The organism is Myroides sp. DW712 (genome assembly GCF_046557355.1).
Classification (GTDB): domain Bacteria; phylum Bacteroidota; class Bacteroidia; order Flavobacteriales; family Flavobacteriaceae; genus Flavobacterium.
Genome location: NZ_JBKFDO010000006.1, coordinates 1 through 206,251, shown reverse-complemented (window position 1 = coordinate 206,251; position 206,251 = coordinate 1). Strand labels below are relative to the sequence as shown.

The following is a 206,251-nucleotide window of genomic DNA, read 5'->3' as shown; positions in this document are numbered from 1 at the left end:
TTTCCACAGCAGGTGAAATCGAAAGTATGGCATTGTCATGCACTTGAAAAGAAACAAGAGCTATCCCTTGAATCGGGCGATGATCTTCCAACACTTCTACTTGGTAGGTATTGGCATTGACAGAAGGGAATACGGCCTGTAAACAACAGCCTTTCTGTTGAAAAGGATGTGCTCCTGTAGCGGTGAAAATCATCGCCGTTTGATGCGATTGACAGCCTTTTGTACCCCGTACAACAAAGCGCAAGCGCTTTAGTTGGGTGGGAGGCACTTTAACCGTGCTGTGCAAGGTAATTACCACCGAATCACCTACCACCCAAATCAACTTAGGCGGTTGATTGATCGTTAAACTGGTAAAAGATAGCGTGTCAACCACTTCAATGGCGTAGTAAAACCCGCTGTAGTACGTCTTGGTGACCTGATCCTTAGGCGTTCGAGCCGCGGAAATTAAGTAAAGCCCCATTTGGGAGGGTTCCCAACTAAAGGCTCTATGCGTGGTGGGATGTGCCTGATACGATGTGGTTTCAGGCGTCGTTTCCAAGTGGATGGTTTGACCAGTTTGGGCTTTTTCTTTCGTTGTTTCATCTGCACATAACTCGGTGACACTCCAGCTGATGTAGTGCTGGTCTTCTCCAATAGGTGTCGTGGCTCTAAACAGGAATTCATCCCCTAAAAGCAGGCGTAAAGCACGTGGATTTTCTTCGCTCATCTCTCCCCAATACAGCAAATCCAAATTGACGAGCTGGAGCGTATTGACATTGGAAACATAAGTAAGAGCTTGAGAAGCTGCTGCTTCATTCACCTCTTCTGTTGATTCAACCCAAACAGTTGTAGCTTCTGCCTGCTGAATTGGTTCTTCTGCTTTATCCATATCCTCTTCCACCGTGACAACCTGACCGTGGTCGTGAATCGAAATGGTACCGCCTAGTACACATTGAAGTGTACCACTTTCGGTGAGGATATCGCGAGTGCCAATAGAGGGAAAATGAGCGTTGTCTTCCACCTTCCAAAAACCAAGCGGCTGGTACACACAGCTTTTGTCGTAGCCTTTTTTGTACTTACAGGTTTTGAAAGGCGCTATCCCTTCGACAAATTGAGTGTCTTCTATAGTTGCGATCAACTTATCGACCGCATTAGCGTAGTACTTGGTATGTGTAGTAATCTGCAATGCAGCAAACAATGTTGGATTTCCCGTACAGTTACAGGTCGCACCAGAACAGACGATAAACTCGGAACTAGGTAGGGAGGATTGCTTTTTCATGCGCTGTAATGGAATTGCTTTTTTATAGTAACTTGACTCTCTTATTGCTAATTGTTTCTATCTCCTTATTGGATAGAAATTTAAAATTGTCGGTAGTAGCTTCCATCTGTCCAATTTCACAGGTCAGTTGATAGTGTTGGGTTTGATACGTGGCAGTATAAACGATGGATGTCGCGCTATCTCTAGCGGTTACAGTATAGTGTTTCCCAGCCTTGATATCTACGTTTTCTTGCGCCTCTAGAAAGAAATGTTGTTGCGCAAAGGCGTGAATGTTTTGACTCGCTTGTAAATGAATATTCTTAGCGCTAAAAATCAAATTTTCTGGCGCTGTCAGTAAGATGTCTTTGGCTTTCGTATCAAGGGTAAAATGATTGCCTGCAGCATCAAATAATTCAATGGATTCCTCTTCTGTAAATTGAAGCGTATGACCGCTGCGGGTGCGTATACTTTTGATTTGGTTTTCTTGGCCACCGCCAGTTCCCTTTGATCCATTGAATAAGCTACCCAAGACAAAAGGTCGATCGGGGTGATTGCCTATAAAGCTCACCATGACCTGATCTCCTTCTTCGGGAATAAAGACCATCCCTCGATTGGTAGGGACTTGTTGGCTACTACCTGCGTGATGGCTCAGTAGTTGAATAAATGGTGTACACTGATTCTTGTGTTGCCAATCCAATTGCACTTGAACGCGTCCTTTACCTTGGGGATCCTTATTGCTGATGACAATGCCTAGTTGCTGTTCAGCCACTACTGGTTTGGCTTTGGCTTGTGGAAGGTACTCCGTTTGTGCATCAACCGCCTGAAATTGACCTTGGTACTGCCCCAAGGCATCTACTTGATGGTGAATCTCCGTGATGAGTAAGGTGGTAAAATAACGCCCTGTCTTTTTATCTGGTTGGAGCATCTGTATTTCTACCCTACAACCAGGGTATAAAAAGGGAATCGTCGTACTTCCTGTAGTGACAAAGACGTGAATTCCTTCTCGACCAATAAGCCCTTTTTGGGCGTATTCTACCTCTTGATGTGTCTGGGCATTTACGGGGGCTTGCTGTAGGGAAGGAGCAGTAAATGTTTGTTCGGATTGCCTATAGGATGATTGAGCTAAGCTACCCTTGAGGTTTAATCGCGTATCACCACTAGCATAGAGTTTCTCATCATTTGCACTGTTGTAATCATACAAAAGGCGCTGAACATGACGGGCTTGTAGGTGAATTTCTAGCTGACTTACATCTCGTCCATAACGCAATACAATAGGGCTCTCCCCAGAGGGAATCTTGCCAAAGTGAAGTATTTCTCCATCGTAAAAAAAATGCTCTCCTTGTGCATCTGCTAAACGCATGAGGAAATTATAGGAGGTTTCATTGTATTGACAGCTGTAAGCTAATCGCCTAGGACGAGTCAGTTGAATGCTAGATTTGTACCGCGCTTGTTGATGGTAGCTTTGATCAAGTAGTTGTTGAACAATGAGCTGTAAAGGCTCCGGACTTTGGCCGCCAAAGCTCTGTAGATTGGGTGCTTGGTCTAGGAGTATAGTTGGGCTATACCCTTTGAGAATGAGATACCCCTGACTCCCGTGTGCTTGTTCAAAAGAAACAGTTGTGATTACTCCTGTAAAATGACGTTCAGGTTTATCTTCTTTGTTTTTATAGCGTATAGCAACCAAAAGGCGTTTGCCTACTAGTTTTTGAGATTCTTCCATTTCGTAGGTTTCCTTTCCCCTCAAACAATCATGGCTAAAAGAAGCGGTAAACTCGTGATGCGTTTGGGAACTCTGTTTGAGTTCAAAATCGCGATAGTGTAGTAGTGGTTGTCCTTCAACAACAAAGCTAAGGTCAACCAAATGGTTGATTCCTGATATATACTGTTGCGTTATAGCAAGTGCATTGTTTGGAACAGACGAATCAAAATAAGACTCTTCGACAGGAAGATTAGAGGTGTCACGTTGTGAAAAATTAGACATACTTTCTTTTTTTGTTGGTTTGGAAATAGGGATGAGACCGCATAATCATGTGATTATTTTGACTTGAATCTCAGTTGCAATTTAATGGATTGTAATTACATTTTAATTAAATATTTTTGTATTATTTCAAATAATATGTATTAAAATATATGATTTTGTAATTATTATTTATAAAAACAAACATAAAGTAGGACTAATGTTCTCTTTTTATTATTGAATAATTTGAATTTCAAAGCATCTTAATCTATCATATAGGTATGGCGTTGCCCGTATTTTTTGTATTTTTGTCCGCATGAAGCGCCTTCTCCTTTTTTTTGTTGTTTCTTTTTGTTTGGCCTGTTCCCAAAAAACGGAGCAGTTACCTTATTTAGGTCATCCTACAATAGAAACAGCACCAAATGGAGCGTCAAAAGAAAAACAGTATCAGATTCCTTCTTTTTCCTTGATTAATCAGGATAGTTTAGTCGTGTCAAACGAAACGTTAGCAGGAAAAATTTACATTGCCGATTTTATTTTTCTACAATGTCCAACGATTTGTCCGAAGATGAATGTAGAAATGAAAAGAGTCTATGATCAATATCAAACAGAAGAAAGTGTTGTGTTTGTTTCACATACGATTGATCCAAAAAATGATTCGATTCCTGTGTTAAAAGCCTATAGTGAATCACTAGGTGTAAAGACACCTAAATGGCAGTTTTTACATGGGGAGGAAACAACAATACATCAATTGGCACAAGGATACTTTATGCAAGCCTATCAGGAGAATAAAGCACCTGGAGGGTATGCACATAGTGGTGGTTTTTTGTTGATTGATGGTAAACAGCACATTCGCGGTGTCTACGACGGAACGAGTACCACAGATGTTAATCGATTAATTCAGGATATAAACCTCTTATTGAAGGAACAGATATAGAAATGAAAAAACAGCTTTTACTGCTCTTATTGCTTTCTTTTATCTACCAAAATACCTCGAGTTTTTGGATCCTAACCTCATTTTATATCAATCAAACCTACATTGCCGAGAATATTTGCATCAATCGTTTTGATGCGATTCCCATGTGTTATGGAAGTTGTTACCTCCAAAGTGAGCTATCTGAAGATTCAGATAAAAAGATGGATTTTCCCTTGTTGAAAACCAAAGAAATACAACCTTTATTTAGTCAATCTTGGGCTTATGAATACGAGATTGTGCCTCGTATTCCCTTAGAAAATATACCGTATCCAAGTTATGTCAATCCCTTGGAAATTATTCCTTTTGTATCTGCTGTTTTTCAACCTCCCGAACGGGCGTAAGGCCTTGAAATACATTGTCTTTGATAGCTAATACTCGAGTGTGTTTGACTATGGTGAAGACAGGGGGAATGAAGTTTAACTAAAAAAACAGCAAGATGCAAGCGATAAAAGTACCCGTTTGCACAATTGGCTTATTTAATACTGCGCATGATCTTTGGATGGATGATCTCGACGGATTAGTACAAAAGTATCCCGTATTATCCACCCCTCATACCAATGCTTTTTACTTGATTTTATGTATCGAGAAAGGAGATGGGGAGCTCGTTGTAGACCAAAATAAGATGCGCCTTGCGTCAAAGCAAGTATGGATTGTTAAGCCCAATTGTATCAACACCATTCATTTAGAAGAAGGAACAACTGGAACAATAATCGGTTTTACCACAGAATTCTTCTCGTTGCGTTATAATACGAACGTTTTACACCAATTTTCCTATTTAAATGAGGGAAATCAAACCGTTTTTTACTTGCCTCAGGATAAAGTAAAAAGCCTAAAATTCTTAGTAGGACAGATGTTGGATGAATTCCGAATGAAGCAAAAAGCATCTCAAAAGGTATTGCGTTCCTATTTGAATATTTTGCTCATTGAATTCGACCGACTACATATTCCCCTACAAGTGGTCAATATACACAATGCGGTTCATGAAAAAATACAGAAGTACCAAGCCCTGATAGAACAGCATTTTAAGACTCATAAGATGCCCTCAGACTATGCAGATATGTTGCATATCAGCACCAATTACCTCAATAAAATTTGCCGAAATAGACTCGGTCAAACCTCGGGGAATTTAATTAAGCAACATATTATATTGGAGGCAAAACGCTTGTTGAGCTATACGACAGATTCAATTAGTGAAATTGCCAATGAATTGGGATTTGAACATGCGTCTTATTTTGTGACTATTTTTAAAAAGGCAACGAGTCAGACCCCAGAACAATATCGAAAAAGTCAATGGATTTCTTAAGGCACGAAGATAGAGTAGTAAAAAAGAGAACATGAAAAAAGCTTTCATTTTGTTAAATGTATCAAGGATTCATTTCGAAATGAGTACCTTTAGTTTTTATAAAGTAAAAAAATATGATGATTAAGCGTTTGCTATTGCTTTTTTGTTTTTTCGGGAGTTTACTAGGTGTACAAGCACAAGATCGTGTCGATCAAGTAATGGAAATCTTTGTAGAGGATTACAATACTAGTAACTACGATAAATTTTACCATCGTTTTTCAGAATCGTTACAAAGCCGGGTGCCTTTTAATACCGTAGAGGCCTTTTTTGATGAGATGAAGCAAAATTTGGGATCGATTGTAAAAATGGAATATTATGGTGTAAACGACGATCAGACGCCCTTGTTTAAGACACAATTTGAAAAAGATACCGCTATCGTCAATTTTGCCTTTGACGAAGAAGCCAATATTGTGGGATTTCGAATCCTAGATTATGTCAATCAGGATGATTTACGCCAAGGCTTAGCAGAAAAAACACTGGAAGATATTATTTTAGATAATGCCTCTTTTTTACCAGAGCAAGGAGAACTCGCCTTGGCTATCATCAAAGATAATCAGGTACATTACTATGGTTTGAAAAAGAAATCCAGTGTGCTTCGAGATGTAGATAACAAAAGGGGGTTATTTGCTTTGGGAACGTTTACCTCCATTTTTACCAATACGATGTTAGCACAGGCGGATGTAGAAGGAAAAGTAAAGCTTTGGGAGGAGATTAATACCTTTTATCCCCAACCCTTTAAAGATACGCTCTCCTTTTCGTTTTCATCCTTGGCTAATGGTAGCGCGATGTTGCCTTTCTTTCCTAAAATTACTTTAGTTCGGGACGATTTAGTTTCAAAGAAGAATAACAAAAGAAACAAAGGCTTACCCTTTGGAAATGCCTCTATAGCAAATTATTTAGCGAATGATATTGAACTAGATACCTTAAAGGTCAGAGGGCGTTTTTCTATTTTTGGCAGTAGTGTGTTAGGTGATGCTTTGTCTCGTGTCTATCAAAAACCTTATGCGGAATTGTTTCAAACGAAAATCATTAATCGCTATCAACTGTCCTCTACCTATTTAATAAAGCCCAAGCGTGTCAAAGTAGTGGGTTCCTTTGGTAAAGTTGATTTAGGCTTAAATAACAAAGCCAATTATATGGATATCTTTCTACCTTCTACCCAAGGGTATTCAACCGTAGAGGATTTGACAACCTATATTCAGTCGTATTTTGATCCGCAATATCCCGAATTGACCTTGATGCAAAAACCGACCTATATGATTACGCCTGATGATTGGATTAGTCTGGGCTGGCGATTGAATTTCTTTGGTCCACAAGAGTCCTTGTATTTTCATAGGGGAATTGATGTTGCTTACTCTAATTTCATCAGTTTTAGCCCAGAGCGAAAAGAAGGGATAATCGTACTGGCGAATAGTTCTTCAGATGATATGATGCAACTGGTGGAAAACTTGAGCTTTCAGCTCTGGTCCAAACTAGTCTTAGAAGATAAAGAATAAATAAAAGAGGATAACAACGAAACGTTATCCTCTTTTGTTTTTTTTGCGAAGAAGGTGAAGGAGCGCATGCTTCTCGATTTTATTTTGTTAGTCAACTCCATTGTCAATATAGACAATACAGCTGGGATGAAAATCTTTGCTGTTTATGCTTATTTTCTTGTGTCTGTTTATTGCCTTAAAATAAGTTAGTTCAGCAACCATAAAAGTAAAAGTAGCTGTTGAAGGCAGGGATGTTTCCCAAATTTGTTCAGCTACCTTTTCGTTTTTGGTGAAGCGAATGGAAAATGTCTCTGTGGGGGTATTAATACCTAAAGGAAAGGCGAGAGGTATCAAGGTGAATTCTAGCTGAGCTTCTGAAGGATGCGCGGGAAAAATAAAGGAATCAGAAGCTTGAAAAGCGTCGAGTTGCAACACTGTTTTATTGTTCCCTACGGTTTTTGCCAGAAGGGGTAAGGTGCAGAAGGTGGCAAACGGACTGTTTGCATTTAAATCAAAGCCAACGAGTCCTTGTAAGGATGTGTTGAGAAATGTGCGTTGATCTATAGGAATCTGCGTGTTTTTGTTGAATAATTTTAGCATTGTAGCCGTCAAGCGACGAGAAAAGTTAGGATCGTGATTTTTGTATAGAACTTCACCAATCGCCAATCGAATCGTTTTGCAGTGTCTCGAAACATACCCAAAGGCAGTTGCTGCTTTTTTGGTATTTGCCGTTTGTTTTGGTTTGACCCCTCTGCTTTGGACAATGTTAACCCCATGCAGCACACGTGTACTTACAGCACCGATGATGCCTCTCATATTTCCTTTTGAATCTACTTTCGCCATTGTTTTCATTTTTATTTTAGTAATAGGATGCTTTCTTGTATAAGTCAGTAGAGTGAAACGTTTGTGTATCCATAGTGTGTCTATAAAAAAATGGAGTTTTACTGGACTTACTATGGACGCACTATGGAGTCACTATGGAGTCATCCCCTAGCAAACAAGAAGAAATGAGGATACATTCCGTTTTCCTTAAATTTTGATCAGTAAATTACAATTTATATTCCTTGTTTTTTAAGGCGATACTTGGAATAGTTGAAAAATATACGAAATATTGTTTATTTTTAGCTAATGAGAATTCACCCCAATAAAATGGGATATGAATTGAATTTTATTTGTATAAAAAACAATTATTTTACATAAAATTAAGGGGATTGGAGAATGGTACGTGGTTCATAGTAAGCAGTAATAGGACGAGAATGGACGAGGTTTACTAAAAATCCACCACTCCTTTTTTTATTTTTTGCTTGGTTTGAGAGAGCATTAGACAGCGTCATATATGACTAATAAGAAGCAGAATGAAACGAGTTAAAATTATTTTATTTGTGGGAGGTATAGCCGTATTGCTATTCATCGGTTATGCATGGATGTACAGCGCCTTAACGCATAATGCATTCCGAAAACGCGTTAAGATTCTCGAAAAGGAGAAAGTTTTTATACAAAAAATAGAAGAAGAATGTGATTGTAAACTACTATATGGATATGAAGAGTTAGTGGAAGATCCCGACTTTTTTAGTTTAGATAATAAATTCTATATGGAGTTGCGCAGCTATAATGAAGATGATAATTGGTGTAGGCGCGATTCTACTTTCATTAAACAGAAAGCTATTATGTTGATTAAGGATTTTATTTCTGTATCCGAATATACACACTTATTCAAGGATATAACATTGGTATTCAATGTATATAAAAACATTGGGACGGATGAAATACTCATTCAAAATGTATGTGAAAAACGCCTGGAGTATAATATAGAGCGAAATGAAATAAAATATGTGGAATAAAAAAATACAACTGTCTTGTTTTTTCTTTTTATTAGGGAGGAAAACGTCTAAGCATAAACAAAGCTTGATGAGCTTGAAGAAGATTTAGATCGGCTTGATGTCAGAAAATAAATAATAGCACAAAAAATATGAGTATTATAAAACCTTATCTTCTATTTCTAGCCCTTCTATTTTTAACGTTTATTGTAGCCCTTAAATTAAAAAAGAATAAAGCAGAAGGAGCAAAGTACTCGGCAAGACCTGTGTATATTACGATGGGAATAGTAGCATTTTATTATGTGAGTAAGTTTTTCTTGGGTTGGAGGCTTACTAATTGGTATGCAGAAGCTTTCTTGTTTCTAGGTGTACTTGTTGTTTTAGATTACTATATTCTTGTCAAAGAACGCTATGCGCGTAAACTCACACTATTTTATTTTATTGCCAGAACGTTTAGTTTTTTAGGACCTGTCCTATTCATTTTTGCCACTTATTCTTTTGCATTACTAACCTTTGGTTGGGGGTTTGGAATGATGATTTTTGCATTTCCAATAGATACTAGTCAAGGAGAACAATGGCTATGTAAAAACTTATATATTTATGAAAATGATCGGGTAAGTATAGGAGGGGGATTGGTGTTTAAGAAAAAAATCTTGTTTTTGGAAAAAGATGTCGTCCGGATTAAGGGAGGCTATTGGTCAAATTATGGAATTAATCAACCATCCAATGTGCCTTCAACAGGCTATGTTAGAAGAGAGAGTCAAGATACAATCTATATTTTGCCCCATCAAGCAAGTCGAGCGTATCGATCAGACCATTATTTCTGCATAACCGTCTTAGCGGATAATAAGGTTAAAATTGAACAGATAGGACCAGGAATGTATGGTTCACCAAACAGGACAAGAGTCATAGAAACGCATGAAATTCAATTGTAATCCCTCCTTTTTAGGTGTTTAGATGTTATATAATCAAGGGATTAGGTGTATGGGTAGACTTCTATCGACAAAACCCGATTGCGCGGATTTGTAATCCGTGCGTTAGATTACACTTAATGTATTATTTCAGTTCGGCTCGTAATTATGTAGTTTAGAGTATGAGATTGAAGTTGAGGTATTGTTTATGGGGTAGATGAAGACACGGATTGTAAATCCGCGCCATCGGAAAATGGTGAACTCTAATTTGATACTTTAGCTGATAAAGAGCCGGAATTATAAAATTAAAAAGACTTAAAAAAATCAAGCGGATGTCTTTTTTAAAAACATCCGCTTGATTCTATGTGTTACTTATGCTTTAGAAGAAGCAGGTTTGCTAACCTTTCTCGGTCTTTTTCTACCGTACGATTTATTTACTATTTTACCTCTTCTTGTTTTTAAATCTCCTTTTCCCATAATAAAAAATTAAAGTTTAACATTGAATTCCCAAGATACAAATTTTCTTGTAAAGAAGCAGCCTCATAGGGATAAAACTTTACTAATCAGGTTTTTTGTCCATGCAAAAGGGAAGAGAAAGAAAGGAAGGAAAGAAGTTTTTATCCTAGTGAGAGAAGAATTGAAAATACCCACAATTTTTGGTGCAAAATGTTGTGTAAATTAGTTTGTAGAGTTGCTATTTAAGCTTTATTTTAGTGCCCTTTAAAACCAATTATGAAACATATAGATTATAACCGAAAAGACCTTTCTGATCAGACCTTAGTTGATCTGTATAAAAGGCTATTAAAACCAAGAATGATAGAAGAAAAGATGCTTATTTTGATCCGTCAAGGAAAAGTGTCGAAATGGTTTTCTGGAATTGGGCAAGAGGCAATATCTGTGGGTATTGTAGCTGCTTTAGAGAACGATGAGTATGTGTTGCCAATGCACCGTAATCTAAGTGTTTTTACCTCTAGAGATATTCCGTTGTACCGTTTGTTTTCACAATGGCAAGGAAAAGGAGAAGGTTTTACAAAAGGAAGAGATCGTTCGTTCCACTTTGGAACACAAGAATTCAATATTGTAGGGATGATTTCGCATTTAGGTCCACAATTAGGTGTGGCCGATGGAATTGCCTTAGCGCATAAATTGCGTAACGAAAAGAAAATTACCGCTGTATTTACAGGAGAAGGCGCTACTTCTGAAGGGGATTTCCACGAAGCATTAAACGTAGCTTCGGTATGGGATTTACCCGTGCTTTTTGTGATTGAGAATAACGGATACGGATTATCTACTCCGACCAATGAGCAATACCGTTGTGAGCACCTAGCTGATCGCGGGATTGGATATGGGATGGAAAGCCATATCATCGATGGAAATGACATTTTAGAAGTATATACGAGAATCAACGAATTAGCGCAGTCGATGCGTGAAAATCCGCGTCCAATCTTGGTGGAGTTCTTAACCTTTAGAAGAAGAGGACACGAAGAGGCGAGTGGGACCAAATACGTTCCACAAGAGTTAATGGATGAATGGGAGAAAAAAGATCCTGTTGAAAATTACCGCGCCTACCTGAAAGAAATCGGTGTGTTGACAGAAGCCATGGATGAAGAAATCAGAGCGGCATTTAAAAAAGAAATTGATACAGATTGGAAGCGCACCCAAGAAGAGGAGCCTATTCAAGCTAGCTTAGAAACAGAGTTGAACGATATGTATGCGCCTTTTACGTATGAACACGTAGAACCAAGTGGTGAAATGAAAAACATTCGCTTAATTGATGCTATTTCGGAAGGATTGAAACAATCGTTCGAGAAACACCCTGAGTTAATCATCATGGGGCAAGATATTGCGGAGTATGGCGGTGCCTTTAAGGTAACGGATGGTTTCGTTGAGCAATTTGGCAAAGGACGTATTCGCAATACACCTATTTGTGAGAGCTCTATCGTTTCGGCTGCTATGGGGTATTCAATTAATGGAGGAAAAGCGATTATGGAAATGCAATTTGCTGATTTCGTATCAACAGGTTTCAATCCAATCGTTAACTATTTAGCAAAAGTACATTACCGTTGGAATGAAAAAGCGGATGTAGTCGTGCGTATGCCATGTGGTGGGGGAACACAAGCTGGTCCATTCCACTCACAAACGAACGAAGCTTGGTTTACTAAAACACCCGGATTAAAAGTGGTTTATCCTGCTTTTCCAATCGATGCGAAAGGATTGATGAACACAGCAATTAACGATCCAAACCCTGTTATTTTCTTTGAGCACAAACAATTGTATCGTAGTATCTATCAAGATGTGCCAAGTAATTACTACACCATTCCATTTGGGCAGGCGGCTCTTGTAAAAGAAGGAGCTGATGTGACGATTATTTCGTTTGGAGCAGGAGTACATTGGGCGTTGGAAACATTGGAAAAACACCCGGAAATCCAAGCGGATTTAATCGATTTACGTACGTTACAACCCTTGGATGAAGAAACTATCTTCAAATCCGTAAAGAAAACAAATAAAGTTATAATTTTGCAAGAGGACTCCTTATTTGGAGGAATTGCAAGTGACCTATCAGCAATGATCATGGAAAACTGTTTTGAGTACTTGGATGCGCCAGTAAAACGCGTAGCGAGTATTGAAACAGCTATCCCATTTGTGAAAGCTTTAGAAGATCAATATTTACCAAAAGGTAGATTTGAGGCCGCGCTACTAGATCTATTAGCGTACTAAATAGAAGAACTACACAACCGATATATATGAGTAACACAATCACACAAACTAATTTTAGATTTCCAAATCAAAAAAGTGTGTACCACGGCAAAGTAAGAGAAGTTTATACCATTTCGGACCAAGTTTTAATCATGGTTGCAACGGATCGCTTGTCTGCTTTTGACGTGATTATGCCCAAGGGGATTCCTTACAAAGGACAAATATTGAATCAAATTGCAACGCGATTCATGCAGTTGACAGAAGACATCGTGCCGAATTGGCTGATTGCGAGTCCTGATCCCAATGTTGCAGTAGGGCATATTTGCGAACCTTTTAAAGTGGAAATGGTTATCCGTGGATATTTAGCGGGACATGCCGCTAGAGAATACAAAGAAGGAAAACGAGTATTATGTGGTGTTACCTTGCCCGATGGATTGAAAGAGAACGATCGTTTGCCAGAACCTATTATTACTCCTTCAACCAAGGAAGAATTAGGCCTGCACGATGAAGATATTTCCAGAGAAGATATTTTGGCTCGTGGTATTGTTTCAGAAGAGGATTATTTGATTCTAGAAGCCTATACACGAGCGTTATATCAAAGAGGAAGCGAAATTGCCGCGAAAAGAGGACTGATTTTGGTGGATACCAAGTATGAATTCGGCAAAACGAAAGAAGGGAAGATTGTGTTGATTGACGAAATTCACACGCCAGATTCTTCTCGTTATTTCTATGCAGAAGGATACGAAGAGCGTCAGGCTAAAGAAGAGCCTCAAAAGCAATTGTCTAAAGAATTTGTGCGCCAATGGTTAATTAGCCAGGGCTTTCAAGGAAAAGAAGGACAGCAAGTTCCAGAAATGTCGGACGAGTATATCCAAACGATTTCGGAGCGCTATATCGAATTGTATGAACACATTTTAGGAGAGCCCTTTGTGAAAGCGGATGTTTCGGCTATCAATCAGCGTATTGAAAGCAACGTCTTGGCTTTTTTGTCTAATATGTAAAAAAGGATTATCATGAAATTACTCGACCATTTACAGTGGCGTTATGCCACAAAACGCTATAATAGTACAGTAAAGTTAGCAGATGAGCAAGTGATGCAGATCGTAGAGGCTGCTCGATTAGCACCAACTTCATCTGGATTACAGCCGTTTGAAATGATTTTGGTTAAAAATCAAGACGTCAAAGAACAGTTGTTTCCGATTGCTATGAATCAAATGCAAATCAAAGAGTGTTCACATGTATTGATTTTTGCGGCTTGGGATAGCTATACAGATCAACGATTGGATGCGGTTTTTGACAATATGGAAGCGATTCGAGCGTTGCCAAAAGGAGAAATGAATGATTTTAAAAATAGCATCAAAGCTAATTTTGCAGGTCAAACTCCAGAACAACAATTCCAACATGCCGCGAGACAGGCCTATATCGCTTTTGGTATGGCGATTGCAGCAGCAGCAGAATTGAAAATAGATGCTTCCCCCATGGAAGGGTTTCACAACGATCAGTTGGACGCTTTCTTAGGCTTGGATAAAAAAGGATTAAAGAGCGTAACGATCTTAGCGTTGGGAGAAAGAGATCACGAAAATGATTGGTTAATGCCCATGAAAAAAGTGAGATTTCCATTAGCCTCTATGCTGACGGTAATTGAATAAGATAAAAAAAGCCCTTGTTTGTGTGAACAAGGGCTTTTTTATTGAATGGATGTTGAGGATTTACTAATCAAAAGCTTTTTTTTAAGATATGATTTTTAAATTCTCATTTTTTTTGCTCTTTTTGTTAGTAAAGTTTAAAAAAATAGTGTGCTAATTCACAATAATCCTTGGGATTATATTAGCTTTTTTGGTTGGATTATTTTATATTCGTATCCTGTAAAATATTAGATTACGCGATGAGTCAAAATAAAAAAAACACAGCACTTTCTTTTGAAGATTTTAAGAAAGAGGTTATTCAAGATTATACAATTGCAAAGATCAGTAGAGAATGTAGTTTACTAGGTCGTCGTGAAGTTTTAACAGGAAAAGCGAAGTTTGGGATATTTGGAGATGGAAAAGAAGTACCACAATTAGCCATGGCTAAAGCTTTTCAGAATGGAGATTTCAGATCGGGCTATTACCGTGATCAGACTTTCATGATGGCAATTGGTCAGTTAAATATCCAACAGTTTTTTGCTGGTTTATTCGGTGATGCCAATATTGAAAATGACCCAATGTCTGGTGGACGTCAAATGGGAGGTCATTTTGCTACACACAGTTTGGATGAAAATGGAAACTGGAAGAAATTAACAGAGCAAAAGAATTCAAGTGGAGATATTTCTCCAACTGCTGGGCAAATGCCTCGTTTACTTGGGCTAGCACAAGCATCTAAATACTATAGAGCCATTCCTGAAGCAGATCAAAACCAACAATTTTCAATCAGTGGAAATGAGGTGGCTTGGGGAACTATCGGGAACGCTTCAACTTCAGAAGGTTTGTTCTTCGAAACCATCAATGCAGCAGGGGTACTACAAGTGCCAATGGTGATGAGTGTTTGGGATGATCAATACGGAATTTCGGTACACGCCAAATACCAAACAACCAAAGAAAATATTTCAGAAATTTTAAAAGGATTCCAACGCGATGAGCACGGAAATGGTTATGAAATTTTACGTGTAAAAGGATGGGATTACCCTGCTTTGGTTGAAACATACACAAAAGCGGCGCAAATCGCTAGAGAAGAGCACGTGCCGGTATTGATTCACGTACAAGAATTAACACAACCACAAGGGCATTCTACATCAGGATCACATGAACGCTACAAAAGCAAAGAGCGCTTAGCTTGGGAAGCAGAGCAAGATTGTATTTTGCAAATGAGAAATTGGATGATTGAAGCCAATATTGCAACAGCAGAAGAGCTGGATGTTTTAGATAAAGACTTGAAAAAGCAAGTATTAGACGGCAAGAAAGAAGCGTGGAGAAACTACCTAGACCCAATTATTGCAGAGAAAAATGAGTTGGTTGCTGTTTTACAACAAGTAGCTGCTCAAAGTCCAAATAAAGTGTTTATTGAAAAGTATAGCGCTGATTTACAGGAGATAAAAGAACCTATTCGCCGTGATGTATTAGTGACAGCACGTAAAGTATTGCGTTTGATTATTCAAGAAAGTAGCAAGGCTATTTTGATTCAATTCATCGAGAAATACTATGCAACCGTACAGCCAAAGTACAGCTCTCATTTATTCTCTAGTTCGGATCAAAAAGCACAAAATATTCAAGAAGTAGCGCCTACATATGATGAAAATGCAGAAGAAGTAGACGCGCGTATTATCTTGAGAGACAACTTCGATTATATCTTAGAAAACCACAAAAACGTAACTGTTTTTGGAGAGGATTCAGGAAATATCGGAGACGTAAACCAAGGGTTAGAAGGATTACAAGAAAAACACGGCGAAGCACGTGTGACAGATACAGGAATTCGCGAAGCGACAATCTTAGGTCAAGGAATTGGTATGGCAATGCGTGGGTTACGCCCTATTGCTGAAATCCAATACTTGGACTATTTATTGTATGCGATTCAAATCATGAGTGATGATTTAGCTACGCTACAATACCGAACAGTAGGTCGTCAAAAAGCACCGCTTATTGTGCGTACACGTGGGCACCGTTTGGAGGGAATTTGGCACTCTGGATCACCAATGGGAATGATCATCAATGCCATCCGTGGCATGCACGTTTTAGTGCCTAGAGATATGACGAAAGCGGCTGGTTTTTACAATACCTTATTGGAAAGTGACGAACCTGCCTTGTTGATTGAGTGTTTGAACGGATACCGTCTGAAAGAAAAGATGCCAAACAATATAGGACAGTTTAAAACGCCAATTGGAGTAGTGGAAACCATCAAAGAAGGTAGTGATTTGACTATTGTATCGTATGGTTCTACGTTGCGTATCATTGAGCAAGCAGCAAAAGAATTGTTGGAAGTAGGTATTGATGTGGAAATTATTGATGCACAATCCTTATTGCCATTTGATATCCAACACGATGTAGTGAAGAGTTTAGCGAAGACAAATCGACTATTAGTAGTGGATGAAGATGTACCAGGTGGAGCATCAGCTTATCTATTGCAGCAAATTTTAGAAGTGCAAAAAGGGTACCGTCATTTAGATAGCGAGCCTCAAACGTTAACTTCAAAAGAGCACAGACCAGCATACAGTACGGATGGGGACTATTTTAGTAAGCCTTCAGCTGAGGATGTATTTGAAAAAGTATATGACCTAATGCATGAAGTAAATCCAGCAAAGTTTCCTAAACTGTATTAAAAATAACGTAAAAACCTCTCATTTTGAGAGGTTTTTATCTATTTGATAATTTTAATTTATAAATTGTGTGTTTCTAAACTATTTTTTTACTTTGTATATTGTAAAATTCTTGTAGTTTTAAAGAAAATAGGAGTATTAAATAATCTATAATTGCGTAAATTCTCTTTAATTTATTATGAAAGCATACAAAATATGAGTAATTTTGCATTTGTTTTTTTAAACATAGTTATATTATGGTAAATGATTTATTTGACAGAATACAAAAGAATAAAGGACCTTTAGGGAAATGGGCTTCCCAAGCAGAAGGATATTATGTTTTCCCTAAACTTGAAGGACCTTTGTCTAACCGTATGATGTTTCATGGAAAAGAAGTAATCAATTGGAGTATCAATGATTATTTAGGGTTGTCAAATCATCCAGAAGTACGAAAAGTAGACGCAGAGGCAGCTGCTGAATACGGTGCGGCTTACCCAATGGGAGCACGTATGATGTCAGGGCACACGTCGGTACACGAACAACTTCAAGATGAGTTAGCTGCTTTTGTACAAAAAGAAGCGGCTTATTTACTAAACTTCGGTTACCAAGGAATGGTGTCTATCATTGATGCTTTAGTAACCAAGAATGACGTAATTGTTTATGATGTGGACTCACATGCGTGTATTATTGATGGTGTGCGTTTACATATGGGGAAACGCTTTACCTATAAACACAACGACATCGAGAGTTTTGAGAAAAACTTAGAGCGTGCAACTAAAATGGCTGAAACAACAGGTGGAGGAATTTTAGTGATCACAGAAGGGGTGTTTGGTATGCGTGGGCAACAAGGAAAATTGAAAGAAATCGTTGCGTTAAAAGAAAAATATAACTTTAGATTACTAGTAGATGATGCGCATGGTTTCGGTACTTTAGGTGCGACAGGAGCAGGAGCAGGAGAAGAGCAAGGTTGTCAAGATGGTATTGATGTGTACTTCTCTACCTTTGCAAAATCAATGGCTAGTATCGGAGCATTCGTTGCGGCAGATAAAGATATTATTGATTATTTAAAATACAACTTACGTTCTCAAATGTTCGCGAAATCATTGCCAATGATTTTCACAAAAGGAGCATTGAAGCGTTTGGATTTATTGCGTACACAACCCGAACTGAAAGCGAAGTTATGGGAGAATGTGAACGCTTTGCAAAATGGATTAAAAGACAGAGGATTTAATATTGGTGATACTAACACTTGTGTTACTCCTGTCTACTTGGAAGGAAGTATTCCAGAAGCAATGGTGATGGTAAATGATTTACGTGAAAATTACAATATTTTCTTATCCATTGTGGTATATCCAGTAATTCCTAAAGGAATTATCTTATTGAGAATGATTCCTACAGCAACACATACCATGGAAGATATTAAGGAAACACTTTCAGCTTACGAAGCGATCCGCGAAAAGCTTGAAAATGGAACGTATAAGCGTATTGCTGCTGAAACTACGGTAGATGTATCCAATGCCTAATAAATAAAAAAAACTCGAAACTTAGGTTTCGAGTTTTTTTTGCTTTTTTGACAAAACTAAATACTTCTCACCAACCTCACCAACCTCACCAACCCTCACCAACCTCACCCAACCTCACCAAACCCTCACCAAAACCTCACCAACCTCACCAAACCCTCACCAACCTCACCAAAACCTCACTCAACCTCACCAACCTCACCAACTCTCACCAACTCTCACCAAACCCTCACCAACCCCTCACCAAAACCTCACCAACCCTCACCAAAACCTCACCAAAACCTCACCAAAACCTCACCAAAACCTCACCAAAACCTCACCAACCCTCACCAACCTCACCAACCCCTCACCAAAACCTCACCAAACCCTCACCAACCTCACCAACTCTCACCAAACCCTCACCAACCTCACCCAACCCACTAAATTTTTACTTTTATTAATATATTTAAATAGATTTAAACGGTGTTCAAATAAAATATATGATATAAAATCGTTTAAAAATTAATTTTAACTATATTTGTTAACATAATTGTATGGGTTTTAATTAAAAATAAAGAAAAATAAAATTAGATATACGTTTTGGGTGGTTCCAAGCGTTAGATTGAGAAAGAAAGTGATGAGAAGGATAGCATATATCGTACTAGCAAGTTTAAGTTTGACTTTGGTGCAGTGCAAACAAGAGCGAAAAGAAGGAAGTCAAGGAAATATTGTAAAGCAAGAGGAAATCAAGCTGTATAAAGTTAGTACAATACCGTATGAAACAAATGAAGGATATTCATTAAAGAAACAAGAACCTAAGCAAGGGGTGCGTCATGTAAAAATCACAAATGAAGCACAATTTGCCACGCTGTTTAATCCGAGTCAAGAACGAGTAGAGTCAAAAGGGATAGATTTTTCCAAGTCGTTTGTTTTGGCTTTGGTCGGGATTCCCAGTACCTTAGAAACTGCGTTTTCCATTGTTAGTTTGAAAGAAAAAGAAGATTTTATTGAACTAACCTATTGCTTACAAGAAGAAGAGAAGGAATTGGCGCAAGCGGTTTATCCCTATGCTATTCTGGTGGTAGATAAGAAATACAACAAAGACATTCGCTTTTTGATTGAATAATTTTTACGATAAAAAAACACAATAAATAATAAATAAAAGGATAAAAAAAGACTGAGTTCAAATGAACGCAGTCTTTTTTTGTTCGTATTGTTTTAAATTTTCATCTTTTTAACTGATTGATTGATATATGATTATGTGAGTTAAAAGAAAAATAAAAGTAGGTCTGGTGTTGTTTTTGATGGGGTATAATTGTTTGGTACTATTTATTCAACTGGGCAAAAGTTTTTTTTCATTTAAATCAAAAAATTATGAGTAAATTTTTATTTTTTTTAAGCTTGTCTTTTGTTTTTCTTTCATGTGAATCAGAAGATAGAAAGTTAGATTTTGATATCAATCAAAATTATGAAACTTTAGGTAAAGGTTTTTGGAATACTGCATTTGTTGATGCCGCAGGCGCTTTAGGAGGTGCGGGTTCTGTTGCTAGTGTTGCTGGATGGCTTGGATGGACGCCTGCAGCTCCAGTAGCTGCAGGAGCGGTTTTATTAGGTGCAGCTATTGGTGGAGCTGGGGCTTCAATTGCCTATGCAGGTAGTTATGAGGTTCCTTTAGAAAATGATTATTTATTTAGTCAATCTATGATTGTAAATGATAATTATGTCGATAAAATAGGTGCTATTCACAATCAAATTGTGATAGACTATAAGGAGAAGTATGCTTACTATAATGAAGAAGCTTACTTTGATTTTTTTGAATTAAATAAGGAGCAGTATGGTTTTACTGCGCCTCTCTCAATTTCTGTTAAAGTTAAAAGAGATATTGAAAAGTTTAAATCAGCAACTCATTCAGAGGTTATTGAATATACACTTGAAATGTTGCCAAAAGAAATTAATCAAAAAATGTATATTGAGTTTTTTAAAAACATAGTGTCTTTTTCTGTTAAGGAAGATGCTGTTTGTTATATTAAGCAATTTGAGAGTAGGGAACTTATTAAAAAAGAATATAGTGATGAAACAAAATTGCTTTTAGGGATTTATTTTTCTACAATGAGGTATTCTTTATTTTTGTGGAATGAATAAAATTAGTGTTTTTGTAGTTGGAGGGATGCTTATATTGATTTTAGTTTATGCATTTTTAACGAGTCAATATAATCCGCTATTTTTATTGTTAGTAGGGCCAGGTTTAGTTGCAATTAGCAAAAGAACAAAGAAGAAATAAGTACAAACACAACGGGTCTTTCGCTAGAGAAAGACCCGTTTATTGTAAGAATACGATAGGTTAATTTGTTTTCTTAGTCCAAGTAAAAGCCCAAAAGGCTAGTGGAATGGTTCCTACCATGACCAAAGCCGTTGAAAATAACGCATCTTTGGAAAATAAGGATACAATAGCACTGGCAATGAAACACATTCCCAATTGAATGGTATTTTGCAAAGCAGCCGCTTTTCCAGAGTTTTCAGGATAGAGCTTTAAGGCTTCTGCTACGACAATTGGGTAACAAGCTCCATTTGCTAAGGCCATAAAACAGAACGGAATCAACAAGCTTGTCAGTGTTGGTATGGTAAAGATCGCTAAGGCGGCAGTTGCTATAATCGCTAATCCAAACAAGGAAATAAAGTATGCTACTAATTTAGTACCATTAACCTTTGGAGCTAGGGTGCGGTATCCGAACCCACCAATTAAGAACGCAATGGTTTGGGGCACAAAACTAAAACCAATTTCTGCTTCACTATAGCCCATTTCCTTTAGAAAGAAAGGCGACCCTGTTAACCAGGCAAAGAAAGCGGCTGAACAAAAAGCGTAAATCATCACATTCCCTACATAAGCCTTGGATTGTAATATTATCCAGTAGGATAGGGGTTTTGCTTGTGGTATCGCTTCGGTTTCACTAGACTTCGCAGTTTTTCTGTCGTGTAATGTAAAAGTGTATACCATCAACAGGACAGCAATAACCGCTAACGTAATAAAAATAGAACGCCAACCGAAGTGTTCTAATAAGTAAACCCCTAACAGAGGCGCTAGAGCAGGAGATAAGGCTACTAGAGGCATAATAGTTGCAAACACGCGATTGGTTTGCTCTTTAGGATAGCGCTCAATCACTAAGGCTTGCCAACTCACTGCGGCCGCACAAACACCAATGGCTTGAACCAAACGCAAAATCAAGAAAGCCGTAACATTAGCCGTAAAAAAGATAGCAAGAGAAGATAGGGTAAAAATACTCAATCCCATTACTATGGTTTTAGGCTTACCAACTTTATCCGAAATTGGGCCCCATAAGAGTTGCGCAATGGCATAACCCGCAAGGAATAGACTCAACGTTGCACTGATATTGCTCTTGGTGGTGTCTAAATCTATACGCATTTGCTCAAACGCAGGCAAATACATATCAGTTGCTAAAAATCCAATGATACTTAAACCTGCAAGGTAAACTAAGAAGAAAAAATTATTTTTATTTTGCTTTGGCATATAATTAAAAATTTAAGAATCTGCGAAAGTACGGTTTTTTGTGGATTTGGTGAGGGTTTGGTGTGGTATATAAGATAATTATTCTTTGTATATGATTTAATCAAAAACCCAAAGTCCCTCTCTACTTAAAATACGAAAACGTTTCGCCGTTTTCAATTTGTAGCAACGTATGGTAAATCAATTGAATCGTATATTCAACATCTTGTCTGTGAATCATTTCTACTGTAGTGTGCATATAGCGCAAGGGAAGCGAAATAAGAGCTGATGCTACTCCGCCATTGCTGTAGGCAAAAGCATCAGTATCCGTTCCTGTTATACGCGATAAAGCATTGCGTTGAAAAGGAATTTGGTTTTGATCTGCGGTTTGTTCAATTAAAGCGCGTAAATTGTTCTGTACCGCTGGTGCATAGGCAATTACAGGCCCTTTTCCAATGGTATTGTCCCCTTCGATGTTCTTGTCTACCATAGGGGTATTCGAATCGTGACATACATCCGTTACAATAGCGACATTGGGTTTGATGGTTTGCGTAATCATTTCGGCTCCACGTAAGCCCACCTCTTCCTGAACGGCATTGACAATATAGAGACCAAAAGGCAGTTCTTTTTTATTTTCTTTTAAGAGACGCGCTACTTCCGCAATCATGAATCCACCAATGCGGTTATCTAGCGCTCTACATACCCAGCGTTTGTTGTTTAATACTGTAAAGGTATCTGGATAGGTAATCACACAACCAATGTGAATTCCCAAATTCAGTACCTCTTGTTTGCTGTCGCAACCCACATCAATAAAGTTGGTTTCGATTTTTGGCGCTTCTTCTTTTCCTGCTCTGTTTCGAATGTGAATGGCAGGCCAGCCAAAGACCCCCTCAACAATTCCTTTGGGAGTGTGGATGTTTACGCGTTTGGATGGGGCAATCATATGATCACTACCTCCATTGCGCACAACATGGATAAACCCATCCTCTGTAATGTGCTTCACATACCAGGAAATCTCATCGGCATGCCCTTCAATTACTACTTTATAGGGCGCTTCTGGATTAATTACCCCCACAGCATTGCCATACGTATCGGTGATAAAAGTATCAACGTAAGGTTCGAGATAATTCATCCAAAGTTTTTGTCCCCCATGTTCATGTCCGGTTGGAGAAGCATTGTTTAAATAGGTTTCTAAAAAATGCAGGGAGTCCTGATTTAATATTGTATTTTTATTCATGATTATTTTTTACACGAATGTACTGATTCGCTTGGAAATACTCAATCTAATTCTTTACATTTGGTTATATTTTTAACACATGAAAAAGCCATATCTCTACTTTATCGTTTTCCTTAGTATGGTCAGTGCTCAGGCGCAGGAGGTGGAATTAAAACCCGTGCCTAGTTTAGTGCCGATGATTGAAATAGAAGATGATACGTTAAAGTATAGTATTCCAGAGATTTACATTGGTTCGAATGCCAAGGAAGATCAGTATCGTCAGGAGATGAATATCTTGCGCAATCGCATTCGTAGAGTGTACCCCTATGCCCGTGCTACAGCGGAGAATCTAGTTATTCTCAATGAAAACCTAGAAAAACTAGAGACAAATAAACAGAAGCGACAGTATATCAAGCGTTCCCAAAAATATTTAGAGAGTCAGTTTAAAGATAAATTAAAGAAGCTATCTCGAAAGGATGGGAAAATCTTGTTGAAGCTCATTCATCGTGAGACAGGAGAGACTACCTTCAAGCTTATCAAAGAGTTTAGAAGTGGTTGGACTGCTTTTTGGTCGAATACAACCGCTAAGACGTTTAGTTTAGATCTGAAGTCAGAATACCATCCTGATAGTGATTTACAAGATTTTTATATTGAAACCCAACTGCAATTCTTATTTTACACCTACCAAGTAGAAAGAAGCAATGGAAAGCAGGAGATTAACTTCAATGCATTGAGAAAAATGTGGGAAATAAAGATTTCGGACGAGGAGTTTTTTCCACTGGAATTAAGGGAATAGTTTTGGCTTTCTAAAAATTAAGCTACCTTTGCAGTAATAGTGATTTTATGGAACAATTTATCGTATCAGCAAGAAAATATAGACCGCAAACTTTTCAAGAAGTTGTAGGACAACAGGCCATTACCAATACTTTAGTTAATGCTATTGAGAGTAATCATCTGGCACAGGCTTTGTTGTTTACAGGTCCTCGAGGAGTGGGGAAAACAACTTGTGCGCGTATTTTGGCACGTAAGATTAATCAGGTAGGGTATGATGACCCTACGGAAGACTTTACCTTCAATGTATTTGAATTGGATGCGGCATCGAATAACTCGGTAGATGATATTCGAAACCTTATTGATCAAGTGCGTATCCCGCCACAGACGGGAAAATACAAAGTGTATATTATAGACGAGGTGCATATGTTGTCAACGGCAGCATTTAATGCGTTTCTAAAAACATTAGAAGAACCCCCTCGTCACGCTATCTTTATTTTAGCCACTACAGAGAAACACAAGATTATACCAACGATTTTATCGCGTTGTCAGATTTTTGATTTTAAGCGAATTACGATTGCAGATGCAGCGGATCATTTGGCTTTAGTAGCCAATAGCCAAGGAATTGCATATGAGCCTGATGCGTTGCGTATTATTGCACAAAAAGCGGATGGTGCGATGCGAGATGCTTTATCTATTTTTGATCGCGTGGTGTCGTATTGTGGAAAAAATCTGACCAGACAAGCGGTGGCAGAGAATTTGAATGTGCTTGATTTTGAGTACTATATTCGCGTGACGGATTTGATTCTGACGAATAATATTCCAGCTTTATTAACTTCCTTGGATTCTATTTTAGCTAAAGGGTTTGATGCACAGCATTTTATTGCTGGATTAGCTTCTCACTTTAGAAACTTAATGGTTTGTAAAACACCAGAGACTGCTGCGCTTTTAGAAGTAGGAGAACACGGTAGACAGTTGTTTGATGAACAAGCTCAAAAAGCGAGTGTAGGTCTGTTATTGGAGGCTATTGATTTAGCGAATGAAGCAGATTTGAAGTATAAAGCGAGTCAGAATCAACGACTATTGGTGGAATTATGTTTAATGAAATTGGCGTCTTTATCTTATGAAGGCGAAAAAAAAAAGATAAATCTTTCATAATTCCAGCACAAGCTTTAACAGCAATAACACCAATGGAAGTTGTTGAAGTGTCAACAAGCTCTAAACCAACACCTGTAGCGCAATTTACGGTACAGCCGCAAGAGATTCCTGTGCATGCCCCTCAAGCTATAGCGCCTCCTCTAATCAAGGAGGAAGTGAAAGCAGTTGCGGAAGAACAAGAACCATATAAACAGGAAACTGTTCAGAACAGTAGCGAAACACCTCCAGTTTTTGAGCAAACACCACCTTCAAATACAACGAATGCTCCAGAAGCACCTCCACTATTTGAGGTAGAGCCTATGGCAGCCTCGGTTGAGAAAAAGGTGTCTGCGCTTTCTCTTTCCAGTATTCGCGCACGCAAAGAGATGGAATCTTCCCTAGAAAAGAAAGTAGTAAATCCAGACGATTTACCAAAAGAACCGTTTACTGCCGACCAATTTATGGCAGAATGGAATAAGTATGCAGAGAAATTGGCACGATCTGGGTTTATGTTGATGTCTTCCTTAATGGGAATGGTGCCACCTGTTATTCAAGGGACTTCCGTTTCTTTAGAAATGCCCAACGAAGGGTCTAAATTAAGTTTCGACGAGAATAAGTTTGATTTGGTCAATTACTTGCGTAAAAAGCTGAATAATTTTGATCTGGAAATCGAAATCACCGTTAATGAAGAAGTTAAAATTCAAAAAAGAGTACTAGATAAAGAAGATAAGTTAGTTCGTTTTATCGAACTAAATCCTGCGATGCAGTATATGAAACAAATCTTCGATCTAGAATTTAAATACTAGAAAAATATAATCGTTTATGATTAACATTGGACAAGACAATACGCTAAAAGTAGCGAGAAAGACGAGCATTGGTTTATATTTAACCGATGGAGAGACCGATATTCTATTGCCTAATAAATATGTACCTAAAAATATTGAAGTAGAAGATGAAATCGTGGTTTTTGTGTACTTAGACCAAGAAGAAAGACCTGTGGCTACTACGTTAGAACCTTATATCTATATCAATGAATTCGCTTTACTAAAGGTGAGTTTTACCAATAAATTTGGTGCGTTTTTGGATATGGGATTAGAAAAGGATTTATTTGTTCCCTTTGCTGAACAAGCCCGCCCAATGAAAGAGGGTAATTACTACTTGGTGTACATGCAGCTGGATGAAAAGACCAATCGCCTGGTAGGATCTAGTCGATTAAATCAATTCTTGAGCAATGATGAGATTACAGTTCAGGTAGGAGATGAAGTGGAATTAGTGGTGTCACATATCACGGATTTAGGGATTAACGTGATTGTCAACGAGCAACACAAAGGCTTGATGTACAAAAACGAAGTATTCGAAGATTTGCGTACCGGAGACCGCATTATTGGTTATATCAAGAATGTACGCCCAGACGGTAAGATTGACGTGTCTAGGACTCGTGTAGGAGTAGAAGCGATTACCGATGGGGCAGAACAAGTTTTAGCTGCTTTACTCGAGAATAATGGCTTTTTGGGCTTATCAGACAACAGTCACCCTGAAGATATCCGTACGGTACTCAATATGAGTAAAAAGATGTTTAAAAAAGCCATTGGCGGCTTATATAAAGAGAAAAAAATTACCATTACGGACAAGGGTATTCACCTTGTAAAATAAAAAAGCACCTTCGGGTGCTTTTTTTGTTCTTTGTTCTTTGGCTTTTGTTCTTTGCTATTAGGATATCTAGTTTTAGTAGAAAATTTCCTCTTCTTCCACGCATCACGCATCACATAAATAATTTAACATTAAAATCAAATCGCTCTAGTCTAACACAAAATAAAAATCAGTATATTGAAAATTCGAAAAAAGAGATTTTTACAGCAGGAGAAAGGGGATTAAAGCCCGCAAATGCTGAAAAATATCCAAGGTGAGTTCTTTAAAATACTGTTTATTTTGCTTAAGACAGGCTTTTTTTGTGGGATTTAAGTCACCAATGAAAAAAACATTTATTGGAAATCCGCAGTTTTAACCCTTCTAGATTGTCATTTCTTCTTAAGAAGGGGTTAAAATAATCTTCGTTTTTGTCTATTCTACAGTATTTAACTTTTATTTAGCTGATTTTATTTTATTGAAATTTAGATATAAAAAAATTTTCAATAAAAATATTCATATATTTATCAAAGATAAGTAGTTCGACTACTGCTGAGGCTAGAAAGGCTGTGGCTATTCAGTCCTTTAGAAGAAGCGTGGATTATAGTGAATTACTTCATACACTCAATTGTAGATTATTAACAACCATAAGAATGAACAAAACAAACAATTTTAAATCTCCCGGATTACTTTTTAGGGAGGCCATGCAGAAGGAAAGTCCCCTCCAAATTGTGGGTGCAATTAATGCGAATCACGCATTACTAGCACAACAAGCAGGATTTAATGCTATTTATTTATCAGGAGGTGGTGTTGCGGCAGGATCATTAGGTGTACCGGATTTGGGGATTACCACTTTAGAGGACGTTTTAATTGATGTACAACGCATTACCAATATTTGTGATTTACCGTTGATGGTTGACGTCGATACAGGCTTTGGTCCATCGGCATTTAACGTAGCGCGAACAGTTAAATCGTTAATTAAAGCAGGAGCGGCAGCGCTACACATAGAAGATCAAGTAGGTGCAAAACGCTGTGGTCACCGTCCAGGAAAAGAGGTGGTGAGCAAGCAGGAAATGGTAGATCGCATTAAATCTGCTGTAGATGCACGTACAGACGAGCATTTCGTTATTGGTGCTCGTACGGATGCCTTTGCTAATGAAGGCTTAGAAAGTACATTAGAACGTGCCATTGCTTATAAAGAAGCTGGTGCAGACTTCATCTTTGCTGAAGCAGTACCTGATTTAAGTTTTTACCAAAAATTTGTCGATGCAACTGGTATTCCAGTTTTAGCAAATATTACGGAGTTTGGCATGATTAAGATGTATACCGTTGAGGAGTTAAAAGCAGCGGGAGTAGGGCTTGTTCTTTATCCACTTTCTGCTTTTCGCGCAGCAAATAAAGCAGCCTTGAATGTATACAACCACATTCGTCAAGACGGTACACAAGCAAACGTGTTGGATACGATGCAAACACGTGAGGAGTTATACAGTAGTATCAACTACCACGATTATGAGCAAAAATTAAACAACCTATTTAAAAAACAATAAGCATGTCAAATAACGAAACAAGCTTTAAACCAAAGAAAAGTGTTGCACTTTCTGGCGTTGCAGCAGGTAATACGGCCTTGTGTAGCGTAGGAAAAAGCGGAAATGATTTATATTACAGAGGATACAATATCTTAGATTTAGCGGAAAATGCAACCTTTGAAGAAGTTGCTTATCTATTGATTTACGGACACTTACCGAATGAAGCTCAATTGAGAAACTACAAGGCTAAATTAAAGTCACTACGCGGATTGCCAAAATCGGTACGCAGTATTTTAAAAAATATCCCAGCAGCGGCACATCCAATGGATGTTATGCGTTCTATGGTATCGGCTATTGGAACCATTCAACCAGAAAAAGACGATCATAATGTAGCGGGAGCGAGAGATATCGCTGATAAATTGTTAGCGTCTTTTAGTTCAGGATTGTTGTACTGGTATCACTATACCCATAATGGAAAAGAAATTGAAGTAGAAACCGATGACGATACGATTGGGGGGCATTTCCTGCATTTATTACACGGGAAAAAACCAGCAGATTCATGGGTAAAAGCGATGCAAGTTTCTTTGATTTTATATGCAGAGCATGAATTTAATGCGTCTACTTTTACAAGTCGTGTAATTGCAGGAACGAATTCAGATTTCTATTCTTGTGTAACTGGAGCGATTGGTGCCTTACGTGGACCAAAACACGGAGGAGCGAACGAAGTAGCTTTTGAAATTCAAAGTCGTTACAATACACCAGACGAAGCGGAAGCAGACATTAGAAAGCGCGTGGAAAACAAAGAGGTTATCATTGGTTTTGGGCATCCAGTGTACACGATTTCAGATCCTCGAAATATCGTAATTAAAAAAGTAGCAGAAGAGCTATCGCAAGAAGCGGGAGATATGCTTTTATACGATATTGCAGAACGTTTAGAAACGGTGATGTGGGACGAGAAAAAGATGTTCCCAAACCTCGATTGGTTCTCAGCGGTATCCTACCACCAAATGGGAGTGCCGACCTTGATGTTTACGCCTCTTTTTGTAATCTCTCGTATTACAGGATGGAGTGCACACATTATTGAGCAACGTCAAGATGGAAAAATTATCCGTCCGAGTGCAAATTATGTAGGGCCTGAAAATCAAGAATTTGTATCGATTAAAAACAGAAAATAATTTAATAACTAAAAAATAAGAATTTAAAATGTCATTACACATTTCAAACGAACGACCACAACCAGATCAAGTATTAGTGGACATTGCGGATTACGTATTAAACTATGAGATTAAGAATGATTTAGCGTGGAAAACCGCACATTATTGTCTATTAGACACGATTGGATGTGGGTTAGAAGCTTTAACATACCCTGCATGTACTAAGTTATTAGGACCTGTAGTAAAAGGAACAATTGTTCCAAACGGAGCAAAAGTTCCAGGCACACAATTTCAGTTAGATCCAATTCAGGCAGCGTTCAATATTGGAACGATTGTGCGTTGGTTGGATTTTAACGACACTTGGTTAGCAGCAGAGTGGGGACACCCTTCAGATAACTTAGGTGGTATTTTAGCTACTGCAGATTGGTTGTCAAGAACAAATATTGCAGAAGGAAAAGCACCTTTAAAAATGAAACAAGTTTTAGAAGCAATGATCATGGCACACGAAGTGCAAGGGGTTATGGCTTTAGAGAACTCATTTAACCGCGTAGGATTAGATCACGTATTACTTGTAAAATTAGCTTCAACTGCAGTTGTAGGAAAGTTAATTGGTTTAACTAGAGACGAGTTAATCAATGCGATTTCATTAGCTTTCGTTGATGGACAAGCGTTGAGAACCTACCGCCATGCTCCGAACACTGGAAGTCGTAAGTCTTGGGCTGCTGGAGATGCAACATCACGTGCGGTGCGTTTAGCGTTGATGGCTAAAACAGGAGAAATGGGGTATCCATCGGTGTTAACAGCTAAAACATGGGGATTCTATGATGTGTCTTTTAAAGGAAACGCATTTAAATTCCAAAGAGATTACGGTTCTTACGTAATGGAGAATGTATTGTTCAAAATTTCCTTCCCAGCAGAGTTCCACTCGCAAACGGCAGTTGAAGCAGCAATGACGTTACATGCAAAATTAAAAGAATTAGGAAAATCAACAGATGATATCAAGAAGATTACGATTCGCACACACGAAGCAGCAATCCGTATCATCGATAAAAAAGGGCCATTAGACAACCCTGCAGACCGTGATCACTGTATTCAATACATGATTGCAGTTCCATTAATCCACGGAAGATTAACGGCAGCAGATTACGAAGATAATATTGCTTCTGATGCGAGAATCGACGTATTACGCGATAAAATGGAGTGTGTAGAAGATGTACAATTCACGAAAGACTACCACGATCCAGAAAAACGTTCAATTGCTAACGCATTGACTATTACGTTCAATGACGGAACAACAATTGACGAGGTTGTTGTAGAATATCCAATCGGACACAAACGTAGAAGAGAAGAAGGTATTCCTGAATTAATCAAGAAATACAAAATTAACTTAGCGCGTGTTTACCCAGAAAAACAACAACGCGTAGTAATGGAACACTCATTAGATTATGACACATTAGCAAATTTAGATGTAAATCAGTTTGTAGATTTACTTGTTATCTAATCTAAGCTTATAAAAACACAAGAGTTGATTGCAAAATCAACTCTTGTTCCTTAAGCAACCACCAATCTAATAAATTATGACAACTATGACACAAAAAATAAATCTATATATAAACGGAGCTTTCACAGCTAGTAAAGCAACGGCTTATTTGCCAGTTGAAAACCCTGCAACACAGGAAATTATAGCTGAAGTTCCCTTAACAGAATTAGCAGAAATTGATCAGGCGATCGCCTTAGCTGGAGAAGCGTTTAAAACGTGGAAAGAAGTAGCTACACCCGAGCGCGCTAGATTATTTTTAAAATATCAACATTTATTAAAAGAAAATCAAAAGGAAATTGCAGAGATACTAGCGACAGAAAACGGAAAAACGTTTGCTGATGCGATGGGCGATGTATGGAGAGGAATTGAAGTAGTAGAACACGCGTGTTCTATTCCGACCTTAATGATGGGAGAGACCGTTGAAAACGTAGCCCGTGCCGTAGATACATACAGCTATATCCAACCATTAGGAGTATGTGCGGGAATTACGCCGTTTAACTTCCCGGCGATGATTCCGTTGTGGATGTTCCCTATGGCTATTGCTTGTGGAAACACCTTCATTTTAAAGCCGTCAGAGCAAGCGCCGATGACAGCCATGAAATTAGCGGAATTATTCCAACAAGCAGGATTTCCTAAAGGAGTTTTAAATATTGTTCACGGATCAAAAGATCAAGTGAATCACATCTTAAATCACGAAGATATTCGCGCGATTTCATTTGTAGGATCTGTGCCTGTAGCAGAGCATGTATACCGTACAGGAACGCATAATTTAAAACGCGTACAAGCATTTGGTGGAGCGAAAAACCATATGGTTGTTATGCCAGATGCAAATAAACAACAAGTAATTAATAACTTAGTTGGAGCTTCTTGTGGAGCTGCAGGTCAGCGTTGTATGGCTATTAGTGTGGCTGTATTGGTAGGAGAAGCACAAAACTGGGTGAATGAGATTAAAGAGGCATTAAGTACAATCAAACCTGGTGTTTGGTCGGATGATGCAGCTGCTTACGGTCCACTAATTAACAAACAAGCAAAAGAAAAGGTATTGCGCTTAATTAAAAGTGGTTACGACCAAGGAGCTGAAGTATTACTTGATGGAAGTGACTGTGTGGTACCAGGGTATGAAAAAGGATATTTTGTTGGTCCAACGTTGTTCAATAAAGTAACTACGGATATGGACATTTACAAAGAGGAAATTTTTGGTCCAGCTTTGTTATTAGTAACTGCAGATACGCTAGATGAGGCGATTGAAATCATCAACAACAACCCGTACGGAAATGGAACGTCTATTTTTACTAATTCTGGTGCAGCCGCACGTAAATTTCAACACGAGATTCAAGTCGGACAAATTGGGGTAAATTTACCTATTCCAGTGCCATTACCTTTCTTCTCGTTTACAGGATGGCGTAAATCGTTCTTTGGAGATTTGCATTCTTACGGAAAGCAAGGGGTTCGTTTCTACACTGAAACCAAAACGATTACCGCGCGTTGGTTTGAAGAAGATGTACCAGGCGGAAAAGTGAATATGACAATTAATCTAAAATAGGGGGAAGAAGTAGTATGCAATTTAATTTAGATGAAAATCAAATCGCTTTTCAAGATGCAGCAAGGAGTTTTGCCGAAAAAGAATTAGCTCCGTATGCTTCCGATTGGGATGCGAATAAAATATTTCCTCGAGAGGCCATTCAAAAAGCAGGGGAACAAGGATTTTGTGGCGTTTATACGCGCGAAGATGTTGGTGGATTGGGCTTTTCAAGATTAGATGCTGCGATTATTTTTGAAGAATTAGCAGCGGCTTGTCCATCGACTACAGCCTATATTACAATTCACAATATGGTGACTTGGATGATTGACGAGTTTGGAAGTGAAACGATTCGTCAAACCATTTGTCCACCACTTGCAGCTGGAATGAAGTTTGGATCCTACTGTTTAACAGAGCCTGATTCAGGTTCTGATGCCGCAAGTTTAAAAACAACGGCTGTAAAACAAGGAGATACTTATGTTTTAAATGGAACGAAGGCATTCATTTCTGGTGCAGGAGAAAGTGATTTTCTAGTAGTTATGGCTCGTACAGGAGAAGCAGGACCAAAGGGCATTAGCGCTTTTGTTGTTCCTGCAGATACTCCGGGAATTAGCTTTGGAGAAAAAGAAAAAAAACTAGGTTGGAACACACAACCTACGCGTTTTGTCTTTTTTGATCAGGTTGTAATCCCAGCTGAAAATTTATTGGGAAAAGAAGGCGATGGATTTAAAATGGCGTTGAAAGGGCTTGACGGAGGACGTATTAATGTTGGTATTTGTTCAGTGGGAGCTGCTCAAGGAGCATTAAATTTAGCGCAACGCTATATGCATGAACGCATGCAGTTCGGCAAATCACTGGCTCAATTTCAAGCCTTGCAGTTTAAAATTGCCGATATGGTAACCGAACTAGTGGCTGCTCGCCAGATGGTGTACTTGGCTGCTTTTAAATTAGATACGAAAGATGCTAATGCAACTACCTACTGCGCTATGGCTAAACGGTTAGCTACGGATAATAGTTTCACTGTTTGTAATGATGCTTTGCAGCTATTAGGTGGCTATGGTTGTACACAAGACTTTCCTGTCGAGCGCTTAATGCGCGATGCACGTGTACATCAAATTGTAGAAGGAACCAATGAAATCATGAAGTTGGTTATCTCAAGAAGAATATTAGAAGAAGGAGCAACGACTGAAATACGTTAATGGATTGACATGAGTTTAATACTGACAGAAATAAAGAATAATGTTGGTTTTATCACCCTAAATTCGGAGAAGACTTTAAATTCTCTGAATTTAGAGATGATAGAGACCTTAACAACAACCATGGAAACATGGAAAACATCAAAAGAAGTAGCTTGTATTTTTATTCAGGGGGCAGGAGAAAAGGCCCTATGTGCTGGTGGAGATGTTCGTAGTTTATACGATAATATTATTGCACAACGTGCGGTAGATCCCACCCAAGTACCACAGGGAAATTTTGATTTTTTTGCGAAAGAATACGCATTGAATTATGCTATTCACACCTATCCGAAACCCATTATTGTTTGGGGGCATGGTATTGTGATGGGCGGTGGAATTGGCGTCATGGTTGGCGCTTCTCACCGCATTGTAACCGAGCGTAGCCGACTAGCTATGCCTGAAATTACAATTGGGTTGTTCCCAGACGTAGGGGCTACTTGGTTCTTGAATAAAATGCCATCGGCTTATGGCTTGTATTTGGGATTGACAGGTGCGCGTTTAGACGCTGCAGATTGTCGCTTCTTAGGTTTGGCTGATTACTATATAGAATCAACTGCTAAAGAACAAGTTATAGAGGCTCTCTTACAAGTGACTTGGACCTCAGATGTTCATGATCAACTCGGACAAATCCTTTCCGATATTGCAGCGGATTATACCGTTGGAGTTTCTCAGGCAGCTGAACATGAGGCTTTTGTTAAACAATTTGAAGGGGTACAAACCCTAACACATTTTCGCGCTATTCTAGCTGATTCTGTGAAAGACAGTTGGATTGAAGCTGGCGTGCAAAGCTTTGAAAAAGGATCGCCTAGTTCCGCTTATATCATTTTTAAACAGCTTCGAGATGGAAAAACATACAGCCTAGAGGAGGTATTTCAAACAGAACTCAACTTAGCTTGTCAGTGCTGTATTCATCCCGATTTTGCAGAAGGTGTACGAGCGTTACTAGTGGATAAAGATCAAACTCCTAAATGGCAACCTGCTACTTTAGAAGAAGTTACGTCTGATTGGGTAAATAGTTACTTTACGCCTCTATGGACGAGAGAGAATTGCGTTTTAAAGAATTTAGGTAAAAACGAATAGCGTATGGCAAAAATAGCTTTTATAGGCTTAGGAAATATGGGTGGCCCTATGGCTGCCAACCTAGTAAAAAAAGGACATGAAGTAACAGGATTTGATTTGAGTGAAGCTGCTTTAGATCAATTGGTTGCTCAAGGTGGAAAAGTAGCCAAATCGGCTTTGGAAGTAGCTAAAGGAGCGGAAGTAGTCGTTTCTATGTTACCTTCAGGAAAACATGTAGCAGATTTGTATACAGTAGAATTTATGGAGCAGTTACAGCCCCAGGCAGTACTAATTGACAGCAGTACCATTGATGCTGTTACGGCACGTGCTGTTGCTGCTTTAGCAGTAGCGCAAGGACATGCGATGATTGATGCTCCAGTTTCTGGAGGAACTGCAGGTGCGCAGGCAGGTACATTGACCTTTATTGTTGGAGGAGCTACTGCTGACTTTGAAAGAGCGAAACCAATTTTAGAAGGTATGGGACAAAATATCTTTTATGCAGGCGAATCTGGAGCTGGGCAAGTAGCAAAAATTTGCAATAATATGTTGTTAGCGATTCACATGATTGGTACATCAGAAGCAATTAACTTGGGAGTACGCCACGGTTTAGATCCAAAAGTACTCAGTGAGATTATGCAAAAGAGCTCTGGTAGAAACTGGTCCTTGGAAGTGTATAATCCGTATCCAGGAGTTGCAGAAAATACACCTGCTTCTAAAGGGTATGCGGGTGGTTTTGCAGTAGATCTAATGAAAAAGGATTTGGGCTTAGCTGCTGAAGCGAGTTTAGACACTAAGAGTTCGACTCCTTTAGGTAGTGCTGCATTAAACTTGTACACCATGTGGAGTGAAGCAGGAAATGGCAAGTTTGATTTTTCAAGTATTATTAAATTTTTAAACCAGCAATAGTTATGAATTTTGAAACTTTACAATACCAACAAGAAGGATATGTTGGGACATTGACAATCAATCGTCCTGATGCATTAAATGCGTTGAACAAGACGGTATTAGCGGAATTAAAATCATTTGCTGAACAAGCAAAAAACAAAGGCGATATTCGCGCTTTGATTATTACCGGTTCTGGTGAAAAGGCTTTTGTTGCAGGAGCAGATATTAAGTCCATGCAAGCGATGACTCCAGCAGAGGCAACGGAATTTGCGTATACTGCTCAAGCAGCATTTAATGCCATTGAGGCTTTGCCTTTTGCAGTAATTGCCGCAGTCAACGGTTTTGCGTTGGGAGGCGGATGTGAATTAGCCTTGTCTTGTGATATTATTTTAGCAAGTGAAAAAGCGAAATTTGGATTACCTGAAGCAACCTTAGGTTTACTGCCTTGCTTTGGAGGAACACAGCGTTTGCCACGAGCTATTGGCCTATATAAAGCCAAAGAGATGGTGTTTACAGGTAATTTCTATTCAGCAGTAGCTTGTGAAGCGATGGGATTCGTGAATCGTGTCGTTGCACCTGAAGAATTGTTGAACCAAGCACAGGCAATGGCTCAAAAAATTGCATCTAGAGGTCCAATTGCTATTGCTAAAGCAAAAGATTCGATGCATACAGGCTATGATTTATCCTTAACCGACGGGTTAAAACAAGAAGGAGCCCTTTTTGGTACGTTGTTTACTACGGCCGATCAAAAAGAGGGAATAGGAGCTTTTATAGAAAAAAGAACTCCTGATTTTAAAGGAAAGTAATTGCTTTTAGTAAGAATATAAAAGGGCATACTAGTTTTTTAGTATGCCCTTTTTTGTGTTAGATAGCGTTTAACTATAAAAGTTTCGCTCGCAATTCTTCTGCACTTTTCGGTGATAGATAACCTAGTGGAATATCAAAAACCGTTTTGGCTCCTGTTTGTCCTTCTTTGGCCATTTTTGCAATAGCACGAGTAAAGGCAACTAAAACAGAGGCTGTAAACTCGGGATTGCTCTCTAGTTTTAAACCAAATTCAAGGTGTTGTTGATTGCCATTGCCTGTTTCGCCAGAACGTAGTACAAATCCACCATGTGGCATAGCACTGTGGTTTAGCTTTAATTCTTCTTCTGAAATAAAGTGAACGGTCGTATCATAAGGTTCAAAATAGTTCGGCATGGTTTTAATTGCCTGTTCGATTTGTCGAAGATCAGCACCTTCTTCAGCTACAACATAACAAACGCGTTGGTGTTTATCGGCTGCGGTAAAGGTCGGGTTTTGTCCTGTGCGAACCTGTTCTAACGCTTGCTCAATAGGCAGTGTGTATTGTACCCCATTTTTTACTCCTGATAAACGGCGAATAGCATCCGAGTGTCCTTGACTTAATCCTTTACCCCAAAAGGTATAGGTTTCTCCTTGTGGAAGAATCGTTTCCCCTAGTAAGCGCAACATAGAAAAAAGCCCAGGATCCCATCCAGTTGAGAGTAAACTTAGCGTTTGATTGGTTTGTGCACATTGATTGACTTTCGCGAAGTAAGTAGGAATTTCACCATGATTATCAAAACTATCAACGGTATTAAAATGCGTGGCGAGTTGGATCACTTGTTCAGGTAAATCCGTAGAAGATCCCCCACACAAAACCATTACATCAATCATGCCTTTATAATCAAGCACTTGGTTTAAGGAAACTACCTTTGATGTTGTTGGAATTGATGCTGGAGAACGTCTAGTAAAGATAGCCACGAGTTCTAAGTCTTTATTTTGTGCGATAGCGCGTTCAACGCCCTTTCCTAAATTACCATACCCTACAATTCCTATGCGAATTAGAGGAGCTGAATATGCCATAGTTCTAGTTGTTTTTGGAAACAATTGCTTGTTTTCGTTTAAGAGAGCCAAAAGTACTCAAAAGTTTAACGAGATGAACAGTCATGTCCTTTGAATTATACTTTTTTTAGAGCAAAACATTTGACTTTAAAGATAACTCTTATTTTTTAGCGGGAAATTGCTGGGGAGGGAGAGGAAATTTAGTGTCGGGAAAAGATGGAAAGTTTAGTATAATTCCTTGTGTTTTATAACTGGTAATATAGGATTTATCAAAAGTAAGTCCCGGTTTCTCAATAAAAATTTCTTTGGTTTCATGAGGCTGAATTACATTTTTTTTAGATGTTAAAGTTTGATTATCACTTGTCACAGCCTTAACATAAACCTCTATTGGGTAGTTTACTTTAGAACTAACGGTAAAAATAAAGCGAGTTGACCCTGCTTCCGTATCGGTTTTCATAGCTGTTCCCACATACTGAATAGTTGCGCTTTTTTCATTAATTTCTGAGTCGTCTTTACTACAGCTACTGGTTAAACCAAGGAGAGCAAATAAAATAATTGCCATTGCTTTTTTCATATTAATATTTGTTTTAGGTGTCTAAAGTAGCGTAAAAAAAACTTTTATATTACTGTTAATTGTATTTTTAACTATAAAATTAAGTTTTTATTTATTTTTTTAAGAAATAAAAAAGGAGTTTATATCTAAGAGAACTGACTAACTCTCTTATTGTATAACTACACAGGTAAAAAGAGGAATAAAGAGTCCATTTTCATTGGTAGAGTTTTTTTAAAAAGAGCTTAATTTTTACCCCTAAACATCACTAAGCTAAAATACATAAAAGTCTTAATTTTAAAGGGATTAACCCCTTATTTATTAGTTTGAAAAAGGAAGTTTTTGTATCTTGCTATCACGATAAAAAAACAAAAAAATATGGTTTTTAAACTTTTTTTTCTCTTTACTAAAATAGGCCTTTTTACGATTGGTGGCGGGTATGCGGTAATTCCTTTAATAGAAAAAGAAATCATTCAACGATCCTGGTTAAGCTATGATGAATTTTATGAACTTTTAGCTATAACAGAATCATTGCCTGGAGTTTTTGCGACTAATATAGCAGCGCTAGTTGGTTTTAAGATTGGTGGAATAAAAGGCGGAATCTTAGCTGCACTGGGCACCATCTTAGCGCCATTTATTATTATTTTACTATTGGCTGTATTTTTTAATCGATTTCAAGATAATATCTATGTTATTAAAGCATTTAAAGGGTTAAGGCCTGTTGTCGTAGCGTTAATTGCTGCTCCCTGTTATACAGCAATCAAAATCAATAAAATGTCTTTTAAATCACTACTATTGCCTTTAGGTGCATTGGGCTTGATGTGGTGGGCTAATGTTTCTCCAGTTTGGATTATTCTAGGTGCTGCTATCGGTGGAATTGTTTACTATAGCTGGCGAAATAAATCTGGTACTATAGTATGATTTTCTATCAATTATTATGGGTTTTTATTAAGATTGGGACTTTTGGCTTTGGCGGTGGATACGCCATGCTGTCCTTAATTCAAGAAGAAGTCGTGGAAAAGCACCATTGGATTTCTAAAAGTGAATTTACAGATCTTGTAGCGGTGTCTCAGATGACGCCTGGCCCAATTGGAATTAATACGGCGACTTATGTAGGGTATGCCGCGTTAATTAATGAAGGCTATCCCGTTTATATTGCGGTTCTTGGCTCAGCAATCACAACGATAGCGCTTTGTATTCCCTCATTTATAATGATTAGCTTCATCTCCTATTTCTATTTTAAGTTTCGATCAAATAAGTTTTTCTCCTATGCGATTGCGGGAATTAAACCTATGGGGATTTCATTGATTGCTTTAGCCGCGTTATCCTTGACCACAGAAGAGAGTTTTCCTGATTATTATAGCCCCATTTTATTCCTAGTCGCTTTAGTTTGTTCAATTCGATTTAAAGTCCATCCTATTCTTATTTTGATTGGAGCTGCTATACTAGGATTGATTATCTATTAAAGGTCAATTATAAAATGAGGTTATTAGCTGCAGGGTAGTTGTAAAAAGCATCATCTAGTTTTGATGAGTTTTCTGTATTTGTTTATGGTATAATTTTTATGTATATTTAATATATAGCCATAAAATATTTGGTTTTTATATCAAATTAAATATAATTAACAATTTATTATGACGCAAGAAACAACAATACAAACAACGACTATTTTCCAGCCCGTTCAATTGGGACCTATTACATTGAGAAATCCTGTGATTAAAGCAGCAACGAGTGAGGGGCGTAGTCCAGAGGGAAAAGTAACTCAAGCATTGATAGATTTTCATCGAGGGTTTATTGAGGGGGGGATTGCAATGACTACATTAGCTTATTGTTCGATTTCGAAAGCTGGTTTTGCGGCACCTGGTGAAATTTTGATGGTTAAAGAAAACACGAGTGGATTAAAGCGTTTTACTGCAGCCATGCATGAGGCAGGAGGAAAGGCTTCTGCTCAACTTGGGCATGCGGGACCTGTAGCAACGAAAAAGATTACGGGTGTACAACCGATAGCGCCTTCTCGTTTTTTCAATTTGACGAGCATGCAGACTTGTAGAGCCATTACAATTCCAGAGATGAAAGAAATCATCAATCAATTTGCTGATGCCGCAGAAGTAGCTATAGAAGCGGGATTTGATGCGATTGAACTCCATTTTGGGCATCTTTATCTTGTTTCTTCCTTTTTTAGCCCATGGATTAATAAACGAACGGACGAATATGGAGGGTCTATAGAAAATAGGACGCGATTTGCCAAAGAAATTTTACTAGCAGTAAAAGAACGTGTGCAAGACCAATTGGCTATTATTGTTAAACTATCAATGGATGATGGTATCAAAGGGTCTATTTGGTTAGATGATTCAACAGAAACAGCGCGAATTTTAGATGAAACAGGGGCTGTAGATGCCTTTGAACTTACTATGGGATCTTCCGTTTCCAATCAAATGTATTTGTTTCGAGGAGAAACAGATATTGATGGAATGGCCAATACGCAAAAAGGAATTATGAAATTGGGTGTAAAGTGGTTCGGAAGGCAAATTTTAGGAGAATATCCTTATGAAGATTTATATATGCTTTCCTCAGCCCGTCAGTTTCAAACAGTGGTTAAAAAGGCAAAACTAATTTTATTAGGTGGAATTAATAGTTTTGACGATATGGCCACAGCAGTAAGGGAAGGATTTCCACTATTTGCTATGGGAAGAGCTTTATTGCGCGAACCTGATATTATCAATAAAATAAAAGTTAATCCAAGCAAGCTGGGATTGTGTATTCATTGTAACAAATGTATGTTTTCTGTTTTTACTACGACCAATTGTGTTTTTACAAAGGATTATGCAATTAGTTCACAAGCAGCTTTGGTTTAATTTTTGAGCTTTTTTGATTCAGACGGATTCTCTTTTGGAGCGTTTAATCTCCTCTAATAGGAGTATGAGTTTCCTTAGGATTTTCTATATTCACTCATGGAGAACCCTGTTTCTCGTCTGAAAAACCGTCCCATATATGAAGGATCATCAAAGTGAACGACCTCTGCAATTTCTCCAATGCTTTTGTTGGTCGTTTGAAGAAGATTTTTAATTTCTAGAATTACTTGCCTGTTAATTAGGTCTTTCGGCTGATCATTCAGGTATTTTTTTGAAATTTGAGCGAGGTAAAAAGGAGTTATATGAAGTTGATTGGCATAAAAGGCGACTTCACGATGGGTTTTGGCATATTGACCAATGAGGTCCCAAAATTTCCAACACATTTCTTCTTGTCTACTAAATTTACGTTGTTTAAACGCACCTTGTTTCTCCATGTATTCCGTCATGCGCAAAAATAAGTTTTGAAAATGATTGACTACAATTTTTTGTTGTTGACTGCTACTTTGAATGAGAATATACAGGAGTTGTTTGTTCCAATAGGTTAGTTGTTGCTGATCGTCTTTGTTTAGGAAATGTAAAGGATTATCGTGAAGAAAACCAAACAATTGATTGGATAGCTGGTAGGCGATTTCGCTAGCTAAAGGTCGATCAATCGCATAACATTGGGCGTTAAAATTACTAGATGTACGTTGGATTAAGGTTACAATATCACTAGATAATACAAGTAAAGCACCTTTTTTGAGTGTATAATCTTTAAAATTCAATGTTACATCTGCTTCCCCTTCTAATCCAATTATAACAACAAGGTAGGAGAGTGTTAAGGGATATCCTAGTTGATTCTCCCAGTTGATTGGGCCAAAGCGTAGACCAATAGGGGTGGGATGTAATATCGTGCGATTCATGGTTGGTTTTTATTTTGACGTAAATATAGCTATTATTCATTTGGTTTAACTAGAATTGTTGTTAAAAGTACCTAAAGTACTTAAATTAACGTATGGTTTAGGTTGTGCGTATGGACTACTTTTGCCTTAGAAATTAATAGAAATAAGAAAAAATGAAATTTACAACAGACCGTTTAATTCTCAGACCTTGGGTAGTAACAGATGCAGAAGATTTATTTCGTTATGCTAAAGATGAAAACATTGGACCTATAGCCGGTTGGCCTGCGCATACCAGTGTTGAAGAAAGTAGAAGTGTTATTGAAAATGTATTTTCAAAACCAGAAGTCTATGCTGTAGCCTTAAAAGAAAACAATCGCGCTATTGGATGCATTGGGATTCTTATTGGAGCAGATAGTAATTTTCCAATTAGCGATACAGAAGGTGAAGTAGCCTATTGGATTGGCGTTCCCTTTTGGGGACAGGGATTAATTCCAGAGGCCTTACAAACAATTGTGAAACACAGTTTTGAAACCCTAGAGCTAGAGACCCTTTGGTGTGGTTATTTTGAAGGTAACGAGAAATCGCAAAAAGTACAAGCGAAATGTGGCTTTCAACATTCACATATTGTTGACAATCAATTTAACCAATTTATGAATGACCATCGCGTAGAATATATCAGTCGCTTGAATAGAAGCGATTGGCAAGCAAAACAATAGCGGATAGCGATGCTTTTACTTTTATAAGAGCAATCAATACTTTTAAAAAGTACCTTCGGGTACTTTTTTTTAGTATAAAACTCTTTTACTAAAAAAATTTCTCGCGTCTTAGATCCAATACATAGCTATATTTTTTAACTAGAGGCTAGTGAATTCTTCATTGAATAAAGTAATTTTGTTCCATAAAAACAGATAATATGATACGACCAATTCGTTTAGAGGAGTACCCTCGTTTAGTTGAACTATGGGAAAGTGCAGTTTTAGCTACCCATGATTTTTTGAAAGAAGAAGATTTTCTTTATTACAAAGCGAATTTACCCACATACTTTGGTTTTGTTCGCTTATGGGGACTGGAGTTAGAAGGGAAGTTAGTTGGATTTATGGGCATAGCCGATCAAGCACTAGAAATGTTGTTTATTGATGCTAGCATCCGAGGTAAAGGCATCGGAAAACAACTTATTGCATTTGGTATCCAAGAACAAGGTGTGACAACAGTAGAAGTTAATGAACAAAATGATCAAGCTGTCGGATTTTATCAACATATGGGCTTCAAAATAAAGAGCCGATCAGCTCTTGATGGGCAAGGGAAGGAGTACCCTATTCTAAAAATGGAATTATAGTTGACAGTTTACGGTTTACCTTTACGGTTGACAATGTTTACATGATGTGAATTTTACAAAAAGCAACCAACAAAAAAGCAAAAAAAACTTACAACCCTTCAATTCCTTCAATCCAATACCCACGAGTATACACTTTACTTGTGGTTTTGTCTTTTATTACTTTTCTGAAAATTTGAATTGATTTTGCGTTACCTGTTAGTAAAAAAACTGCATCTTTCCATTGATTTGATTTGATTGGTTCCAATTGTCCAATCATTCTTTCATTTCTGAAGGTATTCTTTTTCGGATAAACCCATGTTTGTTCGAAACCAAGTTTTTCTGGTAGGTCTTGATTTTCTTTATCTAACTCAAATAGAAAGAGGAAATCAACCTGTTGTTGTTTCCATTTATTTAATAGCGATAACCCGAGTCCTAAAGAAGTTTCATCCCCAAAAAAAACATATTTTGAAGTAGCCAGATTTAAATGATTGCTATTCGAACGCAAGCTGTTCATGTTCATTTGATCTCCAATTTTCAATTGATCCATAAAGCGTTGCCCATTCCCCTTGTGGTGATGTAAATAGACAAGAAGTTCTAAACAACCTTTTTCTTTATCTAGTGTGGCAATAGTATATTTTCTAGTTTGTACATAGTTAAGTGTAAAACTAATGTAAGCCCCACTATTTAAATGGAGTTTCTCAAATTGCCCCTTTATTTGAATACGCTTGATAGAGGGGGATAACATTTCAATATCGACCACTTCTGCCTCAGGTACTTTTATTGGGGCTATACCTAAAAAGTCCAGTATTCTTCTAACACTATTTGATATCATGTTTTTTCTACAAATTTAAGTGAAAATGAAATGGGAGTGAAGGAATTAAAAGCAGTTGTTACTGGACAAAACGCAGTTTTTTTGAACTGGAATTAAGGACAAAATAAAACTTTTGTATTATGATTTTATTAACAAAAATAAGATTTGTGTGTTTAGTTGTGTTTTTATATTTAATGTTTAGGTTAGTTATTTGCATAAAAATTAATACTATTTCATTTTAATTATTATATTAGTGCTTATTTGTAAATAAATAGAAAAAGACCTTTACTTGATTTAGTGAAAATAGTCTAAATTTTTATTTTAAAAATTAACATTTTAAAGAATAATGGTGACCAGCCATATGATGATAAAAGGAAATAAACGAAATAACCAAATCAACGATTATGAATAAAAAACTACTTTTAAAGTTCTTTTTGATCTTCATGCTCTTATCCGGACAACTAAGCAAAGGACAGAATTATACGCCTTTGGTTATTACTTCTGGATTTAATGAAGATGTAATAGCAGAGGATAGCCCTGCGTCAACTCATTCAACGGCTGCAGTAGATGCAACATCGACTGGTGCGAATAATGCTTTTATGAGTAGGTCTTATCCAGGCGCTACGGTAGGTTTACCGAATGATGGATTGATCACTACAATAGCAACTTCAACTCCAGGATTAACCTTTCAACTGGCGGCTTATGACCAAAATAATTCGTTGAAAATCAATGCCAATAATGGCACAGGAACACTAGCCATACAAACGACTCAGCAATTGAGTAAATTATTTATTTTGGTTACTTCTGGAAGTGCTACTTCTACTTTTACGGGAACAATTACTTTTACGGATGCAACCACGCAATCATTTGGCACGCAATCCGTACCCGATTGGTATGATACAGGTACACCTCCTGTGGCTATTAGAGGGATTGGACGCGTATCGCGTACAGGGACACAGCTTCCAGATAACAATACGGGGAATCCTAAATTATTTCAGGTTGCTATAGCTATTGATCCAGCCAATCAAACCAAAGTTGTACAAAAAATTGATGTTGTAAAAACGAGTTCAACGAATGGGTTTTTAAACATTTTTGGTGTTTCAGGTGAAATCAGACCAGATTGTATTGAACCAGGTAACTTGGGGGTTCAAAATATGACCTCAACGAGTGCTGATTTGGTTTGGGTGAGCCCAGGAACGCTATTTGATATCAAATGGGGAGCTAGAGGATTTAACGTGAGTACAGCGGGAACTTTAGTGACTGGTTTTGAGAATGGAGAGACGTTATCTGGGTTGACAATCAATACGGATTATGATTTTTATGTGCGTCGTGATTGTGGTGCAGTAGATGGGGTAAGTGCCTGGGCAGGACCTTTTCAATTTAGAACAGGTTACTGTGTGCCTACAGGTGCGGCCAATAATCCCGATGAGATTCGAAATTTTAAACTAAGTAATTTAAATAATAATTCAGATCCTAGTGAAGGCGTTAGTGGATATAAAGATTATTCACAAACCGTTCCACCAGCGCGATTAGAGGCCGGTGTTTCTTATATTGCGTCTTTAACTAGTGGGTCAGGAAGTGGAACTCACGGTGCCGCAATTTGGATTGATTATAATAATAATTTTGTTTTTGATGCAGATGAAAAGGTTGCCGTAATAGGTAATACAATTGGCATAAATGCCACAACTAGTTTTCCAGCTTTCGAAGTACCTGCAACTATCCCTCCAGGGATTTACAGGTTAAGAGTGCAATATCAACACAATAAAAATGGAACAGAATTAAACCCATGTGCAGCCTTTTCTACCTATGCAGAAACAGAGGATTATGCGATAGAGATTCTGCCACCTGCAGACTGTTTACAACCTAGTACTTTGGGTATTGAAAATCTAACTGCTGCTACGGTTGATTTAACATGGACTAGTACAGGAACTTTATTTGATATTATATGGGGAACTGAAGGATTTGACGTTACTTCAGAAGGTACCTTAGTGACTGGCTTTGCTAATGGCGGAACATTAAGTGGACTTTCGATAGACTCTCATTACGATTATTATGTTCGCCAAGATTGTGGTGATACAGGATTAAGTAATTGGGCAGGTCCTTTTAGCTTTGATTCATTAAGTTACTGTGTACCTACGGTATCAGTTAGTAACTCGGATGAGATTAGAAACTTTACCTTAAGTAATTTAAATCATAGTTCTCCAGCTTCAGAAGGAGTAAATGGTTATATAAATTATGCCTATATAGTTGAACCTGCTCAATTGGAAGCGGGTACTTCTTATGTAGCTTCTTTGAAGAGTGGAGCTGGATCAGGAACTCACGGTGCCGCAATTTGGATTGATTACAATCAAAACTTAGTTTTTGATGCGGATGAAAAAGTAACTTTTATTGGAAATACGATTGCAGCAAATTCTACCGTTAGTTTTCCTGCTTTTATTGTTCCAGAGACAATACCTCCTGGTATTTATCGACTACGTGTACAATATCAACATAACAACTCTGGTGAAATTTTAACACCTTGTGCAGGGATAAGTACCTATTCAGAAACAGAGGATTACGCGATAGAAATTCTACCGCCACCTGCTTGTGCATTACCTAGTATGTTAGGAGTCAATAATACCACTTTTGAAAGTGCAGATTTGATTTGGACCAGTACAGGTACCCTATTTGATATAAAATGGGGGATTTCAGGGTTTGATGTGGCAACAGCAGGAACTTTAGTTCCTGGTTTTGCCAATGGGGGAACTTTATCTGGATTAACGGCAGATACAAACTACGAGTATTATGTTCGTCGTGATTGTGGAGCTGATGGTGTAACAGATTGGATAGGACCTTATGCATTTAGAACAGGGTACTGTATCCCGACGGGATCTTCAAATAATGCAGATGAAATTAGAAACTTTTCGTTGAGTAATTTAAACAATAATTCAGCTACCTCCGAAGGGGTAAATGGATATACAGACTATTCTACAACGGTTGCACCAGCGCAACTGGAGGCTGGCTCTTCTTTTATTGCCTCTTTAACTAGTGGATCAGGAAGTGGAAACCATGGTGCAGCAATTTGGATTGATTACAATGAAAATTTAGTTTTTGACGCAGATGAAAAAGTAGCTGTTATTGGGAATACTATTGCAACTAATACTACCGTTGATTTTCCTGCATTTACCGTGCCAGTAACGGTTCAACCTGGTATTTATCGATTGAGGGTACAGTATCATTCTGGTAAAGCAGGTGCGGATTTAAATCCTTGTTCAACGACAAGTAGTTATTCAGAAACTGAGGATTATGCGGTTCAAATTTTACCACCAGGTACTTGTGCTAGACCTACTGAACTAGGGGTAACTAATACAACAGCTACAAGTGCAGATTTAACGTGGACCAGTTCTGGAACTTTGTTTGATATTAAATGGGGACTTCGAGGATTTGACCTAGACACAGCAGGAACTTTAGTGACCGATTTTACTAATGGAGGAACGCTTAGTGGATTGAATCTTGATATGGATTATGATTATTATGTACGCCAAGATTGTGGTACAACGAATGGTGTAAGTTCATGGGTAGGGCCTTATCGATTCAATACCTTACGCTATTGTATTCCTACTGGTGCAACAAACAATGGCGATGAGATTCGCACCTTTAAATTGAGTAATTTAAATCATAGTTCTCCTGATTCAGAAGGAGTGAATGGATATAATAATTATGCTCATACAGTTGCACCTGCTCAATTGCAAGGAGGTGTGTCTTATGTTGCGTCTTTAACTAGTGGGTCAGGAAGTGGAAATCACGGAGCAGCTATTTGGATTGATTATAATCAAAATTTAGTTTTTGATGCAGATGAAAAAGTAGCGGTAATTGGCAATACTATTGCAGCAAATGCCACTGTTAATTTCCCGGCTTTTGAAGTACCAGCAACTATACCCCCTGGTATCTATCGATTAAGAGTGCAGTATCAGCACAATAAAAATGGAACGGAATTAAACCCATGTGCAGCCTTTTCTACCTATGCAGAAACGGAAGATTATGCAATTGAAATTTTACCTCCACCTACGTGTTATTTTCCAGCCAATTTACAAGTGGTCCAAGTTGGAAAATCAACAGCTAGAGTAACGTGGGAACTTCCTTTACATGGAAATACAACAGGAGTTCAATATAAGGTAGAACTCCGTACTTCGGGTCAACCTGGAGAAGCAATAGGGTTAGTGGATACCTTTACGACTACAGATTTATTTTTCGCGCTGACTAATCTTGATTCAGAAACCGATTATATCGTTTATGTGCAAACGATTTGTTCTTCGACTGATCAGAGTGAGTGGAGTGAGCGAAAAACATTTAAAACACTTTGTAATTACCCAGAATATGAATTCATTACAGATGAATCTGATTTAGTTCTTTGTGAACCTGGTACAGTTACTCTAGAAGTAGCAACACAAGGCAACGTAAACTGGTATAATTCAAGAACAGCAACTACACCTGTACATACTGGAAATTCATATACAACTACAGTCTCAGCTACCACTTCTCTTTGGTATGAAGTAGTTTCAGATGACACAAATGATTTTCCAACAGGGCCAATTAATGCAGCGGCTGTAAGTAACTCCCAAGACAACTGGACACTATCATGGGATGTTGACTTTACCGTTTTGCAACAAGCAACTTTAAAAACAATCGATGTATATCCATACCAAGATGGTCGTGAAGGTCGTATGACAATCAGACAAACAGGATCAACAGGTTCTGCTACAGTAGGAACAATCAATTATACGACAGTGGGTACTGGTGGAACAACCGTGCAAACGATACCAATCAATATTGATTTACCACCTGGAACCTATACGATTGAACCAGGTTTACCTAGTGGAGGACTTAGAAGAAACACAGGAGGTGCTTCTTATCCTTATACTTCTCCAGTAGCCTCTATTACTGGAAATGAATATTCATCTAGCTATTATATGGGGTATTATAACTGGATATTTTCGTCTAGATGTAAATCTGCACGTGAAGAAGTAGTGGTGTCGGTTGCTCCTCACACGGTTACGGAAGCAACCGTGGATATTGACGCGGCAGATGGTATTTCCTTAGCTATAGTCTCTTCTGCATCATCATTTACCTTAGAATATGGAGAAACTGGTTTTGAACGAGGAACAGGTACAACTGTTTCTACGGTTACAAGTCCATACTTATTCCAAGATTTAGCAGCAGCTACCACGTATGATGTGTACATTCAACCCTTACCTTGTGGAACGCTGTATGGACCAGTAACTTTTACAACATTAGAACCAACAGAAACACAACAAATTACAGCTGTGGATCTCGTTAAAGATTATGGAGATGCGGCCTTTACTCACGGAGAATCGGATAGTGGATTATCATTATCTTATCGAATTGAGGATGAGCGTATTGTTGTTTTTGAAGATGGACAATTCCGTATTAAAGGAGCAGGAACGACTCAAATTACAGCGAGTCAAGAGGGGAATATGATTTATTTACCTGCAGAAGATGTAACTTTTACTTTAACGGTAAACAAAGCGATGTTAACCATTACTGCGGATCCAGATCAAGAAAAAGAATATGGAGATCCAGATCCAGAATTTACATTTGAAGTCGAAGGCTTACAGTATGATGACGAACCGAGTGTAGTAGAGGTTGGATTCAGTAGAGATCCAGGTGAAGAATTAGGTAATTATACTTTTGTACAAGCGAATCTTTATGCAGGACCTAATTACGATATTACTTTCGTAGGGGCTTCTTTTGAAATTACTCGAGCGCGATTATACGTAACGGCTAATGCTTTAACTAAGGTATATGGAGATGCAGATCCCGAATTAACCTATACTGTTACGGGATTAAAGTTTACGGATACCGCTGTTGTATCAGGTCAGTTGAACCGTGTTACAGGAGAAAATGTTGGGGTATATACCATCAACCAAGGAGGATTGTATTTAACTAATTCGAATTATATTTTGGTTTATGAAGAAGGACAGTTGACGATTACTCCAGCTACTTTATTCATTCAACCTACGGTTGGGATGCAGAAGATTTATGGCGCGGCAGACCCTGAATTTACATTTACAGCTTCTGGTTTCAAATTTGACGATACTGCGGCTCTTCTACAAGGAACGCTTAGTCGAGAAAGTGGTGAAAATGTTGGAAGGTATGCTTATGAATCGGGTAGTTTAAATACTCCATTGAGCAACTATATTTTCCAGATTAACAATGATAGTAAATTTGAAATTAAACCTGCATTTATCACAGTTCGTGCAAATGAAAATCAGCGTAAAATGTTTGGTCAAGCTGATCCGTTGTTGACGTATACTGTAGAAGGTTTACAACGTGGCGAGTTAGCCACTCAGGTGATGTCAGGACGTTTAATGCGTCAAGCAGGCGAGGCTATAGGACTTTATCCAATTGAACAAGGAAGCTTACTACCGAACACTAATTATAGTATAGATTCATTTGTTTCATCTGATTTTGAGATTGTTAGTGGTTCTATTACTGGGGTGTCTTTCGTATCGCGTACTTTTATTTATGATGGTACAGCTAAATCATTGGCTGTACAAGGAAATATACCTGCAGATGCAGTAGTGACCTATACAAATAATGATAAAATTAATGTAGGAGTTTATGAAGTTACAGCTGTAGTTAATTATGGCGTAAGTTATGAACCTTTGACGTTAACAGCTACGTTGACCATCGTTAAAGCGGATCAAGTGATTGATTTTGATGCTCCAGCTGAAGTACTGTTAGAAGACACGCCAACGCTACAATTGGTGGCAACAGCCAGTTCTTCTTTACCAGTAACATTTAGTATTGACTATGAAGAGGATCGCGAGATTGCAACCGTTAGTACATCAGGAGCTACAAGTTTTATTCGTCCTGGTTTTGTGACAATAACAGCTCGTCAAGCAGGAAATGAAAATTACAATGCAGCAGTGCCTGTTTCACGAACGATTGAAGTAGTGAGTAAGAATACTGACATCTTTGATTTAATTGTAGATGGAGTATCTTATGGTAAAATAGACAAGGAAGTCTATGTGATGATTGGCTGTGATTCACCACAAACATCCGTTACAATTCAGGTAGAGACCTTAGAAGGTACACTTGTTACTCCTTCTCGAAGTTTTGTAGTTGAAGTTCCAGAATATGGACAATATGAACAAATCATTCAAGTACAATCTCCTCAAGGAAATACGGAAACCTATAAGGTAATTATTGACAAGCGCATACCAACAGATAAAATAGTATATCAGAAGTACAACAATGTGTTATTGGTTAACAACAACAAACAAACCAATACAGGCTATGTATTCACGGCGTACCAATGGTTTAAAAATGGAGAACCTGTTGGTACACAACAAGCCTATTCTGCGGGTAATAAGTATGGAGATGTTTTAGAAGTTGGTGCGACCTATCACGTTGAGTTAACCTTGCACAATGGCAAGAAAATTACAAGTTGCCCAATTTATATTGAAGCACCAACTCAAAGTGAATTGAGTGTGTATCCAAATCCAGTGAAGAAAAATCAAGCGCTTTATGTTAACCTAGCTCAAGAACATCAAGAGACTATAGGGTATATCATTTACGATTTGAAAGGACAAATGATTCAGAGAGGAAAATTACAACAAGGAAATTCAAGTCTTATGATTCCTTCAACGGTAGCGACTGGCTCTTATTTCTTAGTATTAAAAACCGAAGACGGACAGCAAAGTGTTCAATTTATCATTAGAGAATAAGTAAAAATTAGAGTAGAAAATAGGGTTCAATCAAGAACCCTATTTTTTTTGGCTATAAGTCTATGCACAATAAGGGGCAAAAAACGAGTACTTGTATCATCCAATTGTATCAGAAAAAAAAGTTTATAATGAACAAAATAAGTAATTGGTCTAGTTTTATGGGTTAATATATGTTAATATTAGCCAATTAACTGATTATATTTTTAAAATATGGAAAGAAGAAGTAATTTGTGTGATTAGTAATAGTAAATAAAAAAAGTGATGAAAAAGTATGTAGTAGGCCTTGCGTTTTTAATGGTTACAGGAATATACGCTCAACAAGGACAAAGAAACCAGCAAAATTCTGTTGATATTTCGGAGCTTGTTGACCGAAGTGAGACCTATGGAATTAGTGTAGAGCAAAAAGAAAAATTAATTGCACGCAAGCGAACGATTGGTAGAGAATACGCTGCTATTAATCGAGATCGAAGTTTATCTGGTTATGAAAAGGGTCTGAAAAAAAGAAAACTTTCCGAACAGATTCGATCCGATATTCGCAGCATTTTGAATGATGATCAGTATCAAAAATGGGAGTACTATCAAGTTAAGCATGACTCTAATGATCTAAAAAAAGACGCCCTTGAAAAGAAAATTGATCGCTTAGAAAAAGAATATGAGCAGGACATTAAGCAAATGGAGCATCAGTATAAGAATGACAAGTACACGCTAAAGCGGGAAAAAAACAAGCGTAAATCGCGTTATAAAACAGAACGACAAAAATTAAAAGATCAACGCAACGAGTAGTTAAAAAAAGATACAAAACCTACAGCTACACCTTATATAAACTATATAATAGGAAATCATCCTTTTTTTTAAAACACGAAAGAAGAATAGGGGATTACTCCGCATAGAGTCCGTAAGGGTAGTAAACAATAGAAGAGGGTGCCCTTTTACGGCACCCTCTTCTATTGAATTTAGGAGTCATCAAATTTAAATTTAATGTCCTGCACCAGCGATAATTTTTCCAGCGCCTTTTTTAATCAGTAGTAAGATAAAGGGAATACAAATTAAGAATAGTATTCCCAAAAACATAAATACATCCATATAAGTTAGTACTGTAGCTTGTTTGGTTACCCCCATATCCAATAGGGTATAGGCTTTTTGCAAGGCTTCATCTGTTGTAAATCCCTTCGCAATAAAACTTTGTTGTAAAGTAGCTACGCGATTTTGCATCTCTAAAGAGGCGGTATCCAAATGGCTTACCAAAGCCAATCGATGGTTCACCGTCCATCGGGAAATAAAGGTGGTAATCAAGGCAATTCCGAAGGAGCCTCCCAATTGACGCATCATTCCAGTAAAGGCAGCACCTTCACCAATTTGTTTGTTTCTCAAATTAGAAAGAGAGAGCGTCGTAATGGGAACAAATAGCAAACCTAAGCCAACACCACGCACTACTAGAGGCCAGAAGAAATGCTCGCTTCCCGTATCTGGTGTTAAAATCATATGTGCCCAGAAGCTGTACGCAAAGAAGACCAAAAATCCAGTAGCTACCAGATATTTAGGTGGAACACCTCGTTGTAGCATACGAGCAATTAGTGGCATCATGAGCGCTGTCATCAAGGAGCTAGGTACGAGTAACATACCCGCATCTGTAGCAGTCCAACCAAGGATGGATTGCGTGTAAATCGGAATAATAAACGTAGAACCATACAATCCAAATCCGAGAATAAAAGATAATACGGTTCCGATGGCTAAATTAGAATCCTTAAGTACCCGTAGATTTACGATGGGCTTTTCACAGGTTAATTCACGCCATATAAAAAAGAAAAATCCAAATACAGTCGTAATAGACAAAGTTAAGATGGTTGAATTTTCAAACCAATCGTCTTGTTGACCGTGTTCCAATACATATTGGAGCGAGCCCACAGCAATGGCTAATAAAATTATACCCAAGAAATCAACTTCTTTTAACTTGCTTTTTTCAGCATATCGCGGACTCTTCACATATAATAAGGTCAATATAGTGGCTACTATTCCAATAGGCACATTGATATAAAAAATAAACGGCCACGAATAATTATCAATAATATAACCACCTAGGGGAGGACCTAAAGTAGGACCTACAATCACCCCCATACCGTATATCGCTTGTGCAACACCTCTTTTTTCTGCGGGATAACTTTCTGTAATAATGGTTTGAGAGGTTACGAGTAAAGCACCACCTCCTAAACCTTGAATAAAACGAAAAAGAATAATTTCCCATAAGGTAGTGGAATACCCACATAAAAAAGAAGCTACCGTAAAGATGATGATAGAGGCGGCAAAATAATTGCGTCTTCCAAATTGTTGAGAGAGCCAGCTCGTCATGGGCACTACGATTACATTGGCAATCGCATAGGCTGTAACAACCCAAGCGATATCCGTCAAGGAAACACCTATACTTCCTTTCATATCATTCATGGCAACATTGACAATCGTAGTATCCACAATTTCCAATAGTGCACATAGAATGGCTGTAATGGTAATGATAATTCGACGATATCCGTGCTCTACTAAGCTTTCTTCACTCATAGTCGTCTCGTTTATCGTCCACTTTTTATATTTACATCAATATCGACGTTCATTCCTGGTTTAACATGTGCTAACATTTCATCTTGTGGGTTGGTAAATGTAATTTTAACTGGAATACGCTGTACTGTTTTCACGAAGTTACCTGAAGCATTATCTGGTGGTAGCAGTGCAAATTTGGCACCAGTTGCTGGGGACATGGAATGAACGATTCCTTCAAACTTATGTTTGGGAAAAGCATCTACTTTTATACTAACAGACTGACCTTCACGCATATCTTGCATTTGTGTTTCTTTAAAATTCGCCACAACCCACATATTGTTCTTTTGTACCGTATTAAACAGCCCTTGTCCGGGTTGAATTAATTGTCCAGCTTGTAAATTAATCTTAGAAACTTGTCCATCCTCTTTGGCTGTGATTACTGTATAAGATAAGTAGAGCGTAGCGTGATCTAAATTGGCCTTCGCCTGATCCACTAAAGCTTTGGCTGCATCAATTTGAGCGGTAGAGGCCACGGCTTGTGATTTACTAATATTCACTTGTTGTGCAATAGCTTGGGCTTGTTTCTCAACAGCTTTGAATTGTTCTTGTAAAATCACCAGTTGTTTTTCTGCTGTTTCTTTAGCAGCTAACGCTTGTTCATATTGTTGCTTGGTAATGGATTGGCTTTGAAACAAACGGTTATAGCGGTCATAATCATTCGCAGCTCTCCAGAGCTGTGTTTTCGCCGCTTCGATATTCGCTTGAGCAGTGGCTACATTGGCCTGTGCTGTAGATACACCAGCCTGAGAAGAAAGAACTGTAGATTGACTTGTATGTTCTCCTGCTTGGGCAACTTCCAATTGACTCAATGCTGCTTGATAATTTGCTCTTGCTTGTTGTACTTGAATAGTATATTCGGAATCATCCAAGCAAATAAGCGTATCTCCTTTTTTAACCACTTGATTATCTTGGATATATATCTTTTTAATATAGCCTGGAATTTTTGATACAATTGGAGTTATTTTGGTTTCAATTTGAGCATCATCTGTTGTTTCATGGGCGAGTGCATGGATATATTTATAGCTACCATAACCACCACCAAATACAACAAGGACAGCTAAAGCCACAATAAATTTTTTGTTTAACGGCTTTTTATAGGGTGTTTGATTTGTTTCCATTTTAATTTTTTAGTTGTAAGTTGTCTATTAATTTACCTGTTTTATATGCGTATTGATAAAGAGTCAGGGTTTCATCTGCCTCTCCAAACATGGTATCGATTTGGGCTTGTAGCTGTTGTACATCCGCTTCTAATAGATGATCGGTGTCGGTGAGGCCATTGTCATATTTATCCTTAACAATGCGATAATTCTCATTGGCCTGTTCTAACGCTTTTACTAATACGGCATTCTTTTTTAAAGCCAGTTCATATGCATTAAATGCTTCTTCAATTTCAATTTTTGCGGCGTCCTCAACGAGTTGTACTTGGTAGTCGACTTCTGTTTTCTTTGCTTTTGCTTTATTGACTTCCGTTCTATTTTTAAATAGCTGTGTTAAATCGTATTTTAAACCAATACCCACACTTGTTGCATTGGTAATATCTACCACTTGATCCAGCTGTATAGCAGAATACCCCGCTGTTAAACCAATAGAAGGGAAGAAGTTTCCTCTTGCAATTTTGATGGCTGTTTGAGCAATCTCCTCCATTTTTGTTGCACTTTGCACATCTTTACGCGAAGAAAGATTTCCTGTTTTTGTTGGAAAAATAGCTACAGGTTTCACTTTTTCAGCAACAATAGTTTCTTCTTTATCTAAATCCAGTAAGACGCTTAAACGCGTGCAAATATTTTTCTGGGTATTCTTTGTCTCTTCTAGCGATAAAGCCACATTAGCTTCCTGAAGTTGAGTGCGCAAATAATCATTCCTTGCGATTATTCCCTCTGCCAAAAACTGTTCAAAATCGAGGGTACGTTGATGGGCTCGATTTAAATTTTCCGTCAACAATGCGATGGATTGTTGGGTTTTGTATAAAGAAAAATACAAGTTGATGGTTTGATAGACCACATGTTCTGTTGTAGCTCCTTCTGTTAGTTCAGCGAGCGCATAGTATTGTTTACTTTGCGTGACTGCATTTGTAATTTTAAAACCACTAAATAAAGGAAGATTGGCTTTTGCTTGAGCAATCATTAAATGCTCGGGTTGTACTTCAGGCATTTGATTGTCTTGCGTTGAAGTGGGGAGTGGTACTTTTAGGTTGATATCGGTACCATTAAAAAGACGGTTGTAGGTTCCAGATACTTCTAGTTCAGGATAACGCATATTTTGCGCGCTGTGAATCTGAAGTCTAGCGGCTTCTGTACTTGCTTTTACTTTTTTTATTTCTTTGCCGTTTTTTAAACTTAGTGCTATGGCCTGCTCCAAGGTGAGTGTTGTTGGCGTCTGGGCAAAAGCTTGACAAAAGAGTAATGAAGCAAGTAAGACGTAATTACTTTTGTTCATTGTAGCTTAATATTGATTGAAAGGATTGAATTAAATAAGGATAAATATGTTCTTTGAGGTATAAACTATACGCATGGTGATCTTCCAAACTCCAATAGTCTGATAACATGTGTTCGTGGTGAATTAAGTAACTAATAATGCCCATGGCAAACACAACGAAAACAATAGGGTCTGGTTTGGCAAGAAATATCCCACTGGCATATCCCTCTTCTATAAAGTGGTTAATGTTTTGAATAATTTCTCGTTTTAAAAGGGTAATTCCTTCTGAAATAGCAGGAGCATTCTCCTTTCGAGCCAATTGATTCATCAAAATGATGTGAAAATCAGCATTTTCTAGCTGTACAGCCATCATGTGTTCAACAAAAGCCAATAGCTTTTCCATGGGGTTTAATTCCGTATTCCCCGTTAGATCCACCAGCATTTCTCTTGTTCGCGTTAATCGAATTTCAAATAGTGCAGTAACCATGGCACTTTTGGAACCAAAGTAGTAGTTGACCATGGCTACATTAATCCCTGCTGCTTTTGAAATATCACGTATGCTTGTACCATCAATTCCCTTTTGGCAGAATAGCTCTTCCGCAACTAATAAAATCTCCTTTTGTTTCTCATTTAATGCCATGGTATCCGTTTTAGTCGGGTACAAAATTAAACAAACGTTTAATTTTATTTTGTGTTTTTTTCATTTTTTTTCGAATAAAATGAATTTACTTTAATTATAATGGGTAATTGATGTATTTAATGTATTTCTAAGTTTTTGATTTACTGAAAATTAGAAGTTTTAGGTATATTTTACATCTAGCTTATGATGTCTTTTTATTTATAAAAATAAAGGTGAAAATGAAATAAATTCAACGTCCAAAAAGAAGAATTCCCGTTAAAAACAGCAGAGGTCGTAGGATAAAAGTGTATATTTACTTCTATTAATTCGATACTATTATCTTGAGAAAAAGTGAATTATCAAGGAAGAAAGAGGCTTTTTATCCCGCTATAGGTTTAGTGGCTCTTTTGTGGCTTATCTATGTCTTACAATATGTCGGTGTTTTTCAAGCTTGTTATGGTGTAATGCCCTGGCGTTTAGCAGGAATTAAAGGAATTTTCTTAAGCCCTTTGTTTCACGGCAATCTAGATCATTTGATTAGCAATATAGCTCCTTTATTTGTTCTATTGGTGATGCTCTTTTTGTTTTATCGCAGACAAGCATATCGAGTTTTGCTTTCCGGATGGCTATTGACAGGAGCTCTTTTATGGCTGTTACCTGATTTTGGCTATTTGAAAAACCAAGTAATTAGTTGTCATATTGGTGCTAGTGGATTGATTTATATGTTGGCTACCTTCCTCTTTTTTAGCGGTATTTTTTCCCGTCAAGTTATACTTATTTTACTCTCTGTTTTTGTAGCTTTTCTCTATGGAGGGTTGATGTACGGTATTTTCCCTCATCTTGTTGCAGAAGGAGTCTCTTGGCAGGGGCATTTAGTCGGAGCCTTAGTTGGATTTTTTTATGCCTATCAATTAAACAGGAGAAAGAAAAAAAATAGCGTATAAAAAAAATGGAACAAAGCAATTGGTGTTTTGCTTTCTTCCATTTCTACCTTGTCTTTGTGCGAAGCCTTACTTAGCTTGTTACCTTTTTAAACCAATCTTTTGCTTTTTCATACTGTTCAATGAAAAAGGAATTTGATTCTTCCTTATTTTTTTCAACTACAGGTAAAACATGTTCATAGTATGTTCCCTGCAAGAATTTGCGGAGTAATCCTTCTCCCACAATCGGTTGATCGTCATTTAGTGCATGAGCGGCTTTGAGTAGGTGTCTAATGTCATATTGAGATGGAAAAATATCGGGTACCTGTTTGTTTAGGTTGAGTAATTGATAGACCGCGATTCTTCCCGTACGCACTGAACTTTCCATGGTAAAAACTACATCATTATGCGTTTCTACGAACTGGCCTACTAATCCCAAATTTAGACATCCTTCTGGTACAATATTGGGGCGATCACCTTGTGCACGAGGCATAAACATAGAAGTGATATAGGGCATATAAGCCGTACGGACAATCGTATTTTCAATGACTTTGTCTACTTGATCAATCAGACCTAAATGATAGCACAATTCTGTCAAAATCTCATTTCCTGTACAAGCAGGCATGGTTTTTTTTACATAGTTTCCTTCTTTATCCATAAATAAAGCATAGACCCAAAGGACGAGAATATCGTCGGGTTGAGAAGGAAAATGAGGTTGACGATTACAAGTAAAGCTCATCAGCCATTTTGAATCTGTTATGGTAATAATTCCCCCTGTAACCGTTTTTCCAGAATAGGGGTCATTGACCGCATATTCTTTTAATTTATTTATCAATGGAGAGGGTTTACACGTTAATGTAGCGGATTCCCAAGATGATTTTTCTATGGTAGAACAAAACTTTTCAGGATGTCCAAAAACGGGTGATTTAGCCGCTAAGTTCTTCCATAATGCCCAACCTGGACTCTTACCACTGGTTGCATTATCTATTTGGGGCATAGGAACCGTGGTATTCGTTCCATAAGAAGTATCTTCTGTCATCGATCCTGTTGTAACAACTACAAAATCGTGTTCATTCACTGGAATACGCGTTTGAAGACCTCCTTGTTTTACCAGTAAGCTCTTTACTTGTTTTCCTTTCGTTGTACTGTGTAATTCAAGGTCTTCCACCAGGGTATCGAGTTGAATTTGAACGCCTAAATCAACCAAGTGTTTTCGAAGTGGCACAACAAAAGTATCGTATTGATTATACCGTGGAAATACAAGAGCAGATAGGTCCTTTAAACCATCAATATCGTGCAAGAAGCGATGCATATACAACTTAAATTCTAAGAGGCTATGCCAATTCTCAAAGGCAAACATGGTGCGCCAAAAGGTCCAGAAATTACTTTCGAGAAAAGAAGAAGCAAAATACTGCTCAATGCTGATATCATCTAAGTCTTCTTTCTTTTTAAGCAAGAGTTTAATCAACGCCATCTGATCTTTTTTCGATAACCCAAATTTGCTGAAATCTTGTATTTCACCTAATTGATGAATAAAGCGAGATTTGGAGTAATTGGGATCATTGTCATTCAACAAGCGATACTCATCCAATACACTATACGGACTTGGTAGCTCTAATGCGGGAATATCTTGGAAGATATCCCATAAGTTCTCATAGGTCATATCCATTTCTCGACCACCGCGAACAATATAGCCTTCTTTGGCATTTCCTGCACCATCTAAAGATCCTCCTTCGACAGATAGTTGTTCGATGAATGTAATATTCTCCCCTGGAATACGTCCATCTCGAATGAAATAATAAGCTGCAGCCATTCCTGCAATACCACTTCCCACAATATAAACTTTACTTTGAGAAAAATCTTGCGTGGGTAATCCAATATTGCGTTGATAATTGCCGAGTTGATCGGCAAAAGGCATGGATCGCTGAGCCGTATTGATAGGAGTCTCTGTATTGCCATTAGGTGCTTGGTTTACATGTCCATACTTAGACGAAGTCTCTAGTATATGATCAAATTTACGGGTATCTACTTTCATTTTAAATAGAATTAGGGTTGCTTATTTTTACTTAAAATTAGGTAAATAATTTTAGTTAAAACAAAAAGAAGCAGAAAGATAATATAAAAATGTAAATAAGATAATAGTGGCTAAATTAGCTTTGAATTGTAGTACTACATGCCTTCGTTTTATCACAATAACTGTTGCATTTACAGGGAGTAAGTTCCCCTAAGTTAATTTTGAGTAGGATAGGAGAAACAGTGTACATTACTCTATCAGATATACTATATTTGCAATCCAATACGAGTAAAGCACATGTCAATTAAAAAAAATAAAGTTTACCGCCGCACGCGTTATTTACTATATAAAGAAACACTAGTCGATTTCAATGAACATCTTTGGGCTTTTATAGGTTCCTTTGTAGGATTAGGAACAATCTGTTACTTTCATTTTGAAGCCTTTTCGCGCTATGATTTGACTTTGTTAATTGGTTCTTTTGGTGCGAGTTGTGTGTTGATTTATGGAGCAATTGGAAGTCCGTTGGCCCAACCTAAAAATTTGTTTTTTGGACACTTGATTTCCGCTGTAATTGGTGTAACGGTATTTAAACTACTGGGTGACTACCTATGGATAGCGGCGCCTTTGGCTGTATCTTTATCTATTATTGGCATGCAAATGGCCAAAGCACTTCATCCACCAGGAGGTGCTACTGCACTTATTGCCGTCACTGGAGGCAATAGTATTACGAATTTAGGTTATATGTATGTGCTTTCTCCCGTATTAACAGGCGTTACTGTACTCTTTATTGCCGCACTTATTTTCAATAATATACCACACAAACGCCAATATCCAGTAAAATCATTTATTCGCCTTCATCGATGGAAGAGAAGGAAATAAGGCAAATTGGATTGAATATCCTCCTATAAACTAAAATAATATGGATTTCCATAGCGTATCTCTTCCTTCTTCTCTGCAAGTAGGAGGTAATTTACTATTGTAAAAAATTAATTATTATTTAGTTTAAAATAAAAACACACCTTAAAAATAGCCGAAAAAAGTATTTTATTTAACAATTCATCACAATATTAGAGAAAAGAAAAGCCAGCTAGTTTAGCATTGGATAAAAATACTAATTTTGCATTAAATTAATTTAATCTAAATAAAGATGATAAGTGTAGTAAAAAAAGGGGTTTATTTGCTTGGTGTGCTCGTAACCTTAGGTGCTTGTTCGAGTGATGACTCCACGGGAGAAACACAGCTTCAAACGTTTGAAATTGAAATCGAAGCAACAGATGCAACGGGTAGTATTGATGATTTTTCAGGATTTGCCTATGAAGTATACAATCAAAATACAGCTAAAGTTGTTCAAGGAAACTTGGATACCCACGGAAAAGCAAAAGTTGCGCTAGAAGTAGGAAACTACAATTTTAAGGTAGAGCAAGCAACTGTTGGATTTGGCTCAAAACTCAATGTAGCCATTAACAAGGGACAAGGGGTGAAAATTCCTGTAGAACTGATGAAACAAACCTTAGCAGGTTTGGTGATTAGTGAGTTATTTACCGCTGGAGAAGGAGCAGAGGATGAGTATGGTGAATATGTAGAACTAGCCGATCAATATGTAGTCATTGCGAATAATAGTAATCAAGTGAAATACTTGGATGGTATTTCTTATGCCATTACCAACCATTGGAACAAATTTCCATATAATGATATTATAGCAGCTGCTATGCAAGAAAATGCGGTTTATGCTGATGTAGTTTATACCTTTCCAGGTACAGGAAAAGAGTATCCCATTCAACCAGGGCAAGAGATTGTTTTAGCGCGTTCAGCGAAGGATTTTACTGAAGGAGGAACAAATAAAATGGCCGCTAATTTAAGTGGAGCTGATTTTGAAATTGTTATGCCTACTAACGATACGGATAATCCTAAGGTACCCAATATGATTGTCAATGGGACAACCCATACGGACTTATTAGGGTATGGTGTAGGGTATGCACCTGCCTTTTTATTTAAACAAGAAGGGAATTTAACCGATTTCTTGAACCAAAATTCACAAGTGGTTGAAAGTATGTTAGGTATCAAAACAATATTTAAAATTGCAACAGATTTAATTATTGATGGTGTTGAAACAGGACAAGTAGATCAAGTAAAATACAAATCATTGACGAATGCTGTGGATCGCGGATTTATTGCCGTTACAGATACAGGAACAAGAGAAGTATATGTACGCAAAACCACAACAGTTGAAGGAAACAAAAAGGTATATGTAGACAGCGATAATTCTACGGCTGATTTTCAAATCCGTGTGGGACAACGCAATTTCCCTGCGAAGTAATTCGTCAATCTCATGTTTAATCTATTGACAATATCCCTTGTTGTCAATAGATTTTTTATTCTATACTTATGATTATTAGATATTTGTGTTTTGTTTTGTTTCTTTTTCTTTCGCTGGGCATTCACGCACAAGAAAAAAGTAAAAACGGACGGTATACCTTGTTTGTTCAACTCAGTAATCCAGAGGCAGAGTCAATTCCCTATGCAACCGTTGAAATTGCGAGTTTAAATCTTATTGTTACGACTGATCAAGAGGGAAAAGTTCAAATTAAACTTCCTGAAGGCTCTTTTACGCTGGCTATTTCTGCTTTGGGTTATCAGCCTCAAGAACATCAGGTTGTTTTGCAACAAGACAGGACGTTGTCTTATGCAATGACAAGACAGAGTGTGGAATTAGAAGAATTTGTAATTATGGCTCAATACAATAAAAAAAAGCCAACAATAGCCACGATTACACAAACCGCCCTTACTTATATTCAACCAACTTCCCTTGTGGATGCTTTGGTCTTACTTCCTGGTAGCGTTTATCAACAACCTTCTTTGAATCAGTTTAGTGGGGTTAATTTCCGTCAGTCAGGACGAGATTCCAATAGTTCACTTGGTGTCTCTATTGTCTCCAACGGCGTAGCCATGAATAGTGATGGTACTCGAAATCAACTCTATGGTATAACGGCAAATTCAAATCCATCCTATGGGAAAGAAGGCAATCTTGTTTTCAATGCAGGAATGGATATGCGGATGATTTCTACAGATCACATTGAAAGTATTGAAATTACTCGAGGAATTTCTTCTGCAAAACAAGGGAATCTCTCGAGTGGTCAAATCAATCTAAATGCCAAACAAGGAATCAGTCCTTTGGAGCTTCGTGCTAAGGTAGACCCAACGGTTCAATTAGCCTATATTGGAAAAGGATTCGCTTTGCCTGAACGATTAGGAGTTTTGCATCTTGGTATGGACCTGCTCAGTGCTAAGCCCGATGTGAGAGAATCATTAACTAAGTTTACGCGATTCACGGCACAGGCGAATCACGTTGTTGACTTTGCTCTTTTTGACTATGATGTGAGTATGAATACGAAAGTCAACTATACACAAACCTTAGATAATTACAAAAGTGATCAATCTACGGAATACAATGATGAAGTATACAAAGTACAATATAACAAACTCGATTTTACCTGGAAGCTGTCCTCTTTTTTAGATAAAAGCTGGATCGATAAGTTGGAACTGTTGGCGCATGTTGATTATACGAAGGATCGCTTAGACCGTTCTTTGCAGGTGTATTCAGACGGTGGAGTGAATATGTCTAATGCGACGGAACCTGGTGTACACGAAGCTTACTTTTTGCCTTCTAAATACTATACGAGCTACCAATTAGACAATCAACCAGTCAATATATTCTTACAGTTAAACGGTGGGAAGTACTTCAATTTAGCGGAAGGGATAAATCAAAATATCCTATATGGAGTGGAGTATAACAGCGCTAAAAATTACGGAAAAGGAGCAGTGATTAACCCCGCATTACCTCCTTTTCCTTCTAATAATGCCTTTATCAGACCTCGTGCTAATAAGGCCATTCCCGCTTTAATACACACGGCCTATTATCTTGAAAGTAAATGGGATATGGCAGTTGATGCGTTGCGATCAACAACAGATTTTACTATGGGAGTACGAGGGGTACAATTGCATAATTTACCAGAATCATATGCATTAAATAACAAACTATTAGTGGAACCTCGCTTGCAGTTGAATTGGACCACCCACTATGATGAAGAAGCTATATGGACCACTAATTTGAGAATTGGGTATGGGCAACAAAATAAACTTCCTACGCTAGATTACCTCTATCCAGACCCGATTTACTCGGACTTAGAAGTTCTCAATTGGTATGATACAAAACCTGAAAATCGCTTGCTTTTGACGCATACGTTTATTCACGAGGTGGAGAACAACCAATTAAAAACAAGTAAAACAGATAAGTTTGAAGTGGGTGCTGATGTGTATTGGAAAGGATTTTCCTTTTCGCTTACTGCTTTTTCAGAACGTTCTGCCCGTGGATTTGCCTACCATTACGAATACATTCCCGTAGTCTATACGAAATTGACCACCCCTTTGCATCCGATTGAAGGTAAACCTACAGCTGAGGATTTTGAAACAAAAGAACAACATCGTTTTGTTTCTTTGCCCCGAGTACGTAACAGTAGTACGATTGAAAAAAAGGGAATAGAATATCGCTTGGTATTTCCTACCATTGAAGCCATACAAACTTCTCTTGAAGTTAACGGTGCTTACTATAAGACCGAATACAGCTCAAATGAACCCAAGATGTTTTATCCTAAAACCATTTCAAATAATGAAACCTATCCTTTTGTGGGAATTTATCCCGTGGCTCCATCAACAACCCTAAGCCGGTTTAATACCAACTTGTGGATCAATACACGCATTCCCAAATTAAAACTAGTATTTACCACGTTTGTACAAGCCTTGTGGTATACAACTTCCCAACGTGGAAGTAGTGAATCCTTTGTTCCTTCTGCTTATTTAGATGAAAACAACACCATTCACCCTGTTGATTTTAAATCAATAATTGCTGATCGACCAGACTTACTTCCCTTAGATTTGCGCAGTGAAAAAGCGAACTTCTCTGTTGATAAAACAAAACCCGATTTTACGATTAACCTCAAAGGAACCAAAGAGTTTAAAAACTGGGGGAGTATTTCCTTTTTTGTCAATAATATCATTAATATCAATTCAAAATACAAGAATAATTACAACGTAAATCAGAGAAAGTGGAGCTCTCCTTATTTTGGTATTGAAGTAACCCTTAAACGCTAAACCATGATGAAGTTAACACAAAAAATAGGTGTATTTTTGTTTCTATACAGCCTCAGTGTAGGACTGGTTGCCCAGGAGTTTTCATTAGTTCCGCTTTCAACCCTACAGGTGCTGGATTCGACAGCACAGCGAATGAATCTAGGGGAACAACCCAACTATGTATGGAATCCAGCCTATTTAAATAAAGAAAAAATACATACTTCTCAAACACAAATAACTACTTTTTATCAAGATTTCAAAGAAAAAAAGAGCTACAACATCCTCAAAGGAAAAGAGTTTAGTGCTTATGGTCTACAAGCTCATTGGTTTACACCTATTGATACTACCGCTAATTTTTTAGGGCAGGTTCGCTTTGCAAAAGGTAATCAAGAGGATGTTTATGCTAATACGATGCGGTTATCGGAAGCCTATGGTCCCTATTTACTCCTCCATAAAAAAACTTCTGATTTCAGCTTCCAACACTATGACGTACGTGGAACATACAGTAAGAAAATAGCAGCTATGACTTGGGGACTACATTTATACTATACTGGAGATTATGCATATAAACAAACGGATCCCCGAGCGAAAGCTATTGGAAGTTGGTTTGGTGTACAACTCGGCGGAATATATGCTGTATCTCCTCAACACGAAATTGGTATAAGCTCAACCTATGAAATTCATTCACAACATGTTGAATTGGATGTATGGAAGGGAAACATAAAGCAGCAATTCTTACTTCTTCGCGGTTTTGGCATGTACGATCACGATCACAAAGATCAGGTTTTTTCCAAAAAAAGAGTCTATAAGCAACAACAAGTAGATGTCAATTTAATGGCTTCGTTCTGGAAGAAAAGTCCTTTAACGTTGGAGGTTTTCCTTGATGGATTAGTACGAAAAATGAAAACAGAAGAGGAAACTACGATCAATTTATATCAACTGACTACAACAGTACTTCAACCACAAATAAGGCTACATTACACCTTTACTCCCGCTTGGCAAACCCAGATTAAACTTTCGCATATGCAACAGCGCTTAACTGGTCAGGAGAATCGCTATAGTTATCAACGCGTCAATGAGGACTATTCTGGAGTGTATGATTATGTAAAAATAGGCGCACTAAAGCCCTATACTTTAGAAGATGATGCCTGGAAAGTAGGGTGGAAGTGGAGTTATACCGTAAATCAACAGTGGAACTATCAATTCGGTATACAGTATACGCAGACAACCGTTGATGAACGCTATCAAGGGACTACTTTTCGTACCAGACTAGAAAAAAACAAACCAGGATTAGGTCTAAACTTAAATTATAACAAGCATAAACACCAAGTATGTCTTGGATTTCAGGTCGAAAGTGAAAAAAGCAGCAAAGCTGATGCACAAAAAGACAGCAGTTATGAGAGCCTGTACGATGAGGTGTATTATCCGATGTTTGTGTACCAAAGTATGGATAAAACCACTTGGTCTATGGCGTTGAATTACAGCTATCAACTCAAAGAAAATCAGCGTTTAGGAGTGAAAGTAGGGTTTTCCAAAATAGAAGGCAATAAAACAAAGCTTAAAGATGTGGAAGCGTTTGCAGTAGAGGCACGTCAATTTTCGATTCAAGGGTATTATCAGTTTTAGGATAGCAATACATGCAAAGGTAACCCCGCTCCAACAGCGGGAGTTATGAAAAAAAATAAGAACAGAAAGCTAAGGAAAAGCAGTAGTCGTTGCTTCACTTTTTGACTTTATTAGCGAGCCTCTAGGTTGATCGCATGGGGTTAAGACAAGAGCAGAATGCAACAGTTGAGCAGCTTGAGCTGAACCTTTTACTTTTGTAGCACTTCGTTCAAACATGGCGGTTTCAAAAGCAGTTAGTACACTTTTTCTCAGCCCCCTTTCTCTCCATTGTGTTGTGGCGGTACATCCCTTTGTAATCATACGTGCTAATAGCAACGCATCCAACAAAGCTTGGTTGGCTCCTTGTCCTTTAAATGGACTCATGGGATGAGCCGCATCACCAAGTAGCGTAATGGCGTTCTTTTCCTTCCAACTAGTAGCATCTACTATTTTTCGGTCATACACAGGATATCCTGAAATTTGAACTGCTAGGGTAGCTTGAACAAGTTGAGGAATCGGGTCATGCCATAGGGTTCTACGGCACGCTTCTTCTTTCAGTGCTTCTGGTCCTAAAGCCGCTAGAACACGAGCCTCATTCTCTTCAATAGGGAAGCTCAGTTGCCACATCACGGAATCTTTTTTGTATGGCATTATATAGATGCGTTCTTGTCCATTAGCGGTTTGAAATACCGTTTCTCCATCCAGTAAGAGGCTGTTAGTCAAGTTTTTTACAGTAGCTAAGGAGCAAATACCCAAAATAACCATACAACCCAAATAATGTAAAGGAGCTAGTTCCTCTCCAAGGCTTAATTTTCGAATGGAACTGCGAATACCATCAGCTCCTACCAAAAGATTGGTTTTAGCTGTCTTAAATGCGCCATTGACTTGGAATGTCAGTTCAATTTCCTGCTCATTTATTGGCTTATAATCAAGTAATTGATGTCCCCATTGGATGTCTTGATACGCGCCCAATTGATTGAATAAGGCGAAGCGCAAGGATTGACGAGCAATGTGAATATTGTTTCTTTTTTGGGTTGGTTGTTGCGCTGTAGTCTGCCATTTTCGAAATCCCCATTCCCCGAGTATTTTTCCATCGGTATCGTGGACGATGTGTTTCGTAGAAATAACTTCATCTTCTAATGTTAGAAGGCCAAAATCTTTCATGACTTTACTCGCTTGTTGTAAGGTGAGACCATAGCCCTGCGAGCGTGCATCAAAGTGTAAATCACGTTCATATAAAGTAAAAGGAATTCCACGGTGTAAACAGGCAACTGCTAATGCCATTCCGCCAATACCGCCACCAATAATAGCGACATGAGGATAGGTGATATCTACAGGTGGAGGACAAGAAGCAGGAACAATACCCGACCCAGCACATTTCGAGCAGGTAGAAAAATGGGAAATGGAAACCCTTAGTGGTTCGATGGAAGTATCTAAGGTTTGTTTGTTTATCCTCGCTTTTTTTCGAGGCCCTTTATTTTTCTTTCCAAGCCCGTGGCAGGCCATACATACGGTCCAATATACCTGTTCTTCTTCCTTTTCTTGCTTCATGCTATTGTAGTGGGTTTCTATCGCCCAAACGAAGAAAAACAAAACGTTAACCGATTGGGAGCCAGTCTAGGTGGCAAAGTTACGATAAACGAATAGCAAATAATAGAATTCAAAAAGTAAATACAGCAAAAATTGTAAAAAAAAATGTCGTTTTCCAGTTCTATGCTTAAAAACAAGATCAACTGCAATCAATTCTCTTGGATAATATGCGTAATAGCTTGATATATAACTGTTTATTTTTAAGCTATTTTCTGTACGTTATCGCTCGTTTTCTTTATATTGTGAGCGTACAACCTGTAGAGTGCCTCCATAGTAAGTCCAATAAAAACGTTGCTTTTACTGGACTTACTATGGAGGCACTATGGACTCACAATGGACACATTACCTATAAAACCTTTTTGTGAATATCTTTTTCTTATCGTTTATCGCTAATTTTTTTTAAGTGATCAGCTATTCCATCCGCCGTTTGTTTGGGATGAGAAATAAGTCCGCCATGCCCAGCGCCATGGATTGGATAGAGTGCCACTGCAGGAACGCGTTGCTTTATCTCTTTGGCAACTGCTGGGTAAACTAAGATTGAATCCGTTCCTGTTAGCAGGGTTATTTGTCCAGTAAATTGATTGAGGTTTTCTGGCTTAATGTTTAATCGTTCAGGATCATTGGCTTGATCAAGCCAGGTGCGATAACTAGCTGTCATCGTATGCCTCGCTCTTTCGTCGAATATCGTGTACCAACTCCCTTGACCAAATGCTACTTTTTCGATAAAAGTAAACGTACCCTGCTCAATATCCCCTTGTTCTAATAAGGTTTTACTTTTTTGCATATCCTCTTGTACGGCTGTTAGCATGTGTTTGTATTGCGCCTGTCCTTTCAACAGTCCAAAAATAGGAGGTTCATAAATAACAATACTTTCAACGCGGTCTGCGTGATTATTAGCCAATTCTATTGCGATATTAGCGCCATAGGAATGTCCAATAAAATGCGCTTTTTTAAATCCCAACGTATCAAGTAGCGCTATGGCATCTTGTACATCCATGGATATTGTCCCTTGTTTTTTATCAGGACCGGAAGCACTGTGTCCTCGTCTATCATATAAGAGGATGGGATTGGGGGTTGTTTTACTTAACTCTTCAGCTACGGCTAGCCAGGAATGATGATCATCCCATGAACCATGAATAAATACAATAGGCGTACCACTCCCTTTCTTATATCGGATAGCCAATTCTGTATCTGCAGTATGAACAAGATAGAGAGGGGTATTTGGGAGTGTGAAATTGGCAGTATCTGTTGTGGATGGAACTTGTGCATAGGACGTAAAAGAAGATAGTTGGAAGAATAAAAACAACAAGAGTGACAATCGTATAGGAAGAAGTAGATTCATTATTTGCTATTTAATAAGATTAAGTATAAATAACAAAGCTACATAAAAAAAGAAGAGTATTATACTCTTTCTTTCTCTATTAGCGTATCTTTTACTCGATATGTCAAAAAAAGCTTTCAATCGCTTATTGCGTGATTTTATGCTATAGTCCACGATTCTTTTCCTTTCAATAGTTTGAAAGTTTTATTTTTTGAGGAAACAGCTAATTGTTTTACTTTGTTTCGAAAGACTTGAAGTGTTCTTATACTTTGAGCATGCGAATTGCGTTACTTTAGTTCCTTCACTTTATGTGTAAAACCTCCTTCTGCATCTCCGTTGGCAAAAGTTAAAGTTTTTGTTCTACTCAATTTTACAATCTATTTTACGTTGTAAGCTTAGGAAGAACCGTACAAAGTTAACAGGTATACTCAATCCAATAGGTTAAAGGAACAGCAAATTTGTACGAAAAGTAAAGAGAGTTTCTCTTATTTTTTATTTATTTTTTTAAAATGAAACAGGAACAAGTGTGTTGTTTTGATAACGTTCAAAGTAAGAATTTTTCAAATATGATTAGCAATCTAGTGGGGGTAATTGCTTTGTTTTTGTTAACCCTTCAAAGCTTTGCTCAAGATCAGACTGCTGTAGTACACGTAAAAAATGACAGTATAAGTGTACCTAAAAAAGTAGTCAGCTATGCGGCTGATAAATTTACTGTTATACGTCCTTTAAATATTGAATTTACTAGTGTTTCTCCCTATAATTTTAGTCTTAAAAAAGGTCTTCCCTCAGTAAAAGAAGGCAAAGTAAATACATTTCGACAGGCTAAAGTAACAGCCACGATTCCTTTTATTAAAAAAAAGAACTATGTTTTTGCGGGAACATTAGGGTATAAATACACGGCGATAGATTCTGATCTATTTGAGTCCTTTACACGAAATCCCACAGCGAATCAAACTAACTTTCACAACCTTTTTACGTCTTTAAATTTTGTGTATTTTTCTTCCTTATTTGGCAAGCGAACGGTTTATTCTACGAGTTTGATTGTCGATGGTAGTGATAGCTATGTTGAAAGAGTAAAAGGACTGGCATCAGGGGTTATTATTTTAAAAGGCGATGCTAGAACAGTTATGAGTATTGGGGTAGCTGTTACTATTGATCCTACAACGCAAGTACCTGTTTTACCTGTTTTTACCTATGAGCGTAAATTTAACCATGGGTTTGTTTTTGATGCAACACTACCAAAAAGTATATACCTAAGAAAAAATATGTTTACTGCGAGTAGACTATCCCTAGGAAGTGAGTTGGATGTTACGTCTTTTTACTTGTATAATTTTGACGAGGTCAAGCAACGCTATGAATACAGGCAAGTGGATGTGAATTCTGGATTTATTTACGAACACGCTTTTGGCGAGTTTGTGCTAACCGCTAAAGCTGGATTAAAAGTCACGCCGTCTTCGCGTATTTTTGAAAAAGAAAAGTCCTTTAAGAAAGCTACGGTAGAATTCAAACCAGATCCTACTTTTTATTTCAATGTGGGTATTTCCTTTAATCCTTTTACACTACTAAAAAAGAATAAAGAAGCTTAACGTTTTTAAAATTACTCATAACAACAAAGAGAACCTAAGCTCTCTTTGTTGCTGTGAAGTGTAATACTTAAAAAAAGCAAGTGGAGTAGAGAAGGAGGGCTTTTATTGCGAGAAAAGTTTGTTTACCTGCTGCGTATGCTAACTTTAGTCTAAAAATATAATGTTTATTTCCCACTACACTTTTAAGATCTAAGTATCTCCTTTTTTACAAAAAAGAGCAAACCTCCTGTTTTATTTACTCTCCTAATCGCTAATTGCTAGTAAAGGAATAAAAAAGCAATGCGAATTGTACAATGCTACTAGTTAAAATAAAAATACTCAATTTTAGAATATTTTTCTTCCATATAAAATTTGATTGTACAAAATTCGAAAATATCGATTGTACAACTAAAGATGAGGATTTTTTGCGAACTTTAACTTTTTACATTCTTTTGAATTAAAAACAATAAAGCCGTTATTATTGTGTATAATTTATTATTTATTCTTAATAAAGTACTGTATAGTTAATAAATTAAATTTACTTTTATTAATAAATTAATTATAAGTAAATTTGTAAAGTTAAAATATAAGCCCAATTTATTCACAAACACGAAAAAAGGGAAGGAATATGATTTATTTCCTATAGAAGTGGTGGTTCGAATAAATGAGGCTTGGATTCTATGCAATGAAAAAGGTAACTTAGATTAATAGTGCAAAAGTATGATTAGAAAAATTAAGAGAATAGTATTTCTTGTTTTGTTGGCACAAAGTGCAGTTTCCTATGCCCAAGTAGGAATGGGAACAGAAAATCCAACAGCAGATGAATATGAAGTAAAAGGCAGTGTGCGATTTCGAAGTTTGGAACATAAGGGATCTGCTACACATTCTAGGGAATTAAGAAGTGATAATCTTGGTCGTTTGACTGTTGTAGAAAGTAAATCTGAAGAAGGACTTTATTTCAGCAATCTAGTCAAGCAGTTTATGACGGAAACCGTTACTGTACCTTTAGGTTATCCACAGGATTTAGGTGTATTACTCCGTGTTGATCTAAAGCCTTATAGTGAAACTACGGTTATTTTGTCGTATAATATTCCGGTTTTTATGAAGGTAACCACAGCCTCTCCTGTTCCGCATTTTGCTGTAGTCCAATTGAATAGAAAAAGAGAAGGTTTGGTTACGCCACTTTACGGCGGTTCTAGAAAGTTTTCTTTTCCAGTAAGTTATCCTGGAGATGCAAATGAACTAAAAGGGATGTTTCTTGATGGAAAATATGTAGATGTTATTCAAAACAACTCTCCAACGACACAAACGGTAGAATACTCTTTATTTGGGATTATTCAAGCGTCGAGTTTTACAGCGGCTTTTTTTGGAGATGATCCAAATAATACCCAAGTAGGAAATATGGGAGTAGGCGTTTTTTCGGCTATGATTTTCAATAAAACATACTAAAGAATATGATAAAAAATATAGTGTTATATAGTGTATTATTCTTTATGCCTGCTGTTTTTGCGCAAGTAGGTATTGGAATAGAAACACCAGAAGCTGACTTAGATGTTAATGTTAAGATGAGAGTTAGCAATCTACCTAATGTAGGTGGAGAATTGAGAGAATACAATAGAGTTTTATATGCAGATGCAGATGGAAATCTAGGGTATCGTACTAGAGGATCTGCATATATCTATCGCAATAGTTATTTCTCTAAAATGGATAAATATTCTAATGTTAGAAACGTATTAACAGATTTAAATTTATCAGTAATAGTTCCAGTTCTACCCATGAAAAAGTCTTTAATTGAATTGAGTTATAGCATGGGAGTGATGAATGGTGCAAGTGGAAATGCATCGATCTTAGTTGGTAAAACACCAGGTTATGGAGCGGAAGAAATGTTACACAATGCAACTAGAACCTTTTCTTTTGTTAATGGTTATTCTTCTAGGGCTACTGCCCATGGACGAGCAATATCCAATACCTATTATGACGAAGTAGAGAATAATACCCCTTATGTTCTATTTGTTACGTATAAGGTATATGGTATTGTGAGTACTAATGCGAATACTAAATTTGGAATGTTTACTCATGCGAGTTCGACTGGCTCAAATTTTAACTGGGGAAGGGGATCATTAAGTGTTAATGTGTTTGATTATGAATAATATAAAAATTATAAAAAAAAGTCTGGTACTAGTACTATTTCTTAGTCTGACTACAGCTTTTGGGCAAATAGGTATTAATGTCGAAACGCCATCGGCTAATTTAGATGTCAACGGAGATGTTCGATTGCGAAAATTAAATAATCCGACTGGTTTTAACCGCCAAGTATTAGCAAATCAAGACGGAGTACTAGGGTATAGTGATTTAGGAGAGGATAACTATGCTGTTAAAGATATCCTCTTTAAAGTGATGCCTGTAACCGTAAGTTCAACAGCAAGTGAAGCTTCTGTCTGGAAAGGACCAAGTCAAGGAGCAGTTGAATTAGGTTTGGATATCGTAGTTCCAATTGAGCCCTTTTCTTCTACAGCTATCGCTATTGAATACAATATACCTATTACTTCAACTATAGCTAGTGGGTATATTGGAGTGACATTAGTTAAATTTGAAAATGGAGTGATGACTGAATTAGAGGAAGGATCACGAAAATTCACCCTTTATAATACCCCTTTACATATGGGAAATATGAGGTATATTACGATGCCTGTTTCTGGAAAAGCAACCGACATTGTTTACAATAATACAAATCAAACGAAATATATTACCTATTCATCTAAAGGTTATATTGAAATTGGGGCTGGAACTACATATTTTGGAAATCCTTTGCAAAATAGCGACAACTTTGGTACAGGTATTTTAGTAATACAGGTCTATCAGAAAAAATTATAGAAATAGACAAGAAAGTAAAACCCAATCAAAACCAATTATAATAACAGAAGTCTGCTTGATTTTATTCAAGCAGACTTTTTTTTGCTTGTATACTTTGTATAAAACGTTAGTTTAATTCGGTTCAACAAGTGAATGTATTTTTTTTAAAATAGCCCCCGATAATTTACAGTTAAATGGATTTACAATGGAATCAGTAGGATATAGTTAAAATTAAAACTACCTAAGCGAAATCATCGTTTTGATTGTAAAACGTTAGTGCACAATAAAAGAAAAATTCCCAAAGGGAAACCGATGGAACAAGCAAACAGCCAAGTATTTCCCTGAAAAATAAAGGATGCTCCTGTAACTAGTGTAAGGCCTTGCAGGACTAGTACCAACTGTGTGGAGGCAAATGCGCTAAGCAAACAAATAGTAGCTAGTTTTACTACCCCATTTACTCTAATTTGGTTTAGTTGAATCAACAACCAAATGCCAAATCCCGTCATTATTCCGAGCATATTTAAATGTATAAATCCAATAATCCAACTGTGAATTGCCTGAGTTGAAGTAGCTATTGTTTCTATAACCGTACTCAATTGAACTAAGATTCGCAATACTAAACTACTACAGGCCAATAACAACCACAATTGACTAAATTGAAAAACCTGTTTTAGCTGTATTTTTTTCCAAAGGGAATAACCAAAGATACCAAAGGCAAAGCATTGAGCGATTACGCCCATTGTATTGATCGTAAAAAATTGGGGAGCATCTAAGTACCAAGCCAATACTAATCCAAAAGTTAGAGCTATAGAAAGGCTCCATAGCCAATAAAAAGAAGTAAAATAAGGAAGGGATTTTGTGCCTAAAAAATAGTGAAAAAACAAGGTAATGAAAGCCGTAAGAAACCATCCGTTTAGTTGAAAATGCAAGAAAAATTGAATACAGAGTTGAAAATAAACACTAGTTTTTCCCACTATTCCCCCGATAGGTCCTAAACACCAAGCACCAAGTGTGGACACAAACAGACAAATAATTGCCGTTTTTAAAAGTCGCCTAGTTTGCGGGTTTTCTATTGTATTGTACTTCCACAAATGATAGCCAAAAGCGTAAGAACACAATAGGTGGAGGGTAGAAAAAACAATGGAAGGTGCCGCATACCCTTGAAAAGGAAATGTTAGTGTCATTCCTATAACGGCCAGCTGGGTGAACCAAAATAAACGAGTATAAAATCGTTGCTCTTTAGTCGTTTGAATTGAAAAAAAGTGAACAAACAAAACAAATACAAGCATATACAGCCAGCCTAGCATGGCTAGATGCGAATGTGCATGCAGCACATTAGAATAGGTAAAATAGGCATTCACTTCAGGATATACAAAAGCAGCTCGTAGTAAGAGTCCAAAACAAGCGGCTATGAAAAAATTGACTAAACTTATAGCACTATACATTGGCTTCATAAAAATAGAAATCGAATAGTAAATAGGACTTTATTAAACTAAGTAGGTATAAATTGATTGTGAATTCATAGCTATTTGGCTCTGTAAATATAAGTATAAATTGAACTTTTAAAAACTGAAATAGGTCAGTTTACTTGTGTTGTTTTGTATAAAATAGTATTTAATTTAAGATAAAATAGTTTAAAACTCAAGATAAAACGAGGTTATTTGGTTTTAGAATTAGCATAAATGTTAAATAACGCTAATTTACATATAAATTATATTTATTTAGATTAAATACAAATAATAAAATATATTTGTGTCAGTTAATTTTCTGATTATCAACTATATTTAAGACTATGTTTAAGATCAATCTGCTTTTTTTGTTCTTTATTTCCTTTTTGAGTTTTGGTTTTGGTTTTGTAGCTCAAGCTCAACCTAGGGTTATCAAAATTGTAGATGAGCAAACGAGTGAGGTTATTTCGGCTGCTAAGGTCGTATTGCTAACTAAAGAGCAACAAGTGTTGTATTCAGATGACAAGGGCGAGGTCGTATTGAGTCAAAAAGGAGACCTCACTTTTTATATTGATGCCTTTCAATATGAAGTTAAAACGGCTGTTCTTACCTCGAATCAAGACTTTATATTAGTTAAACTTAGCACAGAGAATGAACTAATTGACGATATTATAATAACCACATCAAGTAGCCAACTTAAACGAACAAAAGATTCTTCCGTATTAGTTCAAGTTATTTCGGGAGAGAAAATGGCTGAGGCTGGTTTTACGGGTATTCAAGATGCTTTGATGAGTGAGATTCCCGGTATGAATTTTCAAAAAGTAGGTTTTGGAACAGATGTGAATGTAGCGGGATTAGATGCTAGAAATATTCTATTTCTCATTGATGGGGAGAAACTAACAGGGGAAATGGCTGGAAATCTCGATTATCAACGTTTCAATATTCATGCTGTAGATCACATTGAAATTATAAAAGGGGCTTCTTCTATTTTATATGGTTCGATGGCCTCGGGTGCTGTTATTAACTTAATTACCAAAAAGACAGATCAGAAGTTTGCCTTAACGGCAGGGGTGCGCTATGGAGAAATGAATCAGAGAAACTATAAAAATCCTAAAAAATCTGATTTCCTGTATATGTACGAGAAAAATGTAGATCGTCCTAATTTGCAAGGGTGGCTGTCTATGGGGAGTAATTTAGGCAAAGTAACCTTACAAACAGATGTTCAATATACGAGCACAGATGCATACTATTTATTCCAATCTGGATATGATAAAAAAATGTTTCGAAAAAATCCGGGTATTGGCCTGTTGCGCGATACGGTTGTAACCAGTTATGTTGAAAGACCTCCTTTAGGAATTGAAGGCGACGAATTTGTGAATATTTCCCAAAAGATATATTTTGATCCTTTAGAGAATCTTCATTTTCAAGTGTATGGGACTTATTTCTTTATGAATTCTTATGATCTTATTCAGGACCTTTTATTTAATCAAACAGAAGATCTCTCTGGAGGAGTAAAAGCCAAGTATAGCCTAAAGAATTGGGGTGAATTTACCGCTAGTATTCATACGGATACTTACAAAAGGTTTAAAAGACACGAACGTGTGGATGAGCGTAAAAAGCTATATGATTCAAAATTTCTTCAGCCAAAAGTAAGATTTATAACGAATTATTTTGAGCAACACCAATTCACAATAGGCGTAGAGCAAAATGTTGAAAAATTGATTAGTGATCGATTTGGAAGAGCAGGTACATTAACAGAAAGAGAATCGAAGGAAATCGAGTCTTTTGTTCAAGATGAATACTCAGGGATCAAAAATACGAAAGTAGCTGTAGGGCTCAGATCTTCTTATAATGAGTTGTTTGGTACGAATATAGCTCCAAAATTTTCGATTAAGTATGATGTAAAAGAGCAAGTTTCTTTTCGATTAAATTATGCTTCGGGCTATCGTATTCCAACAATAAAAGAAAAGTTTTTTGATTGGGATCACTTAGGCATGTTCCAAATCGTAGGTAATCCTGATTTGACCCCTGAAAAAAACAACTATGTTTCCTTTTCAACAGAGTTCCAAAGTAGCGGTTTATTTATTAATGTAAATGCCTATGCAAATTACTTCAAGGACAAGATAGAAGGGGTGTGGAGAGTATTTGAATTTCAATACAATTTTGAATATCAAAATTTAAATAAAAGCAATATTAAGGGATTTGATGTTTTAGGAAAAGGTAAAATCAATACTAATTTAGCTCTGAATTGGTCTTATTCTTATGTTCATGTAAGCAAAACAAATGGGGTACAACTCAATACGGCCTCGCCTCATAATGCTAATATTCAACTTGAATATAGTTTAACCCGTAAAAACTATGATTTAAAGATCACGTCAAATACCAATGTAATTGGAGCTAAGACATTTAATGTTCAAGATAAGCTAATGATTAATGGCACGGCAAAGGATGCTTATTTTGAGGTAGACTTACCTACGTATTCGATGACCAATTTGGTTGTCAATCAAACTTTTTACAGTCGCTATAAGTTGACCCTCGGGATGGATAATATTTTTAATTACAAACCTTCTTTACTCGGAGCTGGCGTATCTATGTTTAATATTCCTGCAACTCCTGGTAGAAGAGTGTTCCTACAAGTTGAATATAAATTATAAACAAATGAAAAACCAGTTGCCTTTAGTACAAAAAATTGCTTGCCTAATACTGCTAATTCATTTGCCTATGGCTTGTGTAGAATATGATGCGCTGTCCTACGATGGAAAAAATTTACCTCGAATTACAGCCTATAGCAATGATTGGTTGTACTATAATCTGAGAGAGGATAAGTTCTTAAATCCTTTTTCCTCTGGAGATTCACTCTTTCGATCCGCTGACCGTCCTATTGTTGAAGGGGAACAAAAGGATCGATTGGATTGGGATATTGCCTTTAATCGATTTAATATACGAACAAATAGCGGTTTAAGTGGTCATGGAAAAGGGGGAGCTTACGATATGGGATTAGTTTCCTATGAGAGTATAACTTCAATTGCGCAAATTCCCTCGCATGCCGTTTTTGTTACCGATACACTAGTCAATATTACCATGAGTCAAGAACAGTGGATTCTAGAAAGTAGTAAGACAGGAAACACAGACCCTTGGTTTGATCCCAATAGTGGGCCGAAACAAATGAAATCCACAGCTAATTTAGTGCTTGCGAATGCTTTGCGTTTTTCGGGTCCTCCACCTTCGTACCAACCCTCGTATCATGTGTACATCATTCGCAGTGCCGAAGGGACACGTTTTTTTAAACTATTGATTATCAGTTGGTATGACCCTGAACTTGAAATTGGGGAGAGCGGTGGATTAATTAGCTACAAATGTGATGAAATTTTTTAAACTAAAAACACGATAATTATGAATCAAAAAATGGTAAGCTTTACAGCTATTTTACTTTTAATGGTGCAGTTTATATCTTGTTCTTCTGACGATAATACTAAAAAAGAGCGCGAACCAGATAATGAAGCTGTTGAAACTGTAGAAATAAAAGACAATAATCTAATTGTAGCCCTTAAGTCATTAGGGTATACGTTTGAAGGTAATGCCATCAAAATCGATCAAAAAGTAAAAGATACGCAAGAACTAAACCTTTCTTCTCAACAAATCAGTGACCTAGAAGGAATTAAAGCCTTTAAAAATTTGAAGGAAATAAACCTAGCGGATAACAACCTAGATACTGAATTTGACTTTGCTGTTTTACCTCCTACACTGACTGGAATCCAATTGCAAGGGAATGAGTTATATGAGTTTTTCAATCTGAAACTATTGACTTTCAATAAATTGTACTTACCTGAGAGTGCAAAATTTAATATGGAAGAGGTTTTGGATTTTTATAAGACAAATAAAGAAGCTGTGGATAAGGGAACGGTAGATATGCAGATGCTTGTTCAGGGAGAATTAAAAAAATATACCACACAAAGAGCGATTCCTGATCCGATTTTGAGGGATTATATGAAGGAAACTTTTCCTTCTTTGTTTCCTGGTTCTGGTGATTTGTTAGATATCGCAACTCCTTTGCGAATCCCAGAAAATACAGCTGAGTTTCACTTGGGAGAGTATATTAGTTTGAAGAAGAATAAAGATCCTAATTATGATGAAACCAAGGATCCTGATTCGTATGACAATACCTATCTGTATCTAGAAGAGACCGATGATAAGTACAAAACGAGTAAGATTGAAAATTACGAGGGCATACAATATGTCTTACAACACAAAGATTACGGAGCTAGTTGGGTGGATCTAAACAATAACCATCAAGCGAAGAATACAAGTATTCGCTATTTAAAAATTCCAGATAATGGCGTTACTTGGTTATGGATGCGAAATTTTAATATAGCCAAAGGAATTAAGATTACTAGTACTTCTTTGAAGCGACTAAAATTAGAATTTATGTCTGGTTTTAAAACCCTTGATTTAAGTAGTAGTGCAGATTGGTTTGTAGGTGGAGCCTTAACAATGTCAGATATAGTAATCTCCAATTGTTTGGATTTAGAAGAAATTATTGTACCAAAGAGCAAATTATCCGATATGCAGTGGGGACAAATCAAACTTTTGTATTTACCCAAATTACAAAAAGCGGATTTTTCACATTTAAACTCACTTTGGGGAACTTCTTCTTTTAGAGGATTACCAGTGTGGAACGTACAATTTCCTAAAACATTAACAGCAGTTGAACATGAAATCAAACTCTCTTTTGATCAAAGCATGCTTACGACTCACAAAGAAAAAAGTATCGAATTAATGCATAAAGTAGAAGCTTCAACCCCCAGTGCAGCATTTTTTTATTGTGGGCCAAATGCAAAAGGAAAATGGGTGAATACCCAAAAGATGGACAAAGATGGAACTATTTTATAAGGACAATATAGTATGAAACAAACAATCTATTTTACCTTTCTTTTTTCCCTATTCGTATTGCTTGGTGGCTGTAGCACCTCGGAATCTGAAGTGGAGTTAGAAAAAGAGAAAGAAAATCTTTTTGAACAGAAATTTAAAAACAAAGAGGTTATTATGTATACCCGAGCTTTTCGTTCTAATGGAGAAAGAACAGTAGGAGAGAAGGGGATGCCAGTGAAGTTTAAGTTTGATTATAATAGTAACGAACCCAATAAACTTTATTTTGAAATGCCCGAATTTCAATTTGGCAATATGCCATTAGCTGCTACTATTAGTGGAAAACTGGATATCATAAATAGGTATGTGGATGCCTATCCTGAAAAAAAGAATTGGATTTATTTTGGTAGTCGCAGTACAAAAGCGACCGCTGGATCCTACATCTACAATGAACAAGGCGATCGAATTCAATACGATTCAAGCCCTAGTGCAGAAGTAAATGGGTATTATAATCCCGATACGAATGAAATTTTTATGGATATCAACTTTAAGTTGATGAGCGTAACTTCAATCTCTCCTGATCAACCGTATGATGCCCACCCAGTTGATCAGTATTTAGCACTTTTGGACAACTATTATGATATGCATCGACAGATTGATAAAGTGCGATATAAAATGTTTAATTTTTCGAATCAATCATTCAATGCGACCTTCACGGATGCAGAAAATAACAGTATAGATCTAGCTATTCCCTTGAGCTTTAGCTATGATCTGAACAACCCGAATCAGACTAGAGGTAAACTAAATCCCATCAGTTTTGAGTTAAATGGAAAAGAGTACACTGTTGATTTTGAAGGCGATATAGATTTTCTATTTAACCCTGATCCCCCCATTTATCAAACTTGGAAAACACCCATTCACACCAAGCTTTTACAATGTAAAACACCGAGAACCGCCAAGGTAATTGTCGATGGTCAAACAAGTGAAGGAGCGATATTAACTGGTTTGTGGCGTTCGTCAGATTGGCTTGGGGATAATTACCAGTATGCTAATCTTAGACTGACAGAAATAGATATTCATTTTAATCAAGGATTAAAACTTACCCTTACTGTTGGAAGTAAATAAAAGCGTAACTAAACAAAAAATATCATTCTTAACCTTTATAAAACAATAATAGTATGAAAAATTTTAAATTTATTACCACTTTATCTCTGTTCTTAGGCGTATTAATCTTTAGTTCTTGTAGCACAGAGGATAACCAAGATCAGCCGTTAAATCAAGAGGTAGAAAACAAAACATTTTTTCACGATTTGTTTAATCAACAAACGGCACCAAATAGCAGTCGTTATGCGACGTTTGCCGCTGGTGATTATGCGGGAATATACACGGGTACCTACGTGATAAACAGTATGCTAGCAGGATCACAGCCTGGTGATTATGCTGATGTGCAAAATAAGAGTATTACCTTTACGGTAGATGAAACCGCTCGAACAATTGGTTTGACTATTGAACCCTTTAAAGTAGGGAAAATGCCTGCAAATATTGAAATTGAGATGGAGGATATCCCGTATGTAGAAAGTGGAAATACAATTCATTTTCAAGGAACACAAGAAGACGGTTTTAGTGTTTTAGGGGTGTATTCAACTATCGATGTAGAGGGAACTATTACAAAAAATGGCACTAGTTACTTGATGCAGTTAAACTTTACTGCAAATAGCGCTTGGGGACCTATGGTCATTAATGCCGATGTAGATTTTACAGGAACCAAATAGAATAAATAATTTGCCTAGTTAAAGGATGTTTAGTTAATTAAGTGAGCGGATTTTCGCTTGAATAGTCGGAGGATGAGTCTTCCGACTATTTTTTTCACTTACTTATTTGACACTTTGTTCGGTATATTAAAGCATTCGGTTGGCCTCTAATACAATTTCATTGTGACTCTAATAGCGTACTGGATATTCTGTCGTATCCTCGACTGCTTTGGTGGTTGTGTTTATTATGCTTCAATTTTTATTGCTAATCTTTACTATAAAAATGTATTTTTATAGTAAAGAATGAGAGGTACTACCATTTTTTATTGAAACACTTTTTTAAAATTAAAAAACACGCTAAAATGAAACAAAAAATTATGATTTTATTGGGGTTATGCTGTGCCACTTGGATAATAAGCTGTGGTAATAAAGCCACAACACAGGACATAGTACCTATACATGATACTTTTAAGTTACAGTCAAATCAATTAAAAGAGGAAAGGATTATTAACGTATGGACCCCAAAAGAGTATAGTACTACCCCTGATTCCTTGCCTGTGATCTATATGGCTGACGGAGGGATAGGGGAAGATTTTCCTCATATAGCCAATACACTTGAAGAGCTAATAACTGAACAAAAAATTCCTGCTGTTATCTTAGTTGGAATTGAAAATACACAAAGAAGAAGAGACTTGACTGGATTTACAGCTGTTGCAAAAGATAAAGAAATTGCACCAGAAGTAGGTGGTTCTAATCATTTTAGAGCATTTATAAAAGAAGAATTATTTAAGGAAATCGATAAGAGATACAGAACCAAAGAAGAAAAGACGATACTAGGAGAGTCTGCCTCAGGTTTGTTTGTAATGGAGACCTTTTTTGTTGAACCAGAGATGTTTGCGAATTATATTGCCTTTGATCCTTCACTATGGTGGAATAATCAGTATTTGGTTAGAACCGCAAAAGCCAGTTTAGACAAGAATAGCTCCATAAAAAGAAAGCTTTGGTTTACTGGATCGAATGCTGCTGATATTGCACCCTATACAAATGAGTTAGCCATTATTTTAGCAGACAATGAAACTGAAACTTTAAAGTGGAAATATGCTGATGAGCCCAATGAAAAACATACAACTATATTTAGAGCGACTAAAAAGCAAGCGTTGATGTGGACACTTAAAAAATAAATTGGAGCCTTATTTTATTGGAATGGAGCTGGCATTACACAATATATTCCCCCGTAAAATCCATATTATTTACGGAGAAGTGTATTTGTAACAAATAAAGTTTTATTCGACTCATTAGGATTATAAATGATTAGAAAGAAATAGCAATTTTATGGTATACAGGAAATTAAGACAGAGTAAAATGGCAGAAGCCCTTATTATTGGCATTCGCTTTTTAGTTGGATTTGCTTTTATCCCTTCAGGCTTAACCAAGTTACTGAATCGCCGTTTTACTGCTATAAGTACGGATGATCCAGTAGGCTATTTTTTTGAAGGATTATATCAAGCCACTTTATATTGGAATTTTCTTGGGTTTTGCCAAGTCTTTACTGCTTTTTTACTGTTTACTCAAAGATTTGCTACTTTAGGAGCCGTACTTTATTGTGGAATTATTTGCAATATTTTCATAATCACAATAAGTATGAACTTTAAGCTTACATGGGTTATTACTATGCTTATGTTGCTCGCTGGGATTCTATTATTAGTCTGGGATTGGCATAAAATTAAAATACTTGTTGGCCTTTATCCGAGCAAATATGAAATAGAAAATTATAAATCACCTTCTTTACTTTGGCAAATTATCGGTTTGGTACTATTTATATTTTTCACAAGTATGATGCACTCATTTACAGCCTAGTTCATGTTATTTAATTCAGATAACTTCTTTTGTATATACACATCAGAAAATGATTCACTCGTTCTAAAAACATAACTTTCATCAGACAAAAGTTATACCTTAGTACTCCATTTTGAATACACGAACCATGTCCAAAAGAACCAACCACATTCCCTTAAATCCTATATTACACGCTTTTTTTGATGGAATTCACTTGGGCTCTGCTTCAACAGAAGAACTGCAAGCATTAAATGTAGAACTGGAAGCTAAGAACGAAGGTATTGCTCAACCTCATCGGGATGATCATCATTTTTTTATTGTATTAGAGCATGGAGAGGCTTGTATTGAAGTTGATTTTGTGCGCTATACCCTTCAACAAGGAACTATTATTTATATTCATCCTGGACAGGTTCACCACCTACTTTCCTTTCATGAGGCTAGGATTCGCTTTCTGGTTATCGATACAGAACATATACAAGAAAACTATCTGTCTGTTTTACAGGACCACATTCCATTTATTCCCCTGCAAATAGAATCACAAGACATAGTGCTTTTAGTAGAAACCTTACGATTGTGTACTCAATTTGCTGAACACAAAAACGAGAAATTCTATTTTTCCTTCTTAAAAAATGGATGTAATGCCTTTATTGGTTTGGTACTTTCGGCTTATTTTAAGGAAATCAAACAAGAAATTAAATCTTCTCGTTATGAGATTGTAACCAAAGCCTTTAAAGCCAAATTAGAAGAACAATTTGAAAAACATAAAAGTCCAACATACTATGCGGAGCAGCAAAATTTATCTGTTGCCTATTTAAACGAATGCATAAAAAACACAACTGGACATGCTGTTTCTTTTCATATTCAACAGCGTATTGTTCTACAAGCCAAACGCATGCTTCGCTATTCTAATCAAACCGTAAAGGAGATTGCCTTTGCTTTAGGTTATGAAGATTATCCGTATTTTACCCGCTTGTTTAAAAAGGTAGTAGGGGTAAGTGCAGTAGCTTTTCGAAATAAAAACAGCGAATAGTCCAATACTTACATTTGTTTAGTATTGGGTAAAAAAGGAATCTGTTGTTGCTTTGCTTTTATAAAATAAAGAGCGAATAAACAACGTAATATCATGATTTCAACCCTACCAAAATGGGTGAGTAGCATTTTTGGAAATGCACTACGTCCCAATATGAAGATTATAGAAATAACCTATGTAAGTACAGCAATTAAACAAATTCGATTTAAAGGAGATATTTCCAAATGGAATTTTCAAGCAGGCTATGCGAATGTTATTCGAATCAACGATACCGAATTTAGAAATTACACCGTAGCGGCTTACAATTTAGAAGAGAGCACATTTGATATGATTTTTAATCTTCACGGGCACGGTGTTGGAAGTGAACTTCTCGCTACGTTGAAAATCGGTGATGAACTATTCATTACATTGCCCCGAGGTAAAAAACTCTATGAATCTTTTGTCGAAGAACAACTGTTTTTTGGAGATGAAACCTCTTTGGGATTGGCTTGTTTCTTATTGCCTCTTTTCAAACAAAATAAGCATCGTTTTCATTTTTATTTTGAATTACACCCGTATAATTTTGAAGTTCCCCAGGCCTTGGGATTAGAAAACTATACCATCGTACCAAAAACCAAGGCATTTACAGCGCCTACCTGGATTGAAAGCTTATCATTTCTTCAAGATCCGAATTGGGTAAACGCCAATTTTATTCTCACGGGTAATGTCAATAGTATACAGCAAATAAGAAAAACCTTAAAAGCCAAGAAGGCAGGAAGAATTTGTTCGCAAGGATATTGGCTAGAAGGAAAAAAAGGATTATAAGCTATGTATTTAGTTAAATAGATGTAGGGATTAAAAAATAAAAACACACCAAGTATGATGTGTTTTATCAATATTAGTCAAAAAATAAGGACTTTTCTTAAAAGTTTAAGTGGCAAAATCCATCCGTAGTTAATTGCTGGCCAAAGTGATGGACAATTTCATTCAAAAAATAGGCCTGTTGTATTTGATTAAAAGCGGCAGTAGCATCTGAGAGGACAAAAGTGTTATATCCTTTTTCATGTGCATCCCTAAAGGTGCTTTCAATGCACACATGTGTTGCATAACCAACAAGGTAAAGGGTGTCAATTTTGTTGTTTCGTAAGTATACATCTAAGTTAGAACCCGTAAATCCGCTGGCGCCTGTACGCCCAGTTACAATAAATTCATGCGCTAACGGTTTGACTGTTTCAAAGAAAGCCGATCCAAATTCATTTTCCTGAAAGGTTCCTGCATTTGGAATCGCTTTTCGAAGTCCAGCTTCTGCTTTTCCCATTTCTGGATATCCTTTCTTAAATCGAAGTCCGACGTGAATCACCTCCATATTGTTTTCTCTTGCACAAGAAAGTACTTTTTCAATGTTTGTTATGGAGTTTTGCATCAGTTGAGTGTCTTGGATAAGCGCTTTATTGAGCTTCCCCTCGGGATGCATCCATTCGTTTTGTGTTTCAATTAAAATCAAAGCTGACTTAGACTGAGTTTGAGCGAAAATCGTGTTCATAAACAATAAATTTAAGAGTAATAAAAATGCTTTTTTCATTATAAATCAAGATGTAAAGGGTTAATACTATATTCTTTAGAGACTTTAGATACTGCCATCCAGGAATCGCCAAATTTGATGTAGGATAAATAGTCGGTGATCAGTAACTGTTCACTTCTATAAAATTCAGTTTTAACTACAGCTGTACGGTCCGTAAGGTCTAGTACCTCGATGGTGTAGCATAGATTTCGTATTCCTGACTGTACTTTCTCTGGGGAGTCTTTATAGGCTTGAACAATTTCAATCCATTGGTTTAAAGGGAGTTTGATGATTTCATTTCCTTTGGGAATAAGAATTGAAAAATCAGGATGAAATCCTTTTCTCATTTGCTCTATATCCAATTTATTTAAGGCTCCTTGAGCAAAGGTTTGTTCCACTAAGCGAATAAGTTCGTTTTTGGGATGGGGTAAAGGAGCGTTTTGTGCAGACATACTAGCTGTTTTAAAAGAGGTTCCTATAAGTACTAAAATAGAAAATGTTCGTATCATACATTTAATGTTTAAAATTTACTTTAATTGTAAATAAATTACAATTGCAAATGAAGGACTTATATTTTATATTTACAACATTAATTGTAAATAAATTACAAAATGAAAGAAAGCAAGGATAGTGCGGATTTATCTTTTGACTTCGATTTCTTAGATAAACTCGTGGTTGGAATAGGGGAAGTTGCTCAAATTACAGGGATTCCCACTCGTCAAATTAGGTATTGGGAAGAAAAGGGAATTATTACAAGTTTAACGGAAGAAGAAGGAAAAAACAGACGATATAATTACGAGAATATCAAGAAGATGTTGTTAATTAAGGAGTTAATGGAGGAAGGATATACGTTAGATGCTTCCGCTGATAAAGTGAAAAGACGCATGGAAATGATTGAAGAAACATTAAATAAGATTAAAAAACAGAAGTAACAGTACGAATAATAGAATTAGATTCTATTATTTAATTGAATCTATTTCTTCTTAATCAAATGAGCTAAATCTGGACCATTCTCCATGTTTTTTAGTTCTGATTCAATACGTGCTCCATAGCATGAATAAAATACTTATTACTCGCTTAAATACTAAGATTTAGCCCGCGTTTTACCTGTCTTCACAATTAAAACTTGTCCATTGTATTATAATTCTTATTTTTAAAAACCAATACGAATGAATATGAACCATTTAAAAGTGAAAGACTATCTAAAAAGCAAGGGCTTTGCAGATCGTTTTATTGAATTTAAGGAGAGTACAGCTACTGTAGGAGAAGCTGCAATTGCGATTGGTTGTGATAGTGACCAAATAGCAAAGAGTATAACACTTTATGCCCCAGAAGAGGGAACTGCTATTCTTGTCGTCGCTTCAGGAAATAGTAAAATAGATAATAAAACATTTAAAGACACTTTTGGTATCAAAGCCAAGATGCTTAAATATGAAGATGTAGAAGAACTAGTAGGGCATCAAGTAGGAGGAGTCTGCCCTTTTAAGGTAAAAGAATCAACTAGAATTTATTTTGATGCATCTATAAAAAAGCATCAGGAGCTTTATCCTGCTGGAGGTAGTGCTAATACCGTAGTTCGATTAAAACAAGAAGAACTAATTGGCTTATGTGATTTTGTTGACTGGGTATCTGTGACAAAATAGATTCAAATTATAGTTCGCTATAAAATTCCCAATACAACCACTTAGAGCCAATGAAGGTTTAGCAGTATTAGAATTTCTTATTTTGACACAAATCAAAATAAGATGTCATGCAAACGACCACTAAAATCAAAGGCGGAAGAAAACCAAAATCTAATTCTAAAAAAATACAGACATGTTTTCAGACTCACCGAATCTGAAAATGAGAGACTGCTTGCTTTGTTTGCATCATCAGGAATGACAAACAAAGCAAGCTTTCTTGTTTCTATGCTCTTGATAGATAAAGTGAAATAGATTTTAATTATAAAGCAACAAAATTACATTTTACTGCTGCTACAGGAATGAAAGAATTTGAAGGATATGGAATTAATCTTGTTTTTACGATTCTTACCCAGGAGATAAAGTTAAAAGAGGAGCAATTGTTTACGAGTAAGATAAATCATAAAGAGATCTTTTATGATAGTATAGATCAATATTTTATAAAAAAATCGGTTATACGCCCTTTAATTTTAAACCAATGTTTGTTAAGTTTGATTAAGTAATCTAAATCACATGAAAAAAATATCACAATTGGCTCTAGGTTTTTACGCAGGAGCAATAACAGTAGCCTTCCTTATGCTTTTATATTCTTTTAGCACCTTAAAGGAAAATTTTGAAGAAATTACGGTAAAGCGAATTAATATTGTAGACGACAACGGTGTAAATAGAATTGTACTATCTAATGAAGAGCGTATGGAACCACCCATTATCAAGGGCAAAAAATATAAGCGAGTTTTGAATCCTGCAGGTATTGTTTTTTATAATGAAAAAGGAGATGAATGCGGAGGAATCGCCTTGTCAAAAAATCCAGAAACCCATACCTATGCCTTGGCTTTGGATTATGACAATGCCGATGCCATTGGTATAATAACACAGCAGGCTAGTGATTCAAAAACGTATCGTTCAGGTATTGTTATAAATGACAAGGATTTATCAGGAAAAGTTGGTAGTAACATTAACAGAATTAATTTGTTCACGGAGAATGGTAATTCTAGTCTTGTTATCAATGGACCCGATGAAAAACCGCGTATTATTATTTCTGTCGATAGTCTTGGTCAGCCGTTGTTCAACATGTTAAATGAGAAAGGCGAGGTTATTCAAAGATAAGTAATAATTAAAGCTATCTTTTAAGCGGAAATAACCCCAAATATCATTTTTATTTTAACTTATTTAATTCAAATCTCATAACATAAAACTGTATTTACATTAGGATGTAAAAGTATCTCAAAAATAAAAGCGTACAAAAAGCGTACAAATCTGAGTATAAAAAAAGTCTAACTATTTAATTATCAATAGTTAGGCTTTTATTTTTGTGGGTTCGCCGAAATGATTAGACTCCACATTATCTCTAATTAAGCGAAAACAAGTTGTTCAATACATTGATTTACAGATTTTTATATTTTATATGATGATCTCTTAGTTTTAGATAATTTTCACTCAGCGTACAAAAAGCGTACAAGTTTTACTGTAAAATTTAGGCTTTTAACCCGATGTTAAATTGATATGGCTGTTAGATTTGCTTTAATTCAATATAACATTGATTTTTTTGGTAATATTTTAAACATCTGGCATCAAAAGGTCTCTTATTGCACTGTGTGCTTTTTGCTTTATTAGTATTGTTACCAATATTTACGTCATCCTTGATGGACCTAGTTATTTAATAATAACAAAATTATTATTAATCTTAAAATAGTTCATCATGGCAGGAATTTCTTTTCTATATCCAAGAGGAGCCTACAAGATCTTTTAGAATCAAATAACAGTCTAAAGTAGTCTTTAGAAATTATTTCTAATTGTGTATTTCTTGAATCCTTGGGTAGAGTTATATTATTAATATCACGTTTCATTTTGGAGCTGTGTTTTGTAATAAAAATTAGTCTCATTTACTCATGTTACTTTACTACTAATTAAAAAACATTGAAAATAAACAAAATGATTTCAATATTCTTTATTTTATACTCTTCCAAGCCTTCTTTTAGTTTATCCAGATAATAGGTTTTTGATTTAAATCTTGCTTTCATCCGATGAGAAGCATGATGGATATCTAAGCATGTAATGCCAAATAATTGTTGAAAGAGCACTGCAATTTTGCGCATTCCAAGTTTTCCATAATTAATTGAACCAGATATATAAAGAGTGTAGATGTCGAACCTACTAAAGTGGGTAGATTTTCCATACTTTAAATTAATTTAGGTTATTATGGATAGAGCCCTTATTCTTCAGTAACAATTCGCGATAAAACTATAAATCAAAAGAATTTAGAAGTTAAGGTAGCCGCTACCCAAAAGGCAGGAGTAACTACTAATTGTTTTAGTTTATCGCTGTATAGGTTAAGTTAAAGCGAAAGCTATCTTTAGTTAATGTTGGGGTGATATTGTCATGGTAATTAGTTAAATCATTGATAATGTTTAGTTAAAGGGTTTGGAGTGCAATGTATCTACTTTTGAATAAAAATAAATCAAACCAAATGAACAATTTTTATTTCAAACAGCTTTTAGTCTGTTTTGCTTTGCTTTTGACTGGACAAATAATGGCAAAAGAAACACCTTCAAAAAAGGTTGTATTTATTATTGTAGATGGAATAGCATACGATATGCTTGCAAAAACAGCTACTCCTTCTATGGATAAGATAGCAGAAAAAGGAAGTTTATTACCTGCCTATATAGGTGGAGGAAAAGGGACCTATTCTCAGACTCCTACAATATCCGCAGTAGGATATAATAGTTTATTGACAGGAACTTGGGTAAATAAACACAATGTGCCAGATAATAATATTGATGCTCCAAACTATAATTACCCTACGCTTTTCCAATTAACAAAACAACTTCAGCCTTCTTTAAAGACAGCTGTTTTTTCTACTTGGTTAGATAATCGCACAAAGTTAATAGGTGAAGGTTTAGAAGAAACAAATAGGGTGCAAGTAGATTATGCTTTTGATGGATTTGAAATAGACAAACAAAGATATCCCCATGACGATAATAGCGAGTATATTAAAGAGATTGACGGTGCTATTGCTCACCGTGCTTCTGAATATATTTTAAAGCACGGACCAGATATGTCCTGGGTGTATTTGCAATACACAGATGATATGGGACATCGCTATGGAGATGGAGAGCAATTGTATGATGCAATTACGTATGAAGATGCATTAATTGGAAAAATATATGAATCCGTCCTACAAAGAGAAAAAGAGTTTAACGAAGATTGGTTGTTTGTAGTTACTACAGATCACGGACGTACAGCAAGTGATGGAAAAGGACATGGTGGACAATCCGATAGAGAACGCAGCATTTGGATCTTATCTAATCAAAAAGATTGGAAAAATAAGACCAATAATTTCATGCCTTCAATTGTTGATATCGCCCCGTCAGTCATCGCTCATTTGGGGTTAAAAGCTCCGATAGAAGTAGAAAGAGAGTGGGATGGCAATTCTATGTTTGATGCAGTGAGAATTGCTAATCTAAAGGGGGAAATAGCACACAATACCTTAACCTTGACTTGGGAAGCCAGTCAATTGGATGAGAAAGAAACGGCAGAAATTTGGGGAGCCTCTTCCAATAATAAAAAGCAAGGGGGCGAAGATACTTTTGTTTTATTAGGGAAAGTAAACCTCAAGGATAAAAAGTGGACAAAAAAGTTAAAGAATCAATCAGGAGAATTCTATAAGGTGTATTTGAAATCTTCGGTAGGTCAGTTGAATACTTGGATCATGTAATTAGTAGAGAGATGAAAAATATTGTTTTATTACTTTGTCTTATACTACCAAGTATAATGATAGGGCAAGTACAGCGAACGGGTGTTGTAAAAGATCAAACAACAGGAGAAGCATTGATTGGAGTAACCGTTGCTATCAAAGGAACGTCAGAAGGTACAATGACAGATGTTGATGGAAACTTTTCTATTGTTACATTAGATCACAGTGAATTAGAGTTTAGTTATATTGGCTATCAAAATGTTGTAGTAAAAGTAGGTGTTCAAACTGTATTTACAATTGCTTTACATTCCGAAAGCCAAGGACTTGGAGAGGTTGTAATTACGGCCTTAGGAATCAAGAAAGAAAAGCAAGCACTTGGCTATGCTGTTCAAGATTTTGATGGGAAAAATTTAGAGAAGGTAAAAGAGAGTAATGCAATAAGTTCTTTAACAGGAAAGGTTGCAGGACTCAATATAAAGAATTCGGGAGATTTGTTTCAAAATCCTGATGTGAGTTTAAGGGGAGCAAAACCGTTGATTGTAATTGATGGTATTCCAGATCGAACAGCTGATATTTGGCGTGTTAATTCAGATGATATTGAAAATATAAGTGTTTTAAAAGGGGCCACTGCTTCTGCACTATATGGATCAGTAGGACGAAGTGGAGCCATAATGATTACCACAAAAAAAGGAAAAGAAGGCCGATTAACAGTATCGGTGAATAATTCTACCATGTTTCAAACGTCTTTTTTAAGAGTGCCAAATAGACAAACAACTTATGGAAATGGAAATCAAGGAAAATACGCCTATATAGATGGTACAGGAGGAGGTACAGAAGGAGGAGGCTGGATATGGGGACCAAAACTTGATCAAGTAGACCCCTCTACAGCAAGTGGTTATTTCGAAACGCCTCAATACAATAGCGAGATAGATCCTGCAACAGGACAGCTAATTCCTTTACCGTTTTTATCAAGAGGAAAAAATAACGTAGAAAACTTTTTCCGAACAGGATTAATTCAATCCAATAATGTAAGTATTGATTGGGGTAGTAATAAAGCAAGTTTCCGAATTTCACTGTCTAATCAATATCAAAAGGGGATTGTTCCCAATACGGATTTAAATAATACTTCCTTTGCTCTTGGAGGTAGCCTAACCCCAACAGATAAGTTTACTATTTCATCTAACCTCACTTATAACAGACAGTTTACAGATAATTTCCCAGAAGTTGGATATGGCCCGACGAATTATTTGTACAATCTGTTGTTGTGGACGGGAACAGATGTGGATATTCGAGATTTGAAGGACTACTGGAGGCCAGGACAAGAGGGAGTGCAGCAAAGACATTACAATATATCCTATTATAACAATCCTTATTTTCAAGCCTACGAATATTTGAGAGGATATAATAAAAATAACTTATTTGGTAATTTTAATCTCAATTATGAGTTTGCTCCTGGCATTAGTTTTAAATCTATAGGAGGAATTAATTACTATGGATTGGATAGAACATATAAAGAGCCTAAGAGTTATATTGGATATGGAGCTAAATCAAGAGGTAATTATACAATTGAAGGAGAGAATTATTTTGATATAACAACTGACTTTGGGTTTAGAGTAGATCGTGATATTTTAAGTAGATTACGCCTTACAGGAGAGATTGCTTATTCTCGATACAGAAGAAATTGGAATAAACTTACCAGTGCAACAGATGGTTTAAATATTGCAGGATATTACAATCTAGCTAATAATGCTGGTCCAACTATTATTTCATCTAATAGAGAAGAAAAAGAGGGAATCAATAGTTTTTATGGATTTGTGGATTTAGCATTTGATCAAACGTACTTTTTGTCTTTAACAGGGCGTAATGATAAAGTTTCTACTTTGCCCACTGCTGCTAATTCTTTCTTTTATCCCTCTGTAGCTTCCTCTATCGTTGTATCAAATATAGTGTCAATGCCTTCTTGGATTGATTTTGCGAAAATAAGAGGGTCTTGGGCTCGCGTGTCTGAAGGTCGCATAGGTAGTAATCCTTATAATCACATTCAGGGGTATGAACAAGGTACAACTTGGGACGGTATTCCTTCTACTTACTTTGGAAACTCTTTGCTGTCTAGTAATTTGAAACCAGAAACTTCAGATACTTGGGAAATAGGTACCTATATGAGATTCTTTAAAAATCGCTTTAGTTTTGATATCGCTTATTATCAAACCAAAGATTTCAACAACCTTATATATATGCCTTTGTCTTTGGGAACAGGGTATGAAAACAATCTAATAAATGGAGATGAGTTTAAGAGAAAAGGATTAGAAATTGTCTTGGAGGGTTCTCCAATTAAGAACGAGAATTTCGAATGGAATGCAGCAATAAATCTAAGTACGTATAGAAAATATCTAACTGAATTAGCAGAAGGACGTACACAAACAGATAAATACATTAAAAAAGGAGATCGTGTTGATGGAATGTATATTACCAAGTACCAATATGATAAAGAAGGAAATGTAATTTATGAAAATGGATATCCTGTAGCTGATCCATATAGTCGCTTTATTGGTCACTCAGATGCTGATTGGACCTTTGGATTAACCAATACATTGAAATATAAAAACGTTGTACTCAGCTTTACTTTTGATGGTCGAATAGGAGGTATGATGTTTTCGCAAACCAATCAGAAAATGTGGTGGGGTGGTGTAGATCCAGGTACAGTAAATCAGTTTAGAGACGATGCTAACAATGGCTTGAATACGTATATAGCAAAAGGAGTAAAGGTTGTATCTGGACAAGTAGAATATGATAGTAATGGAAATATTGTGAGTGATACCCGCGTATTTGAAGCAAATGATGTAGCTGTAAATTACAATGCATTTATGCAGACCACAAGTAATAATGCAGAAAAAAATTATCACTACTACAAACAAGATTTTATCAAATTAAGAGATCTCTCTTTAACCTATCAACTACAACCTAAGCTATTGGAAAAAACAGCATTTAGTAGCATGAGTTTCTCTCTTATTGGGACGAATTTGTGGATGGCATCGAAAATTAAAAATATAGATCCAGATTCAGGAAAAGATGCTTTACAGACCCCTACAATGAGAAGTATAGGATTTAATATTAACGCTAAGTTTTAACTAATGAAAAGATTATTTTTACCACTGATAGGAATTCTTAGTTTAGCCACAGTAGTTGTGAGTTGCGAAAAGATAGATAACCTACAAGAGGATCCAAACAGAGTGCAAAGTGTTACACCGGATCTGTTATTAACTACTATTATTATTGATGCTACCCAGAATATATCTACTGATAATGCATTGGCAAGTAGACAATTAACAAATACTGATGGGGTAAGCAATAGTCAGTATTACAATTGGCAACGCGCGGACTTTGATAATTATTACAAGCTGAAACAAATAAAAAAAATGCAAGAAGAAGCTGCAAAGTATGAACAAGAGGTTTATACTATTTTAGCCTTATTCTTTAATTCACATTTTATTTTTCAGACTACCTTGGTTTTTGGTGATGTTCCTTATACAGAAGCATTACAAGTTGAACAAGGGATTACAAAACCAAAGTATGATACACAAAAAGAGATTTTTGTGCAGATACTAAAAGATTTGGAACGTGCAAATGAGTTATTAGCTGAAAATAATGATCCAATTAAAGGGGATATCCTATACAAAGGCGATCGCTTAAAATGGAGAAAATTAGTGAATACCTATGCACTAAGAGTATTGATTAATTTATCTAATAAGACGGGCGATAGCGATCTTAAAGTAGTAGAGCATTTTCAGAAGATTGTAACTAACCCAACGAAGTATCCTATTTTTGAAAACAATCAAGACTCTGCCTTTTTATACTTTGTGGATAGTAAGACGAATCAGTATCCAACGTTTAATAGTAATTCAATGCAAACGGCTTATTATTTAGAAGAATCTTTTGTTAGTAAGCTACAGGAACTCAAAGATTCGCGTTTGTTCAGATTTGCTGCCTTAAAAAATAAAAGGCAAGATGATGAAAGAACTAATTTCGAGAATTATGGAGGTTTAAAAGGAAGTGGTGTATTGAGTGAGAATGTGAAAAAGGCAGTAGCAGGAGAGGCCTCAAGAATTAATGATAGATACTATAATGATCCAATTAATGAACCCAGTAGTTTAATCAGTTATTTTGAATTGAATTTTATCTTAGCTGAAGCTGCACAGCGTGGATGGTTGCCCAATGACCCAGCGACCTATTACAATAAGGGAATTGAGAGCTCATTTGCTTTTTTTAAAACCGATATGCCGACAGATTATTTAGTGAGTAAAGGAGTTGCTTTGGACGGGAAGAATGACTTGGAACTCATCTTAACTCAGAAACATATTGCTTCATTTATGAATACAGGCTGGAATACGTTCTATGATCATAGACGTACTGGTTTTCCAACGTTTAATGTAGATGGAGGAGGAGTATTAAATCAAGGTAAAATACCACATAGATGGATGTATCCAAACTCGGAAGTAATTAGCAATAATGACAACTTGTCTAAAGCAATTGAAAGACAGTTTACCCTTGGAGATGATATTAATGGGGTGATGTGGTTGATGAAATAAAAAATTAGAAATATAAACCTGTAGACCTTAGTTTACAGGTTTTTTTTTTATTATTCACTCTTACTGACAAAAATAGCACCTTGTTCTAAATCTTAAGATTAAGGTAAAAATAGCCTCAAAATCACTTTTATTGTATAAGTATTTTTTTAACTTATTTGATTCATATCTCATAACATGAAAACTTGTTAAAAACCATGGTTTTTATACAAAAAGTAAATAAAAAACAGTATTCGAATAAAGATGTAAAAGTATTTCAAAAATAAAAGCGTACAAAAAACGTACAAATTCGAGCATAAAAAAAGCCTAACTATTTAATTATCAACAGTTAGGCTTTTATTTCTGTGGAGTCGGAGATACAAAACTCGAACTCCTTTTTAGAAGATTTAAGGCGACTAAATCAATTGAAAGACGTTTCAATCCAATGCAATGTTGCTAAAAACCATGATGTGAAAAATCGAAATTCAAGTAAAGAACAAAAATTGAAAAGATGATTTTGTATATATATGCGCTCAACAATGGCTATTTAATAGCTACTTTATAATTAACATTTATGAAAATATGATGAATTACTGTACCTGATTTATGAATGGTATTAGCAATTTTTATTGCCGAGAGTTTTGAATTAAAATTATTCGTTACGTCCTCTATTTTATCGAATTCATAACCTATAGGATATTGAATTTTAGTAATATCATCATAATATTTACTCCAATTATCATCAAATGATTTTCCTTTAATTTCTCCAATATCATAAACCATAATTGTTATAGAATCTCTTTTATGATAGTAGTTCAATACTTTTAAAATATGTTCTCTAGCTGTCGTAACACCTCTATAAATAAAAGCTTCACATAGTTGTATTATCTGCTTGTTTTTATCCATAACAGGCAAATCTCTTTCTCCAGGCTGGTAGCTTTCTTTTCCATCTTTAGGAGCAGAAAAACCACCACGTGATTGCTCTCCAATATGCCATCCTAAATGATTCAATCTTGAGTCCAAAACTATTTCTAGGATATCATTGTACTTATCTTCACTCTTAATGTCTGAAATTGATTTTACTTTTTCAAGCATTTTATTGGATGCAATAACAATCTCCTTTACGATAAATTCATCTAGTTTTTCTTTATCGTTTATGTCATCAGGAATAATCTGTACTAACTTATTTGGGGTGCTTGAAAAGATTTTGTGATAAAAAGACTTTAACTCATCAATATTATCAATGCCACTGATCAAACTATCAATTTCTGCAAGAAATTCAAATGGTGTTTCAGAAGAAGATTGATGATATTTATAAGCTGTTTCTTTCAATATTAATGCTTCATCAAGTTTCTTTTGTCTAACAAGGTTCTCAATTTTAAGTTTAAGAATATTTGGATACATTCTTATTGGCAACTCTAAATTTTGAAAAACTTTTTCAAACTCATCAAACTTTTCCAATCTATTCAATAAGTCCAAGACAGATAAAGACTCTGTTTTATCTTTTAAGTCAAAACTTGAATCATCATACACTCCTCGATATTCTTTCCATTCTTCATAAGCCTCTCTATAGAAGTCAATCTTACTTTCCTTTTCAGCCCAATTTACTTTGGCGACCATTCTATTTAAAGCAAATGAATAGTAATCGGGATAATGTTTAACTAATTCATTAAAGATATTGTAGGCTTTCTCGGGCTCTGATTGAATATGTATTAACGCTGTATAGAAACGCTTATATACGGAATAAGGTAATTTTCTGGAATCATAAAAATTATCCTTTCCAGGAGCTTCTATAGTATTAATAGCTGATAGATCATTTTTAAAATAAGCTAGTAATAATTTAGTAGTAAATAATAGCTCTTTGTAATTAAGTTCTTTTCTGCGTTGCAAAACTTTTTCTTCCCAATATTTTACAGCTTCTTCCGCCTGCTCTATTAGCTCTGGGTAACGAGAAATTTTCAATAAAACATTTTCAATCTCGGGAATCCAGCTAAAATTTTCTAAGAACTCTCTAATATTAATGTTCTTTATTTTTTCTAACAACAGTTTCTTCGCTCCTTCCGATGTACTGCTTTCTAGCAGTTCAAGAATTTTGGTTAAGTCTCCATTATTTACTATTAAATTAACAACCTTCTCTTTATCCGAAAACCAGTTGATTGCTCTAAACAGTTGGGGCATTAACGCTTCCTTATCTGTATTGTGAAATTGACGCTCTTCACTGTAGCCAAATAAATCAATAGATTTATCTTCAGGATCATAATTTGAATATTGAGAAATATAATCAACAATTTGACCTTCTATTCTTCTCTTTATTTCTAGAATTTTGTCTTCTTCAAAACCATAAGGAGTTGGTGTTTCAATAATTTTTCTCAATACTTGTAATAATACACCAATATGTGTTCTTAACTTTTGTACACCAAAGCTATTTTCTTTATCATATTTGCCTTTACTTTTATCAATTTCGATTCGTGGAGAAAGAAATGAATTTAATTTTCCTTCTTTTGATATAAAATAAACAGGATATAGCCACTCTAAAAAACCAACGGTTTCTATTTTTTCACTCCACAAAGGAATTCCAACCTCATCTTTATCATCAAAGAAATTATATTTTGTTATTTCTTTCTTTTCTATGATCTCTAAGTAAGATTTATAAAACTCATTTATGAGTTTTTCTATTTCTATACCTGATTTTGTAAAATCATTCTTAAACTTCCAATATGTTGAAATTTTCAATAACCAAATGAGTCCATCCCATTGTAACATCGGGAACCGAATGGTTCCGTTATTGTATTTAGACTTTATTTTGAGATTTCTGAATAAGTCAGACAATTCTTCATAAATATATGGTAGAAGATAATCTTGATTATACGAAGATAATCTTGCTGAATTGATTTTATAATTCTCCAGCAATGCTAAATATTCGTATTCCCTGTTATTCAAATTATCAGCATTCTTAGGGTTATTCTGATAATTGTAAATTCTATATTTATCCTTATTTATAACCTGATATAGATTAAAGATTAATGTGGCTATTTCTTGTTTAGACGCATTCTCCTTAATTAACTGTTTCAAGGTAAATGAAATAGATTCTTTCCATATTTTGCTTTCAAAATAGTCCCTGTGTTCAGCATTATATTCTAGCTGATCTAATATTATAAAACACATAGAACAAATATCTTTCTCAAAAAGTAAATGTGGAATGACTTCAGGTCTATGGTATCTTATCACACGGGAAACTTTCCAAACTAAATAGGGTTTATTTATACCCGCTCTTAGTAAATCTTTTATTCTCTTGCAATGTTCTATTTTATAATCATCCTCATCTGATTTATTTTCAATCCTATGATATTTCTCATCTTGCACAACTACCAAATAAATTAAAAAACTAATTTCACTTCTTGTTGATTGATCATATAAATAAGTTCTGCTTGCTCTGTCTTCCCATGATTCTAAACTATTAAGAACTTGAAATAAATCATCATTGTTTAAAGAAAATTCATTGTCCCTTTTCAGACCTCTTTCGGAAAGAATAAAAATCTCATTTCGATGTTCTCCTTCTAGTTTTACTTTTTTGAACTCATCATCACATCCTTCTAAATCCTTCTCATCTATAATACAAGTGAACGAAGCATCTAATAATCGTTTAGAAGATGAAGAGGTTAAGTGTTGATATGGATTTGGCCAACTTTCCCAATAGTGAACTTTATAAGCCCAATTAACAAGTCTTTCACTATCATCTTGAAATGTCGAATCGTCAAGTAATAATTGCCAGAGATAAGCAGATATCTTATTCTCTAAACCTGACCAATATCTAGGTTCGGGATTGTAAAATTCAATGCGATAATCATCTTCATCTTCAATTAATAATTTTTGACTTATTAATTGCTTAATAGTAGGTGTTTTTGAGAAAGTGCTTATATGAGCGGAATGGATTTCTATAAAATCATTTATTTTGATTTTTATATCATCGTCATTGCTTAAGTTTTTTCTAAGTGCATTCAGAAATATAAAATCATCCCAATATTCCAAATACGGCTTGAAATATGATTCCATATCCGAAAATCCTATTTCATTATCTTTTTCACTAGACCATCTATTAAATAATACCCCTTTTATATTAATTGATAGGCTATTTGCTTTTTCATATTCTGCAATCTGATCCAATAAGAACTCCCTTGAAAACTTCTTTTTAGATTCAAAACGCTCGGGTTTATTATCTTCTTGAAGTTTACAAATAAATTTAAGCTCTTCTTTAAAATTTAGGATTTCGTCAAATGTATAGCAGAATGATCTTATGGCAGCTGAGATTTTAATTTGTCCTAAAATCTCCCGTAACCAATATCTTTCAAATAAGGAACTATCATCAATCTTTGTACCCTTATTTTTTTCAAATTCAACTTTGAATATATCGAAATCCGATTTAGTAAACGAAAAATCATAGGACGCTTTATGCAAAACTTTAGAGAGAAATACTGACGCGTTCCAAAGATTTTCCGCTTCAATTACTTCTTTTTCTCTATGTCTTTCATTTCTTATCTGTAAGCTACTTTTTATTAGGTTGGCAAGCTTATTAATTTCATCATTATACATATGGAGTGGCAAAAATTATGAAGTAAAATCATGTTCAAAGGCATTTCTCGACAAATACAACATAAAGTTCTGTAGCAAATCATCTGAATAGGGAGATTTATAATGTCTTTCCCTTTGAATATTGAAAGAAAAAATACGATTTTGTGAATCATAATTATTAATATGATTCAGACTAAAACTATCAAAATTTTCAATGGAATAAATACTTTCTTCTAGTGCTTTTAGATGGTTTTCTAAATCTTTTTTTTCGGTTTTAATTGGATTTAATTTTTCAATAATTTTTGTTTTATCCTCTTGACTAAGTTTGCCAAAATCATTTGTAGATTCTCTTATCGTAGTAGCAAGCTCTTCAATTTTTGGATTTATTAAGCTCTTTATGTGGATGAATGATTTGATTTTTTCTTCTAATACAGATAGTTTTTCAAAAATATGAGAATAGCGTTTTTTCCAAGGGAAATGGATAACATCATTATCTAGTTCTGGCATAGTCATATTAATAAAAGACTCTCCTGCTTCATTAAAAACAGTTAAATCAAGATAATCCAGTGAAAGAACTTTAAACTCTGGAAAGTAAGCACAAAGAATTTTTTCTGGAGTATTAGTTGGAGATAAAACTTCCTGTTTTGTATGATTCAATTGCTCTTTTGAAAATTCTCTAAGAGGAATTAAAAACGCATTATTATAATTTTTACTTCTTGAACCACATTCGGTATCTTTTGCTCTTATAGCAAGATTACACGGCTGTACTAATAGCACAAAAAGTTTTCCTTTTATATTAAAAATATCTCCATTAGATATTGGTAAGTGAAGTTTATTAACAAGGTCTCCTTTTAAGTATAATTCACTATTTCTTAAATCAATTAGCTGCTGATTGGGTATTTTTGAAATGTATCCTGTATCCGCATTGTCTATTAATCTAATTCTTTCTATAGAACTATTAAATTTCTTTCTGATATCTGAATCTGAAATCATATTAAAATTTTCTTCTTTAGACAATATACCATAAAGCCTGAAAAGTGTACTTACTTCCCAAATCCCTTCTTTTAAAGACGATTTTTGAATAATTTGATTGAAAGTTTTTGGCGTTATATCATCAATTCTTTGCCAAGCTTTTTCATTCGATTTTTTCAAAACATCTGCTGATTCTTGCTTTAAAATTTCAACGTGAGGTTGTAACAATAGATTTTTTATACCTTCAGAAAATCCTGCAATAAGAGGATCGAAATAGTACCGATATTTTGATACTGTATAAAATTTAGCTTTGTTAATCCCATATTGAGCTGCATATTCTAATCTAATTTCATCTTCCTGTTCTTCTCTGAACTTATGAGAAAAGATTCCACAAACTACTTTTTCACTAACATCTTCTTGTTCTAAAAGCAGATGTGCTAACTGAGCACCATTTCTGCCCTCAATTAACTTATTTCCACTTTGAAATTCAAAATCAAATAGACATATCGCTCTTTTTCCTTCTTCTAGACCTTTCAATAATGCATAATCATTCTGCTTCCATTGATCTGGTGTCATTGGAACAACTTTATTTCCAAAATAGCTTATTATCTCTAAAGCAGGTATAACATTAGCACTTTCATCATCATTTTCAAATCTGCAAACTTCATTCAACAAAACTCCTTTTTGTTCTGATTCATCCCATAGTTTATTTATTAATTCATCTGGGCCATCCCAATTGAATTCCGAAAAACTACCTCCATCGATATATTTTTGCTGATTCTTTAGACTTTTTACTCTGCCAACAAACTCTGCTTTCTGACCTTCAATATCAAATTTATCATCTACATAGATGATATGGGCTATATTTTCTGTATCTAATAAATTAACTGTCGTTTCTATTGCTTTACTTCGCAAATCTTCATTTGGTAAGACAGCAGAAGCTTCCCCTTGAATAGTAGTTGATGCATTATTCTCCATTAGCTCACAATGATGTTAGAAAGGTTAATAGCAAAAATATATTTTCTCTTATGTTCATTTCGGGTTGGTTCTAATACTATAGTACATCCCGATGAATCCAATAATTGTTGAATAATAAATAATCCCAAACCTCTTCCTTCACCTTTAGGCTTTGTCGTTACAAATGGCTCAAAGATTTGGTTTTCCACTGCTGGAGCTATTCCGTAACCATTGTCAGAGATATAAATCCATGGTGATTCTATTTTGATACTAATAGAAGGAATAAATTGGGGTTCATTTTTCCTTCGTTCAATAAGCCAATATTCAGAGTTATTTACAATATTGTCAATAATCTGAACTAATTTCCCTCTGTTTACTGTGATTGAAAAATTATCTTCTTGGAGAATATTAAACTTAATATTCTGCTTTTCGAATCTACTTTTGTAATATTCTTTTTCCTCATTAAAGAATTCTGACAAACTAAAAGTTGACTTTTTTTCTCTATTATATTTTAACGCTGGGTCAAGGTGTTTTAATTGGGTTTTTAAACCATTCACTGTCGTATTTATATACTCAATAAAAACATAGATATCCGAATCACTTAATTTTTTTCCCTGAAGTTTTGTAGCATAAAAAGATGCCTTTTCTGCTAATCTATCCGCTATTGAAGCAAACTCGTGACTTACAGATTCGGCAGTTAATCCTAAACTTGCTAATTCTGAAAAATTAGTTAACTGTTCTTCTAAAATCTGGATTTTAGGTTCAAGTATATCAATAACTTCATTTAATTTTTCCGTTTTCGCAATAACTGTTTCAAGTCTTTCTAGAGTGCTCTCAATTGCTTTTAACTCTCCAGTAAGTGAATCTATTCTTTGAGCAGTTTCCTTTTCTAAATCTGTTGTGAAAAGAGGATCATTTTTAACCTTTTGGCTTGTGTCAGCAAGAACTCTGATTGAATTATTTACTTGGGATTTAGCTTTTTTAAAATCCTCCTTTACATCTTCTGTTTTAGCTTGGGTATCTTTGAGTTCTTTAAATGCCTGATTAACTGTTTTTATACCACTATTTTCAACCTTATATACGTTAATAAAGTCATTGTAATTTCTCCTAATAGATCTCTGGTATAAGTTGATTTGATCTTTTACGAAATGGATTAGTGTAAAGAAGTTTCTTGAGTACGGATTTGATATTAAACCAGACCTGTCTGTCTTATCTTTTAGCTCATAATTAGTTCCTTCATCTATTGCAACATAACCAATTACGTTGTCAGGTCTTAAATCATAAAATGATGTTTTTGTTTGAGAGCTTGATAGTCCTAACCAGTCTTTATTGCTGTCGTCAATACCATATGGTAAAACAGCAAAACCATTCCTATAAATCTTAATACCTATTTGAGCTTGGGCAAAATCTCTGTAACTTTCGAATTTTCCAAAAATATCTTTTATAGTATCCTCATCTTTCAATTGCTCTTCTTTATACGAAAATTCATTAATAGTACCAGAAAATTCTCCAGGATTTGCCTTTTCTCCATCAAAAATTTCTAGTTTTATATCTATATCTAAATCAAATTTTCTTTCAAAATTTATAAAATACGGATTATCAGATTTTTTTAAATCACTTATTTTATTTTGTAAATACTCATATAACTTTTTCCCATTATCAACTTCAACAAAATTGTGATAAGCGCTTTTTGAGTCAATATCATTTCCTAAAAATTTAGCCAATCTTGTTTTTCCTGAAATAGTAAGGATGCCATTTTTAATGCCAAAATCAAAAGTTGAAATAGCTAAATCCGATAAACCATCATTAAACTTATCTAATTCTATAGATTGTCCATTAACTTTAAGATAAACTTCAAAAGGTCTGTTTTCTTTATATGGAGATATTACTTGTAGAATTTGTCCCTTAAACTTCTCTAAGTTTTTACCTTGCCAAACTTCAGAATTATTAAGGTCAGTTAATAAAAGTGTTGTCCCTTTCTTTTTTTTACTATTGAAAGATTCATATTTTACATTAACATCACTTAATGCTTCTTCTATTTCAAAATCTTTCCAATTGAAAGCTATATGGGTTCCTTGTTCATTTAACTTATTGGTAAAAATCTCACAGATATTAGCAAGCCTTTGTGTACTCAACCTTCCTAGACCTTTTTCTCCTAGAGGTGTTCTGCCTTCAGGCGTTTTTTCTTTAGGTCCATTTTGATTTCTTTTATTAGAATATGAGATCAATAACCAAGACTTCATAATGGTCTTTTCATCCATTCCAAATCCGTCATCTTCAACTGCTATAAATCCTTTCTGGTTTGGATAGAAAACGTTGTCTTTTACATACTCACCACTAGTATTAATTTCAATAGACACGTAAGTTGCATCCGCATCATAAGAGTTTTTAATTAACTCTAAAAGTGCTGTAACTTCATCTGGGACAAGTTGTTCACCTAATTGTTTAACTATATGAGGCGTTATATCGAAATGGTATTTTTGTTTAGCCATCAGTTCGTCTTTTTGAAAATTAGTATTTTCTCTTTACTCATCATATTTGAAAAATTGTTTCTCCCTGGCATCCTCTTACTTAAAATTTCTCGTTCCAAATCTGTAAATAAACTAACGCCCTTGTGTGTAAATAGTTCTTTTAGGATAAGGTCATTTTGTACTACTTGTTTATTTACATTTCGGTTACCAATTGTCCAAACCAAAAAGGAATCTTTTTTCATACGAGGAAGCATTTTATCAATACTATTATCCAAATCATTTATAAACCTTGTAACCTTCTCTGCTTTTTTCTTTTCGTTGTCTTTAAACTGAGTTACAAACTTTTTCAATGTTTTAGACTTCTCAAAAACTCTCTCTTCAATCTCATTTATACTCTCCTTGACCTGTCCTCCTAAACTTTTATTATCAATTGACTGGGCTGTCTTTAAGTAATCAATTGTAATGGAATCATCAATATCTTCAACTGGTATCCACTGTAATGGCAGATATGAAAACTGACCATAGGTTACAGTGGTCTGATTATCGCCGTAAGGCGGTGATGTAACCAGAAGATTGAAGGTTTTTTTTGTTTTAATTTCCGAATTTGTATCTCCCCAAACTACATCAATGTTTTTAACGTATTTCTCCTTTTTTATATAACCACTTTGTATGAGTACGGAAATATAATCACTAATATTTTTGATGTTCTTTTTAGAAACAGAAGTAAAGGTTTTTATCGCAGAAATTTGTCTTGAATTTATTTCTTCAATAGGTCGCATATGCATCTTAAAAGTGGATGTCCTATCATTACTTGTTAACCTTATTGTTTCAGCTAACACTACCCAAAAGAACTTTCTTGTTTTTAGATTTGGCTCTCTTCGGATAGCTCGATATACTTTTGATAATTCAATCTGAATATCTTTAGTAAACCATTTATCAATATTTATGAAAGATATTTCTATGACATCAGAATTATCATCGTTAATGGAACTAATAACTCTTTTTTCTGCATCAATAAGCTCTTCTTTTTGATAGAAACTAGTCTTTACCTGGCTTAATAAAATAGATAATGGATTTATATCTTGACCAAAAACATTCATTCCGTATTTCATCCCTGTTACAAGCGTATTTGAGGCTCCCATAAATGGATCCATCAATGATACATTTTTGTTTAAAGCATAAGAGAGTGCTTCAATGATTGGCTCCTGAACTGATGGAACCATCATAGCAGGATAATTCAGAATGCTCCTAGCAAAATCACTTCTAGAGTAATTCTCCCCATTCAACGTTTCAGAGCTTATAGCTTCAATATGCCTTTTTAGGTTTTCACTCACTTTGTTGGATTTATTAATTCTCTGACATCAACATCTAATTGACTTGCAATCTCTACTAATGTTTCCAGAGACGGTTGCATTTCATTGTTACACCATCTTGATACGGTTGTGGGGCTTTTTTTCATTTTTTCTGCTAATGATTTATTAGCTATGTTTTTTTCCGCCAATACCACTCGAATTCTATTAATATAGTTTTTTGTCATAAAAATAGGGTAATACGCAAAGATATGAACAATATACATCAATCCTAACCAACTTGAAAATATTTCATTCTGTTTATTTATTAATATAACGAAATCGACTTGGTTAAACTGTAAACTAAGCATATCGTCTATCTAAAATCTTCCCTGACTTCGTCCTGTCTCATGAAAAAAGCTCACAACTAATGCTAAAATTTGGGCAGGAGTAATGTCTTTTTTTAATAAACCTTTAGTATTATGAGACACCTATTACACAAAATCGTCTCCGACATACAGAAACAGGAGCATAAGTTCTCTGTGGAGGCTTCGAGCTTTATAGACGAAGCTTACAGAATGACGGTATACCTGAAAGAACTTCTCGGAGACGTGAAAGAAGATATAATAAACGAGGGATTTACTACAAAGGAAGACGAAATTCTTTTCTTTAAACAGATAAAACCAACTGTTCTGGGTAAACTCATCTATTACAACAAGGTATTTAGGATTGAGAGTGCATGCCCTGCAAGTAGTGGAAATATCTACGAAGGTTATTTTGCTATGCACCTGCGTGAGCTCAAACAGGAATACACCGAGCATGTCTGCAATTCCGATTTTTACCGCTACTACCGTTCCGGCAGAACTGACCGTGACGAGCAATATTTTACACTTGGCAACATCAACTGCTATGATGGATTAAACAGCTTCGTGTTTGAAATCGATACCAAATTTTCGACATACTTTGATTATAAAGTGGCGAAAATCATAGCCAACGAATTAGTGTACAATTACCTGGCGACCAAACTAAGCCCCGAACAAAATCCCGATGTATTGCTCCAACACGAAGAAACAAAAGACTTCTTTTGGACACAGACAAAAAACGCCCTTATCGAATTGATTTATGCACTATACGCCTGCGATGCCATTTCGCACGGGAAAATAGGCATCCGCAAAATCAGCATGGTATTTCAAATCCTGTTCCGCATTTCATTGAATGATATACATAACAGCTTCCACCGAATGAAAACCCGTGCAGGTTCACGGACACTGTTTTTAGACCAACTAAAACAAAGTTTAGAAGAATATATGGACAGGGAAGACAACCTGTAATTTTCATCTTTTCCTACCAATAATAGGATAGCATCAATCGGTGCTGTCCTTTTTTTGTGCGTTTGCCGATATGTGTCTATCGGCAAATTGGTCGTATGGCATACCGAGCCATTGACCAAAAGTGCCAAAAGCCCCTAAGGCTGAAAAACTTGGAATGACACAAGCTGGATATAGTAAAATTGAAAGCGGGACTTCTAAGCTGTCTTATAGTAAGATTGAGAGCATAGCTAAAGTTCTTGGAATAGAAATAGAAGAGCTATTAGCATTTGACAGCCAAAAGTATTTTAATAGCTTTAATAATGTAAAAGGAAGTAATAACGGAAGCGTTACAATACAAGTTGATAATGATGTTAAAAAACTGTATGAAGAGAAAATAGCGCTACTAGAAAAACTTTTACAAATTAGAGAAGATCAATTAGAAAGATATAAAAGTATTTATGGATATATTTAATAAAGCTTCTAGTAACTAATTAGATCTAAAGCTAATCTTTAAAAGTTTCTTCCGTACATTTTATACAAACACAAAAGCCTAACTACTTAATTGTTAGCAGTTAGGTTTTTATTTCGGTGGAGTCGCCGAGAATCGAACTCGGGTCCAAACAAGCAATCAGAGAGCTTTCTACACGTTTAGTTTCAACTTGAATTTTCGATCAGCAGCTTGGTTTGAAACAACCACTACTAACTTAGCCTCTAAGAATTCGGAAGATGTCCGAGACACTAACCTTCCTAGGTTTATTTTACGGTTCCCCTCAACAAAGCGCCACAAACCAAGGCTCTTAAGGAGAATCTAGCTCTTCCACCTGGTGGAAACTAAGGCAATCCTACTATAATTCAGATTATGCAGCTAAAGCGTAATTATTTTCGCCGTTTAAAAAGTTCGTTGTCTGATATTTACGAGCTAAACAACCACGCTCGACGTGCTTACTGACTAATTCCACTCGCTGTCAAAACCGATCGACCCCTTGTAGTATTCTTTTTGTAAGAGATTGCAAAATTACAATTTATAAATAAACAATACAACCTTTAACGCTGAAAAAACTGCGGTTTTTTGGAATAACAGAGAAATACAGCTATATTTGCCAGAACCACCCTCAAAAAACGAAACAACTAATTTAGTATACATATTATGAAGATTGGCATTATTAAGGAACGTAAAAGTCCTCCTGATAGACGTGTTGTGTTTACACCTGAAATTCTAGAAAAAGCATTACAAACTTTTGAAACCCTAGAAGCAGTCGTAGAACCTTCACCCATCAGAATCTTTCCTGACCAAGCGTATGCTGACAAAAACATTACACTAAGCAATGATTTATCAGATTGCGATGTTTTACTAGGCGTAAAGGAGGTTCCTGTAGAGGCTTTATTACCCAACAAAACCTACTTCTTTTTCTCCCATACCTTAAAGGAACAAGAATACAATAGAAACATTTTACAAACCTGTTTGGCAAAAAACATTCGCCTCATTGACCATGAAACACTAGTTGATGGCAATAACAAGCGATTAATTGGTTTTGGCCGTTATGCAGGTATCGTTGGAGCATACAATACACTGCGCGCTTTTGGTTTGAAGTACGAACTGTTTACTTTGAAAAAGGCAGAGCAAATGCTACATACCGAAGACTTAATCGCTCAGTTGAGAAAGCAGTATTTCCCACCAATTAAAATTGCCGTAACAGGAAATGGCAAAGTAAGTCACGGGATTATGGAAATTTTAAATGGGATGAAAGCCAAAAAAGTTTCCATTGAACACTTCTTGACTCAAAAATACGATGTGCCTGTTTACACCCAATTAGAGGTCATGGATTACTACAAACGCATCGATGGGACAGCAGCAAGTAAAGCTGATTTTTACGCTAATCCAGAGCAGTATGAAAGTAATTTTGAACGCTTTACGAAAGTGACAGATGTGTTGATTACTGGTCATTTCTTTAAACATGGTTCACCAAAGATTTTGACTAGAACTATGCTAAATGCTATTGATAATAAAATTCAAGTAGTAGGGGATGTGTCTTGTGACGTCGATCATGGACCTATTGACAGTACCTTGAGAGCTTCTACCATAGCTGATCCGTTCTATGGCTATCATCCAGGTAAGAATGAAGAGGTAGAGTTCGATCATCCCGCAGCGATTACGGTCATGGCAATTGATAATTTACCTTGTGAATTACCTAAAGATGCAAGTGAAGGATTTGGACAAGTCTTTTTAGAAACTATTTTACCTGCTTTCTTTAATGGAGATAAGGATCAAATCTTGGCGCGTGCAACCATGACACAAGATGGCCGCTTAACGGAGCGTTTTGCTTACCTTCAAGATTACGTAGACGGGAAATAAAACAAATTTTTGGCATATTTGAACCTTATATTTGTTAAGAGTATGCCAAAAACAAATATTGTTTGAAAAATTCCTAAAAAAATAGTTTTACTCCGTATATTTGTTGCGAAATTTACAATCTCAAAAAAGGTTAAATAAAAGATAATCTAGCAATTGCCAGTAAATGCTTTTAAATCCATAAGGGATCATACTTTTTATCTTTAAATTGATACTAAAAAGCGATGAAAACCCAAACAAAAGAGGAGGTATTTTCCAAACAACAAGTCTAGTATTTTAATTGTTCAAGATAAAACTATGGAAGGTGAATTAACAAGCAAGGAGCTGCGTATTCAAAAAAAGATTAAAGATTCAGAAACTCACGTTTTTAGAACGGTATTCCCAGGACAAACCAATCACCATGGTACTATGTTTGGAGGAGCTGTTTTAGCCATAATGGATGAAATCGCCTTTATGACCGCTACTCGCTTTTGCCGTAAACCAATTGTTACTGTATCCAGTGATAAAATCGATTTCAATCAACCGATTCCCGTAGGAACGTTGGTGGAATTAATCGGAACTGTAGTACGTGTAGGACGTACGAGTTTAGATGTTCGCGTAGATGTTTTTGTAGAAAGCATGTACAGAGAAGGTCGTGAAAAAGCAATCTCGGGTAACTTTACCCTAGTGGCAATTAACGAAAGTAAACGCCCAGTACCCGTTATGGATGAAATTGAAACGTTTTAACGTGATAAAATAAAGGAAAAGCTACTGATTCAGTAGCTTTTTTTTGTTTTCGTATCTTCCAGTATAGGCTCCACTCGTACTTGAAAAATAGGAGAACGGCAACCTCATTCGATTAGTATTTTTTTAAAAACTAAAAATAAACAACAAACAGCTACAAAAATTAGTTAATTAAACAGGGGATTCGTAATTTTAGTGGACAACCTATTTATCAAAAAAAGATGAAAATAAAAAATGTCACCGTTGCTGGAAGCGGGGTTTTAGGCTATCAGATCGCCTTTCAAACAGCCTTTCACGGATTTAATGTTACTGTTTACGATATCACAGAGGAGGCAATTGCCCAAGCAAAAGCAAAATTTGATCCATTAAGTGAGCGATTTAAAAAAGATTTAGCTGCAACAGATGAACAAATTGCTCAAACCAAAGCCAATTTGTCATATTCTAGTGATTTAAAAGAAGCTACTGCAACAGCAGATTTGATTATTGAAGCGGTTCCGGAAAGTTTAAAAATCAAAGTAAGCTTTTACCATCAATTAGCGGAAGTAGCACCTGCGCATGCGATTTTTGCGACGAATTCTTCTACTTTATTACCGAGTCAATTTGCCGAAGCCACCCAGCGACCAAAACAATTTGTCGCTTTGCATTTTGCCAATGAAATATGGATACACAATACAGCCGAGATCATGGGACATGCAGAGACAGATCCGCAAGTCTTTGATGAAGTCGTTGCTTTTGCAAAAGCCATTGGTATGATCACTTTGCCTTTACACAAAGAACAACCAGGCTATATTCTAAACTCTTTATTGGTTCCTTTACTAGATGCAGCTACTAATTTGCTGGTGAATGAAGTAGCCGATGCTCATACCATTGACAAAACCTGGATGGCGGCTACAGGTGCCCCTACAGGTCCTTTTGGTATTTTGGATATCGTTGGTATTACGACAGCTTATAACATCAATAAAATGGCTGCTGATGCTACCCAAGACCCACTTAAAATCAAAACGGTAGATTACCTAAAACGCGAGTTTATCGATAAAAATAAACTAGGTGTTGGAACAGGTGAAGGATTTTATACCTATCCAAATCCAGCCTATTTAGAGAAAGATTTTTTAAAGTAAATCTCATCAAAATAACTAAAAAAGGACTTAAATGCCACTGGTATTTAAGTCCTTTTTTAATTAAAGTAATACTTTAATTAATATTATGTAAAACACATAATATCATGATACTATAGTGTGTTAAATACTTGATTTAGTCATGCGGTCGTTTTGGAGTAAGTCCTGACGCAGAACGGTTTGACTAAAGCCAATGGAAGTTAAGAGTTCAACCATTTCCTTTCCTAAATATTGATTGATTTCATAAAACAATTGTCCTTGAGGAGCTAAATTTACATAAGCTAATTGAGCAATCTTTCGATAGAAGATAAGGGGATCACTATCTTCAACAAATAAAGCCGTATGAGGCTCATAATCCATAACATTCTTTTTGATTTCTATTTTTTCTAACTGGCGAATATAAGGGGGATTGGAAACAATCACATCATAGGTTTCCATTAGTTCTGTTGCAGTCAAAATATCTTGTTGTACAAAAGCAACATCTACGCCAAGTGCAATCGCATTTTCTTTAGCCATGGCCAAGGCTTCAGCCGAGATGTCTAATAAAGTAACCTGACTCTGAGGTAATTCTTTAGCTAAAGTTAAGCCAATACAACCACTACCTGTGCCAATATCCAAAATACGAACAGGTATATCTTGGGGTACAGAAGCAATAATCCATTCTACCAATTCTTCTGTTTCTGGTCGGGGAATTAAGGTATGTTCGTTGACTTGAAATGTATAGCCATAAAAATACGCCCTATTAAAAATATGCTGAATCGGTTTTTGATTAGATAGTGCTTCTAAAACTAGGGTCCATTCTTTTGGTTGCGTTGTTGTTAATTCAGGTTGCATGACCAAATCAATACGCGTTTTGCCTTCCAATTCTGCCAAACAGAATAGAAACAATTGTTGAGCTTCAACTTCGTCATAAATAGGAGTAAGCTGGGTAATGAACTGGTCTTGGAGTAATTTTATCAACATAGTTTAAAGGTTAAACGCAATGGGTTTAGCTAAAAAGAATTAAATTTGTTCAAAGATACAGTTTTATCAATGTTGGAAAAAGACGAATACTATATTTCTCGCTGCGTACAATTGGCCAAACAAGGAACCTTTGCAGCTATGCCGAATCCTTCAGTAGGCGCAGTTGTGGTGTATAAGAATCAGATTATAGGAGAGGGGTTTACTTCCGCCTACGGGGGAGCTCATGCAGAGGTCAATGCGATTGGGAATGTTAAAAATCAGGCACTACTCAAAGAAAGCACACTTTATGTGAGCTTAGAACCTTGTAGTCATTTTGGTAAAACGCCTCCTTGTTGTGATTTGGTCATTGCCAAACAGATTCCCCGCGTCGTAGTAGGAACGATTGATCCTTTCGCTAAGGTTTGTGGGATGGGTATTCAAAAAATGAAAGAAGCGGGTATTGAGGTTGTTGTTGGTGTTTTGGAACGAGCATGCCAAGAAAGCAATGTGCGTTTCTTTGCGTTTCATCAAAAAAAACGCCCCTATATTATCCTAAAATGGGCAGAAAGTCAAGAGGGGTATATTGCCCCTTTAGAACGAGCAGAGCAAGCCCCTGTTTGGTTATCTAATACCTATGCGAAGCAATTGGTGCATCAATGGAGAAGTGAAGAGATGGCTTTTTTAGTGGGTACAAACACAGTATTGGACGATAATCCGTCGCTCACCACAAGAACGTGGTATGGCAAGAATCCCGTTCGCATTTATTTGGATCGGACAGGACAAATTGATACTTCTTTTGCTATCAATCAACAACAGGAACCTTCCATTTGTATTACAGCTAATCGAGCACTAAAAACCAATGCTCATACACGCTATTATTATGCAGATTTTGACAAGGATTTAGTGCAGCAAATTTGCAACCTTCTGTATGAATTGCAAATTATGTCTGTGGTTATCGAAGGTGGTTCACAGACTATTCAGCATTTTATTCAGGCAAATTTGTGGGATGAAGCTCGCATTTTTACGAGTGATGTACAACTAGAGGAAGGGATTCCCGCTCCACAATTCGAACAAAAATACCCGAGCAAACGCTATGTATTAGGAAATAATGAATTACATATTTTACACGCCCAATAATGTCAGAAGAAAAAGATTTTTATAAAACCATTAGTCAACCAACCGAAGAAGTCTTATACAAAGAAAAAAACAGCAAGTTTTTTGGCTATGCCTTTCCCATAAAAAAAGAAGAGGAAGTCAAGGAGCACTTAGATCAAATCAAGAAAGTACATTACAATGCGCGCCATTGGTGTTATGCTTTTCAATTGGGAACTGATCCAGTGTACTATCGCGCCAATGATGATGGTGAACCGAGTAATACGGCTGGAGCGCCAATTTACGGTCAAATACAATCCTTTGATTTAACGGATATTTTAATTGTAGTTGTCCGTTATTTTGGAGGTGTAAAACTGGGAGTTGGTGGACTTATTACGGCGTATCGGGCAGCCGCTCAAATGGCCTTGGAAGAAGCGGATATCATTGAATGTACGATTGACAAAAAGTTCAAGGTTCGCTTTGAATACAAAGACATGAATAATGTGATGCGCGTTATCAAAGAACGCAATTTACAATTGGTACAACAAAAGTTAGAAATGACCTGTGAAATTGAACTATCCATTCGAAAAAGTGAGTACCAACAGGCTTTAGAGGCTTTTGAGCCTTACTATGAAGTTAAAGTAGTTGAGGCTTCTGCGGATAATTATAATTCGTGATGTGTGATGGGAAGAGCTAATTTAGCGAAATCACCAATAGGGTAATTGCCAATGCAGCAAGCAGTAAACCAATGATATTTTTACGGTTTAGCTTTTCCTTAAACAAGGTATAACCCAATAAGGTTCCTAAGAAAATAACCCCAAAATTCATTCCAGCAAACACAATAGTGGGGTTGGAGGAGAAGTGCTGATGGGCTTTCATATAGAAAATAATATTAACAAAGTTTAATCCTCCAATAAAAATACCGCAGGCTAGATTGCGTTTGTTTATTTTAAAAATATTCTTTCGTTTGCCTATAGTATAGGCAAACAAGCTCAAAATTAAGGCTGTAGCAAATACATAAAACAAACTTTGGGTGTAGGAAATTGCTGAATAAAGGGCTAATTTTTTAAAGCAAATATCAATCACACCAAATCCCAAAAAAGTACCTAGCAAATAAAAAGTACTTGTATTTGAAGCTGTATTTTGGGTTGTATTTCCCTTATTTAGAATAAAATAGACCGAAATCAATCCTACGCCTAAAGCAAGATAGCGCAGCGTATTTAAGGTTTCGTTAAAAATGAATATAGCAGCTAAGATGGGAATCAGTAAAGATAAACGTTGTGCAATATCGGTTTTAATTAATCCTGCGTACTTAATGGAATAAAACTGGACAACAAAGATTGTTGGCAGTAAAATCCCTAAGGCTGTAATAATACCTAAAGGCATAGCCGCTGAGATTTGCGCTAAATCAACACGGAAAATAAAAAAAGCCAATAAGGAAGTTATAACGTAATTGACAATGATAATTTCAAAGATGTTGATGGGATATTTTTTCATGTACTTAAAAAATACACCCACAGAAACACTGCCAAGGATACTGCAAAGTAAATAGATCATGATTTATATAATAGAAATACAAAAATAGAAATTCTAGGATTCTAGTGACTATAGAGTGGAGTTTAAATTTTCTATTTTACATAATATTAATTATGATATTATTATTGTGATAATCATTATATCGTATTTCAGATACAATTGTTTCTTTTATTTGATGTATATTTGGTTGAGTAATCTTTATCAACACCAAAATAAACTAGATTAAAAGAAAAGTCTCTTCCAATGATAGAATCAATTCATATAAAAAATTTAGGTCCTATAAAGGATATTAGCATCGATCATATCAAACCTCTTACTGTGCTAATTGGTGAATCTGGCAGCGGGAAAAGCACACTTATGAAAGCAATAGCGCTTTTTAGATGGATTTATAAAATGCATAATATTCGTTCCTATTTGAAACATAGTAATATATCTAAATCTCCCTTTAGATTTAGAATGGAAACATATTTTAAAAATTGTGGATTTGAGCAATTTATAACTGAAAAAACAGAAATTAAATATAATTTGAAATTTAAATCTGGTAATTCATATAGTATTGAATATAAGCAAAATAAACTTAATGGCACTGGAAGTTCAGACCTTATAAAAGAAGCTGATTTGTATTTTAATAAAGTAAGTTTTATTTCTGAAACCCGTAATATTATTCCTATATGGTCTGAGAAAGGCTCATCTTCTGGAGGAATGTCTCTAGGTTTTTATTTTAATGAATTATTCGCTGATTTTTATTTAGCTTCTGAAGCTATAAAGGAATTAGAACTCAAATTTTTAAACCTAAAATTTGCTGTTAAACAAACTAAACTTGGTAAAAAATATACAATAAAGTCAACATCAGATGATGCTTTTGATATTGATTTTAAGAATAGTTCATCTGGTACTCAAAATTCAGTTCCTCTGTTGTTGATTACGCAGTATTTTTCTAAAAATTTCAGTTTTGAAGATGCTTTTAATCGTTCCGTTTTAACTTATTTATCTAGTACTAATGACCTTACTAGTTTTAAGGCAATAAAGAATCTAAGTGAGATAAATAAAAAAATATATATTCATATAGAAGAGCCAGAATTGAGTCTTTATCCTGATGCTCAAAATAAATTAATTAGTGATTTAATAGAAAAATGTTTTATTGGAAACGGCAATCCAATCGAACTGTTTTTCTCAACACATAGTCCTTATGTTATCAATCATTTGAATTTACTTATTAAGGCTTTCGATAAGAATAAATTAGTTGATGGAGCTAAAATTAGGTATGAGAACTTGGCCGTATATCAAGTTAGTGGAGGTAAATTAGAAAATTTAATGGTTCAGAATCAACGATTAGTTAATACAAATCCATTATCTGAAACAATAAATGAGACATATGATCAATATAATGCACTTTAATTAACCATGGAATCTCTATTAAAAAATGACTTTACAAGTCATTATAACTTAGCTGCTTCTACTGTATCAAATATTTGTGCAACTACAACAACTGCAACATTTGAATTAAATGATGATAATGTTCTTATTCATACAGTTGTAAATGCTGGAGTAGCAAAATATTCAAATCCTACAAGCGCAGAGGTAACCGTACTTAATTTTGAAGCTTTTATTAATTCATTACCAAATGCTTTTAAGATAGGAAAAGAAAAATGTGATTTACTAGTATATACTAACACAGATTTTTTACTGAATGAATTGACCGATACACTTCCTAAATATGTAACACCTTATCTAAATACCAAAGGTCCTCAACAAGGTAAAAGACAAAAGGCAATCACTCAATTGTATTCTTCATTACAACTAATAATGGAAGTGTCTACAATTCGTGTTTTTATAAATAGACGTAGTATTAGACGTTGCTGTTTTTTTAATAAACAAGCAATAGCTCCAGCAGGAATAACTGCCTCAGTAGCATTTAATAAATTAAATACAATTGCTTCTCAAGGTTTAAAAATGAACAATCCTGCTATAGCGGATTTAGGTTTTGAACTTTGGGAGTTTTCAGGTAATCAAGTCTGTACCATATAAAACTTCTTATCTCTTATAAATGATAACAAATAATAAAAAGCCATAATAATGTTTGTGGCTTTTTACTAGTTGATAAAATCTTTGCGTTGTATAACTTTAAAATTTGGACTAACAAGAATCCCTACAGTATCTATTTTACTAGGATTATTGTCTGTATTTCTTTTTAATAGTGCTTTGACTTGATAAGCAACTAATTTCTTCGCATCTGCTGTTTTTTCTTGAGCAATCACTTCTTCTAATTGCTTCATTAACGGCGCTGCTTTAGCCTCCGTTTCGCTGTATTCTCGTATGGCATTATCAATTTCAATGCGCACGCTGTTTACGGGGTGAATCTTGTACAACAACATATACTGATTCACTGCATGGCGCTGAAGCTCAATAAAAGGTAAATAATCAACTTCTAATTCACTCAACAGCTCCTGTCCTTTTAGTTGCAAACGATCTTTTTCTGTCAATGTATCCACACGAAGTATGGTTAGTTCGTTTTCTTTATTTACAAAATCAATACTCAATTCCTTTGCTACATACGGCTTTACGGTTTCCATCACCCGTGTTGTTAAAGGATCCTGTACGGTAAATGCACTACAAAGGGCAAAACCAAGTAATAGAAAACTAATTCTTTTCATTTCTTATGAATTAAGTAGGTAATTTACATCATTTTTAGTCAATTTGAGAATTAAACGAAAACTTTATTTCATTTTTAGTTGATCGATAGACACAAACTAATAAGCTAGGATATCTTCTACGGGAATTACTTCGAAGCGATCATTCATAAGTACTTGTAAATGGATGTCTTGTTTTCCTTCTTTTTTGGAAGTGTATGTAAAAAATCCGTGTACGCGATACGCCATGAATTGAAGCGAATCGGCAGTTAGACTTTTTTGCTGTGTCTCCTCTATTTGATCTTTTAACGCTTGAAGATCTTCCTCAAACTCTGCACAAGTTTCTTTGACTAAGACAAGTTGTTCTTGGTTTGTTCGCGTTGGATCGATTTCGTTTTGTTGGGTAAAGAACGCTAAATCATCTTTTAATCTTTCATATCGCGGTAGACCTTCCTCTTCCAATTGACGTTGTAATTCATTGGTTTTGAATAGTAAACGTCCTTTTTCAGTCAATGTGTCTACTTTTGTAATGGTAATCTTGTCATTTTTACGATCAAAATCTTCTCCCAACTGAACTTCAAAGAAATGGACTAAACTGGGCATTAATTGGTCTTCTAACTTGGCTTCTTTTACACAAGAACCGAAAATTACTCCAAAACAAAGGATGGAAAGTAAGCGTTTTTTCATTTTATAATTCTTTTCAACAAAGCTAATCAAAAAATGAAAGTCTTACTACTAGAATCATTCGTGTCCGATAAACCCAGCATCGCTTAAGGTTTTCATAAAAGCTACTAATGCTTCTTTTTCACTTGAGGTTAAGGGGATTCGATTCTCATTTTCTTTAAAAATAGGGTCTAAATTTGGTGCATCTAATACACCTTGATCCATGTAGTCCAAGACTTCTTCCAAGGTTTCAAATTGACCAAAGCTTCCATAAGGTGCCGTAAATTCAATATTTCTCAACGTAGGGACTCGAAAACTCATATAGTCATTTAAATTGCCTGTTACACGGGCTCTACCGGCTTCATTTGAATCTGGGTTGAGGGGAAAACCGATATTTCGAAACGTTTGATCGGTAAATAAAGCTCCACTGTGACAACTGGCGCAATGCACTTGAAATAAGGCGTATCCGTTCTTTTCTAAGGGCGTAAAGCTGGCTTCTTTTCGCTTGACTTGATCATATTTGCTATTAGCAGAAATTAAGGTATACTCATATTGAGCGATGCTTTGATAAATTCGCTCTGGCGTAATTTGAGCATCGCCAAAGGTTTTTGTAAACAATATTTGATAGGTATGATCTCCTTCAATTTTAGCAATAATATCCACAACTGAGGCGTGCATTTCTTCTGGTGTAATAATCGGAACAATGACTTGATTTTCTAATTGTCGTTTGCTACCATCCCAATTGTAATATTGCATAAAGGCCAAGTTTTGAATCGGGGGCACATTGCGTAAGCCTACCCTCCCTTCTATTCCAACAGCTTGGGTTTGATGATCGGCATAAGCGGACGCCTGAATATGACAACTACTACAGGAAATGGTATTGTCTCTACTTAAACGGGGATCGAAGAAGAGTTTTTCTCCTAATTCTACACCATATTTAGTGGGTCTGTTTTTTACTACAGCGTCGTTTAGCGCTGGAAAATCAGTTGGAATTGCCAAATCCATTAAGGGATTATCTGGAAGGCTTTTATAACTTTCATCCGAGCTACAAGCGAACATTCCCAAAAGTAGAACCAAAACGCCTATTTTCTTACATATCGTTTGTTTTTTCATAACAATAGGAAAGAGCCATGCAATAACATGGCTCTATAAAACATTAGTTCTTAACTTCTATAATCGAAAACATTCCACTGAGGTCGCTGCTGCCATTTCCTCCTAAATTATCTACAAACTTTGTCATTTGCACCGCTGTATGCACGTTTGGCGTTGCATTGTCATCAGATCCTGTACCTGAACTTAACTTGATGGTATGCGTTTTACCACTCAATAGATGGTTAAAATCTGCTTTAATCACAATGGTTGGTGCATTTTTGCCTACTGTCGCAATACTTGGTAAATCTAAAGTTACATTGCGATATGCATCCACTCCTTGTTGTAATTGCTCATTTTCGCCATCTTCTACTGTACTTCCAGTATGAATGGATAAAGCACTTTGATCAGCGCCATAAAAACCCTCTATTTTGGTGAAACGATAGCCTGTTCCCCATTCCCACATCATTTCTGTATCATTTGCTCCTGCTGCTGCATAGAATTTGGGAAACTTAACCTCATTTAAAACGTTTAAATCACTGCGAACTCCCAATCCAAATTTAATTTGCTTGTAATCTCCTTTTGGAATATCACGCAATACATAGCGTAAACTTTCTGGTTTCGCTTGATTAATTACGGTCGCACCTTCATCTAGATTATTGATGTTATACGGTACTTCTTTTCCGTCATTTTTTACTAAGCGAATGTTGCTAATGACGTATTTTACTTCACTAAAATGATGTACTTGTCCTTCTGCAGACGTGTGTACTGTTGCTGTAGTAGAATTAGCATCGCCTAAAACAATTGTTTTATCTCCAAATGTATTGGTAAATGATAAGGTTACTTTGTTCGCTGCAGATGAGTTATCATCGCTTGAACAAGAAACGAATGCGATAGAAAGTACGGATAAAGTGAGGTATTTTTTTATTGTTTTCATTGTTTTTCTGTATTGTATTGATTTAAAAATTAAGTTTTAAGGACGTATAAATATTGCGTCCCATTCTTGGTATATTGCCCCAATCGGCATAAGTAGAATAATAGGCATCAAACAAATTCTCTGCCCCAATTTGAAAGGTTGCCTTGATGTCTTTAACATAAAAGGAATAGTCTACAGAAGCATTCCAAATGGCATAGGCTGCCGTTTGACTTTCTCCGTATTCTGGACTATAATCGCGTTGTTTGGCATCTCCATGAACCGAAGTTTGAAACCCAAAGTCGTGATAACTATAGTGCAAAGTAGTTTGGTAGCTCAACGGACGAATAAAAGGCAAATTTTCCTTGTCGTTATCTTGTCCTCTTGCATAGGTTAAGCTTCCTTTCCAGTGTAAATTATCCGTTAGATTATAGTGTCCGGATAATGAAAAATTAAATAAGGTAGCATAATCCAAAGAGGTATAACCTTTTACTCCTACAGATTGGTAATTCATAGGACTTCCCAAACTGAGAATACGTCCAATGATATAATCTTTAATATGGAAGTAATTGGCTTGCGCTTGTAGGCCAAATCGATCGCCTTTGTAACTGATACTCGCCTTAATTTCGCGTGAAACCTCATTGTCTAAATCGGGATTTCCAATGTAATCATAGCGATCATAACTGTTGTATATATAATACCCATAGGCTTCTGAAACTGAAGGAGCACGGTGACCATAACCTACTCCTACAAGAAAATTAAATCGCTGTACATCCACTTCATAACTTGCATGCACACTCGGCAAGACTCTTGTTTTTTCTTGAGCGGCACCAGGGTGGAAAATCCAATTGAATTCAATGTACTTGGCTTTGTTGTAATTCACCCCTAATCCACCGCCTACGTGCAATTGACTGGCAGGCGTTAGCTTCAGGGTGTTATTCAACGATAACCCGGCATAGGTTGTCGTTACCCAAGGCCAAGTATAGGCAAACATACTTTGCTTTTCACGATCTTGAGGATACATGCGCATCTCTGCAATGGAAAGGTTATTGTACACATTGAGTTGTGCTTCCGAAGCATAGATACCTTTTTTAAAATCCGCTTTGGAAAGTAAACCATATGTGGTACTCCAACCGGGCATATCCATATGCACCAAATTCTCAGGACGTGTCGTATCATCCATATAATGTTCTATCGCGTTGAAATACGCTTTGGTATCCCAAACTTTAATAGCTTTATCTTCAAATAGTTGCTTGTAGCTAATTGAAGTAATAATTGCACGTGATAACCAAAGGTCCATTGGCAAAGCAGGGTAGCCAACGTCTTTGGCTACATCAAAAATAGCATCTACACGAAGAGCTGATAACTCACTAGTTTTATGTGCAATACCCAAAGAAGTATTGAACTTTTTATACTGAGAGTGATTGACTTCTTCGTTATGTCCATCCTTGTAATTTTGTGCTGTACGATACGCAATACTAGCATCTGTTACCCATTTTTTACTTGCAAAGGAAAGATTTCCTAAGTTATAAAATTGATGGTTATTAAACTCAAAGCCACTTTGATAGCCTCCTATCCATTGATTGTAAGGGCTAAATCCAGTGGTCTTTCGCTTTAAGTCGATACTTCCCGCAATAGTAGACCCGTGCTTCCCTCCTTCTTGTCCAGATTGAATCTCTACGGATGCAAGGTTATTACTTTCGACGTACGAAGTGATAGGATCCATTTTGTCTGTACAAGCCCCGAAGATATGCATCCCATCAATGGTCAGACTTGATCGCTCGGTACTCATATTATTCAATAACGGTTCCCAGGCATAGGCTCCACGTTTAATGAAGCTAATTTGCTCAGATGAAGCCAAGTATTCATCCACAGAAACTCCCATTTTGAGGTCTGTCTTTATTTTTTCTTTGGCTTGGGCTATTACTGCAATTTCATTGAGTACTATAATGCTATCTTGTTCCATTGTAGGTGTTTGAGCCATAGCTCCCATTGATCCGAGGATCAATAAAAAAGATAAACTACGCATAACTTAAAAAAGAATATCTAAATACAATTCACTCTTTACTCCAGCTACACCAGGCGTAAAATCAGTGGGAACCTTCGTTCCTTTGAGAATGCGTCCTTGGTTGTTTTGAAGTATCAAATTCAACGTCCAATTCCCTGTCATGGTATAGTTAACCACTCCTTGATAAAGACCATCTTTACGTTGAACTAAATCGCGATTATTTGGAGAGGAATGATTTCCCATCGAAGGTTCTGGCATACGTGGATCTAAGAGTAAGGTATAGTTTTCAACGGGTTCATAGGCTTGATGTAAGGCTTCAGTATCCATACCAATTGACTTATTTCGCTTAAATATACCTGCTACGAGTTCGTTTTCAGCTACTTTAGGTTGCATGGGCGCAACTAAGGCGATAATATATTCTTCCTGATCCTTTCCAATAAACGAAGTCATGCTCAAATTCATATTAGGCTGTGGCTTAACTTCAATCGGTTCCATTTTTTGAAACTGAACAGCAATGTCTTCTATTGCTACAACCAATACCCAGGCTCCTTTTTCACCTATTTGTGTAAATACAATATACCCCGTATAATATTTATTTTGTGGTTCATATATCCATTCGGTACTATGCGGACAAGATGTTTCCTCTCCTGTTTCGCTTAAGTGAACAGGCAAAAGGCTAACCTTAGCATTTTCAATGGCTTGTTTGTTATGCACATCAAGTAATTGTACACGAACTTCGTTATAGCCTTGATAGAGTTGTCCTTCTAAGGCTTCTACACGAAGGATATACGTTTCATTTTCAGAAGAGAATATTTCTTTAAACTGTTTGGCTTCAGGAGCTACCGTGTTTGTCTCCGTTTTATAATCTGTTTTTTCTACTGTACAGGCTGCTACAGCAACAAGTGCTGAAAGCAAATAAATAAACTTTTTCATAGTTTTCAGGAATAGACCTAGGAACGAATACAGTCTCTTTTTTCACTTCCTTATTTTGAAAAAGAAGACCTACAAGTCTTCTATAGAAAGAGAAGAATAACTGCACTTCGTTTCATCCGTCTTTTGTAGGTAGTATGGCGACTACCTGGATTGAGAACTCTAGTAAAATGCGATAAAAAATAGGAGAATACGACAAACTTAGCCCAAAATCACACAAAAGCAACTTTGAAGATTACAGCAATTCCTATTATTGTACTTTAGAAAACGGGGGGTCTAAACAGTAGATTCGTAAATGAAAAGAAATATAAATCAGCTATAGCCTTATCATTTTTAATGCGATACGGATTAAAGAAAACAGCATCTATAGCATCTAAGGCTTGATAATACATCACTTGTAGTTCAGCAGAAGCAAAACTGACCTTATTTTTTTCGGTTTTGGTATCAGAAGCATGTGCCAATTCTTTTTTTAGGTGACATTTTCCATTACATTCTAAATCAGGCTTATCCTTGTTGACACATAATTCGTTTTTGATATAATCGTATAGCACTACATATTCCACAACTGGTAAAACCGGTTTGAAAAACATAAATAAGGATAATATGAGAGTGGCTATTTTCACGGTACAAAGGTCTGTTATATTTTTAAATCAACAAAATTTGGTCGTGTTTCTATGAATTATTGGATTGAAAGCATAAATATACGACTAAAAAGGAAGAGTGCTATGCGTTTGTTCGGCTATTCAAACGTGTTTTAAAACAAAGCGGGTGACTTTTTAGGCCACCCGCTGTATAATAGATTAATAGATTATGTTTTTCTTTTTTGAAGAATGATCCAACCTAGGTTCTATTTTTAGTGTTGATCATAGTAATGCTCATCCGTTGTTCGTTGTACGTAGTCGATAGCCCAAGCTAAGAAGTTCATGGTGAAGTGACTGTTATAAGTCGCTGCACGACTATCTCCAGTTGATCCAGATCCTGGTGCAACAGTAGCATTTGAAGCATTACCACTTACCCCATAGACTGTATTTCTAAAGAATCCACTATCTCCAACATAGACAAATGCACGTTGATTGTGTCGTACTGCCCAAGCTTTACTAGGGTCTGCATCATAATTAATATAAGATGAGGGTAAATTGTTGATTTTTCTACCAATTCGATCTTCACCTAACATCTTTCCTCCTAAGTCTCCAAATGGACCTTTAAGTAAAGGATCATTTATATTAATTAAGATATGATCTGTACTTGCGCTACTAATAGTGGCAGCTCCACCACCTGCTAATTGATTAATAAAGTTGGCTGCATGCGTACCATGCACTTCGTTTACAATCATTGCAGCACCTCTTTTGAGTACTAAGAATTCATATAATGCATCATTCTTCGCTCGATCAAAACCAAAATTATAAGAACCAATGACAATATCGACTTTATTATTTCTCAAAGCTGCAGTAAAATTACTCGCAGTTGAGTGGTTTCCTGAAATTATCGTAACACGCTCTACTTTCACGATTCCATGTGGTCCAAAATAAGCTGGGTTTTTTAATAATCCTGCTTTCGCACCATCATCTACCCTATAGCTAGCGCTGCTTCCTGATGCTAAAACCACCATAGGTCTATACAGCACAGGTACGATAACAATTCCACGTTGTTCGGCATTGCCCACACTGTTTCCAAGAAGTTCGATTCGATAGTGATCTGCAATTTGAGGTGTACCGTCTGCCGTCAATACCATAACCACTTCACGTCCTACCTCTGCATTAGTCAATAATCTAGTACCTTTATACGTAATACCATTAACAGGTTTTGTTGTTTCAATCACAGCCTCCCCAGGGAAAATAACCTTAACTGGTACTTCGATTTGATTTGGTCCTGTCAAGAATACGGGTTTATATGGACGTAATTTTCCAATTACTCGGGCTCTACTCCAATCTACTTCATATTGAACAGGTGCTCCTGATACTGGAATATCATACGTACATCCATTCAATTCAGTTAAATCAATTGGATAAGAAGAATCATACTCATGGGCTCCTCTAGAGGTTAACTTCATTTTTACGGCTATATTTCGATTGCTTACCGTGGGTTTTCCTGTTCCTCTTTTTGGTGTTAGGACCACATTCTGCACATCATCGCGTAAATCATTAAAGGTAAAATCAAGTAATCCTGAAGTAAATTCTATCTTTTCAGTTTGATTTCCATAACCTGTTCCATCAATTTCAACGGTTCCTTTTACCTCACCACGACCTGTGGCTCGTACTTTTAGTGGAACGTGAATTTTATTATCTGGGGTTAATGTTACATTGTATTCAAATGAGCCTTCATGGCTAATTGGGTATTGAGCATCTGCACAATAAAAATCTACGGTTAATGGCTCTATACGTACTGTATAGGGATAAAATTCAGGAGACTGTCCTAATTCCACCTGAACATGTGAATTGGTAAAGAAATCCAAAGGTGTATTTCTTGGAACAACTGGTGCTCCCTGCCCTCTTAGGATTATTTTGGCTGTTTTAGCTGCAATTTCTGCATTAGTTAAAACACGTCTTCCTGAGAATCGAATCCCGTTGTTATCTAAAGTATTGATTTCAACAGTTCCTCCCATAGTAATATTTGTGATGGTCACCTCTAAGTTTCCACTTCGTACATGATTCAAGTTGATACCTGTAAAGAATTGACCTACAGATTCAATATGGCTAATTTTATACTTTAAGGATTCTTTTTCAACAAAATTGTGAATCACACAATTCGACGTCTTACCATTTAGTACAAATTTAATCTCATCTCCTGGGCTTGTTGGTGCTCCATTTCCATCTCGTGTATATCCTTTAATGGGAGTACCCGAACCTCTTAGGGCAATATGATAGTTTCCTGCATCTGGAAAAATACCCGTTCCTTGAAAAGCATAACCATTCGGGTTTCCTGCATGATAAGCCGTTGCTTCAACACTATACCTGCCTGGGGTAGATACACTTACCTCGAGAAAAATCATATTAGAACGCTCTTTTAAAAATACACCTTCAAAATAATTTCCCTCTATTTGAATTGTTGCACATTTGCTATCTTGAATAACAAAAGTAGCAGGCTCTATCTCTCCACACAAATTTAACCATCTATCACGTGCTTCATTATAGAATTCCATACAATCGATGGTTGTATTATATATCATTAATCCCTGTTGTAAATCAGCTTTTGGAATATTTCTGCGTTCACTCATCGTCATTTTAGGCAATAAAAATCCCTTCTCAATAGAACTCAACTCTAGAATACTAAATGGAAGTACATCACTAACGGGCTGACTAACGGACTGATCCGTCAATTTCATACCATTGCGAACGTTTGAATTTTGCCCTTGTACTGTAGTGATACAAAAAAAGACAACTAAGAATATATAATACAATACTTTATATCGTTTTACTTCAAAATTCATATGCATTATTTTTGGATTAAAGCAGCTGAAGCCTACGCTGAAGTTTCAGCTGCTTCTCAATTAATTCGTTGGTCTATTTTCTTTCACATACTCAATAGCCCAAGCCATTACATTCGCGTAAAGCACACTGTTGTACACTAAGTTTCCTTGATAGTAAGGTTTGGCGATTGGTGTTCCATCCGCTAAATATTTTGAAGGCCAAATAGTGGTATGTGTACTTGTAGAGGTTCCTACAAACCATCCACCATCACCAAAGAATGCAAAACCTAACTCTCTGTGTTTTAATCCCCAAATTAAAGAAGGATCTCCATTTTTACTCACTAAAGGAACCAAACTAGTAGGTAAATTGCTATAATACCATCCATTTGTGGCATCGTTACCGAGGTATTTTCCACTTAGGTTTCCAAAAGGGCCATTGATAATTGGATCATTATTTGCACTACTTAACACTGGATTTACCATGGTATACCTGCTACTGTGTGAAATTCCGCTGCTTGATGTCAGTTGTTCTATAAAACTCTTCGTTGTAGAATGCACTCTATTCTCATCCCCAATAATTAGAACTCCTTTTTGATTGCGAACAAAATCTAACAATACTTGATTGGTTGCTTCAGTAGCATTATACCCAATCACATTGACAATAATATCTACTTTATTCGAAGCAATATAATTGCGTAGTTTTTCACCTTGTACTGATGTGTTTAGAATTCGAATGTTATTAACTTTAACTTTTCCTGTGGACCCAAAATTCACTCTACTATTTAAAATAGCACCACCAGCATACGTATTCGATGTTGAAGGTCCGTAGTTATTTGAACCTAAACGCAAGACTATAATATCCCTAAAGCGCACATCAATCATAGTGGAACAAGTTGTTGTACCTGCTTGACTATTTGTTGTAATAGTATAGGCAAGATTCCCTCCATCGGTGTATCTTCCTGTTGGAGTTAAGCGAATCGTTTGTTGTCCTTGTCCACTGAAGGTACCCGTTGCACTAAAGCTTACGCCATTTACTTCATTGGTACTTATCGTATAAGGACCTGGATAATCTACATTTACTTTTAATTCGATATAGTGATTCGCTCCTAAATTAGTATCCACTGTATAAGATCCATTTACTTTTACTGTACTACATAAGATAGTGTAACGAATCGGTTGTACTTCTACCGTAATTTCTGGGAATGTTGCACAAATAGCTGATGTTCCTGGCGTTAGATTTGTAAACTTAATTGCCGTTGTTCCTTTTGGAATGAGCACCTCTTCTGGATACAGGGTGACAAATTGAATGTTATTTCGATTTGGATGGAAGGACAGATTGACATTGTTAGCTTTAAAACTAACTGGTGTAGTGGTATTTCCGACCACAAAATGTCCCCTTAATTCGATTGACGTTGTCCCTGGTGCTAAAACTTTCACAGGAATTAAAATAGAATTCGCCTGAGATAATTGTGTATCTTCTTGATATCCTCCTCTAATTTCTATGGGGCTATTCGCATCATCACATACCAATTCAAAAGCTACTGGTTTTACGTGAACCATAACTTTTGCATTTGTTGGATTCGTATGGTTAATTGAATTTGTTGTAAACGTAAAAACATTAGGACTTGAAATAGGTGTAGAAACACCTGGAGTTCCCTGCCCTACTACTTCTATTTTTTGAGCTCCTTCCGAAGTAAACTCACCTGAACCACTAAAAGACATTCCATTAGTCGTATTCGATTGTACCCTCCAGAACCCCGTTCTTGTTACATTTACATCTAATTCTACCTTATTGTCATTCGCATTTAAAGGAACTCCAATATAAGCATCCCAAGCCGCTGTCAGGTTTTGTGGCTCATCAATAGTAAAATCTAAATTAGAAGGTTTTACTTTTATGCGAGCGTTTGTACAAACGGTACTTACTTTTCCATTAATCGAAAAGCTAAGTAAATCTCCTTGTATTTCATTTCCTGTAAGAGGAGTACCTAGCCCCTCTAGGGCAATCGTGTATACCCCTGGAGCATTAAAACTTCCACTCTTACTAAAAGAGTAGCCATTCTCCGGACTTGGAGTAGCGGTAATATGATAAGAACCAGATTCTTGAACATTTAATTGGACATAGAGAATATCAGTTTCTTTTAAGAATTTCCCCTGTTCTAAATAATCATTCCCTGAAGCGCTTAGTACAATTCTACTACAATCCGTTAAATCTGCAATAGCTGGAGGTAAAGTCCCACATAAACTCAACCAACGGTTTCCTTCTCTACTATAGTAATTAATACAATCCGTATCTGTATTGTAAATGACTAAACCATTTCCTCGTTCTATATCCGTAATACTAATTGCATTACGCTGTGCCGTAGTCATACGTGGAAGAAGAAATCCTTTTGTAGAACTCTCTAATTCTAGTAAAGTTGCAGGCGCCGCCGTGATAGTACTATTGGCTACCGAACCATCTTTAATCTTCGTTGTATGAGGATTATTTTGTCCGAAAGTAGTGACTATCGTAAAGAACACAGTCACCATCATCCAGGCGATATATTGAATAAATTTCAACTTATTTTTTTTCATCAATACTAATTTTGACTTATACAATTTCCTATTTTAAAAGCGCTTCAAGTGCTTCTAATCGCTTCGTTAAATCTTGAACTTCAGTTTTCAATACTTGAATTTCATCTGTTTTTTGATCTAACTCTTTTTTCTGCTCAATCACGTGTAAAAAGAGTTCCTCTGTTTTTTCCAATAATTGAATCGATAACTCAGATACATTAAAGGAATAACCCGTAGCTGTTTTTTCTAATTCGCTAATTGGGGTAATTCCAGGTAAGTGTCTATTTATTTTGATATAACTATCAACACTAGATAGGTCTTTAAACGTATAGTCGTACTTCAAAGAAGAAAATCCATCAAAATAATTCTCAAACACATAATCTGCATAGTAACTATTCGTTGCCGTAATACTACCATTTACACGTAAACGTTCATTCGGTGCACTAGACTTAGTCGTATAGCCAATTCCAACCCAACCCATAGTGTATATATCTTGATCATTTTTAGTCGCTTGGATACCATTACCTGTGTACCAAGGCTCTTGAACAAGATCATCTAAAGAGATGATTGTTGCATTTTCTTTTTCATCAGTATAAACCAATTCTCGTGTATCGAGTTTTGCTTCTAGCTTAGTTAATGTTTCTGATTCTTCAAATATGTCCTTGATATAAATTGGGTTTTTTGACTTTTCTTCATCTTGGAATACCAAAGCCTTTCCTATACCTGCATAATTATCTTCCAGTGTTAATGACGTAATCGTTTCTAAACTATTAGCACCTGTTGAACCAAATAATTCACTTCCCTTAATCTCCACATCTTCACTCGCCTCGTTTTTATAAACATACTTCGTTGCTTCATAGGTGCGTAAATAGGTTTCTCCTGGTCGCTCTACTTCTTCATGTACTTCTAGATATTCTCCATTTACTTCGTCTAGATACACATACATACCGTATTTCTGAGGAGTTAAAGTTGTTTTTGTTTCTTTACTCTTAATTTCAGCAGTCAAATTAAAGACATCATCAGCAGTCGTAATAACAATATCTCCATTGTCATCACGTACAACTGAAACATCTCCTGTAGCAGTTGAAATAAATTGTTTTAATAAATTTATTACCCTAGTATCTTGGATGATTTTATCAAAATCAGTAATCACATCTTGAGTGATGGTCACAACCACATCATCTCGCTCCATTGTCTCATCAACGAAATAGTATTCAATCATTCCTGTGGTTTGATTGGCTCCTTTTTCCATTGCCGTTAAGGTTTCTGCAAATTTGATGTCTTGGATGTCTATACCATTATTGAATACAAATCCTCCTTTTACTTCATTCTCATTAAGCGTTGAATCTGTTATTTTTAAGCTAGATTGAGCTGAATTAGTTTTAATTAAGGTTTTAAACTCATTACTATCTCCTAACTCGGTTATAAATGTTTGATTGTCTACTAATTCAGTTACAAATACGTCATTCTGTGCAATGATTCTTCCTAAATCATCAATAGACACTGCAAACGTATTATCCTCTGTATCAGTAATCGTTAAGAAATCCGCACTTACTACAAAGTGCTTAATCTTGGTATTACCCAAAGCATCCCAGCTGATTGGTACAATATTCTTGTCCTCATCATAGTAGAAGAAACTATTGTTAGTTGAGTTATATCCCACATTTCCGTAGGTTCCTTTTAATTCATTGATAATGTTTTCAATAAATTCATTGTTGTTGGTAATGTGATTTACAAAATCAATATTGTCTCCTAACTTGGTAATAAACTCTTGGTTGTCTACCAAATTGGTAACAAACGTACTGTTTTTAGCGATTTCTTCTACCGCTAAGGAAACGCTATTGTTGTTGGAATCTGTTACTACCAAATGATCATTTACTAAAGTAAAGCTTACGTTTACCGTATTTAATGCTGCCCAATCAATCTCCTGTTTATCACCGTGTTCATCGTAGTAAAAGAAGGTATTGTTTACGGCATCATAGTTTACATTTCCGTACTTCTTTTCTAACTTATTGATGATGTTTTCAATGAACTCATTGTTGTTGGTAATGTGATTTACAAAATCAATATTGTCTCCTAACTTGGTAATAAACTCTTGGTTGTCTACCAAATTGGTAACAAACGTACTGTTCTTCGCGATTTCTTCTACCGCTAAGGAAACGCTATTGTTGTTGGAATCTGTTACCACCAAATGATCATTTACTAAAGTAAAGCTTACGTTTACCGTATTTAATGCAGACCAATCAATCTCCTGTTTATCACCATGTTCGTCGTAGTAAAAGAAGGTATTGTTTACGGCATCATAGTTTACATTTCCGTACTTTTTTTCTAACTTATTGATGATGTTTTCAATGAACTCATTGTTGTTGGTAATGTGATTTACAAAATCAATATTGTCTCCTAACTTGGTAATAAACTCTTGGTTCTCTACTAAATTGGTAACAAACGTACTGTTCTTCGCGATTTCTTCTACCGCTAAGGAAACACTATTGTTGTTGGAATCTGTTACTACCAAATGATCATTTACTAAAGTAAAGCTTACGTTTACTGTATTTAATGCAGACCAATCAATCTCCTGTTTATCACCATGTTCGTCGTAGTAAAAGAAGGTATTGTTTACGGCATCATAGTTTACATTTCCGTACTTCTTTTCTAACTTATTGATGATGTTTTCAATGAACTCATTGTTGTTGGTAATGTGATTTACAAAATCAATATTGTCTCCTAACTTGGTAATAAACTCTTGGTTTTCTACCAAATTGGTAACAAACGTACTGTTCTTCGCGATTTCTTCTACCGCTAAGGAAACGCTATTGTTGTTGGAATCTGTTACCACCAAATGATCATTTACTAAAGTAAAGCTTACGTTTACCGTATTTAATGAAGACCAATCTATTTCATGTTCATTGCCTTGCTCATCGTAGTAAAAGAATTTATTTGTAACTGCATTATACTGCACATTTCCATACTTGCCTTTTAATTCATTGATAATATTTTCAATAAACTCATTGTTGTTGGTGATGTGGTTGATGAAATCGACATTATCTCCCAACTTGGTAATGAACTCTTGGTTCTCTACTAAATTGGTTATAAACGTACTATTAGTTGCGATAGCTACAAGAGATAGATAAACGCTATGATTTTCAGTATCAGTAATAATTAAGGATTCCTCCCCATTTTTGGTTGGATTGGGGCCAATAGTGAAGGTATTATTCATACGATCAATTACCGCATCTCCAGAAAGCAGAGCAACCCAAGTTTGGTCTCTCCAATAGTAAAATCCTGCTTTGATATTGTTTTCACCTGTATGATATACCAGTAAACTTTCCACTTCTTCACCTACTATAGGTGCATATTGTGTTAACTGTTCAAGTTTAACTCGGGGAATTAAAACTCCTTTTTTGTCCGCTACAATGTCTAATTGAGCAGCACTAGCTGGTTTTTTCGTACCAATACCTACTTGTGCCATAGCTGAACTACTTAAAATAAGTACTAATAGAGGAATTACTTTTCTTATCATAATTTATACTTTTTTGTTATATAACACGTAACTATTATACCTTTATAAAGTTACAATGATTAAATATTTATTACACATACAATAAAATTATTGCTAATAAGGTATGTTTTATTTAATTATTGTGTGTAAAAAGTATTTTATTTAAGAAATTACAACATTTAAGATAATGTATGATAATGCTTAAAAATTCGCAAAACGTAAAGTAATAAGATGTAATATTTCGATATACTAGAAGGTGTGAAAAATAGCTGACTACTGAAATCAAAACGATCGCAAATTGAGTAGAATAAAGTTCCAAAAGAAATATTAATTTTTATCAGTCAAAAATTTCTGTTTTTTAATAAAAAAAAGAAAATAGGATGTAAAAAGAAGTAGGCATGCATATAATTGATGCCGAAATCGTGAAGTAACTTTAGTTTTAAATCTCAATTCATAGATAAATTACATTATTATTCACTAAAAAGTAAATAAAACTAGTAATATGTAAAAACAAGGAGGTAAAACTAAGAATACAGAAATAAAGTAAATCAAAATAAAAACAATATATAAAAACAAAAAGGGGGACATAAAGCTAGCTTTATATCCCCCTTTTTCTATTCTATTTTGATTCTTACTTAGCCTCTAGTGCTTTTAATTTATCGTTCATTTCTAATGCACGGTAAATGTTTTTTAGTGTCTGAATAGCTTCTTCGTTATTTTTGTTGATTGAAAGTACTTTCTCTAAATCATTCATCGCATCAGCATACATTGCTTTTTTCTCCTTTTGAAGTTGCTCGTATTTCTTGTTATCAGCAGCAGACATTCCTAAGCTGTTCATCTTATTCGTCAATTCCTCATCTGGTTGTAACTTGATGAAAGCCATATTTAAATAAGCATTTTCATTTTTAGGATTGATTTGAATCGCCTTTTGGTAATATTTTCTAGCTTCATCAATTTTACCTGCTTGGTAGCTTGTAACCCCTAGGTTGTATAACAATAAATCATCATTTGGGTTTTTAGTCAATGCCTCTTTGGCAATTTCTTCATATTTACCCATATTGTTTGACTTCAAATACAAATCCATTTGTGTTAACATCAAGTTTGTATCATCAGGATTTGCTTTTCTAGCCTCAACAATCGCTTTTTCTGCTTGATCGTATTGTCCTTCTTGGTAGTAAATTAACGCTAAGTTCTTTACAATCTCTGGGCGTTTTGATTCTTCTTTTACTAATTTAGGATCTGTATGTGTCCCTTGTTTCACTAATACATCTCTCATTTTAGAATCTTGACCAAAGTTTTGAACCTCGCCTGTTGCTTTTTCAACTGCCGTATAGTAAGACTCATTTCCTTTGTATCCCAAGTCAATCAATTGCTTGTAGTAAGCCGTTGCTGTTGGGTAATCTTTTGAACTAATAGCTGTAGAAGCAGCATAGTAAAGATAAATAGTATCTTTTGGGTTGATATCAAATGCTTGCTTAAACTTCTTTGTTGCACCAATATAATTTGAAGAGTTATTATCTTCAATGGCTTTATTGATTACTTTAGAAGCAACAAGTCCCAATTCTTCATTGGCTTGCTTAGCTAATTTACTGTTTTTATCAATTGATTCAATGGCTTTATAGCTAGCCACCATTTGATCAACATTGGCGTCAAAATTTTGATCTTTTTCAATTTGTTGGTACGCTAAGTTTGATTTCAAATAGTAATACTGCACTTTTTGATCATTCGTCGCTTGGTCTAAAACACCTTCTACTGCTTTTAAAGCTGTTGTAGCTTCCGCTACATTTCCTTTTTTTACCGCTTTTTCAGCATCTTTTAGCTCTTTCTTTTGAGCCATCGTAAGCCCAGAAATCATAAGGGCTGCTGCTAAATAAACATATTTTTTATTCATAACGTGTGGTTTTATTATTTTACTCTTGGTCCTGGTCTAATTCTTGGTCCTCGTCCTCAACTTGATTGTCAAAATCCTCCGCAACATCTAATACAGTTCCGTCAATTTCTACAAATTCTTGGTCTTGATCATCTTCGTCATCTTCTTTCATCACTTTACAAACCGCCGCAATCGAATCGTTTCCTTTGATATTAATTAAACGCACCCCTTGTGTAGCACGTCCCATTACGCGAAGGTCTGAGATACGCATGCGGATTGTTAATCCTGATTTATTAATAATCATCAAATCATCCGCGTCAGTAACTACGTTAATGGAAACTAATAAACCAGTTTTATCACTGATATTCATCGTTTTCACACCCTTACCTCCACGATTGGTTTCTCTGTATTCTTCTAAAGCAGAACGTTTTCCGTACCCATTTTCAGATACAACCAAAATTTCGCTATTCAAATCACTTACCGATACCATTCCGATTACTTCATCTTTGTCATCGGCTAAGGTAATTCCGCGAACTCCCGAGGCTGTTCTTCCCATTGGACGTGTTTTCTCTTCATCAAAACGAACAAGTTTTCCAGATTTTACAGCAATTAATACCTTACTCTTACCATCCGTCAATTTTGCTTCTAGTAATTCATCATCCTCCTTAATCGTAATGGCGTTAATTCCATTTTGTCTTGGACGGGAATATTGTTCTAATGGTGTTTTCTTCACTTGACCTTGCTTGGTCGCCATAATTACATAGTGATTGTTGATGTACTCCTCATCTTTCAAATCTTGCGTACAAATAAACGCTTTCACTTTATCGTCATTCTCAATATTAATCAAGTTTTGAATCGCACGACCTTTACTTACTTTCGTTCCTTCAGGAATTTCATATACTCTCATCCAGAAACATTTTCCTTTCTGAGTGAAGAACAACATATACTGGTGATTCGTAGCCACATACATATGCTCCAAGAAATCTTGATCTCTTGTTCCCGCCGATTTTTGTCCTACTCCTCCTCTATTTTGTGTTTTGTATTCTGAAAGTGGTGTACGCTTGATATACCCCGCATGTGAAATAGTAATAACGACTTGCTCATCTGCAATCAAATCGGTAATACTTACATCTCCTCCTGCATATTCAATAACCGAGCGGCGCTCATCACCGAATTTATCTTTTACTTCAATTAATTCTTCCTTAATCAAGTTCATTCGCATTTCTTTACTTGCCAATAACTCTCTTAAATGATTAATTAATTTCATAATCTCCTCATACTCCGCACGAAGTTTATCTTGCTCTAGTCCAGTTAACTGACGTAAGCGCATTTCTACGATTGCACGTGCTTGGATTTCAGATAAAGAGAAACGCTCAATTAACTTCGCTCTCGCTTCATCTGCATTGCTTGACGATCGAATTAAGGCAATTACCTCGTCAATATTATCTGACGCAATAATTAATCCTTCTAAGATGTGTGCACGCTCTTCGGCTTTTCTCAATTCAAATTGCGTACGTCTAACTACTACATCATGTCTATGCTCAACGAAGTGATAGATTAACTCTTTTAAATTTAACGTTTGCGGACGTCCATCAACCAATGCAATATTATTTACACTGAATGACGACTGCAACTGGGTATATTTATAGAGCGTATTTAATACAATATTAGGAATTGCATCGCGTTTTAAAACGTAAACAATACGCATTCCCTTTCGATCGGATTCATCGCGAATCGTGGCAATACCTTCAATTTTCTTGTCGTTTACTGCTTCAGCCGTTTTCTTAATCATTTCGGCTTTGTTCACCTGAAACGGAATCTCCGTTACCACGATGCACTCTCTACCATCCACTTCTTCAAAATTGGCTTTGGCACGCATAACTACACGTCCACGTCCCGTTTTAAAAGCTTCTCTTACTCCTTCATAGCCATAAATAACTCCTCCAGTAGGGAAATCAGGTGCTTTGATGTGATTCATCAATTCATCGATTTCGATGTCGTTGTTATCGATATAAGCCAATGTTCCGTCAATAACTTCTGAAAGATTATGCGGAGCCATATTGGTAGCCATACCAACTGCAATACCTGAAGCACCATTGACCAATAAGGTAGGAATACGCGTCGGCATTACTTTGGGCTCTTCTAAGGTATCGTCAAAGTTTAATTGGAAGTCGACGGTTTCTTTATCGATATCAGCAAGAATCTCTTCCGATATCTTCTTCATTCTAGCCTCTGTATAACGCATTGCTGCTGGGCTATCTCCATCTACAGATCCAAAGTTACCTTGTCCATCTACAAGTAAATAACGCATACTCCAATCTTGAGCCATACGTACCATTGCGTCATAAACCGAACTATCTCCGTGTGGGTGGTATTTACCCAATACTTCTCCAACAATTCTGGCCGACTTTTTATGTGCTCTATTAGACATCACGCCTAACTCATACATACCAAATAACACTCTACGATGCACAGGTTTTAAGCCATCTCTAACATCAGGAAGCGCTCGAGATACAATCACAGACATTGAGTAATCAATGTAGGCTGATTTCATCTGTTCCTCAATGTTAATAGGAATCAACTTTTCTCCTTCAGACATAAGTATATTAAATTTAAATTGTCATTATTAAACGTGCTAATATACAGATTTTATAGCGTTTTTCCATACTCAATTGTCATGAAAATTCGTTTTTTTAGTATTTATTTACCGCTTCTTTTACTCGCTAATTGTAATTTCACCCTTCTTCCCTACAAATCTCATTGAGACAAACAAAAAACCCACCGTTAGGGGTGGGTTTTCTTATGCTATAATCGATTGTGTATCTGCTTAAAATAATCAAAAGCCTTACAAACGCGAGTTCCGTACCAGCTGAACATCTCTCCTTCGACAAAAATGGTTTTACCATGATGAGTAAAACGCCCTATTTCGAAGGCATCTTCTTCTTGAAAGGCATACGGCAAGGTTGGAAGGAACACTAATTCCGGATCGCCTTGTATGCGAATTTTGCGAATTTCTACTTCAGGATACGGCTCTATACGAGTTGCGTATACATTCTCAAACTTATTTAATGCAAGTAATTCTTGAATAAACGTACCTTCACCTGCTACGACAAAAGGATCTTTACCAACAAAATAAGCCACTTTAAAGCTTGGTTTATCGCTAACAAAGTCCATCAGGTCTCTTTGTCCAAATTGAATTTTATCGATCCATTTACGCGCCTCTGTACGCTTGTTAAACAATTGACCAAACAGCTCAATCAACTGAATGTTGTGATCCATCGTGCGAACATCCACCAGCCATACTGAACTAACCGCGCGTAAACGCTCTATCGTTTCGAGTGAATTCTCCCGTGGACACGCTATAATAATATCGGGGAGTAACAGTTTAAGTTGTTCTACATCTATTGCTTGAGGCTCTCCTAGCGTTTCTTTCGTTACGCGCAAGTGATACGGATGCATACAAGCGGAAGTAATACCCACAAGCTGATCCTCTAATCCTAAATCAAATAATGTTTCCGTAACGGCAGGTACTAGAGACACAATGCGCGTAGGCGATTGTTCAAAATGGTGCTCACGCCCCAACTGATCTTTTACTACTAACATAGTCTATCGTTTAAAATAGCCTCCATTTCCTGCTGCATTTTCTTTGCTTCTACTCTTGCTTTTTCAGCAAAATCTACTTGATTGGAAGCATATATAATTCCACGAGAAGAGTTGATTAACAAGCCTACATTTTCAGCTAGACCATATTGACAAACCTCTTGTAAACTTCCACCTTGTGCGCCAACACCGGGAACTAATAAGAAACTCCTAGGTGCTACTTCGCGAATATCTTTGAAATATTCTACTTTTGTTGCCCCCACTACATACATCAAGTTCTCTGCATTTTTATACCCTTGTGAAGTTTGAATCACCTTTTTATACAGCGGTTCTCCATCAATCAGTTGCGTCTGAAAATCGAAAGCACCTTCATTCGAGGTCAAGGCTAATAAAATGGTGTGCTTATTTTCAAAAGCTAAGAAAGGCTCAACAGAGTCTTTTCCCATATAAGGAGCGACGGTCACGCTGTCAAAGGCCATATCCTCAAAAAAAGCTTTCGCATACATGGAAGCGGTATTGCCAATATCTCCACGTTTTGCATCGGCAATCGTATAGAGTTCAGGGTAGTTTTCTTTGATATAGGCGATGGTCTTTTTTAGAGATTCCCATCCTTTTAATCCATAGGCCTCAAAAAAAGCAATATTGGGTTTATAAGCAACAGCCAAATCATGCGTGGCATCAATAATTGCTTTATTAAAGCTAAAAATTGGGTCTTCTTCCTCGAGTAAAAAAGAAGGGATTTTCTGTAAATCAACATCTAAACCGACACATAAAAACGATTTCTTCTGTTGAATTTGCTCCAGTAACTGTTGTGTTGTCATGCTTTAGTACTTTTAAAAAAAACCACACTAAAAAGTGTGGTTTCTTTGGTATGATTGCGTTTATTAATAAACGTCGCTTTCTTTTAATTTTTCCGTATTACTTACTAATTGTAATTCCTCGACAATTTTCTGAATACCGCCATTCATCACCCCATCCAAATCGTATAACGTCAATCCAATACGGTGATCTGTAACACGTCCTTGCGGGTAGTTATACGTTCTAATTTTAGCTGAACGGTCACCACTACTTACTTGAGAGTTACGCTTCTTCGCATCTTCTTCTTGTTTCTTCGCCAACTCCATTTCGTATAAACGAGAACGCAATACAGACAATGCTTTGTCTTTATTTTTGTGCTGTGATTTTTCATCCTGACACTGCGCCACTAATCCTGTAGGAATATGCGTCATACGCACCGCTGATTTAGTTGTATTTACGGACTGCCCTCCAGGTCCTGATGAACAGAATAAGTCAATACGAACATCATTCATATCAATGTGTACGTCAAATTCTTCCGCTTCTGGCAAAACCATTACGGTTGCAGCTGATGTATGCACACGACCTTGTGTTTCCGTTTGAGGCACACGTTGTACACGGTGCACCCCTGCTTCAAATTTCAACGTTCCGTATACATCTTCTCCACTAACTTCAAAAATAATCTCTTTGTATCCTCCAGAAGTTCCTTCGTTCACATCCACAATAGAAGTTCTCCAGCCTCTAGACTCGCAATACTTCGTGTACATTCTGAACAAATCTCCAGCAAAGATACTCGCCTCGTCTCCACCTGTTCCTGCGCGTACTTCAACCATTACGTTTTTAGCGTCTTCCGGATCTTTCGGAATTAAAAGAAATTTAATTTCCTCTTCTAGTTCAGGTAAGCGATCTTTCGCCTCTTCTAGTTGCATTTTAGCCATATCCACCATTTCAGCATCACTTCCGTCTGCTAAGATTTCATTGGCTTCTGCTATATTTCCTGTAAGATTTAAGTATTCAGCACGTTTTTCAACTAACTGCTTTAAATCTTTATATTCTTTGTTTAACTGAACATATCGTTTTTGATCCGCAATCACATCGGGTTGAATAATCAAATCCGAGATTTCGTCAAAACGCTGTTTTATAATTTGTAATCGATCTATCATATCTTGAAAAGCGATAATTTAATTGGAATGCAAAGGTAAAAAAAAAGAGGAATATATCCACATATTCCTCTTGATTTCGTATCTTTTATTGGTTTTATTTTTTAATTTCAACCGCAATCTCTACATCCGACCATGTTTTTCCTTCATGTAAGGCATTACAAGCTTCGTGTAAAGCATTGAACGCATCTTTTGCTGTGAAATCCGCTAGAATATCAATCGCACCATTTAATTTCACACCTGCTTCTGTTTCTTCATAGGTAAACTCTTTTTCTTTAGTAATCCCATTTAATGTTAGGTTCACTAAAACTTTACCCTCTTTGAACTCACCAAAGAAACCGTTGATGTTTCCAACTAATTTACTAAAGAAGTTTAAACGCAACGTTTCATCACGTGCTGGATCTCCTGTACTAGCTGAACTTGTAACAATTGAAAACTGTGCACCTTTCAATCCTTCTGCTAATGTCGCTGCTTCTTGATTTACTTCCGATAATTTTACTTGATCAAAAGTCCCTTTTACGCCTACTTTTGCAGGTGTTTTGAACGCAGTCCACTCAATCGCATACGTCAACTCTTTTTGTTGAGGCGTTTCTGTTGTCTGTTCTACGCCTTGTTCAGGTGTCGTAGTATCGGTTGATTTTTTATCTCCACATGAAATAGCCACTAAACTAACAAGAGCTAGTGCTAAGATTGATTTTTTCATACTGTTTTTGAGTTTTATTTCTTAAAGCAACTAATGTACAAAAAGCAATTTACAATTCACCTTGCTTAAAAATTAAAATTTCCTTAAAATATTTAAGAGTATACATCCTGTCTCTAGCGAATTTAAAGCTTGGTCATATTGGCTTGATATAAACAACTTCTTCTGATAAATGAAGCTTTTTAATGGTCATTTCATCGGATAAAAAAGGTTGTAGATTCTTGTAAAGGCGTTGCTGCTTCATAATCTGCTTTTGTAAAAACAAAGTGTTCCTTTCTGCGGTTATAGAAGCTCCTGTTCAACAAATTGCGATCATTACAACTGGTTTTTTCTTCAAAGATGGTCTTGCACTCTCCTTTGTCATTTTGATAGGTTTCAATCCAAGTTGTACTTTTTTCCTCGTTGTAAATCACCTCTAAAGTATTGAATGCCATATCCCTATAATCCTCTCTGCTGATATTATCAAAAAAATCCGCAAAGGAATACTCGGGAGCATCAACAGATACTGTTCGTTGTTCGCCAGGCGCAAACGAGATATAGCGAATATTTTGTATGCTTTGATCCGTGCGCTTCATCTGGGTATATAGCTTAAACGTAATAGGTACGCCGCTTTGATTCTCTATGGTATATTCCTGTAGGGTGTAGTCGTCTTCGCAACTACTCCCTAGACAAGCCAATCCCAAAGCGAAAAAAAGTGTTTTTGCTGTTTTTATTTTCATCTTAAATCCTGTATTAATCGCAATCACCTGCACAGTCTTGGGCCTGCTCATAGTCCTCTTTGGTTATCGTATAGTGTTCTTCTTTATTGCGATACAGGAAGGTATTCAATAAATTTCGTTGATCACAGGGAACAATCTCACCATAGTCATTCTTGCATAGTTGATTGGTCACACTCTCATAACTTTGATGCTGATACTGTTGTTTTTTCTGGTTGGCATAAATAATATCTAAGGTGTTAATCGTATTCGTTCCAGTACTGAGCATTTCCCTGTAATCATAGCTAGGAACAGGGCCTTTTTCTACATTGACATTTTCCCATTTTTCTCCTTGAGCTAAGGTTTTATACCGTATAAAAAAGATACTTCCATCCTTTTTCATCAAATAGGATTTGAGTACCACATCCACACCGCTTTGATTTTCTATTGTATAGCGATACGTAGTCTTTTCGGTCTCACAGCTAATGAAAGCCAGACTTAAAAGAAGAAGTGCAAAGAGAAAACCAGTCCATTTGCGCATAAAAGGTTGTGTTAGTCGGTTCATTCCATCGGTGAATTTAGGAGATAAATGTAAGTAAAATTCATTAATCACTTTAACTTAATTTTATAAAAAAAAGCACCAAACTTTCGTTTGATGCTTTTTTTAGTTTCACTGTATGGTACGTCCTAGTTTTTTACTGGGATTTGTTTCAAAATTTCTAACACAAAGTTCCAGAATTTCTGAAGGGATTCAATATTTGCACGCTCTGCAGGAGAGTGTGCTCCTTTGATGGTTGGACCAAAAGAAATCATATCCATTTCTGGGTAATGCGTTCCTAAGATTCCACATTCCAATCCGGCGTGACAAGCCACTACGTTCGGCTTTTCTCCGTGTTGTTTGTCGTAAATATCAACCAAAACATCTAGGATTTCCGAATTTGGATTTGGACTCCATCCTGGATATGATCCAGAGAATTCCACTTCACACCCCATAAGCTCGAATGCTGCACGCAACCCGTTCGCCACATCCATTTTAGAAGATTCAACCGAAGAACGCGTTAAACATTTTACAGTTAATTGTCCGTTTCCTACTTCTACTTTGGCGATATTGTTAGATGCTTCTACTAAATCGTCAAAATCAGGACTCATGCGGAATACCCCATTATGAGCGGTATACATCGAACGCACAAAGAAATACTGTGCCATCGATGGCATCACTTTTTTCGGCGTTTCTGCCTCGTCCAATTTATCAAAAATAACTTCAAATTCGGGATCAACCGTATGTAATTCAGCCTTGATATCTTCTACAATTTGCGTCATATCATACACAAAAGCCTCATCGTACATTTCTGCAATAATAACCGTTGCTACACTCTCACGTGGAATTGCATTGCGCAAACTTCCTCCTTTGATGGTTGCAATTTGTAAGCCAAAATTATCAAAAGAATCAAACAACAAACGGTTCATAATTTTATTGGCATTCCCTAATCCTTTGTGAATGTCCATTCCCGAATGTCCTCCGTTTAATCCTTTAATTGTAATGCGGTATCCCACTGAATTTTCTGGCGTATCTTCTTCGTCATATTCAGCTGAAGCCGTTACGTCAATTCCTCCAGCACATCCAATATCAATTTCATCGTCCTCTTCCGTATCTAAGTTTAAGAGAATTTCACCTTCAAGTAAGCCTCCTTTTAATCCTTTTGCACCTGTCATTCCCGTTTCTTCATCAATGGTAAAGAGCGCTTCAATAGCAGGGTGTGGAATCGAATCACTTTCTAGGATAGCCATAATCGTCGCTACTCCTAGTCCGTTATCTGCTCCTAAAGTTGTTCCTTTCGCGCGTACCCATCCATCTTCCACATACATTTCGATTCCCTGTGTATCGAAATCAAAATTTGTATCGTTATTTTTTTGGTGAACCATATCCAAGTGTGACTGCATCACAATAGTCTTTCTGTTCTCCATGCCCGCCGTGGCTGGTTTTTTTATAATTACGTTTCCTACTTCATCTTGGATTGTCTCTAATCCTAATGATTTTCCAAAGTCTACCATAAAGGCAATTACGCGTTCTTCTTTTTTAGAAGGACGAGGCACTGCATTTAAATCAGCAAACTTATTCCATACTTGTTTAGGTTCTAAGTTTCTTATTTCTTGGTTCATAATTTCAATCTAGATTCTTATTATTCCTTGTCCCTCAAAGGTAAACTATTCTCTTTAAAAATGGGACACTAACTTCTATTTTGTTATTTGACAGCAGAACTACTTTACTCATTACTTCAATTAAAAAGTTAATCAAGCACCATTAACTAACTTTAGGTGAAGTAATTGTAGTTCCTATACTTGCAAAAACTACACAACCTACAGATAGCCATTGTACTACGCTTAGGGCTTCCCCTAAGAATAACAAACCACTTAAAGCGGCAAAGGCTGGATGTAAACTGGTTAAAATACTAAAGCTCTTTGCGGGTATGCGCTTCATGGCTACGAGATCTAAGGTAAAGGGCAAGGAGCTCGATAAAATAGCAACAGCCAATCCCAAGAAGAAATAATTTAGGGTTAGATTCATCAATCCTCCAGAGGCGATTCCCACAGGCACAATAATCATGGCAGCAAATAAGGTTCCAATAGAAACAGCAGTACGTCCATCGATTAGTTTGGTAACTTTACTACCCATCACGATGTAACCGACCCAAAACATACCTGCTGTAAACGCCATAGCTAATCCGATTAGATCTACGTTATTACTCTTCCAAGGTACGATCAACAAAATGCCAATGCAAGCGAGCAAAGCCCATAGCACATCGAGTATTTTTCGGGATAAGAACAGCGCTAAGAGCAACGGACCGACGAATTCTACAGTCACCCCCAATCCCAAAGGTACACGCTCAATAGCGAAATAGAAGAGTAAATTCATTCCTCCAATACTCACGCCATAACCCAAACAGCAAAGCCACTGTTGTTTATTCAAGGCCTTAAAATTCGGTCGATTAATAATTAGTAATAAGATGGCAGATAAACCAATGCGCAAGGAGCTTGCCCCTGCTGGTCCCAAGACTGGAAACAGCTTTTTTGCTAAAGACGCTCCTCCTTGTACACACATAATAGAGGTTAAAGCGGCTGAAATAGCAGTTCTTTTTTCACTCATTTCAAACAGTTAAAAAAAATAAACTTTACCCCTGCTTGGGATAAAGTTCATTCTAGCTGCAAAAATACAGCTTCAGAAGAAGTATCACAATGGAATTCTCCTTTTTATTTTAGAAGCAAAGCGAATTACATGCGCTGCTCCTTTAATTCTGCTCTAAAATTGACGTGTTGCGTAGCGGTAAAGAAATCACAAAACACCTGGTGTATGGGTTGGTCTATCTGTGTGGCCTTAATCCCCAATTGTACATATACTTGGGTAATTTGAGGAATGAGTTGTTCCAATACGCATTCTCCATAGTAGTGAATTTCCTCTTCTAATGTCGTGGATATGGGAATATTGTGCTCCAATAATCCTTCTAATTGAATCGCATATGTTAAGATTCCTTCTAATGCAATTTTGATTCCTTTTTGATGGGTATGTAAACGGTTATGGTCTAAAAAATTACTTGCTTCATCCATAAAATGGGCCGCCATTCCTAAATAGTTAACCAATAGCGTTAAATCGGCAAAAAGGCGAAAGGGAATCTTGATGATGGCATCCTCTGTATAAAATGTATCATAAACAAAGTAGTAATCCGCAGGAATAACGGCCTGTTTTACTTCAAAGGAAAATGTTCCAGTTGCTTTCATTCCCATGGATTTCCAATTGGGAATGATGGTCACTTGATCTTTGGGAATAATAAACGAGCGAATAACTGCTGTTCCATCTGCTTCCAAGACGGGCTTTCCTTGTTTAAATACCTGGGCGTTTAGGGTGAAATGGCTCAAATAAGGCGCTCCAGTAGCATAATGCCAAAGTCCATTCACAAGATAGGTTCCATCTGCTTGTTCATCTGCCGTTCCGCCAACCATACCACTCCCACCAAAACAGGTGTATTCACTAGCAAATAGCTTTTTAGCTGTTTCTGGTTGTATATTTCGCGCAAAATAATTGGCTCCAGCACAAAGTGTCAACATCCACCCTAAACTCCCATCTATTTTAGCCCAATCATACAAATGGAGCAAGCCTGTTCTAAAATCACAGCCCAAACCACCATAGTTTTGAGGTACCCATATTTGTAACCAGCGTTGCTTGTAAATATGTGTAATCACTTCGTCTGATATTGCCGTTGCACCTTGCATAGCAGTTCTCAGTTCATTAGCATTCAACATAATTTTCTTCTTTTAACATTTGACTCCATTTGATATATCCCAATACAGCCACAATAAACAGAAATACTGTTAATCCTGCATAGAGATAGAGGTTTTTGTGCACCATCAAAGGTACAGCAATAAAGTTACTGATATTTAATAAAATCCAATTCTCTACCTTGCGTTTAGCCATCAACCACATTCCTGCCCAAGCAAAAGCGGAAACAATCGCATCCCAAATAGGCACATCTGAATCCGTATAATGGGTTAGGAAAAACCAGAATATCCCAAACGTAAAACTAACAATTCCTATAACAATGAGCTTCTCCTGCCCTGTTGTAGTGGAAATCTTGGTTTCTTCTTTTTGCTTACCGTATTTCCAATAGAGCCATCCATAAATACTCATTCCTAAATAGTAAAGATTGAGTGTAAATTCACCATAGAGTTTGGAAACAAACATGACATAAAGCGTCAAAGCAATACCAGCAATACCAAAAAGATAGTTGTTGGGATTATTTCTCCAAGCCAGTACGACTTGAATCATAGAAAAAAGAACGCCAAACCATTGGGTTCCCGTTGTTTGTTGTAAAATGTCCTGCATCATATTCACTTAAATTAAGTACATGATGAGATGATAGTTTGATTATCCCTACGCTAGTATTACCTAGATCAGGTGTGGAATGACTTCCAGGGTATCATCTCAGCCGCAATTGCTCGCAGCACCCCTTTCAAGGCACAAAGGTGGTCTTTTTTTTTGACACTAAAAAACACAAAGGCTTAAGCTTTTTCAATCAAAAGATAAGTTTCTGTTAATCAAATCTCTATTTCCTGAATCACAGGACTCATTCTAAAGACTTCACTAACTTTCGGCTTAAGAACAACGCTATGATGAGAAGTACACATAAAATAATCAATACGGCTGCAAATGCCAAGGTATAATTTTCCACCGTTGCTATAGCAAAAAATATGCTTCCAATAGCCGCTACGCCAAAAGCTGAGCCAATTTGCAGTCCACAGTTAATCACACCCGAAGCCAATCCAGCAAAAGCCGTTGGAATCTGACTTAAACTCAATCGCACGACAGCTGCTAAAGTGAGTCCCATTCCACTGCCAATGACAAACAAATCGAGCTTAAATAGCAACGGATGAAAATGATAGAGCGTCCACAACAATAAGGCAAATCCCAAGCAGTAAACCAGAAGTCCAAAGGATAAAATATGTTGTTTTAGGTATTTACTCAATACAGAAGAGCTCAACGACATTAAAATAAAACCAACACCAAAGGGAATAATAGCCTTCCCCGCTTCCATACTCGTCCAATGTAATTCTTTTTGTAAGTAAATACCAAAAACCAAGTAAAACACCCCACTAGCATAGTAAAGAAAACTAATCATGACGCCTAATTTTAAGTTTTTAAATTGGAAGACATCGAAATCAACGAGCACAGACTGTGCTTGTTTTTTGCGTTTTTTTTCCACCTGTACAAATCCATACAAAAAAATAAAGGAGCTCAATAGATACACCAAAGTTTGTATTGTAATTCCATGTTCAATGAGCGTGGTTAATGGATAAATAAAACTCATTAACCCCAAGCTCAAGAGTAAAGTTCCACCATAATCAATCTGTTCTTTTGTTGAAAGCGTTGGTTTAGGCAAGAGTAAGCAAGCTAAAATCAAAGCCAACAATCCAACAGGTAGATTGACCAAAAAGATAATACGCCAACCCAAACCAAAGAGATTCCATTCAATTAATAAGGCTCCTAAATACTGTCCGAGGGCTGCGGCAATCCCAAAGGTAAAGCTGTATAGCGCCATGACCAAGCGTTTTTCTCTCTCGTCAAATAGGGTATGAAGAATGGCTAATACTTGTGGAATCATCACTGCTCCTGATACGCCTTGAAAGATACGCCCTACAATCATTACGGTTGAAGATTGCGCCACTCCACACAGAACAGAAGCGCCAATAAATCCCGTTAATCCAATCAGAAATATCGTCTTTCTTCCATATAAATCACCCAATCGCCCACCTGAAATCTGAAATACCGCATAGGCACAGGTATAAAAAGACACAATCATTTGCAATTCGCTATTACTAGCATCCAACGCTTGTTGTATGGAGGGTAAGGCTAAATTGACGATGTAAAAATCTAAAGGAGAAAGAATGGTGGCCAATAGCAAGATAAAGAGAATGAACCACTTATTTTTAAAAATCATACTTTTCTATTTATTCCTCCTAACAACTTCTTGTTCAGAGGTGGTTTCATGCACAAAAGTCTTCTATTCTAGTGGATTGTAGATAACGGATAAAGAAGTAGGATATACGTAGGAAGGTGTTTTTTGGAGGTTTGCTGGGGGTTTTGTTCTAGTTTGGTTCGGTAAACCTGCCTCCGAGCCTTGTAAAACCGTTGTTTTACCGAAGCGTTCCCGAACAACTCCCAAACAAACCTAAAACCAAACAAACATAACTATTTGATAATGTAGTATTTATATTTTTTAAAGACAGGAAAAATAGTCTTTTTTAACCTTATTTACTCCCTAATTTGGAAGAATTGGACAGCGGGGGTTGTTTTTTTGGTTATGTGTGATATATTAAATGTATCCCTAGATTATCTAGTAGGCAATACGGATATCATAATCGAAAAAGACCTACTAAACAAAACTATAGCTATCCTAAAACTCCCAGACGATAAGAAAAATGTAGTCATGGAGCTGCTTGATTCCTTCCTTAAACAAACTAAATTACAGCGTATTATATAAATACAAAACAGTTCCATCCTCTTTTTGCATTTCAACTAATCGCCATTCACTTTCTGGTTCTTTTTCTAAATAAACTAAAACCTTAACAGTTTGTCTCACACCAATAGCCTTTATTTCTAATAAAGCCTGACCATATCCATTGTTAATACTAATATTTCCAGTAGGAAGCATACCGTAGTTCATGACAGTTCCTATTTCGTTTTTTAGCTGTTCGTTTTTTTCTATTTCTTTTATAGCAGTTTTATAAGCATCTGATTTTTTCATTGTACTTCCAACTATAAAAAACACAAATAAAAAAAATAACATCCCAACACTTATTAACGCCATAATACGTGAAACTTTTGAGGATTTAAGAGGATTCTTTAGCACAACCGTTTTTGCAACTTTATCGCCTAATCTTTTCTTTTGTATATTAATAGCCAATATAATAAACTCTATTGGCCATATAATCAGGAAAAGATTACGTAAAAAAAGTCTACTGAAAGAAGGAACTTCATTAAAGTTCTCTTCATCTCGAACCCTAATTCCCATAATCCATTTACCAATACTCATTCCTTGATAACTATCTTTTGCAAAATAGAAGATAATCCCGGGTACTAGTGCAGAAAGTAGTATTGGTATAATTTGTTCTGTATTATTCCCATTAATTAAACTTTCTCCAAAAAACAGAAATAAAATTGTAACTATTAAAAATGTTATCACAAAGTGATCTATTAAAAAAGCTGCTATTCGCCTCTTTTTACTTGATTTTATAAATTCTAGTGCTGTCATTTCTTTAATTATGTACTTGGTCGAGTATTAAACTCATCTATAACCAAAATAGAAAATAATATTATACAATAAATGTTAACGTCACTCTTGCCATTAAAATCAAATGTAAATGATGACTTGAAAAATTTTAAATCGTTATTAAAATTTCCAAAAAAATTATTATTTACAATGAAATCTCCTTCAAATTTCCATGCTCTTATCTTTTTGTTTAATGAAATAATATCATTTTCCACTTTTAAATATAATTTTCTCTTAAGTTTAAATAAACTAATCTGTTGATGTAATTTTTGACCTATTATCAAGTATTTTTTATTAAATCCAAAGAAATTCTTGATTTCTAGTTCTAATAATTTTACTCCATGGATATCTTCTATATAAAAAATATCCTTAAGGAAGTATTTATAAGTTAAACATCTAAATAACAATTCATTATCAAAGTAAATATCTGTATTTCCATTCAAAGTTATTGCTGTATACATCATTTTCTCGTTTTACCTGTTAAACCTATTTTAAGTGAAACATCGATTCCTATTATGGCTTTAACACCTACACCAAGATCTAGAACATAATTATTAGATCCTGCGGGAGTTCCTACTTTAGCAGCTATTTCCCCACCTCCTAAAGATGTTTTATTCGTTAAATGAGGCATTTTAGCCATCTTTACACTTTTTGCAGGACCTACACCCCATTCGGATTGAAGGTTCCCATGATTAGGATAATAATCTAACAATTGTCCACTAGGTGTCATATCTTTAGTAACATAGTCCAATTTACCCGAAATAGCAATATTTTTAAAATAGGGAACATTTAATGATCCACCAATAAAATTATGTCCTGTTCCATCCCCCCACCTTGCTATAGGTTGATCTGGATTTTGATTACTATATCCTAAACTTCCTATATCCGCAGTAATAGCTCCTGCTTCAATACTCCCGAATGGAACAGTCAAACCCGCTTGCAAACCTATACTAGCTTTTCCTTCAACTTCAAAAACAGGTCTTCCTCCATCTCCCTTAATACTATTATAAATGAAAGACATATTCAATCCTTGATTTCCACTTTCATCTTCATAAGAGGAATGATTTGTATAAAAATATTCTTTACGTTCTTCATTATACATAATATCACTACTACTATCATCTCCATTCCATAATTTATGCCACCATGCTCCAAATTTTGTCTCAAAAAGACCAGTAGGGTCCGTATACATTACTGGATTATTAAGCGAGTAGCGATACGGTGTCCAATTAACTGCTTGTTCCGCCAACGGGTCCACATTCATCCATCGACCCAGTGCAGCATCATAATTCCTTGCACCGTAATCGTATACATTCAATCCTAACTCATCTTGTAACTCTTTAGCATTATACTGATACTTATAGTGCGCGCCAATCGTATTATTCTTCTCGTTGTATCCACTATGCGCCAATCCAAATGGATAGTAATTCGTTTCTTCAATGATCTCACCAACGTCAATCTTGTCGTTTTTATTGGCATCCGAATAGCTTAAACGGACATTACCGAGGTGGTCGCGGTATTGATACACATAGTTTTGTGTTTCTGCATCAAAATACCCCTCTGCGGTAGGAAAGAAACGCAATACCCCATCAACATATTGGAAACCATCCTGATAATCCGTAACAACCGTGGTACTTCCTTGGGTTACTTTTTTCTGTACTTTTTCACCTGTGGCTGTATAAAGGTAGTTAATTTTTCCACTGCTAAAGGCAATTTCCGTCGGTAAATTCAAGTGGTTGTACTTGATTCCCGTTATGCCTTTGTTACGATCTACTTTTAAGTTGCCAAATTCGTCGTAGTCGTAGTGTTTCGCTGCTGTACTGCCTTGCTTAAATCCATCGGTATTGTTGGAGGCATCCACCACCTTTTGGAGTTTATTGCCTTCGTAGCTGTAGGTCAATTGATCTAAATCCAACGCAATAGCTGTATTCACATTACGTCCTTTGCGGTTAAGGGTTAAGATGTTTCCATTTAAATCATAGCTCATTTTTTCATCATACAATCCACACCCAAATCGTTATATGCCCCACCATAGCTCTTTTGCCAAAGTAGGGTTCCTTGGTTATTTAAACGCAAAATCCAGAGATCCATCCCTCCATAATATGGCACTGCCTTATCTCCTGACACAATGGAATTACTATTGGCGAGTACGACATAATCTCCTCCTTTTAAAGCAATCAGTTTAACGATTTCTTCCGTTCCTATTCCACCATAGGTCTTTTGCCATTCGATGGTCTTGGCTGCATTGAGCTTCACCAACCACAAATCTTCCTTGCCTTTGTTCTCTTGTGTTTTATCTCCTGATTTTCCGGAAGTGGACGTGATCCCCAACAAGAATCCACCATCACGCGTATGACAAATACTGTGTAGATAATCATTACCATCGCCACCCAAGCGGTATTGCCATTCTTGGGTACCGTCCTCCTTCATCTTCCACAACCAGGCATCAATATTCCCTCGACGGGCCGCCTGAAGATCACCACCTTTATCAGAAAGGGAACTCCCTGCCAATAAAAATCCATAATCGGCTGTAGGCAACACATCAAATAAATACTCTGCATGCGTACTGCCCAACGTCTGTTCCCAGACAACTTTTTGACTAAACCCTAACGTGGTTGTCAATAGTACAAATAGAAGTACTTGTATTCTCATAGACAAACTATATTTTTATTCTCATCAACTTCTTTCAATTATCCAATACCTTATTTCAAGAACTGCATCAAAAGTTTTCGCAAAAATACTTACTTAAATTAATATTTAGTTAAATAATTATATTTTAACAAGTATAAAAAATATAAATACAAATAAACAAACTAAAAAACATTAAAAGTCAAATAAAAATTAAGAAAATAAAAACAAAACTAAGAGTAAATCAAAAACACAACCCTTTTAGTTCTAAAAAAGCAAAGGGTGCAACTAAGGAAGATAATGGGATATAAGATTACTATGCGTGACAAAAAAGCTCTCCACTGAACCTCATCCAATCAATAGTAACTAAAAAACAATTCCTTTTCTGTTTGAATCACCTTGCAGTCCACGCCGAAAATCACGTGAATTTGCTCTGGGGTTAATACAGCTGCAGGTTTACCTTGGCCATACACTTGGGTATCTTTTAAGGCATAGATATAATCACAAAAATTAGCGATTAAGGATAGATCGTGCATCGTGGCTAAAACGCCAATATTTAAAGATTTGACTAGACGCAATATTTCCAATTGAAAGCGAATATCCAAGTGGTTCGTCGGCTCGTCTAGAATAATCAATTCCGGTTGTTGGGTCAGAGCTCTGGCTAAAAAAATGCGTTGTTTTTCCCCTCCTGATAGCGTAGAAAGCGGTTTATCTTGATAGGCCAACATATCAACCTGTTCCAAACTGCTACGCGCCAATTGATAATCCGTTTCATCAAAGGCTTGCCATCTTGATTTAAAGGGAATTCTCCCCATCAACACTACCTCTAAAACGGTGGTATCAAACATCGTTTCGTTAAATTGACCTACTACCGCAATTTTACGCGCCATCTCTTTTAAGCTATACGTCTTGATGTTAACTCCTTTATAAAACACTTCGCCTTGTTTGGCTTGTAATACCTGATAAATAATTTTTAAGAGCGTAGATTTTCCACAACCATTACATCCTACAATTCCAACAAATTGATTGGGTTTTACTTGGATATTTATTCCGTTTAGAATAGGGCGAGAAGGATAGTGAAAAGAAATACCTTGTACTTCTAGAAGAGGATATTCCATTAAATTTTCTTTTTGTTCATTACTAAAATAACGGCAAATAAAGGGCAACCAATTAAGGCAGTAATAATACCAATAGCGACTTCACTTTGGGGGATGAGGATGCGAGAAAGCCAATCGGCTCCGACTAAGAAGAGCGCGCCTATGACCGCACTGTACAACAAGGTCCAGTGGTGCTTACTCCCCAACAAACTGCGAACGATATGGGGAATTGTCAATCCAACAAAGCCAATAACTCCACAAAAAGCAACCACTAAACTGGTTACTAAGGTAACGAGTAAAATGGAAATAACGCGTTGTACATTGGGGTTTATACCAAGTGTAACTGCAGATTCGTTGCCCATCATCATAGCGTCAAGATCTTTGGTATGCAATAAAAAATAGACCAGTACGCCCACTAAAACAACTGCCACGCAACCGACAGCAGACCAGCTGACTTGTGCCAAGCTTCCCATAGTCCAAAAGGCAACGGCTCTTACCTTCTCGCTATCTTCAGCGATATAGACTAAAGCATTGGATAAGGCGGCACAAAAAGCATTGATAACGGTACCAACCAAAATAAGGTATAAGGTCGATACGCGATTGTTTTTCAAGCTTAAAGCAAAAATTACAACAGTTGCTCCACTTGCTCCTACAAAGGCCATCAGGGGAATACTCAACATGCCCCATAATCCACTTCCTACACCAAGACCTAACACAATAGCAATTGTTGCACCAAGGGATGCACCAGAAGATATACCCAATAAAAAGGGATCCGCTAATGGATTTTGAACGGTTGATTGCATCACGACTCCTCCTATTGACAAGGCAGCGCCAACCAATAGCGCCATTACTACGCGGGGCATGCGCATCGTCCATAAAACCTCTTCTACGATTGCCAAAGAAATGCCCTCTTCCGATTGCATGCCTGCAGAGGATCCCCAAAACATGTGGTAGACATCCGTCAACGTAATGGATAATAATCCAGAAAGCATAGCTGCAAATGCTGCAAATACAACGATTAGAACAAGGATAAAGAGGTAGAAATATTTTTTCTTTGTTTGTTTCATTTTATAATTTGGGATATAGAAAAGTGATTAACTGTCGGTATAGGGCAACGAACTCCAATCCTCCACTAACGGCATTGGAGTAATCTACCGTGGTGATTTGCTTGTTTTTTACGGCATCGAGTTGTTTTAGAACAGGATGCTCCTCAAAATAATGCTGTAAATCAGAGAGACTATTGGCCTGAAAGCTCGATAGGATAATGTAGTCTGGATTGAGATGTACAATATATTCTAACGAAATAGGAATGACCATATTTTCACTGGTTAAAAACTCAACATTAAAATCTTGGAGGAGTGAACCAATCAGGCATTTATCTTGGGTATAACAGTAGTAAATGCCACTAGATCTCACATTAGCAAGAAACAAAATACGCTTGGGTTGCTGCTGCTGGAAGGGAGCAACTGCATTTTTTATCTGTTGCAATTGCTCTACTTCACGTGTTATAAAATGCTCTACTTCTTGTTCTTTTTGAAAAACTCGTCCGAACATTCGCAAATCTTTTAGAAAAACATCCAACGTACGGGTCTGATTAAAATCAAAAACAGCTGTTGTAGTGATTCCTTTTTTCTTCCAAAATTCAGGACTACCACTTCGTTTATCCTTAAAAGCAGATTCCATACCAAACAGTTGGCTAGGGCGTGTGGCAAGTATGGCTTCTATGGAAGGCCATAACGAGGTTAAAATGGGCCAATCCGCAGCAGTTCCTGGTTTTACTTTTTGATCCAAATACCCTACGCCGACTACTTTTTCCTTTCCACCAAAATACTTCACCATTTCTAAGGCTTGTTGACCAAAAATAACCACGCGTTCTTCGGGTTCCTGCGCCCATACTGGTAGAGATAAGCCTAGGAGAAAGAGTCCGAGCAGGTTACAGTAAAACTTGTGTACACGCATACTTAAAAACGATAATTTACACTCAATTTAAGATTGATAGGATCTTCGGGACGCCAGTAATAAAATCCACCTCTTGAATTGTAATAGGCTCCGTTGTATAAATAGCGGTCAAATAGATTATTTACAAGTAAAGAAATTTTTACATCTTCCTTTTTCCAGCTTGCTCCTACATCCACTCGAGTATAATCAGGTAAAGGGTCTCCTCCACCGCCACCAAACGCCCAAGTTTGACGATCTCCCATAAACGTCACGCCAGCCATTAGTGAAAGATTGTGTAAAAATCCTTCTTCAAACGTATAGTCCAACCAAACATTAGCCACGTGCTTAGCATACCCACTAACACGACTTCCCTTTTCAGCTCCTTTTGTTTCCTTGGTTACTTCCGATTCTGTATAGGCATAGTTCGCTACTATATTCAATCCTCTTGCGATCTTTCCCATCAGGTCCATTTCAATCCCTTGTGTTCGAGTTTGTCCGAGTTGTAATACGTAATTTTCTCCTGGATCATTCAAAGGATCTGCTGATAAATGGTTGTTTTTTGTAATGCGATATAAGGATACCGTAGATTGAAATCGCTTGTTAAAAAAGTGGTTCTTTACGCCCAATTCGATATTGTGCCCCGTCAGCGGAGTAACAGCAGAACCGTCTCTTTTTATTCCAGACTGTGGTACAAAAGTTTGGTCATAGAGCGCATATACATTGGTGTTATACCCTACTTTATAATTCAAACCTACTCGAGGGGTAAATTTATGGTCTTCTCTCGTCTCCATATTGGAATTTTCTTTTACGGTAGTATAACGTCCAGCGATAGTCACCAAAAGGGTTTCATCCAAGAAAGCTAATTCATCTTGAATATAGACTCCCGTATAACTTTGCCCTACATCCGCTTGCCCAATACCATGTTGGGCTACGCGTTGTTTTAAGGGCTGAGTGCGATCAAAGGAAGGATAACCGTGCACCGGCTTTTGATATGAATCCTCGTAAATATTAAATGTCCCAAGATCATCATAATCAAACTTTTGACTCCAATCAACGAAATATTGCTTGTGTCCCATGTCCAACCCTCCTAGGATTTTGTGTTTAATAGCCCCTGTTTCTACGCTACCATTAACAAATAGTTGACCTGTTGTTGCGCGATTTTCTGCATCCCATAAATTACTTGTTCGAATAAAATCTCCATGATCGTCGATATGGGTTACCCACATATACTGTCCTTCTTGATTGAACTTAAAATACCCCATTTGAGCGTGTAACGTCCATTGATCGTTTAGTTGCGTTTTCAAATGGACATGAAAGCTATGATCTTCCATGATGGAAGGTTCAAATCCAGGATCCCCAAAAGTTCGCTTACGCGACAATGTGGCAAAGCCTGCTTTTGAAAATAAGTAATCTGCACCAAAATCAGACATTTTTAATCGTTGGTAGGTATATTCTGTGGTAAGCGTGGTTTTATCACTCAGTCGAAACAAAAACGAAGGAGCAAATGCCAAACGCTTGTTAAATTGATAGTCTCGATAGCCATTTCTACTGCTTCCCATCAGATTTAAGCGATAAAAAACACGGTCTGACATTGGCGTTAATTGTCCTTCTATATCCGCCGCTGCACGTACAAAATCAAAACTTCCGTAGTTTACTTCTACTTTTTGAGCTGTTTCTCCTGTTGGTTTTTTCGTAACTACATTGTAAATTCCTGATGGCTCACCGTTGGACATCATAAAACCCGCTGGTCCTTTGACAAATTCGATATGGTCTACAAAACTCATATCTTCTGCCATGGGGCCATAGATAGAGGAAACATTCATTCCATTGCGAAAAGCAGAAGCTCGAGAACCTCGCATATTAATACGCGCATACACATCTCCCCATTCCTCTAAGCGCACTGCCCCACTTACATTTCGAATAACCCCATCGGTTAACGTTGTAATTTGCCGCGCTTCGATTAGTTCGGGCGAAAGCACTTGAATGTTTTGAGGAACATTGGCAATCGCTTGATTTAAACGCAGCGATTCAGAAGCTCTTGTTTGTACAAATGGTTTTTTTTCTAGGGTAATAACCACTTGCTCTAATTGTTGATTTGTTGTAGCTAAACTATCGGAATGCACTTGCGCCCAACTACCTGATGCTGTTAAAAACAATAATAAGGCTATACTTCTTTTATATTTTTTCATGAGGTTGTGTTTTTATTTAAAATCATTTTAAATAGACTGCCGCAAAAGTCTTATTTTCAAACGTGGAACAGACCACGCACAAAGACGAGAAAACAACGTAAGAAGAAGTATTCGAATCAAAAAGGCAGCTATTTTACGCTATCTTATTTAAAATCAATATAAATACGTATTTTTGTAGGCAAAAGTAAAAGTCTATGGAAACAGCACAACATCCAACGAATATGAATATACAGCAACATCACGTAGATGGAGCAGGTTATACGATGGATATCACTGTCATTCAAACCCCTATGGCTCAGATTAAACATGGTTTATATACGGCAGAGGAAGATTTTTATCACGTAGTCAAACCAACCCAAGAATCAATTCTCAGCTGTAGCTGTATACAAGGAAGTAGTTTGACGCTCAATCACGAGAATCTAAACATTGGTGAACAAGGTTCACTTTTATTTCAAGAACAAGCGGAACCTTATGAGCATCTGATGAAAACAGATAAGAGTAAAAAAGGAGAATTTTTAGAAATTGCTGTTCATAAACGTTTTATTACTTCTTTGTTTGAAGAGGAAGGTGATTATCTAGCCGAACTTCTCCAACAGCAATCTTCAAAATTGCACTTTGAACTGAATCTTCCGGCTTTACAGGTATTACAACAACTTATAGACAATCCATATCAAGGTCGATTAGCTACACATTACCTGGATAATAAAGTAGAGGAAATGCACTTGATGCACTACCACAATTGGCGAACAACGAAAGAACAAAAAGGCCCCAAGTTTCACAAAAAAGACGAAGAAGCCCTACACGAAATTAAGCAATTCATTACTGCTCATTATCAAGAAGATTTTACCTTACAGGCATTAGCACACCGCGTAGGGATTAATCAAACCAAACTCAAAACAGGTTTTAAAACCTTGTTTGGCACAACAACATTCAAGTACATTCACGATTTACGCATGCAAAAAGCCTTGGAATTAATTCAAAGCCAAGCCTATACCATCTATGAAATTGCTGAATTTGTAGGGTATAAACACAGCCATCATTTTACTGCAGCGTTTAAAAAGTATTATGGACAATTGCCTACGCAAGTAAAATAGTGTTTGGATATAGTAAAGAAATCAAAACTATTTAATTATACCAATCGGTATTTTTATTACCTTTGTTCCATAGAATGCAGGTAACTATGAGTAAAGCAGCGAAAACTAAACAGTTTATTATAGAAAAAACAGCCCCTTTATTTAACAGTAAAGGGTATGCGGCTACGTCGATTTCGGATCTTACTGCTATTACGGGATTAACGAAAGGCAGTATTTATGGTAATTTCAGCAATAAAGATGAGGTGGTGGTAGAAGCCTTTCTATACAATGTATCTATAGTTAAGCGTGGAATTCATCAGGCACTGAGCCAAGGAAGTACACCCAAGGAAGCGTTGTTGAATTTTGTTGAGTTCTACCGTCAATACTGGGAAAAGCTTGTTACTTCGGGTGGTTGTGCCCTTTTGAATGCTGCTACGGAAGCCGATGATCACCTGCTTTTTCTCAAAGAAAGTGTGCAACACAATTTCAATCTTTGGATTAATCGCTTGGCTGGGGTAATTGAAGAAGGAAAAGTCCAAGGCCTTTTTAAGGAAACGGTTCAGTCTGACGCAATTGCCGCTCTATTTGTTATGTTGATTGAAGGTGGGATTCTCTTATCTCGCTCTATGGGTAACAAAAAGCATTTGGATGTGGCTTTGAATCAAATTGAACACATCATCCATACTGAACTGGAAAAATAAAGCAAAAGTCATCGACTTGCAGTCGAATGACTTTTTTTAAACACAAAAATATACCAATCGGTATTTTATTAATATTAAAAAACAACAACCATGAAAGACGTTTTTATAGTAGCTGCCAAGCGCTCGCCTATAGGAGGATTCCTTGGGCAACTCCAACACATTCCAGCCACCGAGCTAGGAAGTTTAGTCCTCCAGTCCCTCTTAGAAGAAGTAGCCATCCCCAAGACAGCTGTCGATAGTTTATACATTGGCAATGGGGTAAGTGCGGGTCTAGGTCAGGCTCCTGCTAGACAAGTAGGCATTCTGGCGGGCTTACCTCCAGAGACAGAAGCTACAACCATCAACAAAGTATGTTCCTCAGGACTCAAAGCGGTTTCTTTAGCAGCGCAGCAAATTCAGTTGGATCAAGAGCATATCCTGGTTGCAGGAGGAATCGAAAGTATGAGTCGTGTTCCCTTTTATTCCTTTCCTCGTCAGGTTCATAAATTAGGTCATTTAACTAGTGTTGATGGGCTATTGAACGATGGACTAACAGACGCTTATGCTCATTGTCACATGGGCAATGCCGCAGAAATCGGTATTCGCCACTTTGGCTTTACGCGGGAAGAACTAGATGCTTATGCACAAAGTTCGTATCAAAAAGCGCAACAAGCTACTGCAGAAGGAAAATTCAAGAAAGAAATTACCCCCATTCCTCTTTCTTCTTCCTCTTCTGATTGGATGGAAAAGGATGAAGATATTTACAAAATAATCCCTGAGAAACTTGGGCGATTACGTCCTGTTTTTGAAGCAGAGGGATTACTTACTGCTGCAAATTCCAGCAATCTAAATGATGGTGCTGCCCTGCTTCTCCTCGCTTCTGCTCAAGCAGTAGAACAGTATGACTTAAAACCCTTGGCCAAAATAATTGGGTATGCTGATGCTGCTCAGGATCCGCTTTGGTTTACAACTGCCCCTGCGTTAGCTATTCCCAAAGCCTTAGAACATGCTAATTTAACGTTAGCAGATATCGATTTGTTTGAAATCAATGAAGCCTATGCTTCTGTGCCACTATCTATGGTTCACTTGTTGAATATTTCGTTGGACCAAGTGAATATCTATGGCGGTGCCGTGGCATTGGGGCATCCGATTGGTGCTTCGGGAGCACGTATTTTAGTGACACTTACCCATGCCCTGCAACAAGAGAATAAACGCTATGGCGTAGCGGCTATTTGCAACGGTGGCGGTGGTGCAACAGCACTCGTAATAGAAAAAGTATAAAGTAATCCGATACAACAATGGAAAAATTTGATCTTATCGTCATTGGCTCAGGACCTGGTGGGTATGTAGCAGCTATACGAGCAGCGCAATTGGGCTATAAAACCGCAATTGTTGAAAAATACAACACCTTAGGTGGTACCTGTACCAATGTGGGTTGTATTCCGACAAAAGCACTCTTGGATAGTACCCACCAGTATGCAGAGGCCTTGACCAAATTCAACAAACACGGAATTGAAATTCAAAAGATGGCGCTCAATCAGCAACAAATGTATCGTAGAAAAGAAGAGGTGGTTCAAAAAACCACACAGGGCTTGACGTTTCTAATGAAAAAAAACGACATCACCACTTTTCAAGGTATAGCACATTTTACGAGTAATACTACGTTGACTGTTACTTCTTCTACTGGAGTACTAACACAGCTAGAAGCAGATAAAATCATCATTGCAACGGGTTCTAAACCAGCAACACTACCTGGGATAACAGTAGATAAGAAACGCATCATTACCTCTACAGAAGCACTTACCTTAGTTGAACAACCTAAAAGCATACTAATTATTGGTGGTGGAGTAATTGGTGTGGAAATGGCATCTATTTTTAACCGTATGGGTACCGAGGTAACTATATTGGAGTATGCTCCTACTCTATTAGCGACGATGGATACGGAGTTGGGTAAAACACTACAGAAACTATTGAAGAAGGAGCAAATTAACATCCTTTTGGAACAAAGCGTGTATGCAGTTGAAAATTTGGGAGAACAGGCACGAGTAAAGTTTAAAGACAAACAAGGGGTAGAACATCAACTCGATGCGGACTATGTCCTTCTAGCCGTTGGAAGACGTCCTTATACGGAAGGACTTGGTCTTGAAAATACGGAAGTAACCTTAGATGAAAAAGGATATATAAAAACCAATGCACACTTGCAAACGCAAGCAGGGAATATTTATGCTATTGGGGATGTGATTGGCGGAGCCATGCTAGCACATAAAGCCGAAGAAGAAGCCGTATTTGTTATTGAAATAATAAACGGTCAAAAGCCGCATATCCACTACAACCGCATTCCTAGCGTCGTATATACTTGGCCAGAAATTGCCTCAGTTGGCGCAACAGAACAAGAGTTAATCCAGCAGAATATTACTTATACCATTGGGAAATTTCCATTTTCTGCCAATGCTCGAGCACGCGCTTCTATGGACACAGAAGGATTTGCTAAGGTATTGGTTGACCCCCAATACGGTGAAATTTTGGGCGTCCATATTATTGGTGCACGAGCGGCTGATTTAATTGCACAAGCCGTTGTTGCCCTAGAATATGAAGTAACGGCTAAGGATATGTTTTCCATTTCCTATGCCCATCCCACCTTTGCAGAAGTACTGAAAGAGGCGTATCGCCTAGCAGGTGGTTATCCAGCCATCAATATATAATTCTATTTTTTCTTTTTATAACAAAGAGCGTCTTGCTATAAAGCGCTCTTTTTTTTGTGGAAGTATTTTCCATTAGTTTATCTTGATGTACTACGTTTATTTATATCCTGTAATTTCAATTCTTACCAGCCTGCCAAAATTCATTTTTTTTTAAATAAAATAATCCTTTGTTTCATTTAATAGGTTTAAGCAACGGAACAAAATAAAATGGCGCTACACATTTATAAAATTAAACAAGAACAACAGTACCCTTTGACGTTCTTTAGTAAAACAAAAGCGTAAATCATACGATAAACCCTCTGTTTTCCTACTGTATTGAGTTGTTTTTATCTAAAAAAAACTCTCACATCCTCCAAAATATCCAACAAAAGTCTATTTGTTCTAGCAAAAAAATAATAGAGAAATAAACCTGTTCTTTTTACACTTTGCACGACCTAAAAAAAGTACTCCCCCTATATTCGTTTCAAATAATTTTAATTTTAATTTATTATGAAAAAAACATTTGCAGTACTTGCAGTATTTATTTTAATTGCTTGCGTAATTTCTTGTAGTAAAAGTTCAAATCCAGCATCTCCTATTACAACAAAGCAATTGGCTTTAACCGCCAGTAAAACAGTAGTCAACGAAGGCGAAGCCGTAGAATTCTCCATTAAAGTTAGTGATAAGATCTTAACCGATGCCATCTTATTTATCGATCAGCAAAAAATTTCAAATCCTTTTGTCTTTACCAAGGCGGGTTCTTACAAGGTGATAGCAAAAAAAGAAAACTACACCAACAGCAATGAAATTGTTATTGAGGTCAATGGAACTAAACCCATAGAAAAAAAATTAACCTTAGAAGCTAATCGTGCTACTATTAAAATAGGAGAAAAGGTAGCCTTTACAGTAAAAGACGAAAATAATCAAGAAGTTTTAGATGCCACGATTAACTCAAACGGCACTTCAGTTGGGGCTTCTTGGGAAGCAACAGCGGCTGGTTCATTTCAATTTATTGCTTCTAAAACAGGATATAGCGATAGTTCGGAAGTTCATGTTCTTGTTGAAGAAGTAGATGCGCCTTCTAATTACTTTATATATAAAGAACAGTATTATGATGTCACAAAAGCTAAACTTACACGCCTTGGTGAAAAGTTAGGAGCTGGAGGAAAATATGACGTTTATTTAGCAACGCTAAACAATGAAGGCACCCATAAAAAAAATGTATTACAATTTAAAATAGAATTCAAATCTAAAGATCCAAATATTCCAGAAATGCCTCAAAATGGAAAATTTGCTATTACGCCGTATGATCTTCTTGCGATAACGGTACATCAAACTGAAATACCCAATCAACATGCAGAAAATACTTCGTATGTAACTCTTTCGGGTATGTATCTCTTAGAAACAGCGGATTCTGATGTAGAAATCATAAAAAATGGAACGATTAATTTTAACATCGAAACAATGGATAAAGAAATTATTAAGGGTCGATTCAACGGTGAGATTTTAGTCAAGCTAAATAAATATTAATCCTAAACATAGGAGAAAAAAGGAAGCTACCCAAGTTGAGTAGCTTCCTTCCTATCATATAGGAACTAAGGAATCAAAATACTGAAAGCAATCCAATTCCTTTTTGTCTTTTATTGTAATCCATTTACTATAGCAATTACTTCTTCTTGTGTTCCTGTTTTTAAATCGGATGCCTTGAGTTCAATCATCTGATTTTTAGCAACCGTAATATCCTTAATAGCATACACGACTTTATTTGTAGCGGCATCTACAGAAACGAAGAAAACATATCCTTCTAGTCCAATAGGAACCCAGCCGTAATGCTCTGTAAATACATCTCCAAGTTCTGGATGATTTAAGAACACATCCAAATGAGCTAATCCTTCTTCATTCTTTACACCTAGGTAAACAGCCGCATTTTCATAGTTGTATCCTTGGGGAACTTTTACAAAAAATTGCGTTTGTTCTCCTTCGTAATCTGCATATTTATCAATATTAGACCACCCAATTTCAGCAGGTAATTCATTCCACCCGTTTAAAAACAACACATAGTTTTCATTGTCCTCATCGCTGCCTAAAAAACCCATTTCTGTTTGGATGGGAATTTCTGTAAAGGTCAAGTCATCCTTTGCATCCAAGTTCCCTTGCCATAATAGCATATCTTCTTGGAAGCCTTTGGTATTTTTAGTAGGAACTTCCATATTAATTCCATAATTAGAGACTTGTTTTCCCTTTAACTTGATGTCAAAGTAAAATTCTCCACCTGTAATGATAAATGCGCGATATCCCTCTGTAGACAGGCGTCCGTAGGCATCTTTCTCTACGTCAAAATATCCATTTTCATCTCTATTGGTAGGATATATCCCCATCGTTGGCCGATTCGCTAACGCCATGGTTCCCTTGTCATAGAGTTCGATAAAAGTACATTCAATTTCATCGCCTGCTTCACCCCAATATTCTGGGGTTGCCAATGCCGTAACATGAACTTTTACGCCTTGTTTACTACTAAAACTAAAAGCACCATCTTCCCCTAAGGTTGTTGTAATCTTTTGTTTGAGTCCGTCTAGTACCCCTGCTCTAAAATTAGTAAAATCTGTAGCAGTTGGTACTTTAATTTCTACAGGAGGCAAAACTGGATCAGGAGTTGATTTGTTGTCATCACTACTACAAGAAATAACACCTAATGCACTCAGGAGGAAAAGAATTCCTGCTGAGCGTTTAATCTTCTTTTTCATATTTTATTTTTTTTAATTATCGTCAAAAGTATTAAATCATCTGTAATAAAATAAAAAATAACTATACCATAAAGCACTATATGTACAATATAAATTGCAAGTCACTACTAAAATATGTTAAATTTAAAAATAAATTCTTTAAAAGAAATATTGAAACATCCACTACTTGACCCTTATAGGAGGCCTATCTTTTTTTTCCGATATTTGTAGTTTAGCTTTGTACTTTCATTCTTGAATTATTCATCATGACAAAAACGGAAAAAGTAAACTTTGTTCTTGAAACTTTAGATGCCTTATATCCTGAAATTCCGGTTCCTTTAGACCATAAGGATGCCTATACGTTGTTGATTGCAGTGTTGCTATCTGCTCAATGTACGGATGAACGCGTGAATAAGATAACTCCTATTTTATTTGCTAAAGCAGATAATCCATATGATATGGTTAAACTAACTGTTGAGGAAATTCAAGATATTATTCGCCCTTGTGGGTTATCGCCTATGAAGAGTAAAGGAATCTATGGGCTGTCTAAAATCTTAATTGAAGAACACAATGGGGAGGTTCCAGCGGACATGGAGGCACTTGAACGTTTACCTGCTGTAGGCCATAAAACAGCTTCTGTTGTCATGGCACAAGCCTTTGATATTCCAGCTTTTCCTGTGGATACGCATATTCACCGTTTGCTGTATCGCTGGGGATTTTCCAATGGGAAAAGTGTACAGCAAACAGAAAAAGATGCCAAACGTTTATTTCCGAAAGAACAGTGGAATAAACTTCACCTGCAATTAGTATGGTACGGTCGCCAGTATTCTCCTGCGCGAGCATGGAAGTTAGAATTAGATATTATTACGAGTGTAATTGGTCGAAAAACTGTACTCAACGAATATTACAAAAAACAAGAAAAAAAAGCATCGAAATAATCGATGCTTTTTTTTTAGTTCACTTCGGATGGTTTCAACTTCGTTTCTACGAATTCACTAAAAGCTAATTGCGACCAATACTTGGAGTACGCCAATAGCTTTTCAATTAATTCGGGTTGAGGCAACTTCGCATCCTGTCCTTTTAAAAGCGTTTTGTAGTTTTCCTTCATAAAATATCAATTGAGTTTTGCTATTAAAACGCACAAAACGAGACTTTATTATACGGTAAAAGAAATTTGTTTTTTCTCCATTAATCGCCTCAAATTAATAATAGCATAGCGCATGCGACCTAAAGCCGTATTAATACTGACATCAGTTGCCTCTGCAATTTCTTTAAAGCTTAAATCTTGATACAAGCGCATGCGAATTACTTCCTGTTGATCTTCAGGTAATTCTAGTATTAATTGTTGTAAGTCAGTTGTTATCTGATTGGTTATCAACAATTCTTCAATGGTTTCACTATCATCTTTTAGAAAAGAAAAAAATGGGGTTTGCTCCGTATCATTATGGATGGTAATTCGCTTTTCACGGCGGTAATGATCCATGATTAAATTGTGAGCAATACGCATAACCCAGGAGATAAACTTCCCTTCTTCGTTGTATTTTCCAGTTTTAAGGGTATTGATGACCTTGATAAAGGTATCTTGAAAGATATCGTTGGTTAATTCAACATCGTCTAATTTACTGAAAATAAATCCAAAAATTTTAGCTTGATGTCTTTTAATTAAAATTTCAAGCGCCTGCTCATTGCCTCCCACATATTGATGCACTAAGGTTGCATCTGGTAATTGAATCAATTCCATAACAAAATTCTTTTTATAGCTGTTCTATGTAATCTAAAAAAGTAATGTTGTTATATAGGCTCTTGATTTTTATCGATTAAGTGATACAAATATAAGTAAAATATTCTGTTAAAAACAATAGTTTAAAAGAAATGTTAAACGTCTTCGGTATTCTTTACTGCCGAAAGCGTTTCATAAACAAAGATAAAAGCGTATTTTTGTGTTTCAAATACACGAATCTCCTATGTCTAAACTAGATTTTTCTAAACTAGATCCAAAACACAATATCATTATTAAAGGCGCACATTTGCATAATTTAAAGCATATTGATGTGGTAATTCCTAGAAACCAAATGGTGGTCATCACGGGGCTTTCTGGCTCGGGAAAGTCTTCCTTAGCCTTTGATACGCTTTATGCAGAAGGGCAACGTCGCTACGTGGAAAGTTTATCTGCTTATGCTCGCCAGTTCCTAGGACGTATCGATAAACCTAAAGTGGAATATATCAAAGGGATTGCTCCTGCTATTGCGATTGAACAAAAGGTAAATACAACCAATGCGCGATCAACGGTGGGAACATCAACAGAAATATACGATTATATCAAATTGCTATTCGCCCGAATCGGGCATACCTACTCGCCTATCTCTGGGCAAGAGGTGAAGAAAGATACGGTAGAAGATGTTATTAAGTTAGTGCAAACACTCCCCCTAGACAGTAAATGGTTGTTGTTAGCTCCCTTACGCTTTGAAGAAGATCGATCGCTAGCTGAACACTTGGCTGTTCTATTGAAACAAGGGTATGCTCGTTTATCCGTAAAAGGAGAAATGGTTCGTTTAGATGAATTTCTAGCGCTAGAGGCAGATTTGATTAATCAATTTGCTCTGGATGATGTTTTACTTATTATTGATCGTATTGTTGTCAAAGATACAGATGAGTTTTACAATCGCTTGGGAGATGCTATTGAAACAGCTTTCTTTGAAGGAAAGGGAACGTGTTTTGTCCGCGCTTTAGCAGGAGAAACACACTATGAATTTAGCAACCGCTTTGAACTTGATGGACTCACATTCTTAGAGCCCAATATCCATTTATTCAGTTTCAACAATCCGTATGGCGCTTGTCCCACTTGTGATGGATATGGCAACGTGATTGGAATTGATGAGGAATTGGTATTCCCTAATACGGGATTATCCGTATATGAAAATGCGGTTTTCCCTTGGCGTGGAGAATCCATGGGATGGTATCGCGATCAATTGATTCAACATGCGTATAAATTTGATTTTCCTATTCATCGTCCTATCTTCCAGTTAACACCAGAAGAAAAGGCACTTCTATGGGAGGGCAATGAGTTTTTTACAGGACTACATGCTTTCTTTGAAGAATTGGAGGAAAAGAATTATAAGATTCAAAATCGCGTTTTACTTTCGCGATACAGAGGAAAAACAAAATGCCCAACTTGTAAAGGGAAACGCTTGAGAAAAGAGGCAAATTACGTCAAAATTGGCGGAAAAACTGTTTCTGATTTAGTGGATATGCCCATTGATAAGCTCGTTGTTTTCTTTCAAGAATTACAGCTTACTTCGTATGAAAAACAAGTAGCCAAACGCCTGTTGATTGAAATCAACAATCGCTTGGGCTTTTTGTTAAATGTTGGACTTTCCTACCTAACCTTGAATCGAAATTCATCTACCTTATCAGGTGGAGAATCACAACGGATCAATTTAGCCACTTCGTTGGGAAGTAGCTTGGTAGGCTCCATGTATATTTTGGATGAACCGAGTATTGGATTACATCCCAAAGACGGAGAAAAACTAATTCACGTCTTAAAACAACTACAAGCGCTAGGCAATACGGTGATTATTGTTGAGCATGACGAAGAAATTATGCATGCAGCGGATCAAATCATTGATATTGGCCCAGAAGCAGGTACCTTTGGAGGAGAACTAGTCGCTCAAGGTAGCTTTGAAGAAATTTTACAATCTGATTCCTTAACGGCTCAATACCTCAATGGAACAATGAAAATTGAGGTGCCTAAAAAGAGAAGACCCTACAAGCACTATATTGATATTATCGGAGCAAGAGAACACAATCTAAAAAACATTGATGTTCGCTTTCCTTTGGACTGTTTAACCGTGATTACTGGAGTTTCTGGAAGTGGAAAGAGTACCTTAGTGAAACGCATCCTCTTTCCTACTCTACAGAAGAAATTAACGGGTCTAAGTGATAAACCAGGACAATATACCGCTTTAGAAGGCAAATTTGACCACATCAAACAAATTGAATATGTGGATCAAAACCCAATTGGACGAAGTTCACGCTCTAATCCGGTAACTTATATCAAGGCCTATGACGAGATTCGAGACCTTTATTCCAAACAAAATACCTCTAAACTAAGAGGCTATCAACCCAAACACTTCTCCTTTAACGTGGATGGAGGTCGATGTGAGGTATGTAAAGGGGAAGGTAGTGTAACGGTTGAAATGCAATTCATGGCAGATGTTCACTTGGAATGTGAGGCTTGTCACGGAAAGCGCTTCAAGAAAGAAGTTTTGGAAGTGAACTTCGAAGGCAAAAATATTGATGATATTTTATCCATGACGATAGATGAGGCACTAGCCTTTTTCAGCCTGCACAACCAAACCAAGATTGCTACACGCTTACAACCGTTGCAAGATGTAGGATTAGGCTACGTCCAATTAGGACAATCCTCTTCTACCCTGTCTGGTGGAGAAGCACAACGCATCAAATTGGCTTCTTTTTTATTAGCAGGATCTACACGAGAAAAAGTGCTGTTCGTTTTTGATGAACCTACAACAGGTCTGCATTTTCACGATATTAAAAAGTTATTGACAGCCTTCAATGCACTAATTGATAAAGGACATTCAATCATCGTGATTGAGCACAATTTAGACCTGATCAAATGCGCCGACTATATTGTAGATATTGGTCCTGAAGGCGGTGAAAAAGGCGGTGAATTGATCGCTTTTGGAACACCAGAAGAAATAGTTACCTGCAAAGCATCTAGCACAGGACAATTTTTGAAAAATAAATTGAAATAAAAGCTTTTTTGGTGATGAGCGAAATTTATAAAGTAGAAAAAGCATACAATAAAAACAAAAAAGCTTGAGGATTACCTCAAGCTTTTTTGTTTCTGCTAACTGTCAACTATACAATATCTTCTGGTATCGCTTGAAACAAATTATACGAAAGTACATGACTGAGTTTAATCAAAGTATCTAATGTAAAATTCTCTTTTCCTTTTACCCATTTACTTACCTGTTGTGGTGTAACAGCCATTTTTTCTGCTAAATCTTTTTGTTTCCATCCTAACACAGTTAAGCGACTTAAAATATCCAGAGCGATTTTCTGAGAAACCCTATGTAATTCTCTGTTGGTCACACGTGTTTTAGCGCGATCAAGTGTATTTGTTTCTTCTGCTGAAACAAGTGCTAAAAATTTTTCTTTATTCAACATGGTTTTATTCGTTTAAGAATTCAAAAAAAGAATCTTTATCTATAATATTCTCTCCACTTAAATAGGCATAGGCTCTATTTAATTTATTTAGTTCTTTAGTGGTATGCATACGTTCTTGCATTAAATGTTGTAAGGGTAACTTTATTGCTCCGCCCGTAATAACAAATGTATTTATATCGATTTTAATAGCATATATTCTCAAACAATCTTCTCTTCCTTTTTGTAAAGAAAGCACTTGAGCACGATATTCCCTATTGTGCAGTGGTTTAAAAAAATACGATAAACTTTCCTCTTTGGTCGATGCAATCGCTACTAAAGTATCGTCAATTACTTCTACATTGGTACTAATATACATCGCCATTTCTTCTAAGCTAACATCCTTTGGTATATCTTTTTCATTCTGCTTTAAAAAGGTAAACAAATAGTCCATGTCCGTCCATAGCTCAATCAATCGATCATATTCATTGAATTCCTCGCCCTCGTAATGAAAGGCCCATAACTTGTCTTCAAAGATACTAACAATTTTCATAAAATCAACCTGTAGGTTTAGTTTTTGCAATACTATTTAATAACAGTAGCAATTCTATATCTCTCTTTTTCCATCTCTCGTTTCTCATTTTTACATTTGTTTTTGGTATTTAATTAATCTTAACAAAAACAATTCCAAAAAAGAGAAATAGGAAATAATAAACCGAAACGCAGTGTAAGTACATTGAACACTAAAACAAAATATAAACTAGGTGAAATAAAGGAGTAAAATTTTCTAAAGTAGAAGAAGCAAACAACAAACAAAAAAGCTTGAGGTAATCCTCAAGCTTTTTTGTTTGTTGTTTGCTGTCAACCGTTAACCGTCAACCATTCAACACACTCACCAAGCGTTCAGTCAGGCGTTTGCGACCAAAATATTGCAAGCCCATGGCGTGTACTTGGAGCTGTTTCTTTTGATACAGTTCAAAATACTGCAGTAAGATTTCAGTTATTTTATCTTTTTCACTGTAAAGCGCATTTTTTCCTACATTAGTTTGTTGGATAATTTCAAAGAAATCGGATTCCTCTGGTCCTATAGCCAAAATAGGGCGTTCTGCTGCCATGTATTCAAACAATTTTCCTGGAATAATAGCGCGAGTATCATCCGAATCAATTTCAACGAGCAGCAAAACCTGAGAAGCGCGCATTTGTCTTAGAGCTTCTTGGTTTTCTACATACCCCCGATTATCGGTACATTCTACTAACTTGAACTCCGCTAAAGTATTCAAGATATCTTCGCTTATTTTTCCGATGAGTTTTAATTCAAATGCTGCTTTAAAAGCGGGGTTCTCTCGTCTTAATTCGCTAATTGCCTTCCACAGAACGCGCGGATTTCGATTCGATAAAAAAGAACCAATATGGGCTAGCGTAAATTTCTCATCTAGGGGAATCTTACCTAAATGAGCCACATCATAACCATTGGTAATAATAGCAATGGGTTTATCGGTTTTAGTTTCGAATTCTTTACGCGTAGTTTTACTCGTTACAATCAGATGATCCGCTGTATTGAGCACCTCATGTTCTAGTGCTAGATGCTTTTCTTTGGCTTGATCTGATAGTTTAAGATCCTTATGATAACCAATTGTTGTCCAGGGATCTCTAAAATCCGCAAACCATTTTAGCTGTAGTTTTTTCTTTAATGCTAGTCCAATTAAATGTACACTGTGAGGAGGACCTGTTGTAATAACCGTCTCAATATCGGGGTGTTGTTTTAAATAGTCTGTTAGATACGCTACAGAAGGCTTTACCCATCCAATTCTCGCATCGGGAATGAACATATTTCCACGAATCCACAGCAATATTTTATCCCATTTGGATTGGTTTCTCACTTGGGGAATCATACCTGAACTCATCGTTTGTGCACGTTGTCCTGCTAATTTTTTTGCAAGTCCATAAGGCTCCTTAATCTTGTGCTTTAGAATAGTAATGGAAGGATCTACCTCCTGCTCCAATTGGGTGTCAATTAAGGGATAATTGGCTCCTTCTGGCACATATACAATGGGTTCAATATTAAAATCTGGCAAGTATTTCACAAACTTCAACCAACGTTGAACACCAGGGCCACCCGCTGGAGGCCAATAATAACAAACAATTAAAACTTTTTTCTTTTCTATTTTCTTTTCCATTTTATCTCCTCCCTCTCCCGTTTAGGCTTCCTTTCTTTTTTTAACAGACCAACCAATCGCTCCCACAGCAAGTAAGAGAATCAGTAGTGAACTTGCTAAAGCAATTCTACTTCCTGTTTTCACCACTTGAGGTTCAAAGGTAAATTCAATCGTATGTTTTCCCTTTGGCAAGGGTAAGGCTCTCAATACATAATCTACGGCTAAAATAGGCACTTCTTGCCCATCAACTTTAGCAACCCATCCCTGAGGATAATAAACCTCAGAAAACACGGCTAATCCCTCATGCTGATTTTCTGCTTCATAGACTAGTTGATTGGCTTTATACGAAATCAATTGAATTGAAGCCAACGAATCAACAGTATAGCTATCTTGAACTGCTTGAGCAAACGTGTGAGTATTCAGTACAGCGGTTGTTTTCGTATTGATGCTATTCAGTGCTTTCATCTCCTCATCTGCCGTAGTTACTTTTTGTACAGCCGAAACAAACCAAGCATTGCCGTTAGCTTCTTGATTTAGCATGGCTACACTGCGTCCTTCCTCATCGGGTTGAATCACGTATTTTACATTCATCATATTGAATACAGGCATAGGGTTTTGACTCATTTGATAGTCTGCCAATTGCTGGATTCTCCTTGGCTTAGCTGCGTGATAACCTCCTAATGATTGGTGGAAATACGATGCTTTTGCACTATTTAATCCCCCTTGCGCATCAAATACGCGGAAGTGAGTTGGGTCATTTAAAATTTGCTTATCGGCTTGGGTAATTTCAAAAGGTTCTTCCATTTTTCTTGCAGACACAAAAGATTCATCATTGACGTATTTGCGGTCTACCATCACCAAATCTCCAACTAACAGACACCCAATAATCACTAAAGCATACATTTCCTTTAGCTTATCCTTCGCAATTAAAAACAAGACTATAGCAGCAGCTAACATTAATAAAAATGAGCGTATTAAATCACTGGTGTACATGGCTTTTCGCTCCTCAATCAAGGCGCGTATAAAGCCAGGACCAATCTCTCCATAAGCCATGCGGTAGTAGTCATCATTCAATCCTGTAAAAGAAAGTGTTCCTTTAATTGCAAACAGGAATACAACGATTCCACCTACAATCAAACAGGTTTTCTTTAAGGTTTCTACTTGTTGTTTTTGATCGAGTTTGAAAAAACTATATAAGCCTAAAATAGCTAGTACAGGCATACACATTTCCAAAATAACCTGGATGGATGATACCGCTCTAAACTTATTGTACATGGGTACAAAGTCAATAAATAAATTGGTAAAAAATGCGAAATTTTTACCCCATGAAAGAAGTAAAGCTATGAGTGCTCCAGCAAAGAAGATATGCTTTATTTTGCGTTTTTCTGTAAATATTCCCAACACAAACAAGAAGAATACCACGGCTCCAATATAGGCAGGTGCAGCTACGATGGGCTGGCTTCCCCAATAGGTAGGAGCTTGTTTACTCATTTCTTGTGCACGATGTGGATCGGCTCCAATTGACGTAAAAAAGCGATAAACCGCATTGTCTTTCTCCAATACCTCATTATTTGCTCCTCCTGTTAAACGAGGTGCAATCAAGTTCAAACTTTCAAAAATACCATAGCTATATTCGGTAATATAGTCATAACTCATTGCATTAGACGATACTTTAGGAGAACCATCGGGCTCATAGGTTAATTCACTGGAACTGCGTGTACTAAATTGGGTGTATTCTGCAGTAGCCATAATATTCGTGGCATTGGCACCAATACTCAAAATGGCAGATCCCACTAGAATAGCATAAGCCAGGCCCAATCCTTTCCAATCTTTAGCTTTGCTGTATTGATAGGTATAAGCGATGGCTAAAACCACTAAAAACAACAGTAAATAGTAAGTCATTTGAAAGTGATTGGCACTTATCTCAAGAGCTGCAGCTACAACGGTTAGAATTCCTCCCGCTACATATTTTTTTCTAAAGACTAATAATACTCCAGCAACCACCATCGGCATATAGGCAATAGCATGGGCTTTCGCATTGTGTCCTACACCTAAAATTATAATTAGATAAGTAGAAAAACCAAAAGCTAAAGATCCAATAAAGGCTTTTAAAGGACGTACGCCTAAAACCAGCATTAATGCATAGAATCCCAAGAAATAGAGGAATAAATAGTCTGCGGGTCTAGGTAAAAAACGAATCGCGCTATCCAACTGTTTTACAAAATTATAAGGATATTTGGCTCCTAATTGATAGGTTGGCATACCTCCAAAGGCACTATTGGTCCAATAGGGTTCTTCATTAAATTCGGCTCTGAAATTATTTTGTTCCTTAGCCATCCCTGTATACTGTACAATATCAGATTGATAAATAACTTTGTTCTGTAATACGGGTGAAAAATAAAGTAAGGCTACTACGATAAAACCCACCAACACCAAGAGATGCGGGATATACTTTTTTACTGCATTCATGCTTTAAAATTACTTTGCGAGGTTTGCATTCTGTTTAATTAGCTAATGTAAGTAATTTTGGGATTATATGGGAGGTTTTTTTCTTGAATGGTGAATGGTAAATGATGAATGGTGAAGAATAGAGATGAGAAAAGGGAGATGGGAAAAGGGTACATTTTTGTTCTTTGTTGGTTACTTTTTTGTAGGTTGACTCATCTCACCAAATCGTAGCGTAGCGAAAATCGGAACGAAGTGTAGATTCATCGAACACCAAAACAAAATATAAACTAAATGAGATAAACCCTCACCAATAAAAAAAGGCTTGATAGAATAATATCTATCAAGCCTTTTTTTATTTCACGCTTTACGCATAAAACTACTTCTTATCAATTTCTTCAAAATCAATATACTCACCTACGACTTTCGTAGAACGTGGAACTTTATCTTTCCCTGTATCTGTTTGATTGTTGTAATTTGTTTCTTCTTGTGTGGATCTATTTTGTTGATAAAAATCTTGCTGTTGCTGTTGAAAATTTCGTTCTACTTTTTTTGCCATTTTATAGACAAATAGCGGAAATAAATAACGCATCGCAAATTTAAAAGCATAATAGATCACGACGATGATGGCCAATGTTCTTAAAAAACTTCCGAATGATGCTATATCCATATTTTACCTTTTTTTCAAAAATAACATTTTTTTTACTCATCTAATCCGTTCAATTCTTAAATAATTGATAAATTAAACTTAGTCTTTTTCAGCTTTCCAGGCTTTATACCCTCCTGCTAATTCGATGACCTCAAATCCAGCTTCTTGCAGTTTCTCCGCAGCGGCTGCACTTCGCTTTCCTGATTGACAGAAAATATAAACGGGTTGCTTTTTATCTAGCTGTTCAATATTTTTTGAAAAGCGCTCATCCAAAAAATCGATATTTACAGCATTCAAAATCGTTCCTTCTTTATATTCTTTTGGCGTGCGAACATCAATTACTTGTGCTTTTTTAGTTTCAATTTGCGATTCAAAAACTACCGGATTTACAAGTTGTTTTTTTGTGTTAACCTCCTGAGCACTACCCTTAAAAAAAGAAAATATTAGTAGTGTTGCTGTTAAAATTATATTTTTCATCCTATTTTTCATCTAATTTTTTTTAATCAAGTGACAAATATCAGGATTATTCATTTTGATTCCTGCTACATTTGTTACAAATATACGAAAAATGGCTACCCCTCTGATACAAAAATATAATGTACCTGGACCTCGTTATACGAGCTACCCTACAGTACCCTATTGGGATGAAACGGGTTTTACTCGAGACAAATGGCTGGAATGCGTCAAAAAAACCTTCGATGAGACGAACGAAAAAGAAGGAATTAGTTTATACATTCACTTGCCTTATTGCGAGAGTTTATGCACCTTTTGTGGTTGTCATAAACACATCACTAAGCGTCACGAAGTGGAGGTTCCGTATATCCAAGCGGTATTAAAAGAATGGGCCTTGTATTGTACGGTATTGGAAGACAAGCCAATAATAAAGGAGATTCACTTGGGTGGTGGAACTCCAACCTTCTTTGCTCCTGAGCATTTGCAAACGTTAATTGAAGGCATCTTAGCGCGTGGACTCAAAGCGGAAGGATATGAATTTAGTTTTGAAGGGCATCCCAACAATACAACTAGAGAGCATTTACAAACATTATACAACCTCGGTTTTCGAAGAGTTAGCTTTGGCGTACAAGATTATAATCGCGAGATACAGAAGGCCATAAATCGTAATCAAACGTTTCACGATGTCGCTAAAGTAACTCTTTGGGCCAAGGAAATGGGCTATACGTCCATTTCACATGATATTATTTTTGGTTTGCCCTTTCAACATATTGAGCATGTGATTGATACCATTGAGAAAACCAAGTCGCTTTCTCCAGATCGCTTGGCTTTTTATAGCTATGCGCATGTGCCCTGGATAAAAGGAAATGGACAACGCGGATTTAAAGATGAAGATGTTCCCAAAGATGAAGAAAAACGAAAGCTCTATGAAGTTGGAAAAAACTTATTGGAAGAAAAAGGATACATTGAAATTGGTATGGATCACTTTGCCTTAAAGTCAGATTCGCTATACAAAGCAATGAATACCCATAGTATTCACCGCAATTTCATGGGATACACTTCTTCTAAAACAGATTTAATGATCGGTTTGGGTGTTTCTTCCATCAGTGATAGTTGGACCGCTTTTGCTCAAAACGAAAAAAATATAGCTGCTTACTATGCGGCATTAGAAAATAATGAGATTCCTGTCGTTAAAGGGCATATTTTAAATGAAGAAGATTTGATAATTAGAAAACATATCCTACATTTAATGTGTAATTTACAGACAGATTTAAGTCTTGATAAGGATCGTATTGATTTTACGCCTATTCTTGAAGAACTGAAAGAAATGGAAAACGATCAATTGATTACTATCCATGACCACGTCATTACGATTAACAAAGTTGGTCGTGCCTTTGTACGCAACATTTGCATGGCTTTGGATTTGCGTTTACAGCGCAATAAACCAGATCGTGCCTTATTTTCTATGACTATTTAAGCTATATTATGAATAAAAAATTTGAAAAAATAACCACTTATCTTGTTCTTTTTCTATTGGTCTATGGTATTTATCAATTGGACATGGAGCATTTGTGGTCGATACAAGTTAACTGGTTTTCCTTTTTGGCTTTCTTTATTTTCTTGTGTTACTTGGTTTTCTCCTTAAAGAAAGCAGCGAAACAGCAGGATGAGGAAAGAATAAAGTAAAGAAGGAGCAACTCAGTTGCTCCTTCTTTACTTTATTAATACCATTCCATTAGTGAGATACCTACTCCAACGGTTGTTTGATTCCAATTGTAATCAATCAGTGATTCGCCATATCCATTATTAACCACAAAGAAAGCTTTGAGGTTATTCTTAATTGGATAGGTATAGGTCAGCTCATGAAAGCCTTTATACCTTGAATTAAAACGCATATTGTTTCGCATCATAAAGGTTAGAACTTGCCCATTTCGTTGATAAGCCACGGTAAGTTCTCCTTTGCCGTAATGCTCTAAAATTCCTACATTATCATCATCCTTGTTTTTCTCAGCTAATCGCATCCAAGGTTTCAGCATAAAGGTCCAATCGTTGTATTCCATTCCCAAATGCATGGTAAAACGGTTCCAACTTCTTGAAGTAGGTTGACTTTTTCCGTTCGATTGGTGATTAAAACCGACACCAATCATTTTAAACTTTAAATTTTCAATAGAAATAGACAACGGATAGTTGAAAATTACTTCCGGTTCGTAGTTGAGTTCGCGAAAGGGACGTGATTCTCTATCATTATAAGCTTGCCAATTCGCTGTTTGTGTAAAGGCCAACCAAATATCCCCTTTTCCAAACAATAGTCCTTCTACCACTTTGGTTTTAAAACTCAATTGGAAGCGTATTTCTGTTTCCTGATAATCGATAGCATCAGGACGCCCCATATGCTCGCTATAACTAAACGGTTGATCATTGGGTTTATTGGACCATCGAAAAGGCAATACGTATACTGATTTATAAGGAGATAAGGTAAAGGTCTTTCCTCTACTTGTCGGTAATAAATCCCAGCGCTCACTTAGCGAGTGTACTTCTGATTGGTCAAAAAGGTTATCTGGTGATTGAGCTTGTCCACTTAAACTCCATAGCATTAAAGCTACTACACCCCCTATTTTTGTTTTCTTTATCATAGCCTTGTGAAATAAGGTGACTGTATATTCTCAAAACTTCGTCTTTCTTAAAGTCAACAAAAAAAGTGAATCGCAATTCACTTTTTTGCTTTTTACCCTCTATTTCTTCGATTAAAACAAACTACTTTGTCCATCCTCATCGATATTTACATCGGGTAAATTTTCCAAATCATAAGAAATTTCTTCTTCCTCTTCCACTTCTTCTTCATAAGGTAATGACTCCAAATGATCGATTTGTTTTACTTTATCTGTCGTAAGCTGATTACCTAAAGCTTTAATTCCTTTAACGGTTATAAATTGCTCTAAATCAACTGTTAAACTTTCCTTCTGCACTCCTTTTACCTTAGCAAAAACTACTTCTACAACTGGGCGATAATCCGTAGAAATCAGCTCTAATTTTGAGTGTTCATGTTCTGAAATAAAGATATCTTCCCTATTTTCATTTTCTACGATAAATCGCTTGACATAGTATCTCGCTTTTTCGCCATCGTAATAAACGGCAGAAATAGGCTTGGTAGGTTTCCATTTTTCCAATACAATCATATCTTCCTCAAAGTGAGTGGTCAATTCAGGAACAACTGTTTTCACTTTTCCACTTTGGGTGATGATTAACAGGCGGTCTTCAGGTTTAAATTCACCCAAAAGATCTCCTCTTCCTTCCACATTTAAACGCCTTACTGCATCATCATACCAGATTTTACGTGGACGCAAAGTCGAGATTCCCTTTTCTTTGAGTTCGATTTTCTTGATGGCATATTTCGTTACTAAGTTTCCTTTGGCAATACGTCCTTTAATCAATAAATCAGCAAAATCCACATCAAATTTCAGCTTCTTGACATTGCTCAACTGACGCAACAAAATGGTTACTACCTCTGCTTCACCGTTGGGATTGGCAGAGAAATACAAAATTTGAGATCCTGCATTACCTTGCGTCAAATCATACACTTTATCACGTGTAATGCTCATCACATTAAAACGCTTAATATAGGTAGGTCCAGATTTTCCATCGCGGTAGATTAGGTTATAGATGGTGCGCTTATCATTTTTTGCAAATACATCAATATGAATAATATCTTTCCCGACGAAGCGCTTCTCTTCTACTTTTGAAATTACCATGGAACCATCACGTAAAAAGACAATAATATCATCAATATCCGAGCAGTCACACACATATTCATCTTTGCGCAACGAAGTTCCAAAGAACCCTTCTTGTCGATTAACATAGAGTTTGGTGTTGCGTAAAACTACTTTCGTTGCTTCAATCGTATCAAAGCTTCTCAATTCTGTTTTACGTTCCTTTCCTTTTCCGTATTTTTCTTTTAAGTTAGTAAAATACTTGATGGCAAAATCAATCAAGTGTTCCAAATTGTACTTTACTTGCTCGATATCCCCTTCTAGGGATTCAATTTGCTGATTGGCTTTATCAATATCGAAACGCGAAATACGCTTGATTCGAATTTCGGTCAATCGAATGATATCCTCTTGAGTCACCGCTCTTTTCAGGTTAACCACAAATGGTTTTAAGCCTTCATCAATTGCAGATAATACCCCTTCCCAGGTTTCTTCTTCTTCAATGGCGCGATAGATTCTATTTTCAATGAAGATACGCTCTAACGACAAGAAATGCCATCTTTCTTCTAGTTCTCCTAATTCGATTTCCAACTCTTGCTTTAACAAATCTACCGTTTGATGCGTAGAGCGTTTAAGCATTTCTGTCACCCCGATGAATAGAGGTTTATTATCTTGAATAATACAAGCCAAGGGCGCAATAGATGTTTCACAACCCGTAAAGGCATATAAAGCATCAATTGTTTTATCTGGAGACGTTCCAGGAGGCAAGTGGATTAAAATTTCCACATTAGCCGCTGTATTGTCTTCAATTTTTCTAATTTTTAATTTTCCTTTTTCATTGGCCTTTAAAATGCTATCAATCAATGAGGTTGTTGTTGTTGAAAAAGGAATTTGAGTAATCACCAGTGTATTCTTATCCATTTGTGAGATACGTGCACGTACTCGTACACGTCCGCCACGTAATCCATCATTATAATTGGATACATCAGCGATTCCCTCTGTAGGAAAATCAGGATAAAGCGTAAACGGTTTTCCCTTTAATATTTTGATGGAAGAATCGATGAGTTCATTGAAGTTGTGTGGCAAGACTTTCGTGGACAAACCTACCGCAATCCCTTCAGCACCTTGTGCTAAAAGCAAGGGAAACTTTACAGGTAAATTAATAGGCTCATTGCGACGACCATCATAGGATGATTGCCAATCTGTAATTTTAGGTGAATACAGTACTTCTAGCGCAAATTTACTCAATCGTGCCTCAATATAACGCGATGCTGCGGCCCCATCCCCTGTTAAGATGTTTCCCCAGTTTCCTTGCATATCAATAAGCAATTCTTTTTGTCCAAGCTGTACCATGGCATCACCAATACTTGCGTCCCCATGTGGGTGATACTGCATGGTATGTCCTACGATATTAGCTACTTTGTTGTATCGACCATCATCCAACTCTTTCATTGAGTGCATAATACGGCGTTGAACAGGTTTAAAACCATCTTCAATAGCAGGAACAGCACGTTCTAAAATCACATAGGATGCATAATCAAGGAACCATTCCTTGTACATCCCTGTTACCTTGGTAATTGTCTCCTTATCCTCTTCTTCTTGTAATGCTGTATGATCTTCTACAAACTCCCCATTTTCCAGGTTATTCGGTTGAATATCTTCATTCAAATTATCTTCAGTACTCATAGTCTATTCTTCTACAACGTCAAGTTCAACTTTCAAATTATCAATGATAAATTCCTGTCTATCTGGGGTATTCTTACCCATATAAAATTCTAGCATTTTTTCAATAGACATTGATTTATCAAGCATCACAGGATCTAGGCGAATACTTTCACCAATAAAGTGTTGAAATTCATCTGGTGAAATCTCTCCCAACCCTTTGAATCGCGTAATTTCTGGTTTAGGTTTTAGCTTTTCAATCGCTGCTACGCGTTCCTCCTCGCTATAGCAATAGATGGTTTCCTTTTTGTTTCTCACGCGGAACAATGGCGTCTGTAGGATATACAAATGCCCTTCTTTGATGAGTTCAGGGAAAAATTGCAAAAAGAACGTAATTAACAGCAAGCGAATGTGCATCCCATCAACATCGGCATCGGTTGCGATTACGATATTGTTGTAGCGCAAGCTTTCAAAGTCTTCCTCGATATCTAAGGCCGCTTGAAGGAGGTTAAATTCTTCGTTTTCGTATACAATTTTCTTAGTCATTCCGTAAGAGTTTAAGGGTTTCCCTCTTAAACTAAAAACCGCTTGGGTGTTTACATCTCTCGATTTGGTAATAGACCCCGAAGCAGAGTCTCCTTCCGTAATAAACAAGGTACTTTCTAGATAGCGTGGATTTTTAATATCTGTAAAATGCACACGACAATCGCGTAATTTTCGATTGTGCAAACTTGCTTTTTTTGCACGTTCCTTTGCTATTTTTCGAATACCAGACAGCTCTTTACGCTCGCGTTCCGCTTGTAAAATCTTGCGTAATAAAGCCTCGGCAATATCTGGATTCTTGTGTAAATAGTTATCCAATTGCGTCTTAACGAAATCATTGACAAAGGTACGTACGGTTGGTAAATCGGGTCCCATATCCGTTGAACCCAATTTTGTTTTGGTTTGAGATTCGAATACGGGTTCTTCTACCTTTACAGAAACAGCCGCCACGATAGACTTACGAATATCAGAGGCTTCAAAGTTTTTATTATAAAATTCTTTTAACGTACGCACTACTGCCTCCCTAAAGGCACCTAAATGCGTTCCTCCTTGGGTAGTATTTTGTCCATTGACAAAAGAATAGTACTCTTCTGAATACTGGGTCTTGCTGTGAGTAATGGCCACTTCAATATCATCCCCTGTCAGGTGGATAATTGGATACACTTGATCTTCCTCACTGATATTTTCGTTCAGTAAATCTTTTAATCCATTTTCGGAATAGAACTTTTCACCATTGAAGATAATAGTCAATCCTTTATTCAGGTAGCAATAGTTTTTGAGCATGCGCTCAATATATTCTTTGCGGTACTTGTAATTTTTAAAAATTTTCTCATCCGCAATAAAGGACACTTTAGTTCCCTTGCGTTTGGTGGTTTCTACTAGTTCTTCTTCATTCACCAAATCACCAGCAGAGAAATCGGCGGCTTTTTGTTGATTATCGCGAACAGAAACTACGCGAAAATAGGTGGACAAAGCATTGACTGCTTTTGTACCCACTCCGTTAAGACCAACTGATTTTTTAAATGCTTTGGAGTCGTATTTACCACCGGTATTCATTTTTGACACTACATCGATAACCTTTCCTAATGGAATACCACGCCCGAAGTCGCGAACCGTAACCATTTTATCTTTTAACGTAACCTCAATAGTTTTTCCGGTGCCCATTACAAACTCATCAATACTATTGTCAATCACCTCCTTGATTAGGATATAAATCCCATCATCTGGAGACGATCCATCACCAAGCTTACCGATATACATACCCGGACGCATACGGATATGTTCTTTCCAATCTAAAGAACGAATATTGTCTTCAGTATACTGATTTTGATTTTGCATATAAATTGTTGGAATTTGTGCTAAAATACTACTATTTAAGCTAAAATAAAAATGATAAAAATTTGTAAATACCGTTTTTTTGCTTGTAAAACCTTCTATTCTTCGGTCTTTTTGATGGCATTTTTATCAATTTCCAAAGAAAACGCTCCAGGTCTGATTCGCTGACCAAACAATAACGCGTAATTTTTGGTAAATTCAGCGCCAAAATACAAAATCATCGCAGAATAGTAGACCCAAATTAGCATTACGATAATTGAACCTGCTGCACCATAAAGGGAGGATTTAGCCGTGGTGCCTAAATAAAAGCCGATACCAAATTTTCCCACCATAAATAGCACAGCGGTAAAAGCAGCTCCTACTAGGACGTCTTTCATGCGAATAATTCCATTGGGTAAAGTTTTAAAAATAACAGCAAACAACAGGGTAATGATAAAAAATACAATAATATTGTTAACGAGCTGAACCAAATAAATGGTGGACTCTGCAAAATAAGTCGTTAAATATTCAAATAAAATGCTGGCTAACGAATTAACCAACAAGCTCACTAACAGCAAGAAACCTACCGAACCAATCATTGCAAAAGACAACAAGCGGTTTTTAATCAATCGGATTACGCTTTTTTCAGGTTTAGCGACGAAGCCCCAAATATAGTTAAGTGAGCTTTGTATCTCCGCAAAAACACCAGAAGCAGTAAACAACAACATAACCACTCCTATAATCGTTGGTAAAACACCAGAGCGGTTAATGGTGACATTATTCATGGCACTTTCTACTTCCTTGGCTGTATTAGGTCCGACGAGTTCTCCCACCTGCTGGTAGAAAAAAGAAGAGACATCTTTTTCTTCTAGGAAAAATCCAGAGGCAGATATAATTAAAATAATCAAAGGAGGTAATGCGAAGATGGTGTAGTAAGACAGCGCTGCACTAAAGGTAGTTGCCCGGTCATCTAAAAAATCCACAACGGATTGTTTCAATAAAATGCCTATTTTTTTAAAGGGGATGTGTTGAATCATACTTATTGATAATGCCTAAAAATTCCTTGATCGTGTAATGTCCACAGGGCTGCTTTTTGCTTGCACTGTTTTAAACCTTGGTTCACCCAGGTATTACACGTATAAAATAAACTATAACTTCCTCTTGCTTCGTAAAATGCATCGGTTACCTCATAACCTTGAACCTCTATAGGTTTATACATTCCGTGTTCTTTTTCAAAACTTGCATCAATATAATGAACTAAGGTTTGATATTCTTTTGGGGTTAAGGTGAGCTTTACTCGGTTCTCTCCTGCTGTAAAAACAGCATAAGTCGTGACGTGCATAGCGGAAGCACCTAATCCTGAAAGCGCCTGAAGCGCTGTAGTGGCTCGCAAATCACTCCACGTCGGTGTATCGATATAAAACCCTCTATCGCCCCAGCCAAAGGCCACCCAACGCACAACACGGCCCTGAAAATCGAATTTCGATTGCCAATCTTGTGTGGCTGTAGTTGCTGGAAGCACAAAATCCGTATGAACCCCATTGGTCGATAGATAGATAATAATCTCTTTTTCTTCTTGATTTTCTATCGCTGTATTTTCCCTATGCGGCCATAGGGATAGTAAATAAAACACACCTACGTAAACCCCAACAAATGTAAAAAAACACAGGGTAATCGTCTTTACAAATCGTGCTATTTTTTTTAGCATAAATGAACTCAATGCGATAAACAAAAACTTAAATATACAAAAAAAGAGAGGTTATTCCGACCTCTCTTTCTCGACTTTTTCTTTCTTTTATATTTTATACGTTAAAACGGAAGTGCATTACATCTCCATCTTTTACAATATATTCTTTTCCTTCCACTCTTAGTTTCCCAGCTTCTTTTACCTTTGCTTCTGAACCAAATGCTACATAGTCATCGTAAGCGATTACTTCTGCACGGATAAATCCTTTTTCAAAATCAGAGTGAATTACACCTGCTGCTTGTGGTGCTGTATCTCCTACATTAATCGTCCAAGCTCTCACTTCTTTTACTCCCGCTGTAAAATATGTTTGTAATTTCAACAACTGATAAGCGGAACGGATTAATTTAGATGATCCTGGTTCTTGTAAGCCCAAATCTTCTAAGAACATTTGACGCTCTTCGAATGTTTCCAATTCTGTTATATCCGCTTCTGTACCTACCGCTAATACGATTACTTCAGCATTTTCGTCTTTTACTAACTCTTTTACTTGCTCTACATACGCATTTCCGTCCACAGCTGCTCCTTCATCCACGTTACATACATATAGCACTGGCTTTGTTGTAATCAACTGAAAAGCTTCCAACAATACTTCTTCGTCTTGGTTTTTTGCCTCCACTACACGTGCAGATTTACCTTCAAGTAAAACAGTTCGAATACGCTCTAATAAATCAGCCTCTACTTGTGCTTCTTTATTTCCTGTTTTTGCTGCTTTCTTTACTTTTTCTAAACGCTTTTCAACCGTTTCTAAGTCTTTCAATTGTAACTCAATGTCAATTGTTTCCTTGTCGCGAATTGGGTTTACTTTTCCATCTACGTGCACGATATTATCATTATCGAAACAACGCAACACATGGATAATTGCATTACACTCGCGAATATTTCCCAAAAATTGGTTCCCCAATCCTTCTCCTTTACTTGCTCCTTTTACTAATCCAGCGATATCAACGATTTCCACTGTTGCTGGTAAAACGCGCTCTGGATTTACCAATTCTTCTAATTTTAACAAACGTGGATCGGGTACGTTTACCACCCCAACATTGGGTTCAATTGTACAGAATGGGAAGTTAGCACTTTGCGCCTTAGCGTTTGATAAACAATTAAATAGTGTTGATTTTCCAACATTAGGCAATCCTACAATACCTGCTTTCATATTTTAGTAACTTATTGTCTTTTTATAATGTGTGCAAATATATTCAAAATTTCACAGAAACACTTTTTTTCTTTTGGCTTTTGGTGTTTGTTGTTTGGCTTTTGTTATTTGGCTTTTGGCTTTTGTTGTTTGTTCTCTCACCATAACCCTTAACCCATAACCCTTAACCCATAACCCATTAAGACTCACAGTTCCATTTTCAACAACACCATATCCACCAATTGCTTTCCATTTTCAAAAATAGGTGCTGGATAATTGTCTAGAAAGAAATTTTTACGTGTATCGTACAAAACAAAACCATTGCGTTCATAAAAGCGTATTTGTGCCTGTCCAGTATCTGCCGTTCCAACAATGAGAGTTTCGAATTGCTGTTCTTTAGCGAGGTTTTTGATTACTTGGACTAAAAAGCTTCCAATCTTTTTATTCTGATAGGCTGTACTAACTGCAATATTTTTAATTTCTACTGTTTTTGCATCTTGCCTATACAAACAGAATACTGCAATTTCTTCTAGACCATTCCAAACGCTGTACACGGTACAGTCGTATAGATATCTTTCAATCGCCTCAATGGTTTCATCGGCCAACAGTAATAAACCCATGGGATATGCGTTATTTTCTATTTTTTTAATCTTTAATTTTTCGAATAACATGGTAGTTGACAGTTTACGGTTGACAGTTTACGGTTGAACAAAAAAAGCTATCGCAGGGCGATAGCTTTTTATATTACTTGAAACCGTTAATCCTCTTCGTCAGCAATTTCTAAGTCTTTCAATGCATCTAATGAATCGTCTGCAGGATCTACAAAATCATCTTCATCTTCGTCATCGAAATTTTCGATACGATCGGCTAACTTAGTACTTACTTTAACTAGATAGATGGTGTCTTCTGTTCTCACTTCTACAGCCTCAACAGTTTCGTTTTTAATATTTTTAAAACGAATAATATCTGAATCGTCATAACCATCAGGAAATTTCTCTACTAAAAGTGTCAAAATCTCGTTTGTTAATTTCGCGTAATCAACAATTACTCTCTTCATTTTATATTTATTGCTTTATTTCGTTTTCAAATGTAATAGCTAAATCCTAATTAACAAATAAAATGCCAATTATTTTATCAAGATTTTTTATCTATTCATTACTGACCTAAAATGTATGCAAACACTAATGGAGCCACAATTGTTGCATCTGATTCAATTACGTATTTAGGTGTATCTACATCTAGTTTACCCCATGTAATTTTCTCGTTTGGCACAGCCCCAGAGTATGATCCATACGACGTTGTAGAATCAGAAATTTGACAGAAATAAGCCCAGAACGGAACATCTTCCCACTCTAAATCTTGGTACATCATTGGAACTACGCAGATTGGGAAATCTCCAGAGATACCTCCAGCGATTTGGAAGAATCCAACTCCTTTTCCACCTGAATTTGCACGGTACCACTCTGTTAAGTAGATCATGTACTCAATTCCAGATTTCACCGTATGTACGTTTAATTTTCCTTTGATTACGTTTGACGTAAAGATATTACCACAAGTTGAATCTTCCCATCCAGGAACAACGATTGGTAAGTTTTTCTCAGCAGCAGCTACAATCCAAGAATCCTTTGGATCGATTTCATAGTATTGCTCTAATACCCCTGAATTTACTACTTGGTATAAGAATTCATGTGGAAAATAACGCTCTCCTTTTGCTTCAGCTGCATGCCATACATCTTCTAAGTGTTTTTGTAGACGACGGAAAGCTTCTTCTTCAGGAATACAAGTATCTGTTACACGGTTGTAGTGACTATCTAATAATTCTCTTTCTTGCTCTGGTGTTAAATCTCTGTAGTTTGGCACTCTTTTATAGTGAGAGTGAGCCACTAAGTTCATTACATCTTCCTCTAGGTTTGCTCCTGTACACGAGATAAAGTGTACTTTATCTTGACGGATCATCTCTGCTAATGAAATACCTAATTCTGCTGTACTCATTGCTCCTCCCATAGAGATAAGCATTTTTCCACCTTCTGCTAAATGCAATTCATATCCTTTTGCAGCATCTACTAATGCAGCAGCATTAAAGTGTCTATATTGATGCTCAATAAACTGACTAATTGGTCCTTTACTCATTTTATTAATCTTTTATATTTTATTGTTTATTTATTTCTGTTGTATCCTAATATATCTAAAACTTGATCGGCTGTTTGTTGTTCAGAGAACAATTCAGATGCGATAATTCCATTTTCATCCTTGTCGATTAGGATGTGTTTAGGTTGTGGAATCAAGCAGTGGTGAATCCCACCAAATCCTCCAATTGTATCTTGATACGCTCCTGTATTAAAGAATCCAATATACAACGGTTTTTCTTTGTTGTATTTTGGTAAGTAAATCGCATTTAAGTTTTGTTCCGAGTTGTAGTAGTCATCACTATCACAAGTCAATCCACCCAACAAAATACGCTCATAAGCATCGTTCCAACGGTTAATAGGCAACATAATGAATCGCTTGTTAATAGCCCATGAATCAGGTAAAGTCGTAATGAAAGACGAATCAATCATGTTCCACTTTTCTCTGTCATTTTGTTGTTTTTGGTACAAAATCTCATAAATCGCTCCTCCACTTTCCCCTACTGTGTACGATCCAAACTCGGTAAAGATATTTGGCACATCTACTTCTGCTTCTTCACATACGATTTTAATTTGGTTGATGATTTCATCTACCATGTATTGGTAATCGAATTCAAAAGCCAACGAATCTTTGATAGGGAATCCTCCACCGATATTTAAACTATCCAATGTTGGACATTCTTTTTTCAAAGTGATATACACTTTCAAACACTTCACTAATTCATTCCAGTAGTAGGCTGTATCTCGAATACCTGTATTAATAAAGAAGTGTAACATTTTCAATTCTACTTTTGGATTTTCTGCAATTTGCTTTCTATAGAAAGGCAAGATGCTTTTATATCCAATTCCCAAACGAGACGTGTAGAACTCAAACTTAGGTGATTCCTCTGAAGCAATGCGGATACCGATTTTGAATTTCTTCTCAATTTGATCTTGTAACAAGTCTAATTCCTCATAGTTATCGATGATTGGAATTGTTTTTTCGTGCTTGTTATTAATTAAATTTGCAATATTATCAATGTACTGTGAACGTTTGAATCCATTACAAATAACGAAGGTATCTTTGTTGATTTTACCAGTCTCCAATAACTTTTCTACGATATTTACGTCAAAAGCAGACGAGGTCTCTACGTGGATATCATTTTTAAACGCTTCATTTAACACATAAGAGAAATGCGAGCTTTTTGTACAATAGCAGTAGTAGTAATTTCCTTTATACTTATTTTTTTCCATTGCTTTTCGGAAGATTCCCTTTGCTTTAGCAATGTTATCCGAAATTTTAGGCAAGTAAGTAAACTTTAATGGTGTTCCGTATTTTTCAACTAATCCCATTAAATCGATATTGTGAAATTGAAGATTGTCTTTATTCAATTTAAACTCCTCTTGTGGGAAGTAAAAAGTTTGATTGATTAAGTCAACATATTTTGTATTCATTTGAAAAGTCAATTTTAAAAGTTATTAATTCTTGTAATTTAAACGGTAGTTCAACCGTTTTTCAAACTCTAATATTGGCAAATACAATAGGAAGCTTGTGTCTAAAACGAAATGAGTTCAATGCTTCCTTTGAATATTTAATAATAGTATATACAAAATTGGCCTTTTGTCTTCTCACAAAACGCCTACTGTTCCTTCGCGATGAAACGCATAATCTACTATATAAAACATCTATTTTCACGAGCGCAAATGTAACAAAATATTAAATCGAAATTCCAAAAACGCGGTTAAAATCACTACTATTTTAAATAATCCTCAAAGCCTTTCGCAATCAATTGTTTAGACACTTCTTGATTATAAGAACACTGTCCAATTTGAGCGAGTAAAACGGCCTGAATTATTCCTGCCCTATTTTTCTTATCAAACTTTACCCATTGCAGTATTTCCTCGACATCAGTTTCAGAAAACACTTCTTTTCCATAAATATACTGTATAGATTCTTTGATATCTTGATAAGCAGTCCAATTTAACCCTAAAATAACAGTCGATACGTAAGCTTCTACTACCATTCCTATTGCGATTGCCTCTCCATGCAACATACGATTTTTTGCTGGATTTGTCAAATAATAGCTTTCGATGGCATGTCCAACCGTATGACCAAAGTTTAGTATTTTGCGCACACCTGCTTCGTGCGGATCTTCTTGCACAATTTGACTTTTTATAACTACAGAGTGATAAATTAAGGTTTCAATATCAGCAAAATCAACGGTTGCAATAGCTTTAAGGTGATTGAAATAACTTTCGTCATAGATTAAACCATGCTTCAACATCTCTGCATAGCCTGATTTTAATTCTCTTGGGTCAAGTGTTTCTAAATAGGTTGCGTCAATAACTACCAATTGGGGCGTACTAAAACTGCCGATGACGTTTTTTGCTCCTTGGAGGTCTATACCTGTTTTCCCACCAATAGACGCATCTACCATCGCCAATAAAGTTGTAGGCACCAGGAAGCAATCAATCCCCCTCATATAAACTGAAGCAATAAAACCACCAATATCAGAGACCACTCCTCCACCTACCGCAATAAGCGCACTGTGTCGATCGAATTCTAAATCGAGCATAGCAGACCAAACCCCTTCACAAGTACTGAGTTCTTTGGCTGTTTCGCCTGGTTCTATTTCTACAATTTCAAAGGGAATAGTTGTGGGAAGATGAGCTAAAAAATGAGGCAAACAAAGTTCATTACATGTTGAATCTGTTAAAATCAGCAACTTACTGTATTGTTTTTCGTTCAAAAAGTCACCTAAACTTGCATACCCTTCCCCACCAAAATAAATAGGATAATCTGCGGTTTCTACTTTTACCATTTAAATTCATTTACTATACAAAGTAAAGTATAAATATTTGAATAAAAACTAAAAGAGTAGCTATATTTGCACAACAGTTATTATTAGCAAATAATGAAAAATTTATTTAACAATACAGAAGTAGCTTTTGCACTTAAGAATAATAAAGAGTTAAAAAGAGCACACTTTTTATTCAAAATGATTAGCAAGCCCATGTTAGTAAAAATGGGGTCCTCTTTAGCTAATTTTGCCATCAAAACACATTTACCCGTAACTGGACTTATACGATCGACGGTTTTTGACCACTTTTGTGGGGGAATCAACGAAGAAGATTGTTTGAGTGTTGTGGACAACATGTACAACCAAGGAGGTGTTGCTTCGGTGTTGGACTACTCTGTAGAGGGGAAAGAAACGGAAGAGCAGTTTGATGCAGCCTTAAATATGACGATCAAAACGATTGAATTAGCTAAGGCACGTCCGGAGGCTATTCCGTTTGCGGTTTTTAAGCCAACGGGCTTTGGTCGTTTCGATATGTTCGTTAAAAAAGGCGAAGGTAAACCGTTTACAGCTGAAGAAGAAAAGGAATGGGAACGCATTGTGTACCGTTTCAATATGGCTTGTAAATTTGCGTATGACCACGATGTCTTGTTGTTAATTGATGCCGAGCACAGCTGGATGCAAGATGCTGCTGATGCGATTGTATTAGATATGATGCGCAAGTACAACAAAGAGAAAGCTTTGATTTACAATACGGCACAACTTTATCGTTGGGATCGTTTACAGTTCTTAAAAGATTTACATGTAATTGCTAAAGCAGAAGGTTTCCACATTGGAATGAAAGTGGTTCGCGGGGCTTATATGGAGATCGAAAGAGAACGCGCAGCTCAAAAAGGATATAAATCACCGATTTGCGTGGATAAAAAGGCAACGGACATCAACTATGACGCTGCAGTTACCTTTATGCTAGAAAATATGGATTGCATGGCGCTATTTGCTGGAACTCACAACGAGAGCAGCTCAAAATTAGTCATGGAATTGATGGAAAAACACAGCATTGCTCACGATGATAAACGTCTTTTCTTTGGTCAATTATACGGTATGAGTGACAATATTAGTTTCAACCTAGCCAAAGCAAATTATAACGTAGCCAAATATTTGCCGTTTGGTCCTGTACGCGATGTCATTCCGTACTTGATTCGCCGAGCTCAAGAAAATACATCAGTGAAAGGACAAACCAATCGCGAATTGGATTTAATTGAAACAGAAATGAAAAGACGCAAGCTTTAATTGCACTTGCTTTGTGAAGCATCAGCGTACGAATCATAACTAATAAGATAAAAAACGGGCTATTCTTTGTTGGAATAGCCCGCTTTCTTTATTAGAATTTCGTTTTGTTGTTTATCTGCTACAGTTCGCCGACCAAATCTCACCGTCCTTGGCATAGGCAATGAATAACGTACTGGCATCAATCTTAATGAGGTGAGCCTCATCTGAACCAATGTTAATCACTGTATTTTCACCATCTTTTTCAAATTTAACGCCTGTTAAATTGGGAATCTTATCTGAAAATATAAAGTTATAGTCCTTCCCTACTTTTACTACTTCAACATTCCCGTCTTTGACGTCAATATGTGTATCATCTTTCGTATAGGTGATATGTCCTTTATACTTTCCAATAAAGAGATCATTATCCGTTGGATCATCATCTTTACTACATGATAAGGATACAAATGCCATAATACTACCTAAGGCAAGTAGTTTTGCTGTTCTTTTTAGTGTCTTTTTCATTTTATTATATTTTTAGTTCACTCTAAATAGTACAAGAATCATTCTATCTACGTATTTGTTGTTGTTTTTTAACATAAACAACGATTTATTGCATGATTAGAGCTATAAAAATTAACATTTCATAAATAAAACTGTAGAACTAATGTAGAAATGCTCTACGATTCACCCCAATCTGGTTAAAACTACATCCAACAACTATGATTTCGCTTCCAATTCATCTACCTTTGCGATTACTTAAAAACATATCATGAGAGAATTTCCTTCCATCCTATTATCAAAAGATGCGTTAGCTACAAACACTGCCCTGGCCGTAGTCCAATCAAACATCTCTGTTGTTAATTATTTACGCCATTCCGACGTAGGTGATGATGAACTACATCCCGATGCTTTTGCAAGCTATTGTGTAGACTATTACTATACGATAGTAAGAGCGGAAGGTTTAGCAGCCTTTATTCATCAAACCAAATGGGACTTGGATTTGGTTGAAATTATCCAGTCAGGCTTAGCCGCAATGGAAGCCGTTGACCATTTGGATTATTTTGAAAAACAAATGCGTAAGATGAAGCTTTTTAGCAAGATAAAGCTTGCTAAGTTTTTAGAAAACCCAATTGAAAAAGGAAAAGAAATCGCTCCATTACTAGAAGATAAGAATTTCCCAACGGAAGATTTAGTTGCATTAAATGCAAATTGGGTAAAACAACATCCAGATACGCAAATTGTTTCTATAGAGGAAATGCAAGAAATAATTGTGGATTTTTTATCAAACGAGGATGAGGAATGAGGGCGGATTGATAGGATTGATGATTTAGTATGCTCTACGTATATCTACACTTATTTAGCATTCCTTCAACACATCTTAAAGACTCCTTCGAGACTCCTCCAACATTTCTCCGACAAAAGGGTCTATTTTGCAGGTATTCTCCAAGCACAGTCGAAGAAGTCTCGAACGAGGCTGCGACTATTCCACATTAACTTTATTGTATTCATTAGTTACGTCTTCTGTAATCGTCAGGAGTTAGATCTACATATTTCTTAAAGAAACGTGTAAAATACGAACTATCTTTAAAGTTTAATCGAAAAGCAATTTCACTAGCGGATAGATTGGTCGTCATTAGCAATCGCTTGCTTTCGAGTAGAATTCGATTTCGAATTAAATCTCCTGCAGATTTGCCTTTTATTTTTCTGCAAATACTATTCAGATAATTAGGGGTTACCCGTAAATGCTTTGCATATTCTTTGGGAAATTTATACTCATAAAAGTGGTTTTCTATGAGTTGTTCAAATTGATCGACAATAATGTTGGTATTGACACTTTCCTTTTTGACTTGATTCTTTCGGTCAATTTTTCGTTTTGATATCAACAGTATTTCCAACAAATAAATGCGAATTAAATTAATATCCTTATTGATTTCAAGTTTTAGCTCGTGTAAGATACTTTGGATGGCATGCTCTACCCGATTACCCAAAACTGTGCTATGCAATAAATTATGGGTCGTGAATTGATTAAAAAAAGTGAGCTCTTGCACAAATAAATGGTTGGTAATAAACTTGGTTAAGAATACAGATTTAAAATTAATAATGTATCCCTTTATGCTTTTGGTCATACTCCAGCGTTGCTGTTGGAAATGACCGACAAAACAGATATCCCCCTTCTTGAGTTCAAAGGTTTGCCAATCGGCATGATACACCCCTTCACCTTCTGTAATGTAAATCACTTTAAAAAAATCCTGTTGATTTAATGTAGAAAGATAGGTAGTTCCCAATTGCAAGAGGTGATCGATTTCCATTAATACAAAATCGTGTTTGGTACCACTTGCATCATATAAAGCATAATCATCAAAAGTAGTATTTTTCATTATAAAGAGATTTTTCACATAAATTTAAACAAAAAACACAAATTAATCAAATATAATTTTACAATACTATCTTTTTTTAAGTTAATTAAACTTTTTAAAATATTTTTAAACTGTTGTTAACCGTCTAACAGTAGGCTGCAGCTTGGATCAAGTAGGCGTCATTTTTGAGTTGGATATGTGTTAAAAAAAATATTCAGCTGCTCAAGGGGTAGAACAGCTGAATACATTTTCTTTTTAAAATAGCTATTAAAAAGATTTTTTTCTGCGACTATTGGTCTTTGTGATTTAGACTACATGGCAACAATGATGAACTCACTGCGTCTATTGACTTGATGTTCTGCTTCTGTACAACGGACACCATTGCTACAACCATTGAGCAATTGTGTTTCTCCATAGCCGCGTCCAGTCAAACGACTAGCCTCGATGCCTTGTTTAGCCATCCACTGAATAGTGGCTTTCACACGGCGATCTGATAGGTTCAAGTTATATGTATCATTCCCTCTGCTATCTGTATGGGAACGAACATCTATTTTCATGGTTGGATATTGTCGCATAACTTCTACGATTTTCATCAGCTCAATCGCAGCGTCACTGCGAATACTTGCCTTATCGAAGTCGAAATAGATTGGTTTCAACTGCAGGCGCTTAAACAAATCATCATTAACCTGCAACGGTTTGACACTGCGTTCTAAACCGATATCAAAAGTTTTTATTCCTGATTCATACTCGAAGGAAAAAGCTAATTCTACTGTGTTATACGCTTCTTTTTCTACTTTGATTCGATATTTCACTTCACAAGCTAAATCAGCGATAGCGAATTGTCCTTTATCATTAGTTTGCATGGATGTACTATTCTGATAGAGGGCATCAGTAATACTAATTTTAGCATCTGCTAGTACTTCCTTCGTTTCTAAATCGTATACTTTCCCTTCTACTTTTTTAACACAAGGACGTTCCGTCAGGTTATAAATGTTATCTGTTTCATGCCCCCCTGCTCGATTGGAACTTAAGAATCCTTTTCCTTCTTTGAGGTAAAAGCCGAAATCGTCCATGCTACTGTTGATGGGTTCTCCCATATTGGTAACGGCTCCAAAAGTACCATCGGCCTGGAGTGGAGTGACAAAAATATCCATTCCTCCTAAGCCTGGATGTCCATCAGAGGCAAAATACAGCTGATTATCTGAAGAAATAAAAGGAAAGCTTTCTCTACCTTCTGTATTGACGCTTGCTCCCAAATTTTCTACTGGACCATAGCCATCATTTTTAAATACAGCGACGCGATACAAATCGGATTGTCCGATGGCCCCCTCACGGTCTGAAGCAAAGTACAACCATTTATCATCTGGAGTTAAAGCCGGATGGGCAGTATTGAAATTATCCGAATTAAAAGGCAATTCCATTACTCGTCCCCACGACCCATCCGTTTGCTTTAATGCTCTATAGATTTTTAACGACGAATTGTGTTTTTTATTTTGCTTGCTTTTACCATTGGGCTTAACGTTATTTCGCGTAAAATACATGGTGGAGCCATCTTGTGTAAAAACAGCCGTTGCGTCATTGACATAAGGAGCTTCATCAATTGGGAAACGCTCTGGGTTCGACCAACCACTTCCCTCTATTTTAGCGCTATACAAACTAGTATAGCTTTCATTTGTCCAGGAGTGAATCTTGCGTTTACTTTGGTGATCAGTTTCACGAGCCGAGGTAAAAACAAACGTATTACCTAGCATTGTTCCTCCGTAATCAGAGAATCCACTGTTTAATGGCAGTAATTCGACCTCATAGCGATTGGATTGCTTTTCAATCGTTGAGCGATAGGCTCTATTCTTGGTGTACTCCGCGACTCTTTGGTCTTGTTTTTCGATGCGAGAGAATTGTTCCATCAATTCATCTGCTTTTTCGTAGTTTTTGACCGCTTTAAGGGTTTGACTATAGCGATAGTAGTATTCGGAGGGCAGTTGACCTACATCTTTATGCTCATATTGCCCTTCAAATAGTTCCGTATACCATTTATTAGCTTCTACTAATTTTCCATTGAAGTAATAGGCATCGGCTAAATTTTGTAGAATGGATCCATTGACATAGCCTTTTTCAGCCATGCGTTCATAAATCTGAATGGCATCAATATAGGCCGTTCGGTCAAAGCTTTTATCAGCTTGTTTTTCTTTCTTAATCTGACCATAGCCTAGCTGTCCAAGACTTAAGGTCAGGGTCATTATTCCAACTTGTATGATTTGTTTTACCATAATACTTTCTTTTAGAAGAACCTCGGCGCAGCAACGCGCTTGTAGCTGTTAAACAAACTAAAACGCATAAATATTTCATGCGAACCCGAGTTATAACGTGCTAACTTGCTTGTTTCTGCATCATAGCTATAACCGACAAAAATATTTTCTGATACTTGGAATCCCACAAGTCCACTGACAGAAGCATCCCAGCGATAGGCTGCTCCCAAAGTGAATTTATCAAGAAACATAAAGTTTGCACTTACATCCACCTGTAGAGGCGAACCTTGCTCCATTTTAATCATGGTAGCCGGTTTAAACTTGAGGTTAGGATTCAATTCAAATACGTACCCTCCAGTTAAGTATAGGTGCATTTTCTGACGCATGGTCTCCACGTCATTATCATCATAGCGCGTTCTAGTCAATAAATTTGGTGCGGACAATCCGACATAAGCTCGATCAGAATACAAGAATAAACCAGCCCCAACATTCGGTGTAAATTCATTCTTGATATCCTCTTCAGCCACGGGATCCGTTGGATTATAAATATGTAATTTACTGTAGTTTACATCTAATAGATTGGCAGATCCTTTCAAACCAAAAGCCAATTTATACTGGTAGTTTAGATCAACTGCATAAGATAAGTCGACTGCCAGAGTGTTGTCATCCATGACCCCTAAGTGATCGTTGGTAAAACTAACTCCTAACCCCAAACCAGATTCACCAAGTGGTGTATTTACTGCTAAAGTCGCTGTTTTAGGAGCTCCTTCTAATCCTACCCATTGGGTACGATATAGTCCAAAAATATTCAATCCTTCTCTACTCCCAGCATAAGCGGGGTTAATGTTGGAGTGATTGTACATGTATTGGGTATATTGCGGATCTTGTTGACCATACGATTGCACGACTCCCAACAAACCTACACCTCCAAGAACTATTGTTTTTACTATTTTACTTGTTTTCATTTACTTGCGGTTTAATTGGTCTCTAAATGTAAGTTAGCGGCTTTCTTAATCATGCGACTACCGTTGGCATCTTTGTATTCATACGTCACAATATAGTAGTACGTTCCGCTTGGTAACTTCTTCTTTTTATCTATAGTAATCTTACCATCTGAATATCCAGTAAATACATTGCTACTTCCATCGCCATTCGGATCATATTGGGTAGTTTCAAATACTTTTACTCCCCAACGATTGTAGATTTCAACGCGATTATTGGAATATCTGTTGATATTATCAATGATAAAATAATCGTTTTTCCCATCCCCATCTGGTGTCACTAAGTTATAGATAACTACTCCATCATCTAAAATCCAATCTTTGTTTACCGTTCCCAAGGTGAAATAACCAAATTTTTTGATTTTTGTTGGCGTCGTAACCGTACGGGTAGACATATCAACTACCCCACCTTCATCAACCCATAGCTTTTGTTTTTCATCCCAGCGAATGATGTGTAACTCTTCTTCTGGATTTTTCAGCAAAGAAGGCAGTGTGGTCTGCTCATCCCAAGTCAAGGATAAGATAACCGTTTCTTCTTTTTTCAACTTTCCTTCTAACTTCCAATATTCGTTCGTATTTACTTCTTTTACTACACCTGTACTTCCTTTGCGATCTGCAAAAAAAGCAGCATCCTTTAACTTGTACTCTGCGACTACGGCGTCTAGAATATCATTGGGAGCGCCAATAGATGCTGGTCGATAATACGTTTGATTTCCGATGGGATATTCGAAACTTTCATTTCCTATTTTTTCTACTTTACCTTCTGCATGGGACAGGTCACTTGTATTAAACGCTTGCGCCCCTTGATGAAAGGTCAACATACCATAGGACAAATTATGAGCAGGGTTAAGGGTTTCATCTACTTTTATAATTCCTTCATTGAAGTGCAAAACGCCATAAACCCCCATATTGTTTTTTAAGTCAAAAGCCATTTTGGGTGTTTTGTTATTGAGCTCTACATCAAAGAATTCAGTCATTGCATTTCCGCTGATTAACTGAACTCCTTCTTCATCGTTATATCGACTAAAAACAGTTGTTCCCTTGGTTGAATTTTTGCCTTTTTGGGTAAAACTAAAGTATCCATCATTATTAAAGTTGCGGAAAAAATAGACGGTTCCATCATTTACCACGCTCCCCTCTTTGGTATTGGAAAAATCAAAATGTGTAGACAGCGTTTCATTAGGCGAAACGAACATTACTCCTGTATTAACAACAATTTGATGTTCTGTATTTTGGGCTTGTGCTACAATTGCGACAAAACCAACAACGAGTGTTATAGTATATTTCATCTTTTTCATTGTCTAATTTTTTTACCTGTAATTTTAACGTAATTTACGCTATTTTTTCTAATCTTTTAGGTTAATTTTTAACTTTCCAGAAACTCCATTCACTACCGTTAAAAATACAGAGCATTTTAGATATTGTGTCAAAGGCCATAGTTCCCGCTTGCGGACTGAGTATATTTAAATGCGGGTTTTCCATTTTGGGTAAAACCATCGCTTTGTTAGAAGATTCTAAAACCAAAACTCCTGATACTGAAGTGGTCCGATTTCCAATCACTGCTGGATCATGGGTTGTTGCTTCTCCAGTAGCTTGTTGAATACTCGTATCCACGGCTCCTTCTTTGATGGATAAGTCTACCCAATTTGCGCTAGTCCCCGCTTGGTAATATTTTACCTTTTTATCATTTGAATCAAAAATAAGCGTCCCTCCAACAGGTGTAGTAACGTCAGATTCGTTTGTTACCCAAGGTAAAATGATTCCTCTATTGTCTCCATCTTTGAAGTCTAACAAAACGTCAGGACCTTCTGTTGTTTTCTTTCCAATAGCAGTTTGAGCCTGGACATTTATCACGCCTAACCCTAAAAAAACAAGGAACAAAAACCCACGTATATATAACTTATTTATCATAGTATTTCAATTTTAAGTTAAAGGAAAAAAGATTGAAGGCATTATCTTCTTCTTTTTTCCTTCTATAATTTTTACTCATCCACACATCCTTGCTCCAAACATCCCCAAGCTGTACCATTGAACATTTTAAGGCAGTTTACAGTGGTATCATAGACCAACATACCTGCTATAGGTGATAGTTGCATAATCTGTGTGGTAGTCAAACGTGAAACCACAAATCCTTTTGTTTTAGACTCGAGTACCATAAAGGCATTTCCTCTTGTTGGAATCCACGTTTTATCAGGTCTATCTAGGGAAGTAATGGCTAAATATCCGTTTGAATCTAAGATATCTCCACCATCTCCAATCACAGGGTCATAATAACAAACCGTGCAATATTCAATTTCTAAGGAATCACTTACTTCAGCTGTAATGGTATTGAGACACACATCATCAGATTCATTGACCATTTCAAAGTCGATGAAAAGTGGTGATTCTATTTGTCCTTGCGAAGGATTATTTGGATCGATATCTTCCATAACAATTCCTGCGGCATTTGGTGCTTTGATTTTGAACTTAAGGGTGTGTTCTCCTTCTGGTAGTACAAATTCTTCAATCACAACATTTCCTGGTTCTGAGGTATCAATAACTACAGCACTTCCTAAACTGATTGTTGGAGAAGAAATAGAATTCGCTTTAAAAGTAAATTCCTCATTGTAATTAAACTCAACCATCATATCGTTCAAGGCAAATGCATTTGGATTTTTAACAGTCACAGCAACTTCAATTTCATTGTCTTCGGTATAGCAAGCCTTATCTGTTTTAAAGGACACCACCTCAATAGGCAATGGTCGTTCTCCTGGAACACCTGTTGCATGTGTACGAGTAGGTTCACATCCTGTTGACAAGCGATCACAACTGAGTAGTTCAACGTTTTGTGTTGGTTGTAAGACTGGATTATAGCTCAATTTTCCGCGATTTTCGTAAACGCCCTCTTGTGCATCTAAATCAAAGATAGCCTTGGCTCTAAACGTTAAGGTAGAAACTCCAGGTATCTCTAGATTATCGATACTCAAGGCATTTGCTTGCCCATAGTCATTGATTGTTGCCTGAGCAATGGCTGTACTATCAATCGATAGGGACTCACTCTCCCATTTCATTCCTGCAGGTAATATATCTGAGAAATTCACCAAGTAAGGAGCACAATTGGTATTAGTAATGCGGAACGAATAGGTTGCCTCTTCACATAATAACATTTCGGGTGGTCCTTGTTTCGTAAAAATTAATCCCTCTTCATTTGGTTCTGGTGCAGGTGGCAGACAGTAGAATTCCATCGGACCTACTCCTATACGCATATTCCCACTTCCTGCTTTTCCTGTATAGGTATGTACAACATATATTTTTTCAACTGGTACATCAAATTCTACGTACATTCTACCTTTTTTAGACGCATAACCAGAAGAAGCATGTCCTTTCGCTTTATTCATTTCAATAGTATAGGAACTTCTTGCTGCAACATAGCTTAGCTTCGGATGAACAATTCCTTCCCCACAAACTCCATACACTTCGATATTGGTGTACCGTCTCCCTAATCGGTCCACTTCAAAAATTTCAAAAGAACTCGCTGCGGCCTTTAATTCGCCATTTTGTTTGAGTACCACTTCCGTTACCATTTTTTGATCTCCTGTTCCTCTTCTTCTGTATTCTCTTAATGAGCGATACGAAGAAGGACGTGGATAACGGCTTCTCATACTTGAAGGCGACTCTACACTTACATTTACATCTGCTGTAAACCCATCTCCTAGCGTAAAGGTTTTAGCCATTTGGCCTCTGGTCCAATTTGCCTTTGTGAAGTCAATCATCTTTACACCATTAAATTCGCAAGATTCACAAATACCTGGTAGCGTTTTTGCGGCAAACGTAATATAGGTTAACTGATCTTTTGGAAATTTATAATTGGCTTGGTGTCCGCCATCCACATAGCTCATCTCAATCACTTGGTCCCAGTTATTTGAGATTATTTTATTGGGTGAATCCGCGACCAACATAAATACTTGCCAATTTGGCCCATTATATGGAAAAGCACCAGTATCATGGGTACGTACTAATATACTTTGATCAAAGTTGGTATTGTCCACTAACCAAATGCGCGTGCCTAAACGAGAGTCCATGGCTCCACAAATATCTTCATTTCCAGCAAAAGAATAAGGCGTTAAACTTCCGTTATTATGTCCCCACGTAATTGCGGAATCATCGTGGAGTAATAAGCCTAAATCAGGATCAACTCCCAATTTGGTTCCTACTCCCATGTGCACAATCGACCCAACGTCTGTAGATTTTGCCTGTGCATTATACAAGTCCATATCATCGTCGCGTACCACGGATGCTACGTTATTGTGATAGGCTTTATGCGGGTTGCTATTTCCATCCCAAATGGACGTATTATCAGAGAGTATATAGTCGAAGTTAGGTGTAGATGAAGTCCCTAATTTAATGGTAATCGCGTATTTTAATCCTAAATAAGAGTTGATACGGTCTTTCTCATTTTGCGTTAGTACCCTTTCATACAGGATGACCTCTGGCATAACCCCAAATAAATTGTAATTTTTGGATGAGCTACCCAATCCCAACATTCCAGGGCCATTCATCAATACATTTTTATGGGTATGACTTACATATTCCGAATGTCCACCATCAAATTCAAAAGTAACTCCATTTCCTACTTTCCAATGGTACCCGGCAATAGTTGTTGCACCGGCATTAAACAATCGACTTGGACTATTGTGCAGTCCCGTTGAACCGATACGCCCTAATCCATCCACATTATTGCTCCCACCACGATATACCCCGAAAGAAGGTCTTCTGGCATTGGTTCCAATAGTTTGTTGCCCAAAACCAATAAAATAAGATCGATCAGCAGCATTAAAATCGTGATTGACCACGGCATAAAAAGCGACATCGTCTGGAATTGCCTTAGACATGGCGGCCTTATCTGTAACTAAATAGTCTTCCCACTTTCTAAATAAAGGGGTTGGATGATAATTGGTACGTTCTTCTCCTTTTAAATATAAAGGAGCTGAATTATTCGCCATTCTTTTTCTATAGCTCGTTCCCAATCCGGCATTATCTTCCCAATTGACAATCTCTCCACGAGAATCTAGTGTTAAATTCTTTCGATTAGAGGCGTTCAACCACATTCTCAATCCATTGGTTACGCCTCCTGGTGCAACGAAATTAGCCGTAAATCCGATATAGTCTCCATCGTTGATAACTAAATCTTTGATTACTCCATCCTCTACCTTGTATATACGTGTTTGACTTGGTACAAAATTAGGATTTGTACTGACTAAGAGCCAAGTTCCAAGCGCTAACTTAGCATTAATGGTAAACGAAGTTGCTCCTGTCGCTTTTGCTCTTAATTTATAGTTATACAACACGGTAAGCTTTTCATCCATAGAAACCCCTGTTTCTGGATTTACACCCGTTTGTAAGGTGTAGTTCATGAATTGTGTTCCAGGTCCCAAATCGTAGGTTGAATTTCCCTCCAATCCGTTCGCTCCAAATAGTAAAGCATGTTTATCTGGCATCGTAGCTGTATTTTCGGCATTGGTTTCTTTAAAACTTCCCAAAGAAACAACCAACGAAGGTTTATCCGTACTCATAGCTTGCTTTTGGAACAATCCACTGCTATCATCTCTTGCTAGTCCAAATATATCTTTGTTATACCCCGTATAACCAGAATCCAAACTATTGTATATCATAGTATTATCAGAAAGTAAATACTGTTGTTGAGCAGTTTCTAATCCAACTCCATATTTGATTGCTAAATGCGTATTGATTTTATTGATCTCCACCGCACTTAATGCTGTTCCACTGGAACCAGCAGGTCGAGAGAGCACAATAATTTCCATGACTTCACCCGCAAAATTCTCTGATGTTGTCGTACCAGCATCGGCATTGCCAATCACACTGATTCCACTTCGTCTATCCAAATATCTAGCAGCCATTGTAGTTCCACTCTTCAATCCATTTAAGAATTGTTGCTGTGGCAATCCTCCTGATCCATCAATGTTTGGTATAATTGCTAACCCGATTCCGTAAGTTTTAGTTTCTCTATCGTGTTTGTATTGAATATTTCTCGTTCGATTCCAAAGTCTTCTCGCATCTGAACCAACTCCTGCAATCCACCCAAAATCATTATTACGTCCTGAAGATAGTCCAAACACAATGGCTCTACTTTCTGTTCCTGTATATGCATTCTCATCTAAGCGAGACACCCAGATAACATAATAGGATCGAGTTTGATCTACCTGAAAAGAGGTACTTCCTTCTAATTTCCGTCTAGCATTATTTGCAGCGGTCAATTCATCATCATTATAAAATTCCATACTAGAATGGAAATTCATCGCGGATTTAACAAATCGAGGTACATATCCTGTAGTATTTCCAAAATGACGTCCATTTGCTGATAAATCTGTCCAAGTAGCGACATCATCTCCGTCTTCTGGCATTACTGGATTCACTTCGTCTGCTGTTAGCCAAAACTCTATGGTTAGATTAGGCACTCCCCCTGGGGTTTGTGCTACTCCGACCAAAGTGTATAGAAACAAAAGTAGTATATATAATTTTTTCATATATCGTTTATATTTATTCCCGTTACAAGGAAAACATTGCAACAGAATTAATTATTATTCATCATTTTTTCTACCATTTCTAAGCGGTTGTTTAAAGCTTCTTGTGCTTTTTTCAACTGCTCAATTTGATCTTGTTGTTCGATGGTATGTAAAAACAATTCCTCTACTTTTTCCAATAACTCTATAGATAAATTTGTTAAATCAAAACCATAACCATTTTCATTTTTGTTTAACTCCGCAATTGGCGTTACTCCTGGTAAATGGTGATTTTTCTTCACAAACGCTGCAATATCCTTGAGGGTATTAAATTCGTAAGTTAGCTTGATATCTGAACTTCCTGTAAAGTATTTCTCAAACACATAATCCGCATACACTGAATTGGTTGTGATAAACTTACCTGTTGTTACGACATCTCCCGCCACGAATAATTTAGCTGTTGTTTCTGTTGGTGGAATAGCATCAGCCCCAATAGCAACGGTACCTTTTTGGTAAATATTTTGTGTATTTGACGTAGCTACAGTGGTTGATCCTTGTACTAACCACGGTGAAGTAGAAACCGCTGATTTATCCGCCCATCCAGGAATATTGTTGCTATCCGTAACTAATACTTGATTTGGTACTTGTGACTTATCAAGGTCTTCTGGCAGGATTGTTCCATTTTTGATATGCGTCGTTGTAATTCCACCATCGGCTACTTTAATACTCGTATCTTTTAAGACAGAACTAGTACCTGTTACCACAATGGTTGCATCTGCAGCGGTTAGATTCTTCGCATTAAGGATTCCCTCAGCATTAACTTCTGGTCTACCAGGTTTCCATGCAACGCCATCGAATACTAAAATTTCCCCAGCTGTTACGTTTTCTGCACTTACTGGTTTTCCTTGGATTTTAGCCAACTTGGTTGTTGATGCTGTTCCTGTTACATCCCCTTCTAACGTAATACTGCTCGCTAGTATGCTTACATCTAGTTGTACTTTGTTAGCATCTGAATCTGTAATTGTCAACATCGTGCCTTCCAACGTAAAGCTCTCATTGGTTGTATTAAGATCTGTAAAATCAACTTCTTCTTTTGAACCATCTGTTTTGATGTAATAGAATTTTTGATCGGTTGTATCGTAATAAACGTTTCCTAGTTTCCCTGTTAACTTGGTCACCAAATTCGTAATAAACGTTTCATTAGCAGTCAATTCGGTAATAAAGGAGGCGTTTTGCGCAATCTCACTTACGGCTAACTCTACTTTATTCCCATCTGAATCAGTAATCGTCAACATATCGTCCACCAATGTAAAGGTTTCATTGGTTGTGTTGAAGTCTGAAAAATCTATCTCTCCTTTGTCGCCTTCTGCGTTTATGTAGTAGAATTTTTGATCCGTTGTATCGTAGTAAACGTTACCGAATTTACCTTCTAATTTGTTGACAATTTTAGTAATCAATGTTTCATTATCGGTAAGATTTGTAATGAATTCTTCATTGGTTGTCAATTCGGTAATGAAGGTAGAATTATTGGCAATCTCACTCACCGCCAACTTAACGGCATTCCCATCACTATCAGTAATCGTCAACATATCATCTTCCAACGTAAAGGTTTCGTTTGTCGTATTGAAGTCTGACCAGTCGATTTCTTCGTGATCTCCTTCTGCGTCGATATAGTAGAATTTCTTCTCGGTTGTATCGTAGTAAACGTTACCGAATTTACCTTCTAATTTGTTGACAATTTTAGTAATCAATGTTTCATTATCGGTAAGATTTGTAATGAATTCTTCATTGGTTGTCAATTCAGTAATGAAGGTAGAATTATTGGCAATCTCACTCACCGCCAATTTAACGGCATTCCCATCACTATCAGTAATCGTCAACATATCATCTTCCAACGTAAAGGTCTCGTTTGTCGTATTGAAGTCTGACCAGTCAATTTCTTCGTGATCGCCTTCTGCGTCGATATAGTAGAATTTCTTCTCGGTTGT

At 36.5% G+C, this 206,251-nt stretch carries 161 protein-coding genes, 1 other RNA gene, 3 pseudogenes and 1 riboswitch; of the genes and pseudogenes, 77 read left to right on the top strand and 88 right to left on the bottom strand.

Annotated features, from left to right (window positions below; genetic code table 11):
- A partial coding sequence (locus tag ACLJX0_RS07045; protein WP_410879417.1) for a DUF4280 domain-containing protein occupies window positions 1–1,258 on the bottom strand: 1,258 nt, incomplete at its 3' end.
- Between the two features lie 22 nt (window positions 1,259–1,280).
- Window positions 1,281–3,218, bottom strand: coding sequence for a type VI secretion system Vgr family protein (locus tag ACLJX0_RS07040; RefSeq protein ID WP_410879416.1), 1,938 nt, complete (start codon window positions 3,216–3,218; stop codon window positions 1,281–1,283).
- Between the two features lie 292 nt (window positions 3,219–3,510).
- On the opposite strand from ACLJX0_RS07040, the gene ACLJX0_RS07035 reads away from it, so the two are divergent.
- The 4 genes from ACLJX0_RS07035 to ACLJX0_RS07020 all read left to right on the top strand — a co-directional run bounded on the left by ACLJX0_RS07035 (window position 3,511) and on the right by ACLJX0_RS07020 (window position 7,008).
- A complete protein-coding gene (locus ACLJX0_RS07035; RefSeq protein ID WP_410879415.1) occupies window positions 3,511–4,131 on the top strand; it encodes an SCO family protein in 621 nt (206 codons plus the stop codon).
- Between the two features lie 2 nt (window positions 4,132–4,133).
- The gene (locus ACLJX0_RS07030; protein WP_410879414.1) at window positions 4,134–4,511 is read left to right on the top strand and encodes a hypothetical protein; all 378 of its coding nucleotides are present in this window, start codon (window positions 4,134–4,136) and stop codon (window positions 4,509–4,511) included.
- 95 nt (window positions 4,512–4,606) lie between these two features.
- On the top strand, window positions 4,607–5,473 hold the full coding sequence (locus ACLJX0_RS07025; protein WP_410879413.1) for a helix-turn-helix domain-containing protein: 867 nt from the start codon (window positions 4,607–4,609) through the stop codon (window positions 5,471–5,473).
- A 113-nt stretch (window positions 5,474–5,586) separates the two neighbouring features.
- Window positions 5,587–7,008: a DUF3887 domain-containing protein gene (locus tag ACLJX0_RS07020; RefSeq protein WP_410879412.1), complete on the top strand. Its 1,422-nt coding sequence runs from the start codon at window positions 5,587–5,589 to the stop codon at window positions 7,006–7,008.
- A gap of 87 nt (window positions 7,009–7,095) precedes the next feature.
- Here the strand turns inward: ACLJX0_RS07020 and ACLJX0_RS07015 are convergent, their stop codons facing one another.
- Window positions 7,096–7,830 (bottom strand): hypothetical protein, encoded by a 735-nt coding sequence (locus tag ACLJX0_RS07015; protein ID WP_410879411.1) that lies wholly within the window; start codon window positions 7,828–7,830, stop codon window positions 7,096–7,098.
- Window positions 7,831–8,342: 512 nt separating this feature from the next.
- Between ACLJX0_RS07015 and ACLJX0_RS07010 the strand changes: the two genes are divergently transcribed.
- Both ACLJX0_RS07010 and ACLJX0_RS07005 read left to right on the top strand, forming a co-directional pair.
- Entirely contained in the window at window positions 8,343–8,828 is a 486-nt protein-coding gene (locus ACLJX0_RS07010; RefSeq protein ID WP_410879410.1) for a hypothetical protein, read from the top strand.
- Window positions 8,829–8,956: 128 nt separating this feature from the next.
- Window positions 8,957–9,739, top strand: coding sequence for a hypothetical protein (locus tag ACLJX0_RS07005; RefSeq protein WP_410879409.1), 783 nt, complete (start codon window positions 8,957–8,959; stop codon window positions 9,737–9,739).
- Window positions 9,740–10,087: 348 nt separating this feature from the next.
- On the opposite strand, the gene ACLJX0_RS07000 is transcribed toward ACLJX0_RS07005, so the two are convergent.
- Complete coding sequence (locus ACLJX0_RS07000) at window positions 10,088–10,192, bottom strand: 30S ribosomal protein THX (protein WP_410879408.1); 105 nt, start codon at window positions 10,190–10,192, stop codon at window positions 10,088–10,090.
- Between the two features lie 255 nt (window positions 10,193–10,447).
- On the opposite strand from ACLJX0_RS07000, the gene ACLJX0_RS06995 reads away from it, so the two are divergent.
- From ACLJX0_RS06995 to ACLJX0_RS06965, 7 genes are all read left to right on the top strand, one after another.
- Complete coding sequence (locus ACLJX0_RS06995) at window positions 10,448–12,433, top strand: thiamine pyrophosphate-dependent enzyme (protein WP_410879407.1); 1,986 nt, start codon at window positions 10,448–10,450, stop codon at window positions 12,431–12,433.
- A 26-nt stretch (window positions 12,434–12,459) separates the two neighbouring features.
- Window positions 12,460–13,413: a phosphoribosylaminoimidazolesuccinocarboxamide synthase gene (locus tag ACLJX0_RS06990; protein ID WP_410879406.1), complete on the top strand. Its 954-nt coding sequence runs from the start codon at window positions 12,460–12,462 to the stop codon at window positions 13,411–13,413.
- A 12-nt stretch (window positions 13,414–13,425) separates the two neighbouring features.
- Entirely contained in the window at window positions 13,426–14,061 is a 636-nt protein-coding gene (locus tag ACLJX0_RS06985) for a nitroreductase family protein (protein ID WP_410879405.1), read from the top strand.
- 236 nt (window positions 14,062–14,297) lie between these two features.
- Entirely contained in the window at window positions 14,298–16,703 is a 2,406-nt protein-coding gene (locus tag ACLJX0_RS06980; RefSeq protein WP_410879404.1) for a thiamine pyrophosphate-dependent enzyme, read from the top strand.
- Between the two features lie 233 nt (window positions 16,704–16,936).
- The gene (locus tag ACLJX0_RS06975) at window positions 16,937–18,202 is read left to right on the top strand and encodes an aminotransferase class I/II-fold pyridoxal phosphate-dependent enzyme (RefSeq protein ID WP_410879403.1); all 1,266 of its coding nucleotides are present in this window, start codon (window positions 16,937–16,939) and stop codon (window positions 18,200–18,202) included.
- Window positions 18,203–18,815: 613 nt separating this feature from the next.
- Window positions 18,816–19,304, top strand: coding sequence for a hypothetical protein (locus ACLJX0_RS06970; RefSeq protein ID WP_410879402.1), 489 nt, complete (start codon window positions 18,816–18,818; stop codon window positions 19,302–19,304).
- Window positions 19,305–19,552: 248 nt separating this feature from the next.
- Window positions 19,553–20,320, top strand: coding sequence for a hypothetical protein (locus ACLJX0_RS06965; RefSeq protein ID WP_410879401.1), 768 nt, complete (start codon window positions 19,553–19,555; stop codon window positions 20,318–20,320).
- 199 nt (window positions 20,321–20,519) lie between these two features.
- On the opposite strand, the gene punC is transcribed toward ACLJX0_RS06965, so the two are convergent.
- Window positions 20,520–21,704: a purine nucleoside transporter PunC gene (gene punC, locus ACLJX0_RS06960; RefSeq protein ID WP_410879400.1), complete on the bottom strand. Its 1,185-nt coding sequence runs from the start codon at window positions 21,702–21,704 to the stop codon at window positions 20,520–20,522.
- A gap of 121 nt (window positions 21,705–21,825) precedes the next feature.
- Window positions 21,826–22,917 (bottom strand): M42 family metallopeptidase, encoded by a 1,092-nt coding sequence (locus ACLJX0_RS06955; protein ID WP_410879399.1) that lies wholly within the window; start codon window positions 22,915–22,917, stop codon window positions 21,826–21,828.
- 79 nt (window positions 22,918–22,996) lie between these two features.
- On the opposite strand from ACLJX0_RS06955, the gene ACLJX0_RS06950 reads away from it, so the two are divergent.
- The 12 genes from ACLJX0_RS06950 to ACLJX0_RS06895 all read left to right on the top strand — a co-directional run bounded on the left by ACLJX0_RS06950 (window position 22,997) and on the right by ACLJX0_RS06895 (window position 36,154).
- Window positions 22,997–23,692: a DUF4294 domain-containing protein gene (locus ACLJX0_RS06950; protein WP_410879398.1), complete on the top strand. Its 696-nt coding sequence runs from the start codon at window positions 22,997–22,999 to the stop codon at window positions 23,690–23,692.
- 47 nt (window positions 23,693–23,739) lie between these two features.
- Entirely contained in the window at window positions 23,740–24,825 is a 1,086-nt protein-coding gene (gene dnaX, locus ACLJX0_RS06945) for a DNA polymerase III subunit gamma/tau (RefSeq protein WP_410879397.1), read from the top strand.
- A gap of 32 nt (window positions 24,826–24,857) precedes the next feature.
- Window positions 24,858–25,610 (top strand): hypothetical protein, encoded by a 753-nt coding sequence (locus tag ACLJX0_RS06940; RefSeq protein ID WP_410879396.1) that lies wholly within the window; start codon window positions 24,858–24,860, stop codon window positions 25,608–25,610.
- Window positions 25,611–25,626: 16 nt separating this feature from the next.
- Window positions 25,627–26,457 carry a S1 RNA-binding domain-containing protein gene (locus ACLJX0_RS06935; protein WP_410879395.1) on the top strand — a complete coding sequence of 277 codons (831 nt, stop codon included), beginning with the start codon at window positions 25,627–25,629 and terminating at the stop codon, window positions 26,455–26,457.
- Between the two features lie 626 nt (window positions 26,458–27,083).
- Window positions 27,084–27,977 carry a methylisocitrate lyase gene (gene prpB, locus ACLJX0_RS06930; protein ID WP_060874551.1) on the top strand — a complete coding sequence of 298 codons (894 nt, stop codon included), beginning with the start codon at window positions 27,084–27,086 and terminating at the stop codon, window positions 27,975–27,977.
- A gap of 2 nt (window positions 27,978–27,979) precedes the next feature.
- The gene (gene prpC / locus ACLJX0_RS06925) at window positions 27,980–29,131 is read left to right on the top strand and encodes a 2-methylcitrate synthase (protein ID WP_410879394.1); all 1,152 of its coding nucleotides are present in this window, start codon (window positions 27,980–27,982) and stop codon (window positions 29,129–29,131) included.
- Between the two features lie 28 nt (window positions 29,132–29,159).
- A complete protein-coding gene (locus ACLJX0_RS06920) occupies window positions 29,160–30,611 on the top strand; it encodes a bifunctional 2-methylcitrate dehydratase/aconitate hydratase (protein ID WP_410879393.1) in 1,452 nt (483 codons plus the stop codon).
- 85 nt (window positions 30,612–30,696) lie between these two features.
- A complete protein-coding gene (locus ACLJX0_RS06915; RefSeq protein ID WP_410879392.1) occupies window positions 30,697–32,193 on the top strand; it encodes a CoA-acylating methylmalonate-semialdehyde dehydrogenase in 1,497 nt (498 codons plus the stop codon).
- A gap of 14 nt (window positions 32,194–32,207) precedes the next feature.
- The gene (locus tag ACLJX0_RS06910; protein ID WP_410879391.1) at window positions 32,208–33,368 is read left to right on the top strand and encodes an acyl-CoA dehydrogenase family protein; all 1,161 of its coding nucleotides are present in this window, start codon (window positions 32,208–32,210) and stop codon (window positions 33,366–33,368) included.
- Between the two features lie 9 nt (window positions 33,369–33,377).
- Window positions 33,378–34,484 (top strand): enoyl-CoA hydratase/isomerase family protein, encoded by a 1,107-nt coding sequence (locus ACLJX0_RS06905; protein ID WP_410879390.1) that lies wholly within the window; start codon window positions 33,378–33,380, stop codon window positions 34,482–34,484.
- Between the two features lie 3 nt (window positions 34,485–34,487).
- A complete protein-coding gene (mmsB, locus tag ACLJX0_RS06900; RefSeq protein WP_410879389.1) occupies window positions 34,488–35,369 on the top strand; it encodes a 3-hydroxyisobutyrate dehydrogenase in 882 nt (293 codons plus the stop codon).
- A gap of 2 nt (window positions 35,370–35,371) precedes the next feature.
- Complete coding sequence (locus ACLJX0_RS06895; protein ID WP_410879388.1) at window positions 35,372–36,154, top strand: enoyl-CoA hydratase/isomerase family protein; 783 nt, start codon at window positions 35,372–35,374, stop codon at window positions 36,152–36,154.
- A gap of 73 nt (window positions 36,155–36,227) precedes the next feature.
- On the opposite strand, the gene ACLJX0_RS06890 is transcribed toward ACLJX0_RS06895, so the two are convergent.
- Window positions 36,228–37,214: a diaminopimelate dehydrogenase gene (locus tag ACLJX0_RS06890; protein ID WP_410879387.1), complete on the bottom strand. Its 987-nt coding sequence runs from the start codon at window positions 37,212–37,214 to the stop codon at window positions 36,228–36,230.
- A 139-nt stretch (window positions 37,215–37,353) separates the two neighbouring features.
- Window positions 37,354–37,767, bottom strand: a complete 414-nt coding sequence (locus tag ACLJX0_RS06885; protein WP_410879386.1) for a hypothetical protein — start codon at window positions 37,765–37,767, stop codon at window positions 37,354–37,356.
- Window positions 37,768–38,121: 354 nt separating this feature from the next.
- On the opposite strand from ACLJX0_RS06885, the gene ACLJX0_RS06880 reads away from it, so the two are divergent.
- The 3 genes from ACLJX0_RS06880 (at window position 38,122) to ACLJX0_RS06870 (ending at window position 40,598) form a co-directional block, all read left to right on the top strand.
- Window positions 38,122–38,664: a chromate transporter gene (locus tag ACLJX0_RS06880; RefSeq protein WP_410879385.1), complete on the top strand. Its 543-nt coding sequence runs from the start codon at window positions 38,122–38,124 to the stop codon at window positions 38,662–38,664.
- Window positions 38,661–39,209 (top strand): chromate transporter, encoded by a 549-nt coding sequence (locus tag ACLJX0_RS06875; RefSeq protein WP_410879384.1) that lies wholly within the window; start codon window positions 38,661–38,663, stop codon window positions 39,207–39,209. Before ACLJX0_RS06880 ends, ACLJX0_RS06875 begins: the two co-directional genes overlap by 4 nt.
- Before the next feature lie 168 nt (window positions 39,210–39,377).
- Window positions 39,378–40,598 carry an NADH:flavin oxidoreductase gene (locus ACLJX0_RS06870; protein ID WP_410879383.1) on the top strand — a complete coding sequence of 407 codons (1,221 nt, stop codon included), beginning with the start codon at window positions 39,378–39,380 and terminating at the stop codon, window positions 40,596–40,598.
- A 74-nt stretch (window positions 40,599–40,672) separates the two neighbouring features.
- Here the strand turns inward: ACLJX0_RS06870 and ACLJX0_RS06865 are convergent, their stop codons facing one another.
- On the bottom strand, window positions 40,673–41,497 hold the full coding sequence (locus ACLJX0_RS06865; protein ID WP_410879382.1) for a helix-turn-helix domain-containing protein: 825 nt from the start codon (window positions 41,495–41,497) through the stop codon (window positions 40,673–40,675).
- Window positions 41,498–41,649: 152 nt separating this feature from the next.
- Here ACLJX0_RS06865 and ACLJX0_RS06860 point away from each other — a divergent pair, with 152 nt between their 5' ends.
- Window positions 41,650–42,192, top strand: a complete 543-nt coding sequence (locus ACLJX0_RS06860) for a GNAT family N-acetyltransferase (RefSeq protein WP_410879381.1) — start codon at window positions 41,650–41,652, stop codon at window positions 42,190–42,192.
- 197 nt (window positions 42,193–42,389) lie between these two features.
- Window positions 42,390–42,812 (top strand): GNAT family N-acetyltransferase, encoded by a 423-nt coding sequence (locus ACLJX0_RS06855; protein WP_410879380.1) that lies wholly within the window; start codon window positions 42,390–42,392, stop codon window positions 42,810–42,812.
- A gap of 88 nt (window positions 42,813–42,900) precedes the next feature.
- Here the strand turns inward: ACLJX0_RS06855 and ACLJX0_RS06850 are convergent, their stop codons facing one another.
- Window positions 42,901–43,623, bottom strand: a complete 723-nt coding sequence (locus ACLJX0_RS06850) for an FAD-binding oxidoreductase (protein WP_410879379.1) — start codon at window positions 43,621–43,623, stop codon at window positions 42,901–42,903.
- A 383-nt stretch (window positions 43,624–44,006) separates the two neighbouring features.
- On the opposite strand from ACLJX0_RS06850, the gene ACLJX0_RS06845 reads away from it, so the two are divergent.
- Both ACLJX0_RS06845 and ACLJX0_RS06840 read left to right on the top strand, forming a co-directional pair.
- A complete protein-coding gene (locus ACLJX0_RS06845; RefSeq protein WP_410879378.1) occupies window positions 44,007–51,332 on the top strand; it encodes an MBG domain-containing protein in 7,326 nt (2,441 codons plus the stop codon).
- A gap of 261 nt (window positions 51,333–51,593) precedes the next feature.
- A complete protein-coding gene (locus ACLJX0_RS06840; RefSeq protein ID WP_410879377.1) occupies window positions 51,594–52,115 on the top strand; it encodes a hypothetical protein in 522 nt (173 codons plus the stop codon).
- 192 nt (window positions 52,116–52,307) lie between these two features.
- Here ACLJX0_RS06840 and ACLJX0_RS06835 read toward each other — a convergent pair whose 3' ends face one another.
- Genes ACLJX0_RS06835 through ACLJX0_RS06820 form a run of 4 tightly spaced genes read right to left on the bottom strand, consistent with a single transcriptional unit; the run spans window position 52,308 to window position 56,976 of the window.
- Window positions 52,308–53,882 (bottom strand): DHA2 family efflux MFS transporter permease subunit, encoded by a 1,575-nt coding sequence (locus ACLJX0_RS06835; RefSeq protein ID WP_410879376.1) that lies wholly within the window; start codon window positions 53,880–53,882, stop codon window positions 52,308–52,310.
- Between the two features lie 11 nt (window positions 53,883–53,893).
- A complete protein-coding gene (locus ACLJX0_RS06830) occupies window positions 53,894–55,039 on the bottom strand; it encodes an HlyD family secretion protein (RefSeq protein ID WP_410879375.1) in 1,146 nt (381 codons plus the stop codon).
- 1 nt (window position 55,040) lies between these two features.
- Window positions 55,041–56,357 carry a TolC family protein gene (locus ACLJX0_RS06825; protein ID WP_410879374.1) on the bottom strand — a complete coding sequence of 439 codons (1,317 nt, stop codon included), beginning with the start codon at window positions 56,355–56,357 and terminating at the stop codon, window positions 55,041–55,043.
- Window positions 56,344–56,976: a TetR/AcrR family transcriptional regulator gene (locus tag ACLJX0_RS06820; protein ID WP_410879373.1), complete on the bottom strand. Its 633-nt coding sequence runs from the start codon at window positions 56,974–56,976 to the stop codon at window positions 56,344–56,346. The genes ACLJX0_RS06825 and ACLJX0_RS06820 overlap by 14 nt, the downstream gene beginning before the upstream one ends.
- 320 nt (window positions 56,977–57,296) lie before the next feature.
- On the opposite strand from ACLJX0_RS06820, the gene ACLJX0_RS06815 reads away from it, so the two are divergent.
- Window positions 57,297–57,899 carry a rhomboid family intramembrane serine protease gene (locus ACLJX0_RS06815; RefSeq protein WP_410879372.1) on the top strand — a complete coding sequence of 201 codons (603 nt, stop codon included), beginning with the start codon at window positions 57,297–57,299 and terminating at the stop codon, window positions 57,897–57,899.
- Window positions 57,900–57,969: 70 nt separating this feature from the next.
- Here the strand turns inward: ACLJX0_RS06815 and ACLJX0_RS06810 are convergent, their stop codons facing one another.
- Window positions 57,970–59,910 (bottom strand): oleate hydratase, encoded by a 1,941-nt coding sequence (locus ACLJX0_RS06810; RefSeq protein ID WP_410879371.1) that lies wholly within the window; start codon window positions 59,908–59,910, stop codon window positions 57,970–57,972.
- 276 nt (window positions 59,911–60,186) lie between these two features.
- On the opposite strand from ACLJX0_RS06810, the gene ACLJX0_RS06805 reads away from it, so the two are divergent.
- The 4 genes from ACLJX0_RS06805 to ACLJX0_RS06790 all read left to right on the top strand — a co-directional run bounded on the left by ACLJX0_RS06805 (window position 60,187) and on the right by ACLJX0_RS06790 (window position 66,642).
- Window positions 60,187–60,768, top strand: a complete 582-nt coding sequence (locus ACLJX0_RS06805; RefSeq protein ID WP_410879370.1) for an HPP family protein — start codon at window positions 60,187–60,189, stop codon at window positions 60,766–60,768.
- A gap of 268 nt (window positions 60,769–61,036) precedes the next feature.
- Entirely contained in the window at window positions 61,037–62,206 is a 1,170-nt protein-coding gene (locus ACLJX0_RS06800; protein ID WP_410879369.1) for a DUF4876 domain-containing protein, read from the top strand.
- A gap of 68 nt (window positions 62,207–62,274) precedes the next feature.
- Window positions 62,275–65,037, top strand: a complete 2,763-nt coding sequence (locus tag ACLJX0_RS06795; protein WP_410879368.1) for a carboxypeptidase-like regulatory domain-containing protein — start codon at window positions 62,275–62,277, stop codon at window positions 65,035–65,037.
- A gap of 3 nt (window positions 65,038–65,040) precedes the next feature.
- A complete protein-coding gene (locus ACLJX0_RS06790; protein ID WP_410879367.1) occupies window positions 65,041–66,642 on the top strand; it encodes a DUF6850 family outer membrane beta-barrel protein in 1,602 nt (533 codons plus the stop codon).
- A 69-nt stretch (window positions 66,643–66,711) separates the two neighbouring features.
- Here the strand turns inward: ACLJX0_RS06790 and ACLJX0_RS06785 are convergent, their stop codons facing one another.
- Both ACLJX0_RS06785 and ACLJX0_RS06780 read right to left on the bottom strand, forming a co-directional pair.
- A complete protein-coding gene (locus ACLJX0_RS06785; RefSeq protein WP_410879366.1) occupies window positions 66,712–68,172 on the bottom strand; it encodes an FAD-dependent oxidoreductase in 1,461 nt (486 codons plus the stop codon).
- Window positions 68,173–68,587: 415 nt separating this feature from the next.
- On the bottom strand, window positions 68,588–69,553 hold the full coding sequence (locus ACLJX0_RS06780; protein WP_410879365.1) for an alpha/beta fold hydrolase: 966 nt from the start codon (window positions 69,551–69,553) through the stop codon (window positions 68,588–68,590).
- A gap of 545 nt (window positions 69,554–70,098) precedes the next feature.
- On the opposite strand from ACLJX0_RS06780, the gene ACLJX0_RS06775 reads away from it, so the two are divergent.
- The 4 genes from ACLJX0_RS06775 to ACLJX0_RS06760 all read left to right on the top strand — a co-directional run bounded on the left by ACLJX0_RS06775 (window position 70,099) and on the right by ACLJX0_RS06760 (window position 73,971).
- Window positions 70,099–71,118, top strand: a complete 1,020-nt coding sequence (locus ACLJX0_RS06775) for a hypothetical protein (RefSeq protein WP_410879364.1) — start codon at window positions 70,099–70,101, stop codon at window positions 71,116–71,118.
- Between the two features lie 699 nt (window positions 71,119–71,817).
- Window positions 71,818–72,546, top strand: a complete 729-nt coding sequence (locus ACLJX0_RS06770; RefSeq protein ID WP_410879363.1) for a hypothetical protein — start codon at window positions 71,818–71,820, stop codon at window positions 72,544–72,546.
- A gap of 5 nt (window positions 72,547–72,551) precedes the next feature.
- A complete protein-coding gene (locus ACLJX0_RS06765) occupies window positions 72,552–73,247 on the top strand; it encodes a hypothetical protein (RefSeq protein WP_410879362.1) in 696 nt (231 codons plus the stop codon).
- Window positions 73,240–73,971, top strand: coding sequence for a hypothetical protein (locus ACLJX0_RS06760; RefSeq protein WP_410879361.1), 732 nt, complete (start codon window positions 73,240–73,242; stop codon window positions 73,969–73,971). The genes ACLJX0_RS06765 and ACLJX0_RS06760 overlap by 8 nt, the downstream gene beginning before the upstream one ends.
- 230 nt (window positions 73,972–74,201) lie before the next feature.
- On the opposite strand, the gene ACLJX0_RS06755 is transcribed toward ACLJX0_RS06760, so the two are convergent.
- Window positions 74,202–75,404, bottom strand: a complete 1,203-nt coding sequence (locus tag ACLJX0_RS06755) for a hypothetical protein (RefSeq protein WP_410879360.1) — start codon at window positions 75,402–75,404, stop codon at window positions 74,202–74,204.
- Window positions 75,405–75,742: 338 nt separating this feature from the next.
- On the opposite strand from ACLJX0_RS06755, the gene ACLJX0_RS06750 reads away from it, so the two are divergent.
- From ACLJX0_RS06750 to ACLJX0_RS06710, 9 genes are all read left to right on the top strand, one after another.
- Window positions 75,743–78,052, top strand: a complete 2,310-nt coding sequence (locus tag ACLJX0_RS06750) for a TonB-dependent receptor plug domain-containing protein (RefSeq protein ID WP_410879359.1) — start codon at window positions 75,743–75,745, stop codon at window positions 78,050–78,052.
- 4 nt (window positions 78,053–78,056) lie between these two features.
- A complete protein-coding gene (locus tag ACLJX0_RS06745; RefSeq protein WP_410879358.1) occupies window positions 78,057–78,773 on the top strand; it encodes an HmuY family protein in 717 nt (238 codons plus the stop codon).
- Between the two features lie 18 nt (window positions 78,774–78,791).
- A complete protein-coding gene (locus ACLJX0_RS06740; RefSeq protein WP_410879357.1) occupies window positions 78,792–80,288 on the top strand; it encodes a leucine-rich repeat domain-containing protein in 1,497 nt (498 codons plus the stop codon).
- Window positions 80,289–80,300: 12 nt separating this feature from the next.
- Window positions 80,301–81,389: a DUF4903 family protein gene (locus tag ACLJX0_RS06735; RefSeq protein WP_410879356.1), complete on the top strand. Its 1,089-nt coding sequence runs from the start codon at window positions 80,301–80,303 to the stop codon at window positions 81,387–81,389.
- 53 nt (window positions 81,390–81,442) lie between these two features.
- Window positions 81,443–82,036: a calycin-like domain-containing protein gene (locus tag ACLJX0_RS06730; RefSeq protein WP_410879355.1), complete on the top strand. Its 594-nt coding sequence runs from the start codon at window positions 81,443–81,445 to the stop codon at window positions 82,034–82,036.
- Between the two features lie 341 nt (window positions 82,037–82,377).
- Window positions 82,378–83,196 carry an alpha/beta hydrolase gene (locus ACLJX0_RS06725; protein WP_410879354.1) on the top strand — a complete coding sequence of 273 codons (819 nt, stop codon included), beginning with the start codon at window positions 82,378–82,380 and terminating at the stop codon, window positions 83,194–83,196.
- A 181-nt stretch (window positions 83,197–83,377) separates the two neighbouring features.
- Window positions 83,378–83,872, top strand: a complete 495-nt coding sequence (locus ACLJX0_RS06720) for a DoxX family membrane protein (RefSeq protein WP_410879353.1) — start codon at window positions 83,378–83,380, stop codon at window positions 83,870–83,872.
- A 127-nt stretch (window positions 83,873–83,999) separates the two neighbouring features.
- A complete protein-coding gene (locus ACLJX0_RS06715) occupies window positions 84,000–84,881 on the top strand; it encodes a helix-turn-helix domain-containing protein (protein ID WP_410879352.1) in 882 nt (293 codons plus the stop codon).
- 93 nt (window positions 84,882–84,974) lie between these two features.
- Window positions 84,975–85,685: a siderophore-interacting protein gene (locus tag ACLJX0_RS06710; protein WP_410879351.1), complete on the top strand. Its 711-nt coding sequence runs from the start codon at window positions 84,975–84,977 to the stop codon at window positions 85,683–85,685.
- A 97-nt stretch (window positions 85,686–85,782) separates the two neighbouring features.
- On the opposite strand, the gene ACLJX0_RS06705 is transcribed toward ACLJX0_RS06710, so the two are convergent.
- A complete protein-coding gene (locus ACLJX0_RS06705; RefSeq protein WP_410879350.1) occupies window positions 85,783–86,403 on the bottom strand; it encodes an isochorismatase family cysteine hydrolase in 621 nt (206 codons plus the stop codon).
- Between the two features lie 38 nt (window positions 86,404–86,441).
- Window positions 86,442–86,930, bottom strand: coding sequence for a nuclear transport factor 2 family protein (locus tag ACLJX0_RS06700; RefSeq protein ID WP_410879349.1), 489 nt, complete (start codon window positions 86,928–86,930; stop codon window positions 86,442–86,444).
- 102 nt (window positions 86,931–87,032) lie between these two features.
- Here ACLJX0_RS06700 and ACLJX0_RS06695 point away from each other — a divergent pair, with 102 nt between their 5' ends.
- From ACLJX0_RS06695 to ACLJX0_RS06680, 4 genes are all read left to right on the top strand, one after another.
- Window positions 87,033–87,353, top strand: coding sequence for a MerR family transcriptional regulator (locus ACLJX0_RS06695; RefSeq protein ID WP_410879348.1), 321 nt, complete (start codon window positions 87,033–87,035; stop codon window positions 87,351–87,353).
- Between the two features lie 243 nt (window positions 87,354–87,596).
- Entirely contained in the window at window positions 87,597–88,064 is a 468-nt protein-coding gene (locus tag ACLJX0_RS06690) for a YbaK/EbsC family protein (protein WP_410879419.1), read from the top strand.
- 102 nt (window positions 88,065–88,166) lie between these two features.
- Entirely contained in the window at window positions 88,167–88,355 is a 189-nt protein-coding gene (locus ACLJX0_RS06685; protein ID WP_410879347.1) for a hypothetical protein, read from the top strand.
- A gap of 258 nt (window positions 88,356–88,613) precedes the next feature.
- Entirely contained in the window at window positions 88,614–89,207 is a 594-nt protein-coding gene (locus ACLJX0_RS06680; RefSeq protein ID WP_410879346.1) for a hypothetical protein, read from the top strand.
- An 800-nt stretch (window positions 89,208–90,007) separates the two neighbouring features.
- Here ACLJX0_RS06680 and ACLJX0_RS06675 read toward each other — a convergent pair.
- Window positions 90,008–90,244 (bottom strand): annotated as a pseudogene (locus ACLJX0_RS06675) (RteC domain-containing protein); the annotation flags it as partial.
- Between the two features lie 323 nt (window positions 90,245–90,567).
- On the opposite strand from ACLJX0_RS06675, the gene ACLJX0_RS06670 reads away from it, so the two are divergent.
- Genes ACLJX0_RS06670 through ACLJX0_RS06660 form a run of 3 tightly spaced genes read left to right on the top strand, consistent with a single transcriptional unit; the run spans window position 90,568 to window position 96,380 of the window.
- Window positions 90,568–91,815: an alkaline phosphatase family protein gene (locus ACLJX0_RS06670; RefSeq protein ID WP_410879345.1), complete on the top strand. Its 1,248-nt coding sequence runs from the start codon at window positions 90,568–90,570 to the stop codon at window positions 91,813–91,815.
- Window positions 91,816–91,871: 56 nt separating this feature from the next.
- On the top strand, window positions 91,872–94,922 hold the full coding sequence (locus ACLJX0_RS06665) for a SusC/RagA family TonB-linked outer membrane protein (RefSeq protein WP_410879344.1): 3,051 nt from the start codon (window positions 91,872–91,874) through the stop codon (window positions 94,920–94,922).
- Between the two features lie 3 nt (window positions 94,923–94,925).
- On the top strand, window positions 94,926–96,380 hold the full coding sequence (locus ACLJX0_RS06660) for a SusD/RagB family nutrient-binding outer membrane lipoprotein (protein ID WP_410879343.1): 1,455 nt from the start codon (window positions 94,926–94,928) through the stop codon (window positions 96,378–96,380).
- Between the two features lie 519 nt (window positions 96,381–96,899).
- Here ACLJX0_RS06660 and ACLJX0_RS06655 read toward each other — a convergent pair.
- The 5 genes from ACLJX0_RS06655 to ACLJX0_RS06635 are packed head-to-tail and all read right to left on the bottom strand — an operon-like array spanning window position 96,900 to window position 106,862.
- A complete protein-coding gene (locus ACLJX0_RS06655) occupies window positions 96,900–100,946 on the bottom strand; it encodes a hypothetical protein (RefSeq protein ID WP_410879342.1) in 4,047 nt (1,348 codons plus the stop codon).
- Between the two features lie 15 nt (window positions 100,947–100,961).
- The gene (locus tag ACLJX0_RS06650) at window positions 100,962–102,875 is read right to left on the bottom strand and encodes a hypothetical protein (protein WP_410879341.1); all 1,914 of its coding nucleotides are present in this window, start codon (window positions 102,873–102,875) and stop codon (window positions 100,962–100,964) included.
- Window positions 102,875–105,346, bottom strand: coding sequence for an ATP-binding protein (locus ACLJX0_RS06645; RefSeq protein ID WP_410879340.1), 2,472 nt, complete (start codon window positions 105,344–105,346; stop codon window positions 102,875–102,877). The genes ACLJX0_RS06650 and ACLJX0_RS06645 overlap by 1 nt, the downstream gene beginning before the upstream one ends.
- Complete coding sequence (locus tag ACLJX0_RS06640) at window positions 105,346–106,659, bottom strand: hypothetical protein (protein WP_410879339.1); 1,314 nt, start codon at window positions 106,657–106,659, stop codon at window positions 105,346–105,348. Before ACLJX0_RS06640 ends, ACLJX0_RS06645 begins: the two co-directional genes overlap by 1 nt.
- Entirely contained in the window at window positions 106,656–106,862 is a 207-nt protein-coding gene (locus ACLJX0_RS06635) for a helix-turn-helix transcriptional regulator (protein ID WP_410879338.1), read from the bottom strand. The genes ACLJX0_RS06640 and ACLJX0_RS06635 overlap by 4 nt, the downstream gene beginning before the upstream one ends.
- Before the next feature lie 234 nt (window positions 106,863–107,096).
- Between ACLJX0_RS06635 and ACLJX0_RS06630 the strand changes: the two genes are divergently transcribed.
- Entirely contained in the window at window positions 107,097–107,945 is an 849-nt protein-coding gene (locus ACLJX0_RS06630; RefSeq protein WP_410879337.1) for an RteC domain-containing protein, read from the top strand.
- A 121-nt stretch (window positions 107,946–108,066) separates the two neighbouring features.
- Entirely contained in the window at window positions 108,067–108,396 is a 330-nt protein-coding gene (locus ACLJX0_RS06625) for a helix-turn-helix domain-containing protein (protein ID WP_410879336.1), read from the top strand.
- Between the two features lie 114 nt (window positions 108,397–108,510).
- Here ACLJX0_RS06625 and ssrA read toward each other — a convergent pair.
- Window positions 108,511–108,907, bottom strand: a transfer-messenger RNA (tmRNA) gene (gene ssrA / locus ACLJX0_RS06620).
- A 164-nt stretch (window positions 108,908–109,071) separates the two neighbouring features.
- On the opposite strand from ssrA, the gene ACLJX0_RS06615 reads away from it, so the two are divergent.
- The 3 genes from ACLJX0_RS06615 to ACLJX0_RS06605 all read left to right on the top strand — a co-directional run bounded on the left by ACLJX0_RS06615 (window position 109,072) and on the right by ACLJX0_RS06605 (window position 112,115).
- Window positions 109,072–110,277, top strand: coding sequence for an NAD(P)-dependent oxidoreductase (locus tag ACLJX0_RS06615; RefSeq protein ID WP_410879335.1), 1,206 nt, complete (start codon window positions 109,072–109,074; stop codon window positions 110,275–110,277).
- 294 nt (window positions 110,278–110,571) lie between these two features.
- Window positions 110,572–111,000, top strand: a complete 429-nt coding sequence (locus ACLJX0_RS06610; protein WP_002992508.1) for an acyl-CoA thioesterase — start codon at window positions 110,572–110,574, stop codon at window positions 110,998–111,000.
- Between the two features lie 218 nt (window positions 111,001–111,218).
- A complete protein-coding gene (locus ACLJX0_RS06605; RefSeq protein WP_410879334.1) occupies window positions 111,219–112,115 on the top strand; it encodes a 3-hydroxyacyl-CoA dehydrogenase in 897 nt (298 codons plus the stop codon).
- 120 nt (window positions 112,116–112,235) lie between these two features.
- Here ACLJX0_RS06605 and prmC read toward each other — a convergent pair whose 3' ends face one another.
- Window positions 112,236–113,075: a peptide chain release factor N(5)-glutamine methyltransferase gene (gene prmC / locus ACLJX0_RS06600; protein WP_410879333.1), complete on the bottom strand. Its 840-nt coding sequence runs from the start codon at window positions 113,073–113,075 to the stop codon at window positions 112,236–112,238.
- A 45-nt stretch (window positions 113,076–113,120) separates the two neighbouring features.
- Here prmC and ribD point away from each other — a divergent pair, with 45 nt between their 5' ends.
- On the top strand, window positions 113,121–114,191 hold the full coding sequence (ribD, locus tag ACLJX0_RS06595; protein ID WP_410879332.1) for a bifunctional diaminohydroxyphosphoribosylaminopyrimidine deaminase/5-amino-6-(5-phosphoribosylamino)uracil reductase RibD: 1,071 nt from the start codon (window positions 113,121–113,123) through the stop codon (window positions 114,189–114,191).
- Window positions 114,191–114,823: an IMPACT family protein gene (locus ACLJX0_RS06590; RefSeq protein ID WP_410879331.1), complete on the top strand. Its 633-nt coding sequence runs from the start codon at window positions 114,191–114,193 to the stop codon at window positions 114,821–114,823. Before ribD ends, ACLJX0_RS06590 begins: the two co-directional genes overlap by 1 nt.
- Window positions 114,824–114,839: 16 nt before the next feature.
- Here the strand turns inward: ACLJX0_RS06590 and ACLJX0_RS06585 are convergent, their stop codons facing one another.
- A complete protein-coding gene (locus ACLJX0_RS06585) occupies window positions 114,840–115,643 on the bottom strand; it encodes an EamA family transporter (protein ID WP_410879330.1) in 804 nt (267 codons plus the stop codon).
- A gap of 282 nt (window positions 115,644–115,925) precedes the next feature.
- Here ACLJX0_RS06585 and ACLJX0_RS06580 point away from each other — a divergent pair, with 282 nt between their 5' ends.
- Together ACLJX0_RS06580 and ACLJX0_RS06575 are read left to right on the top strand one after the other, a co-directional pair.
- Window positions 115,926–117,080: an AAA family ATPase gene (locus ACLJX0_RS06580; protein WP_410879329.1), complete on the top strand. Its 1,155-nt coding sequence runs from the start codon at window positions 115,926–115,928 to the stop codon at window positions 117,078–117,080.
- 6 nt (window positions 117,081–117,086) lie between these two features.
- Window positions 117,087–117,710 (top strand): hypothetical protein, encoded by a 624-nt coding sequence (locus ACLJX0_RS06575; protein WP_410879328.1) that lies wholly within the window; start codon window positions 117,087–117,089, stop codon window positions 117,708–117,710.
- A gap of 65 nt (window positions 117,711–117,775) precedes the next feature.
- Here ACLJX0_RS06575 and ACLJX0_RS06570 read toward each other — a convergent pair whose 3' ends face one another.
- The 31 genes from ACLJX0_RS06570 to ACLJX0_RS06420 all read right to left on the bottom strand — a co-directional run bounded on the left by ACLJX0_RS06570 (window position 117,776) and on the right by ACLJX0_RS06420 (window position 157,862).
- Window positions 117,776–118,336 (bottom strand): hypothetical protein, encoded by a 561-nt coding sequence (locus tag ACLJX0_RS06570; protein ID WP_410879327.1) that lies wholly within the window; start codon window positions 118,334–118,336, stop codon window positions 117,776–117,778.
- A gap of 96 nt (window positions 118,337–118,432) precedes the next feature.
- Window positions 118,433–118,999, bottom strand: coding sequence for a hypothetical protein (locus ACLJX0_RS06565; protein ID WP_410879326.1), 567 nt, complete (start codon window positions 118,997–118,999; stop codon window positions 118,433–118,435).
- A gap of 54 nt (window positions 119,000–119,053) precedes the next feature.
- A complete protein-coding gene (locus ACLJX0_RS06560) occupies window positions 119,054–120,088 on the bottom strand; it encodes a cytochrome-c peroxidase (RefSeq protein ID WP_410879325.1) in 1,035 nt (344 codons plus the stop codon).
- Between the two features lie 43 nt (window positions 120,089–120,131).
- Complete coding sequence (locus ACLJX0_RS06555) at window positions 120,132–121,001, bottom strand: MbnP family protein (protein ID WP_410879324.1); 870 nt, start codon at window positions 120,999–121,001, stop codon at window positions 120,132–120,134.
- A 22-nt stretch (window positions 121,002–121,023) separates the two neighbouring features.
- On the bottom strand, window positions 121,024–123,006 hold the full coding sequence (locus ACLJX0_RS06550; RefSeq protein ID WP_410879323.1) for a TonB-dependent receptor plug domain-containing protein: 1,983 nt from the start codon (window positions 123,004–123,006) through the stop codon (window positions 121,024–121,026).
- Between the two features lie 3 nt (window positions 123,007–123,009).
- On the bottom strand, window positions 123,010–123,918 hold the full coding sequence (locus ACLJX0_RS06545; protein ID WP_410879322.1) for a lipoprotein: 909 nt from the start codon (window positions 123,916–123,918) through the stop codon (window positions 123,010–123,012).
- Window positions 123,919–124,175: 257 nt separating this feature from the next.
- Window positions 124,176–124,505, bottom strand: coding sequence for a hypothetical protein (locus tag ACLJX0_RS06540; protein ID WP_410879321.1), 330 nt, complete (start codon window positions 124,503–124,505; stop codon window positions 124,176–124,178).
- A 263-nt stretch (window positions 124,506–124,768) separates the two neighbouring features.
- A complete protein-coding gene (locus tag ACLJX0_RS06535) occupies window positions 124,769–127,342 on the bottom strand; it encodes a hypothetical protein (protein WP_410879320.1) in 2,574 nt (857 codons plus the stop codon).
- A 60-nt stretch (window positions 127,343–127,402) separates the two neighbouring features.
- Entirely contained in the window at window positions 127,403–129,892 is a 2,490-nt protein-coding gene (locus tag ACLJX0_RS06530; protein ID WP_410879319.1) for a hypothetical protein, read from the bottom strand.
- Window positions 129,893–129,920: 28 nt separating this feature from the next.
- Window positions 129,921–133,391 carry a hypothetical protein gene (locus ACLJX0_RS06525; RefSeq protein ID WP_410879318.1) on the bottom strand — a complete coding sequence of 1,157 codons (3,471 nt, stop codon included), beginning with the start codon at window positions 133,389–133,391 and terminating at the stop codon, window positions 129,921–129,923.
- Between the two features lie 610 nt (window positions 133,392–134,001).
- Window positions 134,002–135,261 carry a tetratricopeptide repeat protein gene (locus tag ACLJX0_RS06520; protein ID WP_410879317.1) on the bottom strand — a complete coding sequence of 420 codons (1,260 nt, stop codon included), beginning with the start codon at window positions 135,259–135,261 and terminating at the stop codon, window positions 134,002–134,004.
- A 19-nt stretch (window positions 135,262–135,280) separates the two neighbouring features.
- Window positions 135,281–137,839, bottom strand: coding sequence for a DNA gyrase subunit A (gene gyrA / locus ACLJX0_RS06515; protein WP_410879316.1), 2,559 nt, complete (start codon window positions 137,837–137,839; stop codon window positions 135,281–135,283).
- A 206-nt stretch (window positions 137,840–138,045) separates the two neighbouring features.
- The gene (locus tag ACLJX0_RS06510; RefSeq protein WP_410879315.1) at window positions 138,046–138,843 is read right to left on the bottom strand and encodes an ABC transporter substrate-binding protein; all 798 of its coding nucleotides are present in this window, start codon (window positions 138,841–138,843) and stop codon (window positions 138,046–138,048) included.
- Complete coding sequence (gene pyrF / locus ACLJX0_RS06505; RefSeq protein WP_410879314.1) at window positions 138,837–139,661, bottom strand: orotidine-5'-phosphate decarboxylase; 825 nt, start codon at window positions 139,659–139,661, stop codon at window positions 138,837–138,839. Before pyrF ends, ACLJX0_RS06510 begins: the two co-directional genes overlap by 7 nt.
- A gap of 63 nt (window positions 139,662–139,724) precedes the next feature.
- Window positions 139,725–140,798 (bottom strand): peptide chain release factor 1, encoded by a 1,074-nt coding sequence (gene prfA / locus ACLJX0_RS06500; RefSeq protein WP_410879313.1) that lies wholly within the window; start codon window positions 140,796–140,798, stop codon window positions 139,725–139,727.
- A 94-nt stretch (window positions 140,799–140,892) separates the two neighbouring features.
- Window positions 140,893–141,498, bottom strand: a complete 606-nt coding sequence (locus tag ACLJX0_RS06495; protein WP_410879312.1) for a YceI family protein — start codon at window positions 141,496–141,498, stop codon at window positions 140,893–140,895.
- Between the two features lie 191 nt (window positions 141,499–141,689).
- Entirely contained in the window at window positions 141,690–142,265 is a 576-nt protein-coding gene (locus ACLJX0_RS06490) for a hypothetical protein (protein WP_410879311.1), read from the bottom strand.
- Window positions 142,228–142,803: a hypothetical protein gene (locus ACLJX0_RS06485; protein ID WP_410879310.1), complete on the bottom strand. Its 576-nt coding sequence runs from the start codon at window positions 142,801–142,803 to the stop codon at window positions 142,228–142,230. The genes ACLJX0_RS06490 and ACLJX0_RS06485 overlap by 38 nt, the downstream gene beginning before the upstream one ends.
- 74 nt (window positions 142,804–142,877) lie before the next feature.
- Complete coding sequence (locus ACLJX0_RS06480) at window positions 142,878–144,350, bottom strand: aminoacyl-histidine dipeptidase (RefSeq protein WP_410879309.1); 1,473 nt, start codon at window positions 144,348–144,350, stop codon at window positions 142,878–142,880.
- Window positions 144,351–144,492: 142 nt separating this feature from the next.
- Window positions 144,493–145,335 (bottom strand): EamA family transporter, encoded by an 843-nt coding sequence (locus ACLJX0_RS06475; RefSeq protein ID WP_410879308.1) that lies wholly within the window; start codon window positions 145,333–145,335, stop codon window positions 144,493–144,495.
- A gap of 125 nt (window positions 145,336–145,460) precedes the next feature.
- Window positions 145,461–146,486, bottom strand: coding sequence for a hypothetical protein (locus tag ACLJX0_RS06470; RefSeq protein ID WP_410879307.1), 1,026 nt, complete (start codon window positions 146,484–146,486; stop codon window positions 145,461–145,463).
- A complete protein-coding gene (gene pnuC / locus ACLJX0_RS06465; protein ID WP_410879306.1) occupies window positions 146,473–147,069 on the bottom strand; it encodes a nicotinamide riboside transporter PnuC in 597 nt (198 codons plus the stop codon). The genes ACLJX0_RS06470 and pnuC overlap by 14 nt, the downstream gene beginning before the upstream one ends.
- 23 nt (window positions 147,070–147,092) lie before the next feature.
- Window positions 147,093–147,202, bottom strand: a riboswitch (TPP riboswitch).
- Between the two features lie 105 nt (window positions 147,203–147,307).
- Complete coding sequence (locus ACLJX0_RS06460) at window positions 147,308–148,678, bottom strand: MFS transporter (RefSeq protein WP_410879305.1); 1,371 nt, start codon at window positions 148,676–148,678, stop codon at window positions 147,308–147,310.
- Between the two features lie 525 nt (window positions 148,679–149,203).
- Window positions 149,204–149,992 carry an RDD family protein gene (locus tag ACLJX0_RS06455; protein ID WP_410879304.1) on the bottom strand — a complete coding sequence of 263 codons (789 nt, stop codon included), beginning with the start codon at window positions 149,990–149,992 and terminating at the stop codon, window positions 149,204–149,206.
- Between the two features lie 8 nt (window positions 149,993–150,000).
- Entirely contained in the window at window positions 150,001–150,474 is a 474-nt protein-coding gene (locus ACLJX0_RS06450) for a hypothetical protein (protein WP_410879303.1), read from the bottom strand.
- Entirely contained in the window at window positions 150,471–151,997 is a 1,527-nt protein-coding gene (locus ACLJX0_RS06445) for an RHS repeat domain-containing protein (protein WP_410879302.1), read from the bottom strand. Before ACLJX0_RS06445 ends, ACLJX0_RS06450 begins: the two co-directional genes overlap by 4 nt.
- Window positions 151,994–152,662 carry a hypothetical protein gene (locus ACLJX0_RS06440; RefSeq protein ID WP_410879301.1) on the bottom strand — a complete coding sequence of 223 codons (669 nt, stop codon included), beginning with the start codon at window positions 152,660–152,662 and terminating at the stop codon, window positions 151,994–151,996. Before ACLJX0_RS06440 ends, ACLJX0_RS06445 begins: the two co-directional genes overlap by 4 nt.
- Before the next feature lie 332 nt (window positions 152,663–152,994).
- Entirely contained in the window at window positions 152,995–153,756 is a 762-nt protein-coding gene (locus ACLJX0_RS06435; protein WP_410879300.1) for an ABC transporter ATP-binding protein, read from the bottom strand.
- Window positions 153,756–154,802, bottom strand: coding sequence for a FecCD family ABC transporter permease (locus ACLJX0_RS06430; protein ID WP_410879299.1), 1,047 nt, complete (start codon window positions 154,800–154,802; stop codon window positions 153,756–153,758). Before ACLJX0_RS06430 ends, ACLJX0_RS06435 begins: the two co-directional genes overlap by 1 nt.
- A gap of 1 nt (window position 154,803) precedes the next feature.
- Window positions 154,804–155,694, bottom strand: coding sequence for an ABC transporter substrate-binding protein (locus ACLJX0_RS06425; RefSeq protein WP_410879298.1), 891 nt, complete (start codon window positions 155,692–155,694; stop codon window positions 154,804–154,806).
- 2 nt (window positions 155,695–155,696) lie between these two features.
- A complete protein-coding gene (locus ACLJX0_RS06420; RefSeq protein WP_410879297.1) occupies window positions 155,697–157,862 on the bottom strand; it encodes a TonB-dependent siderophore receptor in 2,166 nt (721 codons plus the stop codon).
- 194 nt (window positions 157,863–158,056) lie between these two features.
- On the opposite strand from ACLJX0_RS06420, the gene ACLJX0_RS06415 reads away from it, so the two are divergent.
- The 5 genes from ACLJX0_RS06415 (at window position 158,057) to ACLJX0_RS06395 (ending at window position 163,826) form a co-directional block, all read left to right on the top strand.
- Window positions 158,057–158,956, top strand: a complete 900-nt coding sequence (locus ACLJX0_RS06415) for a helix-turn-helix transcriptional regulator (protein ID WP_410879296.1) — start codon at window positions 158,057–158,059, stop codon at window positions 158,954–158,956.
- 86 nt (window positions 158,957–159,042) lie between these two features.
- The gene (locus ACLJX0_RS06410; RefSeq protein ID WP_410879295.1) at window positions 159,043–159,636 is read left to right on the top strand and encodes a TetR/AcrR family transcriptional regulator; all 594 of its coding nucleotides are present in this window, start codon (window positions 159,043–159,045) and stop codon (window positions 159,634–159,636) included.
- A 90-nt stretch (window positions 159,637–159,726) separates the two neighbouring features.
- Window positions 159,727–160,896, top strand: coding sequence for a thiolase family protein (locus ACLJX0_RS06405; protein ID WP_410879294.1), 1,170 nt, complete (start codon window positions 159,727–159,729; stop codon window positions 160,894–160,896).
- Between the two features lie 17 nt (window positions 160,897–160,913).
- Complete coding sequence (lpdA, locus tag ACLJX0_RS06400) at window positions 160,914–162,317, top strand: dihydrolipoyl dehydrogenase (protein ID WP_410879293.1); 1,404 nt, start codon at window positions 160,914–160,916, stop codon at window positions 162,315–162,317.
- 489 nt (window positions 162,318–162,806) lie between these two features.
- Window positions 162,807–163,826, top strand: a complete 1,020-nt coding sequence (locus ACLJX0_RS06395) for a hypothetical protein (RefSeq protein WP_410879292.1) — start codon at window positions 162,807–162,809, stop codon at window positions 163,824–163,826.
- Window positions 163,827–163,936: 110 nt separating this feature from the next.
- Here the strand turns inward: ACLJX0_RS06395 and ACLJX0_RS06390 are convergent, their stop codons facing one another.
- Window positions 163,937–165,040, bottom strand: a complete 1,104-nt coding sequence (locus tag ACLJX0_RS06390; RefSeq protein ID WP_410879291.1) for a hypothetical protein — start codon at window positions 165,038–165,040, stop codon at window positions 163,937–163,939.
- A gap of 245 nt (window positions 165,041–165,285) precedes the next feature.
- Between ACLJX0_RS06390 and ACLJX0_RS06385 the strand changes: the two genes are divergently transcribed.
- Window positions 165,286–165,957 (top strand): endonuclease III domain-containing protein, encoded by a 672-nt coding sequence (locus ACLJX0_RS06385; protein WP_410879290.1) that lies wholly within the window; start codon window positions 165,286–165,288, stop codon window positions 165,955–165,957.
- 14 nt (window positions 165,958–165,971) lie between these two features.
- Here ACLJX0_RS06385 and ACLJX0_RS06380 read toward each other — a convergent pair whose 3' ends face one another.
- Together ACLJX0_RS06380 and ACLJX0_RS06375 are read right to left on the bottom strand one after the other, a co-directional pair.
- The gene (locus tag ACLJX0_RS06380) at window positions 165,972–166,127 is read right to left on the bottom strand and encodes a hypothetical protein (protein WP_410879289.1); all 156 of its coding nucleotides are present in this window, start codon (window positions 166,125–166,127) and stop codon (window positions 165,972–165,974) included.
- 48 nt (window positions 166,128–166,175) lie between these two features.
- On the bottom strand, window positions 166,176–166,760 hold the full coding sequence (locus ACLJX0_RS06375; protein ID WP_410879288.1) for a sigma-70 family RNA polymerase sigma factor: 585 nt from the start codon (window positions 166,758–166,760) through the stop codon (window positions 166,176–166,178).
- A gap of 223 nt (window positions 166,761–166,983) precedes the next feature.
- Between ACLJX0_RS06375 and uvrA the strand changes: the two genes are divergently transcribed.
- Window positions 166,984–169,794, top strand: coding sequence for an excinuclease ABC subunit UvrA (gene uvrA, locus ACLJX0_RS06370; protein WP_410879287.1), 2,811 nt, complete (start codon window positions 166,984–166,986; stop codon window positions 169,792–169,794).
- 106 nt (window positions 169,795–169,900) lie between these two features.
- Here the strand turns inward: uvrA and ACLJX0_RS06365 are convergent, their stop codons facing one another.
- From ACLJX0_RS06365 to ACLJX0_RS06340, 6 genes are all read right to left on the bottom strand, one after another.
- Window positions 169,901–170,209: a transcriptional regulator gene (locus ACLJX0_RS06365; protein ID WP_410879286.1), complete on the bottom strand. Its 309-nt coding sequence runs from the start codon at window positions 170,207–170,209 to the stop codon at window positions 169,901–169,903.
- Window positions 170,210–170,213: 4 nt separating this feature from the next.
- Entirely contained in the window at window positions 170,214–170,738 is a 525-nt protein-coding gene (locus tag ACLJX0_RS06360; protein ID WP_410879284.1) for a hypothetical protein, read from the bottom strand.
- A gap of 322 nt (window positions 170,739–171,060) precedes the next feature.
- Window positions 171,061–172,362 carry a glycosyl transferase family 1 gene (locus ACLJX0_RS06355; protein WP_410879282.1) on the bottom strand — a complete coding sequence of 434 codons (1,302 nt, stop codon included), beginning with the start codon at window positions 172,360–172,362 and terminating at the stop codon, window positions 171,061–171,063.
- Window positions 172,363–172,383: 21 nt separating this feature from the next.
- Complete coding sequence (locus tag ACLJX0_RS06350; RefSeq protein WP_410879280.1) at window positions 172,384–174,810, bottom strand: YfhO family protein; 2,427 nt, start codon at window positions 174,808–174,810, stop codon at window positions 172,384–172,386.
- Window positions 174,811–175,165: 355 nt separating this feature from the next.
- Window positions 175,166–175,456: a DUF4834 family protein gene (locus tag ACLJX0_RS06345; RefSeq protein ID WP_410879278.1), complete on the bottom strand. Its 291-nt coding sequence runs from the start codon at window positions 175,454–175,456 to the stop codon at window positions 175,166–175,168.
- Window positions 175,457–175,534: 78 nt separating this feature from the next.
- Complete coding sequence (locus ACLJX0_RS06340; RefSeq protein WP_410879276.1) at window positions 175,535–175,912, bottom strand: rhodanese-like domain-containing protein; 378 nt, start codon at window positions 175,910–175,912, stop codon at window positions 175,535–175,537.
- 91 nt (window positions 175,913–176,003) lie between these two features.
- Between ACLJX0_RS06340 and hemN the strand changes: the two genes are divergently transcribed.
- Window positions 176,004–177,365: an oxygen-independent coproporphyrinogen III oxidase gene (gene hemN / locus ACLJX0_RS06335; protein ID WP_410879274.1), complete on the top strand. Its 1,362-nt coding sequence runs from the start codon at window positions 176,004–176,006 to the stop codon at window positions 177,363–177,365.
- 8 nt (window positions 177,366–177,373) lie between these two features.
- Window positions 177,374–177,574: a hypothetical protein gene (locus tag ACLJX0_RS06330; protein ID WP_410879272.1), complete on the top strand. Its 201-nt coding sequence runs from the start codon at window positions 177,374–177,376 to the stop codon at window positions 177,572–177,574.
- Between the two features lie 35 nt (window positions 177,575–177,609).
- Here ACLJX0_RS06330 and ACLJX0_RS06325 read toward each other — a convergent pair whose 3' ends face one another.
- The 11 genes and pseudogenes from ACLJX0_RS06325 to aroB form a co-directional block, all read right to left on the bottom strand.
- Window positions 177,610–178,521: a phospholipase A gene (locus ACLJX0_RS06325; protein WP_410879270.1), complete on the bottom strand. Its 912-nt coding sequence runs from the start codon at window positions 178,519–178,521 to the stop codon at window positions 177,610–177,612.
- Window positions 178,522–178,632: 111 nt separating this feature from the next.
- The gene (locus tag ACLJX0_RS06320; RefSeq protein ID WP_410879268.1) at window positions 178,633–181,278 is read right to left on the bottom strand and encodes a DNA gyrase/topoisomerase IV subunit A; all 2,646 of its coding nucleotides are present in this window, start codon (window positions 181,276–181,278) and stop codon (window positions 178,633–178,635) included.
- A gap of 3 nt (window positions 181,279–181,281) precedes the next feature.
- Window positions 181,282–183,135 (bottom strand): DNA topoisomerase IV subunit B, encoded by a 1,854-nt coding sequence (locus ACLJX0_RS06315; protein WP_410879266.1) that lies wholly within the window; start codon window positions 183,133–183,135, stop codon window positions 181,282–181,284.
- Between the two features lie 95 nt (window positions 183,136–183,230).
- A complete protein-coding gene (locus tag ACLJX0_RS06310) occupies window positions 183,231–184,145 on the bottom strand; it encodes a YihY/virulence factor BrkB family protein (RefSeq protein WP_410879418.1) in 915 nt (304 codons plus the stop codon).
- Between the two features lie 5 nt (window positions 184,146–184,150).
- Entirely contained in the window at window positions 184,151–184,819 is a 669-nt protein-coding gene (locus tag ACLJX0_RS06305) for a TIGR02117 family protein (RefSeq protein WP_410879264.1), read from the bottom strand.
- Window positions 184,820–184,913: 94 nt separating this feature from the next.
- On the bottom strand, window positions 184,914–186,008 hold the full coding sequence (ychF, locus tag ACLJX0_RS06300) for a redox-regulated ATPase YchF (RefSeq protein ID WP_410879262.1): 1,095 nt from the start codon (window positions 186,006–186,008) through the stop codon (window positions 184,914–184,916).
- A 185-nt stretch (window positions 186,009–186,193) separates the two neighbouring features.
- The gene (locus tag ACLJX0_RS06295; protein WP_410879260.1) at window positions 186,194–186,658 is read right to left on the bottom strand and encodes a GNAT family N-acetyltransferase; all 465 of its coding nucleotides are present in this window, start codon (window positions 186,656–186,658) and stop codon (window positions 186,194–186,196) included.
- A gap of 89 nt (window positions 186,659–186,747) precedes the next feature.
- Window positions 186,748–187,044, bottom strand: a pseudogene (locus ACLJX0_RS06290) (DNA primase); the annotation flags it as partial.
- A 98-nt stretch (window positions 187,045–187,142) separates the two neighbouring features.
- The gene (locus ACLJX0_RS06285; RefSeq protein WP_410879258.1) at window positions 187,143–188,117 is read right to left on the bottom strand and encodes a deoxyhypusine synthase family protein; all 975 of its coding nucleotides are present in this window, start codon (window positions 188,115–188,117) and stop codon (window positions 187,143–187,145) included.
- Window positions 188,118–188,143: 26 nt separating this feature from the next.
- Complete coding sequence (locus tag ACLJX0_RS06280; protein ID WP_410879256.1) at window positions 188,144–189,547, bottom strand: arginine decarboxylase; 1,404 nt, start codon at window positions 189,545–189,547, stop codon at window positions 188,144–188,146.
- 299 nt (window positions 189,548–189,846) lie between these two features.
- The gene (gene aroB, locus ACLJX0_RS06275) at window positions 189,847–190,914 is read right to left on the bottom strand and encodes a 3-dehydroquinate synthase (protein ID WP_410879254.1); all 1,068 of its coding nucleotides are present in this window, start codon (window positions 190,912–190,914) and stop codon (window positions 189,847–189,849) included.
- A gap of 93 nt (window positions 190,915–191,007) precedes the next feature.
- Here aroB and ACLJX0_RS06270 point away from each other — a divergent pair, with 93 nt between their 5' ends.
- Entirely contained in the window at window positions 191,008–192,180 is a 1,173-nt protein-coding gene (locus ACLJX0_RS06270; RefSeq protein WP_410879252.1) for a proline dehydrogenase family protein, read from the top strand.
- A 111-nt stretch (window positions 192,181–192,291) separates the two neighbouring features.
- Here ACLJX0_RS06270 and ACLJX0_RS06265 read toward each other — a convergent pair whose 3' ends face one another.
- Entirely contained in the window at window positions 192,292–192,681 is a 390-nt protein-coding gene (locus ACLJX0_RS06265; RefSeq protein ID WP_410879251.1) for a hypothetical protein, read from the bottom strand.
- A gap of 247 nt (window positions 192,682–192,928) precedes the next feature.
- On the opposite strand from ACLJX0_RS06265, the gene ACLJX0_RS06260 reads away from it, so the two are divergent.
- Window positions 192,929–193,462, top strand: a complete 534-nt coding sequence (locus ACLJX0_RS06260; protein WP_410879250.1) for a hypothetical protein — start codon at window positions 192,929–192,931, stop codon at window positions 193,460–193,462.
- Between the two features lie 205 nt (window positions 193,463–193,667).
- Here ACLJX0_RS06260 and ACLJX0_RS06255 read toward each other — a convergent pair whose 3' ends face one another.
- The 7 genes and pseudogenes from ACLJX0_RS06255 to ACLJX0_RS06225 all read right to left on the bottom strand — a co-directional run.
- A complete protein-coding gene (locus ACLJX0_RS06255; RefSeq protein ID WP_410879248.1) occupies window positions 193,668–194,537 on the bottom strand; it encodes an AraC family transcriptional regulator in 870 nt (289 codons plus the stop codon).
- 290 nt (window positions 194,538–194,827) lie between these two features.
- Complete coding sequence (locus ACLJX0_RS06250; protein WP_410879246.1) at window positions 194,828–196,783, bottom strand: OmpA family protein; 1,956 nt, start codon at window positions 196,781–196,783, stop codon at window positions 194,828–194,830.
- A gap of 11 nt (window positions 196,784–196,794) precedes the next feature.
- Window positions 196,795–197,727: a type IX secretion system membrane protein PorP/SprF gene (locus ACLJX0_RS06245; protein ID WP_410879244.1), complete on the bottom strand. Its 933-nt coding sequence runs from the start codon at window positions 197,725–197,727 to the stop codon at window positions 196,795–196,797.
- 11 nt (window positions 197,728–197,738) lie between these two features.
- The gene (locus tag ACLJX0_RS06240) at window positions 197,739–199,061 is read right to left on the bottom strand and encodes a gliding motility-associated C-terminal domain-containing protein (RefSeq protein WP_410879242.1); all 1,323 of its coding nucleotides are present in this window, start codon (window positions 199,059–199,061) and stop codon (window positions 197,739–197,741) included.
- Between the two features lie 61 nt (window positions 199,062–199,122).
- Window positions 199,123–199,674 carry a hypothetical protein gene (locus tag ACLJX0_RS06235; RefSeq protein ID WP_410879241.1) on the bottom strand — a complete coding sequence of 184 codons (552 nt, stop codon included), beginning with the start codon at window positions 199,672–199,674 and terminating at the stop codon, window positions 199,123–199,125.
- Between the two features lie 71 nt (window positions 199,675–199,745).
- Window positions 199,746–204,287: a hypothetical protein gene (locus tag ACLJX0_RS06230; protein WP_410879240.1), complete on the bottom strand. Its 4,542-nt coding sequence runs from the start codon at window positions 204,285–204,287 to the stop codon at window positions 199,746–199,748.
- A 47-nt stretch (window positions 204,288–204,334) separates the two neighbouring features.
- Window positions 204,335–206,251, bottom strand: a pseudogene (locus ACLJX0_RS06225) (hypothetical protein); the annotation flags it as partial.

What these genes read in the sequence shown, in the direction of transcription:
- ACLJX0_RS06450 (WP_410879303.1), bottom strand. Translation starts at nt 150,474, where the DNA reads ATGATGTATACAGCAATAACTTTGAATGGAAATACAGATATTTACTTT.
- ACLJX0_RS06920 (WP_410879393.1), top strand. Translation starts at nt 29,160, where the DNA reads ATGTCATTACACATTTCAAACGAACGACCACAACCAGATCAAGTATTA.
- ACLJX0_RS06915 (WP_410879392.1), top strand. Translation starts at nt 30,697, where the DNA reads ATGACACAAAAAATAAATCTATATATAAACGGAGCTTTCACAGCTAGT.
- ACLJX0_RS06865 (WP_410879382.1), bottom strand. Translation starts at nt 41,497, where the DNA reads ATGAATCGCACGATATTACATCCCACCCCTATTGGTCTACGCTTTGGC.
- ACLJX0_RS06635 (WP_410879338.1), bottom strand. Translation starts at nt 106,862, where the DNA reads ATGACAAAAAACTATATTAATAGAATTCGAGTGGTATTGGCGGAAAAA.
- ACLJX0_RS06770 (WP_410879363.1), top strand. Translation starts at nt 71,818, where the DNA reads ATGATTAGAAAAATTAAGAGAATAGTATTTCTTGTTTTGTTGGCACAA.
- ACLJX0_RS06330 (WP_410879272.1), top strand. Translation starts at nt 177,374, where the DNA reads ATGAATAAAAAATTTGAAAAAATAACCACTTATCTTGTTCTTTTTCTA.
- ACLJX0_RS06690 (WP_410879419.1), top strand. Translation starts at nt 87,597, where the DNA reads ATGAACCATTTAAAAGTGAAAGACTATCTAAAAAGCAAGGGCTTTGCA.
- uvrA (WP_410879287.1), top strand. Translation starts at nt 166,984, where the DNA reads ATGTCTAAACTAGATTTTTCTAAACTAGATCCAAAACACAATATCATT.
- ACLJX0_RS06435 (WP_410879300.1), bottom strand. Translation starts at nt 153,756, where the DNA reads ATGGAATATCCTCTTCTAGAAGTACAAGGTATTTCTTTTCACTATCCT.
- ACLJX0_RS06550 (WP_410879323.1), bottom strand. Translation starts at nt 123,006, where the DNA reads ATGCGTAGTTTATCTTTTTTATTGATCCTCGGATCAATGGGAGCTATG.
- ACLJX0_RS06745 (WP_410879358.1), top strand. Translation starts at nt 78,057, where the DNA reads ATGAAAAACCAGTTGCCTTTAGTACAAAAAATTGCTTGCCTAATACTG.
- ACLJX0_RS06545 (WP_410879322.1), bottom strand. Translation starts at nt 123,918, where the DNA reads ATGAAAAAGTTTATTTATTTGCTTTCAGCACTTGTTGCTGTAGCAGCC.
- ACLJX0_RS06555 (WP_410879324.1), bottom strand. Translation starts at nt 121,001, where the DNA reads ATGAAAACAATAAAAAAATACCTCACTTTATCCGTACTTTCTATCGCA.
- ACLJX0_RS06890 (WP_410879387.1), bottom strand. Translation starts at nt 37,214, where the DNA reads ATGGCATATTCAGCTCCTCTAATTCGCATAGGAATTGTAGGGTATGGT.
- ACLJX0_RS06245 (WP_410879244.1), bottom strand. Translation starts at nt 197,727, where the DNA reads ATGAAAACAAGTAAAATAGTAAAAACAATAGTTCTTGGAGGTGTAGGT.
- punC (WP_410879400.1), bottom strand. Translation starts at nt 21,704, where the DNA reads ATGCCAAAGCAAAATAAAAATAATTTTTTCTTCTTAGTTTACCTTGCA.
- ACLJX0_RS06715 (WP_410879352.1), top strand. Translation starts at nt 84,000, where the DNA reads ATGTCCAAAAGAACCAACCACATTCCCTTAAATCCTATATTACACGCT.
- ACLJX0_RS06305 (WP_410879264.1), bottom strand. Translation starts at nt 184,819, where the DNA reads ATGCTAAAAAAAATAGCACGATTTGTAAAGACGATTACCCTGTGTTTT.
- ACLJX0_RS07000 (WP_410879408.1), bottom strand. Translation starts at nt 10,192, where the DNA reads ATGGGAAAAGGAGATTTAAAAACAAGAAGAGGTAAAATAGTAAATAAA.
- ACLJX0_RS06385 (WP_410879290.1), top strand. Translation starts at nt 165,286, where the DNA reads ATGACAAAAACGGAAAAAGTAAACTTTGTTCTTGAAACTTTAGATGCC.
- ACLJX0_RS06975 (WP_410879403.1), top strand. Translation starts at nt 16,937, where the DNA reads ATGGTAAATGATTTATTTGACAGAATACAAAAGAATAAAGGACCTTTA.
- ACLJX0_RS06970 (WP_410879402.1), top strand. Translation starts at nt 18,816, where the DNA reads ATGAGAAGGATAGCATATATCGTACTAGCAAGTTTAAGTTTGACTTTG.
- ACLJX0_RS06665 (WP_410879344.1), top strand. Translation starts at nt 91,872, where the DNA reads ATGATAGGGCAAGTACAGCGAACGGGTGTTGTAAAAGATCAAACAACA.
- ACLJX0_RS07040 (WP_410879416.1), bottom strand. Translation starts at nt 3,218, where the DNA reads ATGTCTAATTTTTCACAACGTGACACCTCTAATCTTCCTGTCGAAGAG.
- ACLJX0_RS06250 (WP_410879246.1), bottom strand. Translation starts at nt 196,783, where the DNA reads ATGGTAAAACAAATCATACAAGTTGGAATAATGACCCTGACCTTAAGT.
- ACLJX0_RS06995 (WP_410879407.1), top strand. Translation starts at nt 10,448, where the DNA reads ATGAAACATATAGATTATAACCGAAAAGACCTTTCTGATCAGACCTTA.
- ACLJX0_RS06885 (WP_410879386.1), bottom strand. Translation starts at nt 37,767, where the DNA reads ATGAAAAAAGCAATGGCAATTATTTTATTTGCTCTCCTTGGTTTAACC.
- ACLJX0_RS06285 (WP_410879258.1), bottom strand. Translation starts at nt 188,117, where the DNA reads ATGAGTAAAGGACCAATTAGTCAGTTTATTGAGCATCAATATAGACAC.
- ACLJX0_RS06990 (WP_410879406.1), top strand. Translation starts at nt 12,460, where the DNA reads ATGAGTAACACAATCACACAAACTAATTTTAGATTTCCAAATCAAAAA.
- ACLJX0_RS06475 (WP_410879308.1), bottom strand. Translation starts at nt 145,335, where the DNA reads ATGAGTGAAAAAAGAACTGCTATTTCAGCCGCTTTAACCTCTATTATG.
- ACLJX0_RS06700 (WP_410879349.1), bottom strand. Translation starts at nt 86,930, where the DNA reads ATGATACGAACATTTTCTATTTTAGTACTTATAGGAACCTCTTTTAAA.
- ACLJX0_RS07030 (WP_410879414.1), top strand. Translation starts at nt 4,134, where the DNA reads ATGAAAAAACAGCTTTTACTGCTCTTATTGCTTTCTTTTATCTACCAA.
- ACLJX0_RS06650 (WP_410879341.1), bottom strand. Translation starts at nt 102,875, where the DNA reads ATGGAGAATAATGCATCAACTACTATTCAAGGGGAAGCTTCTGCTGTC.
- ACLJX0_RS06270 (WP_410879252.1), top strand. Translation starts at nt 191,008, where the DNA reads ATGAAAAATTTATTTAACAATACAGAAGTAGCTTTTGCACTTAAGAAT.
- pnuC (WP_410879306.1), bottom strand. Translation starts at nt 147,069, where the DNA reads ATGATGCAGGACATTTTACAACAAACAACGGGAACCCAATGGTTTGGC.
- ACLJX0_RS06655 (WP_410879342.1), bottom strand. Translation starts at nt 100,946, where the DNA reads ATGTATAATGATGAAATTAATAAGCTTGCCAACCTAATAAAAAGTAGC.
- ACLJX0_RS06320 (WP_410879268.1), bottom strand. Translation starts at nt 181,278, where the DNA reads ATGAGTACTGAAGATAATTTGAATGAAGATATTCAACCGAATAACCTG.
- ACLJX0_RS06540 (WP_410879321.1), bottom strand. Translation starts at nt 124,505, where the DNA reads ATGTTTTTCAAACCGGTTTTACCAGTTGTGGAATATGTAGTGCTATAC.
- ACLJX0_RS07020 (WP_410879412.1), top strand. Translation starts at nt 5,587, where the DNA reads ATGATGATTAAGCGTTTGCTATTGCTTTTTTGTTTTTTCGGGAGTTTA.
- ACLJX0_RS06295 (WP_410879260.1), bottom strand. Translation starts at nt 186,658, where the DNA reads ATGTTATTCGAAAAATTAAAGATTAAAAAAATAGAAAATAACGCATAT.
- ACLJX0_RS06720 (WP_410879353.1), top strand. Translation starts at nt 83,378, where the DNA reads ATGGCAGAAGCCCTTATTATTGGCATTCGCTTTTTAGTTGGATTTGCT.
- aroB (WP_410879254.1), bottom strand. Translation starts at nt 190,914, where the DNA reads ATGGTAAAAGTAGAAACCGCAGATTATCCTATTTATTTTGGTGGGGAA.
- ACLJX0_RS06375 (WP_410879288.1), bottom strand. Translation starts at nt 166,760, where the DNA reads ATGGAATTGATTCAATTACCAGATGCAACCTTAGTGCATCAATATGTG.
- ACLJX0_RS06565 (WP_410879326.1), bottom strand. Translation starts at nt 118,999, where the DNA reads ATGAAAAAACGCTTACTTTCCATCCTTTGTTTTGGAGTAATTTTCGGT.
- pyrF (WP_410879314.1), bottom strand. Translation starts at nt 139,661, where the DNA reads ATGACAACACAACAGTTACTGGAGCAAATTCAACAGAAGAAATCGTTT.
- ACLJX0_RS06230 (WP_410879240.1), bottom strand. Translation starts at nt 204,287, where the DNA reads ATGAAAAAATTATATATACTACTTTTGTTTCTATACACTTTGGTCGGA.
- ACLJX0_RS06985 (WP_410879405.1), top strand. Translation starts at nt 13,426, where the DNA reads ATGAAATTACTCGACCATTTACAGTGGCGTTATGCCACAAAACGCTAT.
- ACLJX0_RS07015 (WP_410879411.1), bottom strand. Translation starts at nt 7,830, where the DNA reads ATGGCGAAAGTAGATTCAAAAGGAAATATGAGAGGCATCATCGGTGCT.
- ACLJX0_RS06660 (WP_410879343.1), top strand. Translation starts at nt 94,926, where the DNA reads ATGAAAAGATTATTTTTACCACTGATAGGAATTCTTAGTTTAGCCACA.
- ACLJX0_RS06875 (WP_410879384.1), top strand. Translation starts at nt 38,661, where the DNA reads ATGATTTTCTATCAATTATTATGGGTTTTTATTAAGATTGGGACTTTT.
- ACLJX0_RS06855 (WP_410879380.1), top strand. Translation starts at nt 42,390, where the DNA reads ATGATACGACCAATTCGTTTAGAGGAGTACCCTCGTTTAGTTGAACTA.
- ACLJX0_RS06525 (WP_410879318.1), bottom strand. Translation starts at nt 133,391, where the DNA reads ATGATAAGAAAAGTAATTCCTCTATTAGTACTTATTTTAAGTAGTTCA.
- gyrA (WP_410879316.1), bottom strand. Translation starts at nt 137,839, where the DNA reads ATGTCTGAAGGAGAAAAGTTGATTCCTATTAACATTGAGGAACAGATG.
- ACLJX0_RS06785 (WP_410879366.1), bottom strand. Translation starts at nt 68,172, where the DNA reads ATGAAGCAAGAAAAGGAAGAAGAACAGGTATATTGGACCGTATGTATG.
- ACLJX0_RS06935 (WP_410879395.1), top strand. Translation starts at nt 25,627, where the DNA reads ATGATTAACATTGGACAAGACAATACGCTAAAAGTAGCGAGAAAGACG.
- ACLJX0_RS06740 (WP_410879357.1), top strand. Translation starts at nt 78,792, where the DNA reads ATGAATCAAAAAATGGTAAGCTTTACAGCTATTTTACTTTTAATGGTG.
- ACLJX0_RS06710 (WP_410879351.1), top strand. Translation starts at nt 84,975, where the DNA reads ATGATTTCAACCCTACCAAAATGGGTGAGTAGCATTTTTGGAAATGCA.
- ACLJX0_RS06380 (WP_410879289.1), bottom strand. Translation starts at nt 166,127, where the DNA reads ATGAAGGAAAACTACAAAACGCTTTTAAAAGGACAGGATGCGAAGTTG.
- ACLJX0_RS06685 (WP_410879347.1), top strand. Translation starts at nt 88,167, where the DNA reads ATGTCATGCAAACGACCACTAAAATCAAAGGCGGAAGAAAACCAAAAT.
- ACLJX0_RS06425 (WP_410879298.1), bottom strand. Translation starts at nt 155,694, where the DNA reads ATGCGTGTACACAAGTTTTACTGTAACCTGCTCGGACTCTTTCTCCTA.
- ACLJX0_RS06840 (WP_410879377.1), top strand. Translation starts at nt 51,594, where the DNA reads ATGAAAAAGTATGTAGTAGGCCTTGCGTTTTTAATGGTTACAGGAATA.
- ACLJX0_RS06760 (WP_410879361.1), top strand. Translation starts at nt 73,240, where the DNA reads ATGAATAATATAAAAATTATAAAAAAAAGTCTGGTACTAGTACTATTT.
- ACLJX0_RS06520 (WP_410879317.1), bottom strand. Translation starts at nt 135,261, where the DNA reads ATGAATAAAAAATATGTTTATTTAGCAGCAGCCCTTATGATTTCTGGG.
- ACLJX0_RS06880 (WP_410879385.1), top strand. Translation starts at nt 38,122, where the DNA reads ATGGTTTTTAAACTTTTTTTTCTCTTTACTAAAATAGGCCTTTTTACG.
- ACLJX0_RS06790 (WP_410879367.1), top strand. Translation starts at nt 65,041, where the DNA reads ATGATGAAGTTAACACAAAAAATAGGTGTATTTTTGTTTCTATACAGC.
- ACLJX0_RS06845 (WP_410879378.1), top strand. Translation starts at nt 44,007, where the DNA reads ATGAATAAAAAACTACTTTTAAAGTTCTTTTTGATCTTCATGCTCTTA.
- ACLJX0_RS06645 (WP_410879340.1), bottom strand. Translation starts at nt 105,346, where the DNA reads ATGGCTAAACAAAAATACCATTTCGATATAACGCCTCATATAGTTAAA.
- ACLJX0_RS06560 (WP_410879325.1), bottom strand. Translation starts at nt 120,088, where the DNA reads ATGAAAAAACAAACGATATGTAAGAAAATAGGCGTTTTGGTTCTACTT.
- hemN (WP_410879274.1), top strand. Translation starts at nt 176,004, where the DNA reads ATGGCTACCCCTCTGATACAAAAATATAATGTACCTGGACCTCGTTAT.
- ACLJX0_RS06630 (WP_410879337.1), top strand. Translation starts at nt 107,097, where the DNA reads ATGAGACACCTATTACACAAAATCGTCTCCGACATACAGAAACAGGAG.
- ACLJX0_RS06355 (WP_410879282.1), bottom strand. Translation starts at nt 172,362, where the DNA reads ATGGAAAAGAAAATAGAAAAGAAAAAAGTTTTAATTGTTTGTTATTAT.
- ACLJX0_RS06510 (WP_410879315.1), bottom strand. Translation starts at nt 138,843, where the DNA reads ATGTTAGTAGTAAAAGATCAGTTGGGGCGTGAGCACCATTTTGAACAA.
- ACLJX0_RS06410 (WP_410879295.1), top strand. Translation starts at nt 159,043, where the DNA reads ATGAGTAAAGCAGCGAAAACTAAACAGTTTATTATAGAAAAAACAGCC.
- ACLJX0_RS06350 (WP_410879280.1), bottom strand. Translation starts at nt 174,810, where the DNA reads ATGAATGCAGTAAAAAAGTATATCCCGCATCTCTTGGTGTTGGTGGGT.
- ACLJX0_RS06965 (WP_410879401.1), top strand. Translation starts at nt 19,553, where the DNA reads ATGAGTAAATTTTTATTTTTTTTAAGCTTGTCTTTTGTTTTTCTTTCA.
- ACLJX0_RS07025 (WP_410879413.1), top strand. Translation starts at nt 4,607, where the DNA reads ATGCAAGCGATAAAAGTACCCGTTTGCACAATTGGCTTATTTAATACT.
- ACLJX0_RS07010 (WP_410879410.1), top strand. Translation starts at nt 8,343, where the DNA reads ATGAAACGAGTTAAAATTATTTTATTTGTGGGAGGTATAGCCGTATTG.
- ACLJX0_RS06280 (WP_410879256.1), bottom strand. Translation starts at nt 189,547, where the DNA reads ATGAATACAAAATATGTTGACTTAATCAATCAAACTTTTTACTTCCCA.
- ACLJX0_RS06395 (WP_410879292.1), top strand. Translation starts at nt 162,807, where the DNA reads ATGAAAAAAACATTTGCAGTACTTGCAGTATTTATTTTAATTGCTTGC.
- ACLJX0_RS06255 (WP_410879248.1), bottom strand. Translation starts at nt 194,537, where the DNA reads ATGAAAAATACTACTTTTGATGATTATGCTTTATATGATGCAAGTGGT.
- ACLJX0_RS06420 (WP_410879297.1), bottom strand. Translation starts at nt 157,862, where the DNA reads ATGAAAAAATATAAAAGAAGTATAGCCTTATTATTGTTTTTAACAGCA.
- ACLJX0_RS06775 (WP_410879364.1), top strand. Translation starts at nt 70,099, where the DNA reads ATGATTAGCAATCTAGTGGGGGTAATTGCTTTGTTTTTGTTAACCCTT.
- ACLJX0_RS06390 (WP_410879291.1), bottom strand. Translation starts at nt 165,040, where the DNA reads ATGAAAAAGAAGATTAAACGCTCAGCAGGAATTCTTTTCCTCCTGAGT.
- ACLJX0_RS06820 (WP_410879373.1), bottom strand. Translation starts at nt 56,976, where the DNA reads ATGGCATTAAATGAGAAACAAAAGGAGATTTTATTAGTTGCGGAAGAG.
- ACLJX0_RS06725 (WP_410879354.1), top strand. Translation starts at nt 82,378, where the DNA reads ATGAAACAAAAAATTATGATTTTATTGGGGTTATGCTGTGCCACTTGG.
- ACLJX0_RS06325 (WP_410879270.1), bottom strand. Translation starts at nt 178,521, where the DNA reads ATGATAAAGAAAACAAAAATAGGGGGTGTAGTAGCTTTAATGCTATGG.
- ACLJX0_RS06430 (WP_410879299.1), bottom strand. Translation starts at nt 154,802, where the DNA reads ATGAAACAAACAAAGAAAAAATATTTCTACCTCTTTATCCTTGTTCTA.
- ACLJX0_RS06805 (WP_410879370.1), top strand. Translation starts at nt 60,187, where the DNA reads ATGTCAATTAAAAAAAATAAAGTTTACCGCCGCACGCGTTATTTACTA.
- prpC (WP_410879394.1), top strand. Translation starts at nt 27,980, where the DNA reads ATGTCAAATAACGAAACAAGCTTTAAACCAAAGAAAAGTGTTGCACTT.
- ACLJX0_RS06950 (WP_410879398.1), top strand. Translation starts at nt 22,997, where the DNA reads ATGAAAAAGCCATATCTCTACTTTATCGTTTTCCTTAGTATGGTCAGT.
- ACLJX0_RS06610 (WP_002992508.1), top strand. Translation starts at nt 110,572, where the DNA reads ATGGAAGGTGAATTAACAAGCAAGGAGCTGCGTATTCAAAAAAAGATT.
- ACLJX0_RS07005 (WP_410879409.1), top strand. Translation starts at nt 8,957, where the DNA reads ATGAGTATTATAAAACCTTATCTTCTATTTCTAGCCCTTCTATTTTTA.
- ACLJX0_RS06800 (WP_410879369.1), top strand. Translation starts at nt 61,037, where the DNA reads ATGATAAGTGTAGTAAAAAAAGGGGTTTATTTGCTTGGTGTGCTCGTA.
- ACLJX0_RS06570 (WP_410879327.1), bottom strand. Translation starts at nt 118,336, where the DNA reads ATGAAAAGAATTAGTTTTCTATTACTTGGTTTTGCCCTTTGTAGTGCA.
- dnaX (WP_410879397.1), top strand. Translation starts at nt 23,740, where the DNA reads ATGGAACAATTTATCGTATCAGCAAGAAAATATAGACCGCAAACTTTT.
- ACLJX0_RS06780 (WP_410879365.1), bottom strand. Translation starts at nt 69,553, where the DNA reads ATGAATCTACTTCTTCCTATACGATTGTCACTCTTGTTGTTTTTATTC.
- ychF (WP_410879262.1), bottom strand. Translation starts at nt 186,008, where the DNA reads ATGAAAGCAGGTATTGTAGGATTGCCTAATGTTGGAAAATCAACACTA.
- ACLJX0_RS06735 (WP_410879356.1), top strand. Translation starts at nt 80,301, where the DNA reads ATGAAACAAACAATCTATTTTACCTTTCTTTTTTCCCTATTCGTATTG.
- ACLJX0_RS06580 (WP_410879329.1), top strand. Translation starts at nt 115,926, where the DNA reads ATGATAGAATCAATTCATATAAAAAATTTAGGTCCTATAAAGGATATT.
- ACLJX0_RS06590 (WP_410879331.1), top strand. Translation starts at nt 114,191, where the DNA reads ATGTCAGAAGAAAAAGATTTTTATAAAACCATTAGTCAACCAACCGAA.
- ACLJX0_RS06490 (WP_410879311.1), bottom strand. Translation starts at nt 142,265, where the DNA reads ATGAGCAGGCCCAAGACTGTGCAGGTGATTGCGATTAATACAGGATTT.
- ACLJX0_RS06980 (WP_410879404.1), top strand. Translation starts at nt 14,298, where the DNA reads ATGAGTCAAAATAAAAAAAACACAGCACTTTCTTTTGAAGATTTTAAG.
- ACLJX0_RS06460 (WP_410879305.1), bottom strand. Translation starts at nt 148,678, where the DNA reads ATGATTTTTAAAAATAAGTGGTTCATTCTCTTTATCTTGCTATTGGCC.
- ACLJX0_RS07035 (WP_410879415.1), top strand. Translation starts at nt 3,511, where the DNA reads ATGAAGCGCCTTCTCCTTTTTTTTGTTGTTTCTTTTTGTTTGGCCTGT.
- ACLJX0_RS06340 (WP_410879276.1), bottom strand. Translation starts at nt 175,912, where the DNA reads ATGAAAAATATAATTTTAACAGCAACACTACTAATATTTTCTTTTTTT.
- ACLJX0_RS06670 (WP_410879345.1), top strand. Translation starts at nt 90,568, where the DNA reads ATGAACAATTTTTATTTCAAACAGCTTTTAGTCTGTTTTGCTTTGCTT.
- ACLJX0_RS06905 (WP_410879390.1), top strand. Translation starts at nt 33,378, where the DNA reads ATGAGTTTAATACTGACAGAAATAAAGAATAATGTTGGTTTTATCACC.
- prmC (WP_410879333.1), bottom strand. Translation starts at nt 113,075, where the DNA reads ATGTTGATAAAATTACTCCAAGACCAGTTCATTACCCAGCTTACTCCT.
- ACLJX0_RS06680 (WP_410879346.1), top strand. Translation starts at nt 88,614, where the DNA reads ATGAAAAAAATATCACAATTGGCTCTAGGTTTTTACGCAGGAGCAATA.
- ACLJX0_RS06940 (WP_410879396.1), top strand. Translation starts at nt 24,858, where the DNA reads ATGGAAGTTGTTGAAGTGTCAACAAGCTCTAAACCAACACCTGTAGCG.
- ACLJX0_RS06535 (WP_410879320.1), bottom strand. Translation starts at nt 127,342, where the DNA reads ATGAATTTTGAAGTAAAACGATATAAAGTATTGTATTATATATTCTTA.
- ACLJX0_RS06440 (WP_410879301.1), bottom strand. Translation starts at nt 152,662, where the DNA reads ATGAGAATACAAGTACTTCTATTTGTACTATTGACAACCACGTTAGGG.
- ACLJX0_RS06265 (WP_410879251.1), bottom strand. Translation starts at nt 192,681, where the DNA reads ATGAAAAAGACACTAAAAAGAACAGCAAAACTACTTGCCTTAGGTAGT.
- ACLJX0_RS06705 (WP_410879350.1), bottom strand. Translation starts at nt 86,403, where the DNA reads ATGAACACGATTTTCGCTCAAACTCAGTCTAAGTCAGCTTTGATTTTA.
- ACLJX0_RS06615 (WP_410879335.1), top strand. Translation starts at nt 109,072, where the DNA reads ATGAAGATTGGCATTATTAAGGAACGTAAAAGTCCTCCTGATAGACGT.
- ACLJX0_RS06955 (WP_410879399.1), bottom strand. Translation starts at nt 22,917, where the DNA reads ATGAATAAAAATACAATATTAAATCAGGACTCCCTGCATTTTTTAGAA.
- ACLJX0_RS06315 (WP_410879266.1), bottom strand. Translation starts at nt 183,135, where the DNA reads ATGCAAAATCAAAATCAGTATACTGAAGACAATATTCGTTCTTTAGAT.
- ACLJX0_RS06835 (WP_410879376.1), bottom strand. Translation starts at nt 53,882, where the DNA reads ATGAGTGAAGAAAGCTTAGTAGAGCACGGATATCGTCGAATTATCATT.
- ACLJX0_RS06860 (WP_410879381.1), top strand. Translation starts at nt 41,650, where the DNA reads ATGAAATTTACAACAGACCGTTTAATTCTCAGACCTTGGGTAGTAACA.
- ACLJX0_RS06765 (WP_410879362.1), top strand. Translation starts at nt 72,552, where the DNA reads ATGATAAAAAATATAGTGTTATATAGTGTATTATTCTTTATGCCTGCT.
- lpdA (WP_410879293.1), top strand. Translation starts at nt 160,914, where the DNA reads ATGGAAAAATTTGATCTTATCGTCATTGGCTCAGGACCTGGTGGGTAT.
- prpB (WP_060874551.1), top strand. Translation starts at nt 27,084, where the DNA reads ATGAACAAAACAAACAATTTTAAATCTCCCGGATTACTTTTTAGGGAG.
- ACLJX0_RS06575 (WP_410879328.1), top strand. Translation starts at nt 117,087, where the DNA reads ATGGAATCTCTATTAAAAAATGACTTTACAAGTCATTATAACTTAGCT.
- ACLJX0_RS06825 (WP_410879374.1), bottom strand. Translation starts at nt 56,357, where the DNA reads ATGAACAAAAGTAATTACGTCTTACTTGCTTCATTACTCTTTTGTCAA.
- ACLJX0_RS06810 (WP_410879371.1), bottom strand. Translation starts at nt 59,910, where the DNA reads ATGAAAGTAGATACCCGTAAATTTGATCATATACTAGAGACTTCGTCT.
- ACLJX0_RS06605 (WP_410879334.1), top strand. Translation starts at nt 111,219, where the DNA reads ATGAAAATAAAAAATGTCACCGTTGCTGGAAGCGGGGTTTTAGGCTAT.
- ACLJX0_RS06360 (WP_410879284.1), bottom strand. Translation starts at nt 170,738, where the DNA reads ATGAAAATTGTTAGTATCTTTGAAGACAAGTTATGGGCCTTTCATTAC.
- ACLJX0_RS06455 (WP_410879304.1), bottom strand. Translation starts at nt 149,992, where the DNA reads ATGACAGCACTAGAATTTATAAAATCAAGTAAAAAGAGGCGAATAGCA.
- ACLJX0_RS06345 (WP_410879278.1), bottom strand. Translation starts at nt 175,456, where the DNA reads ATGGATATAGCATCATTCGGAAGTTTTTTAAGAACATTGGCCATCATC.
- ACLJX0_RS06910 (WP_410879391.1), top strand. Translation starts at nt 32,208, where the DNA reads ATGCAATTTAATTTAGATGAAAATCAAATCGCTTTTCAAGATGCAGCA.
- ACLJX0_RS06830 (WP_410879375.1), bottom strand. Translation starts at nt 55,039, where the DNA reads ATGGAAACAAATCAAACACCCTATAAAAAGCCGTTAAACAAAAAATTT.
- ACLJX0_RS06495 (WP_410879312.1), bottom strand. Translation starts at nt 141,498, where the DNA reads ATGAAAAAATCAATCTTAGCACTAGCTCTTGTTAGTTTAGTGGCTATT.
- ACLJX0_RS06795 (WP_410879368.1), top strand. Translation starts at nt 62,275, where the DNA reads ATGATTATTAGATATTTGTGTTTTGTTTTGTTTCTTTTTCTTTCGCTG.
- ACLJX0_RS06415 (WP_410879296.1), top strand. Translation starts at nt 158,057, where the DNA reads ATGGAAACAGCACAACATCCAACGAATATGAATATACAGCAACATCAC.
- mmsB (WP_410879389.1), top strand. Translation starts at nt 34,488, where the DNA reads ATGGCAAAAATAGCTTTTATAGGCTTAGGAAATATGGGTGGCCCTATG.
- ACLJX0_RS06695 (WP_410879348.1), top strand. Translation starts at nt 87,033, where the DNA reads ATGAAAGAAAGCAAGGATAGTGCGGATTTATCTTTTGACTTCGATTTC.
- ACLJX0_RS06365 (WP_410879286.1), bottom strand. Translation starts at nt 170,209, where the DNA reads ATGTTGAATAAAGAAAAATTTTTAGCACTTGTTTCAGCAGAAGAAACA.
- ACLJX0_RS06585 (WP_410879330.1), bottom strand. Translation starts at nt 115,643, where the DNA reads ATGAAAAAATATCCCATCAACATCTTTGAAATTATCATTGTCAATTAC.
- ACLJX0_RS06445 (WP_410879302.1), bottom strand. Translation starts at nt 151,997, where the DNA reads ATGAGCTATGATTTAAATGGAAACATCTTAACCCTTAACCGCAAAGGA.
- ACLJX0_RS06850 (WP_410879379.1), bottom strand. Translation starts at nt 43,623, where the DNA reads ATGATATCAAATAGTGTTAGAAGAATACTGGACTTTTTAGGTATAGCC.
- ACLJX0_RS06240 (WP_410879242.1), bottom strand. Translation starts at nt 199,061, where the DNA reads ATGAAAAAGATGAAATATACTATAACACTCGTTGTTGGTTTTGTCGCA.
- ACLJX0_RS06480 (WP_410879309.1), bottom strand. Translation starts at nt 144,350, where the DNA reads ATGAACCAAGAAATAAGAAACTTAGAACCTAAACAAGTATGGAATAAG.
- ACLJX0_RS06405 (WP_410879294.1), top strand. Translation starts at nt 159,727, where the DNA reads ATGAAAGACGTTTTTATAGTAGCTGCCAAGCGCTCGCCTATAGGAGGA.
- ACLJX0_RS06260 (WP_410879250.1), top strand. Translation starts at nt 192,929, where the DNA reads ATGAGAGAATTTCCTTCCATCCTATTATCAAAAGATGCGTTAGCTACA.
- ACLJX0_RS06755 (WP_410879360.1), bottom strand. Translation starts at nt 75,404, where the DNA reads ATGAAGCCAATGTATAGTGCTATAAGTTTAGTCAATTTTTTCATAGCC.
- ACLJX0_RS06895 (WP_410879388.1), top strand. Translation starts at nt 35,372, where the DNA reads ATGAATTTTGAAACTTTACAATACCAACAAGAAGGATATGTTGGGACA.
- ACLJX0_RS06235 (WP_410879241.1), bottom strand. Translation starts at nt 199,674, where the DNA reads ATGATAAATAAGTTATATATACGTGGGTTTTTGTTCCTTGTTTTTTTA.
- ACLJX0_RS06750 (WP_410879359.1), top strand. Translation starts at nt 75,743, where the DNA reads ATGTTTAAGATCAATCTGCTTTTTTTGTTCTTTATTTCCTTTTTGAGT.
- ACLJX0_RS06870 (WP_410879383.1), top strand. Translation starts at nt 39,378, where the DNA reads ATGACGCAAGAAACAACAATACAAACAACGACTATTTTCCAGCCCGTT.
- ACLJX0_RS06470 (WP_410879307.1), bottom strand. Translation starts at nt 146,486, where the DNA reads ATGTTGAATGCTAATGAACTGAGAACTGCTATGCAAGGTGCAACGGCA.
- prfA (WP_410879313.1), bottom strand. Translation starts at nt 140,798, where the DNA reads ATGATAGATCGATTACAAATTATAAAACAGCGTTTTGACGAAATCTCG.
- ACLJX0_RS06530 (WP_410879319.1), bottom strand. Translation starts at nt 129,892, where the DNA reads ATGAAAAAAAATAAGTTGAAATTTATTCAATATATCGCCTGGATGATG.
- ACLJX0_RS06730 (WP_410879355.1), top strand. Translation starts at nt 81,443, where the DNA reads ATGAAAAATTTTAAATTTATTACCACTTTATCTCTGTTCTTAGGCGTA.